Origin of the sequence: Streptococcus sp. M143, assembly GCF_000162495.1 — a bacterium.
GTDB classification, from domain to species: Bacteria; Bacillota; Bacilli; order Lactobacillales; family Streptococcaceae; genus Streptococcus; species Streptococcus dentisani.
The window spans coordinates 224148-413256 of the sequence record NZ_GG730093.1 but is presented as its reverse complement, the minus strand read 5'-3'; the positions used below and the strand labels follow the sequence as shown (position 1 = coordinate 413256).

General features: G+C 42.0%; 177 protein-coding genes, 1 tRNA gene, 6 pseudogenes and 1 riboswitch (1 of these 185 running past the window's edge). Of the genes and pseudogenes, 34 read left to right on the top strand and 150 right to left on the bottom strand.

Features of this window, described 5'->3' with window-relative positions; genetic code table 11:
* Window positions 1-20 precede the first annotated feature (20 nt).
* Window positions 21-1391: a 23S rRNA (uracil(1939)-C(5))-methyltransferase RlmD gene (gene rlmD, locus HMPREF0850_RS06225; RefSeq protein ID WP_001050286.1), complete on the bottom strand. Its 1371-nt coding sequence runs from the start codon at window positions 1389-1391 to the stop codon at window positions 21-23.
* Between the two features lie 37 nt (window positions 1392-1428).
* Here rlmD and recX point away from each other — a divergent pair, with 37 nt between their 5' ends.
* Window positions 1429-2205: a recombination regulator RecX gene (recX, locus tag HMPREF0850_RS06220; protein ID WP_000705112.1), complete on the top strand. Its 777-nt coding sequence runs from the start codon at window positions 1429-1431 to the stop codon at window positions 2203-2205.
* An 88-nt stretch (window positions 2206-2293) separates the two neighbouring features.
* Window positions 2294-2827 carry a nucleoside tri-diphosphate phosphatase gene (gene ntdP / locus HMPREF0850_RS06215; RefSeq protein WP_000775318.1) on the top strand — a complete coding sequence of 178 codons (534 nt, stop codon included), beginning with the start codon at window positions 2294-2296 and terminating at the stop codon, window positions 2825-2827.
* Between the two features lie 69 nt (window positions 2828-2896).
* Here the strand turns inward: ntdP and HMPREF0850_RS06210 are convergent, their stop codons facing one another.
* The 29 genes and pseudogenes from HMPREF0850_RS06210 to HMPREF0850_RS06075 all read right to left on the bottom strand — a co-directional run bounded on the left by HMPREF0850_RS06210 (window position 2897) and on the right by HMPREF0850_RS06075 (window position 31733).
* On the bottom strand, window positions 2897-3664 hold the full coding sequence (locus HMPREF0850_RS06210) for an epoxyqueuosine reductase QueH (RefSeq protein ID WP_000567566.1): 768 nt from the start codon (window positions 3662-3664) through the stop codon (window positions 2897-2899).
* Window positions 3665-3776: 112 nt separating this feature from the next.
* Entirely contained in the window at window positions 3777-5399 is a 1623-nt protein-coding gene (gene groL, locus HMPREF0850_RS06205; protein WP_000031555.1) for a chaperonin GroEL, read from the bottom strand.
* Window positions 5400-5414: 15 nt separating this feature from the next.
* Complete coding sequence (groES, locus tag HMPREF0850_RS06200; protein ID WP_000917316.1) at window positions 5415-5699, bottom strand: co-chaperone GroES; 285 nt, start codon at window positions 5697-5699, stop codon at window positions 5415-5417.
* A 155-nt stretch (window positions 5700-5854) separates the two neighbouring features.
* Window positions 5855-6250 carry a single-stranded DNA-binding protein gene (locus HMPREF0850_RS06195; RefSeq protein ID WP_000282444.1) on the bottom strand — a complete coding sequence of 132 codons (396 nt, stop codon included), beginning with the start codon at window positions 6248-6250 and terminating at the stop codon, window positions 5855-5857.
* Window positions 6251-6326: 76 nt separating this feature from the next.
* The gene (locus HMPREF0850_RS06190; RefSeq protein WP_001107783.1) at window positions 6327-7088 is read right to left on the bottom strand and encodes an SDR family NAD(P)-dependent oxidoreductase; all 762 of its coding nucleotides are present in this window, start codon (window positions 7086-7088) and stop codon (window positions 6327-6329) included.
* Between the two features lie 41 nt (window positions 7089-7129).
* Window positions 7130-7756, bottom strand: a complete 627-nt coding sequence (gene ytpR, locus HMPREF0850_RS06185) for a YtpR family tRNA-binding protein (RefSeq protein WP_000578275.1) — start codon at window positions 7754-7756, stop codon at window positions 7130-7132.
* Between the two features lie 9 nt (window positions 7757-7765).
* On the bottom strand, window positions 7766-8083 hold the full coding sequence (locus HMPREF0850_RS06180) for a thioredoxin family protein (RefSeq protein WP_000632379.1): 318 nt from the start codon (window positions 8081-8083) through the stop codon (window positions 7766-7768).
* The gene (locus tag HMPREF0850_RS06175; RefSeq protein WP_009013888.1) at window positions 8080-8379 is read right to left on the bottom strand and encodes a DUF4651 domain-containing protein; all 300 of its coding nucleotides are present in this window, start codon (window positions 8377-8379) and stop codon (window positions 8080-8082) included. Before HMPREF0850_RS06175 ends, HMPREF0850_RS06180 begins: the two co-directional genes overlap by 4 nt.
* 153 nt (window positions 8380-8532) lie before the next feature.
* Complete coding sequence (locus HMPREF0850_RS06170; protein ID WP_000105254.1) at window positions 8533-10140, bottom strand: CTP synthase; 1608 nt, start codon at window positions 10138-10140, stop codon at window positions 8533-8535.
* Between the two features lie 330 nt (window positions 10141-10470).
* Complete coding sequence (rpoE, locus tag HMPREF0850_RS06165) at window positions 10471-11061, bottom strand: DNA-directed RNA polymerase subunit delta (protein WP_000418413.1); 591 nt, start codon at window positions 11059-11061, stop codon at window positions 10471-10473.
* A 131-nt stretch (window positions 11062-11192) separates the two neighbouring features.
* A pseudogene (locus HMPREF0850_RS13025) lies at window positions 11193-11555 on the bottom strand (hypothetical protein); the annotation flags it as partial.
* Between the two features lie 11 nt (window positions 11556-11566).
* A pseudogene (locus tag HMPREF0850_RS12575) lies at window positions 11567-13606 on the bottom strand (AAA family ATPase); the annotation flags it as partial.
* A 180-nt stretch (window positions 13607-13786) separates the two neighbouring features.
* On the bottom strand, window positions 13787-16438 hold the full coding sequence (locus tag HMPREF0850_RS06155) for a valine--tRNA ligase (RefSeq protein WP_000043322.1): 2652 nt from the start codon (window positions 16436-16438) through the stop codon (window positions 13787-13789).
* 13 nt (window positions 16439-16451) lie between these two features.
* Window positions 16452-19469: a DEAD/DEAH box helicase gene (locus HMPREF0850_RS06150; protein ID WP_001257863.1), complete on the bottom strand. Its 3018-nt coding sequence runs from the start codon at window positions 19467-19469 to the stop codon at window positions 16452-16454.
* 45 nt (window positions 19470-19514) lie between these two features.
* Window positions 19515-20075, bottom strand: coding sequence for a GNAT family N-acetyltransferase (locus tag HMPREF0850_RS06145; protein ID WP_000196180.1), 561 nt, complete (start codon window positions 20073-20075; stop codon window positions 19515-19517).
* Between the two features lie 276 nt (window positions 20076-20351).
* Window positions 20352-20747, bottom strand: a complete 396-nt coding sequence (locus HMPREF0850_RS06140) for a helix-hairpin-helix domain-containing protein (RefSeq protein WP_000038697.1) — start codon at window positions 20745-20747, stop codon at window positions 20352-20354.
* A 97-nt stretch (window positions 20748-20844) separates the two neighbouring features.
* Window positions 20845-21099, bottom strand: a complete 255-nt coding sequence (locus HMPREF0850_RS06135; RefSeq protein WP_000119707.1) for a DUF1912 family protein — start codon at window positions 21097-21099, stop codon at window positions 20845-20847.
* A gap of 9 nt (window positions 21100-21108) precedes the next feature.
* Window positions 21109-22443, bottom strand: a complete 1335-nt coding sequence (locus tag HMPREF0850_RS06130) for a DUF438 domain-containing protein (RefSeq protein WP_000752876.1) — start codon at window positions 22441-22443, stop codon at window positions 21109-21111.
* Window positions 22443-22676, bottom strand: coding sequence for a DUF1858 domain-containing protein (locus HMPREF0850_RS06125; protein ID WP_000368739.1), 234 nt, complete (start codon window positions 22674-22676; stop codon window positions 22443-22445). The genes HMPREF0850_RS06130 and HMPREF0850_RS06125 overlap by 1 nt, the downstream gene beginning before the upstream one ends.
* A gap of 96 nt (window positions 22677-22772) precedes the next feature.
* Window positions 22773-23123 (bottom strand): 30S ribosome-binding factor RbfA, encoded by a 351-nt coding sequence (rbfA, locus tag HMPREF0850_RS06120; RefSeq protein ID WP_001273601.1) that lies wholly within the window; start codon window positions 23121-23123, stop codon window positions 22773-22775.
* A gap of 166 nt (window positions 23124-23289) precedes the next feature.
* On the bottom strand, window positions 23290-26076 hold the full coding sequence (gene infB / locus HMPREF0850_RS06115) for a translation initiation factor IF-2 (RefSeq protein ID WP_000039176.1): 2787 nt from the start codon (window positions 26074-26076) through the stop codon (window positions 23290-23292).
* A 16-nt stretch (window positions 26077-26092) separates the two neighbouring features.
* Window positions 26093-26392, bottom strand: a complete 300-nt coding sequence (locus HMPREF0850_RS06110; protein ID WP_001041396.1) for a YlxQ-related RNA-binding protein — start codon at window positions 26390-26392, stop codon at window positions 26093-26095.
* Window positions 26385-26678 (bottom strand): RNase P modulator RnpM, encoded by a 294-nt coding sequence (rnpM, locus tag HMPREF0850_RS06105; protein ID WP_000857568.1) that lies wholly within the window; start codon window positions 26676-26678, stop codon window positions 26385-26387. The genes HMPREF0850_RS06110 and rnpM overlap by 8 nt, the downstream gene beginning before the upstream one ends.
* Window positions 26679-26699: 21 nt before the next feature.
* Window positions 26700-27836: a transcription termination factor NusA gene (gene nusA / locus HMPREF0850_RS06100; RefSeq protein WP_000032278.1), complete on the bottom strand. Its 1137-nt coding sequence runs from the start codon at window positions 27834-27836 to the stop codon at window positions 26700-26702.
* A 42-nt stretch (window positions 27837-27878) separates the two neighbouring features.
* Window positions 27879-28358 (bottom strand): ribosome maturation factor RimP, encoded by a 480-nt coding sequence (rimP, locus tag HMPREF0850_RS06095; protein ID WP_000338695.1) that lies wholly within the window; start codon window positions 28356-28358, stop codon window positions 27879-27881.
* Between the two features lie 126 nt (window positions 28359-28484).
* Complete coding sequence (gene trmB, locus HMPREF0850_RS06090) at window positions 28485-29120, bottom strand: tRNA (guanosine(46)-N7)-methyltransferase TrmB (protein ID WP_001266108.1); 636 nt, start codon at window positions 29118-29120, stop codon at window positions 28485-28487.
* Complete coding sequence (gene ccrZ / locus HMPREF0850_RS06085; protein ID WP_000363017.1) at window positions 29117-29911, bottom strand: cell cycle regulator CcrZ; 795 nt, start codon at window positions 29909-29911, stop codon at window positions 29117-29119. Before ccrZ ends, trmB begins: the two co-directional genes overlap by 4 nt.
* Before the next feature lie 47 nt (window positions 29912-29958).
* Window positions 29959-31008, bottom strand: coding sequence for an ABC transporter permease (locus tag HMPREF0850_RS06080; RefSeq protein WP_000653789.1), 1050 nt, complete (start codon window positions 31006-31008; stop codon window positions 29959-29961).
* Window positions 31005-31733 carry an ABC transporter ATP-binding protein gene (locus HMPREF0850_RS06075; protein WP_000889932.1) on the bottom strand — a complete coding sequence of 243 codons (729 nt, stop codon included), beginning with the start codon at window positions 31731-31733 and terminating at the stop codon, window positions 31005-31007. The genes HMPREF0850_RS06080 and HMPREF0850_RS06075 overlap by 4 nt, the downstream gene beginning before the upstream one ends.
* A 67-nt stretch (window positions 31734-31800) precedes the next feature.
* On the opposite strand from HMPREF0850_RS06075, the gene HMPREF0850_RS06070 reads away from it, so the two are divergent.
* The 3 genes from HMPREF0850_RS06070 (at window position 31801) to HMPREF0850_RS06060 (ending at window position 33222) form a co-directional block, all read left to right on the top strand.
* Window positions 31801-32211 (top strand): HIT family protein, encoded by a 411-nt coding sequence (locus tag HMPREF0850_RS06070; protein ID WP_001278309.1) that lies wholly within the window; start codon window positions 31801-31803, stop codon window positions 32209-32211.
* A gap of 9 nt (window positions 32212-32220) precedes the next feature.
* Window positions 32221-32499, top strand: a complete 279-nt coding sequence (locus HMPREF0850_RS06065; RefSeq protein ID WP_000777765.1) for a hypothetical protein — start codon at window positions 32221-32223, stop codon at window positions 32497-32499.
* Window positions 32500-32568: 69 nt separating this feature from the next.
* A complete protein-coding gene (locus HMPREF0850_RS06060) occupies window positions 32569-33222 on the top strand; it encodes a hypothetical protein (RefSeq protein WP_000808739.1) in 654 nt (217 codons plus the stop codon).
* Window positions 33223-33300: 78 nt separating this feature from the next.
* Here the strand turns inward: HMPREF0850_RS06060 and dnaJ are convergent, their stop codons facing one another.
* From dnaJ to HMPREF0850_RS05990, 14 genes are all read right to left on the bottom strand, one after another.
* On the bottom strand, window positions 33301-34437 hold the full coding sequence (dnaJ, locus tag HMPREF0850_RS06055; protein WP_001066312.1) for a molecular chaperone DnaJ: 1137 nt from the start codon (window positions 34435-34437) through the stop codon (window positions 33301-33303).
* Between the two features lie 310 nt (window positions 34438-34747).
* Window positions 34748-35155, bottom strand: coding sequence for a hypothetical protein (locus HMPREF0850_RS12950; protein WP_001219229.1), 408 nt, complete (start codon window positions 35153-35155; stop codon window positions 34748-34750).
* A gap of 99 nt (window positions 35156-35254) precedes the next feature.
* The gene (gene dnaK / locus HMPREF0850_RS06045; protein ID WP_000034667.1) at window positions 35255-37078 is read right to left on the bottom strand and encodes a molecular chaperone DnaK; all 1824 of its coding nucleotides are present in this window, start codon (window positions 37076-37078) and stop codon (window positions 35255-35257) included.
* Window positions 37079-37322: 244 nt separating this feature from the next.
* Window positions 37323-37838 (bottom strand): nucleotide exchange factor GrpE, encoded by a 516-nt coding sequence (gene grpE, locus HMPREF0850_RS06040; protein ID WP_001288016.1) that lies wholly within the window; start codon window positions 37836-37838, stop codon window positions 37323-37325.
* 38 nt (window positions 37839-37876) lie between these two features.
* Window positions 37877-38911 (bottom strand): heat-inducible transcriptional repressor HrcA, encoded by a 1035-nt coding sequence (gene hrcA, locus HMPREF0850_RS06035; protein ID WP_000255763.1) that lies wholly within the window; start codon window positions 38909-38911, stop codon window positions 37877-37879.
* A 160-nt stretch (window positions 38912-39071) separates the two neighbouring features.
* Entirely contained in the window at window positions 39072-39584 is a 513-nt protein-coding gene (locus HMPREF0850_RS06030; RefSeq protein ID WP_009013878.1) for a DUF2812 domain-containing protein, read from the bottom strand.
* A gap of 34 nt (window positions 39585-39618) precedes the next feature.
* Window positions 39619-40194 (bottom strand): DUF2812 domain-containing protein, encoded by a 576-nt coding sequence (locus tag HMPREF0850_RS06025; RefSeq protein ID WP_000412262.1) that lies wholly within the window; start codon window positions 40192-40194, stop codon window positions 39619-39621.
* Window positions 40194-40514, bottom strand: coding sequence for a PadR family transcriptional regulator (locus HMPREF0850_RS06020; protein WP_000423975.1), 321 nt, complete (start codon window positions 40512-40514; stop codon window positions 40194-40196). The genes HMPREF0850_RS06025 and HMPREF0850_RS06020 overlap by 1 nt, the downstream gene beginning before the upstream one ends.
* A gap of 113 nt (window positions 40515-40627) precedes the next feature.
* On the bottom strand, window positions 40628-41974 hold the full coding sequence (glnA, locus tag HMPREF0850_RS06015; RefSeq protein ID WP_001122882.1) for a type I glutamate--ammonia ligase: 1347 nt from the start codon (window positions 41972-41974) through the stop codon (window positions 40628-40630).
* Window positions 41975-42010: 36 nt separating this feature from the next.
* Window positions 42011-42367: a transcriptional repressor GlnR gene (glnR, locus tag HMPREF0850_RS06010; RefSeq protein ID WP_000664331.1), complete on the bottom strand. Its 357-nt coding sequence runs from the start codon at window positions 42365-42367 to the stop codon at window positions 42011-42013.
* Window positions 42368-42443: 76 nt separating this feature from the next.
* Entirely contained in the window at window positions 42444-42971 is a 528-nt protein-coding gene (locus tag HMPREF0850_RS06005; RefSeq protein WP_000540313.1) for an FUSC family protein, read from the bottom strand.
* 137 nt (window positions 42972-43108) lie between these two features.
* Window positions 43109-44308: a phosphoglycerate kinase gene (locus tag HMPREF0850_RS06000; protein ID WP_001096778.1), complete on the bottom strand. Its 1200-nt coding sequence runs from the start codon at window positions 44306-44308 to the stop codon at window positions 43109-43111.
* A 498-nt stretch (window positions 44309-44806) separates the two neighbouring features.
* Window positions 44807-45673 (bottom strand): hypothetical protein, encoded by an 867-nt coding sequence (locus HMPREF0850_RS05995; protein ID WP_000667455.1) that lies wholly within the window; start codon window positions 45671-45673, stop codon window positions 44807-44809.
* Window positions 45674-46248: 575 nt separating this feature from the next.
* Window positions 46249-51030: an endo-beta-N-acetylglucosaminidase gene (locus HMPREF0850_RS05990; RefSeq protein ID WP_000792777.1), complete on the bottom strand. Its 4782-nt coding sequence runs from the start codon at window positions 51028-51030 to the stop codon at window positions 46249-46251.
* 332 nt (window positions 51031-51362) lie between these two features.
* Between HMPREF0850_RS05990 and HMPREF0850_RS05985 the strand changes: the two genes are divergently transcribed.
* The gene (locus tag HMPREF0850_RS05985; protein ID WP_000026663.1) at window positions 51363-52994 is read left to right on the top strand and encodes a Na/Pi cotransporter family protein; all 1632 of its coding nucleotides are present in this window, start codon (window positions 51363-51365) and stop codon (window positions 52992-52994) included.
* Window positions 52995-53197: 203 nt separating this feature from the next.
* Here HMPREF0850_RS05985 and tnpA read toward each other — a convergent pair whose 3' ends face one another.
* From tnpA to pepA, 3 genes are all read right to left on the bottom strand, one after another.
* Window positions 53198-53623 (bottom strand): IS200/IS605 family transposase, encoded by a 426-nt coding sequence (tnpA, locus tag HMPREF0850_RS05980; RefSeq protein ID WP_009013877.1) that lies wholly within the window; start codon window positions 53621-53623, stop codon window positions 53198-53200.
* Between the two features lie 216 nt (window positions 53624-53839).
* Entirely contained in the window at window positions 53840-54136 is a 297-nt protein-coding gene (locus HMPREF0850_RS05975) for a bacteriocin immunity protein (RefSeq protein ID WP_000840142.1), read from the bottom strand.
* 20 nt (window positions 54137-54156) lie between these two features.
* Window positions 54157-55221, bottom strand: a complete 1065-nt coding sequence (gene pepA, locus HMPREF0850_RS05970; protein WP_000209165.1) for a glutamyl aminopeptidase — start codon at window positions 55219-55221, stop codon at window positions 54157-54159.
* Window positions 55222-55450: 229 nt separating this feature from the next.
* Here pepA and HMPREF0850_RS05965 point away from each other — a divergent pair, with 229 nt between their 5' ends.
* From HMPREF0850_RS05965 to HMPREF0850_RS05950, 4 genes are all read left to right on the top strand, one after another.
* A complete protein-coding gene (locus HMPREF0850_RS05965) occupies window positions 55451-56410 on the top strand; it encodes an ABC transporter permease (protein WP_000777212.1) in 960 nt (319 codons plus the stop codon).
* A complete protein-coding gene (locus tag HMPREF0850_RS05960) occupies window positions 56400-57356 on the top strand; it encodes an iron chelate uptake ABC transporter family permease subunit (RefSeq protein WP_001190922.1) in 957 nt (318 codons plus the stop codon). The genes HMPREF0850_RS05965 and HMPREF0850_RS05960 overlap by 11 nt, the downstream gene beginning before the upstream one ends.
* Window positions 57353-58105, top strand: coding sequence for an iron ABC transporter ATP-binding protein (locus tag HMPREF0850_RS05955; RefSeq protein ID WP_000764510.1), 753 nt, complete (start codon window positions 57353-57355; stop codon window positions 58103-58105). The genes HMPREF0850_RS05960 and HMPREF0850_RS05955 overlap by 4 nt, the downstream gene beginning before the upstream one ends.
* Window positions 58106-58203: 98 nt before the next feature.
* Window positions 58204-59169 (top strand): siderophore ABC transporter substrate-binding protein, encoded by a 966-nt coding sequence (locus HMPREF0850_RS05950; protein WP_000858293.1) that lies wholly within the window; start codon window positions 58204-58206, stop codon window positions 59167-59169.
* Window positions 59170-59201: 32 nt separating this feature from the next.
* Here HMPREF0850_RS05950 and yidD read toward each other — a convergent pair whose 3' ends face one another.
* The 10 genes from yidD to HMPREF0850_RS05900 form a co-directional block, all read right to left on the bottom strand.
* Window positions 59202-59444 (bottom strand): membrane protein insertion efficiency factor YidD, encoded by a 243-nt coding sequence (gene yidD / locus HMPREF0850_RS05945; RefSeq protein ID WP_000821634.1) that lies wholly within the window; start codon window positions 59442-59444, stop codon window positions 59202-59204.
* Window positions 59444-60166, bottom strand: coding sequence for a pseudouridine synthase (locus HMPREF0850_RS05940; RefSeq protein WP_001222228.1), 723 nt, complete (start codon window positions 60164-60166; stop codon window positions 59444-59446). Before HMPREF0850_RS05940 ends, yidD begins: the two co-directional genes overlap by 1 nt.
* The gene (gene scpB / locus HMPREF0850_RS05935) at window positions 60153-60722 is read right to left on the bottom strand and encodes an SMC-Scp complex subunit ScpB (RefSeq protein WP_000105287.1); all 570 of its coding nucleotides are present in this window, start codon (window positions 60720-60722) and stop codon (window positions 60153-60155) included. The genes HMPREF0850_RS05940 and scpB overlap by 14 nt, the downstream gene beginning before the upstream one ends.
* 18 nt (window positions 60723-60740) lie before the next feature.
* Window positions 60741-61469 (bottom strand): segregation/condensation protein A, encoded by a 729-nt coding sequence (locus tag HMPREF0850_RS05930; protein ID WP_000351918.1) that lies wholly within the window; start codon window positions 61467-61469, stop codon window positions 60741-60743.
* Window positions 61469-62203, bottom strand: a complete 735-nt coding sequence (gene xerD / locus HMPREF0850_RS05925; RefSeq protein ID WP_282185519.1) for a site-specific tyrosine recombinase XerD — start codon at window positions 62201-62203, stop codon at window positions 61469-61471. The genes HMPREF0850_RS05930 and xerD overlap by 1 nt, the downstream gene beginning before the upstream one ends.
* Window positions 62200-62661 (bottom strand): cyclic-di-AMP-binding protein CbpB, encoded by a 462-nt coding sequence (cbpB, locus tag HMPREF0850_RS05920; protein WP_000560696.1) that lies wholly within the window; start codon window positions 62659-62661, stop codon window positions 62200-62202. The genes xerD and cbpB overlap by 4 nt, the downstream gene beginning before the upstream one ends.
* Window positions 62658-63179, bottom strand: coding sequence for a metallophosphoesterase (locus tag HMPREF0850_RS05915; protein ID WP_001118945.1), 522 nt, complete (start codon window positions 63177-63179; stop codon window positions 62658-62660). Before HMPREF0850_RS05915 ends, cbpB begins: the two co-directional genes overlap by 4 nt.
* Window positions 63155-64126 (bottom strand): nucleoside-triphosphate diphosphatase, encoded by a 972-nt coding sequence (locus HMPREF0850_RS05910; RefSeq protein ID WP_000182435.1) that lies wholly within the window; start codon window positions 64124-64126, stop codon window positions 63155-63157. The genes HMPREF0850_RS05915 and HMPREF0850_RS05910 overlap by 25 nt, the downstream gene beginning before the upstream one ends.
* Complete coding sequence (racE, locus tag HMPREF0850_RS05905) at window positions 64123-64917, bottom strand: glutamate racemase (protein WP_000370380.1); 795 nt, start codon at window positions 64915-64917, stop codon at window positions 64123-64125. The genes HMPREF0850_RS05910 and racE overlap by 4 nt, the downstream gene beginning before the upstream one ends.
* 205 nt (window positions 64918-65122) lie before the next feature.
* Window positions 65123-65371: a YneF family protein gene (locus HMPREF0850_RS05900; protein WP_000364987.1), complete on the bottom strand. Its 249-nt coding sequence runs from the start codon at window positions 65369-65371 to the stop codon at window positions 65123-65125.
* A 331-nt stretch (window positions 65372-65702) separates the two neighbouring features.
* On the opposite strand from HMPREF0850_RS05900, the gene HMPREF0850_RS12730 reads away from it, so the two are divergent.
* The gene (locus HMPREF0850_RS12730) at window positions 65703-70946 is read left to right on the top strand and encodes an SIALI-17 repeat-containing surface protein (protein ID WP_000716127.1); all 5244 of its coding nucleotides are present in this window, start codon (window positions 65703-65705) and stop codon (window positions 70944-70946) included.
* 69 nt (window positions 70947-71015) lie between these two features.
* Here HMPREF0850_RS12730 and mraY read toward each other — a convergent pair whose 3' ends face one another.
* From mraY to rsmH, 4 genes are read right to left on the bottom strand one after another with little or no spacing between them, the layout of a single operon-like run.
* A complete protein-coding gene (gene mraY / locus HMPREF0850_RS05895) occupies window positions 71016-71996 on the bottom strand; it encodes a phospho-N-acetylmuramoyl-pentapeptide-transferase (protein ID WP_000625786.1) in 981 nt (326 codons plus the stop codon).
* Window position 71997: 1 nt separating this feature from the next.
* The gene (gene pbp2x, locus HMPREF0850_RS05890; protein ID WP_000816045.1) at window positions 71998-74253 is read right to left on the bottom strand and encodes a penicillin-binding protein PBP2X; all 2256 of its coding nucleotides are present in this window, start codon (window positions 74251-74253) and stop codon (window positions 71998-72000) included.
* Between the two features lie 3 nt (window positions 74254-74256).
* On the bottom strand, window positions 74257-74574 hold the full coding sequence (gene ftsL, locus HMPREF0850_RS05885; protein ID WP_000840795.1) for a cell division protein FtsL: 318 nt from the start codon (window positions 74572-74574) through the stop codon (window positions 74257-74259).
* A 10-nt stretch (window positions 74575-74584) separates the two neighbouring features.
* Complete coding sequence (gene rsmH, locus HMPREF0850_RS05880; RefSeq protein WP_000159384.1) at window positions 74585-75535, bottom strand: 16S rRNA (cytosine(1402)-N(4))-methyltransferase RsmH; 951 nt, start codon at window positions 75533-75535, stop codon at window positions 74585-74587.
* A 165-nt stretch (window positions 75536-75700) separates the two neighbouring features.
* On the opposite strand from rsmH, the gene HMPREF0850_RS05875 reads away from it, so the two are divergent.
* The 7 genes from HMPREF0850_RS05875 (at window position 75701) to HMPREF0850_RS13270 (ending at window position 84150) form a co-directional block, all read left to right on the top strand.
* Window positions 75701-75895, top strand: a complete 195-nt coding sequence (locus tag HMPREF0850_RS05875; protein ID WP_001082471.1) for a helix-turn-helix transcriptional regulator — start codon at window positions 75701-75703, stop codon at window positions 75893-75895.
* A 15-nt stretch (window positions 75896-75910) separates the two neighbouring features.
* On the top strand, window positions 75911-76453 hold the full coding sequence (locus HMPREF0850_RS12725) for a DUF3278 domain-containing protein (RefSeq protein WP_000712329.1): 543 nt from the start codon (window positions 75911-75913) through the stop codon (window positions 76451-76453).
* Window positions 76454-76463: 10 nt separating this feature from the next.
* Complete coding sequence (locus HMPREF0850_RS13090; RefSeq protein WP_000838124.1) at window positions 76464-76805, top strand: hypothetical protein; 342 nt, start codon at window positions 76464-76466, stop codon at window positions 76803-76805.
* Window positions 76806-76817: 12 nt separating this feature from the next.
* Complete coding sequence (locus HMPREF0850_RS05860) at window positions 76818-77396, top strand: DUF3278 domain-containing protein (protein WP_000711216.1); 579 nt, start codon at window positions 76818-76820, stop codon at window positions 77394-77396.
* Window positions 77393-77869, top strand: a complete 477-nt coding sequence (locus HMPREF0850_RS05855) for a glutathione peroxidase (RefSeq protein ID WP_000200912.1) — start codon at window positions 77393-77395, stop codon at window positions 77867-77869. The genes HMPREF0850_RS05860 and HMPREF0850_RS05855 overlap by 4 nt, the downstream gene beginning before the upstream one ends.
* Before the next feature lie 343 nt (window positions 77870-78212).
* The gene (locus tag HMPREF0850_RS05850; protein WP_442852094.1) at window positions 78213-83747 is read left to right on the top strand and encodes an alpha-L-fucosidase; all 5535 of its coding nucleotides are present in this window, start codon (window positions 78213-78215) and stop codon (window positions 83745-83747) included.
* Complete coding sequence (locus HMPREF0850_RS13270; RefSeq protein WP_009013872.1) at window positions 83668-84150, top strand: LPXTG cell wall anchor domain-containing protein; 483 nt, start codon at window positions 83668-83670, stop codon at window positions 84148-84150. The genes HMPREF0850_RS05850 and HMPREF0850_RS13270 overlap by 80 nt, the downstream gene beginning before the upstream one ends.
* 86 nt (window positions 84151-84236) lie before the next feature.
* Here the strand turns inward: HMPREF0850_RS13270 and HMPREF0850_RS05845 are convergent, their stop codons facing one another.
* The 12 genes and pseudogenes from HMPREF0850_RS05845 to HMPREF0850_RS05810 all read right to left on the bottom strand — a co-directional run bounded on the left by HMPREF0850_RS05845 (window position 84237) and on the right by HMPREF0850_RS05810 (window position 93036).
* Complete coding sequence (locus HMPREF0850_RS05845; RefSeq protein WP_001002022.1) at window positions 84237-84491, bottom strand: hypothetical protein; 255 nt, start codon at window positions 84489-84491, stop codon at window positions 84237-84239.
* Between the two features lie 6 nt (window positions 84492-84497).
* Window positions 84498-85007 (bottom strand): hypothetical protein, encoded by a 510-nt coding sequence (locus HMPREF0850_RS13085; RefSeq protein ID WP_000504317.1) that lies wholly within the window; start codon window positions 85005-85007, stop codon window positions 84498-84500.
* Window positions 85008-85291: 284 nt separating this feature from the next.
* A pseudogene (locus HMPREF0850_RS12720) lies at window positions 85292-85405 on the bottom strand (ClbS/DfsB family four-helix bundle protein); the annotation flags it as partial.
* A gap of 673 nt (window positions 85406-86078) precedes the next feature.
* Window positions 86079-86573, bottom strand: a complete 495-nt coding sequence (locus HMPREF0850_RS05835) for a hypothetical protein (RefSeq protein WP_000037407.1) — start codon at window positions 86571-86573, stop codon at window positions 86079-86081.
* A gap of 10 nt (window positions 86574-86583) precedes the next feature.
* Window positions 86584-86814 (bottom strand): ribonuclease domain-containing protein, encoded by a 231-nt coding sequence (locus HMPREF0850_RS13265; RefSeq protein WP_080639506.1) that lies wholly within the window; start codon window positions 86812-86814, stop codon window positions 86584-86586.
* Window positions 86815-87402, bottom strand: coding sequence for a pre-toxin TG domain-containing protein (locus tag HMPREF0850_RS05830; RefSeq protein ID WP_001181688.1), 588 nt, complete (start codon window positions 87400-87402; stop codon window positions 86815-86817).
* Between the two features lie 206 nt (window positions 87403-87608).
* Window positions 87609-88082 carry a hypothetical protein gene (locus tag HMPREF0850_RS05825; RefSeq protein ID WP_000660940.1) on the bottom strand — a complete coding sequence of 158 codons (474 nt, stop codon included), beginning with the start codon at window positions 88080-88082 and terminating at the stop codon, window positions 87609-87611.
* 11 nt (window positions 88083-88093) lie between these two features.
* Window positions 88094-89131, bottom strand: coding sequence for a hypothetical protein (locus HMPREF0850_RS13020; protein WP_000950602.1), 1038 nt, complete (start codon window positions 89129-89131; stop codon window positions 88094-88096).
* Between the two features lie 65 nt (window positions 89132-89196).
* Window positions 89197-89499: a DUF6881 domain-containing protein gene (locus HMPREF0850_RS05820; protein ID WP_000967663.1), complete on the bottom strand. Its 303-nt coding sequence runs from the start codon at window positions 89497-89499 to the stop codon at window positions 89197-89199.
* An 11-nt stretch (window positions 89500-89510) separates the two neighbouring features.
* Window positions 89511-89834 (bottom strand): HYD1 signature containing ADP-ribosyltransferase family protein, encoded by a 324-nt coding sequence (locus tag HMPREF0850_RS05815; RefSeq protein WP_000274942.1) that lies wholly within the window; start codon window positions 89832-89834, stop codon window positions 89511-89513.
* A gap of 193 nt (window positions 89835-90027) precedes the next feature.
* Entirely contained in the window at window positions 90028-90996 is a 969-nt protein-coding gene (locus tag HMPREF0850_RS12565; protein WP_000576993.1) for an Imm26 family immunity protein, read from the bottom strand.
* A gap of 9 nt (window positions 90997-91005) precedes the next feature.
* The gene (locus tag HMPREF0850_RS05810; protein ID WP_000102042.1) at window positions 91006-93036 is read right to left on the bottom strand and encodes an RHS repeat-associated core domain-containing protein; all 2031 of its coding nucleotides are present in this window, start codon (window positions 93034-93036) and stop codon (window positions 91006-91008) included.
* 100 nt (window positions 93037-93136) lie between these two features.
* Between HMPREF0850_RS05810 and HMPREF0850_RS0103170 the strand changes: the two are divergent.
* Window positions 93137-94138: pseudogene (locus HMPREF0850_RS0103170) on the top strand (site-specific integrase); the annotation flags it as partial.
* A gap of 98 nt (window positions 94139-94236) precedes the next feature.
* On the opposite strand, the gene rpsI reads toward HMPREF0850_RS0103170, so the two are convergent.
* The 11 genes from rpsI to HMPREF0850_RS05755 all read right to left on the bottom strand — a co-directional run bounded on the left by rpsI (window position 94237) and on the right by HMPREF0850_RS05755 (window position 104576).
* Window positions 94237-94629, bottom strand: coding sequence for a 30S ribosomal protein S9 (gene rpsI, locus HMPREF0850_RS05805; RefSeq protein ID WP_000075969.1), 393 nt, complete (start codon window positions 94627-94629; stop codon window positions 94237-94239).
* An 18-nt stretch (window positions 94630-94647) separates the two neighbouring features.
* On the bottom strand, window positions 94648-95094 hold the full coding sequence (gene rplM, locus HMPREF0850_RS05800) for a 50S ribosomal protein L13 (RefSeq protein WP_001044624.1): 447 nt from the start codon (window positions 95092-95094) through the stop codon (window positions 94648-94650).
* 210 nt (window positions 95095-95304) lie between these two features.
* Window positions 95305-96504, bottom strand: coding sequence for an ABC transporter permease (locus HMPREF0850_RS05795; protein ID WP_001245396.1), 1200 nt, complete (start codon window positions 96502-96504; stop codon window positions 95305-95307).
* Window positions 96501-97394: an ABC transporter ATP-binding protein gene (locus HMPREF0850_RS05790; protein ID WP_000895267.1), complete on the bottom strand. Its 894-nt coding sequence runs from the start codon at window positions 97392-97394 to the stop codon at window positions 96501-96503. The genes HMPREF0850_RS05795 and HMPREF0850_RS05790 overlap by 4 nt, the downstream gene beginning before the upstream one ends.
* A 251-nt stretch (window positions 97395-97645) precedes the next feature.
* A complete protein-coding gene (pheT, locus tag HMPREF0850_RS05785; protein ID WP_000961518.1) occupies window positions 97646-100051 on the bottom strand; it encodes a phenylalanine--tRNA ligase subunit beta in 2406 nt (801 codons plus the stop codon).
* A 76-nt stretch (window positions 100052-100127) separates the two neighbouring features.
* Complete coding sequence (locus HMPREF0850_RS05780) at window positions 100128-100637, bottom strand: GNAT family N-acetyltransferase (RefSeq protein WP_000619932.1); 510 nt, start codon at window positions 100635-100637, stop codon at window positions 100128-100130.
* Window positions 100637-101683: a phenylalanine--tRNA ligase subunit alpha gene (pheS, locus tag HMPREF0850_RS05775; protein ID WP_000103739.1), complete on the bottom strand. Its 1047-nt coding sequence runs from the start codon at window positions 101681-101683 to the stop codon at window positions 100637-100639. Before pheS ends, HMPREF0850_RS05780 begins: the two co-directional genes overlap by 1 nt.
* 311 nt (window positions 101684-101994) lie before the next feature.
* Window positions 101995-102414, bottom strand: coding sequence for a hypothetical protein (locus HMPREF0850_RS05770; protein ID WP_000867349.1), 420 nt, complete (start codon window positions 102412-102414; stop codon window positions 101995-101997).
* 27 nt (window positions 102415-102441) lie between these two features.
* The gene (locus tag HMPREF0850_RS05765; RefSeq protein WP_009013867.1) at window positions 102442-103092 is read right to left on the bottom strand and encodes a phosphatase PAP2 family protein; all 651 of its coding nucleotides are present in this window, start codon (window positions 103090-103092) and stop codon (window positions 102442-102444) included.
* On the bottom strand, window positions 103082-103645 hold the full coding sequence (locus HMPREF0850_RS05760; protein WP_000185842.1) for an ECF transporter S component: 564 nt from the start codon (window positions 103643-103645) through the stop codon (window positions 103082-103084). Before HMPREF0850_RS05760 ends, HMPREF0850_RS05765 begins: the two co-directional genes overlap by 11 nt.
* A 152-nt stretch (window positions 103646-103797) precedes the next feature.
* Window positions 103798-104032, bottom strand: a riboswitch (FMN riboswitch).
* A 40-nt stretch (window positions 104033-104072) separates the two neighbouring features.
* Window positions 104073-104576, bottom strand: a complete 504-nt coding sequence (locus HMPREF0850_RS05755; RefSeq protein WP_000181358.1) for a tRNA (cytidine(34)-2'-O)-methyltransferase — start codon at window positions 104574-104576, stop codon at window positions 104073-104075.
* 401 nt (window positions 104577-104977) lie between these two features.
* Here HMPREF0850_RS05755 and trkA point away from each other — a divergent pair, with 401 nt between their 5' ends.
* The gene (gene trkA / locus HMPREF0850_RS05750; RefSeq protein WP_000706817.1) at window positions 104978-106327 is read left to right on the top strand and encodes a Trk system potassium transporter TrkA; all 1350 of its coding nucleotides are present in this window, start codon (window positions 104978-104980) and stop codon (window positions 106325-106327) included.
* Window positions 106328-106330: 3 nt separating this feature from the next.
* Window positions 106331-107770: a TrkH family potassium uptake protein gene (locus HMPREF0850_RS05745; protein WP_001043427.1), complete on the top strand. Its 1440-nt coding sequence runs from the start codon at window positions 106331-106333 to the stop codon at window positions 107768-107770.
* Window positions 107771-107857: 87 nt separating this feature from the next.
* Here HMPREF0850_RS05745 and HMPREF0850_RS05740 read toward each other — a convergent pair.
* The 5 genes and pseudogenes from HMPREF0850_RS05740 to HMPREF0850_RS05720 all read right to left on the bottom strand — a co-directional run bounded on the left by HMPREF0850_RS05740 (window position 107858) and on the right by HMPREF0850_RS05720 (window position 114331).
* Window positions 107858-108776: pseudogene (locus HMPREF0850_RS05740) on the bottom strand (ATP-binding cassette domain-containing protein).
* Between the two features lie 10 nt (window positions 108777-108786).
* Window positions 108787-109854, bottom strand: coding sequence for an ABC transporter ATP-binding protein (locus tag HMPREF0850_RS05735; protein WP_000159698.1), 1068 nt, complete (start codon window positions 109852-109854; stop codon window positions 108787-108789).
* 8 nt (window positions 109855-109862) lie between these two features.
* Window positions 109863-110789 (bottom strand): oligopeptide ABC transporter permease OppC, encoded by a 927-nt coding sequence (oppC, locus tag HMPREF0850_RS05730; protein WP_000103934.1) that lies wholly within the window; start codon window positions 110787-110789, stop codon window positions 109863-109865.
* Window positions 110789-112285 (bottom strand): ABC transporter permease, encoded by a 1497-nt coding sequence (locus tag HMPREF0850_RS05725; protein WP_000759921.1) that lies wholly within the window; start codon window positions 112283-112285, stop codon window positions 110789-110791. Before HMPREF0850_RS05725 ends, oppC begins: the two co-directional genes overlap by 1 nt.
* A 66-nt stretch (window positions 112286-112351) precedes the next feature.
* Window positions 112352-114331, bottom strand: a complete 1980-nt coding sequence (locus HMPREF0850_RS05720) for a peptide ABC transporter substrate-binding protein (RefSeq protein WP_000749717.1) — start codon at window positions 114329-114331, stop codon at window positions 112352-112354.
* Window positions 114332-114635: 304 nt separating this feature from the next.
* Here HMPREF0850_RS05720 and HMPREF0850_RS05715 point away from each other — a divergent pair.
* Window positions 114636-114706 (top strand) — tRNA-Cys (locus tag HMPREF0850_RS05715).
* A 137-nt stretch (window positions 114707-114843) separates the two neighbouring features.
* Here the strand turns inward: HMPREF0850_RS05715 and HMPREF0850_RS05710 are convergent.
* The 11 genes from HMPREF0850_RS05710 to HMPREF0850_RS05670 all read right to left on the bottom strand — a co-directional run bounded on the left by HMPREF0850_RS05710 (window position 114844) and on the right by HMPREF0850_RS05670 (window position 123648).
* Window positions 114844-116175: a hemolysin family protein gene (locus tag HMPREF0850_RS05710; RefSeq protein ID WP_000390050.1), complete on the bottom strand. Its 1332-nt coding sequence runs from the start codon at window positions 116173-116175 to the stop codon at window positions 114844-114846.
* A gap of 140 nt (window positions 116176-116315) precedes the next feature.
* A complete protein-coding gene (locus HMPREF0850_RS05705; RefSeq protein ID WP_001036766.1) occupies window positions 116316-117140 on the bottom strand; it encodes a DNA/RNA non-specific endonuclease in 825 nt (274 codons plus the stop codon).
* 40 nt (window positions 117141-117180) lie between these two features.
* A complete protein-coding gene (locus tag HMPREF0850_RS0103155) occupies window positions 117181-117387 on the bottom strand; it encodes a DNA-directed RNA polymerase subunit beta (protein WP_000828205.1) in 207 nt (68 codons plus the stop codon).
* Window positions 117374-118657 (bottom strand): UDP-N-acetylglucosamine 1-carboxyvinyltransferase, encoded by a 1284-nt coding sequence (murA, locus tag HMPREF0850_RS05700; RefSeq protein ID WP_000411923.1) that lies wholly within the window; start codon window positions 118655-118657, stop codon window positions 117374-117376. Before murA ends, HMPREF0850_RS0103155 begins: the two co-directional genes overlap by 14 nt.
* 22 nt (window positions 118658-118679) lie before the next feature.
* Complete coding sequence (locus HMPREF0850_RS12705; RefSeq protein ID WP_002892633.1) at window positions 118680-118910, bottom strand: DUF1146 family protein; 231 nt, start codon at window positions 118908-118910, stop codon at window positions 118680-118682.
* A gap of 55 nt (window positions 118911-118965) precedes the next feature.
* Window positions 118966-120003, bottom strand: coding sequence for a SepM family pheromone-processing serine protease (locus tag HMPREF0850_RS05695; protein ID WP_000730769.1), 1038 nt, complete (start codon window positions 120001-120003; stop codon window positions 118966-118968).
* Entirely contained in the window at window positions 119987-120475 is a 489-nt protein-coding gene (gene coaD, locus HMPREF0850_RS05690; protein ID WP_001280709.1) for a pantetheine-phosphate adenylyltransferase, read from the bottom strand. Before coaD ends, HMPREF0850_RS05695 begins: the two co-directional genes overlap by 17 nt.
* Window positions 120465-121004 (bottom strand): 16S rRNA (guanine(966)-N(2))-methyltransferase RsmD, encoded by a 540-nt coding sequence (gene rsmD / locus HMPREF0850_RS05685; RefSeq protein WP_000706947.1) that lies wholly within the window; start codon window positions 121002-121004, stop codon window positions 120465-120467. The genes coaD and rsmD overlap by 11 nt, the downstream gene beginning before the upstream one ends.
* Window positions 121005-121068: 64 nt before the next feature.
* Complete coding sequence (gene asnA, locus HMPREF0850_RS05680) at window positions 121069-122061, bottom strand: aspartate--ammonia ligase (protein ID WP_000747987.1); 993 nt, start codon at window positions 122059-122061, stop codon at window positions 121069-121071.
* 108 nt (window positions 122062-122169) lie between these two features.
* Complete coding sequence (locus HMPREF0850_RS05675) at window positions 122170-122853, bottom strand: Bax inhibitor-1/YccA family protein (RefSeq protein ID WP_001076875.1); 684 nt, start codon at window positions 122851-122853, stop codon at window positions 122170-122172.
* Between the two features lie 54 nt (window positions 122854-122907).
* Window positions 122908-123648, bottom strand: coding sequence for a TrmH family RNA methyltransferase (locus tag HMPREF0850_RS05670; RefSeq protein ID WP_004246533.1), 741 nt, complete (start codon window positions 123646-123648; stop codon window positions 122908-122910).
* Between the two features lie 33 nt (window positions 123649-123681).
* Here HMPREF0850_RS05670 and HMPREF0850_RS05665 point away from each other — a divergent pair, with 33 nt between their 5' ends.
* Both HMPREF0850_RS05665 and yidC read left to right on the top strand, forming a co-directional pair.
* A complete protein-coding gene (locus HMPREF0850_RS05665) occupies window positions 123682-123960 on the top strand; it encodes an acylphosphatase (RefSeq protein WP_001174620.1) in 279 nt (92 codons plus the stop codon).
* Window positions 123961-124037: 77 nt separating this feature from the next.
* Complete coding sequence (yidC, locus tag HMPREF0850_RS05660) at window positions 124038-124958, top strand: membrane protein insertase YidC (protein WP_025168371.1); 921 nt, start codon at window positions 124038-124040, stop codon at window positions 124956-124958.
* Window positions 124959-125032: 74 nt separating this feature from the next.
* Here yidC and pflA read toward each other — a convergent pair whose 3' ends face one another.
* The 13 genes from pflA to HMPREF0850_RS05595 form a co-directional block, all read right to left on the bottom strand.
* On the bottom strand, window positions 125033-125827 hold the full coding sequence (pflA, locus tag HMPREF0850_RS05655) for a pyruvate formate-lyase-activating protein (protein WP_001288277.1): 795 nt from the start codon (window positions 125825-125827) through the stop codon (window positions 125033-125035).
* Between the two features lie 117 nt (window positions 125828-125944).
* On the bottom strand, window positions 125945-127201 hold the full coding sequence (locus tag HMPREF0850_RS05650; RefSeq protein ID WP_000856541.1) for a diaminopimelate decarboxylase: 1257 nt from the start codon (window positions 127199-127201) through the stop codon (window positions 125945-125947).
* 66 nt (window positions 127202-127267) lie between these two features.
* Complete coding sequence (gene purR, locus HMPREF0850_RS05645) at window positions 127268-128095, bottom strand: pur operon repressor (protein ID WP_002874197.1); 828 nt, start codon at window positions 128093-128095, stop codon at window positions 127268-127270.
* A 104-nt stretch (window positions 128096-128199) separates the two neighbouring features.
* The gene (locus HMPREF0850_RS05640; protein WP_000703207.1) at window positions 128200-129141 is read right to left on the bottom strand and encodes a 3'-5' exoribonuclease YhaM family protein; all 942 of its coding nucleotides are present in this window, start codon (window positions 129139-129141) and stop codon (window positions 128200-128202) included.
* Window positions 129131-130387, bottom strand: a complete 1257-nt coding sequence (gene rmuC, locus HMPREF0850_RS05635) for a DNA recombination protein RmuC (RefSeq protein ID WP_000450915.1) — start codon at window positions 130385-130387, stop codon at window positions 129131-129133. The genes HMPREF0850_RS05640 and rmuC overlap by 11 nt, the downstream gene beginning before the upstream one ends.
* A gap of 1 nt (window position 130388) precedes the next feature.
* Window positions 130389-131051, bottom strand: a complete 663-nt coding sequence (locus HMPREF0850_RS05630) for a thiamine diphosphokinase (protein WP_001001248.1) — start codon at window positions 131049-131051, stop codon at window positions 130389-130391.
* Window positions 131014-131670, bottom strand: a complete 657-nt coding sequence (gene rpe / locus HMPREF0850_RS05625) for a ribulose-phosphate 3-epimerase (RefSeq protein WP_000084982.1) — start codon at window positions 131668-131670, stop codon at window positions 131014-131016. Before rpe ends, HMPREF0850_RS05630 begins: the two co-directional genes overlap by 38 nt.
* 10 nt (window positions 131671-131680) lie before the next feature.
* Window positions 131681-132559 carry a ribosome small subunit-dependent GTPase A gene (rsgA, locus tag HMPREF0850_RS05620; protein ID WP_001161970.1) on the bottom strand — a complete coding sequence of 293 codons (879 nt, stop codon included), beginning with the start codon at window positions 132557-132559 and terminating at the stop codon, window positions 131681-131683.
* Between the two features lies 1 nt (window position 132560).
* Entirely contained in the window at window positions 132561-133433 is an 873-nt protein-coding gene (gene rsmA / locus HMPREF0850_RS05615) for a 16S rRNA (adenine(1518)-N(6)/adenine(1519)-N(6))-dimethyltransferase RsmA (protein WP_001216862.1), read from the bottom strand.
* Window positions 133434-133445: 12 nt separating this feature from the next.
* The gene (locus HMPREF0850_RS05610; RefSeq protein ID WP_000701743.1) at window positions 133446-133742 is read right to left on the bottom strand and encodes a hypothetical protein; all 297 of its coding nucleotides are present in this window, start codon (window positions 133740-133742) and stop codon (window positions 133446-133448) included.
* Between the two features lie 192 nt (window positions 133743-133934).
* Entirely contained in the window at window positions 133935-134789 is an 855-nt protein-coding gene (locus HMPREF0850_RS05605) for an SDR family NAD(P)-dependent oxidoreductase (protein ID WP_000755763.1), read from the bottom strand.
* 11 nt (window positions 134790-134800) lie between these two features.
* Complete coding sequence (rnmV, locus tag HMPREF0850_RS05600; RefSeq protein WP_000660007.1) at window positions 134801-135364, bottom strand: ribonuclease M5; 564 nt, start codon at window positions 135362-135364, stop codon at window positions 134801-134803.
* On the bottom strand, window positions 135361-136137 hold the full coding sequence (locus HMPREF0850_RS05595; RefSeq protein WP_000575593.1) for a TatD family hydrolase: 777 nt from the start codon (window positions 136135-136137) through the stop codon (window positions 135361-135363). The genes rnmV and HMPREF0850_RS05595 overlap by 4 nt, the downstream gene beginning before the upstream one ends.
* Window positions 136138-136288: 151 nt before the next feature.
* On the opposite strand from HMPREF0850_RS05595, the gene HMPREF0850_RS05590 reads away from it, so the two are divergent.
* Window positions 136289-138133 (top strand): APC family permease, encoded by a 1845-nt coding sequence (locus HMPREF0850_RS05590; protein WP_000488826.1) that lies wholly within the window; start codon window positions 136289-136291, stop codon window positions 138131-138133.
* A 91-nt stretch (window positions 138134-138224) separates the two neighbouring features.
* On the opposite strand, the gene HMPREF0850_RS05585 is transcribed toward HMPREF0850_RS05590, so the two are convergent.
* The 4 genes and pseudogenes from HMPREF0850_RS05585 to HMPREF0850_RS05570 form a co-directional block, all read right to left on the bottom strand.
* Window positions 138225-140186: a peptide ABC transporter substrate-binding protein gene (locus tag HMPREF0850_RS05585; RefSeq protein WP_000748553.1), complete on the bottom strand. Its 1962-nt coding sequence runs from the start codon at window positions 140184-140186 to the stop codon at window positions 138225-138227.
* A 143-nt stretch (window positions 140187-140329) separates the two neighbouring features.
* Window positions 140330-140464 carry a 50S ribosomal protein L34 gene (rpmH, locus tag HMPREF0850_RS05580; protein ID WP_000831905.1) on the bottom strand — a complete coding sequence of 45 codons (135 nt, stop codon included), beginning with the start codon at window positions 140462-140464 and terminating at the stop codon, window positions 140330-140332.
* A gap of 145 nt (window positions 140465-140609) precedes the next feature.
* Window positions 140610-141824 (bottom strand): pyridoxal phosphate-dependent aminotransferase, encoded by a 1215-nt coding sequence (locus HMPREF0850_RS05575; protein ID WP_000666480.1) that lies wholly within the window; start codon window positions 141822-141824, stop codon window positions 140610-140612.
* Between the two features lie 142 nt (window positions 141825-141966).
* Window positions 141967-142266, bottom strand: a pseudogene (locus tag HMPREF0850_RS05570) (hypothetical protein).
* 166 nt (window positions 142267-142432) lie between these two features.
* Between HMPREF0850_RS05570 and HMPREF0850_RS05565 the strand changes: the two are divergent.
* Complete coding sequence (locus HMPREF0850_RS05565) at window positions 142433-142885, top strand: universal stress protein (protein ID WP_000079160.1); 453 nt, start codon at window positions 142433-142435, stop codon at window positions 142883-142885.
* Window positions 142886-142920: 35 nt separating this feature from the next.
* On the opposite strand, the gene HMPREF0850_RS05560 is transcribed toward HMPREF0850_RS05565, so the two are convergent.
* Window positions 142921-144306 carry a Cof-type HAD-IIB family hydrolase gene (locus HMPREF0850_RS05560; protein ID WP_000453130.1) on the bottom strand — a complete coding sequence of 462 codons (1386 nt, stop codon included), beginning with the start codon at window positions 144304-144306 and terminating at the stop codon, window positions 142921-142923.
* Window positions 144307-144371: 65 nt separating this feature from the next.
* Here HMPREF0850_RS05560 and HMPREF0850_RS05555 point away from each other — a divergent pair, with 65 nt between their 5' ends.
* Window positions 144372-145334, top strand: coding sequence for an asparaginase (locus tag HMPREF0850_RS05555; protein WP_001124804.1), 963 nt, complete (start codon window positions 144372-144374; stop codon window positions 145332-145334).
* Window positions 145335-145374: 40 nt separating this feature from the next.
* Here HMPREF0850_RS05555 and ccpA read toward each other — a convergent pair whose 3' ends face one another.
* A complete protein-coding gene (gene ccpA, locus HMPREF0850_RS05550) occupies window positions 145375-146385 on the bottom strand; it encodes a catabolite control protein A (RefSeq protein ID WP_001090631.1) in 1011 nt (336 codons plus the stop codon).
* A 208-nt stretch (window positions 146386-146593) separates the two neighbouring features.
* Here ccpA and HMPREF0850_RS05545 point away from each other — a divergent pair, with 208 nt between their 5' ends.
* Window positions 146594-146911, top strand: coding sequence for a DUF960 domain-containing protein (locus tag HMPREF0850_RS05545; protein ID WP_000886039.1), 318 nt, complete (start codon window positions 146594-146596; stop codon window positions 146909-146911).
* Window positions 146912-146961: 50 nt separating this feature from the next.
* On the opposite strand, the gene HMPREF0850_RS05540 is transcribed toward HMPREF0850_RS05545, so the two are convergent.
* The 7 genes from HMPREF0850_RS05540 to HMPREF0850_RS05510 form a co-directional block, all read right to left on the bottom strand.
* On the bottom strand, window positions 146962-148245 hold the full coding sequence (locus HMPREF0850_RS05540; protein ID WP_001125353.1) for a DUF308 domain-containing protein: 1284 nt from the start codon (window positions 148243-148245) through the stop codon (window positions 146962-146964).
* Complete coding sequence (gene folK / locus HMPREF0850_RS05535) at window positions 148238-149059, bottom strand: 2-amino-4-hydroxy-6-hydroxymethyldihydropteridine diphosphokinase (protein WP_000372501.1); 822 nt, start codon at window positions 149057-149059, stop codon at window positions 148238-148240. Before folK ends, HMPREF0850_RS05540 begins: the two co-directional genes overlap by 8 nt.
* Window positions 149060-149101: 42 nt before the next feature.
* A complete protein-coding gene (folE, locus tag HMPREF0850_RS05530; protein WP_000380934.1) occupies window positions 149102-149656 on the bottom strand; it encodes a GTP cyclohydrolase I FolE in 555 nt (184 codons plus the stop codon).
* Window positions 149637-150959, bottom strand: a complete 1323-nt coding sequence (locus tag HMPREF0850_RS05525) for a bifunctional folylpolyglutamate synthase/dihydrofolate synthase (RefSeq protein WP_000659084.1) — start codon at window positions 150957-150959, stop codon at window positions 149637-149639. Before HMPREF0850_RS05525 ends, folE begins: the two co-directional genes overlap by 20 nt.
* A gap of 1 nt (window position 150960) precedes the next feature.
* The gene (folP, locus tag HMPREF0850_RS05520; RefSeq protein ID WP_000066040.1) at window positions 150961-151905 is read right to left on the bottom strand and encodes a dihydropteroate synthase; all 945 of its coding nucleotides are present in this window, start codon (window positions 151903-151905) and stop codon (window positions 150961-150963) included.
* Between the two features lie 103 nt (window positions 151906-152008).
* Window positions 152009-152716, bottom strand: coding sequence for a CPBP family intramembrane glutamic endopeptidase (locus HMPREF0850_RS05515; RefSeq protein WP_000726540.1), 708 nt, complete (start codon window positions 152714-152716; stop codon window positions 152009-152011).
* 60 nt (window positions 152717-152776) lie between these two features.
* Window positions 152777-154195 carry an NCS2 family permease gene (locus tag HMPREF0850_RS05510; RefSeq protein WP_000359243.1) on the bottom strand — a complete coding sequence of 473 codons (1419 nt, stop codon included), beginning with the start codon at window positions 154193-154195 and terminating at the stop codon, window positions 152777-152779.
* A 186-nt stretch (window positions 154196-154381) separates the two neighbouring features.
* Between HMPREF0850_RS05510 and HMPREF0850_RS05505 the strand changes: the two genes are divergently transcribed.
* The 4 genes from HMPREF0850_RS05505 (at window position 154382) to HMPREF0850_RS05490 (ending at window position 158274) form a co-directional block, all read left to right on the top strand.
* Window positions 154382-155194: a Cof-type HAD-IIB family hydrolase gene (locus tag HMPREF0850_RS05505; protein ID WP_000162330.1), complete on the top strand. Its 813-nt coding sequence runs from the start codon at window positions 154382-154384 to the stop codon at window positions 155192-155194.
* Window positions 155195-155470: 276 nt separating this feature from the next.
* Window positions 155471-156460, top strand: coding sequence for a PTS sugar transporter subunit IIB (locus HMPREF0850_RS05500; RefSeq protein ID WP_000021994.1), 990 nt, complete (start codon window positions 155471-155473; stop codon window positions 156458-156460).
* A gap of 75 nt (window positions 156461-156535) precedes the next feature.
* A complete protein-coding gene (locus HMPREF0850_RS05495; RefSeq protein ID WP_001280323.1) occupies window positions 156536-157348 on the top strand; it encodes a PTS mannose/fructose/sorbose transporter subunit IIC in 813 nt (270 codons plus the stop codon).
* Between the two features lie 14 nt (window positions 157349-157362).
* Complete coding sequence (locus HMPREF0850_RS05490; RefSeq protein ID WP_000818315.1) at window positions 157363-158274, top strand: PTS system mannose/fructose/sorbose family transporter subunit IID; 912 nt, start codon at window positions 157363-157365, stop codon at window positions 158272-158274.
* A gap of 61 nt (window positions 158275-158335) precedes the next feature.
* Here the strand turns inward: HMPREF0850_RS05490 and HMPREF0850_RS05485 are convergent, their stop codons facing one another.
* The 6 genes from HMPREF0850_RS05485 to HMPREF0850_RS05455 form a co-directional block, all read right to left on the bottom strand.
* On the bottom strand, window positions 158336-160564 hold the full coding sequence (locus HMPREF0850_RS05485) for an HAD-IC family P-type ATPase (protein WP_000876394.1): 2229 nt from the start codon (window positions 160562-160564) through the stop codon (window positions 158336-158338).
* Between the two features lie 164 nt (window positions 160565-160728).
* The gene (pepC, locus tag HMPREF0850_RS05480) at window positions 160729-162063 is read right to left on the bottom strand and encodes an aminopeptidase C (RefSeq protein WP_000991653.1); all 1335 of its coding nucleotides are present in this window, start codon (window positions 162061-162063) and stop codon (window positions 160729-160731) included.
* Window positions 162064-162174: 111 nt separating this feature from the next.
* Complete coding sequence (locus HMPREF0850_RS05470) at window positions 162175-162897, bottom strand: pseudouridine synthase (RefSeq protein WP_001234911.1); 723 nt, start codon at window positions 162895-162897, stop codon at window positions 162175-162177.
* Between the two features lie 72 nt (window positions 162898-162969).
* On the bottom strand, window positions 162970-163200 hold the full coding sequence (locus tag HMPREF0850_RS05465) for a GlsB/YeaQ/YmgE family stress response membrane protein (protein WP_000580446.1): 231 nt from the start codon (window positions 163198-163200) through the stop codon (window positions 162970-162972).
* A gap of 9 nt (window positions 163201-163209) precedes the next feature.
* Window positions 163210-164451 carry an aminopeptidase gene (locus HMPREF0850_RS05460; RefSeq protein ID WP_000243939.1) on the bottom strand — a complete coding sequence of 414 codons (1242 nt, stop codon included), beginning with the start codon at window positions 164449-164451 and terminating at the stop codon, window positions 163210-163212.
* A gap of 15 nt (window positions 164452-164466) precedes the next feature.
* Entirely contained in the window at window positions 164467-164619 is a 153-nt protein-coding gene (locus tag HMPREF0850_RS05455) for a hypothetical protein (protein WP_000776618.1), read from the bottom strand.
* A 198-nt stretch (window positions 164620-164817) separates the two neighbouring features.
* On the opposite strand from HMPREF0850_RS05455, the gene HMPREF0850_RS05450 reads away from it, so the two are divergent.
* On the top strand, window positions 164818-166422 hold the full coding sequence (locus HMPREF0850_RS05450; RefSeq protein ID WP_009013856.1) for an NACHT domain-containing protein: 1605 nt from the start codon (window positions 164818-164820) through the stop codon (window positions 166420-166422).
* Between the two features lie 319 nt (window positions 166423-166741).
* Here the strand turns inward: HMPREF0850_RS05450 and HMPREF0850_RS05445 are convergent, their stop codons facing one another.
* From HMPREF0850_RS05445 to glmS, 14 genes are all read right to left on the bottom strand, one after another.
* Entirely contained in the window at window positions 166742-171133 is a 4392-nt protein-coding gene (locus HMPREF0850_RS05445; protein WP_000095442.1) for a PolC-type DNA polymerase III, read from the bottom strand.
* Window positions 171134-171312: 179 nt separating this feature from the next.
* A complete protein-coding gene (locus HMPREF0850_RS05440) occupies window positions 171313-172692 on the bottom strand; it encodes a glycoside hydrolase family 1 protein (RefSeq protein ID WP_000911346.1) in 1380 nt (459 codons plus the stop codon).
* 98 nt (window positions 172693-172790) lie between these two features.
* Window positions 172791-174644 (bottom strand): proline--tRNA ligase, encoded by a 1854-nt coding sequence (locus tag HMPREF0850_RS05435; protein ID WP_000814016.1) that lies wholly within the window; start codon window positions 174642-174644, stop codon window positions 172791-172793.
* A 16-nt stretch (window positions 174645-174660) separates the two neighbouring features.
* A complete protein-coding gene (rseP, locus tag HMPREF0850_RS05430) occupies window positions 174661-175917 on the bottom strand; it encodes an RIP metalloprotease RseP (protein ID WP_000579741.1) in 1257 nt (418 codons plus the stop codon).
* 15 nt (window positions 175918-175932) lie between these two features.
* On the bottom strand, window positions 175933-176736 hold the full coding sequence (locus tag HMPREF0850_RS05425) for a phosphatidate cytidylyltransferase (RefSeq protein ID WP_000159116.1): 804 nt from the start codon (window positions 176734-176736) through the stop codon (window positions 175933-175935).
* Between the two features lie 8 nt (window positions 176737-176744).
* Window positions 176745-177503: an isoprenyl transferase gene (locus HMPREF0850_RS05420; RefSeq protein ID WP_000466707.1), complete on the bottom strand. Its 759-nt coding sequence runs from the start codon at window positions 177501-177503 to the stop codon at window positions 176745-176747.
* Between the two features lie 415 nt (window positions 177504-177918).
* Complete coding sequence (locus HMPREF0850_RS05415; RefSeq protein ID WP_000942255.1) at window positions 177919-178683, bottom strand: amino acid ABC transporter ATP-binding protein; 765 nt, start codon at window positions 178681-178683, stop codon at window positions 177919-177921.
* A gap of 9 nt (window positions 178684-178692) precedes the next feature.
* Entirely contained in the window at window positions 178693-179415 is a 723-nt protein-coding gene (locus tag HMPREF0850_RS05410; protein ID WP_000350563.1) for an amino acid ABC transporter permease, read from the bottom strand.
* A 3-nt stretch (window positions 179416-179418) separates the two neighbouring features.
* Window positions 179419-180111 (bottom strand): amino acid ABC transporter permease, encoded by a 693-nt coding sequence (locus HMPREF0850_RS05405; RefSeq protein WP_000255454.1) that lies wholly within the window; start codon window positions 180109-180111, stop codon window positions 179419-179421.
* Window positions 180112-180143: 32 nt separating this feature from the next.
* Window positions 180144-181022, bottom strand: coding sequence for a transporter substrate-binding domain-containing protein (locus HMPREF0850_RS05400; RefSeq protein WP_000037006.1), 879 nt, complete (start codon window positions 181020-181022; stop codon window positions 180144-180146).
* Between the two features lie 11 nt (window positions 181023-181033).
* The gene (locus HMPREF0850_RS05395; protein WP_001291551.1) at window positions 181034-182032 is read right to left on the bottom strand and encodes a uroporphyrinogen decarboxylase family protein; all 999 of its coding nucleotides are present in this window, start codon (window positions 182030-182032) and stop codon (window positions 181034-181036) included.
* A gap of 2 nt (window positions 182033-182034) precedes the next feature.
* A complete protein-coding gene (locus tag HMPREF0850_RS0103150) occupies window positions 182035-182238 on the bottom strand; it encodes a hypothetical protein (RefSeq protein WP_000837742.1) in 204 nt (67 codons plus the stop codon).
* Window positions 182239-182249: 11 nt separating this feature from the next.
* On the bottom strand, window positions 182250-183254 hold the full coding sequence (locus tag HMPREF0850_RS05390) for a uroporphyrinogen decarboxylase family protein (protein ID WP_000157309.1): 1005 nt from the start codon (window positions 183252-183254) through the stop codon (window positions 182250-182252).
* 228 nt (window positions 183255-183482) lie between these two features.
* Window positions 183483-185291 carry a glutamine--fructose-6-phosphate transaminase (isomerizing) gene (gene glmS / locus HMPREF0850_RS05385; RefSeq protein WP_000334309.1) on the bottom strand — a complete coding sequence of 603 codons (1809 nt, stop codon included), beginning with the start codon at window positions 185289-185291 and terminating at the stop codon, window positions 183483-183485.
* A gap of 216 nt (window positions 185292-185507) precedes the next feature.
* On the opposite strand from glmS, the gene HMPREF0850_RS05380 reads away from it, so the two are divergent.
* Window positions 185508-185921, top strand: coding sequence for an EamA family transporter (locus HMPREF0850_RS05380; RefSeq protein ID WP_000264217.1), 414 nt, complete (start codon window positions 185508-185510; stop codon window positions 185919-185921).
* Between the two features lie 260 nt (window positions 185922-186181).
* On the opposite strand, the gene HMPREF0850_RS05375 is transcribed toward HMPREF0850_RS05380, so the two are convergent.
* From HMPREF0850_RS05375 to ruvB, 4 genes are all read right to left on the bottom strand, one after another.
* The gene (locus tag HMPREF0850_RS05375; RefSeq protein ID WP_000862849.1) at window positions 186182-187186 is read right to left on the bottom strand and encodes a sugar transferase; all 1005 of its coding nucleotides are present in this window, start codon (window positions 187184-187186) and stop codon (window positions 186182-186184) included.
* A gap of 333 nt (window positions 187187-187519) precedes the next feature.
* Window positions 187520-188083 (bottom strand): nucleotidyltransferase family protein, encoded by a 564-nt coding sequence (locus HMPREF0850_RS05370; protein WP_000908505.1) that lies wholly within the window; start codon window positions 188081-188083, stop codon window positions 187520-187522.
* Window positions 188084-188096: 13 nt separating this feature from the next.
* A complete protein-coding gene (locus tag HMPREF0850_RS0103145; protein WP_000600671.1) occupies window positions 188097-188639 on the bottom strand; it encodes a hypothetical protein in 543 nt (180 codons plus the stop codon).
* A 29-nt stretch (window positions 188640-188668) separates the two neighbouring features.
* Window positions 188669-189109: the end of a Holliday junction branch migration DNA helicase RuvB gene (gene ruvB, locus HMPREF0850_RS05365; RefSeq protein ID WP_000086804.1), read on the bottom strand. It continues 558 nt past the right edge of the window; 441 of the gene's 999 nt are visible here — the last part of the coding sequence; its start codon lies beyond the right edge, outside the window; the stop codon is at window positions 188669-188671.

The window sequence follows — 189109 nt, the reverse complement described above, 5'->3', positions numbered from 1 at the left end:
CCTCTTTGTCAAGGACTTTTTCAGTGAATTTGATTTTTTCTTTTCTTGATCAACTTCACAACTGCTTCTGTTCGTGCGGTGTGGGGAAACATATCGACTGACTGGATATACTGGAGATCATAGACTTTCACTAGTTTAACTAAATCTCGCGCCAAGGTAGAAACATTGCAGGATACATAGACCATTTTTTCTGGAACATAAGTCAGAATGGTATCCAACAACTTATCATCTAAGCCCGTACGAGGAGGGTCTACTATCAGTGCATTCGCTCGGTAACCCTCTTGATACCAGCGTGGAATAATCTCTTCAGCTGTCCCCGCTTCGTAATGGGTATTGTCAAACCCCATTCTTTGAGCATTTTGCTTGGCATCTTCAATGGCTTCTGGAATAATATCCATCCCTCTGAGACTCTTGACCTTATTTGCGAAGGCGAATCCAATCGTCCCGACACCGCAATAGGCATCAATCAGATGATCTTCTTTGCTAACATCTAAAGCTTTAACTGCTTCACTATAGAGAATCTCAGTCTGCTCCGGATTGAGCTGATAGAAGGCACGGGGCGAGAGAGAAAACTCATAGTCGAGCACTCCTTCTTGAATACTCTCTTGGCCCCAGATAATTTCCGTCTTTTCACCATAGATTTCACTTGTTTTTGCTGTATTTGTATTGACTGCAACTGTGACGACTTCTGGAAAATCTTTAACTAAGTCTTTTACTAGCTGGGTTAAATTAAGCTGACGATTTGTGACGATGATTATCTGGACTTGTCCCGTCTTCCTTGCTCGACGTACCATGATGGTGCGAACGCCTAGCGTTTTTCTCTCATCGGTGATGGGGATTTGATGGTAAGTAAGAAGTTCAGCTAGGCGATTCGCAATCACTTGGGTTTCCTTATCTTGTACCAAGCAGTCTTTTAACTCTACGAGATAATGAGAGTTTTGTGCATACAAACCTGCCTTGACCTGATTGTTAAATTTCCGAGTTTGAAATTGCAACTTAGCACGGTAGTACTTCGGTTCCTGCATTCCGATAGTTGGACGGATTTCATAGCTTTCATATCCTGCAGGAGCAAATTTTTTCAGAGCTTGGTGGAGCAAGTTCGTTTTGAACTCTAACTGTTTATCATAGTGAAGGTGCATGATCTGGCATCCACCACATTCATTATAAATCGTACAAGCCGGTACGACTCGAAATTTCGACTTCTTATTAACCTTTAGTAATTTTGCTTCAACAAAGTTGCGTTTAATAGAAGTAATCTGACAATAGATATCTTCTCCTTTGAGGGCACCTGGCACAAAAACGAGGGTTTTCTGGTAGAAACCGATTCCCTCACCATTGATACCCATCCGCTTGATTTTTAAAGGTATTTTTTGTTTGACTTTCAGATTCATACCCCTATCTTATCACATTTTACGGTATAATAGAACTATGAAAATCACAAAACTTGAAAAGAAAAAACGCCTCTACTTAATGGAGCTAGATAATCAACAAACCTCTTATATCACGGAAGATACCATTGTCCGTTTTATGTTGTCTAAAGATAAGGTTGTTAGCAAAGAAGAATTAACCGAGATACAGGCCTTTGCCCAGTTTTCTTATGGTAAGAATCTCGCACTCTACCATCTATCATTTAAAGCTCGAACCGAAAAGGAAGTTCGTGAGTATCTGAAAAAGTATGAACTTGATGAAAAAATCACTAGTCAAGTTATCGCTAACCTTAAAGAAGATAACTGGATTAATGATCGTCAGTATGCCTACTCTGTCATCAATGCAAATCAACTTTCTGGAGATAAGGGACCTTATGTGCTAATTCAAAAACTGTCTCAAAAAGGGATTGCCAAATCAACTATTGAAGATGTTTTAATGGATTTTGATTTTTCAGAGGTTGCTCAACGTGTTGCAGAGAAACTGCTTAAAAAATACACGGGAAAGCTTCCCGCTCGTGCCTTGCAGGATAAGATTATTCAAAATTTGACGAACAAAGGTTTCTCATATTCTGATGCTAAAAAAGCCTTTGATGATTTGGATAGTCAAGTCGACCAAGAAACGACTCAAGAACTCATTTTCAAAGAGTTAGACAAACAATATACTAAATACGCTCGCAAATATGAAGGTTACGAACTAAAGCAACGTTTGACCCAAGTTTTAGCTAGAAAAGGCTATGATTTTTCGGATATAGCAAGCGCTCTCAGAGAATATCTTTAACATTTTCAGGTAAAATTCAAAAAAATTAGACCAATTTATGATATAATAGTAAGCGATAAACTTATAAATTGTAGAAAGTTGGTTAGTTATGAAACTTCCAAAAGAAGGCGACTTTATTACAATTCAAAGTTATAAGCATGATGGGAGTCTCCACCGTACTTGGCGGGACACCATGGTACTAAAAACAACAGAGAACGCTATTATCGGCGTCAACGACCACACACTTGTTACCGAAAGTGACGGTCGTCGTTGGGTGACTCGAGAACCGGCTATTGTTTACTTTCACAAAAAATATTGGTTTAATATCATTGCCATGATTCGCGATAATGGGATTTCCTACTATTGCAATATGGCCAGCCCCTACTATCTAGATGAGGAAGCCCTGAAATACATTGATTATGATTTGGATGTCAAGGTTTTCACTGATGGTGAAAAGCGTCTCTTGGACGTTGAAGAATATGAACGCCATAAACGCAAAATGAAGTATTCGGATGATTTAGACTATATTTTGAAAGAGCATGTTAAAATCCTTGTTGATTGGATCAACAATGGACGCGGTCCTTTCTCAGAGGCCTATGTCAACATTTGGTACAAACGCTACATAGAACTAAAGAATCGGTAAAGTTGTCAAACTGGGGTGAGAGCCCTGGTTTTTTATTTGAAAAACCCAGCCTGGAAGCTGGGTTAATTGCTATATATCTAATTTAGTGACAGTAAACTTGATATGAGAATAGTCTTTTTCAACATCCTTATCCAACAAGAAAGCCGTGGCATCCTTCTTAATCTGAACAAGATCAATATTCTGGGCTTGAGCTGCATAGACGCATCCACAATAACATTGACGATAGATATCATACTCCTCGCACATCTCCACTGAACGTTTATAGCCTTGATTTTTCTTGAAATCACTTGGAAGATAGTGGGTTGTGTAAATCTTTTGCACATCGATTCCGATGCTGTTGATGGTTTGAGAATTCTTATGGGGACTGATGGTCAAAGCTGAACCAAAGTAGTCAAAGCCCAAGTCCATAGCTACCTGTGCTGTTTTATCCAGACGATAGTCAAAACAAACCTTGCAACGGTCGCCACCTTCAGGCTCTTCTTCCAGTCCTCTGACTAACTTCCGGTATTCATTTGGTTCGTAAGGCGCTTCTAGGTACTGAACCGTATTTCCTGTTCGCTCATTGAAATCACTGACAAATTTCTTGGTGACGTAAGCTCGCTTGTGGTATTCTGCCTTGGGATGGATATTGGAATTGGCAAAATAGATAGTCACATCCGCGTACTTGGTCAGGTATTCTAGGGTATAGGTACTACAAGGAGCACAGCAAACATGCATGAGAATGGTGGGACGTTGCTCATTTTTCTCCCAAACCTGAACCATTTTCTGCATAACACGGTCATAATTAATCTTCTGATTAGGGTTCATCTTGCTCAGAATTTCTTCTACATCAATCATGTTCTTCTCCTTCTTCTAGTCTTATTTTATCATATAAGTTAGGAGAGCTCAAATCAATTTTAGAAGAGAAAACCGTAAAAGGAGGGAATACGCATCCCTCCTTTTATAGTTTTTACATCATGCCGCCCATCATGCTTGGATCCATTGCTGGAGCTGGGGCTGCTGGTTCTGGTTTATTAGCTACGACTGCTTCTGTTGTCAAAATCAAGCTGGCTACAGATGCAGCGTTTTGAAGAGCTGAACGGCTCACTTTAACTGGGTCGATGATTCCCTCTTCAATCATGTTGACCCACTCGCCAGTTGCTGCGTTGAAACCTGTGCCAACTTCCGCATTTTTCAAACGATCAATAACGATAGAACCTTCGAATCCTGCATTGTGGGCGATTTGACGAACAGGTTCTTCCAAGGCACGGAGAACAATATTGCGTCCTGTTGCTTCATCTCCTGTCAATTCCAAATCAGCTACGGCTGGAATGACATTAGCAAGTGCAGTTCCACCACCTGCAACGATGCCTTCTTCAACAGCTGCACGAGTAGCGTTGAGGGCATCTTCAATGCGAAGTTTCATTTCTTTCAACTCAGTTTCAGTTGCAGCTCCGACCTTGATGACTGCGACACCACCCGACAATTTTGCCAAGCGTTCTTGCAATTTTTCACGGTCAAATTCAGAAGTTGTAGTTTCAATTTGAGACTTGATAACTGCAACACGGTGAGAAATAGCTTCAGGATTTCCAGCACCTTCTACAATAACAGTGCTATCTTTGTCCACAGTTACTCTCGCTGCTTGACCTAGCGCTTCAATAGTAGCGTCTTTCAACTCAAGACCAAGATCTTCTGTGATGACTGTTCCGCCTGTCAAGATAGCGATATCTTCTAACATAGCCTTACGACGATCACCAAAGCCAGGAGCTTTGACAGCAACAACATTGAAAGTACCACGAATCTTGTTCAATACAAGGGTTGGAAGAGCTTCGCCATCTACATCATCTGCAATAATCAAGAGTGGACGATTGCTTTGGAGAATGCTTTCTAGAAGTGGCAAGATTTCTTGGATATTTGAAATCTTCTTATCAGTAATCAAAATGTATGGATTTTCAAGGTCGGCCACCATTTTTTCGCTATCTGTCACCATGTACTGTGATAGGTAACCGCGGTCAAACTGCATTCCTTCCACGACTTCAAGCTCTGTTTCCATACCACGTGACTCTTCGATAGTGATGACACCGTCTTTACCAACTTTTTCCATAGCTTCAGAAATGTATTCACCGACTTTTTCAGAACGAGAAGATACAGCAGCAACCTGAGCAATGGCTTCTTTGTTGGCAACTGGAATGGCATTGTTTTTCAAAGCTTCTACTGCTGCGGCAACCGCTGCTTCAATCCCACGACGAATGCCGATTGGATTAGCACCTGCAGTGACGTTTTTGATTCCTTCGCGGACGATAGCTTGGGTCAAGACAGTTGCAGTTGTCGTTCCGTCACCTGCGATATCGTTGGTCTTTGAAGCTACTTCTGATACCAATTTGGCACCCATATTTTCAAAATGGTCTTCTAGCTCAATCTCTTTAGCAATAGTAACACCGTCATTGGTAATTAATGGTGAGCCAAATGATTTTTCCAACACAACGTTACGACCTTTTGGTCCCAAGGTTACTTTAACAGTGTCTGCAAGGATATCGACACCACGAACCATAGCTGAACGGGCATCTGATGAAAATTTAATTTCTTTTGACATACTTACTTTCTCCTTCTATTCTTCAATGATAGCCAAAATATTGGCTTCGCCTACGATGATGTACTTTTCATCTCCATCTTTGACATCAATACCAGCGTGGGCTTCAACTAAGACACGGTCTCCAGCCTTAACGCTTGGAGCAACCAAGTCGCCATTCAAGGTACGAATACCTTTTCCTGTAGCTATAACTTGGGCAGTTTTGGTTTTTTCTTGGGCTGAGCCTGCAAGGACAAAGCCTCCAACAGTTTGTTCTTTTTCTTCGATTTTCAAGACCACACGGTCTCCTAATGGTTTCAACATTTGCTTTCCTCCATGATGACATACATATTATTAGCACTCTTTATATCTGAGTGCTAAATCATAGTTCTATTGTATCACTTGGTCAGAAATAGTCAAGAAAAAAGTCTGAATTTCTCAAGATAAAAAGCCTGAGACCAACTCAGACTTTTCACTACTTAAAATGGCAATTCTTCCTCTTCCAAGACCAGGTCTGCCAAATCCTGTCCTGCATTATTTTCACGCATAGCACGTTGGGCACGACTTTCCAAGAGTTGGAATCCTGTGGCGAGAACTTCAGTCACATAGTTCATCTGGCCATTTTTCTCAAAGCGACGGGTACGCAACTCCCCATCAACAGAAATAAGACTGCCTTTAGTTGCGTAACTTGCCATGGTTTCAGCCAATTTTCCCCAAAGAACCAGATTGACAAAATCAGCTCCACGTTCGCCATTTTGGTCTTTGTAACGACGGTTCACAGCAATAGTTGCGCGCGCCACTGACTTGTCATTGTTGGTTTTGTGCAGTTCTGGTGTAGACGTCAAACGCCCGATCAAGATAACTTTATTATACATTTTTCATCCTCCTACTTATCTATTCGCAGGGAATCAAAAAAAGTTACAGAAATTTGTAACTTTTCGAAGAAATTTTTTATTTTTTATGAACCATGAAACCTGTCGCCTGTTGATTGGCCATAATGGTCATATCTGTAATCTGCACACGGCGAGGCTGACTGGTCACATAGATCACTGTATCTGCGATGTCTTGTGCTTGCAGAGCTTCTATTCTCTGATAGACCGCCTCAGCTCGCTCTTTATCACCGTGAAAACGAACTGTAGAGAAATCTGTTTCGACAATCCCTGGCTGAATGGTGGTCACCTTGATATCCGTTGCAATGGTATCAATTCGCAGACCATCTGAAAAAGTCTTGACCGCAGCCTTGGTGGCTGAGTAAACAGCTGCCCCAGCATAGGCATAGATTCCTGCGGTCGATCCCATATTGATAATATGACCCTGATTGGCTACTACCATAGAAGGCAAGAAACAGCGAGTGACTGCCATCAAACCCTTGACATTGGTATCTAACATGGTCAGCATATCCAACTCTTCATAGTCTTGATAGGGAGCCAAGCCAAGAGCCAGTCCGGCGTTATTGACCAAGATATCAATCTTACCTATCGTTTCCAAAATATCGGAGCAGACAGTCTTGACCATGGTCATATCCGTGACATCCAGTGGAAAGATCCAAACTGTTTGATTTGGAAAAGTTTCTGCAAATTCCGACTTGAGGGCTTCTAGTCTGTCTGTCCGTCGCCCTGTTAGAACAACATTCTCCCCCTGTTCCAGATAAGCACGCGCAATCGCTTCACCTATTCCTGAGGTCGCTCCTGTAATCACTACATTTTTTGCCATCTTATTTCCTTCTATCTGGTGTATCAGATACTGACAACTTCCTAGGCAGTCCAGTGTTTGGCTGGGTCAAATGGAGTTCCAACAACTTGGTCTTCTGGTAATTCAATAACCCCACGTTTTTGCGGGGCATTTGGCAAATGCAATTCACGAGGGCTGCACATCATGCCAAAACTCTTCTCACCACGAAGTTCGCCTGGGAAAATGAGGTTGCCTTTTGGCATCATCGCTCCAGGAAGAGCCACAATGGTTTTCAACCCAACACGCGCATTAGGTGCTCCTGCAACGATTTGCACTGTCTTGTCACTTGCAACGGCCACTTGACAGATGTTGAGGTGGTCGCTATCTGGATGGGCTACCATCTCGACAATTTCACCGACGACGAACTTAGGTTCCTTGTCGTTGACAATCTCTTCTGTAAAGCCTTCCGCCTGCAATTCTTGGTTCAAACGAGCAACTTGCTCATCTGTCAAAAAGACTTGACCACGCTCTGCAATTTCAAACAAACTTGAAACTTCGAAAATATTCCAAGCTACTGTTTCACCATTTTCTTTGAGGAAAACTCGGGCAACCTTGCCTTTGCGCTCCACGTCCAGTTTGGCATCTCCGCTGTTTTTCACGATGATCATAAGGACATCGCCAACATGTTCTTTGTTATATGTAAAAATCATTCTTTTCTCCTATTTCAGTTCTGCTAAAAAGTCGTTAATTTGTTCCTTGCTTTTACGGTCACGGTTGACAAAACGGCCGATTTCCTTGTCCTTTTCTAGCACAACAAGGCTAGGAATCCCGTAAACATCCCAGAGTTTGGCCAAATCCATGTACTGGTCACGGTCCACACGAATAAAGGTGAACTCAGGATTGGTCTCCTCAATCTCTGGCAAGGATGGATAAATATAACGACAATCACCACACCAGTCCGCCACAAAAAGGAAAACCTTCTTGCCATCTTGCTCGACAAAACCTGCTAGTTCTTCTATACTATCGGGGGTAATCATAAGACTTCCTCCTCATAGACCAGATCTTCATTTTCATAGACAAAGGTATAGTGACGACCATCCTCAAAAATGATCCCTCCGACCAGTCGCTCTAGACTACTTTCGTAGACTTGAACATAGAGAGTCGCAATCTCACCCATATCTGAGAAAAGTTCGCGCACGATAGCGGTCAACTCTTCTTGAGTCTTCATGAGTTTGTGGTTATCTGCTGCTTTTTTGGCACCCAAAGCGAGGGCACTTAGACCAGCCACAGTCAAGCCAGTCATCCATAATTTCTTAGCTTTCATACCATTCATTGTAACACAAAAAGGGCTCTAGGACAAATAGGGAAGCCGTATACGAGCAAGGAAAATCTCTTCCCTCAGTGAGTCTAATTCTTATTGCCAAGCGCCTGAGTTCCTGAATGAATTAAAAAACCTCTGAGATTATTCTCAAAGGTTCGAATTTTGCTAATTGCTGTTCTCAACCGCTGCAGTGACAAAGGCAGTGTAGAGTTCTTCGGGACGGTTTGGACGGCTTGACAGTTCAGGGTGATACTGACAAGCTACAAAGAATTTATTTTCAGGAATTTCCACAATTTCTACCAAACGATTGTCTGGAGAGACTCCTGAGAAGACAAAGCCTGCTGCCTCAAACTGTTCACGAAAGGTGTTGTTAAACTCATAACGGTGACGGTGACGGCGTTGCACCACTTCTTGATTATGGTAAGCAGCTGCTGCCTTAGAACCACGTTTCAACTTAGATGGATAAAGTCCCAAACGAAGGGTTCCACCCATATCTTCAACATCAACCTGGTCACGCATAATATCAATGATAGGGTATTTTGTATCTGGTGCAAGTTCTGCAGAATTTGCACCTTCAAGACCCAAAACGTGACGAGCAAACTCGATACAAGTCAACTGCATTCCCAAGCAGACACCCAACATTGGAACATCATTTTCACGCGCATAACGGATGGCTTGGATTTTCCCTTCCGTACCACGTTGGCCGAAACCACCTGGAACGATGATTCCGTCCGCATCAGACAAGAGTTCTGCCACATTCTCTGCTGTCACATCATTGGCATTAATCCAATTAATCTTCACTTCTGCGTCGTTGGCATAACCAGAGTGTTTTAAGGCTTCGACCACTGAGATGTAGGCATCTTGCAACTCCACATACTTACCAACGAGGGAAATCTTAACTTGTTTCTTGAGGTTCATGACCTTGTCCACCATGGCTGACCATTCTGTCATATCCGCTGCTGGTGCATCTAATTTCAAATGGTCACAAACAATTTGGTCCATGCCTTGTGCCTGCAAATTCAGTGGAATTTGGTAAAGGTGTTCGACATCCAAAGACTCGATAACAGCTTCTGGAGCCACGTCACAAAACTGAGCTAGTTTGTTTTTAATTCCTTGACCAGCTGGTTTTTCTGTACGAATGACCAACATATTTGGCTGGATTCCCAAACCGCGCAATTCTTTTACAGAATGTTGAGTTGGCTTGGTCTTCATCTCACCAGCAGCCTTGAGGTAAGGAAGCAAGGTTGTATGGATGTACATGACGTTATCTGCACCCACATCTGCCTTCATCTGACGAAGAGCCTCTAGAAATGGCAAGGACTCGATATCCCCAACGGTTCCACCAACCTCTGTGATAATGACATCAGAGTCTGTCGTTAGAGCGGCACGCTTGATTTTTTCCTTCAAAGCATCTGTGATATGAGGAATGACTTGGACAGTTGCCCCAAGGTACTCGCCACGGCGTTCCTTACGAAGAACTTCACTGTAAATTTTACCAGTTGTCACGTTGGAATATTTGTTGAGATTGATATCGATGAAACGTTCATAGTGACCCAAGTCCAAATCTGTCTCAGCCCCATCATCTGTCACAAAGACTTCTCCGTGCTGGTAAGGACTCATGGTTCCCGGATCGATATTGATATAAGGGTCAAACTTTTGAATGGTTACTTTTAGACCACGATTTTTCAAGAGACGCCCCAGACTTGCTGCCACAATCCCTTTCCCAATAGACGATACCACACCACCAGTTACAAAAATATATTTCGTAGACATAGATTCCTCTTTCTAAAATGCTCAAGGTCTTGTTAACTACGAGGGGAAATAGAAAACAAGACCCTTATGAATAACGACTTTTCAAGAAAAACTTCCTGAAAAAACAAAAATAGCTCCCTAGTAACTAGGGAGCCCCGACCTCTAAAAGAGGTGCCCGAACAATATGATACCTTAAAGCAGAACATTTGTCAACTCGAATTGGTAAAACATGAAAAAGAGAGATCATTTTCAGAAAACCAACTAAAGATCTACAACCCAACGGAAGACTCACTTAACTACTCTACCCAAGCGACAAAAAAGGAGATCAGGCGATCTCCTCTGTGAAGTCTTTTACTCTTCTTCACTCGTTTCAGCGTCATCGTCAGAAAAGTCATCGTCTTCTTCATTGAGATCCACGTCTTCACCCAAGTCATCAGGGGCGATTTCGTTGATTTCCGCATCATAAGCTTCCACTTCATTTTTCTCATCATCTGGATTTTCATCATCATATGAAAGAGCTGGGTCTGCTTCGTATGCATCTTCGTCTTCTGGATCATCCGCATTGTAGTCAATGGCATCTGAATCACCATCCATAAAGGCATTGACACGTTTTTTCTTAGCTTTTGGTGCTACTTCATCGTCGTCACTTTCTTCAAGAGCGATGATTTCTTCGTCAATTTCGTCTACACCATACCATGAACGAAGACCCCATTTGTTGTCTCCAAGTGAGATGAAGCTACCGTCAAAGTTTAACTCTGTGTAGAACAAAGGTAAAGCTTCACGGATATCGCTATTTGATGTTCCAAGGTAGTTTTGAATTTCGTTTACAAGATCGCTAAAATGCATCTCATGGTCGCGACCACGAAGTTCCAAGATAGCACGCGCTACCTCAATCATAGATAGTTCACTTTTTTCTTGCCCAGCAAATACTTCTAATTCCAAAGCGTTTCTCCTCATTTTTACTACTATCGTCAGAGCAGACAGACTCTGACCTCATTTTATCATGTACTCTTTATTGTACGATAATTTTGCGGAATAGTCAAAGGTTAAATGGGAGAAAGTGACAGGACTTTTTATTTCTTTGCTCCCCAGCCGATGGTGTCGCTAGGTGGGTTTTCGGTATCAATCCAGATAAATTCAATACCAATTTCACCATTTTTAAATTTGGTCAATCGTATGCCATTGATTTCCAGCTCATTGAGTCGTTGACCTGTCAAGACTTCTCGTTCCTTCAACTGGAAAACGCCACGCAAAATCCAATTCCCAAGAATTTCTTGCTTATCAGTGGATTGAATCGCCTTGCCAGCTTCTTGGTTGATATAGGCATTGATAACATCTCCAGAAGATAAGAAGCGTAGCTTAAAGGTTCTTTCCTCTTTCGGTAGAGCTAGTTTTTTAGTGCCGGGTTCAAAAGTCCCAAATCCAGGACCAAAGAAATATAGAATAGTTACCAAGATTCAATCTCTGCTAAAGTTTTACTATCATCAGCTAATCCAATCATTGCAATTACATGATTTTTGTCATAACTAAACATAATTGATATGAGTTTTCTAATAGCATCTCTAATTTCACGAGGGGAAAGCTGGTTTATATCTATGTCATAAAACGATAAACCATGCGATAGGCTATTTATCACATCTAACATTCCTTGAAATTCCTCTTCTTTCTCTTCTGAAATATTATAAAATTTCATTAATTGAGTTATTGCAGATGAGGTTGCATACTCTAACCTATAATTACTTCTTGCATGTGATTCCAAAATCAGTCTTCCCATATTTGCAAATCTCACACAATTGTCAACTGTGCTAAGTTTACTATTACTTGTTTTAGCAAAATCATATATTGTTTTGAAATTAGCTCTGTAGTAATCACTAAAATTTTTACTCTCATGAGGTTCAACTTTTCGAATATTACTGTTTCCATGCTCATCTTTATAGATTAATGCTTTTAAAAGTGAGTTATTATTGAAACCAAAGCCAAAATTATGAAAATCAATTGAAGAATGAGTTAAAATAAATACCTGAGCATTCATTGATGTCAATTCTTTTATTATTGTATTTATCAACTCTGTCAAAAAATACCTATTATCTGAGTCTAGGCTAGTAATAGGGTCATCAAAAATAACGTATTCAACATTATTTTTTAAACTTTTTCCAGGCTCTAAATATAAATCACAATAAAAATGTAAAAAACCTAATAAACGCCTCTCCCCTTCACTTAAATCTTTCGTACTAATAATTATTGAAGGGTCAGTTATATGCTTTAACAAATAATGATTTCCATCAATTTGACATTTCATATTCATCCCAATAACTCTAAATTCACGATTGAGTAAGTCTGCAAATGGCTGTAAATTCCCTGCTGGCTCAACTTCCTGAATCCACTGTTTATTCTCTTCAATATATCGTTCATTAGCTCTTTGTTGTTCCTCATACTTTTGGAGTTGTTCACTAACTTCATCAATAGGATATCGCTCCAATATTTTTTGAGCGACCCAAGACTTTGCAACATTTTCAATTTCACCTAATAGAGCCTCTTGTTTAAATATCTCTTTATCAAGATTACCTATCTTCGCCTTTATATTACAAATTACTTTGTTATAATTTTCTTCAATTTCAAATGTATACGGTAAAACTAAAGAAGGATTTTCAATTTTTTCATCTATGTTATTGATAATTTCTGATATATTTGAGTTCAAAATCTCAAACCTATCATCAATGATATACTTAGGTTGACTAAACAAGTCATTTTTTATTCCTTCAAGTAATATTTTATTTCTTTCTAAACTTTCAACTGCTTTAGAATATTGAGATTGTATTTTTTCTTGAATGCTATCATGAACTTTGTCATAATCAAAATGATTACCACAAAACTTACATTGGTTTATACCATCATTATGTAAATGTAACCCTTCCTTTAACCATTCAGATAAATTTTTTGTAATTTGAAAATCTGGCTTAATTATTTTCTGTGTGAATATATTTTGAATTTCAGTAAGAATAATATCTATTTTTCTACTCGTATCAAACGTAATTTCACTTTTTTCTTTTTTTAGATTGGTTAATTTCAACTCAATTGAATCACTAGAACTTATTTTTGAAAAATCTGCATCAATAATATCATTTTCCCATGCTTTTAGAGCATCAATTGGATTTATCTTTGCATTTCGCTTCTGATTAATTTGTCGGGTCATTCTAAAAAGTTCACGAGCTTCAGAAAGATTATAAGCCATAAATTCAAATACTTCATTTTTATAATCTTCAATCTGCTTATCTATGTTCTGATTATACTGAACTAAATAGAGGTTTGCATTCTTGATATTTTCAATTGCTTCTTCAATACCAATTCTATTAGCACCAACTAATAGTTTGATTCCAGATAGTGAATCAACTGTATAAACATTATTTAATACGTAATCCGTATCAAATCTTTTTACTGACTCATGATTTTCTGAAATCCAGTTTGATAATGACGATTTACCACTCCCATTTGTTCCAAAAAAATATTACATTTACGCAAGTTTTCATCAAACGAGAAATTATGAAATGACTTTTTAGAAATATTTACCAATTTATCTATCATACACATTACCCTCTAATAACCAAGTTTTACTTCATTATAGCAAAAAACGTTAGCATTTGCTAACGTTTTCATAATTATTAAAACCTTATTTCACCAACTTCTTCATCTCATCAATACGTGCGACGGTCGCGTCGTACTTGGCTTGGTAGTCGGCTTGTTTGTCGCGTTCTTTTTGGACGACTTCTGGTTTGGCATTGGCTACGAAGCGTTCGTTAGAGAGCTTCTTGCCGACCATATCCAGTTCTTTTTGCCATTTAGCCAGTTCCTTGTCGAGACGAGCCAATTCTTCTTCGACATTGAGAAGGTCTGTCAGTGGCAAGTAGATTTCTGCTCCTGTGATGACGCTTGACATTGCGAGTTCAGGTGCAGGGATGGTTGATGCGATTTCCAAGTGTTCTGGATTTGTAAAGCGTTTGATGTAATTGACATTGCTGTTAAAGAAGGCTTCCAAGTCGCTATCGCTGGTCTTAACAAGGATGGTGATAGGCTTGCTTGGTGCTACGTTTACTTCAGCACGCGCATTACGAACAGCACGGATCAAGTCTTTAAGACTTTCGACACCTGTGTGAGCCGCAAGGTCTTCAAAGGCTGGGTTGACAGTTGGGTATTCCGCTGTAACGATAGAGCCTTCTGAGATTTGTCCAAAGATTTCCTCTGTCACGAATGGCATGATTGGGTGGAGAAGACGAAGGATCTTGTCCAAAGTATAAAGGAGAACAGAACGTGTGATCACTTTCTCTTCTTCGTTATCGCTATAAAGGACTTCCTTGGTCAACTCAACATACCAGTCCGCAAACTCGTCCCAGATGAAGTTGTAGAGGATGTGGCCAGCTACACCAAACTCAAACTTATCAAAGTTTTCAGTGACTTTTCCGATTGTTTCATTGAGGTTGTGGAGAATCCAGCGGTCTGTGACATTTCCAGCTTCCTTGTTGGAAACTTTTTCGACATTAGCCGTTGCTTGCTCAAGAGTCAAACCTTCATTGTTCATGAGGATGTAGCGAGAGATGTTCCAGATCTTGTTAATGAAGTTCCATGAAGCATCCATTTTCTCGTAAGAAAAGCGCACGTCTTGACCAGGGGCAGAACCGTTTGAAAGGAACCATCGAAGGGCATCGGCACCATATTTCTCGATGACATCCATTGGGTCAATCCCGTTTCCGAGAGATTTCGACATCTTGCGTCCTTGCTCATCTCGAATGAGACCGTGGATAAGAACGTTTTGGAATGGCTGACGTCCAGTGAATTCCAAGGATTGGAAGATCATGCGAGACACCCAGAAGAAGATGATGTCGTAACCTGTTACCAAGGTTGACGTTGGGAAGTAGCGCTTGAAGTCTTCTGAGTCAACATCAGGCCAGCCCATGGTTGAGAATGGCCAAAGGGCAGAACTGAACCAAGTATCCAAGACGTCTTCGTCCTGAGTCCATCCGTTACCTTCTGGAGCTTCTTCACCGACGTACATTTCACCCTCAGCATTGTACCAAGCAGGGATTTGGTGACCCCACCAGAGCTGACGAGAGATTACCCAGTCGTGGACATTTTCCATCCATTGAAGGAAGGTATCGTTGAAACGAGGTGGGTAAAATTCTACCTTGTCTTCTGTGTCTTGGTTGGCAATGGCATTCTTGGCCAATTGGTCCATCTTCACGAACCATTGCGTAGACAAGCGTGGCTCCACTACGACACCTGTACGCTCTGAATGACCAACACTATGGACACGTTTTTCGATTTTAACGAGGGCACCGATTTCTTCCAACTTAGCAACGACTGCCTTACGAGCTTCAAAGCGGTCCATGCCTGCAAATTCGAAGGCAAGCTCGTTCATAGTTCCGTCATCGTTCATGACGTTGACTTGTGGCAAGTTATGGCGTTGACCAACCAAGAAGTCGTTTGGATCATGGGCAGGTGTGATTTTCACGACACCAGTACCAAATTCAGGGTCGGCGTGTTCGTCCCCAACGATTGGGATCAATTTATTAGCAATTGGAAGGATAACGTTTTTACCAATCAAGTCCTTGTAGCGTGGGTCTTCTGGATTAACCGCAACCGCAACGTCCCCAAACATGGTCTCAGGACGAGTGGTCGCCACTTCAAGGGCGCGTGAGCCGTCTTCCAGCATGTAGTTCATGTGATAGAAGGCACCTTCAACATCCTTATGAATCACCTCGATATCAGAAAGGGCTGTGCGAGCTGCTGGGTCCCAGTTGATGATAAACTCACCACGGTAGATCCAGCCTTTCTTGTAGAGGTCCACAAAGACCTTGCGAACGGCTTTAGACAAACCTTCGTCAAGAGTGAAACGCTCACGAGAGTAGTCTACAGAGAGCCCCATCTTGCCCCATTGTTCCTTGATGGTAGTGGCATATTCGTCTTTCCATTCCCAGACTTTCTCGAGGAATTTTTCACGACCAAGGTCGTAACGGGAAATGCCCTCACCGCGCAAGCGCTCCTCAACCTTAGCCTGAGTGGCAATCCCCGCGTGGTCCATACCCGGAAGCCAAAGGGTGTCAAAACCTTGCATTCGTTTTTGACGGATGATGATATCCTGAAGAGTAGTGTCCCAAGCGTGACCAAGGTGGAGTTTCCCAGTTACGTTTGGTGGTGGAATTACGATTGAATAAGGCTTAGCCTTTTGATCGCCTGAAGGCTTGAAAACATCAGCATCAAGCCATTTTTGGTAACGATCAGCCTCAACCTCGGCTGGATTGTATTTAGGTGAAAGTTGTTTAGACATGTGTTTGTCCTTTCTAGTTAATTTCTAAGCTACTTTGATAAGCATCTAAAATATCAATAGTATCTCTTATAATAGGGCTCTGTATGGCTTTGTAAAGAGATTTATTCCCAATAATATAAAACTCTTCTTTAGCTCTAGTCGTTGCAACGTTTAAAATATTGGGTTCAGAGACAGCCCAGCGAGCAGCCCCCTCACTCATATTATCTGCTCCAAGCACAAAATATACAATCTTATTTTCTTTTCCTTGGAAAGTATGTACCGTCCCTACATTTATAGGTTTTCCATTTTCCCGCTTTGTGAAACCAATTTTATCTAGTTCTTTTGCTAGTTGAACCGATACATTTTTAAAAGGAGTAATAACATAAATATCATCAAATTCCTCATGTCTTTTCTGCAACACTTCTTTCAAATAATCAGCTTGCTCAGGAACAAATTTATCCTTAGCACCTCCACCAACGTCAAACCATTCTCCCAGACCTCGAGCTTCTTCCTTTCCTTGAACCATTAAATTATCATAAGAAATTTTATTGGAAATACTGAACATCGGATCACTAGAACGACGATGAACCCAGAGAGGAAGTCCTATCCATGTCCCATCTTGTTTTTTAAAACCATATCTACTAGCAGAATCCATCAATTCTTGCGTTGATGATACAAGATATTTAAAAGCTATCTTGTGGTGCTGTGCTAAAAATCCTAAAATATTTTTATCCATAGTCTGTACTGGTTGTATTTGAGAAGGATCTCCAACAGCCATAATACGTTTACTTCTAAAAATAGCCCCCACACTTGCTTGAGGTAATGCCTGACCAGCTTCATCAATAAATACATTACCGATACTATTTTCAGGCAAACACCGAAACATGGAATTAAAGCTTGCAAAAGTTGTACTAATAACTGGAACAGTGAAATTGACCCAATCCCACGCAGCTTTATATAAATCACTAGCATTATCTCTCATTGAATAGTTTTGAGGCTTCTCCCAAATCCATAATGCTTTTTCAAAATGCTTTTTATTGTCATATATAAATTGCTTCCTAACTGCCAGTGCTTTAATAAACAAACGACTCTGCTCTTCTCGATAGTCATCATCAAACCAAAAATTTGATACTTGTAGTTCTTCATATGGAACAGAAAAATTCAACTTTTTAACAGGGTATGTAGCAAGTTCCGATTGTAATTTCAAAATTTTTTCCTGATGACGAATTAATTTATCTTCTTGTTTAGATTTCCATTCATTATACCTCTGTTGCCTTTGACTCAATTGATTTAATTCAAGTTCATGCATTTTTATCTCTTTTTGCAAACCGTGGCAATATTGACTTTCATCATGTACTTTCTTCAGTTCTGCTTTTAGACTTTCATTCGCTTGATTCAATCTCGTAAAATAAGTATCTAATTTCGATGGTGTGAAAAGTCTTTTTAACCATAAGAAACGTGGAGCTTGTAATTTTATCAACTCAACATCTTGTGCTGCTATCTGTTTGTTAACATTTAACATAGAAATAAGACGCTCATGCTCAAACAGCTCAGATTCTATTTCCTTTTTACTATTTTCTAATTGAATATGTTTATCCCGTATTTTAGATAGTTCTGAACGTCTTTGGGCATCATCCTGATGAAACTCTATCTCAACCTGCTGGTAAGCATTTTTCAATTTTACATGCAATCGAATCTTATCTGCTATATCTTGCATCTTTTCTCTTTTATCAAATAGCTTCTGATATTGAATTTTAAACTCTTCGTATACTGATGGATTCGATTGAAATTTAGCCGAATTCAACTCTTGTCGTATTGCTTTTAAAACATTTTGCAGACGGTCTCTATTCTGTTTTTTTCCACCTTCTATCGAAAACAATCCCCAATATTTTTTGTCGTTAGAAACATCTTCATCTTCTAACAATAAATCATTACTGATTTCAGCAAAATAATCAATTTTCTTTAATTCATCTAACCAATTTAATTTCTGATAAATTTCTTTTCTTTGGGGTAATTCATTAACAATATTTTTAACAGCACCATTATTAGAACTTGCAACTACGATTCCCTTTTCTGCAATTTCTTTTGGTAATTTTGCAATAAGATCAGATTTGTCATGACAAACTAGATTCCCTTTAAGCTTAGGAGCCGATAATTCACTAATAATTCTCGCCTGTTCCGTTACCAGATCTGCAAAAATATCTTTTAAAAGTGTCGTTTTACCAGTTCCCGGAGGACCATTGACACTTCTCACATCTTCATCCGCATTCGAAGCTAAATTTACAGCTACTTGTTGCATCATGGAAAGAGCATATTTAGGGTTACTAGGAAATCTTCCTAATGGATAATTTTTCGGTTCAAGTATAGTTTCTAAATCTTTGGGATTAAAATAGGATGATTCTTTATTGCCGTCCAGATTGACCCTTACAGAATCGGATCCTGATAAATAACGATTGAGATTTTCATTATAAATTGATTTTGCATATTTCAAATCCTTTAGAAAAAATGAATGTAAATTTATTTCGTCATCGAAATTCTTAACAAAATAATATCTGCAATCACTTGGTGAAATCTCATACTTTTTGAGAAGTTTACTAAAAACTTCATTGAACTCTCCATCAAGAAACGCCTGACCTAACTGTTCTCGAAGCTCATTTTCTGCTATTAAAAAATCTTTAGGCAATTCCCTATTTTTGAAAATTTGCCCACTCATGGTTAAAAAAAACTTATCAGCCAAGAACTTCAAATCTTTATCAAAGTATAGAGCAAAAGTAAATTTATAAGAAGCTCTTCCCAATTCTTCCTCCGTCGCTTTTAAATTGTATTTGCCTCTTAACACTTCAATAATTTTTCGAAAAGGGAAAATTCCACAATAAACAGCAATCCCTGAACTGGATTTTAATTTTTGACGTTTAAAAAAATCTTTTAATATTGATTGATAATCATTACCTTGAAAAATCTTATACTTAGAATCACTTTTTTCAATATTCCCTTCTGATAATTGTTCTACTGTAATCCAGGCATCTAATATTTGATTATGACTACTTCTCATCATGTCTCCCTTAAAGCATATAAAAACAAGAATATATCTTACTCATTAAAAACTCTCCCACTCACTCCTCAGCAAGCCATATATCAAACTGTCACAGCGGTTTCCTTGAACATCCTTTCTGTCCCGGATGCGAGCTTCGAGGGTAAAGCCAAGCTTCTCTGCGACTCGTTGACTTTGGACATTGTAGCCAAAACAAGTCAGTTCAATCTTGTGAAGATCAAGTTCTTTAAAAGCTAACTCAATCAAGGCACGCGCAGCTTCTGGTACATAGCCTAGACCCCAATAGTCTGGATGTAAGATATAGCCAATCTCCAAGACATCATCCTCGTGACGACGAGGGAAATCAACAGAGCCTATGACCTTATCGGTTCCTTTAACGACAATTCCATAGCCCGCTGGGAGATTGTTCTTTTCATTGCGCTCGGGCAGAATATGCTCCAGATAATAAATCTCATCTTCCAAGCTCTTGACGGGCGGAAAACCTGCTGGGTAGGAAACTTCTGGCCTACTGGCATAGTCAAAGATATCCACAACATCAACCACGGTACGGACTCGTAAAACTAGCCGTTCGGTTTCTAAACGTTCTGGTAACTCAGCTCTTGTCATCCTTCTACCTCGCTTTCTACAAAAAATCGCCCCTGCCATCTACATGACAGGGACGAATGTGTTTATCCGCGGTACCACCCAATTTCGGGCAAGGCCCGCAACTCTCGTCTTTATAATAAAAAGACAATATTATTTCATTTTCATCCATCAGCAACCAGTTTTGACACATTTGTGGACTTCTCAGCACCGCCACTTTCTGTAAAATGTGGGATTCAAAACACCTCTAATGGCTCTATTGTAGCAAGTTTTTCTCGGAAATGCAAGGGGCAAGAAAGATTACTTGAAGCTGATTCCGTGCTCTTTTAATTTCTTAATGGTAGCTGGGCCAATTCCTTTTAAGGCAAGGAGTTCTTTCTCCGTCCAGTTTTTAAAGTCAGCAGCCGACTTGATGCCTTCATCATAGAAAGTCTTCGCACGATCTACTGAGAGGCCACCCAAAGTAGCTGCGAAATCTTCTACTGAATTGGCTACTTTTTGAGCTTGTTCTTTAGTTGCTTCTACTGCTTGTTCCACTTTTTTAGAGACAACTTTTCCTGCTTCGCTGGCAGACTTTTCTGCGTGTTTCACGACTTTCTTGGTCTCTTCTACAACCTTTGTCACAGTATTTGAAAAGGCACCTGAGCGGCGAAGGCTATTTCGCAATTGTTTTTTACGTTGGAGTTTCTTTGACATGATAAAATCCTTTCAATAAAAAATCCCTGCTCTTACAAGGATTTAATAAAGATATTTTATCAAGATTTCGGCGAAAAATCAAGAAAGTATCACTATTTTAATAATTTCGCTCGCCAAACAATCCTTCTGGCAAATCATGAAATCCCTTGCCTGCCTTGAAATTTTCAAACTTTCCAAGCAAGAACTGATAAGCATCCAAGCGACTTTCGTAGCGAATCATGGCATCTTTGGCACGCTCGTCTTGGTCTTCTTCGTAGACCTTTTGACTTTCCTTGTGCGCCATGTCGTTGATCATGATCTGGGTATTGACCCAGGCTTCAAATTCCTTCATAAATTCCTGTTCGTAACTCATTGATTCTCCTTATTCTAATCCACGGAAATAGTCCGTGTCAATCTCACGGTAGGGCTGGATATCCTGAACATACTCCAACACGCCTTGGAATTCCCCATTTTCATCGTGTACTGCGGCATAGGTGATGTGGACAAACTTGCCTCGCGACTCAGACTTGAACCACATTTCATACTTGTCCTTGACCCCTTCACGAAGACCTTTCATAACAGCCTTAACCTTTTCTAGGTACTTGGGCGGATGGCAGAGTTCAACATTGCGCCCGACTTGGGACGGCGTCCGTTTGAAAATCATCTCATCAGATGGCACATTGTCATTGTAATACTGGAAAATATCGTCTTTATTGACAAAGGTAATCTCCATAGGGAGGTGATTGAGGATGAGGTTGGCCTGCTCGACGGAGAGATAGCCATTGCCAAAAGCCTGTTGACTATGACGATCCAGCGCTGCTTCCTTTTCCTTAGGGGTAAAGGTAATAGTAAACTGGCCTTCAGGCGTATCGATAACTTGCTGAACTTGGCCTTCTGCTGTGTCTAGCTGCACGGGCTCCTCTGCACTCTTTTCCTCAACAAAGCTCTGTCGTTCTGGCACCCATTTCTCAGACGGACGGATGATGGCATAGCCATAAGCATCACTCTCCTCCGCAATCTGAATCCAGTCATCCTGAGTGAAGGACTCAAGAAGAATCATGAGGAGGATGGACTCTTCCTTGAAAATCATACTTTCAAACTCTGTCGCAAAAGCTTCAAAAGCTTCCTTTACAGTGCTAATCGGCACTTCTGGCAGTGACTTGGCTGTCGCTAGAGCTGTCTGAAAGAGTTCTCTGATCTGATCATCCACTCCCCACATAACCTTAGGGGGTGAATCGTGACCATAGCGCTCCATGATAGGAAAGAAGAGCTCTTCCTTGCGCTGGTAGTGGATGTCAAATTGCCCCAACAGCCCCATTTGACGAACCAAACCCTTGCGCATCTCTGCCAGCATTTCCTCGTCTTCCATAGACTCATAGGTATCTAACAATCTCCGAATGCGAATCAAGGCTGCACGGAGGCCCAGATTTTCATCCTTGAAGACGCGAACTGGGTGACCAGGATGCTCGGTATCTTCCACTTCAACGCCCTTAACAGCATTTTTAAAAAGATTGGCATGGACATCACAGAGTTCCATGACATCTTCAAAGGTGACACCTGAGTCTGAGTTCATCAGCTCATGTTCCATGAGGGAAATCTCGATGGCTGAAACACCCGTAAAGGTCGCATCAAAACGCTCCTGAACTGACTCAGGAGAGGCGCCGTTGTGCAATTCTAACAAAATATCCCGTAGGATATGAATCCGTTCATCTGCCATTAGTCTAATCCAATCACTTCATAGCCGTTCGCTTCTAGCGTGCGGACAATCTTGTCCATAGGAGTTCCTTCGAGCTTCGAACCCTGTTTGAGCGATACTTTGCGACCGACTGTATTGCGCATCAAGGGATTAGCAAGTGGTTTAAAACCCAGCTCCACTAGGATTTCCAAGACTTCTGGATGCTTGTCCACCACTTCTGCAACGGGAATTGACACATCGATGATATTATCCATGACGACCTCCATGTATGTTTTAAAATGATTTTACTGCTTATATTATACCATAAGGACGATTAGCATACACCAAAAAAGAGGGGCACCCCCTCTTTCTTAGTTTTTATCCAGATTGCGTAGCATCTCGTCAATCTTATTTCCATATTCAATGGATTCATCTTTGACGAAGGTTAAATCTGGGATTTTGTACAATTTCAAATTGCGACCAAGTTCACGTTTGATGGTACCAGTTGCTTTTTCAAGCCCGATTTGAGCTTTTTGGTTATCCGAAGCAAGGTTACTCAAAATGGTGTAGTAAACCTTGGCAACAGACAAGTCACCCAGCATCTGAACATCTGTAATGGTCACACCTTGGACACGCGGATCACGGACTTTCTTTTGCAAAATCTCATTGACTTCACGCTTGATTTCCATGCCCACACGATCCGTACGGAAATGATTTGCCATGATATTCCTTTCTCTACTTTGAACCAAAAGCTAGGCCAGCAGACCTAGCTATTTCTAGAAGATAGAGGAACTAGAGCCATTTGAATCTAGGAAACAAGCCTTAGATAGAACTAGGGGTTCATCAAGGCGCTGTTGACGACGAGTCAAATCGGCTATCGTTTCTCTATTATCGTTTGATTTCTTCCATGACATATGCCTCAATCACATCATCCATCTTGATATCATTGTAGCCATCGATCATCAATCCACCTTCACGACCGTTTGTAACTTCTTTGACATCGTCTTTGTAGTGTTTCAAGCTTGCGAGTTCGCCGTCATAGATAACAACACCGTCACGGATGACACGGACTTTAGAATCACGGGTAACCTTACCACTCATAACCATAAATCCACCGATGGTTCCCACTTTAGATACCTTGAAGGTTTCACGGATAACTGCTTCACCGATAACTTTTTCTTCGAATTCTGGATCAAGCATCCCTTTCATAGCTTCTTCCATCTCTTCGATAACCTTGTAAATAATGCTGTGGAGACGGATTTCTACATCGTCAGCTTCGGCTTGTTGACGGGCTTGTGGTGTAGGGCGTACGTTGAAACCAACGATAAAGGCATTTGAGGCTTCGGCAAGCGTCACGTCAGATTCGTTGATGGCACCGACTGCTGAGTGAACGATAGTAACCTTCACACCTTCTACGTCAATTTTTTGAAGTGAGGCAGAAAGGGCTTCAACCGAACCTTGTACGTCAGCCTTAATGATAACGTTAACTGACTTAAGTTCACCAGCTTTAAGCGTATCAAAGAGGTTTTCAAGGCTGACACGTTGGGTCGCTTGACGTTGTTTCATGAGGGCACGTTTCGCACGCTCTTCACCTGCTGCACGCGCAGATTTTTCATCTTCGTAAACGGCAAAGTGGTCACCCGCCATTGGCGCTTCGTTCAAACCTGTGATAGAAACTGGTGTTGATGGGCCTGCGACCTTGACACGACGACCAAGGTCATTGGTCATGGCACGGACACGACCGAAGGTATTTCCGACAACGATTGGGTCTTGGACATTCAAGGTACCTTGTTGCACAAGAAGGGTTGCGACCGCACCTTTTCCTTTATCCAAGCGAGCTTCGATAACAGTACCGATCGCACGAACTGTTGGGTCTGCCTTGAGTTCTTGGATTTCAGCCACAAGAAGGACCGTTTCCAAGAGTTCATCGATGTTTTGGTTGAATTTAGCTGAGATTTCAACAAACTCAGAATCTCCACCCCAGGCAGTTGACATGACACCATGCTCTGCCAATTCACCGATAACACGTTCTGGGTTGGCACCTGGTTTATCAATCTTGTTGATGGCTACGATAATTGGAACGTTCGCTGCTTTTGAGTGGTTGATGGCTTCGATAGTCTGAGGCATAACCCCGTCATCTGCCGCAACGACCAAGATGGTAATATCGGTAACAGACGCACCACGCGCACGCATAGAAGTAAAGGCCGCGTGTCCTGGTGTATCAAGGAAGGTAATCTTCTTGCCATTTTCCACGATTTGGTAGGCACCGATATGCTGAGTGATACCACCTGCTTCACCTGTCGCTACACGAGAGTTACGAAGGGTATCCAAGAGGGTGGTTTTACCATGGTCAACGTGCCCCATGATGGTTACAACTGGTGGACGCTCAACCAATTCATCTTCATTGAGATAGCCATCTTCGACGAAGAAACGTTCGATGTCGGCATTATCCACTTCAACCTTTTGTTTGGCTTCGATGCCGTAATCCACCATGAGGAGTTCGATGGTTTCTCCATCCAAGGATTGGTTTTGTGTGGCCATCACACCCATCATAAAGAGTTTCTTAACAATTTCTGCTGGTTCACGTTTGATACGTTTTGCGATTTCCGCAACAGTCATACCATCTGTATACTCAAATTCTGTTGGCAATTCGTGGAACTTACGCTCTGTAACAGGTTTTGGAGCCTGGTTACGGTTGTTTTGCTTGTTCCCTTTTTTATTTTTCTTGTTGTTATTCCAGTTACTATTTCTTTGATTTCTCACTTGATTCTGACTACTTCGATTCTTTTGTTGTTTTCTAGGACCATCTTCTTCGTGATCATAATCATCACGTTCTTTGTCTGGTCGAGCTTGTTTTTTACGACGTGTATCCACTGGCGCTTCTTTCGCTACAGGAGCTACTGTTACCGCTGGCTGCGTTTGTTCAGCTAGCTTAGCAGCTTCTTCAAAGATTTCCTCAGGTTCCTTGCGTTTATTAGCTTGAGCCAAGGCTTCTTTGGCAGCTTGCGATTGTTTGAAGCGCTCCTCGCTTGAGCGTGCGTACTCTGCATTTTGCTCTGCTTTTAGGGCTGCTGCACGGGCTTTAAAGTCAACACGTGGACCAGCTTGCTTGGGCTGGAAGTCTTGTTGCTGACGGCGATCATTGCCACGATTCCCTTGACCTTGAGGTTTCTTCCCTTGGTCGTTAAATCGGCGATTGTCGCGGTTCCCTTGACCAGGTTTGCCACCATTACGGCCGTCGTTTTTCTGACGGTTACCGTTTTGTTGTTGGTCACGGTTGTTGCCCTTGTTTTGTTTGCGTCGCTCTGCCTGCTCTTTGGCACGCGCCTCACGCTCCGCCTTGAAGTTTCGACTCTGTGGTCTTGCGGCCACTACTTTTTCTTCCTTAGGAGCTACAGGTGTAGCTGGTTTACTTTCTTCCTTAGCGGCAGCTGGTTTAGCTGATGCAGGCTTTTCCGCTTTCTTTTCTACACTTACTTTTGGTGCTGCAGATTTTGCTTCTGCCTTAGGAGCAGGTGCAGGCTTAAAGCTAGCTGCGATTTGCTCAGCAGCAGCAGCTTCCACGCTCGATGAGTGGCTTTTCACATCCAAGCCCAATTCTTTTGCACGCGCTACAACTTCTTTACTTTCTTTTCCAAGTTCTTTTGCGATTTCGTACAATCTTTTCTTAGACAAATCATGTCCTCCTCTTCTATTCCATAAGAGACCTCATTTTCTTTGTAAATCCAGCATCTGTCACAGCCAAAACCTTTCTCGATTTTCCAACTGCTATGCTTAATTCCAGTGTTGAAAACACGGTTATAACTTCTACTTGATAATAGTCACTTTTATCTTGAATCTTCTTGGTCAGATTGGGACCAGCATCATGGGCTAGAAAGACTAGTTTGGCTTTCTGGTCTTGGATGGCCTTGACCACCAATTCCTCCCCTGATATGATCCGTCCTGCTCGTTGAGCAAGTCCCAAGAGATTGCTTATCTTTTGCTTATTCAAGTCCTAACTCTCTTCTTTTTACTTTGTGATCCACATAAGCGATCAACTCATCATAAAAGCTTTCTTCCACTTCCATGTTAAAGCTGCGGTTAAAGACTTTCTTCTTTTTTGCCTCTAGGGCTTCTGTATTGTCTAGCTTGATATAAGCGCCACGACCATTGGCCTTGCCTGTCGGATCGATAAAGACCTGTCCTTCTTTGTTCTTGACAATGCGGAGCAAATCACGTTTATCAATCACTTCGTTGGATACAACAGACTTGCGCAAAGGGATTTTTCTTGTTTTCATCTTTCCCTCCTCTAGCAGCTTTTATTCTTCCGTCAATTCGTCCGCAGCTGCGTAATCCACTTGACCTGCTTCTTCCATAGCTTCAAACTCACTTGCAGACTTGATATCGATACGGTAGCCCGTCAAGTGAGCTGCCAAGCGAACGTTTTGTCCACGACGACCGATAGCAAGAGAAAGCTTGTTATCAGGTACAACGACCAAGGCACGTTTGCTATCATTTTCATCAAAGATAACTTGGTCAACCTCTGCAGGTGCGATGGCATTGTAGATAAACTCAGCTGGATCCGCTACCCACTCAATAACGTCGATGTTTTCTTCGACAGGAATCATGCGGTCGCTCTTGGCATCGTAGCGAGCTGGGTGGAATTTGCTGGTGATCTTCTTGATGTTAGCACCACCACGTCCAACGATTGTACCGATAGCGTCCACGTTTGGATTGTGGCTACGAACAGCAACCTTGGTACGGTCACCTGCTTCACGAGCTACGCTCATGATTTCAACAGTTCCATCGTAGACTTCTGGAATTTCTTGCTCCATCAAACGCTTAATCATCTCTGGATGGCTACGGCTAACAAAGACGTTCACACCACGAGGATTGTCTTCAACCTTGTAAACATAAACTTCGATACGGTCGTGAGAAGCAAAAACTTCTCCAGGAATTTGGTCTTGTTTTGACAATTGGGCTTCGATGCTGCCAAGGTTGACGTAAATAAAGCGGTTGTCAAAACGTTCTACTGTACCAGACATGATTTCTTGTTCATGTTCTTTGTAAGTATTGTAAGTGATGGCACGTGTTTGCTTGCGCATTTTTTCCATGATGGTTTGTTTAGCAGATTGGGCTGCTACACGACCAAACTCAGCTGGTGCTTCTTCAAACTTGATTTTGTCACCAAGCTCATAGGCAGAATTAATGGCAAGGGCATCTTTCAAGCTGATCTCCAAACGGCTATCAAATACTTCATCAACAACTTCACGGACAGTATAAACTGTAAAGTCACCTGTTTTTTCGTTGAAGTCAATAGCTACGCTGTCAGATTGACCATAGCGTCTGCGATAAGCGGAACGAAGCGACTCTACAACTGCGTCGATGATGTCTTCTTTTTTGATTCCCTTGTCTTCTTCCAAAATGCGGAAGGCCTCTAGCATTTCTTTACTCATGTTCTTTTTACTTTTGAATCCTCAAAAGCTATCCTTTCTTTTCTATAGTTTTACTGCTAAACGTGCTTTTGATACTAAACTGTATGGAATTTGAACGGTTTTCTTACGTGTCTTGTCCATATACTCCATGGTCAACTCGTCCTCTTCAAAGGATACCAAGGTTCCTTCAAAGACCTTTTGCTTATCGATGGCTTGGTAGAGCCCGACATGGATGTATTTCCCAACAGCTCCAGCGACAGCATCCTTGGTTTTCAAAGGACGTTCCAAGCCTGGACTGGTGATTTCTAGGAAATATTGTTCTGGGAAGGGATCGGGCTTGATGGTATCTAGGACAGGACTGATGATTTCTGTCAGGTCTGCCGTGTCGTTCAAGGTAATTCCTTCGGGTTTATCTACAAAAATACTGAGAATCATGTCACTGCCAATCTTTCCATACTCGATATCCACGAGTTCGAAAGGTGCTTGGATGACTGGTTCTACAACTTCTCTGACTAATTCTACGATTGTTGCTATTGCGTCCACCTCCTCATAAGCAAGAGGCGAAGATATTTCCCCGCCTCTCTTTCTCATATTCTTACTATCAGTATAGCACGTTTGTCAATTTATGTAAAGCATAAGCACTCAAACGGCTGGTTTTCAAGCTATTTCTTAAAATTCTGCCTCAACTCGGTAGATCACTTGACCCTTGCTGGAGAATTTTTGCTCATATTCCGTCATGACATTGCCTTCAAAATCACTGGCATGCAAGTCCAGCCAAACCCCATTGAGTTTCATGCCATACTGAGAAAAGCTCACTAGACTGTACTCAAACAAGCCACGATTATCTGTCTTGAAATGGATTTCCCCATTCTCAGGCAAGATGCGCTTGAAGGTATCCAAGAAACTCTTGTAAGTCAAACGACGTTTTTCATGGCGTTTTTTAGGCCAGGGATCTGAAAAGTTTAGGTAGAGACGATCAATTTCACCGTCTTCGAAATAGTCAGTCAGATCTGAACCATCTACCCACAGCAATTTGATATTGGGCACTCCAACTTCAAGCACCTTGTCCAAGGCATAACTCAATACCGACTTTTGGATATCAATTCCAATGTAGTTGATGTCAGGATTTTGCTTGGCCATTCCTGATACGAAGGCCCCTTTCCCACTTCCAACTTCAACATGAATAGGATGATCATTTCCAAACAAGTCCCGCCATTTCCCTTTAGCTTCCGAGGGATTGAGGACCACATACTGAGGATTGGCCTCTAGTAATTCTGTCGCCCCTTTACGATTTCTAACTCTCATCTCTTCTTTCCATACTTGTCACGGAAGACACGCAAGGCATAAATCTCCCGGTTTACATTATCTAAATCTTGATTTACAAAGTATTTGGCAATCTGGTTCAAGTAAGAATACTGACCATACCAATACAATTTATCTAACACTGTCTGATTGTACTTATAGCCGTAGTCTCTCAACCATTGACGCCACTGATGATCTGGAATATAATGACACAACATATGCGCCACATCAAACATACGATCCGTCAGACGAACCGAATCCCAATCCACTAGATAAACAAGCCCACTCTCTGTCTCAATCCAATTACTATGGCGAAGATCACCATGCACAATCGTTGCATGATCTTCCCTAAAGCCTGGAACCGTCCTGCGCAAATCATCAATCACCGAGTTTAAGTACTGATGTCGTTTCAAGACTTCAGGTGCTTCTTGCCTCCAAGACTGCAACAAGTCTACTGGCGTCTCCATGGTATATCCCAAACGGCTCAACTGCTTCATCAAGGGACGTGAGCGGTGAAGACGCGTCAAGATATTGATGATCTGCTTGCGATTCATATCGTGCGGTGTCAAGATTTTACCCGTCAACCATTCCTGGGCACACATATCACGACCATCTGGCAAACGACGAGTCCATAGTAATTGAGGAGCGATTTGTTCTCTGGCTAGGCCAGGTAGGATTGGAGAGGTGTTCATTTTTACAAAGACACGCTTCCCATCAGGGTAGCTTCCCATATAAGCCTTGCCACTCTTCCCAGGTATAGGGGTCAGCGTTAGCTCATTATCACCCAAGTCCATTTCTTTCCTCCGTATAAAGTTTCCTTACTATTCTACTAGTTTTTGGTCTATTCGTCAACCAGTCTTTTCAGTTGGTAAGGTAAATAAAACAATTGTAGGAAGAGACTAGCCCCTACAAGAGTCAACAAGGCTATTTTTTCTTGAAAAACCACTGCTCCGACCAGCAATTCCAACAAAAGAACTGCACTTCCCACACCGAGCACAATCTGTTTCAATCCCTTCTCTTTCTCCCCTTTTTCTAGTGGAAAGAGCTGGGTCAAATACTGATAGTCAAAAGCATGATAGAGGGCCAGCAACTGAAAGAGCAAGAGGTAGTTAAATAGCACTACCACCGCTGTCGCTATCCAAGCTTGCTCGATGAAAATCACAGCTAACAAGGATAGGAAGAGGAGGCGGAGACTGAGCGCAAAGAGGTCGCCATTTCGCAGGTAAGAACGGAGATAGAGGTTTTGCCAGATCTTGCCAGGCACTTTCTGAACTGCTTTAAGGATGAAATCCAGATAAGCGCGACGTTTGATACTATTTGAAACGCCCTTGACCTGAGTAAAGAGAGCAAAGAAACGAAGCAAGACTTGCTTGCGCTTGCTTTCTTGGGCGATCACATAGTCCCAGTCAAGCCCATTCTCTGTAAAAAATTTACGGGCTTTTTGACGAAAGACTAAGTACTTCGCTGCTCCCAGTAAAAGCACATAGATGAGAAAGACTGGAAAACCATAGCCCATGGCTAAAAATAAGGGCGCAAATAAAAGCAAGAAAAGGGTTTGGACAAAGAGCCAACAGACTAGTGAGCGCACTGTCTGACCTTTGAGGTGAGACTTAACCTCCTCTTCACTGACTAAGAGAAAGAGCTTGTCAGGTCCTTCCATGTAGGTCGCGATTCCTCCCCAAGCTAAAAGCAAGGCAGAGACAATCCCCAAAAACAAGAGGATAGGCCAATGATTTTCAGGAAAATGTTGTAAGAGTTGACTGTACTGGTAAGCTAGAAAACCGATGAGAACTAGCAGAAACAAGACAAAGTGGTCATTTAGAACATAACGCAGATAACCGACACACTCCTTACGAAAAGCCTGCTTTCGCTTTAAAAACAAGTCTTTCATAGCTCCTCCTCTTTGGTCAGAGCCAAGTAAATGTCATTCAAACTTGCTTCAGGCATGTCAAAGGCTTCGCGTAGTTGCGCCAGATTCCCCTTGGCACGCACCTCTCCCTTGTGGAGAATGACAAAGGCGTCACACATCTTCTCCGCCGAGTCCAGAACATGGGTACTCATGAGGATAGACTTGCCTTTTTGCTTTTCCACTTCCAAAAGCTGAATCAAGTCAGAAATAGCGAGTGGATCGAGGCCAAGAAAAGGCTCATCTACGATAAAGAGGCTCGGATCCACGACAAAGGCACAGATAATCATGACCTTCTGCTTCATCCCTTTGGAAAAATGCACTGGGAACCAGTCTAATTTTTGATCCAAACGAAACATTTTTAACAAAGATTCTACTCGCTCAAAAGCCACTTTTTGCTCAATACCATAGGCCATGGCAACCGTCTCGATATGCTCTCTGAGGGTCAATTCCTCATACAGACTAGGCGTTTCTGGGATATAGCCAACCTGTTTGCGGTAGTTGGTTGCATCTTCCAGGGTGAGACCATTAATCTTGATTTCCCCACTGTAAGGTGTCAACAGACCGATAATCTCATTGATAGTCGTTGATTTCCCAGCACCGTTGAGACCAATCAAACCGACCAACTGCCCACTTTCAACTGTAAAGGACACATCTTTCAAGACAGGGACGTGAACATAGCCACCTGTCAGGTTTTTAATTTCTAACATATTTTCTCCGAATCTGGTATAATGTAGCTATATTATATCAAAATTCAATACAGTAGAGGTGGATTTTATGTCAGATTGCATTTTTTGTAAGATCATCGCAGGGGAGATCCCTGCTTCAAAAGTATACGAAGATGAGCAGGTTCTTGCTTTCCTTGATATTTCTCAAGTAACGCCTGGCCACACCCTCATTGTACCAAAAGAACATTATCGCAATCTTTTGGAGATGGACGCTACTAGCGCCAGCCAACTCTTTGCCCAAGTGCCACTGGTAGCTCAAAAAGTTATGAAGGCTACTAAGGCCACTGGCATGAATATCATTGCTAACTGCGAGGAAATCGCTGGTCAAACAGTCTTTCATACTCACGTGCACCTCGTACCTCGCTATGGTGCAGAAGATGACCTCAAGATTGACTTTATCGCCCACGAACCAGACTTTGACAAACTTGCCCAAGTCGCTGAAACCATTAGAAATGCTTAAGGAGTTGCCATGAAACTATCAAATCTACTACTCTTCGTAGGAGCTGCAGCCGGAAGTTATTTTGTCGTAAAAAATCGCCAAGCCATTCAGGATGAAGTGCTAGATACAACTGATCGCGTCGAAGCTATCAAGGATGATTTGGATATCATCCAAAACAGCCTACAAATCATCAACCAACAAAAAGCACTTATCAAGGAATACCAAAAAGATTTAACCTATAAATTCAAAGTCTTGGAAAAAGATTTCCAAACTGGAATGGCGGTCCTCCAAGAAGAAAAACAAGGATAAGAAAACCTCCAACTTTCCTTAAATCCATTTTGGGTTACTAAATTCGAACAGAAAAGGGAGGGAATGAAAATGAAACAGTTTTTAAAAGTTCTAGCGAAGGTCATCGCGATCCCTTGTGGCTGTCTCTGCCTTCTTGCGGTCCTAGCATTTCTACTAGTGGCCAATCTTTTCAAGGCTTCACCGAGTGACATCCACGAGGGGAATGAAGCCTTAAAACAAATCTTTATCTCCCTTGACATGCCTCCTAAGAAAGTAGAATCAAATGGACACTATCAATTCGAGGGTGGAGGCTTAAATTTTTATGTTACTTTCTCAGATGAGGTTGTCAATAGTCACACCGTCCTAAAAGAAAGTCCAAAACTCACCAAAAACCGACTCGAAGTCTATGTCCTACAGACAGGAGAGATTTCATACTATAAAGTAGGGGATAACTTGTTCAATCATGGTTTATTGCAGTTTTTAGAGAAAGAAAGCGAGAAGTACCTCCAAGAAATCGGAAAGAAATTTAATCCCAATTACTCAATTCTCTTTTGGAATGATCAGGAAAGTCTAAAAAAGGGAATTGCATTCTATGAAAAAGCTTTGACTTTGGTGGATATTCAGGATAATTCGGCAATCAAACACATTGATACCGTCACCGTTAAGCCTGGCAAAGAAGCGGAAATCAAGCAACTCATCCGGGAGATGGATGCAGCTGGCCTGCTCACTCAGAAGTATAAATAGTAGGCTAACTGGAAAATGATTTTTCGATGCTAAATTTTCAAAGATAACACAAAAAAGAGCCAGTCGGCTCTTTTTACTTTATTCTCCTTCAAAGGCATCTTTTATGTGGTCAAAGAAGCCTTTTTTCTTTGGATTGACTTTCAAGTCACCTGCAGCTGCAAATTCTTTAAGCGCAGCTTTTTGCCGGTCGTTCAAACCTGTCGGAGTCACGACATTAACTGTAACGTATTGATCCCCAACGGCACCACCACGAAGGCTTGGTGCTCCCTTGCCACGTAGGCGGAATTTCTTGCCAGTCTGAGTTCCCTCTGGGATGACCAATTCAACATCGCCATGCACGGTCGGAATTTCCACAGTATCTCCGAGGGCTGCTTGGACAATATTGAGATTCAACTTATAGAAAATAGTTGTTCCTTCACGTTCAAACTTATCGCTTGCTTCTACAGAAACCACCACGTACAAGTCACCATAAGGTCCACCGTTAAAGCCTGCTTCACCTTGACCCGCTAGGCGGATTTGTTGGCCTGTTTCCACACCAGCAGGAATCTTCACATGTACGCTATGAGCTTGTTTTTCATGACCTGTTCCGTGACAAGTTGTACATGGATCTTTGATTTCTTTTCCACGACCATGACAGACATCACAGGTTACTTGGCGACGCATCATACCAAGAGGAGTCTGCGTATCGACGTTAATAACACCAGCACCATGACAGCGTCCACAAGTGACTGGACTTGTCCCTGGCTTAGCACCAGATCCGTTACATGTACGACAGCTGGCTTCACGATTGTATTTAACCTCTTTTTCCGTTCCAAAGATAGCTTCTTCAAAGGTCAAGTTCACACGGTACTGGAGGTCATCCCCTTGACGAGGAGCGTTTGGATTGCGTGAAGCTCCGCCTCCGCCAAAGAAACTTGAGAAGATATCCTCAAAACCACCGAAGCCACCTGCTCCATCAAAGCCACCAAAACCACCGGCACCACCAAAGCCACCGTTGGCACCTGCAGCACCATATTGGTCATAGGCTGCACGTTTTTGGTCGTCACTCAAAGTCTCATAGGCTTCTTGAACTTCCTTGTACTTTTCCTCAGCACCAGGCTCCTTGTTGATATCTGGGTGATATTTTTTCGAAAGCTTGCGATAAGCCTTTTTGATCTCGTCTGCCGAAGCGTTTTTTGACACCCCCAGACGATCATAAAATTCAGTATTGTTCATACAAGATACCAAGAGCGAACAGAAAGCGACTGAAATTTAGGAAACCGACAAGAAATCCTGATTTCTTAGGAGGTTTATCTAATTTCCAAGCTTTCCGCTCGGGTTCAATTACGAACACCCTTATTCCTTTCTGTTAATATTGCGGAACGAAACCTCAATCTAGGTCAGGTTCAATTCCTTTCTTTTATATTAATGAGACAAGCCACAAACAAATCAGGCCAGTCCCTTTTTACCGAAAAACAGAGGCTGGGTTGCAACCTCTGTCTTCTCAGCTTGAGTAATTAACCATTTAAAAATGGAAATTAGAACATCATTTTTTTCTAATTTGACAAAGCTCTTTGACTACATTGTAACTAGAAACAGCAACCTCAATAGAATCTTCGTCGCTACAGTTCTCAAGTTTTATTTGTTTTGTGATAGGCCCCTTATCACTCGTTTCTTCAATAACTCCTAGGAGAGAAGCGGGCGAAACTGTTTCTTTATGAAACTTCACTATGGAAACATCATATTTTTTATAACAATCTTGTTTTGCTACTTCCTTATTTTCATAAAGAAAATCTATAGATTTATCTTTCTTGCCATAGATCTCAATAAATTTATTTCCTCTTTTTTTATGATCTAAATAAAACACTGAAACTGCTGCTGCCTTTTTATATGCAAAAATATCAATCTTTAATTCTTGATTCTCAAGTTGATCAATCATTTCACCAATTCGCATATGTTCCTCCTTCTTTTAAGTGATGGCTAAAATGAGCCACTAGACACCACTTACTTCGAGTTGCTATTATCACAATCTAAAACAATCCACTGGACCATTTTATTTCTCCGTAAACTCTCCGTCTACGACGTCATCGCCTGCATTTCCTGTTGCTTGTGCGCCTTCTGCTCCTGCTTGAGCTTGTTGGGCTGCGGCGGCTTGTTCGTAGAGTTTAACAGCAAGTCCTTGAGCTTTTTCGTTCAATGCTTCGAGTTTTGCTTTCATTTCGTCCAAGTTGTTGTCTTCTTGAGCTTTCTTAAGGTCATCAAGTGCAGCTTGGGCAGCATCACGTTCTGCATCGAAGCCTTTACCTTCAGTTTCCTTGATTGTTTTTTCAGTCGCGAAGATTGCTTGGTCTACTTCGTTACGAAGATCTACTTCTTCTTTACGTTTCTTATCGGCTTCAGCGTTAGCTTCTGCATCTTTCATCATGCGGTCGATTTCTTCGTCTGTCAAACCTGAGTTCGATTGGATCACAATTGTTTGTTCTTTTTGAGTTCCAAGGTCTTTGGCTTTAACAGATACGATACCATTCTTGTCGATATCAAAGGTGACTTCGATTTGAGGAATTCCACGAGGTGCAGCTGGAATATCAGTCAATTGGAAGCGTCCAAGAGTCTTGTTATCTGCTGCCATTGGGCGTTCCCCTTGAAGAACATGGATATCAACGGCTGGTTGGTTATCTGCTGCAGTTGAGAAGACTTGTGATTTAGATGTTGGAATAGTTGTGTTACGGTCGATGAGTTTTGTGAAGACACCACCCATTGTTTCGATACCGAGTGACAATGGTGTTACGTCAAGAAGAACAACGTCTTTGACATCACCAGTGATGACACCACCTTGGATGGCAGCACCCATGGCAACAACTTCGTCAGGGTTTACTGATTTGTTTGGTTCTTTACCAGTTTCAGCCTTAACAGCTTCTACAACGGCTGGGATACGAGTTGAACCACCAACAAGGATGACTTCATCGATTTCTGACAAGCTCAAACCTGCATCTGAAAGGGCTTGACGAACTGGAACTTTTGTACGTTCTACAAGGTCACGAGTCAAATCGTCAAATTTCGCACGAGTCAAAGTCATTTCCAAGTGAAGAGGTCCAGCTTCACCAGCAGTGATAAATGGCAAGCTAATTTGAGTTGAAGTTACACCTGAAAGGTCTTTCTTCGCTTTTTCAGCCGCATCTTTCAAACGTTGCATTGCCATCTTGTCAGTTGACAAGTCAATACCGTTTTCTTTCTTGAATTCTGCTACCAAGTGGTCGATGATTTTTTGGTCAAAGTCGTCACCACCGAGTTTATTGTCCCCTGCAGTTGACAATACATCGAAGACACCGTCACCCAATTCAAGAATAGAGACGTCAAATGTACCACCACCAAGGTCGAATACCAAGATTTTTTCTTCTTTGTCAGTCTTGTCCAAACCGTAAGCAAGTGCTGCTGCAGTTGGCTCGTTAACGATACGTTCTACTTCAAGACCAGCGATTTTACCAGCGTCTTTAGTTGCTTGACGTTGAGCATCGTTGAAGTAAGCTGGAACTGTGATAACTGCTTTAGTTACTTTTTCACCAAGGTAATCTTCAGCGTAACCTTTCAAGTATTGAAGAATCATAGCTGAGATTTCTTGTGGAGTGTATTCTTTTCCGTTTGCAGAAACTTTTTCAGAAGTTCCCATCTTAGATTTGATAGAGATAACTGTATCTGGATTTGTAACTGCTTGACGTTTTGCGGCATCACCAACGATGATTTCACCGTTTTTGAATGAAACTACAGATGGAGTTGTGCGGTTTCCTTCTGGATTTGCGATGATTTTGCTTTCAGTTCCTTCAAGAACTGCAACTGCTGAGTTTGTTGTACCTAAGTCAATACCGATAATTTTAGACATATGTTTTTCTCCTTAAATTTTATATTCTATTTTCTTTTTGATACTCTTCTTAGGCGGCGGCGCCGTCAGAGCTTGACTTCGTCAATCTCTTTGACTAAACTTTGAGCCTAAGGTCTCAAAGTTTGCGCAAATAGCGCCACGGCGAAGAGTATCGCCTTTGGTTCGCTTCGCTCACTATTGCAAAGCTGAACTACTTTTTTATCTTTCTTTCATAGTTTATTGTCGTTTCGGACAAGGTTTCAATTTAATTGTACACCACCACCATTGCTGGGCGTAAGATGCGATCATGGAGTTTATAGCCTTTTTGGAAGACTTGGGCGATGGTGTCTGCTGGGTGTTCATCGTCTGCTGGGAGAGTTTGGATGGCCATATGATAGTTATGATCAAATTCACCATCAGCTGCGATTTCTTCGATCCCTTCTTCTTTCAAAGCGTGAATCAAGCTCTCTTGCACCATCTCCAATCCTTTTTTGACATCGTCTGTCAATCCTTCAACTGCAAGTGCACGTTCTAGGTTGTCGAGCGATGGTAAGATTGCTTTTGCCAAATCTTGACTACGATAGCGTTGCAAGTTTTGACGCTCTTCATTGGCACGACGTTGGATATTTTGCATTTCTGCATGAGCACGAAGATATTTATTTTCAAACTCGTCCGCACGTTCATTTGCCAAGTCTAACTCTGACTTTTCAGGAGTTGTTTCTTCAACTGTTTCCACAACTTCCTCTTCTTTTACTTCTTCGTTTTTTATTTCCTCAGACATTTTTCGCCTCCTTTTTAGGAATTTATGTAATTTCATGTTCAACTCACCTCATAATGATTACTACTCAAATAGCGATAGAAATCTGTGAGTTTCATAGTTAAGACTCGATTGACCACATTGAGTTGATTAACCAATTGCTGGTAATCCAGATTAACTGGACCGATAATGGCAAGAATTCCAAATCCTCGATAAGGGATGAGGAATTTACTGCTAATCACTGCTAGGTCTGCCAGACAAGACTCTTGACTATCTGCAACACGGACGCTTTGCATCTGATCTTCATGCAGACCCTCACGAATCTCTAGAGCCACTTTCTGTGGTTGGTCAAAGAACTGATAGGCTGCCAGATTGGCAAAATTCAAGAGATTGACCTTGCCCGCCACCACAATATTTTCGTTGAACATTTCTTTAAAAATGTGTTCAAAGAGATCCATGACATTGTCCGTCGTTGTAAAGTAACGCTGGATAATCTGCGGAATCTCCGTCCGAATCTTATAGTGAATATCTAGAACGGTGTGACCGAGGAAACGTTCCTGAATGATTGCCTTAAGCTTCAGCAAATCCTCCTGCAAGAAATTCCTTGGAATCAAAAACTGACTGGTAACCGTTCGGGACTCGTCAAGTGTAAAAACTGCAAGAGCAGTATGTTGTCCCAAAACAACGATATCAAAGGCTGTCAACCGTTGCCTGCTCGGCTCAACATCCAGTGCTACTACCGTACAGCCACTCAAGTCTGTCAAGACATTAGCAGCCTCTTGTAGAATATCCTCCAGTTTGAAGAATTCCTGATCAAAGGCTTTGACAATCTCATAGACCTCATTTTCAGCCAGTCGGTCAAAATCCAGTGAGTGTTTCACATAGTACTGAAAACCAGCAACACTTGGCATCCGACCACTGGAAGTATGAGCTTTTTCAAGCAAACCTTGCTTTTCTAAAGCTGCCATATCATTACGAATGGTTGCACTGCTAGAGTTAATAGACTCTTGCAAGGCTTTGGATCCGACAGGTTCGTGCGTTTTGGTAAAGATGTCAATGATCAGATTTAAAATATCCTGCTGACGCTCTGTAACCATCCCATCACTCCTCTCTGTCCGATCGATTAGCACTCTATGTACCCAAGTGCTAACTCATGATTCTATTATACACCCTTAGAAGAGAATGTCAAGACAAAAACTCAAAAAATTAGCACTCTTTTATAAAGAGTGCTAAAAATCAGTCTGAAGACCTAGAAACTTACTTTTCATCAATTTGGTATTTCCTTTTAAGTCTGAAAAAACCATAAATTAGATAAGAAATTAAGCAAGCATATAAAAGAAAAATAATAAAGAAAGACATAGAAAGATCTTCTCTAAATAAACTCATACAAACAACAAGACCACCCGAGAAAGCAGCTGTACAAGAATGAAGTCTGGACCGCATAACTTCCCATCCAAGACCATTAGTCATATAGACTTGATCCTCTGGAAGTATATCTGAAGATGATTTACGAAGAATTGAACAAAAACCTGTTTCTATCAATTCCCAATCTCTATTCCTAAAATCTTGCAGTTCATGCTTATACTTTTTAAGAAATCTAGAATCATAGATACAGTAGATGACATCGTCCGGTTGACATTTCTCAAAATAGAAAAAGCCCAAACGACTAGTTCTATATCTCCAGCCTTTCAAGTGCATCTCATGTAAATAATCTTCTTCCTTGTCCAAATCAACAACGGTGAAAATCCGAAATTGCTTTTTATTTATCATGACTTCCCCTCTAATTTTGAGCATACCTACCCTATCATAAATCTGATAATTCCTTCTTTTTATGCCATAACTTCCAGCCAATATAGGCAACTATTAACAAAAGGATTAAAGACAAGAAAATATCTAGCCCGACCGCAAGAAAGCTCCATAGACCGTACGCATTACTTCTATTGAGCAATTTAAGTAAGAATGGTATATGTATGGCCAGCAAAAGTAAAGCAGGTACTAGTCGCAGTCTTAAAATTCGATAAAGCATATCTAACTTGCTAGTAGCATCGTTATAAATTTCAAACTCGGTATCTGATTCAATTTGAGAATAAGGCTTGCTAAAGTAAGAAAAACCATTAAAGTCTGTAATATGCTCCCAGCCACAGTCTTTAAATAGTTGTAAATAGGAGGCTCTCTCTGATTTTTTCATGGGATAAAAATCCAACTGATAAGATACTTGCTCAGGTTGGCACTTTTCAAAGATATACTTAACTGTGGCCAATAAGATAGAATAGCTCACTTTTCTAAGTTTCCAACCCTTAGAATGCATTTCCCCTAGAAAAACTGCCTCCCTCTCATAATCCGCAATTGTAACAAGTCGATAAACAATTTTCTTTTCCATCAACCTTCCTCCCGACTGTTTCTGTAGAGCCGTTCAATACGCTTCAATTCAATATCTAAGACTTTGCGTCCCAAGTCTGTTATCCGATAGATTTTACGTTTTTCTTCTTCACGAACAAAGGAAATCAAACCAGCCTTTTCCATCTTTGACAAGGTTCCATACATGGTCCCAGGACTAATGGAAACCTGTGAATCTGTCATTTCTTTAACCTTTTGGGTAATACCATAGCCATGGTTCTCCTTTTGCAGACAGAACAAGATATAAAAACCCGTTTCCGTCATCGGAAGATAAACTCGCCGAATCTTATCTGTTAATTCCATTTACAACCACCTCCAATTCAGTTCGATATATCGTACTTCGTTATATAAAATATATCACATCTCGATATAAAATACAAGAAAAAAGACCGCCCTCAGGCAATCTTTCTTCTATATTAGTAAAGGTCTAAATAGTTATCAACTTCCCATTGTGACACAAAGGTTGCATAGCTAGCCCACTCGATACGCTTAGCTTCAAGGAAACTAGTGTAGATGTGATCTCCGAGGGCAGCCTTAACTACTTCGTCCTCAGTCAAAGCTTTCAAAGCGTTGTGAAGCGTTGATGGAAGGTCTGTGATTCCAGCTTCCTTACGCTCTTCAGCTGTCATGATGTAAATGTTTTCTTCGATAGGAGCTGGCGCTTCGATTTTATTTTCAATACCATGCAAACCAACTTCCAAAAGAACTGCCATCGCGATGTATGGGTTTGCCATTGGATCCACTGAGCGCAACTCAAGACGGGTTCCCATACCACGTGAAGCAGGTACGCGCACAAGTGGCGAACGGTTACGACCAGCCCAGGCAATATAAACAGGCGCTTCATAACCTGGAACCAAACGTTTGTATGAGTTAACCGTTGGGTTCATGATGGCAGTATAGTTATAGGCATGCTTGATCAGACCACCAAGGAAATGGTAGGCCGTTTCTGACAACTGCATTCCTTTCGGATCATTTGGATCAAAGAAGGCATTATTTCCTTCTGCATCAAACAAGGACATATTGCAGTGCATACCTGATCCAGCGATACCAAATTTTGGTTTTGCCATAAAGGTTGCGTAAAGACCGTGTTTACGAGCAATGCTTTTTACAACGAGCTTAAAGATTTGAATCTTGTCACAGGCACGGAGGACTTCATCATACTTGAAGTCAATTTCATGTTGTCCAACCGCAACCTCGTGGTGACTCGCTTCTACTTCAAATCCCATTTTGGTCAAGACATTAACAATTTCACGACGCGTATTGTCTGCAAGGTCAGTAGGGGCCAAGTCGAAGTAACCACCCTTGTCATTTACCTCAAGAGTTGGATCGCCATTTTCATCTAGCTTAAATAGGAAGAATTCTGGTTCTGGACCAAGGTTGAAGGATTTGAATCCTACTTCTTCCATGTGACGAAGTGCACGTTTGAGATTACCACGAGGGTCACCTGCAAATGGTTCACCTTCTGTTGTATAGACATCACAGATCAAACCTGCAACACTTCCATTTTCATCTCCCCAAGGGAAGACTGTCCATGTATCCAAGTCTGGGTACAAGTACATATCTGACTCATTGATACGTACAAAACCTTCAATAGAAGATCCATCAAACATAGCTTTGTTTGACAAGACCTTGTCTAACTGTTCATCTGTAGCAGGAATTTCGACGTTTTTCATAGTTCCCAGGATATCTGAAAACATGAGACGGATAAAGGTAACATTTTTTTCCTTGACTTCACGACGAATATCTGCAGCTGTGATTGGCATGAGTTTTCTCCTTAATGTATGACTACTTGCGATTGCCTAACCGCGACCAAAAGGCGACTGTGCTGAAGCAAAGCGTCCCTGTTGGAGGAGCTCATTATGAAGCGCACGACGCACCTCCGTTGGGCTCACTGCTTTCTTGGATTTCGCCTCACGTTCAGCATATTTTTTCTTAATAGCAGCAATATTGAAACCTTCAGAGATATAATCTTTGATTTCAAGCAAACGATCCATGTCATTCAAAGAATACATGCGACGGTTCCCTTCGTTTCGATCAGGCTTTATCAACTCTTGATCCTCATAATAACGAATCTGACGCGCCGAGAGATCGGTTAATTTCATAACACTGCCAATAGGAAAAACAGCCATATTTCGGCGAAATTCTCTTTCCTTCATTTACAATTTCCTTCTTTCTGTCTATTATAGTCTAAAAAAACACATACGTCAATTGATAATGTCATAAAATGTAACATTATTTTCTTTTTTTCTCCAAAAGATTTCTGAAACGATCAATATCATAATTTACGAGTATGGCCACAAAAACACCCATAAAAGTTTCAAATACACGCGCAAACACGTACAAAAATGTTTCTCCGCTTGGTATTGATAGGGTAATGATCAACATAGCCGCTACACCACCGATAACTCCTGCCTTGTTGTTCATAGCAACATTTGTCATAATGGTTAACATGGTACATATTGGAACAACCAGCAAGGTCACCCAAAAGGCTTCTTGAAATAGAGTGTTTAAGAGGAAGAAAACAAGGGCGTAGAAACCTCCGATACTGTTTCCTAGAATGCGTGATGTTCCAAAATGAACACTCTTATCAAAACTCTCTCTCAAACTAAAGACTGCTGTCAAAGCCCCAATTTGAAGTCCCTTCCAACCAAAAAAACCAAAAATCAAGAGAACTAGAAAAACAGCAATTCCGGTTTTAAAGGTTCGTAGACCAAGCTTGAACTGTGACTTATCAAATTTATATTTTTTAAAATAACCCATAATCTCAACTTTCTATTTCCATTTTATCATAAATTAGTTGATTTTATGAGCCAAAATCAATCGGAAACGTTTTTAATTCAAGCTACAAGAAAAAGAGGAAACAAAGTTCCTCTTTTCATCATTTCATTTACGAAAGCTTATTTTTCTGTAAGTGCAGCCAATCCTGGCAATACTTTACCTTCAAGAAGTTCCATTGATGCTCCACCACCAGTAGAGATCCATGAGAACTTGTCTGCACGACCAAGGTTGATAGCTGCGGCAGCTGAGTCACCACCACCGATGATTGATTTCACGCCTGGTTGTTTCACGATAGCGTCCATGACACCGATTGTACCAGCTTGGAAGTCAGGGTTTTCAAATACACCCATTGGTCCATTCCATACAACTGTTTTGGCACCAGTCAAAGCTTCGTCAAATTTAGCGATAGATTTAGGACCGATATCCAAACCAAGGAAGCCTGGGTCTACTGCTTCACCTTCAGTATCTTTTACTTCAGTGTAGTCAGCAAATGCGTTTGCTTCTTTTGAGTCAACTGGCAAGATCAATTTGCCGTTTGCTTTTTCAAGAAGAGCTTTGGCAACATCCAATTTGTCTTCTTCTACAAGTGAGTTACCGATTTCGATACCCTGTGCTTTGTAGAATGTGTAAGTCATACCACCACCGATAAGGACTTTATCAGCTTTTTCAAGCAAGTTTTCGATAACACCGATCTTGTCTGAAACTTTTGAACCACCAAGGATAGCCACGAATGGACGTTCTGGAGCTTCAACTGCTTCTTGGATGTAGGCAATTTCGTTTTCAAGAAGGAAACCAGCAACTGCTTTTTCAACGTTTGCTGAGATACCAACGTTTGATGCGTGTGCACGGTGTGCTGTACCAAATGCATCGTTTACGAAGATACCATCTCCAAGTGATGCCCAGTATTTACCAAGTTCAGGGTCGTTTTTAGATTCTTTCTTGCCGTCAACATCTTCGTAACGAGTGTTTTCAACCAAGAGAACTTGTCCATCTTCAAGAGCGTTGATTGCTGCTTCCAATTCAGCACCACGAGTGACTCCTGGAAGGAAAGCAACGTCTTGACCCAATTTAGCAGCCAAATCAGCAGCTACAGGAGCAAGTGATTTACCAGCCTTGTCTGCTTCTTCTTTTACACGGCCAAGGTGAGAGAAGAGGATAGCACGTCCACCTTGTTCAAGGATGTACTTGATAGTTGGAAGAGCTGCAGTGATACGGTTGTCGTTGGTAATCACGCCATCTTTTACAGGTACGTTGAAGTCAACACGAACGAGAACTTTTTTCCCTTTCAATTCAACGTCTTTAACAGTCAATTTTGCCATTAGATATGACTCCTTCTTTTTTTATACGTGTTAATTATATCACAAAATCAGCAAAAGAGATAGAAAAAGCCTAAACTTTTCGAGTTCTTTATTTCTGTAAAAATTGCTTCACCTATCTATAGACTTTATTTTAACAAGCTTTATTTCTATTCCTAAAAATAGTAGAAAAAGTAGAGACTATGGTAATATTTAGAATTGTAAAATTTACTTAATCAAACCTAGTATCTAATTTAAAAAATATTGTTTTAGCCATACAAAAGACTAGCATCTAATTCATTTTCAGACTACTTTCTTGAACTTTTAAAGAGTCGTTTCGTTTAAATTTTCTTAAATACATCATTCCTTATTCTCCCATTTCTTACTATCTCTCCTTAATTTAAAAAGATCAGATCCTTTCAATTCTATCTTCTTGTTTTCAAGGTTAATAAAAACTAAAAGAAATAATATTTTTTTATCCAGGTTCCATAAACTGAAAAAGAGGTAATTTACACCCCTTTTTCAGTTTAATATATTTCCTAAAATATGCTCTACTTTTTCTCTATTTTCAGCTAGCATCAAATCATTCCAAATATCTAATCGTTTTACATCATCATTAACATTTAATCTCAAGTGGATTTCAAAAATATTTGTCCAAAATCTAGTTTTATTATCACGATTCGAACTTAAATCAAATTTCTTGATCTTTCCAATATTAATTAACTTAGTAATATTATGAGCTATATATTTGTCGATAGATAAATTTGATGTGAAAAATTCATCGATTTTTGAAGCAAAATTCCTTAAATTTGTCATCATTGATAAAGTCTCTTTGAAAGTTGGAACATCATGAGCTTCATAATGATTTATTAACTTTTCAATATCCAAATTACAGTATGAGGTTAGGAAATCTTGACTATATTTCCTCAATTCACCTTTCAAAGCACCAGATAATGATTCCTTAGAATTATGAATTAATTTATTTCGCCAAAATATTGACACAATAAAGAGAAAATACTCTTTATTTTTAAGGTCAGGAAAGTGTTCAATTAAAACCTCAATTTTCCTAAACAAAGACTTACCAGAATACACTTCACTCAAATTACTAACAGGCTCACTCTGAAGTGGTAGAACTTGATCTAATATAAAATCAGATAAATAGGCTTCAAATGCCGAAATAGAATAAACTAATGACGATTTCTGAATAAAAAATTTCGATTCTATTTTAGTACTATCGATGCTTTTTGGATTCCACGACGTACTCAAATCTTCTGGCTTGTCATCAGTTGACTTAATTAAACTTATCCCAACGTAAGCAGTGATAAAAAACTGATTTTCTCTACCATGATTTTTTTTGTACTTTTTATAATTTATTGATTCGAACTTCATATTGATTACGACTTTCTATAAGCATCCCGAGACTCGAACTCGGATTCCAGGCTTTAAGATTCAATAAATGAACAGTTAAATGCCCATGGGTTACCTATTACCCCAGATGCTTATACATATTCTAGCATTTTCAACAATTAATTACAAGAATAAAATAAGTAAAGCAAACAAATCTTTTTGGGTAATTTATTTTAGCGCATGCCATATATTATATAAAAACAGTTCTAATATAAATTTTTGTTAGTTTCTTAATAGTTCCTGAAATACGTACCTTTTATTTATAATTTAGATATAAGTAAAAGCCAAAAATATTTCAATTCCCAATTTGTAAAATTAAGTGCACAATTTTACTGAAATTTCATGGTATCAAATAAACTGATTAAAGTCCAGAAATATGACCGGACTAAATTTGGAGGTTATGTTACTAAAAAACACTTTATGATGGCTTACAAGCTATTCAGTCTAAATTCAGAAAACATTGGGATGAAAGGATGCAAAAAGCAACAACTATTTTTTAGCTGTTGCTTCTTGAAACGATTTCTTTCTAATCTCAGCTTAAGAAATACTATCTATTCTTAATCTTCTCTCTTTTTCAAAGCTACAAGTCCATAGCTACCCATCACTCCGAGAAGTCCCAGCGCTACTAGACTAGCATCTGTTTCTACTCCTGTATTTGGCAGTTGTTTGCTTGTTGCTTCACCTTTGATAGGCACTTCTGCAGTTGGAGCATTTGTACTTGGTGTAGCTGGAAGTCCCTTTTGCTCTTTAGAGAGGGTAGCATCATGAGGTTTATCTGGTCTTGGCGCCACTTCTTTTGTTCCAACTTCTGTGATTTCTGGGATAGCTTCTTTGAGAACTTCTGTTGAGCGAAGAGTGCGATTGCCTTGGGCATCTACTTCTACCAATTGACGAGCTTGACCCTCCACACCTGCTTGAACTAGCTGGCGTTGACCTTTAAGAAGGGCTGGTTTTTCACGTTCTTGACGCTCAAAGGCAACTGTCTCCTCTTCAATTTCAAGAGTTGGTTTTTCGTGAACTAAATCTCTCACACCCTCAGCTGGTTGGTTACTTGACAGAACTTTTGTTCCAATTTCAACAATTTCTGGAAGAGCTTCTTTCAGGACTTCAGTCGAACGAAGGGTGCGTTTGCCTTGGGCATCTACTTCTACTAGACGACGAATTTGCCCTTCTTCTCCTTTTTGGACAAGTTGACGTTGTCCTTTTAGAAGGCTTGCATTTGGTCGTTCTTGACGTTCAAAGGCTGTTGTTTCAGTTTCAACAACTAGTTCAGGGAGGGCTTCAACAGTTGGCGTCACTTCATTTGGATCCATGCTACCAACGTGGTGACTTTCTTCTGCAGGAGCTAGTTTCTTATTCAGCTTTTCTTTCATGTCCGCAAAAGCTTGTGGAGTTGGTGTTTGTGAAGATAATAAAGCTTCAGCTTGGGCAATCAATTCAGCTTGAGAATCTTTTTCACGGACAGATTCGAGCAAGCCTTCCAATTCTTCTCTAGCAGTTTGATAACGTTGATTTCCATCCAAGGCTGTCCCTGCTTGTTTCAACTCATTCAAAGCCCGATTGACTTCTTCTTGGCTAGCATTATGGTTTTCTGCTACAGCTTTCGCTGCATTGAGCTTCTCTACTAGTGCTGCTTGTTTGTCCTCGCTTGAGAAGGTGTAGGCAAGGGTTGACTGACGGCCTTGGGCAGCAGTAATTTCTTGTTTGAGGTACTCGTCGTTGACAGCTGCTTTTGGAGAAACCAAGACATTGAACTCAGCAGTATGTCCCTTGTAATGCAAGGTCAAGGTCTGGCGTCCAGTCTTCTGAGCATCATAGCCCGTGATTTCAACACCTTGGTCCGTAAAGGCATGGCTTTCTTCTGTCTCATCATCATAGAGAACACCGAAGCGACCTTCAGAGAGATCCAGTTGCTCTCCTACTAGATAGTCTGTTTTTGGTTTCTTAGTAATGTACAAACCTGCTACTTCCTTTGGTTTTCCTTCATCTTGACCAGTCACTTGTACTTTTAAGTCACCAGTAACCGAAAGTCCAAGGTAGCTGACTGTGAGCTTTTGTTCCCCTTTTTGATGAGCGTCGTATCCAGAAACAGTCACACCTGAGTGAGTAAGGTTAATCAGCTCATCGGCTTGTCCCCCTTCGTACTGAACACGGAGGGTTCCGCCTCTGAGGTCAAGTTTTTCTCCCTCTTTGTAAACTATCTTCTTAGGTCCTTTTTCAAGGCTAACTGCAGCAATTTTTCTCTCATCCTGCGGAATCGCTACAGCCAAGGTGTTACTGATTTCTTTGCCAGGTAGTTGGGTACGATAGTAGAGGAGAGTTGGTTGCTTGTCAAAGCCCAATGGTGCTGTTGCCAAGTCGCCTCCAGTTTCAGACTTCAAGGTTGCAATTGGTGTTTGTGAATCTGCCTTGTCGTAAACGGTGATAGTTGCACCCGCTGGAACATCAGAGAAACCAAGTTGAACTTGGTGGTTTCCAAGTGAACGGGCAGCTACCTTAGCCATTGGAATATTTTGACTTTCTGTGTCCAAGGTTTCGTACATCTTCCAGTTGTAGATACGAATGGCCTTCCAAGGTGTCCCATTATCTGAAGTGATAACTTTTAGGCGCCAGTCTTGGGCAGTGATTGGTTTGTCAAGAGTGATATCTGTCACGTGTGCTTTGTTGCCACGGACTTCCTTAGCTAGTTTCCACTCACCATCTGTATCCTTGTAGTAAAGATCAAAGTCCTTGGTGTTCATCAAACCATCGTTGACAGACTCACCACCAGCTCCCGCATGATCCATGACCCATCTAACAACGGTACGTGACTTGGTCAAACGAATATCCACACTACCGCTCAACTGAGCTGAAGACCACTTGTCTGACAGACTTGTAATCGTACCATTCAACATGCCTTCGATGCCTTCCCCGCCTTCAGTATTCGGGAAAGTGCTACCAATAACCGTTGCCCCTGGAACAATATTTTCAGCCAAAGGTCTTGGGAGAGTTGTATCCTGAACAGTCATGCCCCAGTTGAATGACGCAGTTGCAGCCTCAGAACGGAGTCCATTTTTACCAACTGCAACGACTTTCAATTCCTGAGTCGTACCAGTCGCATTAGCAGAACGGCTAACTTTTGGCAAGTAGATGGTTGAAGCAGATGAACCCGTCAACAAACGCCAGTTGTCACCGTCTTTTTCATAGACTTCATAGAAATCTGCATCTTGGTTACCCGTAAATTGAACAACTGCTTCAGCTTCTTGAGCATTCTTAAGAGATTGTTTCACTACTGAGAGACCTGTAGGTGCTTGTGGCGCTTGGTGATTGTCCGAGATAGTTAATTGTCCTAGGTTGAACTGGTAATCTTTTACAGAACCTTCATGCTCGAAGAAGAGTTTGACTGCATAGATGGTTTTTCCAGCTAGTGAGCTAAGGTCAAATTCTTCATTCTTCCAGTCATCAGAGAGAGTCAGTTCTTTCCATGCAGCTGCATCCTCAAATTTGTAGTCTGGAGTCGTAGAGAAGGCCATATAAACTTTAGAGCCTTTTCCTCCCTTGTGGGCAACCCGAAGTTTGGTGTTTTCAGTTACTTCTAGTTTGGTAGAATACAAATTCACATCCTGGTCCGTCTTACCAGCTACATCACCTGAGAATTTAAGGGAGTTACCTCCATTATAGGCATCTGTAAAGTCATATTCTGCACGAAGTTTTTCCCCCGTTGAAGTCTGCCACCAGCGCCATGTTGGCAAGACACCTGAAACCGAACGGTAGTTCCACTCAGAATCCTTAGAAACTTTACCGTCTACAAACCACTTTCTACCATGGCCTGTATTAAAAGAGGTCGTGAAGGTTCGGCCAACTGCTGGTGTGCGGTCAGCAACTAAATTGGCAATCCCATACCACTCTTTGTCAGCTGGTTTTTGAGCCGTTGGATCTCCTTGGTAGCCTGTGAAGAAGATATCTTCGTTCTTGTGGTAGTCTTCGCCTGTTTTTCCTAGACTGGTAATCGTATCTGGTGCAAAAAGTCCAAGTGACAAACGCAACTTGCCTTTTTCATCTAAGAGGGCATCCCATTTGACTTTGGTCTTATAAGAGCCACCTTGTTGCAATTCCAAGCCTGCAAAGACATCATACTGGCTACGTTCTAGCCATTTTGCCATCTCTACGGAGTGGTCATTCTTTTCCTTGTTCCAGTTGAAATTGGCAAAAAATTGATCTGCAGGGACTTTGTCTCCTTCTTTTTGCATGAACTGGTAGTTGTAATCACCTAGACCATCTTCGTGGTAACGACCATATTTGTAGGTCATGGCATCGTACCAAGCATACTTGATTGGGTGGTTGACCTTAGCTGCATATTCTTTTGTATAGAGCATGAATTGGCGCATTTTTTCACCAAGAGGTGCTACCAATTCCCCCGTTGTTTCCTGATTAATGAAATATCCATCAAAGCCATAGTACTTAGCAAGATCGACAAGTTTCCGTGCGATAGGGAAGGTGCCATCTGCATCTTGTTTCAAGGCAGCTGCAAATTTCTCTTGGTCGGCAATGCTATTTGACCAGTTGAAAAAGAGTGTTCCATAAACGGGAACTCCGTTGCGGTGACCGGCATCAATGACATCTGGAGTTGGAACTAGACCTTCCCAGAAGACCATTGAATCCAAGTATTGCCAGTAATCAAAAGCGTAGGCCTTGAATTCCTCACCACCGACAGAAGCGTGGTCTTTAGCTTTTGAGTTGGTATTTGCTAGAGCTTGAACCTTGGCTCTTCTGCTTGCTTTTTCATTAACCAACTGGCCTCTATGGCGCTTGGCGAGTTCAACTGATGAACGGTTAATGGGATCATCCTCACGCGCACCCGGTTCCCATTTCAACAAATCCTCCCAAGTATCAAATTTGATTTCTTTTGGTCGGAGACTCTTTTCTTCATTTTTAGGAACGTCTGCTAGAGTCGGTTTGTCGGCTTTCTTCTCAGTCACTTGAGGAGCTTCCGCTGGTTTGACTTCTTCTTTTTCAGTTGGTTGAGCAGGTTTTTCAGTTTTATCTGTCAGAGCTGGCTTCGCTTCTTCTTTTTCATTAACCAGATCCGTTATTGCTGGAGTGTTTTCTGAAATTGGTTGCTCAGCTACTTTGTTTTCAGTTTCCTCTAATTGTTTTTCGAGAGCTGCAGTATCTGGATTAGTTGTCTCACTAGTACTTGTCGCTTGAGCGCTCGTATTTGCAGCTGTTTCAGGGACTGCGACTTGTTCGGCAAGAGCTGGACTCACAAATAGAGCTGAACCAATCATCAAGGAACAAGCCCCGATTGACAGCTTACGAATACTGTAACGGCAACGTTTTTCAAAAAATAGATTTTTCATCTTATCCTCCTAATAAAATATAAAGTAAGCGCTTTACTTTTTGATAAAAAGTAACTGTTCTCAGTGCACACTACCAGAACAGAATCATCTTCATTTTATCCTATATGAAAGCGATGTCAATCTATTTAACATAAAAACTATAACTAGGATAATAATCAGTAAAATTTGGACACAATCCTATAAATCATCTATCTTAAAGGGAATCTATCTCTCATTTTGAAAGAAAGTTCTTGTTTCTTATGAAAATTTCAGCTAAACACTTGTGAGATTTACTTTTATCCTTTAAAATAGAATAGGAGAAATTCCGTTATTATTTTTCGGAGGAAAAAGAAATGTCCATTAATTGGCAGGAAATTTTATTTCACTTTTTAGGAGGTCTAGGACTATTTTTATACAGTATCAAGACCATGGGAGACGGTTTGCAACAAGCTGCTGGAGATCGCCTTCGTTTTTACATTGACAAGTACACTAGCAATCCCTTTTTAGGCGTTCTAGTCGGAATCGTCGTGACTGCCCTGATTCAGTCAAGTACGGGGGTTACAGTTATCACGGTCGGACTGGTCAGCGCTAGTCTTCTCACTCTTAGACAGGCTATCGGAATTATCATGGGAGCCAACATCGGAACCACTGTTACTTCCTTTATCATCGGTTTCAAACTAGGCGAGTATGCTTTACCCTTGATTTTCCTTGGAACCATGTTCCTCTTCTTCACAAAAAACAGAACAGCAAACAATATCGGGCGCATCCTGTTTGGTGTAGGGGGAATCTTCTACGCTCTCAACCTCATCAGTGCCGGGATGAGTCCACTTAAAGATTTACCACAATTCAAGGAATATATGGTAACCTTGGGACAAAATCCTATTTTAGGAGTGGTAGCTGGTGCAGTGATTACCGTCCTCATCCAGGCATCTTCTGCAACTATCGGGATTTTGCAAGGTCTCTATGCAGGTGGGTTCCTTGACCTTAAAGGTTCACTACCAGTTCTTTTCGGAGATAATATCGGGACAACCCTAACAGTTATCATTGCGGCAGCTGGAGCCAATGTCTCTGCAAAGCGCGTTGCGGCAACCCACGTTACCTTTAACGTTTTAGGGACTATTCTTTGCTTAATCTTATTAGGCCCCTTTACTGCTATGATCGAGTACTTCCAGGCACTCCTTCACCTCTCACCTGAGATGACCATCGCCTTCTCGCACGGTGCCTTTAACGTAAGTAACACCATTGTACAATTTCCATTCATCGGAGCCTTGGCCTACTTTGTAACCAAGCTCATCCCTGGTGAAGACGAGGTTGTCAAGTACGAGCCCCTTTATCTCGACGAGCAACTTATCCAGCAATCTCCTTCTATAGCTCTAGGAAATGCCAAAAAAGAACTCTTGCACTTGGGGAACTATGCAGCCAAAGCTTTTGACCTTTCTTATACCTATATCATCGGTTTGGATGAAAAGGTAGCTGAAAAAGGACACAAGACAGAGGAAGCCATCAATACCATCGATGAAAAACTCACTCGTTACCTCATCAGACTCTCAAGCGAATCCTTGAGTCAAAAGGAAAGTGAAGTCTTGACTAACATCCTTGATTCATCTCGTGATTTGGAACGGATTGGGGACCACGCAGAAGGCTTGCTCAACCTAACAGACTACCTCCAACGTAAGAATGTTCAATTTTCTGATGCTGCTTTAGAGGAATTAGCTGAGATTTATCAAGCAACAACTGCATTTATCAAGGATGCCCTTGATAGTGTGGAAAACAATGATATTGAAAAAGCTCAGAGTCTGATTGAACGTCATAAAGAAATCAACAATATGGAACGCGTTCTCAGAAAGACCCACATCAAACGCCTTAACAAGGGTGAGTGTTCTACACAAGCTGGAGTCAACTTTATCGACATCATTTCCCACTACACTCGTGTATCTGACCACGCTATGAACCTAGCTGAAAAGGTCATCACTGAACAAATCTAATAACCAAAAAGCTATCCTGAATGGGGTGACTTTTTTCTTCTCCTCATCAATAACTTCGTTAATCATAACCACCCGTCTAACGGGTGGTTTGCACCAGGGCTATAAGCCCAAATTACCAGCCAGCGCCTAAAGACGCTGGCTTTCACGTTGTTCAAGCCTCATTGCTCTTGACTCTTCACAAACCTCTCAAAGAGGTGTTCGCATTACTTACCACTATCCCTAAAGGGATCCTCATATTCTTTTACACTTAATTTATCCAATGATATATCATGCTTTTCCTGCTCTTGAATATATTTCTTAATTGTGGCTTCATTAAGTCCCACTGTACTCACATAATAACCTTCTGCCCAGAAATGCCGATTTCCAAACTTGTACTTGAGATTAGCGTGTTTATCAAACATCATGAGTGCACTTTTACCTTTTAAATACCCCATGAAACTTGAAACACTTATCCTCGGTGGAATACTGACTAACATATGTACATGATCAGGCATTAAGTGACCTTCGATGATCTCAACACCTTTATAACTACATAATCGGTGGAATATTTCTCCCAAACTACTTCGATATTGATTATAAATGACTTTTCGTCTATACTTAGGGCAGAACACAATGTGATATTTACACATCCACTTTGTGTGTGATAAACTATGTGCCTTTTGTGCCGTATTTTTCTCCTTTCGCTTTACAATTGGCTTGAACTCCTTTATTGTATCGCGTTTGGAGTTTTTTGGTATAACCTTCGACGCGCACCAGCATAGCGGGTGGTTTATTTGTCTCGCACCTTACGGAGCGAGACGGACTAAAAGTCACATAATAAAAAAACGCTTTGATTCACAATGGAATCAAAGCATTTTAAAGAGCTCTCCAAACATAATAGCAGAAACTGCAGTGCCTCTGTACTTGGCTTCTTCTCTTTTGATAAAGCGAGCCAAATTGATCAATTCAGGTGCTGGGTGTTTAGGATTGGTGAGCAATTCACGGGTGACCAGTCCTGAAAGTCGGACTGCTAGTAATTGCTCATTTGTAGTAGGTAGTTTTTTAGCAGTCTCTAGGAGAGCAGCAACTAAATCTTCACTCAAGCCCTGACGAGCATGGTTATAGAGATCTTTTATAAGGCTTTCTAGGTTTGGTTCTGCCATCCTGACCACCTCCCTTATGTTTAATAATTTTTAATCAAATCAACCGTTGAACGATCTAATTTTTTCACCAAGGCTTGTAAGAAAGCTTGGGCTTCTAAGAAGTCATCCATCGCGTAGAGAGTTTGGTGAGAATGGATATAACGGGCACAAACACCGATAGTTGTAGATGGGACACCACCATTTTTCAGATGAGCTGCTCCAGCGTCTGTTCCACCTTTTCCACAGTAGTATTGGTACTTAATACCAGCTTCTTCAGCCGTTGTCAAAAGGAAATCCTTCATACCTGGGAGGAGCAAGTGGCCTGGATCGTAGAAGCGAATCAATGTTCCATCCCCAATCTTGCCTTGGCCACCATAAACATCACCAGCAGGTGAACAGTCAACTGCCAGAAAAACTTCTGGGTCAAACTTAGTTGTAGAAGTATGAGCCCCACGAAGTCCAACTTCTTCTTGGACGTTTGAGCCAAGATAGAGTTCATTTCCGAGCTTTTGACCTGATAAAGCTTCAGCTAGCTCGCTTACCATGAGAACACCGTAGCGATTATCCCAAGCTTTTGAGATGATATTTTTTTCATTGGCTGTCAAGATAGCGGAACTATCAGGGACAATGGTGTCACCCGGACGGATGCCAAAACTTTCTGCTTCAGCCTTGTCTGCAAACCCACCATCAAAAATGATATCTGAAATAGCTGGCATAGTTGGCCCACCTGTTCCACGTGTCAAATGTGGAGGGACAGATCCTGAAATCACTGGGATTTCACGACCGTCGCGAGTAAAGAGTTTAAAGCGTTGGCTGCTGACCACCATAGGGTTCCAGCCACCGATTTCAACGACACGGAAAGTACCATCTGGCTTAATCTCGCTGACCATAAAACCAACTTCATCCATGTGAGAAGCGACTAAGACGCGTGGTGCATCCGCAGCTTCTGAATGTTTAATTCCGAAAATACCACCCAAGCCATCTGTCACCACTTCATCCACATGCGGTGTCAACTTTTCACGAAGATAAGCACGGACAGGCGCTTCATGACCTGAGATCGCAGCAAGTTCTGTTACTTCTTTGATTTTTGAAAATAATGTTGTCATATCAGTTCCTTCTTTCTGTCCTCCATTTTACCACTTTTTATAGGAGAAGGATAGTGGGAAGGTAGATTGGTTTTTACTAGTTTATCCTATAAAATAGAGGGGCAGATATTATTTCAGGAATTTCCTATTTTTACATTAAATTGTCAGAAAATTTATTGACAGATTAAAAAATCGTGTTACATTATCTCCAAGGGTATTTTTATACCAAATCTACATGAAAGGATGGGGTATGAAACTCTCTCATATTTTAACAGGCTTACTTCTACTCCTGGTCTTTCTCTCCATTAGTATTGGAACCAGTGATTTTTCTTGGGAAAAATTCTTTGCTTTTGACCAACAGACTTGGCTTCTCTTTCAAGAGTCGCGTCTTCCAAGAACCATTAGCATTCTCCTTGCAGCCTCCAGTATGAGCATGGCAGGACTCCTCATGCAGACCATTACTCAAAATCAGTTTGCTGCTCCGAGTACAGTCGGAACGACAGAAGCCGCTAAACTGGGAATGGTGTTAAGCCTCTTTGTCTTTCCGTCTGCGAGTCTGACCCAAAAGATGCTCTTTGCTTTTGGCTCATCCATTTTATTTACCCTCTTCTTCCTTTCCTTTATGACTCTTTTTTCTATAAAGGAAAGGTGGATGTTGCCTCTGATTGGGATCATTTATAGCGGGATTATCGGTTCTATCACAGAAGTTATCGCCTATCGTTTCAATCTGGTTCAGAGTATGACGGCTTGGACCCAGGGTTCCTTCTACATGATTCAGACCCATCAGTATGAGTGGCTCTTCTTAAGCCTACTTATCCTAATTGCCGTTTGGAAATTGTCCCAAACCTTTACCATCATGAATCTAGGAAAAGAAACCAGCGAGAGTTTGGGGATTTCCTACTCCCTACTTGAAAAGCTAGCCCTCTTTCTGGTGGCGCTAACGACAAGTGTCACCATGATTACCGTGGGTGGCTTGCCCTTTCTCGGGGTCATCGTTCCCAATCTTGTTCGCAAGCGCTATGGAGATAATCTAAGTCAAACCAAACTGATCGTCGCACTGGTCGGCGCCAATCTGGTTCTGGTCTGCGATATCCTATCCCGAGTTCTGATTCATCCCTACGAGCTATCTGTCAGTCTCCTACTAGGAATCATCGGCAGCCTCGTCTTTATCCTGCTTCTATGGAGAGGGGGACAAAAGGATGCAGTCTAAAAGCAAACATACCAAGCTCTTCTGGCTTCTCATTATTCTGGCCATCGGAGCTTGTATCCTCTACTTTTGGCCTATCACTAACCTGTCTGCCTTTGCCTGGAAGCTGCGTTCCCAGAAAATCATCGTTTATCTCTTGGTAGCCATCGCGACAGGGATTTCGACCATTAGTTTTCAAACCCTGACGGAAAATCGCTTTCTGACGCCAAGTATTTTGGGTATCGAATCCTTCTATGTCCTGCTGCAGACCCTACTACTGATATTTGAAAGCAAATTTCTTCAGCTTGGGAAGTCTCCTGTCTTAGAATTTCTAGTCTTGCTTCTGCTTCAATCCCTCTTCTTTCTCGCCTTACAAGGCTACTTGAAGACGCTGATGAAGCAAGATCTGGTCTTCATTCTGCTAATCTGTCTAGCTCTCGGAAGTCTCTTTCGAAATATCAGTACCTTCCTCCAAGTCCTGATGGATCCAAATGAATACGATAAACTGCAGAACAGTCTCTTTGCCTCCTTTCAACATCTCAACACTTCCATCCTAGCCGTCGGTTCTTTGATCATCCTCGCTTTGACAATCTTTTTCTTTCGAAAAGCAGTCATTCTGGATGTCTTGCACCTGCAAAGAGAAACGGCTCAGATACTGGGACTCGATGTTGAAAAAGAACAGAGAGAACTCCTCTGGGGCATCGTGCTTTTGACCTCAACAGCGACTGCCTTGGTAGGGCCTATGGCCTTCTTCGGCTTTATGCTGGCCAATCTCACTTACCTGATTGTCAAAGATTATCGACACAAGTTGCTCTTTATCGTAGCCATTCTGATTGGATTTATTAGTTTGACCTTGGGGCAAGCCCTGATCGAACGAGTCTTTGCACTAGAAATTCGCATCAGCATGATTATCGAGAGTGTTGGAGGTATCTTATTCTTTATCTTACTTTACAGGAGGGCACGTCGGTGAAACTGGAAAGCATTGACAAATCCATTCAAAAACAGGATATTTTGCAAGACATTTCGCTTGAAGTCAGTCCTCAGAAACTGACAGCCTTCATTGGTCCAAATGGTGCTGGAAAATCAACTCTCCTCTCCATTATGAGCAGACTGACCAAGAAGGATCAAGGAATCCTCAGTATCAAAGGCCGTGAAATCGAGAGTTGGAATTCGCAAGAACTGGCCAAAGAGCTCACTATCCTAAAGCAGAAGATCAATTACCAAGCCAAATTGACTGTAGAAGAACTGGTCAGTTTTGGACGTTTTCCCTACAGCCGAGGACGTCTGAGAGCAGAAGACTGGGAAAAAATCCGAGAAACTCTGGACTATTTGGAACTGACCAACTTAAAAGACCGCTACATCGATAGCCTGTCTGGTGGACAGCTCCAACGTGTCTTTATCGCTATGGTACTGGCTCAGGATACGGACTTTATCTTGCTGGACGAACCGCTCAATAATCTCGATATTAAGCAAAGTGTCAGCATGATGCAGATCCTTCGGCGACTGGTGGAGGAACTTGGCAAAACCATTATCATCGTCCTCCACGATATCAACATGGCTAGCCAGTATGCGGATGAAATCGTTGCCTTTAAAGACGGTCAAGTCTTTTGCAAGGGAACGACTGCTCAAATCATGCAGGCTGACCTGCTCAGTCAACTTTATGAGATTCCCATCACGCTGGCTGATATCAATGGCAAAAAGATCTGTATCTATAGCTAGCTATTTTGAACTCATGTTAGAGAACCCTCTGTCTCTTAGCTAACAAGCCTATCTAAGAGCCTCCCTACATCGTTATCACATTTTAAAAAGGAGAAATTATGAAAACATCCCTTAAACTCTATCTCACTGCCCTAGTGACTAGCTTCTTGCTCCTACTTGGTGCATGTAGTACAACTAAAACTACGAAGCAGACAGAGACAAGTAGCTCTGCTCCAACAGAAGTGACTATTAAAAGTTCACTAGATGAGGTCAAACTTTCAAAGGTTCCTGAAAAGATTGTGACCTTTGACCTCGGTGCTGCGGATACTATTCGCGCTTTAGGTTTTGAAAAGAATATCGTCGGAATGCCTACAAAAACTGTTCCAACCTATCTCAAAAGCCTAGCTGAAAAAGTTAAAAATGTTGGTTCTATGGTTGAGCCAGACCTAGAAGCCATCGCTACTCTTGAACCGGATTTGATCATTGCTTCTCCACGTACCCAAAAATTCGTAGACAAGTTCAAAGAAATCGCGCCAACCGTCCTCTTTGAAACAGGAAAAGAAGACTACTGGACTTCAACTAAAACCAACATCCAATCATTAGCTGCTGCCTTTGGCGAAACTGGTACACAGAAAGCCAAGGAAGAATTAGCTAATCTAGACAAGAGCATCCAAGAAGTCGCAACTAAAAACGAAAGTTCTGACAAAAAAGCCCTTGCTATCCTCCTCAATGAAGGAAAAATGGCTGCCTTTGGTGCCCAATCTCGTTTCTCTTTCTTGTACCAAACCTTGAAATTCAAGCCAACAGACACTCAATTTGAAGACTCTCGCCACGGACAGGAAGTCAGCTTTGAAAGTGTCAAAGAAATCAATCCTGACATCCTCTTTGTCATCAACCGTACCCTTGCCATCGGCGGTGACAACTCAAGCAACGACGGCGTCCTAGAAAATGCCCTCATCGCTGAAACTCCTGCTGCTAAAAATGGTAAAATCATCCAACTAACACCAGACCTCTGGTATCTAAGCGGAGGCGGTCTTGAATCAACTAAACTTATGATTGAAGACGCTCAAAAAGCTTTGAAATAAACAAGAAAACCCAACAGCAAATGATGTTGGGCTTATTTTTCTTCTTGATTTCGTTTGAGGGAAAAGTGGTCTGGCACAGGATCTTTACCTGTTTTCGACCAGGGGTGACAACGGAAAATTCGAGCCAAGCCCATCAAAACACCCTTAAAGCTATGTTTTTCAATAGCCTGGATCATGTAGTTGGAACAAGTCGGCTCAAAACGACAAGAGGGTGGAAAGGCTGGCGAGATAAAACGTTGGTAAAAGCGTACTGGTGCTATTAAGATTCGTTTCATTATTTCTTGGTTACAGCCATAGTGTGTAGTTGGCTGATTTCTTTTTTATTAAGGCGACGGGATTCTCCTGGACGAAGACCTGTCAAGTCTAAGTGTCCAAAACGTGTCCGAGACAACTTATCCACTTGAAGACCGACGGCTTCAAACATCTTTTTAACCTGATGGTTGCGTCCTTCATGGATAGTCAACTGCACTACTGAGCGATTTTTTACTGGATCCACTTTGAGAATCTCATATACAGCTGGCTTGGTTTTCTTGCCATCAATCTCGAGTCCACGGGTCAAGGGACGGAGATTGTCCTTATTAGCCACACCTTTAACACGCGCGACATAGACCTTGTCAATCTCATTACGGGGGTGAATCATCTCGTCTGTAAAATCACCATCATTGGTCAAAATCAAAACACCTGATGTATCCCAGTCCAAACGTCCCACAGGGTAGATGCGTTCTTTGACATTGGGCAAGAGGTCAACAACCGTCTTGCGGCCCTTGTCATCTGTCACACTGGAAATCACTCCACGTGGTTTGTTAAGCAGATAGTAGACCTTTTCTTCGTTGTAGATTGGTTGGCCTTCCACTTCGACCTTGTCGCCTGACTTGATGGTCGTTGCTAGTTCACGCACCACTTGGCCGTTGACCGTCACCAAGCCTTGCTTGATCAACTCTTCTGCTTTTCTCCTACTGGCCACACCTGCGTGGGCAATATATTTATTGATTCTCATCTTCTTCTATCCTTTCACCAAATAATTGGCTTTCTTGGGCTTGAATCTCAAGCTCATCAATCACTGGCAATTCTTCTAAATGGTTTATCCCCATGTAATCTAAGAAATAATCCGTAGTTACATAGAGGTTGGGGCGACCCAACACTTCTTTTTTTCCGTCTTCCTTGATTAGGTCAAAAGCCTGCAACTTTGCCAAGGCCCCACTCGAGTTGACCCCACGGATAGCATCAATTTCTATCCGTGTGATGGGTTGCTTGTAGGCAATGATAGACAAGGTCTCAAGGGCTGCCCGAGACAGACTCTGGTTGATGGGAGCTTTGGAGTATTCCTTTAAAATCGCTGCAAATTGGGGTTTGGTCACCAATCTGTAAGCGCCCCCTGTCTCAATCAGGGACAAGCTCGACTCTTGGTCTTTTTCATACTTTTGGGCTAATTTTTCTAAACTCTGCTGGATGCCTGTCGGGGGAAGCGATAGGAGTTCAGCCAACTGACGGACTCGAATTCCATCTTCACCTGCTACAAACAAGAGCGCTTCTATTTCTGCTAAAGTACTCATCTTTCCTCTCTATCAAGTCTAGCTTTGTGCCTCTTGACTTTCTTCCTTCTTTTCCATGAGATAGATATCTCCGAAACTCTCCTCTTGAACAAGGATCAGTTCTTGGGTTTTGATTAACTCTAGGGTTGCCAAAAAGAGGGTAATGACCTCTTGGACATTCTGGGCTTCCTTGAACAAATCCTGCAAGCGCAACTGGTCTCGTCCAGCCAAGGACTCTTTTACGATGACCATCATATCCTCAATCTTATACTCATCCCGCAAGATGGTCGTGTGATTCTGAGCGAATTCCTCTTTTTTCTTGGCTAGAATATTTGAAAAAGCCAAAAAGAGGTCAATGGTCGTCTTGTCATGCACAAGCTCCGCATCCTCGTAAATCAACTCTGTCGGCGCTTTGGAATAGTACTGGGCCCGATCTCGGTGCTTAGCCTCCAAGTGCTCACCCAAGAGCTTGAACTTGCGGTATTCTTCGATTTGGGAGAGAAGGTCCTGCTCCAGATCATCCTCCAAATCTGTCACTTCTGCTACCTTTGGAAGAAGCTTGCGACTCTTGATCAGCATCAGCTGACTAGCCATGACCATATACTCGCCCGTCACTTCCAGACGCATGACCTGCAAGGTTGAGACATAGGCTAGATACTGTTCGATAACTTCCGTAATGGGCACATCGTAGATATCCATCTGGTACTTAGAAACCAGGTGCAAGAGCAGGTCCAGGGGCCCTTCAAAATCTTTTAATTTAATATCCATTATCTATATTTTTCTAAGGTCAGGACTGTTTTTAATCCTAGTTTTTTTGCAATTTCGTACAAATCGACCTTGTTTTCTATTTGTCTTAGAATGAACTGTTCCCGCAAGGCTTGAGCGGATAAGGCTGGAAAACCTTTCTCCTTGACAAAGGACTCCAGCTGACGAAAGGCCCACTGACGAGAATAGGCTTTCCCTCCCCTTTCAAAGAGATAGGTCTGCCCCATCAAGGGTTCTAGCTCTGGAATCAAGGTCGTGGGTATGGTGACAATCCTCTGTTGGGAAGCCTTGTTAATTCGCAACACCTGAAAATCCAGATTGATATCTGCAACTTTAAGAGCTAAAATCTCGCTTGGCAAGAGTCCTATTTCCAAGATAAGAAGCGCCAGCAAGCGTCCCTCTGGATAATTACTTTCCTGCCAAAAAGACTCTAGGTCTAACAGTTCTGGCTTTTCAGTCTGCTTTTCAGCTTGTTTGGCTAATTCCAGACGGTAAAAGCTGTCCACTTCTCCTTTTTGATAGAGAAAGTAGAGAAATTGATTACAGGCCGAAAGTTTTCGCTTCTGGGCGCTGATTTTTAGATTGGCTAGCTGGGCTTGGTAAATCTTGAGACTGGTCTCAGAGATCCGCTCCCCTACCATATCTAAAAATTGCTCCAGATCATACCTGTAAGACTGCTTTGAATTGGTAGACAAGCCCTGCTTTTTCTCTAAAAAGGCTGAAATCCTATCTCTCATTTGCATCGAATCTCATATTCCTTACTAAAGTCATGTAAGAGAGCATTAACGGCCTTGAGGATGGACTTGCGCGTGATGATTCCTTGGAAAATTCCTTCATCATCTACCACTGGCAAGAAGGGTTCATCCACCAGTTTATGGAGGACTTCAGTGATGTTATAGTCTGGAGCGACGACTGCCACATCTGTCTTGGTCATATTGACGATGTCTGTCGTTGCCATCTGCTCATCCGTCAAACCTTGCTCCATCTGATAAGCCAAAATGTCTCTCAGCCCAATGGTTCCAACAAAGCGTTTGTCAAAGGTCACAACAGGGATACGGGTATAGGTGATTTGGCTCAACACTAAAATCGCATGATCAGCATTATGGGTATCAATCAAGGCTGCTAGATTCTCAGCGGGGGTAAGAAAAGTCTCTTCCTGCTCCAGTAAAAATGCTTCAAATTCCTTGGCAATCATCGAGCAAACTCCTTGGACAAGCCTGGATAAACCTCATGATCACGTGTCAAAAAGTCTACTTTAAAATAGCTGTCATCAATCTCCACACGGGCATAGAGACATTCTCTGATGGTTCCTCGTGGTTGGCTGATGGAGCCTGGATTGAGAAAGAGCGTTTTGCCTTCCATCCAAGCATTTGGTACATGCAAGTGACCGTAGAGACAGATATCGGCATCTTCTTCCTGAGCCCAGTAGTCCAACTTTTGAAAGTTGAAATTGATATCAAACAAGTGTCCATGGGTCTGGATGATTTTGGTCGGACCAAGTCGAGTCACCAAACGTTCTGGATAACCAGCATAAAAGTCCATGTTGCCTTTGACGACATGGATGCCTTCCCAGAGCGGAGAGTCTGGACGGAGTTCAGAGTCACCATCGTGAAAAATGGCATCGACTTTCCCCAGATAGCGATCACGAATTTCTTCCACAATCAAGCTATCGCCATGGGAATCACTCATTACAATGATGGTTTGCTTTGCCATGATGGAAATACCTCCAAAAGTTTCTTAACGGCTAAGGCGCGGTGAGATTGGCTATTTTTTTCTTCAAGGGTTAATTCAGCTGCTGACTTACCTGTCTCTCCCACAAGGAAGAGCGGATCATAACCAAAACCATTCTCCCCCTTGGGTTCAAAGTTAATATAACCTGGCCAGTCAGCTTCAACCACCAAGCTTTCCTTGTTTGGACTAGCTACGACTAGGGTTGTGTGGAATTGAGCCGAACGGTCCTTGAGGTCAAAGACCATGGCCAATTCGTGCAAGAGTTTGGCATTGTTTTCACGGTCAGTTGCTCCCACACCAGCAAAACGGGCTGACCAGACACCTGGCAAGCCACCGAGGACATCTACTTTGAGACCAGAATCATCTGCCAAAACCATCTTGCCTGTTAACTGTGAAATGGTTTCTGCCTTGAGGCGGGCATTTTCTTCAAAGGTCATACCTGTTTCAGCTACTTCAGGCAAATCTGGATAGTCATTGAGATTTTCCACATCGTAGCCTAACTTGTCAAAAATAGCTCGGAATTCCTTGGTCTTGCCCTCGTTACGAGTCGCAATGAGCAGAGTTTCTCTGACCCTGCTAGTTTCAAAGAAGGCTTCTACATCGACTCCTTCTTTAGGCAATTCTACATGCAGGAGTTGCCCATTTTCAACCAAGAGCAGAGCTCGCTGACGTTGGATGACTTCTAGATTGCGACCTGCTTCGGCATTTAAAATCTCAACGATAAAGGAGAGCAGACGAAAGTTAGAAGACCAGCGCATCACCGTTATCGTAATCGGAAAGCCATTTTCCTCATCACGAAAAATCCGCGCCAAATCCATAAAATCAAGCTCGAGAGGATCTTTGATGAGGCTATAGATGCCTCCATAGACATCCCAGACACCAACATACCAGTCCTGGTCGTCCTTGTATTCATAAATTTTGTTTGTCATAATGTTACATGCTCCACATGAATCTCTTTTTCCAGCCATTCTTCACCAATTTGAGCAAAGCTTTGGCTATTAGCTGTTGTGTAAAAACGATGTTGAAGAGGTCCCGCATCTCGGCTACGATTGATTTCAAAATAGTTAAGCAAAACCGAGATATCCCGTACACACTCTGCCCCACTATCGATGAGCTGAACTTTGGGGCCCATGACATTTTGGATGATGGGGCGAAGGAGCGGATAGTGGGTACAACCCAGAATCAGGCTATCCACCTTTCCAACCAAGGGACGCAGGGTTTCATAAACGACTTTCTTGGTTACACTGGTTGACAGGGCACCAGACTCCACCAAAGGGGCAAACTTGGGACAGGCCAAACTCTCCACCTGTAAGTCCGGATCCAGATCATGGATTTTCTGACGATAGATGTCTGATTGGACCGTCATGGGTGTTCCAATGACCCCGATTTTCCCACCTTGACTAGACTTGATGGCTGCCGAAGCTCCTGGCAAAATCACACCTAGGACAGGAATATCTAGTTGGGCCTTGATTTCTTCCCAGACGACCGCAGTCGCAGTATTACAAGCAATGACAATCATCTTGACATCCTTGGTCAAGAGAAAGTTGACCAACTGCCAAGTATATTCACGGATTTGCTCAGCAGGACGGGGACCATAGGGCGCCCGTGCCGAATCTCCAATATAGACGATTTCTTCATGGGGAAGCTGGCGCATGAGCTCACGTACAACGGTCAAGCCCCCGACACCCGAATCCAAAAAACCAATTGGTCGATTATCCATACAGTCTTCTTTCTAGTCTTTTTCTGATTGATAGTTCATCATAATTACTCGTCCTAAATGAACGGATAGACAGCTTGATAGAATGGCAACTGCCTCTCTCTTAATCATAATCAAATATCAATAGAATGCAAGGAAAAAGTCTTATCCTTGAGAACTATTGAACATAGTGAGAAGTCTGGAACTTTCATCCCAGACTTTTCCTTATTTATTTTTTCTTTTTATTGTTAGCGAGGGCTGCTTTTTGTTGGCGGATGATTTGGTGGTAAACTTGTTGTACCTTGGCTTCGCTTGGTTTTTGACCATTTGCACTCAAGAGAGCACGAACTGCCTCAGCGTTCAAACGTGGGTTGTCCGCAAATTCTTTTTCGATTTGCTTACGAACCAAGTACATCCCTCCAAGAGCTCCTCCTAGAAAAGCTAGCACAATCAAGACAATTGCTAAAAGTAAGTCCATTCTTTTTCTCCTGTTTCTTTTTGAGTCCTCTATATTATACCACAAAGTGACTTTTCTGACTAGTTTGTTTTACGCTTTCAGGGAGGAGGGAAACTAATTCTAAGCTAGTCTTACAATCAGAATGAACTATGAAATTACGAATAATTCTCCCCCTTCCTCTCTTTTCTCTACTATTTTAAGAAAAAGCAATATCAAATATGTTTTTCACCAAAAACCTCTTGACAAATGCTAGATGACCAGTAGAATGGGAGGTGAGGAGATAAATAGAAACAAATTAAACGAAACTGCTTCATGTAATGTAAGCGATTTCAGATAAACAAAGGAGAGTTTTATGAAAAAACACTTTTGGGAGAAATCCTGTCGCTATAGCATCCGCAAGCTGACGGTTGGGACTGCTTCTGTTTTACTGGGAGCTGTTTTTCTAGTCAACCACACTGTAGCCGCAGACAGTGTTGAGGTTAAGCAAACTGAACCAACCTCTGTCGAAGCTATCACTAAGCCTGATAGCGAACCCAAAGCAGCTGAAGCTACTGAAACTACAAATACGTCTCTAGCCGAGAGTCCAGTAGTTTCCGGAAGCAAGCCAGCTAACGAGACTCAGACGACAAATAGTCAAGCTAGTGAAGAAGCCATTGTAGAAGCTAAAGAAAATAAGGAACCTGAAAAAGCAGATCAGCCAGTGACAAAGCAAGAAAACTATCAACTCAACTACGATCAGCCAACAGCTCCCTCCTATGATGGATGGGAAAAACAAGCCCTTCCTGTCGGAAATGGAGAAATGGGAGCCAAGGTATTTGGCCTAATTGGCGAAGAAAGAATCCAGTATAACGAAAAAACCCTCTGGTCAGGAGGTCCTCAACCTGATAGCACCGATTATAACGGAGGGAACTATCAGGAGCGCTACAAGGTCTTGGCGGAGATTCGTAAAGCCCTCGAAGTTGGAGACCGCCAAAAAGCAAAACAGCTAGCTGAACAAAATCTAGTTGGACCAAACAACGCCCAGTATGGACGTTACCTTGCCTTTGGTGATATCTTCATGGTCTTCAATAACCAGAAAAAAGGACTAGATACTGTAACAGATTATCATCGTGGTTTGGATATCACAGAAGCCACAACTACAACTTCTTACACCCAAGATGGGACCACCTTCAAACGCGAAACTTTCTCCAGCTATCCTGATGATGTCACTGTGACCCACTTGACCAAAAAAGGAAACAAGACACTTGACTTTACCCTTTGGAACAGTTTGACAGAAGACTTGCTTGCTAATGGCAACTACTCTTGGGAATATTCCAACTATAAGAACGGACATGTTACTACAGATGAAAATGGAATCCTTCTAAAAGGAACTGTCAAAGATAACGGCCTCAAATTTGCATCCTACCTAGGAATTAAAACGGACGGAAAGGTGACTGTTCAGGATGAGACTCTGACCGTTACAGGCGCAAGTTATGCGACCCTCTATCTCAGCGCCAAGACTAACTTTGCTCAAAATCCTAAAACCAACTATCGAAAAGACATTGACCTCGAAAAAACAGTTAAAGGGATTGTCGAAGCAGCTAAGGCCAAAGACTACGAGACACTTAAAAAGGCCCATATCAAGGACTATCAAAGTCTCTTTAACCGCGTTAAACTAAATCTAGGCGGAAACAAGACTGATCAAACGACTAAAGAGGCCCTTCAAGGCTATAACCCAGATAAAGGGCAAAAATTGGAAGAACTCTTCTTCCAATACGGACGTTATTTATTGATTAGTTCATCTCGTGATCGGACAGATGCCCTTCCTGCCAACCTACAAGGAGTCTGGAATGCTGTAGACAATCCACCTTGGAACGCTGACTACCACCTCAATGTCAACTTGCAAATGAACTATTGGCCAGCTTATATGAGCAACCTTGCTGAAACAGCCAAGCCAATGATCAATTACATTGACGACATGCGCTATTATGGCCGCGTCGCTGCCAAGGAATATGCAGGTATCGAATCCAAAGACGGACAAGAAAATGGTTGGCTGGTCCACACCCAGGCGACACCATTTGGCTGGACTACTCCAGGTTGGAATTACTATTGGGGTTGGTCTCCAGCTGCTAATGCCTGGATGATGCAGAACGTCTATGACTATTATAAATTCACCAAGGATGAGACCTATCTCAAAGAAAAGATTTATCCAATGCTCAAGGAAACCGCTAAGTTCTGGAACTCCTTCTTGCACTATGACCAGGCCAGTGACCGTTGGGTATCTTCTCCATCCTACTCACCTGAACACGGGACCATTACCATCGGAAATACCTTTGACCAGTCGCTAGTCTGGCAGCTATTCCACGACTACATGGAAGTCGCCAACCATCTGAATGTCGACCAAGACTTAGTCACAGAGGTCAAGGCTAAATTTGACAAACTCAAACCACTTCACATCAATAAAGAGGGGCGCATCAAGGAATGGTACGAGGAGGACAGCCCCCAATTCACAAATGAAGGGATTGAAAATCATCACCGTCACGTTTCCCATCTAGTTGGTCTCTTCCCAGGTACGCTCTTTAGCAAGGACCAGGCTGAATACCTAGAGGCTGCTCGTGCTACTTTAAACCACCGTGGAGATGGTGGTACAGGTTGGTCTAAGGCCAATAAAATCAACCTCTGGGCTCGTCTGCTGGACGGTAACCGTGCTCATCGCTTGCTCGCTGAACAGCTCAAGTATTCAACCCTAGAAAACCTTTGGGATACCCACGCGCCTTTCCAAATCGATGGCAACTTCGGAGCAACCAGTGGAATGGCAGAAATGCTTCTCCAATCACACACTGGCTATATTGCGCCATTGCCTGCCCTTCCTGATGCTTGGAAAGACGGTCAGGTTTCTGGCTTGGTTGCTCGAGGAAACTTTGAAGTCAGCATGAAGTGGAAAGATAAAAACTTGCAAAGCTTGTCCTTCCTTTCAAATGTCGGTGGAGACCTAGTTGTAGACTATCCAAATATCGAATCCAGTCAGATCAAGGTCAATGGCAAACCAGTCAAGGCAACGATCCTTAAAGATAATCGTATCCAGCTTGCAACACAAAAAGGTGATGTCATTACCTTTGAACACTTCTCTGGTCGTGTAACCAGTCTAACAGCAGTTCGACAAAATGGTGTCACTGCCGAACTCACCTTTAACCAAGTAGAAGGCGCTACCCACTATGTCATCCAAAGACAAGTGAAAGACGAAACTGGCCAAACCTCTGCGACCAGAGAATTTGTAACCAATCAAACCCACTTTATTGACCGATCACTCAATCCTCAACATGCCTACACCTATACTGTCAAGGCTATGCTGGGCGAGCTTGCCACACAAGTTTCTGAACAGGCCACTGTCGAAACCTATAGCGAGTTGATGGACGACCGAGACGGCCGTATCCAGTACGGAGCTGCCTTTGGAAACTGGGCAGACTCAGAATTATTTGGAGGAACAGAGAAATTTGCTGACCTTTCAAAAGGAGACTACACAGACGAAGACATCACTGCCACCATTCCTTTCACTGGCGTTGGTATCGAAATCTATGGACTGAAATCGTCTGAACTAGGTCTTGCCACTGCTAAAATTGATGGCAAAGAAGTCAACGAACTTGACTTCCATACTGCTGGAGCAACTGAAAAAGGCAGTCTCATCGGTCGCTTCACAGGATTGTCTGACGGACCTCACACATTGACTCTTCGTGTTAAACGTGAGCACAAAGGGCGTGGTAGTGAGCGCTCGAAAATTTCATTAGATTATTTCAAAATCCTAGCAGGAACGGGCAATACGATTGAAAAAATGGATGATCGTGATTCGCGTATCCAGTATGGTTCCCAGTTTAAGGACTGGTCTGACCCTGAACTCTACGAAGGCACGGAAAAATACGCTGACATCAACAACAGCGACCCAAGTACTGCTTCAGAAGCTCAGGCAACCATTTCCTTTACAGGGACAGGTATTCGTATCTTTGGCTTGAAGAGCCTTGCCCTTGGACGAGCACGTGTTACACTAGATGGCAAAGAAATGACAAGTCTAGACTTCTACACTTCAGGTGCAACCGAAAAGAGGGCCTTTATTGGCGAATTTACAAATCTTACTGACGGTCCGCACACCCTGACATTACAAGTTGCCCCAGATTCGCCAGAAGGTCGCAAGAAAATCTCTCTAGACTCCTTTGATATCATCAAAGCCCCTGCTGTTGGTATAGATAGCCCGAGCATCGCGCCTCTTAAGGAAAATGACAAAACCATTTCCTTAACTCTACCAGCTGGGGAATGGGAAGCCATCGCTGTGACCTTCCCGGGTGTCAAAGATCCTCTAGTCTTACGCAAGGTGAATGAAACGCATCTGGTTACAAGTAGAGATCAGACTATCCTATCAGTCCAAGACAATCAAGTTCAAATCCCAATCCCTGACGAAACCAATCGCAAAGCTGGAAATGCCATTGAAGCTTATACCATCCAAGGAAATACCACAAGCAGCCCTATCGTAGCCGTCTTTACTAAAAAGGATGAAAAGAAAGTTGATGAGAAGCAACCAACTACAAGCAAGGGAGAGGAACCAGCTCCTACTGTTGAAAAAACTGAGCACACTGATCCTATCGGGACTGCAGGGCAAGAAGTGCCACCTATTGTTGAAAAACCTGAATACACCGAACCCATCGGAACGGCGGGGCAAGAGGAAGCGCCTACTGTTGAAATTCCTGAATACACTGGGCCTGTCGGGACTGCAGGGCAAGAAGTACCGCCCACTGTAGAAAAGCCTGAATACACCCAACCTATCGGAACGGCGGAGCAAGAGGAGGCCCCTACTGTTGAAAAACCTGAATACACCGAACCTATTGGAACCGCAGGTCAAGAAGATCCGCCTACTGTTGAAAAGCCTGAATACACCCAACCTATCGGGACTGTTGGGCAAGAGGAAGCCCCTACTGTTGAAAAACCTGAGTACACTGGCGCTATCGAAACTAGTGGAGATCAGGCTACTCCAACCCTCACCCGACCTGAGTATCAGTTGCGCACCTTGAAAGATAAAAAGACAGGAGTCGAAATCATTGGTGGAGTCACTGACTTAGAAGGAATTTCTCACATTTCTAGCCGACGTGTCCTAGCTCAGGAACTCTTTGGCAAGACCTATGATGCTTACGACCTACAATTGAAAAATCCAACAGATCATAGCTTGCAGCCAAAAGGCTCTGTCTTGGTTCGATTGCCTATTTCAGCTAGCGTGGAAAAGGTCTACTATATTACTCCGACCAAGGAGTTGCAAGCCCTTGATTTCGACGTTCGAGAAGGAAAGGCAGAATTCATCACTAGTCATTTCAGTACCTATGCTGTCGTCTATCAAGCTGCTGGAACAATCCCTAGTACAGATGAAAAACCAAGTTCTTCAGATGCAGAAACCTTGGCACACGAGGCTGAACAACTTTCAGCTAGCCCTAGCCCTGCTAAAGCTGGAAATCATTCTCCTAAAGAACAACTTCCAGCAACAGGGGAAGCATCCAACCCACTACTCTTCTTAGCAGGCCTTAGCCTAGCCCTTACAGCTACTTTTATGCTCAAAGGAAGAAAGGATGAATCCAACTAACTTTTAACATCACAAAAACAGGATGAAGTTGTTCTTCATCCTGTTTTATTTTTTAATCAAAGGTCATTTTTACAGCAGGTATAAAAAGGCTAGGGTCAAGAGACTTGCTAGAAGTCCAACTCCCCAAAAGAAGAAGTCAACCTTCCACTCGCTCCAAGGATTGCCCTTGCCTGAGAAGCCTCCAAGCTCAAAATGATGATGCACAGGTGTCATACGGAAAATACGCTTCCCGCCACTAAGTTTGAAGTAGGTAACCTGCATCATAACAGAGCTTGTCTCAAAGACATAGATAATCCCAATCAACAAAAGGGTCCATTCTTGGTGGAGGGCCATAGAAATAGCTGCCAACATCCCACCAAGAGCCAAACTTCCCACATCTCCCATGAAAACCTTGGCAGGCTTGTGATTAAAGACGAAGAAGCCTAGCAAACCACCAATCATGGCAAGAATCACAAGAAGGATATCCAGTTGATTTTGCATATAAGCAATCACACCGTAGGCCGATAAGCTAACCACTACGGAAATACTTGCTAAGCCGTCGATCCCGTCAGTCAGATTCACCGCATTTGAAAAGCCAACTAGCCAGAAAAGAGCAAAGAAAATATAGAAAATACCCAGGTGCACTTGGTAGCCAAAGACTGAAAGCATGTCGCCACCACGCTCATAAAAGAGGTAGAAAATCACTCCTCCAAGGAGCTGGAGAGCAAGTTTTTGCTTGGGATTTAAGCCTTCGTTAATCTTACGAAAGACCTTGAGGAAATCATCCAAAAATCCTACCAAACCATACAAAACCAAGATAAACAAAATCATGCCTACATTGTTGGTCAATTGTTGGGTAAAGAGAGCGACAAGGAAGCTCACAACAACTGCAACAATAAGGAAGACAAGACCTCCCATGGTTGGAGTTCCAGCTTTAGCTTGGTGTTGTTTGACATCCTCGTGCATCTGCTGACCCGTAATCTGTGCTTTTCGATAAAATCGGATAAAGGCTGGAATACCTATCAAGGTCAATAGAAAAGCCAGAATTCCAGCACTAATGGAACTAATCATCTTAATCTCCTAAAGTTATTTTCATTTTTTTAATGTCTTTGAGGGCTGTGTTAGCACGGACACTTTGTTTCTTGACCGTTTTGCCACTACCTTCCCACTCGACTTCTATATTCAGCCATTTGGCAAATGTTTGCACATTTTCATCTGTCCAGCCGTACATATCAGGCATTTCTTCGACCTTATCTGACAGAATCAAGATCTGCTGATTGGCTTCCAAATTATCTCCTTCAGAAACCGAGAGATTCTTGATCTTGGTTCCTGTTCCGATAACGATTGGTTGGACAAGGTTACGACGCAATTCCTCTGCTAGGTCGCCCGGCGTAAAGTCCTTGGTAGCTGGCATGGCATAGCTTGTCGTCTTGCTGACCTGATCCAAGCTCTTGGCAGTTGACTGAAGATTGAGGGATTCTTTCATAGCAGAAGCTCGCTCAAGGATTGGATTAGCAAACTCTCCCAGCTGAACACCCGAATAATGCTCCGGCTGTTGCACCGTCACATAGAGGATAAAGTCAGGATTTTCTGCAGGATGCATCGACACAACAGAGAAGATATAGTTGGTTTCACCTGTTAGGTAGCCACCATTCTTCTCATCGGCAATCTGAGCAGTTCCTGATTTTAGGGCAACATTCTGACCTGGGACATTGACAGTTGGCTTTCCAGTACTGTGGTTGTACATGGTACCATAGACAGGATCTGTTCCGACCATGACCATGTGCTCCCGAGTAGAGGACGCTGCTGCTTTTGACACAGGATTTCCGACAATTTCCTTTTGAGACTTACGAACAGACTGGTCATTTGGATCATAGAGGGCACTGATAAATTTCGGCTCCAACATAACCCCATCATTAGCAATAGCTGTAAAGGCACGAAGCATCTGGGTCTGGGTAACAGAAATCCCTTGTCCAAATGAACTCATGGCGATATTGACAATGTTATCCGCAGGTAATTGACCTGTGTACTCATCTGCCAGACCAAAACGGGTCGGCACCCCAAACTTAAAGCGGTTAAGATAGTCCAGCCATGTCGCATCGCCCATCTTTTGCTCGAGCAAGGTCATCCCAATATTACTTGAGTGGGCAAAACCTTGAGAGAAGGTCATGGTGCCACCACTAGTCAATCCTTCATTGACATCCCAGTCTCGAATGGTCGCATCTGCTATTTTCAATTCACTACTGTTAAAGTATTCGCCACCAGGGAAGGTGTTGTTATCAATAGCCGAGGCCAACATCATCACCTTCATAGTTGATCCTGGCTCATAGTTACTTTGGTAGAGGATATCACGCCAGACAAAGTCTTTTGTGATGCCATCCTTGGTATCGGCATTGAAGGTCGGCCGTTGAGTCGTAGCCAGAATTTCCCCTGTCTTAGCGCTGACCAAGGTAGCCGTCATATACTTGCCCTTTACCTTTTCCTGAAAGGCATCCATCTGGGTTTCCATAAAGGACTGCAAGGGACTAGAAAGGGTTGTGTACACATCCTTTCCATCTACTGTTTGTTGGGAAGCCTGCTCCGTACCCGGAACAATATTTCCCAGACGATCCTTCTCATAGGTGATGATCCCATCTGTACCCGCCAGAATGCTATTTAAAGAACTCTCCAAACCAGATGTCCCAATCAAACGTTTGGTGCCATCCTCATTTTCATGGAGTTGCGCTAAACCGATAAAGGATGAAGCAAACTGTCCATTGGGATAATTACGGTTAGGGCTTGTTGTAAAGTCAACTCCCTCAATGCCAGCAGTTTTTAGGTCATTTTTAATAGCCATCATATTGGCATAGGTGATCCCATTTCCCTTGGTACCAAAGGATACCTGTTTCAGATCTCGTTGAGAAAGCTGTTCTTTGACATAGGACTCCTCCATATCCAGATACTTATGGAAAATTTCAGCTACCTTATTAAATTGAGAATCCTCTACATAGAGAATTTTGCCTGTTGCTGACTTGTAGGTCTTGTCAATAACGGCATAAATATTGTAAGAAGTCGCATCTTCTGCAATAGGCGTTCCATTACGATCGTAGATGGTTCCCCGTTTTGCAGGAATCGTCTTGGTTGTTTGGTGAACCTTTTTAGCCTCTTTGACCAAGTCCTTGCCAAATTTGCTACCCGTTCCGATAATGACCGCAAAGTTGACCAAAAAGACAGCGAAGAGTATGACAGCCAATAAACTCAGGCTTTTTCCTACTCTTCTGCGGTTTTCTTCTGGAGATTTGCGATTACGAACGGCATAACGGATGATTTTTTCTTTCCACTGTTTCATTTCTTACTCCGCTGCTCGGATATTTTCGTTATTCAGCTGCAAATCCTTAGAGTTTGCAATCTCTTTCAAACGTTCTGAACGAATTAATTCATTGACCTCTTGCTTGGCATCGTCTAGCTCGGTTTTCTTTTCTTCGATTTGAGCATTGACCTTAGTCAATTCATTCTGAACTTGTAATAGCTTGGTCTGCATAAACACAACGCTAATTGCCAGGATAATCATTGTTGCAGCAATCGAAACATAGAAGGCCTTTTCCACACGTGAAAAACCCTTAAACTTCGTTTGCAATAACTGGCTTGTTTTTTCGATTCTTTCTGCCATGTTTTTCCTCTTACTTGTGAATTTTTCTGGCCACGCGCAACTTGGCTGAATGCGAACGGTTGTTGGCTTCTAGCTCTTCTGCACTTGGCAAGATTGGCTTACGGGATACCAATTCCATCTTAGGCTTAAGATCATCTGGGATGAAAGGCAAACCTTTGGGAACTTCCACTGTTGAAGCTTCCTTAAACAACTGCTTTGTCAAGCGGTCTTCCAAGGAATGGAAAGTAATGACTGAGATTCTACCATCCAGAGCCAGCATGTCCATGGCCTGCTGGATAGATTCATCTGCCGCCCCTAGCTCATCATTGACTTCGATTCGAATGGCCTGGAAAATCTGCTTGGCAGGGTGCCCCTTTTTCTTGAGTTCCTTGGCAGGCTTGGCAGACTTGATAATCTCTGCCAACTCAGTCGTTGTCTCGATTGGTTTCACCTCACGCGCTTGCTCAATCTTGCGGGCAATCTGTTTAGAAAACTTATCCTCACCATACTTGAAAAAGATCCGAACCAAGTCATGATAGTCATAATGATTAACCACCTCATAGGCTGTCAGACTAGCTCCCTGATTCATCCGCATATCCAGTGGCGCATCCTTTTTATAAGAAAAACCACGCTCACGCTGATCCAATTGAGGACTGGACACTCCCAAGTCATAACAAATTCCATCAATTTCTTGGACACCAGCATCCTGCAAACGTGCCTGCAAATGACGGAAGTTATCCTTGATAAAGGTTACCATCCCCTTTTCGATATAGGGTGCCAAACGTTTTTGCGCATTGTCAATGGCATTCTGGTCCTGGTCAAAGGCATAGAGATGCCCTTTTTCACTTAATTTACTTAATAAATATTCGCTATGGCCCGCTCCACCCAAAGTCGCATCAACGTAGATACCGTCAGGCTTTACGTCGAGCATATCTATCGTTTCATGAAGCAAGACCGTTACATGATGAAATTCTTTTGTCATATCTTATCTATTTTACCACAAATCTGACCAGCTTGCACTTGTCAGATAAATAGGTCAAAAAAAGTAAGATTTCTTTAAGAAATATGTCAAATATGCTTGACATCTATTTCATAGAAGAATATAATGTAGTCAAATATATACGACACAAAGCAGAAAGGAGAATAGATGAATCGTGTGAAAGAATTTCGCAAGGAACTGGGTATTTCCCAGCTTGAGCTAGCCAAGGATATCGGTGTCTCGAGACAGACCATCAACATGATTGAAAATGACAAGTACAATCCAACTCTGGAACTCTGTCTCAATCTCGCCCGCAGCCTCCAAACTGACCTCAACAGTCTTTTTTGGGAGGATAATTTTTAAAAAAGGAGCAAACTCATGAAAAAAGAAACCTTCACTGAAAAACTGATCAAACGCATTTATGGCATTTCAGGACCACTTGATGAACACAAACGACGCGAAGCTGACCGCATCGGAAATAAAATCTTTGTGATTCTCTTTTACCTCATGACTTTAGGTAATCTTATTCCCTTTGTCCTCGCTTATAAATATCCGCAAATTGTCGCTATCGGCTATCCTCTTGTGGTATTCGGCATTTCGATGATTTCTGCTCTCTATGTGGTCTCCCAAACCAGAAAAACAGGCATCACAGCCATTGATCTAGATATGTTGAGCCAAAAAGAAAGCAAGCAACTACATTTACCTGGTCTGAAAGCAGGTCTGTTCTTTGGCATAGCGATATTTTTTATAATGCCACTCATCGATACTCTAACAAGTGAAAATCCCAATTTCATCAGTTCTCTTCTGAATTCAAAACATATTTTAAAAACTATACTGGGAGCGTTCTTTTTTGGACTGATTATACAAATTATCATCTCCCGTCGCATTGAAAAAGCCAAGAAAGAGCAAGAAGACGACTAGGAGGTGCCTTATGAAATCACTAGCGAGACTGCTGATCAGTCATGTTTTTATCAGTATCTTTATTACCTTTTTCCTACTTTCTGGACATATTGAGCATCCTTTCTTGATTATCTTTCTTTTATTCCTTCCTGTATTGAACAAGGGACAGAGATTCCAGAAAATCCAATCAAAAAAAATACGTCTTCTAAACGCATCTCTCTGTTTTATCCTCGTATCCTTTCCACAACTTTTAACAAATCCTATGGATTGGAGATATCTGGTATTTCTAATAATCTGTATCATTTTTAGTTTGGTTTACTTCTATACTCTCTGTCAACTCTTTAAAGAAGTCAATCAAAAATCGGTCATTTAGGAGAACACTCCCATGAAAAAAGAAGATTTCACCACTCGCTTACTCAAACTATTCTTTCACATACAAGGGCCATTTGATGAATGCCGTCAAGAGATGATTTACAAGGCTTGTGCCCGTGCCTTGATCCAAATCGTTTACTCCTCCCTCCTACTCTTCTTGTTCTATCTCCTATTTGGACGCTTCATAGAGTTGGTTCGAGATGCCATGCCCTACCTCTATTTTGGACTTATCTTCGTCCTCTCATCTAGGGCGAGACTAGCAGTTCGCGACTTACATTTGGACAAGGATGACCAGTCCGAAATTCATCACAAAAGCCACAGCAAAAGCCAGATCAAAGTTCGTAGTTGGAGTGTATTCATCAGCATTCCAATTGGCTTGTTTGTCTTATCAGCCTTTCACAAACTCTTTGTTCAGCATCTTCCCTTCGATACCTTTTGGGACAACCTCTTCCACTTCGATAAAATGCTCCCTTTACTAGTCTTGGGTTTGGGAATTGGAGCCATCTTTGGAACCATGACCTACGCCTTTTTATCAGAACACGAGGTAAAACACTCTGAACCAGTAACGCATAAGGAAAATATAGAAAAATGACCAGTATATATGATTTTTCCGTTTTAAACCAAAGCAACCAAGCAACTTCCCTAGAGAGTTATCGTGGTAACGTTCTCTTGATTGTCAACACTGCTACTGGATGTGGTTTAACGCCCCAGTACCAGGGACTTCAAGAACTCTATGAACGCTATCAAGATCAGGGTTTTGAAATCTTGGATTTCCCTTGCAATCAATTTATGGGACAAGCACCCGGCAGCGCAGAGGAAATCAATAGCTTCTGCAGCCTACACTATCAGACTACTTTCCCTCGATTTGCCAAGGTCAAGGTCAACGGCAAGGAAGCAGATCCTCTCTATGTTTGGTTGAAAGACCAAAAAGCTGGTCCGCTAGAAAAACGAATCGAATGGAATTTTGCTAAGTTTCTCATTGGCCGAGATGGGCAAGTCCTTGAGCGCTTCTCTTCCAAAACAGACCCCAAAACCATCCAAGAGTTTCTCCAAAAAATACTCTAATTTCTTTTTAAAATGTATCCTTTCATTTAGTTTGAGCCTTGAAAGGATGCGTTTTTTCTTTAAAAAGTAACTTATTTTCTTTAATTTATATTTATTTTTTTCTTTTTTGCTATTGCAATTCTTTTATTAATTTAGTATATTTGTTATATTAAAAGTTTCCAGTCATTTTAAGGGAGAAATGACCTTTTAAATTTTTTTATCTTAAAATGAAAGCGCTTTATGCACAGGAGGTAAGGTGGCTTACAAATTATCAAAGAGTTTTTATCCTTAAATCAAGTTGTAACCAAGTCAGACTTGGGCTCGGGCAGTAGCTGACTGCCTTTCTAAAAACTAGGAGTATATTATGAATCGATACCTTTTTGAAAAAGGGCAAACGTTTAGCATTCGGAAGTTGACTGTAGGTGTGGCCTCTGTCATGGTCGGACTAGCATTTTTTGCTTCAGGAACCGTGCGTGCAGACGAAACATCTCCTGCCACGACATCCAATTTAGATCAGCAAATTAAACAAGTCGCAGATATAGAAGAGACCAAGGCTGAACCAGCTAAAGAAGAAGGTCGTGTAGAAGCTGAAAAACAAGAAACACCTGTTGCAGATACCAACAGTGCTGACTTGCTCCCTGAAGACATTCAGGACCGTGCCTATCCCGACACACCTGTCAAAGAACTCGATACGACTACTATCGTTGACCAAAAAGCTAGTCCAAAAGTAGAAACTAAGAGCATTCTAAAGGATAAGGAAGAAGCTCCAAAGGAAGCTGAGAAAGGAAACCGTGCCATCATTAACGGTGGACAAGACCTCAAACATATCAATTACGAGGGACAACCCGCAACTGCTGCAACTATGGTCTACAGCATTTATAATGGTGGAGCTCAACGATACATTGTTTCTGGGTCTGGTATTTTTGTCGCGCCTAACGTTTTCTTGACAGTTGCTCATAACTTTTTAGATAAAGAAGGCCATATTCGTGGCGGAGATTCTGCGCGCTTCTATTACAATCTAGGATCCAACGCTCCTGTTAAGAATTCTCAGCCAAATTCAGGAAATACCACGCTCTTTCAAGAGAAAGATATCCACTTCTGGAACAAAGAAGAGTTTAGCAAGGGATATCAGAATGACTTGGCAGCAGTTGTAGCGCCTGTCCCTGTACAAATTGCAAGCCCAAATAAAGCAGCAACTTTTGTGCCACTCGCTGAGCATAAGACTTACAAAGCAGGGGACCCTGTCAGCACGATTGGTTATCCAACTGACTCAAGCTCAAAAGAACTCAAACAGCCTATCGTAGCTGGACAACTCTATAAAGCTGACGGCAAGGTAAAATCCGTCGATCCTTATGATGACAAGGGAGCTACTGGCATCACTTACCAAACAACTTCTGTATCTGGTTTGTCTGGTGGCGGAATTATCAATGGTGATGGGAAAGTCATCGGCGTACACCAACACGGAACGGTTGACAACGGTGTGCCTGAGAAAGACCGCTTCGGTGGCGGACTTGTCCTCTCTCCTGAACAACTCAAATGGGTCAAAGATATCATTGACAAATATGGTGTCAAGGGCTGGTATCAAGGGGATAATGGCAAACGTTACTACTTTACACCCGAAGGTGAAATGCTTAGAAATAAGACAGCTGTCATCGGAGAAAATCAGTACTCCTTTGATGAGAGCGGTGTCGCTACTCTAGTCAAGGGAATTGATTACGGACGCGTCCTTATCCAGCACGTGGACGAAGCAGGAAATCCTGTCAAAGAAAATGATACCTTCTTAGACAAAACAGAAGTGGGAACTGGCTTTGACTATGATTTCAAGAAAGCAATCACTCCAACCGAATTCTACAAGCAAAACCTAGAGAAATACCAGATTGTTTCCATTGATGGGGTCGAGATTCAGAAGCAACTAAAAGACGAGTGGAACCACAATGTCGTTAGCAAAACAGCTCCTGGAACACGTGTCATCAAGGTGGTTTATAAAGTCAACAAAGGCTCTTTCAAAGTTTACTACCGTCAAAAAGGAACAAGTACTGAACTAGCGGAAGCGACAGTTGATAACAATGAAGGTCAAGAGTATGAGGTTTCCTTTGTCAACACCTTCCATGCAAAAGACATTGCTGGCTACCGTCCAGTTAAGGCTAGCTTGGAAGCGAAGATCCAGCAAAAAGGTGTTAATGAGATCGTCTTTGAATACGAGCCAATCGCTGATACAGCCAATCCAACAACTCCGACTCCTCCAGTCGCTCATCCAGAAGACAAAGAAACTGAGATTGGCAATCATGGACCTCTTCCAAGCGAGGCCCAACTCGATTACCACAAGGAAGAATTGGCAGCCTTCATCCACTACGGAATGAACACTTATACCAATTCTGAATGGGGAAATGGGAAAGAAGACCCTCGATACTTCAATCCAACCAACTTGGATACCGATCAGTGGATTCGTACTCTGAAGGAAACTGGCTTCAAACGAACCATTATGGTTGTTAAACACCACGACGGTTTCGTTGCTTACCCTTCTAAGTATACGAATCATACCGTAGCTGCCAGCCCATGGAAAGATGGTAAGGGTGACCTTCTCGAAGAAGTTTCCAAGTCTGCTAGCAAGTATGACATGAATATGGGTGTTTACTTGTCACCATGGGATGCCAACCATCCTAAATACCATGTCGCAACCGAAAAAGAATACAACCAATACTATCTCAACCAACTGAAAGAAATCCTTGGTAATCCGAAATACGGTAATAAAGGGAAGTTTATCGAGGTTTGGATGGACGGTGCGCGTGGTAGCGGTGCCCAAAAAGTAACCTATACCTTTGATGAATGGTTCAAATACATCAAAGAAGCTGAAGGAGATATTGCTATCTTCTCTGCTCAACCGACAAGCGTTCGCTGGATCGGAAATGAACGGGGAATCGCAGGGGACCCTGTCTGGCATAAAGTCAAAAGGGCCAACATCACAGACGATGTGAAAAACGAATACCTCAACCATGGTGACCCTGATGGTGATATGTACTCTGTAGGGGAAGCCGATGTTTCGATCCGTTCGGGCTGGTTCTATCACGACAATCAACAGCCGAAATCACTCAAAGAGTTGATGGACATCTACTTCAAGTCCGTTGGTCGTGGAACCCCACTCCTTCTCAATATTCCACCAAATAAAGAAGGAAAATTTGCAGATGCGGATGTGGCTCGCTTGAAGGAATTCAAGGCAACCCTAGACCAAATGTATGCCACTGACTTTGCCAAAGGCGCGACTGTAACAGCAAGTTCTACTCGTCAAAACCACCTTTACAAAGAAAGCCACCTGACAGACGGTAAAGATGACACCAGCTGGGCGCTCTCAAATGATGCCACAACCGGTAGCTTTACAGTCGATTTGGGGCAAAAGAGACGCTTCGATGTCGTTGAACTCAAAGAAGACATCGCCAAAGGGCAACGTATCTCTGGTTTCAAGATTGAAGTCGAAATCAACGGACGTTGGGTGACTTACGGCGAAGGTTCGACCGTTGGTTACCGTCGCTTGGTTCAAGGAAAGCCTGTAGAAGCACAAAAAATCCGTGTAACCATCACTGGTGCTCAAGCAACTCCAATCTTGAACAACTTCTCAGTCTATAAGACACCAAGTAGCATTGAAAAGACAGATGGCTACCCTCTTGGACTGGAATACCACTCAAATACAACAGCGGATACAGCCGGAACAACTTGGTACAATGAATCTGAAGGTGTTCGTGGCACTTCTATGTGGACCAACAAAAAAGATGCCAAAGTAAGCTATACCTTCACAGGAACCAAGGCCTATGTCGTCTCTACAGTCGACCCAGGTCATGGAGAAATGTCCGTCTACGTTGATGGTCAAAAGGTTGCAGATGTTCAAACTAAGAATGCTAGCCGTAAACGTAGCCAAAAAGTCTTTGAGACAGGCGATTTAGCACCAGGCCAACACACTATTACCCTCGTGAACAAAACAGGTGAACCAATTGCTACAGAAGGGATCTACACCCTAAACAATGATAGCAAGGGAATGTTTGAACTCGAGTCTACTAACTACGAAGTCGAAAAAGGAAAACCAGTCACTGTTAAGATTAAACGTGTTGGTGGAAGCAAGGGGGCTGCTACTGTTCGCTTCATCACAGAACCTGGAACTGGGGTTCACGGTAAAGTTTACCAAGATACAACTCAAGATGTGACTTTTGAAGATGGAGAAACAGAAAAGACTGTTACCATCCCAACGATTGACTTTACAGAACAAGCCGACTCTGTCTTTGACTTCAAAGCCAAGCTCACTTCTGTCACTGATGGTGCCCTGCTCGGTTTTGCTACAGATGCAACCATCCAAGTGATGAAAGCTGAATTGCTGATCAAGGACCAAACAAGTTATGATGACCAAGCTAGTCAGTTGGATTACAGTCCTGGCTGGCACCATGAAACCAATTCGGCAGACAAGTACCAAAAGACTGAGTCTTGGGCTTCCTTTGGCCGCTTAACTGATGAGCAAAAGAAAAAGACAACTGTCACAGCCTACTTCTACGGTACTGGACTTGATATAAAGGGCTATGTTGATCCAAATCATGGTATCTACAAAGTCTTCCTAGACGGCAAAGAAGTTCCTTACCAAGATGGAATGGGAAATGCTTCAACTATTGATGGTAAGAAATACTTTAGCGGTCGCGCAGCCCAACGCCAAGGCAATCAAACTCTAGTTAGCCTAAAAGGTCTGGACGAAAACTTGCACGTAGTCACCCTTCAACTCGATCCTGATCGAAACGATTTATCTCGAAATATCGGTATCCAGGTAGACCAATTCATCACTCGTGGCGAAGGTAGCGAACTCTACAGCAAGGCAGATATCATCCAGTCTATCTCTAAATGGAAAGATGATCTTTCAAACTTTGATCCAGCAGGCTTGAAAAATACGGCTACTGCACGCCAAGCTTTCCAAGCAAATCTAGAAAAATTGAGAAACCAACTCAGTGCTGATGCAGTGGATGTTCAAGAAGTCATGTTGACAGTCAGTGCCCTACAAGATATCCTATCCAAGGATGATAACTATCAAAGAGGCCAAGAGGAGCCTAGTCCAGAGCAACCGGAACATCCAGAAGAACCTTCTAAACCTGAGCAACCCGCTGAACCAAAACAACCGGAAATCGAATACAATAAGGCCATGGCTAGCTTGACAGAAGCCATCGAGAAAAAAGTCGGTGAGCTTGGTTCTAACAATGAAGCTAAGAAGAAATTAATTGAACTAGCAAATCAAGCAATCGCTGCTATTCAAGAGGCCAAGACTCAAGAAGAAGTTAATAAAGCGCTAGAATCCGCTCTTGAACAAATTAGCAAGCTTGAAGCAGCTCAAGTTCAGCCTGAGAAACCTGCTGAGCCGAAAAATCCGACTCAACCTGAGAATCCAGTGCAGCCTGAAAAACCGGCTCAACCGGAAAAACCGATTACTTCTTCATCTCCTGAAGAAGGAGTTAAGAACCTTGTCTTTACACTTCCAAGTTTGGAAATTGTCAATAAACCAGTACCGTTCAAGACTATCCGTCGCGAAAATGCCCTACTAGACAAAGGAAAAGAAAAAGTTCTATCAGAAGGGAAGGACGGTCTCCTAGTCGAGTATGTTGAAGTAGACGGTGACAATCGCAAGGTTGTCCAAACGGAAACAACTCCAGCTCAAGATCGAGTGATTGAGGTGGGCACTAAACAAAGTTCAGTAGGAACAGAGGAACCTCCTGTTGTGACCCTTCCTGAGCACCCTCTACCAGCTCAACCGGAAAAACCGATTACTTCTTCATCTCCTGAAGAAGGAGTTAAGGATCTTGTCTTTACACTTCCAAGTTTGGAAATTGTCAATAAGGTCGTACCTTCAAGACTATCCGTCGCGAAAATGCCCTACTAGACAAAGGAAAGAGCAAATCCTATCAGAAGGTAAAAACGGTCTTCTTGTTGAGTATGTTGAAGTAGATGGCAGCAATCGCAAAGTTGTCCAAACGGAAACAACTCCAGCTCAAGAGCGAGTGATTGAGGTGGGTATCAAGCAAAGCTCAGTAGGAACAGAGGCACCACCTGTTGTGACCCTTCCTGAGTATGTTGTCCCAAGAGAGACCGAAAAACCAGCTCCAGTCGTAATAGACAATTCATCAGCAAAAGATGAAAAAGTTCCTGTTGCAACTACAGTCAAACAAGACAAGGAAAAACAACTCCCAGCAACTGGGGAACAAGAAGCGAATGCTTTCCTATTCTTGGCAGCTATTACTTCTATCTTGTCTCTCCTTATCTTCCAAAAGAATTTCAAAGACTAAAAAAATCTTTGATTGATTCTTTTCCATCATTCTAGTTCCCCCGTAGAGAAGACCATCTGGTCTTCTCTTTTTCTATCTGTAAAATTTTAAAAAAACACCCCTTCAATGAATGACCCCTCACTATCGTCTCCGAAAATAATCTCTTTCGTTTGATGAGGATTTTTTATATATTCATCCATAGCAATATAAACCTTGCTCATCTCCTCTTCAAAAATGTAGCATAACTGATAAATTGTTAGATATTTTGTCTCACAATCCAGTCTTATTTCACAAAATTTTTCTGTTTTGTCGAACCACTCAGTCCGTAGAATTATATTATCCAATCCATTTCCTTCATTCATTCTCCCCTACCCCAACTCCTTAGCTATCCTGCTCTTTTCAAGTTTCCCCTTGGTAATTCGTTTCCATAAAACAAGAGGGTTCAGACTATAAGATAGGCGTACAAGGAAATAATTAATCCATTCGATAAGGGAAAAAAGCTGTATCAGTGTGGCTAAGATAGCCACTTGGACACTCTGTGTATTCCAGAAAATAAAAGGAAAGCCTGAAATAAGTAAAACAAGGTCTAGTATCCTGAAACCACTATAAAGTTTGGGAACACTTCCACTTCCACTTCCAAACCGAGGATTCGACAGTCTTCTAATCAAAATCGCCCAATAGATTGAACCTTGAAGCAAAATAAATGTCAGTAAAGACAAAGGATAGAGAATGGTTACTAGACTATTCACATCAGCAAGCCGATTTTTCAAAAGGAAAAAACAAAACCAAAAGGTTAGGACGGCTGTGAACTCTCCCAAACAGAGGGACACCAACTCTTTTCTAACTTTCTCTTTTTCTATGTTCATCATCTCACCCATCTATCTATCATCCTATATCAGAAAAAAGCCATTCGAACCAGTTTCTAGTCAACATTTATCAGAATCAAGGCATTCTAAGTATCGAACAGCTTGCTTCCTTTAATATCAATGCAATTCTAAACTTAGAATTACATTGAAATAAATGTTTTAGAGCTATTCTAAGTCTATGACAGCTTTAAATTTTAATTTTTAAAGGATTCTAAAGCTAGAAGAACTTAAAAATCACGAGAATGAAGCCATTCAAAACTTAGAAGAACCTTTGGTGAATTTCAATAGCACTTCAACTAGCTATTCTTACAATTTCTCTGATGAGCTTTGAGTTTTTTCAGAGCCCAATCATAATGACTGGATGTGCTACTGACAAAGTAGGAGCCCAGACTTGTCCTGCTTGTCCACTGTGAGGCTAGTATAAAATAAACTAGGGGAAAATTTCCCCTAGTTAGTAATTGAACTGAGTCACAAATTGTCTTTGTGAAAGTAATTTATAATTTCCAATCATCTAAACTCAAAACTTTACTTATTCTAGAGTTTCATTATCCTGCCAAAAGAATTGAGCATCCTTTAAAGCAAGATGTTCTATCTGAATATCACGACAAACAATTGTTATATCCGTAATACCTAGATCAATTCTGCACTCAACAAAATTTTTCCCTCCTTAGTCACTGTAAGCAACTGATCCTTTAAGTCATAGATGTAACATAAAACTCTCGAAGAAATCCTTCCTCGAGAGTCTTTGCATGTTTCTATCACAACAGAAGAGGTTAATTTAAAGAATTAGTACGATTCTAGTTAAGATAATCATGTAATTTAATTTCTCTTTTTAAGTTTTTCAAAAACATTCTAAGCAATTATTTCTGAGAACTTTTCAATTTATTAACTTAAATAAATAATTAAATTCCTATAGTCTCAGATACTAAATAACAATCACTTTTCCAACTTGAAAATAAGAGGAAGTTTCTCAGAAATTACATCTATCCCAAAATTAATACCAATTACTTGATAATGATGAAAAGTTTTGAAATATACTTGTTGTAATTTTTCTCTTAACCTAGTATTCTCATCTAGCCTTTATCACTGTGCAATATCGGACCAAAAAGGAATTTGGGGTAAATTAGATAGATTTGTCTCTCTGCTTACTGTGATTCCATGAAAATAATCAGTTAGGCTTTTTGAATAATAAATGATATCTGAACCAACAATTGAAAATACAGGCGAAATTGGAGTATTACATGATGCAATATACCTATGACCAAAAATGGGCAATAATGTTGGGGAATTCATTAAACGACTTAGTATTTCTCCTTTTGTAAGTTCTAAATTACTTGGAGCTTCTCCCCAATTATCGCTCCAATCAACATATTCTATTTCTTCTGCTATATTTTCTTTTATTACTTGTATATAATTACTCAACACCTTAACATTCTGAGGTGAAAAATCACTCCAATCATACCAGTTTTCAGGAAGTTCCTCCATATTTCCATAAACTTTTTTAAATTCGTCAGGTAAATAAACGCTATAAATTTCTTCTATCTTTCTAAATGTTCTATTATTAAATTTCTTTGACATTATATTCCCCTTATTTTATTCTTATAAAAGTTTGATAGTGATCTTGAGTATACCATATGGATCCATCTTCACCTATAACAATTCTTTCCGTTCCTCTTGGCACTCCTTTTTGATATGGATGAACATCGTACTCTTTATAAGTAATTCCATCGGGAAGGAGTTCTTCACCATTTAAAGGCTCATTTTTATAAACTTTTCCTCCTTTAAATCCATCTGGTGGATTACCCTTATTGTTTTTAATCTATGAAATAGTATCTTCAACATATTGAGGAATTTTATTAACATCTTTGACATCATCCACTTTATCCGCCACACGGGCAGCATCTTTAGCTTTATCAGCTGCCTTTGTAGCTTTTGAAGCATCATTGACTGCGTCTACTGCATCGAGTGCTTTTTCAAGTTTCCTTAATTTGCCAGCCTTAGCTATAGGAAAGAAATTACTTGCAATATCAACAGCTAACTCTGCACCTGCCGCCCAACGATTTGCGTCTTCGCCCGTTAGTGGATCTTTCCCTGTAACTAAACGTTCTCCATTATTCCAGCCTATGAATTCAGCTGCTAAAGTTGGAAGTTTAGCTTTATTTTCTTGGTTAAACTTCGCAAATTTTACATTAGAGGCATAGGCATTTTCCTCAGGAGTCATTGGGGGAGCCTTTAGATACTCCTCTAATGTCATCCTATCAATTCGCTCTTTCTGATCCAATCTGAGTCCATGTCTTGCCGCATCTTCATACTTTCTAAAGTCTGCGACAGATGGAACTTTATTTTCTCCCTTATCGGAGGCACCAGTTGTTTTTGGATCACAGACATGTTTCAAGGTATTCTGCAAGGCTGTACCCCAGTTTCGGAGGAGATATATCCTCCAATCGTCATACTCATAGTCGTAGCTGGAGATGAGCTTATCCTACTTATCCATATGGCGGAGTTCAGTGAGACTAAAATATATTTTGATTTCAAAAAATCCCCCAAAAATTTAGATTTTCTGTCTAATTTTGAGGGAGTTCAAATCGTTTTTAGTGTAATCTATCTATTGTCCTATACAATTTTCATCACCTTAAAGTGCCCCTCTGGATAATTGCCTTGGTAACCAACTGGAATGTACCCTCCCTCATAAATTAAAAGTAAATCATCATGGAATGCAGACTCTATCCCGAAATAGTCTTGCAATAATTTATAGTTTCTAAGAGTACTTAAATCAAATAAAATCGAATCTATGCATGTCTGTGGCAAAAAATTTCTCTGTAGGTATTCTTTTAATATAGGGGCAATAGATTTACGAAAATAGGCCGAATTTTCATTCCAAATTTTTCCTATTCCAGTTCTAACTTCACCTTTGTTCTTAAGTAAAAATTCACTTCGAAATTCCCAGACAAGCTCTTCCCATTCACTAGACTCTATACTTAGCAATCCTTCAGTACTGTCTAATATTTCTATCTCAAATGGGAATTCAATATTGCTTTCACTAAAACATTCAATAATATACTTCATATCCATATATTTTTCTTTCATTTAGAAAAACCTCATTTCTTTTTAGGTAACGGCATTCTACCTGGTAAAATTATTTCTGAATCACTATTCAATCCATAATAACTTTGTTCAGCTCTAGTAGCAGACATAACTTCACCAACTTGAGAATCTGTCAAACCTGCATCTTTTAATGATTTCGTCGTTGCATCATTGTAATCAGAAATAGTAGGGATATCACCATATTTAGCGCCCCCCTTCCTATACTGATTATAAAATTCTTCCATAGTAGCATGGGCGTTGTAATGAGGACTACCAATATCTTTTCTTATGTTTCCAATTAACGGAACAGTGACACCATCATTATAACTATAATTTGGAGCAGTTTTCTTCATCATAGCCGCTTGATTAACATGGTGAGCCTGATAATCAGTTCCTTTTAAAGACTTCGTTTGGTTTTTATAAGTTCCCACCTGAGTATTTTCTTTGAATACTTCAAGTCTTAGCGTACCAGCCCTTGGCCCATCTAACAATTTCTGTGAAGATTCTGCTGCTGGAGTGACATCTTTCAATGATCGATGATGCTTATACCCCACATCAAGGACTTCGACATCCCCTGATTTCGGCTTCGTCGTCACCACATCAGCCTTAGGAGCCTTCTTAGGAGACACACTACCTGCTCCGTTGGTAAAGGTGTTAAAGGCAAAGTTCATGGCGACTGTTTGACCAGTAATCTTATTTCCTGTGGCCAAATCAATACCTGTGTCAATCGCAGTCTCAACCGCAGATTCCACTCCCATCTTGGCAACTTGTCGAACTGCTTGATTGCCAATATTTTGAGTCACATTGGTTGCTAGACTAGCTCCTGCTCCCATCAAGTGGCCGCCAATAAGACCTGAGATTGCACCTGTTCCTGCTCCTTTGGCAATCGAACCAACCAATTCCCAACCACGTTGGCCAGAACTATAGGCATCATATCCTGAGATGATTGCTCCAGAGTCTGCACCACCGATAGCTCCCGCAGTTACGGCAACCTTCTTCCAGTCGACATTTTTCACGAAATCAACTTTACATCTAGTATTATTAGAAAGCATCTAATTTTATCACTTTTAGAAACTTTCTATATCAAATTTCTTCAGCTGAAGAAGAGCTACACTATTTATAGCTTTGAAAAGTAATCTTCTATTAACGCATTCGTGTCGTACATTTTTAATATATTTTCAAAATCTATAGATGAAATTTCAGACACATCAAACTCATCTGTTGCATTTATTGCATCAAAATCACTTGGATACGGGTCTTCATTCAACTCCATAGGTGTCCGAGTATCAAAGTAAGCTACATGTCCATCACGGAATATATCTAATCGTTTCATTTCATAACGTTCTTCGTCTATTGCAGAATACATTATGATCGGATCATAGTCATTCGTATGATTCCAAATTGTTTTATAATATAACATAAAAATATCTCCTAATTCTTTCCGTGACTAACAATTCTATCAGTCAAGTCTAGAGGATTTTCATTAGGGAGTACATATACCCCATCTCTACCTTTTACTACTGTCAAATTGCTAGTATCAACACCTATATAATTAGAATACTTACTTCCTTGCCAAGGATTGTTTATAAATTGTTTAGAAAGAGAAGCATTACTTCGCGTTCCTGGAGCTATGTCTGAGAAATATTGACCATTTCCATAACGAGCATCTTTCGGATTATTCGCCTTTAATGACGGATTTAAAGTTCCTGTATCTAATATACCAGCCAACCCTTTCTCGGATGTATAATGGTACAAGGTAGATGGTTTCTAAACAATATCTGACGCTTTATATACTGTTCCATCAGGATTTATATTTAATCATCATATTATCAGTTTTATAAAAAATAACTATTGCATATTCAAAATAATTAAAAATTATCCGTATTTACATGATGTGTGGAAAAGTCTCGAATAGCAGAAGTTCGAGACTTTAACGAGACAGTGTTATTCATTCCCACATAATTTCGTCATTATATTTACTTATAAAAGAATAGATTACCTGTGGATTAGTAAATAAATGAACAATCTGGTCATATAGATTTTTATTCATGCCGAAATCTCCATCTAAAAAGTGTAACTCAATAGTTCCAGCATCAGTATTCATCTCTAAATCTTCAAAGTTCTTCATCTTATTTTTACGAAAGTAAGAATCTAAAAATTTTTCCCAATTATAACCATTCATGTAAATTCCAAAATGTACTTCAATATAATTTGAAATTTCTCTAACCAATTTATCTCCAATATCTATCGTAATTATACCTTCATCATTTTTTATGAAACTATCAATTTTTTTTGTAGACAGATTATCATTCTTTAATAAAAAATTAGGACTGATGGATGGATTCATAATTAATGAACGGTTAATTTCAGCAGCTACTCCTGTAATTGTACAAAGTCCGTACATTCCTAAAATCTGAGGTTCATGTTCTAAACGCTCTCCACTTGAAGTACAAAATGAATTTCCTAAAGGATGAATCTTATAGAATCCTATATCCAGTTTTTTCTCTTCTTCATTGAGAGGAGAATGTTTAATTACGTAAAAGTAACCTTTTTCCCAATATTGATTATTAACAATAAAAGGATCTGTCAACAATTCATGATAGTTAGGTTTAAATGTTTCTATATCCATAGTATTGAAACATGTTGAAAATATTACTACAACATGGCTTCCACTCATCAGGCTATTGCTTGATTCAATGTTTGATTCCATGACTTTCCCCAAAAAATAATATCCTTTTTTGGGTGATAAAACAAATATATCCCCTTCTTTAGGCAACTCATTACTAGGCTTTATTACTTGGAGTTGATAATCTTTCGAATTTAGTTCTTCAAACCTTTTTAATTTTCTTTGTATTTCTTTTGAAAGACTATTAATTTTTTTATCTCTTCTTTCTTTCATCAAATTATTAAAAATCATAATCTCCTCCTATTTATTATTTTGAGCCCATTTAATAGCCTCATCATGAAATTTATTTTTTGGACTAATGCTATTGATCTTATTCAATTTATTTGAGTTACCTATTGGATTTTCTATTAAATTCTGTTCATGTGCTCTTGCCTGATTTCTAGTTAGATTATCATATACAGGAACTAACATATCAATATCTTTGCCAGCTTTAACATGCTGATTTTGTCTCTTTTCCAATGACTGTTTAGTAATACCAGTATATACTGGCTCATTATTTTTCATTGCAAAGTATACAGTATTATCAAAATCTCCCTTATTTAGCCAATTATTAAAATGATTATCTTTAGATGTTACTAAATTGACTTTAGGCTTCTCCGCAAACATTTGGAGATTCTCTACTGTCATTGGTATACGTCCACCCGTAGGCTTCGTCGTCACCACATCAGCCTTAGGAGCCTTCTTAGGAGACACACTACCTGCTCCGTTGGTAAAGGTGTTAAAGGCAAAGTTCATGGCGACTGTTTGACCAGTAATCTTATTTCCTGTGGCCAAATCAATACCTGTGTCAATCGCAGTCTCAACCGCAGATTCCACTCCAATCTTGGCAACTTGTCGAACTGCTTGATTGCCAATATTTTGGATCACATTGGTTGCTAGACTAGCTCCTGCTCCCATCAAGTGGCCGCCAATAAGACCTGAGATTGCACCCGTTCCTGCTCCTTTGGCAATCGAACCAACCAATTCCCAACCACGTTGGCCAGAACTATAGGCATCATATCCTGAGATGATTGCTCCAGAGGCTGCACCACCGATAGCCATCGCTACGGGAGCTCCAAGACCTCCAGTCGCTACGGTAAGAGCAATACCGACACCGATAGCTCCCGCAGTTACGGCAACCTTCTTCCAATCGACATTTTTCACGAAGTCAACGACTTGATTCTTGATCCGTTCAGCTGTCGTACAGACATGTTTCAAGGTATTCTGCAAGGCTGTACCCCAGTTTCGAAGAAGATTCATACCTTCTCGGATGGTTGGGGAAGAGCTCAAGCCTGTTGCCAGGGCATAGGCAGACCGAACCACTTGTTGGCGCTTGGCCTCTATCTGTGCTGCTGCTTGCTGGTATTTCGTTTGTACATAGTCACTGGCACTATTGTAGGCCGTTTGAACCTTATTCCACTGTCTGCCAACCCAATTCGATGCGCGATTGAATTGGGTGCTGACCCAGTTAGTCGCGTGGTTGAAGGCACTCTTGGTCGCATTCCAAGCCTTGGAGGCGAAACTCTTCACACCATTCCATGTGTTTGAGGCCACTCTTTTCACCGTATTCCAGGTATTAGAGGCAACTCGTTTTACACCATTCCAAGCATTAGAGGCCGTCTTTTTAACATAGTTCCAGCCTTTTTTGATACTGTTCCAGAAGTGTCCACTCGGGTCTGTATAGTTGACGGGGTTGTTCTGCACATAGCTGTAGCGGTTCTGACTGAGAGGATCTGTGTCCTCACCTGGGTAGCTATCCTCGGTTAAGAAAGTACCTCCCTGACTATCATAATACCTTGCTCGTAAATAGTCAAGTCCAGTATCGTCACGGGCTTCACCGTTATAGGCAAATGGCTGACCTGTTGTGTCTGTGCTTGTCTTTCTTACCCCATAGAGATGATAGCGACTGGATGCGACGGCTTGTCCATCCTTGGTCAAGCCTGTCACAGAACCTGATTGGTTGGTCAAGTAGTTGTAGCTGTCACCTGTTTGGTTGTTGAGGTAGCTGGTTCGACCCTGACCATAGCTATAGGTCTCACGAGCCTTGCCATCATGGTCATAGGTTTCGAGGACTTCTGTATGTTCACGATTGACATCATTGACATAGTTATGTTCTTCGTAGTAGTTGTAGGTGTCCTCTCGTGTGGTGTAAGGGATCAGGACATCCTGAATCTGACTGGCATAGGTCACTTCTCCCTGACCCGGTAAGTTCCCAAGTTCTGGTGGGGTGACGACGATTCCCTCCTTGGTCGCTCGGTCCTTAGCCACTTTCTGGCGGTAGGCTGTCGACACATCATCAAAGATACTGTGCCAGATGCTTCCTACACCATCATAAGTGTAGCTATAAGTTCCACCTTCTTCATTCGAAGTACCGATTTTATGGCCGAATCCATCATACTTTTATAAAAACGTTTGGTGGGAATCCTACAAAGCAGGTCAGACTACTTCTACTGCTAAACCACCAAGCAGGTCAACAATTGCAAATACCAAAACCTATTTTGAAAAACATATACTACCACTTCTTGGAAACTATACGATACAGTTTCTAAATCAAAATAAGCAAGTTATCCTAAATCTAATGACATCTAAGGCTAATGAATATGCGAACTTCAAATCTTTACGTAGCTATGTGATTTCCATTTTTGATTGGGCAGAAGAACTTGAGTATATAGAAGCTAATAAAGTTGCAAAAATATTAAGAAGAATAAAAGCCACTAAAAAAATTCAACTTGCAGAGGCAAAGAGAGAGGAAGATTTATATCTAACTCATGAACAACTCCAAGAATGGTTCTCAGCATTTCAAGAAGATTTAGAGAATGATAAAATAACCCTTAAAGATTATATCCTATTTTATCTCACTTTTTTCCTTGGAGATAGAAAATCAGAAACCTATGCTCTTCAATGGAAATATATCGATCTTTCAAAAAAACAGATTCAGCTAATTCAAGCTTTAGATAGATATGGACAAGTAAAATCTACAAAAGGGAACAAGAAAACAACTTTTCAAATCCCTATTGAACTAACTGAATTGCTCCAATCTTGGAAAAAGCAACAAAAAACTGAGCTGGCAAAATTTGGTATTATCCAATCCGATGAACAATATGTCTTTACTTATATCGATATGAAGGGTAATATTAATAGCCCTCTACACTCTGATTATCTTAATAATAAAATGAAATCTGTCAAACACCGTCATAAGGAACTGGCACATGCTACACCTCACAAATTACGCCACACAGGCGCCACTCTAGCTAAACAAGCAGGAACTTCACTTGAAGCTATTTCAGAGGCACTTACGCATAGTGATACCCTTACAACAAAGACTTATGTCAATACTTCGAATGTTATTCCAATGGCTATCGGAAAGATTGCATTTCGTAGTCTAAAAAAATGATGGGGTGAATTTGGGGTGAATTTTGATAAAAATCATCAAAAAAGCACTCCATGGTATGAACCATGAAGTGCTTTGAAACGTTGATATAATCGTATTGATTAACGTTTTGAGAATTGTGATGCTTTACGAGCTTTCTTAAGACCTGGTTTCTTACGTTCAACTTTACGTGAGTCACGTGTAAGAAGTCCTGCGCGTTTCAATGAATCGCGGAAGTCTGGGTCTACTTGAAGAAGGGCACGAGCGATACCGTGACGGATAGCTCCTGCTTGACCAGCGTAACCACCACCTACAACGTTAACGAAAACGTCGTATGAACCTACAGTTGAAGTAACTGCGAATGGTTGGTTGATAACGAGACGAAGGTCAGCGTGTGGGATGTACTCTTCAACATCTTTTTTGTTAACAGTGATTTTACCAGTTCCTGGAACAAGGCGAACGCGTGCAACAGCGTTTTTACGACGTCCAGTACCTGCATATTGTGCTTGTGACATACTTTATTGTTCCTTTCCTTAGATAAGTCCTGAAATATCAAGAACTTCTGGTTGTTGTGCAGCGTGAGTGTGCTCAGCTCCAACGAATACTTTCAATTTCATACCTTGAGCGCGGCCAAGAGTATTGTGTGGGAGCATACCTTTAACTGATTTTTCGATCAAACGTACTGCATTTTTAGAACGAAGTTCACCAGCAGAGATTTGTTTCAATCCACCTGGGTGGTTTGAGTGAGTGTAGTAGATCTTATCAGTTGCTTTTTTACCAGTCAATTTAACTTTTTCAGCATTGATAACGATTACGAAGTCACCTGTATCAGTGTGTGGTGTGAATGTTGGTTTGTTTTTTCCGCGAAGTACGCTAGCAACAACTGCTGAAAGGCGTCCAAGAGGTACATCAGTTGCGTCAACAACGTACCATTTGCGTTCTACTTGGCCTGGTTTAGCCATGAATGTAGTTTTGTTCATGATTTCTCCTATATGAATATCGTTTTTGTTTACAGGGCGGATGTTCCGGTCCGCGGGGTATTTGAAAGGTTCCGGGGCCTTACAAATGGGGTAAACAATACCGTCTACTATCATACCAAATTTTACTACTAAAAGTCAATAGATATGTAAAATATTTTTACCGATTTCGCTGTTTAACATCTAGAAAAACCTCGCTTTCGCGAGGCTCTCCTATTTGTAAGCTAAGGCACGTTTAAAGGTTTTCCAGATTCCCAAATCATCTGTTTGAAGGACTAGGCTGGCATACATACGTCCGATAAAGACTGTCGCAGTGACTGCAAAAGCAACCGTTATGGCAAGAGAAATCCAAGCTTCCAGACCACTTGCATAACCATTTATAGCTCTAAACGGCATAAAGAAGGTCGAAATGAAAGGAATGTAGGAACCAATTTTCAGAACTAAATTGTCCCCGGCAGCACCTAGAGAAGTCACACCGACAAATCCTGCTATAATCAAGATCATCAATGGCGACAAGGCCTTTCCTGAATCCTCAGGGCGAGAAACCATAGATCCTAGGAAGGCTGCTAAAACAACGTACATAAAGAGACTAACCAAGACAAACAATAAGGTATTGAGCGAGAAGGCCTCTCCTAGATGATTTAAAATCCCAGATTGTGCCAAGATAGGGATGTCTTTAAAGAGCAGAATGGCAGCAAGTCCACCCACGACGTAAATGCCAATATGAGTCAAAATCACAAGAAGCAGAGCCAACATGCGAGCGTAGAAATAATGACTAGCTCGGATACTAGAGAAGACCACCTCCATGATTTTGGTTCCTTTCTCGCTAGCCACTTCTTGAGCAGTGACGCTAGCATAGGTAATCAAAATCATATAAAGGAAGAAACCAAGCCCTGCGGCCGCAATGGTTTGAACAATTTTTTTGTTTTCCTTGGATTCATCAATCTTCTCAGTAAAATCAACGGTTTGACTCAGGCGTTTTTCCTGTTCCTGAGACAAATTGGCTGCTGAGCGATTGAGTTGGTATTGCAGTTCATTTAACTTATTGGTTACTGCTAGTTTGATGCCACTTTCAAGAGAGGTTTCACCATGATAGACGGCTTTGAGGACACTGTCCTCTTGGTCAATGGTTAGATAACCCTTGATTTTCTCATCCTTGATAGCAGCCTGGGCACTGGTTTCATCCTTGTAATCAAAGTTGATACCATTGGTACCCTTGAGCCCTTCTTCCACAGATGGCACCGTTGTCACTACTGCTATCTTGCTATTCTTGGCCATAGAAGACCCTTGGAGATAACCGATTCCTACAGATAAGGCTAAAAAGAGGAACGGCGAAATCACCATAAAGAAGAAACTCCACGACTTGACATGTCGAAGATAGGTTTCCTTCATTACAACCCACATATTTCTCATACTTCCACCCCTGATTCTAGTTTAAAGATTTCATCGATTGTTGGAGCTTGTTGGTCAAAGGTCGCGATATATTGACCTTGAGTCAGGATTGGGAAGAGTTCCCTTCCAGCGCTCTCGTCATCGAGGATCAATTTCCAACTACCTTGCTTGGTCAAGCTCACCTGTTTGACATGAGGAAGATTTTCCAATTCTTCCTTACTTCGTTCACTTGAAACAAAGAGACGCGTTTTCCCGTATTGATTGCGAACTTCTTGGACCGGTCCATGCAAGACTACACGCCCATCTCGAATCATCAGGATATCATCGCAAAGCTCCTCGACATTAGTCATAACATGGTCAGAAAAGATAATGATTGCACCGCGCTCTTTCTCTTTCAAGATGACCTGTTTGAGCAACTCAGTATTGACTGGATCCAAACCACTAAAAGGTTCATCCAAGATAATCAAGTCAGGCTCATGGATCAGGGTGATAATCAGCTGAATTTTCTGCTGATTCCCTTTGGAGAGGCTCTTGATTTTGTCGGTCAATTTGCCCTTCACTTCCAATTTTTCCATCCATTGAGGGAGTTTTTCCTTGACTTCCTTAGCATCCATGCCCTTTAGAGTCGCCAAGTAGCGAACTTGCTCAAGGACTGTCAATTTAGGCATAAGGCTGCGTTCCTCAGGCAGATAGCCAATCCGAGCGTAGGTCTCCTGACGAATCTCCTGCCCATCCAGAATGATCTCTCCTTGATAGTCCAAAAATTTCAACATACTGTGGAAAATCGTTGTTTTCCCAGCACCATTTTTCCCTACCAGTCCCAAAATTCGTCCTGGACTTGCCTGAAAATCGACACCAAACAAGACTTGCTTGGAACCGAAACTTTTCTCTAGATTTCTTACTTCTAGCATTTTCCACCTCCGAAATATGTTGCACTTATTATACTCCTTTTTGATAGCCTTTACAAGGATTTATGTACATTTTTATCTTGTTCATCCTTCCTTAAAAACTAAACTCTCTAAGGATTTTGAGTACCCAAGTGATAGAACAATTATAGCCCATTAAAGTGCATACAGGTGCTCTTACTCCTCAATTGTCCATTTTTGATCCTGAATTGTCATTTTGAAAAGCAAAAATCCACCCCGAAGGATGGATTGATGAGTTAACGTACTTCTGCATTCACTTTTTCTTCGAGTGATGCTTGGATTTTTTCCATGTAGCGTGCGACTTCTTCGTCTGTTAAGCTATCTTCTGGATTTTGGAAGGTCAAGCTATAGGCCATTGACTTCATTCCAAGTCCCAGTTTTTCACCTGAGAAGACGTCAAAGAGTTTGATATCTGTCAAACGTTTCACGCCTGCAGCTTGGATAGCATCTACAACTTCTTGGTGAGTCACTTCTGCCTTGAGGAGTAGGGCCACGTCACGACTGACTGCTGGGAATTTGGTGATTTCCACAAATGGAGCAGCTGGTTGAAGGGCAGCTTCGATGGCTGAAAGATTGAGCTCCGCTACATACGTTTCTGGAATATCATAAGCCTTAGCAGTGACTGGATGCACTTGCCCAAGGAAACCAAGAACTTGGTCACCAAGTGAAATCACAGCTGTACGACCTGGGTGAAGACTAGCAATCTCAGCTGTTGCTGTATAGGTCACTTCTAGCCCCAAGCGAGTAAATAATGCTTCTAGGATTCCCTTAGCATAGAAGAAATCAACTGGAACTGCTGCTGTTTGGAAATCTTTTTCAGCCACCAAGCCTGTCAAGGCAAAGGCAAAGCTGTTGATTTCATTTGGAAGTTCTTCTTTTGGATTACCTATTTGTTCAAAGACTTTTCCAATCTCGTAAAGGGCCAAGTTTTTATTCTTACGAGCCACATTATAAGCCACCGTATCAAGGATACCTGAAATCATATTTTGACGGAGAACTGAACGGTCCACAGTCATTGGCCACATGAGTTCTGTCAGCTTGCTTGGTTGAGCTGTGAACTCAACCGCTTTTTCAGGCGTTGTTAGAGCGTAGGTGATGATTTCTGTCAATCCTGCTCCTTCGGCGATGGTACGAACTTGACGGCGAAGTTTTTGTGTCGCAGTCAATTCACCAGCTGTACCGTCATCTTTCGGAAGACTAGTTGGCAAACGATCGTAACCATAGATACGAGCGATTTCTTCAAAGAGGTCAGCTTCGATGGTGATATCCCAACGACGACGTGGTACGCTGACTGTAAATGATTCTGCATTGCCAGAAAGGCCAAAGCCAAGACGACGGAAGACATCTTCGACATCAGTGTATGAAAGCTCCGTACCAAGGACACGGTTAACATCAGCAAGAGTCGAAGAAACTTCCACATCTGAAGTATCAAGCTGGCCTGCTGAAACGATGCCCTTACGCACCGTCGCACCTGCAAGCTCAGCAATCATGCTAGCTGCCGCATCAAGGGCTTCGTTAACAGTTGCCACATTGATGCCTTTTTCAAAGCGAGAAGATGATTCCGAACGAAGGTTGAGGCGTCCGCTAGTCTTACGAATCGATTTGCCATTGAAGACAGCTGCTTCAAGGACGACACAACTAGATTTTTCAGAGATTTCGGTTTCTTGACCACCCATGACACCTGCAAGAGCTACTGGCTTGTCTGCAACAGTGATGACTAAGTCATTTGTTTCCAACTCGCGTTCTTCACCGTCCAAGGTCACCAATTTTTCACCAGCACGCGCTTCACGTACACGGATGTCAGTCCCTTCAAAGGTATCCAAGTCAAAGGCATGCATAGGTTGACCAAAGTAAAGCAGGATGTAGTTTGTCACGTCGACTACGTTATTGATTGGACGGATGCCTTCGTTCATGAGGAGGTTTTGCAACCATTGCGGACTTGGTGCGATGGTCACATTGTCCAAGATACGGGCTGCATAGTATGGTGCCTTGTCTGTTTCAATCCCTACAGAAAGAGCGTCTGATGCAACTTCATTTGTTTCTGTTAGAGTAAATTCTTTAAAGTTAACGGCCTTGTCATAGATGGCTGCTACTTCATGAGCTACTCCACGCATAGAAAGAGCGTCTGCACGGTTTGGAGTGATAGAAAGTTCGATGATTTCATCATCCAAGTCTAGGTAAGAAAAGACTTCATCCCCAGGAACAGCATCTTCTGGCAAGATTTGGATACCATCTGCGAATTCCTTTGGTACAACTGAGTCAGAAATACCTAATTCACCAAGTGAGCAAATCATTCCTAGAGACTCCAAGCCGCGAATTTTCCCTTTTTTGATCTTGTAATTGTCAGCGATACGAGCTCCCGGAAGTGCCACCATGACCTTGATACCAGCACGCACATTTGGGGCACCACAGACGATTTGACGGGCTTCTTCTTCGCCAACGTTAACCTGACAGACATGCAAGTGAGTTTCTGGCACATCTTCGCAGGACAAGACCTCACCGACGACAATTTTTGAGAGACCAGCAGCTGGTGATTCGACACCTTCGACCTCTATTCCTGTGGTTGACATTTTTTCAGCCAACTCTTGTGATGGCACATCAATGTCCACCAATTCTTTTAACCATTTATAAGATACAAGCATAATTTAGTTCTCCAGAATGACAGTTGCCACTCTAGTTCTTTTCCTTTCCTATCATTTCAATAGAAGAATTCTCTTCTTACCTTAATTTCTTTTTCAGTAACCAATCTGTATCTACTTTTTGACCAACCATAAAACTATGTTGGCTAAATTTTTCAAAACCATATCGGTTATAAAACGCTTGAGCTTTTGTATTATGCTCCCAAACACCTAACCAAGCCCAGGAAAAACTATTTTTTGTAGCAAGTTCAAGAGCGAATTCAAACAGTTGCTTACCTAGTCCAAATCCTTGGAATTTTTGTAGCACATAGAGGCGTTGAATTTCAAAAGCATCCTCTAATTTTCTCTCAGTCTGAGCACTTCCCCAGTTGACTTTGAGAAAACCAGCTATCTCCTCTTCATGCATAATGAAATAGGTTTCGGAATCTGGATTTTCCAACTCAGTTGACAAAACTCTCAGACTATAAGTCTTTTCAAAGTATTCCTGTAACTGCTCTTCCGTATTATCATGAGCAAATGTTTCACGAAAGGTTTGTTTGGCAATTTTGGACAACATCCCAATATCTGCCTTTTCTACTTTTCTAATCATTATTTAAACTGTTCTGAGAAGCGGACATCGCCTTGGTAGAACCCACGGATATCATTGATTCCGTAACGAAGCATGGCTACGCGCTCTTGTCCAAGACCAAAAGCAAATCCAGAGTAAACCGTCGCATCGATTCCACTCATTTCAAGGACACGTGGGTGAACCATACCAGCACCCATGATTTCGATCCAACCTGTTTTCTTACATACGTTACAGCCTTCTCCACCACACTTGAAGCAAGAAACATCCACCTCGACAGATGGCTCTGTGAATGGGAAATAAGATGGGCGCAAACGAATTTGACGCTCTTCACCGAACATTTTTTGGACAATCAACTGAAGGGTTCCTTGAAGATCTGCCATAGAGATGTTTTTCCCAACAACCAAACCTTCGATTTGGTGGAATTGGTGACTGTGGGTCGCATCGTCCGTATCACGACGGAAAACACGCCCTGGTGAGATCATTTTCAAAGGACCTTTTGAAAAATCATGAGCATCCATGGCACGCGCCTGAACTGGAGACGTGTGGGTACGGAGCAAGATTTCTTCTGTGATATAGAAAGTATCCTGCATATCGCGAGCTGGGTGATCTTTTGGGAGGTTCATACGCTCGAAGTTATAGTAGTCTTGCTCCACTTCAAAACCATCCACGACTTGGTAACCCATCCCGATGAAAATATCTTCGATTTCTTCACTGGTTTGTGTCAAAACGTGACGGTGACCTGTCGCAACTGGGCGACCTGGAAGTGTCACATCGATACTCTCGCTAGCCAGTTGAGCTGCGACTTTCTTTTCTTCCAAGAGCTTAGCTGTTTCTTCAAAGGCCGCTGTCAAGATATCACGCGCTTCATTGACGTGTTTCCCGATGATTGGACGCATCTCAGCAGAGACATCTTTCATCCCTTTGAGGATTTCCGTAAGCGACCCTTTTTTACCAAGGACAGAGACACGCAAGTCTTGCATCTCTTTTTCATTTTCAGCAGTAATCTGCTTCAAGCTAGCCAGCGTTTCTTCGCGAAGCGCTTTTAATTGTTCTTCAATAGTTGACATAATTCCTCCATCAGTCTCTTGTAGATAAAAAGAAAACCACATGCCAAAAACTCCACTCGGAGCGTTGACACGCGGTACCATCCGTTTTCATCTGACAAGTCAGACCTTCATTTTCAAATCCATGTGCAAGTGAATTCACCCAGCTTTCATATAGAGAGCTTGCAGTCACGGCTCTCCTCCCTGATATACTTCCCTTGAGTTACTAGTCTTGCGGATTCCTATTCAATTACTACTTAGTTTATCAGATTTTTAGTTAAAAAACAAGTTAGATTAGACTAATTTCAATATAAAAAGGAACAAGACACAATGCACTACCTATTTGTAGGATCTGTTTCACCTGCTTTCCTTTTCAATAAAAGAGTTGCTGCTTGATTAAAATCATCACACCAGTTATACCATTTTGTTTCATACTCATCTTGAGCTAGGATACGGTCTTTTAAATCCAAAACAGAGTAAATCTTCCTTTCCTCGCAAGCTTGCGCATAGAGATGATACAGTTCATCGCCACCATCTCTATCCCACTCAGCAGAAATCGTATCCCGACCTGCCAATAAAGCCTGATAAGCCCTGTGATGCCCGTCTGTAATCAACAAGCAGTCTCCGAATGCAAGAACACTGATTGGAGCAACATTGATTATTTCTACCGACTGATAAAGTATCTGGATATCTTGTAACTTCTTTTCTGATAAGTATAGTTGAGTCGGATGGAGATCTGTTATATTGACTTTCATTTCTTTCTCCTCAAGGGAATTCGATACTCACTTCTGCTTGCCTTTAAATCGCCATTGGAAGCGAAGCTTGTCATAGAAAGGAAATTCGATAAACAGGACTCCCAAGCCCACACAGAAACTGGCAAGAACATCAGATGGATAGTGAACCCCCAGATAGACCCGAGATAGAAGCACACTGACTAGGTAGAAGCCAAGGACAATTTGCACAATTTTTCTCCAGACTGGATCTTTAATCCGCTGACTGAGAATAACAATCAGAGTGCCTACCATCAAAGTTACAGCCAGAGAATGCCCACTTGGAAAAGAAAGCCCCTTCTCCTCTACCAGATGTAAAATAGCTGGCCGTGGGCGCTGGTAGATATTTTTAAAGATCACAATTAAAAAACCGGCTAAGGCTAGATTACCTGCCATGAAGTAGCTTTCTATCTTCCACTTCTTACGATAAAAGATAAAGGCTGCAATGGCAACCCAGGTGATGATTACCGGGATATCAATCAAATGTGTAAGGGCACGGAACAGAACTGTCAAATAATCTGGCAAGTCCCCACGAAGGACAGTCTGAATCGGTTGGTCAAAACCGACCAGCATTTCAGGGTAAAACTTAACCATATAGCCAAGAAGGACGAAAAGTAAAAGGGCAAAACTGCCCTTCATTAAAAATGTTTGTTTATCTCTCATAATGTTTTAAGGTTGGTTTCAAGAGGACGTATAACAACCAGAATGAAACGGCAAAGATTAAACCTTCAATCAGGTTAAAAGGTAAAACCATGGTCATCAAGTAGTTAGAAAGTCCTATAATTTCTCTAATATCAAAGTTGGCAAATTGCGCGTACAAAGGAACCGCATAAACATAGTTGAGAACCAACATAGCAGCAGTCAATCCGATGGTTCCCGCTAGAGATGCTAGTAGGAAACGAAGGGTGTTGCGTTCCTTTTTCCAAATCAAACCAAAGGCGATAACAAAAACTCCTAGAGCTACAATATTCATTGGCAAGCCAATGTAAGTATTCACTCCCTGGCTATTCAGAAGCAACTTCAAGAGTGATCGTAGCAAGAGAATCCCTAGAGCAGCAGGCAAATCCATGACCACCAAGCCCACAAGGACTGGCAAGATACTAAACTCGATCTTGAGGAAGGTCGCCGCTGGCAAGAGCGGAAAGTCAAAGTACATCAGCACAAATGAAATGGCTGATAAAATCGCAATGGTCGAAAGTCGACGTGTGTTTGTCATAACAGGTTCCTCCAATTTTCTATAAAATCAGAAGAAGTTGGAAAGGATCCCTCTATCTATTCTCACTTTTTATATCCCAAAAGTTCCCCCTCACTCTTTTGAGCAAGCGGTTGCAATTATCTATAAACCAATCAGAACAGACAAGGCTATTCTTTCGTCTTCTCCCATCCAGACTATACTGTCGGTTGTGGAATCGCACCACATCAGCTTGCGCTCGCGGACTTCTTTAAGAGAATGGAAATTGAGATTTTTCTTTTAGACTAGGCGACAAGCTGTAGGCATAACTTCTGATTAGGCAAAGCTTGTCAACAAAGTATAAAAGGAAAAGATCATTTCCTAGTTAAAGTCACCGCCGGTCGGGAATTTCACCCAGCCCTGAAGACCCTCTAATCATAACAAAAAACGCTTGCAAGTGCAAGCATTTTGTTTATTTCAATTTATCCACTTCATAGGTGTGAACAAGCTCAAGACCTGCAAAATTCTGCTGACGGAGCGCTTCGTAGACAATCATGCAGACGGTATTAGACACATTGAGGCTGCGAACATGCTCATCATTCATAGGAATACGGAGAGCCTTCTCAGGATGTTCTCTCATAAAATCCTCTGGTAAACCCTTGTCTTCACGTCCGAAGAGAAAATAATGGTCTTCGTCAGTCGATAAATCTGCCTCAGAGTACACCTTCTCAGCAAATTTCGAAATCAGATAGAGTTTTTCCTTCATCTGAGACATGAAATCTGCCAAATTATCATAAAAATGAATCTCTAACTTGTCCCAATAATCCAAACCAGCTCGCTTCATTTTGCGATCATCAATGGGAAAGCCCATTGGCTTGATGATGTGGAGGGGAGAATTGGTCGCAGCGCAAGTACGCGCGATGTTGCCCGTATTTTGTGGAATCTGAGGTTCAAATAAAACAATGTGATTTGTCATAATTGGCTTCCTTTTATCATTGCAAAAAAATAGCCACACTGCCCGGAGTCAAGCTCAGCAAACAGCGTGGTTAAGGCATCGTTAACTTACCTCACAACAGGTTTGAAGTAAATCAGCGAAACTACTTTCTTAGTATAACACTTTCAGAATCATTGTCAATAGAAACGACTTGATTTTTTTACTTTTTTTAATGATATTTTCATGTTTGGTCATCCCCTTTCTGAAAAGGTATAGTAAAAGAGCCAAATCACTTCAAATCGGAAACATCGTCATAGAAGTTAAACAAATGTAGCTTCAAAAACTTGAAAAAGGCCTTTCTTCCCCTAAAAATCGCCTTAGCAAGTGCATTTTTTGATAAAAAAGGGTATGATAGTTACATCATGAAAAAGTAGGTTTTTTATATGAAAATTGTCCTTGTTGGTGGAGGGAAAGTCGGTTTTGCCCTCTGTCGTTCACTAGTTGCGGAAAACCATGACGTTGTCCTCATCGAGCAAAATGAAGCTGTACTTAACCATATTGTCAGTCGCTTTGATATCATGGGACTCCTTGGAAATGGTGCTGACTTTGCCATCCTGGAGCAAGCCGGCGTCCAAGAGTGTGATATCTTTATCGCTCTAACTGAATACGATGAAGTGAATATGATTTCAGCGGTACTTGCTAAAAAAATGGGCGCTAAAGAAACCATCGTTCGGGTGCGAAATCCTGAATACTCTAATGCCTATTTTAAGGAGAAAAATATTCTTGGATTTTCACTTATCGTTAATCCAGAACTCCTAGCAGCCCGTGCCATCTCAAATATCATCGATTTCCCTAACGCCCTCTCCGTTGAGCGTTTTGCTGGAGGTCGGGTCAGCCTGATGGAGTTTGTTATCAAAGATTCTAGTGGTCTTTGTCAAATGCCAATCTCAGACTTCCGTAAAAAATTTGGCAACATCATTGTCTGTGCTATGGAAAGAGACCATCAACTCATGATTCCAAGTGGTGATGTTACTATCCAGGACAAGGATCGGATTTTTGTTACGGGAAATCGTGTAGATATGATGCTTTTCCACAACTATTTCAAATCGCGTGCAGTGAAAAGTTTGCTTATCGTTGGAGCTGGAAAAATTGCTTATTATCTACTTGGCATTTTAAAAGACAGTCGCATCGATACCAAGGTTATCGAGATCAATCCTGAAAGAGCTCATTTCTTTAGTGAAAAATTCCCAAATCTCTATATCGTACAAGGAGATGGAACTGCTAAGGACATCTTACTGGAAGAAAGTGCTCCTAGCTACGATGCGGTCGCAACCTTAACTGGTGTTGATGAGGAAAACATCATCACCTCTATGTTTCTTGACCGTGTTGGCGTCCAGAAAAATATCACCAAGGTCAACCGGACCAGCCTCCTAGAAATTATCCATGCACCTGATTTTTCAAGTATCATCACACCCAAAATCATCGCAGTGGATACCATTATGCACTTTATTCGAGGTCGGGTTAATGCCCAATACTCAGATCTTCAAGCCATGCACCATCTTGCAAATGGTCAAATTGAAACCCTGCAATTCCATATCAAGGAAGCTAATAAAATGACTGCCAAACCACTTTCGCATCTAAAATTAAAAAAAGGTGTTCTCATCGCAGCCATTATCCGAAAAGGAAAAACAATCTTCCCTACTGGAGAGGATATGCTTGAGGTGGGAGACAAGTTACTGGTAACCACCCTGTTGCCAAATATCACCAAGATTTATGATTTGATTGAGAGGTAAAAAATGAATAAAAGTATGATTCGTTATCTCCTCTCAAAACTTCTCTTGATTGAGGCTGTTCTCCTCCTAGTTCCTGTTAGTGTAGCGATCTATTACCAAGAATCCAGTCAAGTATTTATCGCTCTCTTCTCTACGATTGGAATTTTAGTCCTTCTCGGTGGTCTAGGCGTTTTACGGAAACCGAAAAATCAACGGATTTATGCCAAGGAAGGGGTCTTAATTGTTGCCCTCTGTTGGATTCTATGGTCTTTCTTTGGTGGCCTCCCTTTTGTCTTTTCAGGACAAATCCCAAGTATCATCGATGCCTTCTTTGAAATCAGTTCTGGTTTTACAACTACAGGAGCAACTATTCTGAACGATGTTTCAGTTCTCAGTCGCTCCCTCCTCTTCTGGCGAAGTTTTACCCACTTGATTGGAGGGATGGGGGTGCTCGTCTTTGCACTTGCCATTATGGATAATGCCAAAAATAGTCACTTAGAGGTGATGAAGGCTGAGGTTCCTGGACCTGTCTTTGGCAAGGTCGTATCCAAACTAAAAAACACTGCCCAGATCCTCTATCTGCTTTATCTAGCTCTCTTCTCCCTTTTTGTGGTCATCTACTATCTAGCAGGCATGCCTCTCTATGATAGTTTTGTCATCGCTATGGGAACAGCAGGAACTGGGGGCTTTACCGTCTATAACGACGGAATTGCCCACTACGGTAGCTCACTCATCACCTATCTAGTTAGTATCGGTGTTCTGGTTTTTGGGGTTAACTTCAATCTCTACTACTACCTCATGCTCCGCCGAGTTAAGGCTTTCTTTGGAGATGAAGAACTGCGGGCTTATGTGATTATTGTCCTAGTGTCTACAGGCTTGATTACCCTCAACACCCTCCACCTCTACCAAGGTGTCTCTAAGAGTGTTGAAATGGCCTTCTTCCAGGTTTCCAATATCATCACGACAACAGGTTTTGGTTACGGAGATATTACCAACTGGCCTCTCTTCTCCCAGTTTATCCTCCTCTTCCTCATGGGAATCGGTGGATCAGCTGGCTCAACTGCAGGTGGTCTCAAAGTGATCAGAGGACTCATCCTCTCAAAAATTGCTAAAAATCAGATTTTGTCCATCTTATCCCCTCACCGTGTCTTGACTCTACATGTCAACAAAACTGTGATTGACAAGGATACCCAGCACAAGATTCTTAAATATTTTGCCATCTACGTGATGATTATACTCTCTCTCATCTTTATCGTCAGTCTTGATAGTAATGATTTTCTAGTCGTGACCAGTGCTGTCTTCAGCTGTTTTAACAATATCGGACCTATTCTAGGTACAACCTCTAGTTTTGCCATCTTTAGTCCCATCTCTAAAATCCTGCTCTCCTTTGCAATGATTGCAGGCCGCTTAGAGATTTACCCAATTTTACTACTCTTTATGAAACGCACTTGGTCTAAACGCTAATTATAATACAAATCCCCTTTTACAAGCTAGTAGAAGGGGATTTTTCTATTAAAAACGAGAAGACCTTTCGGTCCTCTCCTAATCGGTTTATTTTTTAAGAGCTTCTTTGTATCGAGCAACTTCCGCTTGGTTAGCCCAAACATAGTGACCTGGACGAATTTCTACCATAGATCTCATAGTCATGTTGGTCAGGATCGTAAACTTTCAAGACCTTCTTGCGTTCCAAGATTGGATCTGGAATCGGTACAGCAGATAGAAGCGCTTGAGTGTAGGGGTGGACAGGATTGTTAAACAACTCCTCTGTCTCCGCCACTTCGACGATAACTCCCTTATAAATAACTGCGATACGGTCCGAGATAAAGCGAACAACTGACAAGTCATGCGCGATAAAGAGATAAGTCAAGCCCAACTCTTTTTGGAACTTCTTGAGCAAGTTCAAAACTTGCGCACGCACTGATACGTCCAAGGCTGAAATTGGCTCATCTGCAATGACAAAATCAGGTTCCATCACAAGGGCACGGGCAATCCCGATACGCTGACGTTGACCACCAGAAAACTCGTGTGGATAACGGGTCAAGTGTTCTTTCAAAAGTCCAACTTCATGGATCATCTTTTGAACTTTTTCTTTTCGATCTTCTTCGTCTTTAAACAAGTGGTAGTTGTAAAGACCTTCAGAGATGATATAGTCAACCGTCGCACGCTCATTCAAGCTTGCTGCAGGGTCCTGAAAAATCATCTGGATACGACGAATCAAGTCTGAGGATTCCTTGTGAGATTTTTTGCCATTAATTTTCTGGCCATCAAAGATAATCTCTCCTTTACTGGTATTATTTAAACCAATAATGGCACGACCAATGGTTGTTTTCCCACTACCAGACTCACCTACAAGAGAGAAAGTTTCTCCCTTGTTGATAAAGAAGTTGGCGTTTTTAACCGCGACAAACTTCTTACTTCCTTCACCGAAGGAAATTTCTAAATCTTTAATTTCTACTAATTTTTCAGACATTTCCTTCCTCCTAGTCTTCTAGATGAGCAAAGCCCATTTTATCACGAATCTTGTCATGCAAATCTGCAATGACTCCAGGTTTTTCAACTTTAGGAGCATTCTCATGAAGCAACCAAGTCTTAGCCCAGTGGGTATCAGTGACTGAAAACTTAGGTGCCTTCTCTTCAAAATCAATTTGCATCGCATAATCTGAACGAAGGGCAAAAGCATCACCTTTCAACTCAGTATAAAGAGACGGTGGTGTTCCCGGGATAGAGTACAATTCTCCTTTATCATCAGCAAGCTGAGGCAAGCTAGACAAGAGACTCCAAGTATATGGATGACGTGGATCGTAGAAGACTTCCTCAACAGTACCGTATTCTACAATTTCACCAGCATACATAACCGCTACCTTATCGGCAATACTTGCTACCACACCAAGGTCATGGGTGATAAAGATAATGGTAAAGTGGTACTCATTTTGCAAGGTTTTAAGCAAATCAATGATTTGCGCTTGAATGGTAACGTCAAGGGCCGTTGTTGGCTCGTCACAGATCAAGATATCTGGACGACAGGCAAGGGCAATTGCAATAACGATACGTTGGCGCATCCCTCCAGAATATTGGAAAGGATACTCGTCAAAACGTTTTTCAGCGTCTGGAATTCCGACCTTGTTCATATAGTCGATTGCCATCTCTTTGGCTTCCTTAGCTGTTTTCCCTTGATGTTTAACAATAACTTCAGTGATTTGGCTACCGATTGTATTGATTGGGTCCAAACTTGTCATAGGGTCTTGGAAGATGGTCGCAATTTTAGCACCACGAATCTTCTCCCATTCCTTGTTAGAAGTAAGAGCAGTCAAGTCTTGTCCACGATAGTCGATACTTCCTTGGGCAATACGTCCATTGTCTTCTAACATCCCTGTAAAGGTTTTTGTTAAAACAGATTTACCAGAACCAGACTCACCTACCAATGCAAGAACTTCTCCCTCAATCAGGTCCAGAGAAACTCCTCGGATAGCCGTCAGAACTTTGTCACGAACGTCAAATTCCACGACAATATCACGAGCAGTCAAAATTACATTATTTTCTTTTGTCATGTCTACTCCTATCTATGTGTACGTGGATCACTAGCGTCCGCTAGGTTTTGACCAACAACGAAAAGAGATAGGGATACCAAGATCAAGGTTGTCAACGGAATCCAGAACAAGTAAGCGTTGGTCGTAACGTTTTGTGAGTAATCTGAGATCAAACGTCCCAAACTTGGCACTGTTACAGGTAATCCCAATCCAAAGAAGGAAAGGAAGGCTTCATAAGAGATGAAGCTTGGCAACATCAAGGTCATCGTAGAAACAATAACGGATACCAATTGTGGCATGATGTTTTTAACGATGATTTTAAAGGTTGGTGTTCCAAGTGTTTGAGAAGCAAGGTTGTATTCCAAGTCACGGTAACGCATGATTTGGATACGAATCATATAAGCAATCCCAATCCAAGTTGTCACACTCATGGCAAAAATCAAATTCCAGAAACCAGCACCAATTGAGTAAGTCAAGACAATGACAATCAAGAGAGATGGAATGTTTGAAATAATGTTATAAACTTCCATCATGACGCGGTCAACGGATTTTGAAATTCCCCAAATTCCACCAACAATAACCCCAATCACAAGGTTGATAAAAGTGGCAATGACAGAGATGAGGATAGAGTTACGCGCCCCAAACCAAACCCCGTCAAACAAGGATTTACCATTGCTATCTGTACCAAACCAATGCTCAGCATTGGGCTTGATAAAACGAGCAGAGAAGTCATTGACCTTACTTACATCGTTGAAGTCAAAATCTGAGAACATTGGGTAAATAAAGCTCATCAAGATAATGGCAACCAAAATTCCTAGCATAAAGACTGTTGATTTTTTCTTTAGAAACTGTCTAAATACAGAACCCCAGTATGAATAGGCAGGAGCATCAATTGTTTCAGAGGCAAAATCGTCACGTTTTACGAACTGAAATTTTTCTTTTCCGATTGTTGACATTATTTGCCTCCTTTCTCTGTCAATTTAATACGTGGGTCAAGCATGGTCATCCAGATATCTCCTACAAAGAGTGAGAAGATAGAAATACATGTGAAGATGAAGACGAGACCAACTACCATTGAGTTGTTTGATGCCTTAACAGAGTCAATCAACATTTTACCCATACCTGGGAAGGCGAAGACCGTTTCTGTCAATGTTGCACCACCAATAACTCCGATTACGGCACCAGGAATACCTGAAACCAAAGGAACCATGGCATTTTTAAAGATGTGTTTATTTGAAATTTCTTTTTCAGACAAACCTTTGGCACGAGCAAAACGTACGAAGTCCTGAGATTGCAAGTCGATCATGTAACGACGGATCCAGATAGCTGTACTTGGCGCACCCAATAGACCTAGAATGACTGCTGGCAAGACGTAGGAACGCCAATCTCCAGCCCCCAAGATAGGAAATGAGTCAGGCAGACCAATAGATGATCCAATCAAGCGCACGATGTAAACCAAAGCGATCGTTGGAAGGGCAAGCAAGAAGGTTAGAGCACCTGTCGAGAAGCTATCAATCCAAGTATTCTTGTGGCGAGCCATAGCAGATCCAAGAGGAATGGCAATCGCATAAGAAATAACCAAACCGATCAAACCAGCAACAGCCGAGCTTGCAATCATTGATGGATATTGATAATTGCTTTCTGTAGCTGTATATGGATCGTCTTTACCATAGTTAGCTACCTCACGCGCATCTGCTTGACTTGGTGACTTGTAGGTACGAGAGTAAATATCTACAGAGGAAGTCTTTTTACCCGTAGGGAATTGAACTTCTGATGTCTTGGTTTGTCCTTGCCCCTGCGTGATAACTTGAAGCACTGGTGTGTTTGCATAAGTTGGGTAAGAGTCTCCCAAGTTAATGTTCACAAAGTTTTGGTGTACAAATGGAAATTGATTGTTGAAATACAAAAGATATTTATGTTTTGTACCTGAACCAACCAATGACCAACCGATAGCAGGGTCATTTTCAAAACGAAGATAACGTTCCAAGTTTGGATTTTCAGGGTCTTGAATCTTGTTTGTATGATCAATGTCGAGCAAGTTCGAGTAGAATTTGAAAACACGTTCAAAAATTGGAATTTCACGCGTGGCATAGAATTGACCACTTTCTGAGAATACACCGAGTGTCCAACCATTACCTAGTTGGTTGATGTATTTTTCGTAGATTGCCTTATTTGTATCATTGGCATCTACTGTTACAGATGAGTCCATTGTGCTCGCTTTTTCTTGCAACTCCTTGGTATCGTAGTACTCGATATAGCCCATCCGCTCATAAACGGTATTTTCATAGTTATCCCGTTTATCTGGCGTCGTTGCAATCTTGTTATAGTTGGTATCCTGCTTGAAAATCAGTTTTCGAGGAACCATCGTATAGATAATCGTGTAGGTCAAGGTTGTCACCAAGAAGATAGACACCAATGAACGCAATACACGCATAAAAATATATTTCTTCATATCGTTTCCTTTTAAAATCCCAAAAGAACCTTCTCCTCATGGAGAGAAAGTTCTCTTGAGAGTTATTTATTTAACGTGATTAGCCAATTCTTTTTGAACTTTTTCGTTTGATTCTTTTTTCTCTTTGAGCCATTTTTCACGAGCTTGTTCATAGTCAGCTTTTGTTACAACCTTATCTTGTAACTGAATATACTTGAAGTATACGTCTGAGCCCTTATCTCCAGATTGACTGTATGATGCTGTGAATGGCACAACACGAGAAATGAATGGTGCAGCACCAGTTGATGACATAGCTGGCAAGATGAGTGAGCTATCTGTCAACCAAGCTTGAGCAGCCGCGTATTTTTCATAACGAACATTCAAGTCGCTTGTTTCTTTAGCAGCTTCATCAACTAGCTTATCGTATTCTTTCAAACCAACTTGAGCTGCTGCAGCATTATCTGCACCTTCGTAACCCATGTATGTTTTTGTTTGTTCAGCATTCGTTGTTTTCAAGATATCAAGGTAAGTTGATGGATCTTCATAGTCTGGGTTCCATCCAACGCCACCTGAGAGATCCCAGTCTTCTGCTGCTGCATTCGCCGCATAGTAGGTAATATTAGTAAACTCATCTTTAGAAACTTGTTGGATATCGATGACTACATTGCCTTCACCAAGCACTGTTTCAACGGATTGTTTGAAGGATTGGATACGTGCGATATAGTTTTTAGCAGTTTGGTCTACTGGGATATCCAAGTGGATAGGGAATTTCACACCTTCTGCTTCCAATGCTGTTTTGGCTTTGGCAAATTCGGCTTTGGCTTTATCGGCGTTGAAAAGTCCATCTTGACCATCTGCAAAGTTTACATTCTTCCACTCATCACCGTAAGCAGCCATCTTTTCAGTTACCAAGTCACCGAAAGTTTTTTCACCAGCAGAGACGAAGTCAGGTTTTACAAAGAGGTTACGAACGGCACGAGGAGCACCTTCTTTACCATTGATTTGTGCTGAGTAAGAAGTACGGTCAAAGGCAAAGTTCAAGGCCTGACGGAAGTCTTTGTTAAGAAGGGCCTTCTTAGTAGAAGTCTTCTCTTCATCAGTTGTCTTAGAAGTGTATTTGTAACCTTGACGGTCAATATTCACACCCAAACCACCAATACCAGGTCCTGATGGGGTGTAGAAGATATTTTCCTTGTAGGTTTCTTCTACTTTAGAGTAGTTTGAACTTGTTGGGTAAAGACGGGCATAGCTATAAGCTCCACTTGTAAAGTTACGTTCAATAGACTCTTGGTCTGAACCATCATAGTAAGCAAGTGTTACTTTATCAAGATGAACATTGTCTTTATCCCAGTATTGTTCATTTTTAGCGAACTCGATAGAAGACTTAGCAGTCAAACCTTTCAGCAAGAATGGTCCATTGTAAAGCAATGATGTAGGGTCAGTCGCTTTAGCAAAGTCAGATCCTTTTGATTTTTCAAATTCTTCGTTCAATGGCCAGAAGATTGAATAAGCCATCTTAGAGTTCCAGTATGGTTCAGGTTTGTTCAAAGTATACTCAAGAGTATAATCATCAACTGCCTTTACACCTACTGAAGAAAAGTCTTTATTGTTTCCAGCTTTATAGTCAGCTAGACCTTTAACTGAATCTTCTGCTAGATAAAGTGCTTCAGACTTGTTATCAGCTGCGTGTTTCAAGCCATTTACGAAGTCTTTCGCTGTCACTTCAGCATACTCTTCGCCATCTGATGTCATCCATTTGACACCTTTACGAATCTTGTAGGTATAAGTCAACCCATCTTTTGAGACTGACCAGTCTTCTGCAACTGCAGGAGTCAAATTCCCATATTTATCATTTGTAAAGAGACCATCGATACCATTTGAAGTGGCAATTTTGGTACTTTGTTTCCCTGAAATGAGGTAATCCAATGTTTCTGGGTCAGCTGAATAAACATAACCATAGGATTTTGGAGCTGTTGAATCAGATGATTTTGAAGAACCACAAGCAGCGAGAACGCCAGTTGCCAGCAAAGCAATCCCTGCTGTAACAAATACTCTACTTTTTTTCATGTATGTAACTCCTCTTAAAAAATTTAGGCTTATTGCCAATTATACCATAGATTTCTCAAAAAGTAAACGAATTTTCAGAATATTTAGGCGTGTAACCACAAAAAACTTTCATTTATCAAATTTTTCTATTCTTTGTTTGCTATCTATAGAATCAAAAGGGAAGTTAAGGCTCTATAAAGCCTGATTTTCAGATTTTCTCTCCCCATTTTTCCATCCAATCAGAAAGGGCAATCTTCTAAATTGGATTTTCGATTAAGAAACTATTGACGTAGAATCATTTTCAAGGTATAATATTAAACGTTGAGGCGGTATAGCCAAGTGGTAAGGCACGGCTCTGCAAAAGCTTGATCGTCGGTTCAAATCCGTCTACCGCCTTTCAATACCTGAAATAACAGGAATTAACCGAATGAAAAGCCCGTAAATCGGGCTTTTTTGTTTTTTTCTTCGGACAAATAAGGACAACTTTGAAAATCTTTTGGGACGAATAAAAAACAGTGACGAAAATCACTGTTTTACTCGGTTTCTTCTTCGGGTTCTATTTCGGTGATTTGAACTTTTACCTTGGTAACACGTCCATTTTTCACCTTATCATTGGTCAAGATAACCTGCTTGTTTTGACTGACCAGTTCATAACTGATTTTTTCAGTTGTTGGGATCGTACCAACACCCGTCAAATAATAACCGGCGATAGTATCCACATCGTCGCTTTCTAGTTCAACGCCAAAATAGTCGTTGAAGTCATTAAGATTCATGGTTCCTTGTGCAATATAGGTATCCTCACCGATTTGATGGACTTCGATTTCTGCTCTGTCCGTTTCGTCATCAATTTCGCCGACGATTTCCTCCAGGAGGTCTTCCAAAGTTACCAAACCAGCCATACCACCGTATTCGTCTAGTAAGATAGCCATTTGATTTTGGGTATTTCGAAGCTCTTTAAGGAGATCATCCACAAAGATAGTTTCAGGCACAAATAGTGGCGTTTGGAGGATTCGTTTCCAGACAATATTTTCAAAACCATCCGCATAGGCAGCGTTTAGCAAGCGCTTGGTATGAATCAAACCGATGACATTGTCCTTATCCCCATCATAAACAGGAATACGTGAGAAATTTTGCTTCAAAATACTTTCGATAATCGCCTTACTGTCATCCTGAATATCTACCATAAAGGCGTCTGTACGAGGCACCATTAGCTCACGAGCCATTAGTTCATCTAGAGAAAAGATCCCCTGTAGCATTTCAATCTCATCTGCATCCAGTGTTTCTTCACTATTGGTGAGCATGTACTCTATTTCATCACGTGTCATCTTTTCATCAGCATCATCAAAGGTCATTGGGGTCACACGACTCAACAAATTAGTTGAAGCAGATAGTAGCCAGACAAAGGGACTTACAATCTTTCCAAGACCAATAATAATTGGTGCTGTTCGAATCGCCAAAGCATCTTTCAGATTGAGGGCAATCCGCTTAGGATAGAGCTCACCAAAAACAATGGAGATATAGGTCAAGAATGCCAAAGAGAGGAAACTTGCAATGGCGTAAGCCGTCTCTCCGCTTCCCATCCAAGATGCGATCACTTGTCCAAGGGTATCCGCCAATTTGGCCCCTGACAAGATCGTGATTAAGGTGATACCGACTTGAATCGTTGATAAAAAGTGATTAGGGTTTTCAAGTACCTTTAACAAACGGATATAACGTTTATCTCCTTCTTCTGCTTTTTGCTCTACTCGGGCACGATTTAGTGACACCATAGCCATTTCTGTAGCTGAGAAAAAGGCATTTAAAAAGGTCAATACAACTAAAAGTACAAACTGTAGCAACAAATTCTGACTGCTCGGGTCTTCCATAGTCCTTCTCCTAAAATAGTATCTTGTGTTCCATTATATCACAAATTAGCGTAGGAATCACATTATTTTCCAATTTATACAATCGCTCCCTTATCGTATGATAAACAAAGGAGCGATTTTTGTTCTTTTGTAGATTGTTTCTAGTTTGTCACTGTGACTTGACCTGTTCGGTAATCAAGCTGGATTCCCTTTTGAACATTGGGGATCAGGACATTGAATTCCAATTCACCATCCGAAGACTTGGCTTCGATTTGTGAAGCGGATGGAACTAGATCCTCATTTGTCGCATAGTGAAGCGTCACCCGATAACGGACTCTCTTATTCTGGTCCAAGGCTTTTCTGACCAAACTCTCATAGTAGTTCTGACCTGTCGAATCCTCAGCCTGCGCTTGGTTTGCCCAAGCTGTCTGGACTGCAATGTTCTTGGGATTGCTGGTAGAGGCATCAAAACCATCCAAACCACCTATCAAGGCATAGCCCAGCAGATGTCCTCTATCAACTGCATGTGTATAGGTTCCCTTTAGATTCTTGACCTGATGCCATCCTGGTGGCGTCCAAGAGGTGGATCCATTTCCAGTCTCTTCACGATTCTTATACTGCCGAGTCGCTTTGGATAAGATAGCATTGGCAACAGTCGGGACGGTCTCTTTCCCGACTGGTTTTATTTTATTATCCGCATAGGGTTTGCTAGAAACCTTAGCATCTAGATTGGTTTTATTACCATTAACAATAAAGGCACCTGCCCCATTCCATTCTAGACCACCTTTTATTTGATTCTTGACCGACTCGGTTAAGACACTTTCAGCCAGCTCCTGACTAGGAGCTTCTGAAGCTTGTTTTTTCTGACTAACTTTGGTTTTAGGCGTGTTTGATGTCAACTGCATCTGCTTGATATAATAGCTTCCAGCAGCCAAGAGTAAGAATATAAGTAACCCTATCAGAGCCTGTCTCGTTTTTTTGTTCATTTTTCTCCTTATTTCTTTAGAAAAAGACTGGTCTCCCAGCCTAATTTCCTGTAAATTTGCTAATCAATTCTTGCCACTTCGCCGGAGACAAGATAGCCCACGGATCCTGTCCCTTTCCTAAGATACCATAGCCAATCATCAAGCCGATTCCTAAAGCAACGAATCCCAGCAAGAGTACGATAAAAATCAACAGTAAGCGACGGAGTACATAGCGTATTCTCTTATTTTTATTTCTATTCCTCTTCATCATCAACCTCAATCCGCTGAATCTTCGCTCCTAGATGAGCTAACTTCTCATGGAAGCGGTAGTAACCTCTATCAAGGTGGACTAATTTACCGACAACTGTCTCTCCTTGTGCTACCAAACCTGTCAGAATCAAGGCTGCGCTGGCACGAAGGTCCGTTGATAGAACTTCTGCCCCCTGTAAAGCCTGTCCTCCGACAATACGAGCTGTATCACGGATAATCTCCGAATGCAGGCCCATACGGCGCATTTCCTCTAAGTGTTGGAAGCGATTCTCAAACACCGTTTCCACCATGGTGGATTCCCCTTTTGCGACTGTCATCAGAGCTGTAAATTGCGCCTGCATATCTGTTGGGAAGCCTGGATGTGGTAAAGTTTTTACATGAACAGCCTTGAGGTTTTCAAGTTGAGAACGAACACGGATGCCTTCTGATTCCTCTGTCACTTCAACACCCATTTCAAGTAGTTTTGAGATTAAGGGGCGATTATGTTCCCAGACTGCATCACGAACGAGGACATCTCCGCCAGTCATAGCTGCAGCCACCATAAAGGTTCCAGCTTCGATACGATCTTGTACCACATTATGAGTTGTTCCATGGAGTTCCTCAACACCAGTCACTGTGATTGTTTCTGTACCGGCTCCCTTGACCTTGGCTCCCATTTCATTAAGGAGAATAGCGAGGTCAACAATTTCTGGCTCACGCGCAGCATTTTCAATGACCGTCACACCATCAGCTAGAGTCGCTGCCATCATGAGGTTTTGTGTTGCGCCAACACTAGGAAAGTCCATGTAGATATGAGCTCCATGCAGGCGTTCTGCCTTGGCTTCGATGTAACCAGCTGTCTGGCTAATCTTTGCCCCCATAGCTTCCAAACCTTTGAGGTGGAGGTCGATCGGACGACTCCCAATAGTGCAACCACCTGGCATGGATACCTTGGCGTGGCCTACGCGAGCAAGGATTGGTCCTAAGACAACGATCGATGCCCGCATCTTGCTGACATACTTGTATGGAGCTTCCTCCGTGATATCACCAGTCGCATCGACCTCGACAACATGAACTTCCTCATCAAAATCAACCTTGGCGTTCAGACCACGAACCACTTGATTCATGGTGAAAACATCTGACAAGATTGGGACATTCTGCAAGACTGTCTTCCCCTTGCTTGCTAGAATAGTCGCTGCCAACAAGGGCAAGACTGCATTCTTTGCTCCCTCGATCGTCACACTCCCGACCAGACGATTATCTCCGCCTTGAACCACAATTTTTTCCATAGTTTTTCCTTTACTTTTGATTTTATAACAGTCCTCTAAGTGCTTCTTGCCACAGTTGGTACAAACTGATAAAGAATGAACTCAAGATGTAGCCCATTACAATACTAAAGAAGCCTACCAACAAACGAACTTTTTTTGTGTTAGTAGCGGTCACTTTTAAAACCTTTTCCCATCTCACAAGGTCCTTCAAAAGGTAAAAACTCAAATAAATAAAGAGTATATGACTACTTAGAGTGAATAATAATTGAACCATTTGACTATTATACCATCTTCTCTGCTTGCGCGCTAGTTTTCGATTTTTCTACGAATTAGGGATTCTTTTTGAGGTAATCAATCGCATCTTGTAAGGTTTTTACGGGAACGATTTTCATCTCTGTCTTGATGGTTTTAGCAGCTTCTAAGGCTGTTTCATAGTTGCTTTTCGCATTGGGATCTGCTTTTTTCGCTTCCTCGGTGACTGGATTGTCAGGAGCAAAAAAGATGTTGGCTCCCTGACGAGAGGCTGCAACTACTTTTTTGTCAATTCCACCAATATCGCCAACATTTCCATCGCGATCAATAGTTCCCGTTCCCGCAACGATGCGGCCATTACGAAGTCCTGGATCTGCTATCTGGGTGTAAATAGCTAGGCTAAACATGAGACCTGCACTTGGACCCCCGATACCAGCTGTTGAAAAGCGAATTGGAACATCACTGGTCACTTCCGTACGGTCAATTAAACCAATCCCAATCCCGTTTTTCCCGTTTTCAAGAGTGATAATTTTACCTTCAGCAGTCTTGACTCTTCCGTCTTCTTCGTAGGTTACCTTGACTGGATCCCCTAGTTTTTGAGAGTTGACATAATCAATCAGGTCTTTTGAACTGTCAAATGTTTTGTCATTAACAGCCGTCACTGTATCCGCAATGTTCAGAATGCCCTTAAAAGTTGAATTTTCTGTCACGGTCAAGACATAGACTCCCAGGTACTTGAGTTCTATATCCTTGCCAGCCGTCTTCAAGCCTTGATACTTGGCCATGTTTTGAGAAGTTTGCATGTAGAACTGATTGATCCGCATAAACTCTGCATCAGTAGAGCCACCCGTAGTCTCCTGAGCGCTTCTAATATCCGTGAAAGGTGTTAACCAAGCATAGACAAGATGCGACAGGGTTGCATGTCGAATCCCAACTGTCACAAACTGGTAAGCTCCTGCTTCTGTGTCTTCTGTTTCATTGACTTTTAAAACTTGACGAATATCTTCCGCTCCACCTGGAACTTCTATGTAGTATGGTAAAGGTACTACAAAGGCTAAAAAAGTCAATACTAGTGCTAGGATGACATATAAGGGCCATCTAGTTTTTTTCTTCATGTTCTAATTCCTCCACAACACTGTTTGGGACATATTGCTGAATCTCCTGACAAAACTTCAGGAGCTCTCTCACGGCTGACGAGCTAATATAGAGATGCTCTGGGCGACTATGTAGGTAGACAGTCCCGATTTCTGGAGCCAGTTGATAATTGTAGTAGTCAAAACTAGCCTCATATTGCAAGTCTGTAGCATTCCGCAAACCACGGACAAGAGTTTTAGCTCCCAATCTTCTTGCAACATCAACAACTAATTGGTCGTGAGAAGCTATTACCTCTACATTATCTAAATGCGCCACAGCTTTTTCGACTGCCCGTTTGCGATTTTCAACAGGGAGAAAACCTTGTTTGTGGGGATTGTAGAACACCCCGACATAGAGCTTATCAAAGAGTTTGCTGGCGCGTTCAATGATATCCAGATGTCCATTTGTCATCGGATCAAATGATCCTGTAAATAATCCAATTTTATCTGACATAGACTGTCACCTTACTAATCCCATATATTTTTTCCTTCCAGATGCCTAAGCAGGCGATTTCTTCTGGAAGTTCTACAGACTTATCGGTTTCGCAGACGACCATGACTTCTTCAGAGAAGAGATTTCTTTCCGCCATTTTTTCGATATCTGCAACGATTTGTTCCTTGGCATAGGGAGGATCTAAAAAGACCAGGTCAAAGGGACCTGTAACTTGCTCCAAAGCACGCTCAGCTTCCATCTTTAAGAGCTGAAATTTAGAAACTTCTTTGGTCATTTGGATATTTTCAGCGATGATAGCTTGTGCCTTTCGATCCCGTTCCACTAAGACAGCATGGGACATCCCTCTTGACACAGCTTCAATAGACAGACCGCCACTGCCAGCATAAAGATCCAAGACACGACCACCCTCAAAATAGGGGCCTATCATGTTAAAGATAGCTCCACGCACCTTATCTGATGTCGGCCTCGTCGTCTTGCCTTCTAGCGTCTTGAGGGGACGCCCTCCGTAGATTCCTGATACGATTTTCATACCGTTTATTATACCAAATTATAGGCAAAAAGAGAAAGAAAACCGAACCTTACGGTTCGATTCCCTACAAGATATTTTCATAAGTGTCGCGGACTTCTTGAGGCCAGACACTGGTCTGAACCTCTCCGATGTGTTTCTTACGAAGAAGGAACATGGCCATCCGAGACTGTCCGATACCCCCACCGATTGTCAATGGGAAAAGGCCGTTAAGCAGAGCCTTATGCCATTCCAACTCAAGACGATCTTCGTCTCCTGTAAGGGCAACTTGGCGACGAAGCGTGTCTTCATCTACCCGAATCCCCATTGAGGAAAGTTCAAAGGCACATCCAAGAGATTCATTCCAAACCAGAATATCCCCATTCAGTCCCTTGTAGCCATTCTCAGACTCTGTTGTCCAGTCATCGTAGTCAGGTGCGCGGCCGTCATGAGGTTTCCCGTCAGGCAACTCGCCACCAATACCAATCAAGAAGACTGCACCAAACTCTTTACAGATTGCGTTTTCACGCTCTTTCGGTGTTAGATCTGGATAGCGTTCCACCAACTCTTCCGTATGGATAAAGGTAATCTGTTTTGGCAAGATAGATTCAATATCATAGCGTGCTTCTACTGCCAGCTCTGTCAGACGAATAGCCTTATAAATCTTTTCAACGGTTTCTTTGAGATAGGCGATATTACGTTGTCCATTTGGAATCACTTTTTCCCAGTCCCACTGGTCTACATAAACAGAGTGGGTTGCATCCAGCGAATCTTCGTCTGGACGAAGAGCCTTCATGTGAACAAACAGACCCTCACCTTCACCGAAACCAAAACGAGCCAAGGTGTGGCGTTTCCATTTGGCAAGTGAGTGAACGACTTCATAGGTTTCATCTGGAATCTGCAAAACCTTGACAGATACTGGATGTTCGACACCGGACAGGTTGTCCTGCATACCATCGCCGACCTTGCTCAAGATAGGTCCCTGAACTTCCACGACTTCTAGTTTATCTTTCAAATACTGGGTAAAGGTGTTTTTAACAAAAGAAATTTCTTCTTGCTGATGAATAAAGCTTTTCTTCATAACTACTCCTAAAAAATTAATTAAAAGCATTATACACCTATTTTCAAGAAAAGGAAAGAGTAAATAAGAAAAAGTCAGCGCTCTTTAGAACACTGACTCTGTCATTCATTAATCGTTTCGACCAAAGATTCGTAAGATGCTAAGGAAGAGGTTGATAAAGTCTAGGTAGATGCTGAGCGCCATTGAAATGACCCAACCTGTCGCTACTTGCCCTCGTGACTGCTCATAAACATAGCGAATCTTTTGGTTGTCCCAAGCAATCAAACCTGAGAAGACCAAGACCATGGCAATACTAATCATGTAGTCAAAGAAACCACTAGCTAAGAAAATATTCACAATCATGGCAATGATGAGGCCAACAAGCGCAGCCATCAGAGCACGTCCCATTCCACTCAAATCTTTCTTAGTGAAAATTCCGATTGCTGCCATGACAAAGAAGAGAAGGGCGCTGGATACAAAGGCTGATAAGACGGTCCCAGGTGTATAGAAGGCTACGACAAAGCTAAGTGTGAAGCCATTTAAAACAGAATAAATTAAAAATACTGGGAGAGCTGCTGGACTGTTTTTAGCAGCCATGCTACTCGCAACAAAGACCAGACCAAGTTCTGCAAAAGTTGCAATCATCAACCAGAGACGACCATGCATTAAAAAGTAGACCAATTGAGTCTGAAAGACCGTCAACATCAAAGCTGACACGAGAGCTGACAGACCAATCCCAAGTCCCACAAAGGCATAAACCTTAGCGTAAAATTGATTGAGACCTGAACGTTCTTGAATAATTGTTTGATTCATTCTGATTCTCCTTTTTCTATAAATATGTCTTGATTATAACAAAGATTTTATAAATTAGCTGAAATAAAACATCAAAATGCCTGCTGCAACTGCCACGTTGAGACTTTCTGCTCGACCTTTCATGCTTATATGAACCAGCTGATCAGCACTCTCAGCCATGACAGAACTAATCCCCTGTCCTTCATTTCCCATGACTAAAACAAAGTCTTCTAGGGGAGAAAGCTCACGATAATCCTTTGACTCTCTCGATAAGGTCGTTGCCAGAATGGGCAAGTCACTCTTTTTAGCCCCTTCTACAAAGGTGGCAACAGGCATACGATAGATGGGCAAATGAAAATGACTTCCTTGCATGGAACGCAGGGTCTTGAGGCTGTATATATCTGCTGACTTGTCTGAAACAATGACCCCTGTAAAACCTGCCGCATCCGCAGTCCGAATCATGGTGCCAACATTACCAGGATCTTGAACATCTTCTAAAAATAGAAACTTACCCTGACGAAGATCAGGCAGTCCTACTTCTTCTTTTTGGACGATTGCTACGATTCCCTGTGGTGTTTGAGAATCTGCCAAATCCCGCAAAATCTCCTCTGAAACCCAGACAGTTTGAGGAAAAGCCGCTAGCTGATCTCGGTAACTTTCTAGGGCAAAAATCTTCTCAATCGTCACTCCAGCTTGAACAGCTTCTTCGAATAAGTGCCAACCCTCAATCAAATAAGCAGACTTTCGATATTTTTTTTGATGCAATTTCTTGGCATTTTTTACCACAGAATTGGCTTTTGAGGTTATAATAGTCATAGAAATATTATAACACAATCAAAGGGGTTTGGTATGCAAAAGGTTAGAATGATTGCCCAAGGTAGGGTGCAGGGTGTTGGTTTTCGCTGGGGCGTTTATACTCTAGCGCTTGAAATCGGTGGCATCACTGGTCGTGTCTGGAATAATGACGATGGCACAGTGGAAATTCTTGCTCAGGCAGACTCCTCTGCCACTATGGCAAAATTTATCCAAGAAATCCGTAAAGGTCCAACGCCTTTTTCAAAAGTTACCTATCTAGATGTGCAAATGAGCAACTTTTCATCCTATTCGGACTTCAAAGTCGCAAATTAGGTCTCCAGAACTATTGTATATTTTACAAAAAAACAGTAGAATAGAAAGGTATAATTTTTAAAGAAGGAATGAAAACATTGAAATCTATTAAACGTTTTGCCCTCTCTGCTATGGGAGTGGCTATGCTACTCGTCTTGACAGGTTGCGTTTCTGTTGATAAAACGACTGGAGAACCGACTGGATTTATCTGGAACACCATCGGAGCGCCTATGGCAGAGGCCATCAAATACTTTGCTAATGATATGGGACTTGGTTTTGGGATGGGGATTATCATCGTCACCATTATCGTGCGTTTAATTATCTTGCCGCTCGGTATCTACCAATCGTGGAAGGCGACGCTTCACTCTGAAAAGATGAACGCCCTCAAACACGTGCTTGAACCACATCAAACACGTCTAAAAGAAGCAACAACTCAAGAAGAAAAACTTGAGGCTCAACAAGCTCTCTTTGCCGCCCAAAAAGAACATGGTATCAGCATGCTAGGAGGCGTCGGATGTTTCCCTATCTTGCTCCAAATGCCTTTCTTCTCTGCTATCTACTTTGCAGCCCAACATACTGAAGGGGTCGCAGGATCTAGCTTTCTCGGTATCGAACTAGGCTCACCAAGCATGCTCCTCGTAGCCTTTGCAGGTATTCTTTACTACATCCAATCTCTCCTCTCGCTTCATGGAGTAGAAGATGAGATGCAAAGAGAACAACTTAAGAAAATGATCTACATGAGCCCACTCATGATTGTTATCTTCTCCCTCTTCTCACCAGCCAGTGTAACACTTTACTGGGTTGTCGGTGGTTTCATGATGATTCTCCAACAGTTTATCGTCAACTATGTCGTTCGTCCAAAACTTCGTCAAAAAGTACGTGAAGAATACGAAAAGAACCCTCCGAAAGTCAGCCCTTCTGCAGGTGCAAGAAAAGACGTGACTCCTAAGCAGGCTCAAGCGATCACGACCAATAAGAAAAAGAAAAACCGCAACTCTGGTAAACAACGATCTAGATAAGACTCAAAAGGCTTAGCTGAAAGGCTAAGTCTTTTTGCATCACAAAAGCCCGATGTCTCCATCAGGCTTCTTTTTTATCCATGAACACGTTTCATATAGTCTTGATAACTTTCTGTATCCATAAGCTCCTTGGCATTCTTGACACGATCTGCTGTTGGTGGCTTTACCCCCTCAAGCGAATATGGAATCCCAAGTTCACGCCACTTGAATTCTCCCATCGTATGATAAGGTAGGATTTCAAACTTGTCAACGTTTTTAAGGGTTTTGACGAATTTACCGAGTTCAATCAAATCCTCGTCTCTATCTGTCAATCCTGGAACCAATACGTGGCGAATCCAAACAGGCTTCCCAATATCTGATAGGTACCGGGCACAGGCCAAGATGTTTTTATTGGTTTGGCTGGTTACAATCTTGTGCTGTTCTTCATTGATTTCCTTGATATCCAAGAGAACTAAGTCTGTCACCGCCATGAGTTTATTAAACTTTTCGAGATAACGTGGTGTATTACGGAAAGGAAGGGCACAGGTGTCCAAGGTGCAGTGGATTCCTTTTTCCTTAGCCTTGGTAAAAAAGGCAATCAAGAAATCAATCTGCAAGAGTGCCTCTCCACCACTAACAGTGATTCCTCCCTTGTCTCCCCAGAAACCACGATAACGAAGGGCTTCTGTCAAGACATCGTCTACTGTCCGTTCGCGTGATTTATTGGTCTCCATAGCCCATGTATCAGGGTTATGGCAGTACTGGCAACGCATGTGACAGCCCTGCAAAAAGACAATAAAACGAATCCCAGGGCCATCTACCGCCCCAAAACTCTCTGTCGAATGCACCATTCCTGTCACTTGTCCATAGTCAATTGTTTCTTCAGACATATCGTCACCTTCCTTGAAACCGTTTTATAGTTTTATTATATCACGACTTGAGGGAAAAACAAGATTTTTGTCTATTTTTTAGAAAGCAATCTGTTTTTCACTTTCATTTTCATTTTTTTAATGATCGGGTTCAAAATCAAAGCCATACAAGGTTGCAAAATAGTCCTCAGGGCGCTCTGCACGGCGGATTTGGCGGGCTTTGCCTTCTTCAGTATAGAGGATTTCTGCAGAGCGTAATTTGGCATTGTACTGATAACCCATGGAGAATCCATGTGCACCTGTATCATGAATCACCAGCAAATCACCGATTTCTGTATGAGGTAGTTCGCGGTTCACTGCAAATTTATCATTGTTTTCACAGAGAGATCCAACCACATCTACGACCTCCACTGGGCCATCTGGATGGGTCAGATTGGTAATATGGTGGTAGGCTCCATACATGGCAGGACGCATGAGATTGACTGCTGAGGCATCTACACCAAGATAGGTACGGTAGGTTTTCTTTTTATGAGTGACTTTTGTGACGAGAACTCCGTGAGGCGCCAGCATAAAACGGCCCAATTCAGTGAAAATCTTGACCTGACCAAGACCTGCAGGTGTGAGGACTTCCTCATAAACCTTACGAACTCCCTCACCAATCACAGCAATGTCATTTGGCTCCTGATCTGGGCGGTAGTTGACTCCGATTCCGCCAGAAAGATTGATAAAGTCCAGTGAAATACCTGATTTCTCCTTGATTTCAACGGCCAATTCAAAAAGCTGACGAGCCAACTCTGGATAGTAGAGATGGGTGACGGTATTGGAAGCTAGGAAAGAGTGAATCCCAAAAGTCTTGGCTCCTTTTTCTTTCAAAACAGCAAAGGCTTCAAAAAGCTGAGCCTTGGTCATACCAAACTTGGCTTCCCCAGGATTGTCCATGATGTCTGTTCCCAATTCAAAGACTCCGCCTGGATTATAACGACAAGAGATGATTTCTGGGATGCCTGCTGCACGCTCTAGATGTTCAATATCTTCAATGGCATCCAAGTTAATTGTTGCGCCTAATTCACGCGCATAAGCATATTCCTTGTCTGGCGTGTTGTTCGATGAGAACATCATCTCAGAGCCTGCAAACCCAAGTTTATGGCTCATCAGGAGCTCCACATAACTAGAACAGTCCACACCACAACCTTCCTCTTTGAGAATTTTCAATATGGCTGGTGTTGGGGTAGCCTTGACGGCAAAATATTCTTTAAAACCCTTATTCCAAGAAAAGGCTTTGTTGACTGCTCGGGCTTTTTCACGAATCCCCTTCTCATCATACAAGTGAAAGGGAGTCGGGAACTCTGCAACAATTGTTTCTAAATCTTCACGGCTGATAAATGGTGTTTTCATAAGCTTCTTTCTATTCTGTTTGCAAAGAAAGGCTGGGACAATCGTTCCAACCTTTAGTTCTATCTCTTATTTGTCTTCGTCAAAGATATTTCCAATCTCAACATCGATGGATTGGTTCTTGACATCAATATTGGTTACTTTCAAGAGTGACTTGTAATCGAACTGCTTTTCACGTTCTTCTTGGGCATTGTCTGCAAAGACTGCGACACCAGCTAGTTCAGAATCGAACTCACGCAAGAGACTGATCATTCCGTTGACAGTTCCGCCGCCTTTCAAGAAGTCATCCACGATCAAAACACGACTGCCTGCCTTGAGGCTGCGTTTTGAAAGGAACATTTTCTCAATACGGTCACCACTTGAACCTGAAACATAGTTGACACTGACCGTTGAACCTTCGGTAATTTTCAAGTCACGGCGCACAATGACAAATGGAACATTGAGGACGTTGGCAACTGCATTTGCAAGCGGAACACCTTTAGTTGCTACTGTCATAACGGCATCGATTTTTTGGTCCATAAAGCTCTTGGCAATGATACGCCCAATATTTTTCAAAATGGCAGGTGTACTGAGCAAATCAGACAGGTAGATGTAGCCACCTGGCAAGATACGGTCGCTTTCTGAAAGTTTGTCACGCAAATCTGCGATCATTTCTTTGGCTTCATGGCTTGAGATTGATGGTGTAAAGATAACGCCACCACCTGCTCCAGTCACAGTCTGAATATGACCGATTTCAATTTCCTCAAAGGCGCGCTTAATAATCACGATGTCCTCTGAAATCGATGATTTAGCAGATTCGTACTTTTCTGCAAAGGTATTGAGACTTGTTAGTTTGTATGGATTATTAATCAAATAGTTGGAAATGACAACCATCCGATCACTTCTTCTTAATTTCATTTTTATTTACCATTCCATTTAATTTTGATATTTTATCCATTATACCATATTCACATAAAAAAACGAACATTCTTGCGTAAAAAATGCTCGTTTTTCTTAAATCATTAATCTAAATCTGGTTTATAGAAGGAACGATTGTCCATAGCGAAGATTTTATTGGTCATCTCTCCTTTGTCCACCAAAGCTAGAGCTGTTGACATCATCATCATGCTGGCATCTAGATTGTCAATCATATGGATAATTTCTGCCTCCATAATGCGTGGACGGACTGGACTTCCATACTCCAGCAAGCCATGGTGACTGAGGATGACATGGCGCAGTAGCACCACTTCTTCTCTAGTATCATCGATGCCCAGTTCCATGACAGTCTTGGTAATTTCGCTATCGATGAGGGCTATATGGCCAAGGAGATTGCCTCGCACTGTGTACTCCGTCTGATCCGGACCGCTGAGTTCTAAAACCTTGGCCAAGTCGTGCAGCATAATCCCCGCATAGAGGAGGCTCTTGTTGAGCTGAGGGTAGATGTCGCTAATGGCATCTGCCAAACGCACCATGGTTGCTGTATGATAGGCCAAACCCGTCTCAAAGGCATGGTGGTTGGTCTTGGCAGCTGGATAGGAGTAGAATTCCTTATCGTACTTGGTGTAAAGACTACGAACGATACGCTGCCAGACAGGATTTTCAATCTTGAAAATCATTTGCGACATGTAGTCACGGATTTCCTTGACATCAACTGGCGACTTGACCTTGAAATCAGCTGGATCATTGGGTTCCCCAGGTTGAGGCAGGCGGAGAGTGATTTGATTGACTTGAGGAGTGTTGTTGTAGACTTCTCGACGTCCCTGCATGTGGACGACTTTCCCTGCGGTAAAGGCCTCAACGTTATGAGGTTGGGCATCCCAGAGTTTTCCTTCAATCTCGCCACTATCGTCTTGGAAGGTAAAGGCTAGGTAGTTTTTCCCAGCACGCGTCTGTCTCAGGTCAGCTGACTTGATCAGGTAAAAGCCTTCAAACAGCTCATCTTTTTTCATGTGACTAATCTTCATATTCTTCCTCATCTTCTTGGAAATGGAGTAGATCAAGCGCAGGCTCACCTTCTGATAACTCAATGTGACGGAGCGTCCGCTCGATAGCTGTAGTACGACGGTTTAATAATTCATCAATATTGCCAGAGGCATGTTGGAGATGTTTTTGTGCCTTGACCAGAATGCCTCCGAACTTGCCAAACTCGGTCTTGACACTAGCTAGGGTCTTGCTGATATGGTCAGCACTCTTTTGGATATTGAGAGTTTTGAAGCCAACTGATAGAGAGTTAAGCAGAGCTGATAGGGTACTTGGACCTGCGACAATAATCTGCTCCTCCCGTCTCAAGTCATCAAAGAAGACCGGATTGCGGACGATTTCTGAGTAGAGTCCCTCTGTCGGAACAAACAAAACTCCAAAATTGGTCGTCCGAGGTGGCGCTAGATACTTGCTCTTGATATCCTTGGCAAAGCGCTTGACGCTAGCTAGGAGTGACTTGCGACAACGTTCGATTTCGTCCTTATCGCCTGCTTCATAGGCTTCTTCTAGGCGATAATAATCCGCCAGTGGAAACTTGGAGTCAATCGGTAGGTAGACATATTCTTGGTCGCCTTGGCCAGGTAACTTGATGGCGTACTCTACTCGCTCGCTAGAGTTTTCAACCGTTGCGTATTCTCGTTCGTACTGGGCAGGAGTCATGATGTCTTCGATGATTTGCCCCAGTTGCAATTCGCCCAGAATCCCTCGCGTCTTGGTCCCAGAGAGAACCTTGTTGAGAGCTCCGACATCACGGGCAACTGTCTGCATTTCTCCAAGGCCACGATTGACAGACTCCAGTTGCTTGGAAACTGTCTCGAAGGATGCTTGCAAGCGGGTCTGTAAGGTCTTTTCTAGTTTTTCCTCGACTGTCTGGCGCATTTGTTCTAAACGTTGCTCATTTGATTCCTGCAGGGCTTGGAGGCGTTGGTCGGTCTTATCTCTGGTTTGGAGGAGATTCTCGTTCATCTCCTGTCTAACTTGCGTCAAGCCTTGGTGCAACTCCATTCGCACTTCTTGCAAACGGTCGCTGACAGCCACTTCCAAGTCTTTTTGGTCTAACTGGCTGGCTTGTCTGGCTTGGTCAAAACGATAATCTAACTGATCTGACAAGTGATCTGCCTGATCCTCCAAACTCTTACTTAGATGTTTTTCATGCTTATCCTGCCTTTGCCAAATCAGAAAGAGTCCAGCTAGGTTGACAATTAATAATAGTAATAATACAGTCTCCATCCTACCTCCTGTCCTTGCTATGTAGCACGACGACATAACCATCTGGGCAAGTCACCGAAACTTCCCTATCTATATATTCGTTAGAAGCGTACACTTTTTTAAAGAAAAAAATTTCCTCTGTCAATTCGTACTTGGCTCCGATAATGGTCAGCTGGCTATCCCGAACTGGCATAAAGGCTAGATAATCGTAGTCCGAACGCGGTTCAAGTTGACTGGTCCCTTCTGGACAATAGGCAATCAAGTTTTGCCCATCCTCAATCGCTATCTGGCGCATATAGGGTGCCAACTTTGGATTGCTAGGCAGAAAGACATTAGCCAGCATATGGTCAATTCGACCACCCAAAGCCCCAAAAATAGTCACCTGAGCCTGAGGATTTTGCTCAAAGATGGTCAAGAGAGCCAATTCCAGATCTGTATCATCTTTTTCTGGTCGGGCTTGGATAAAATGCTGGGCACGTTTTTGAATCAACTGACGTTCGTCTGCGGTTACCGAATCAAAATCTCCAACTGCTAGAGTGAGGGGCAGGTCTTCTTCCAAGACCCAGAGCGATCCTCGATCCACACCGACAAAGCTATCAAAATCCGTCCGATAATGCCCACGATCTCCGCCGGCAAAAACGGCAACCCTAGTCCAGTTGTTTTCTGAGAGTTTGCACTCGTTCATTGACATCTCCCTTAAAGACATAGGATCCTGCTACAAAAACGGTCGCACCAGCTTCTTTGGCTTGAGCAATAGTCTGGTCATCAATACCGCCATCGACTTCAATCTCAAAGCTCAAACCTTTTTCCTGACGAAGGGCAACCAACTCACGAACCTTGTCCATGGTTTCAGGTAGAAATGCTTGCCCACCGAAGCCAGGGTTAACTGTCATAACCAAGACTTGGTCAACTAGATGAAGGATGTGCTTGATCGCCTCCACAGGTGTCCCAGGATTGATGACAACCGAAGGTTTGACACCGAGCGAACGAATCTTTTGGAGAGCGCCATGAATATGATGCGTTGCTTCTACATGGATACTGATGATGTCTGCACCTGCACGCGCAAAATCTTCTAAGTGGTGTTCAGGATTCGCCACCATCAAGTGGCAGTCAAAGACCATCTTGCTATGAGGCCGAAGAGCTTCAACCACACCTGCACCAAAACTGATTTGTGGTACAAAGTCCCCATCCATGATATCGATATGGGCATATTCTGCACCAGTTGCTTCTAGGCGCTTGATTTCACGTTCAAAGTTGGCATAATCTGCTGCCAGAATTGACGGAGCAATCTTGTATTGAGACATAGGTTTCTCCTTATTTTGGAATTTTTTTGCTGACTTTTTTATAGGTTTCTCTGCGATTTTCAATTTCGCTGAGGAATTGCAGGTAGTTGTCAAAACGGAAGGTTGCAATGATACCCTCTTCTACAGCTGGCTTGACCGCACAGGACGGCTCATGGGTATGGGTACAAGTACGGAACTTACAGTCTCGACTGACACTGGCAATCTCTGGAAAGGCCTGATTGAGGTCTTCAGCCGTTGACACTTCATAATCCAGCGATGAAAATCCTGGCGTGTCTGCGATTTTACCTCCATTGAGGTTGTAAAAACTAACAGCCCGAGTGGTATGACGACCGCGACCAAGACTGTCTGAGATTTCTCCTGTTTCAAGATTGAGGTCCGGTGCGATTTTATTGAGGAGGGTTGACTTCCCAACACCTGTCTGCCCCATAAAAACTGTCACTTTGCCTGTCAACAAAGGCAATAGCTCTTCCTTACTAGTCACAAAGTCGTAACCAATAGCACGATAGGTTTGTTGGTAAAAACTTAATTCTTCCCTATCTTCTAGCAAATCCATTTTAGAAATATAGACGATGGGATGGATACCCTTGTGCTCCAAAAGAACCAAGAAGCGATCCAGCAAATTGCTATTAAAATCCGGCTCCTTGACCGACATGATAACCACTGCTTGGTCAATATTAACAATAGGCGGACGGACCAGACTATTTTTCCGTTCGTGGATCTTGAGGATATAACCTTCGGAATTTTCCTCAGCAGAAAAATCTACCCAGTCTCCGACGTAGGGTGTGTGACCTTTTTTACGGAAATTCCCACGCGCACGTGTCTGATAGACTTGACCATCACTCTCTACATAGTAGAATCCTGCTAAGGCTTTAATGATTTGTCCCTGCATCTTAGAGTCCCTGTCCTTTAAGCGCATCTGCTAGGCTGGCAAACTCTTCTAAGCTGAGAGCTTCCCCACGCACAGATGGAGATAAGCCTGCCTGGTCCAAAGCCTTGGTCAGTTTGTCCTTGATTTCTTCGGTCTTCCCAAAGTAGCCTGTCAAATTGTTCCATAAGGTCTTGCGACGATGAGTGAAGCTAGCCTTGGAAACCTTAAAGAAAAACTGTTCATCTTCCACTGCTACGGCAGGGTCTGGACGGCGCACCATTTTCAAGATAGCTGAGTCCACGTTTGGTGCTGGTACAAAGACCGTACGAGGCACGATAAAGGCAACCTTTGCTGTCATGTAATATTGAACAGCAATCGACAAACTACCGTAAGCCTTGGTATTGGGCTGTGCTGAGATGCGATCCGCCACTTCTTTTTGCATCATGACGACAAATTCACTAAAAGGAATGCCACTCTCGATTAAATGCATGAGAATAGGCGTTGTGATATAGTAGGGCAAATTGGCAACTACCTTAATCGGCAATTCAGGATTTTTGAAATTCTGGATATGCTGGGCCAAGTCAACTTTGAGAATGTCCTCGTTGACTACTGTTACATTGTCAAAATCACGCAGGGTATCTGCCAAAATCGGTACCAAACGGTGATCGATCTCAAATGCCATGACTTGAGCTGCACGCTCAGCCAAAAATTCTGTCAAGGCACCAATCCCTGGCCCGATTTCGATGACATTAACCTGATCATCAATTTCAGCTGTATCCACGATTTTTTGAAGGATATTGGTATCCGTCAGGAAATTTTGCCCGAAGGACTTTTTAAAGGTAAAACCGTGACGCTCCAGCACTGCCTTGGTCACGCTATAATCTGCAATTCTCATTTATTCTCTTTTCTAATATGAACGATGATATATCCAAACAAAATCATTTCCTCTAGAACCCTGATGAATCAGGTCTTTTAAATAAACATTTGGATTCGTCAGTTCTTTTGTTTCCGTATTATAACTTGTTATTGTCTTTCCACCATGTCGAAGAAGCCATTCCGTATCCAATCCAGACAGATATCTGTCCTTTTGAAGAAAACTACAAAGCTCCTCAACTGTCATATCCTCCGGGATATCAAGATCCATCTGATGAGAAAAAACATCATCCCCCATACACACAGACTCTCTGTCAACTTGTATTTTCATTTCGATCTGTCCTTTAAGTTTCTATTTGAACGCTATCAAAATAAATCTAAGTACCTCTATTGTAACACATTCCCCTTATATTTTCGGGTTATCGGGTTATTGTTATCACTTTTCAGGACTCTGCAAACAGATTTCGATATCTAAATTTCTTTCCACTATTGAAGTAAGCATAAAATTTATTTTTCTAATTCTTTATAGATTGTCTCTTGAAAAAGTCAGGTGCTCAAGCAAAGAATAGAGTTTTACTTGCTCCTCTTCTTCGTAAGCAGATCTATTTGCTTTTACTTCCCTACATTTCTCGTCATACAGAAAACCATCATGGCCATCTTCTGTAGATAAAGCTGTATAGACTTTCGCCATTTTTTCAGGACTAATCGAAAATCTTGACTTGATTTTATACAAATTTTTCATAAAAGCGCTGAGGTGATCATAGCGCCGCATATCAACTTTGACATTGGTCACACGGATTGCCTGAACCTTAATACCTTTCCAATGTTTCCGCATATAAAGCGACAGCATCAACAAGGCTAATTTATTCTGATAATAAGTCTTGGCAGGGCTGTAATGTTTTTGACCAGCTAAATTTTCAAAATCAAGCTTCATGAAGGGATAAAGCATCAGCCCTTGAGAAGAAATATTAATAATTCGACCACTTTTTGACTTTTCCAACAAGCCCCTCAACAAGGTAGAAAGTAAAAAGGGAGCAACCACGTTGGTCACAAATTGCTTTTCTAATCCCTCCCTAGTCAGGATTGGCTTTTTGACCGATAAGTCAAAATCAGCCGCATTGTTAATTAAAACATCTAGAGTCTCTTCCCTTTGGATATACTGTTCTACCGCTTTCTTGATACTCTCCAAATCAGATAGATCAATCAATATATAATCTACATGCGGATTTCCCGTTTGTTGACGGATTTTCTCACAGGCCTGCTCAGCAGCTTCTTTCCGTCTACAAAAGAGAGTTACCGACCAGCCCTTTTCAGCTAACTGTTTAGCAGACTGGTAGCCAATACCACTATTGCCACCCGTAATAATCACTTTTTTCATTTCTGACTCCGTTAGTCTGAATACTTAGCCATCACTTCTTCCACTTCTGCCAAGGTTATCCCAAACAACTCTAAGCGCTTGAGGAGTTGTTTGCCGTTGGAATAGCCGATGCGGAGCTGTTCGCCTAGATACTCTCTGCGCCTACGACTGTCTGCTCCCGCTAAGAAACCTAGGCGAATCAAGTCACCACGACTGATGTCAAACTCGTTCTCGTTTTCAAATTGCTCTGTTACCTGAGCCAGCGCTGTTTTCAGGTCTTCATAGCTGGCGTGTTCAATTCCCAGAGAACGCCCCTTGGTCTTGGATTTGGGAACCGCTTCATCTCGCTTGAGAAAAGCATGCTGGACTGTTGGAATGGCCGTCATAATCATGCGACGAATGCGCTCCCCATTAAAATCTGGATCGGTAAAGACAATCACTCCATGCAATTCATGCAGGCGCTGAATGCGTTCTATATCCTGGTCATTTATTGCGGAACCTCGTGTCTCATAGGTTTCCACGTCAAAGTAACGTTTGAGATTGACCGTATCATCACGACCTTCGACCACGATAACTTGTGAAATTTTTTCTTTCATGATTGTTTTTCCAATCCAAAAATTCGCTCTGCATTGGCAGTCGTTGCCACCGCTAGCTTTTCTGTCGTCATCCCACGCAAGTCGGCAATAAAGTCCACCACATAGCGTGTGTAGGCTGTTTTATTCTCACGGCCACGTTTAGGAACAGGAGCCAGGTAGGGGGCATCCGTCTCTACCAAAATCTTATCCAAAGGAAGCTCTCTAGCAGCTTCTTGGACATCCGTAGCTTTTTTAAAAGTCACCACTCCTGAGAAAGAAATGGTCATACCAAGCTCGACAAATTTCTCAGCCCACTCGAGAGAGCCTGAAAATGAATGCATAATCCCACCACGAGGACCAACGCCCTCGCTCCTGATAATCTCATAAGTATCTTCTAGCGCATCACGAGTGTGGACCACAAAAGGCAAGTTCAAATTCTTAGATAGCTGAATCTGACGACGAAAAACCTGTTCCTGCACTTCCTTAGATGCTGTCATCCAATGGTAGTCCAGACCAATCTCCCCCAAGGCAACAACCTTGGGATGTTTTAGTTTTTCAAGCAAGTAAGCTTCGACCTCATCTGTGTAAGTCCCTGCTTCCGTCGGATGCCAGCCAATAGTTGCGTAGAGTTGCTCATACTCCTCCACCAACTCTAGGGCCCGTTCAATGGTCGGCTTGTCAAAACCAACAATATTCATCTGTGTCACATCCATCTCAGCAGCCAAGGCGATTTCTTCTGCCTCACGTCCTGCAAATTCCTCTACATTTAAATGTGTATGCGTATCAAAAATCATCTTTTCTAACCTCATTTTCTTCCATCTATTATACCAAAAATAGCATCCCCCGGCTTGTAAAAATATTCTAATACCGATCATTCTCCCTTGACTGCCTTTTTTCAAAGCAGTATAATAACACTTATTGAAATTTTCAGCAAAGGAAAAGAAAATGTTTAGAAAATTAAAATATACCTTTATCGGTCGACCACTCAAGTCTCTCACAGATGGTGAAGGGGGATTACTTGGAAAAATGCAGGCCTTGGCCATGTTGTCAAGTGACGCTCTGTCTTCTATTGCCTATGGACCCGAACAAGTCATTCTCGTTTTAGTCAGCCTCTCTCCTCTCGCCATTTGGTGGAGCCTCCCTATCGGTATTTTTGTCCTCTTACTGCTCGCTAGTTTGACCATTTCCTATCGTCAAATCATTCATGCCTATCCTCAAGGCGGAGGAGCTTATATGGTCACTCGGGAAAATCTCTCCCCTGAACTAGGCTTGATTGCAGGGGGCAGCCTCCTTGTTGACTATATGCTGACAGTAGCCGTATCCGTTGCTTCTGGAGCTGATGCAATTACAGCAGCCATCCCTGCCCTCCATCCCTACAATCTTCATATCTCTATTTTCCTAGTCTGCCTGCTCATGCTCTTGAATTTAAGAGGATTAAAAGAATCTGCCAGCTCTCTGATGATTCCCGTCTACCTCTTTATCTTCAGTACCGTCTTTCTCTTGCTTTATGGGTTCTTTCAACTATTTACAGGTTCCCTAAACTATCAGGCGACTTCAACCATTGGACAAACTGTTCCGAGCCTTTCCATCGTTCTCCTATTGAGAGCCTTTACCAGTGGCTCTGCCTCTCTGACAGGGGTTGAAGCTATTTCAAATGCGGTACCATTTTTCAAAACTCCGAAAGAAAAGAATGCTGCTCAGACCTTGACCATCATGTCGCTCATTTTAGGATTTCTTTTTGCAGGCATTACCTTCCTAAACTACTGGATGGGTATCACGCCTCAACACGGAGAAACCATCCTCTCGCAAATGGCCAAGGGCATTCTTGGTGATTCATTCTTTGGTCATGCTAGCTACTATCTCTTCCAGTTCTCAACAGCCTTGATTCTAGCCGTAGCTGCAAATACTGGTTTTTCAGCCTTCCCTATGCTGTCCTACAATATGGCCAAAAACAAGTACATGCCTCATCTCTTTATGGAAAAAGGGGATCGCCTTGGCTACTCCAACGGTATCTTAACTCTGGCCTTTGGGGCTATGATCCTTCTTCTCATTTTTAACGGCAATACTGAACGCTTGATTCCTCTTTATACTATCGGAGTCTTCGTTCCCTTTGCCCTTTCTCAGACTGGGATGATTCGCCATTGGAAAAAGGAAAAAGGAGCAAACTTCTTAAAATCTGCCTTTGCTAATATCCTTGGGGCCATCATTTGTTATGCTATTGTCCTCATTTTACTCCTCTTCAGACTGGGTGATATCTGGCCATTCTTCCCAATTATCCTAGTCTTAACTTTCCTCTTTTTATCCATTCACAGCCATTACCAAAAAGTGGCAAAACAACTACGACTCTACGAAGGAATTGAAAAGCGCACTTATGACGGTAACCTTGTCCTTGTCCTAGTAGGAAATGTTACTCGAGTAAGTGTCGGAGCCATTAACTACGCTCAAAGTATCGGTGACGAAGTGTTGGCCATGCACATTTCTACTAAAGAAACGGCCGAAAAAGACCAAGAAATCCTTCAGGAATTTGCCGACTACTTCCCAAATATCACTCTGAAGAATATCAATACCAGTTACCGCGACATCATCACCCCTAGTGTTAAGTATGTCAAACGAATCGCCCAAGAAGCTAAGCAAAAAAACTACACCGTTACAGTCCTTGTCCCACAGTTTATCCCTAACAAGCCTTGGCAAAATATCCTGCACAATCAGATGAGCCTCAAACTAAAATACGCTCTCAGATGGCATGAAGACGTCGTTGTCGCTAGCTACTCCTATCACTTAAAAGAATAAAGAAAAGGCCCTACCAGAACTAAAAAGCGTCTGGTGGGGCCTTTTTCTGAATCCAGCCACTATGCTTAACTAAAAAGCATGACTAGGAATATTATTGAATGTGGTTAGCTAAATCTTCTTGGGCTTTTTTGTTGGACTCAACTTTTTCTTTTTGCCATTTTTCATAAAGCTCTTGGTACTGTTTCGCAGTCACGGGATCTTTTTGCAACTCAAGGTATTTGTAGTTGTCCGCATCCCCTTTGTGTCCGACAAATGAGAAGGCTCCTGTGAACGGTACAGTCTTACGGAAGATTGGATTAGCTCCTCCACTTTGAACCGGCAGAAAGAGAGCACTATCTGTTAGCCATGCTTGAACTTCGGCAAATTTCTCATAGCGAACCTGAGTGTTTTCAACTTCTTTATCTGCCTCATCCAACAACTTCTTGTAGGTAGAGAGACCGATTTTTTCCTTGACATCATTGTCTTTTCCTGGAGTTAAGCCAAGATTTTTTAACTGAGAACCAGAGTCTGGATCCAAGAGGTCAAGATAGGTTTTCGGATCTGAATAATCTCCACTCCAACCTGAGATGTCGATGTCATAGTCCTTTTGTTCAGCTGTGTCAGCAAAGAAGGTTGCATTGTCTTTCTCGTCTGGAGAAAGTTGAATCACATCGATAACAATATTATCTGATCCAAGTGTCTCCTCAACCGTCTGCTTGAAAGAACTGGCTTGTTGTACGTCCAACTTAGCAGTCTGGTCCACTGGCATGTCTAGATGGATTGGGAAAGTCACACCTTCTGCCTGTAAGCTTTCTTTGGCTTTGGCAAATTCTGCCTTGGCTTTATCAGCATTCAAGAAGGCAGGCTGAGCGTCGTTTAGATTGACATTAGCCCACTCTGTGCCATAGTTGACCATCTTTTCATTGACAGCATCTCCGAAGTTTTTCCCACCAATTTGAACAAAATTGCTTGGTGTGACTGTGTTTCGAAGGATACGGTCAGCTCCATCTTCTCCATTTGTCTGTGCGGCGTAGGCATGACGGTCAAAGGCAAAGTTAATCGCCTGACGGAAGTCCTTGTTTTGCATAGCTGCACGCGAATCGGTTTTTTCTTTATCCGTCTGTTTCATGGTTTGATTGTAACTTTGACGGTTGACATTGAAGAGATAGTAGAAAGTCACAGCATCCTGAGGAGTATAGGTAATCTTATCTTCATTCCCTTTTTTCAACTGGTCAAAGACAGAACTTGTCGGGAAGATACGGCCATCTGTGTAGTTGCCTTCTAAGAATCCTCGAGCCAAACTATCTTGGTCTGAACCATCATAGAAGGAAAGTTTTACCTTCTCAATTTTCACATTGTCCTTATCCCAGTAATTAGGGTTCTTTTCAAACTCAATTAAAGATTTTGATGTGAAAGACTTGAACAAGTATGGCCCATTTGACAGGATACTAGATGGGGTAACACTTCCAAAGTCATCTCCCTTAGATTTCAAAAAGGCTTCATTGACAGGGCTCAAAATTCCCCCTGTTGTCTTTGAATTCCAATAAGACTCCGGCTTGTTCAAGGTGTATTGGAGAGTATAGTCGTCCACTGCCTTGACTCCAACCGTCTCAAAGTCAGATGTTTTCCCTTCGACATAATCTGCCAAACCTTTGATCGAGTCTTGGACCAAGTACAAGTTTTCAGCCTTTTTATCAGCTGCATACTTCAGACCGGTCACAAAGTCATGAGCTGTCACTTCAGCATATTCTTCTCCCTCAGAAGTATACCACTTAGCTCCTTGGCGGATTTTGTAGGTATAAGTCAAACCATCTTTTGATACTGTCCATGACTCTGCCATAGAAGGGACGAGGTTTCCGTACTTATCATTTTCCAACAAACCATCGATCAAGTTTGTTGTAATACTAGAGGTCGAGCCACGTGTCGAAGTGATATAGTCTAATGTATCTGGATTGCTGGCAAATACATATGAGTAGGTTTTATCTGTATTTGATTGTGCCGAACTACAAGCCACCATCAAAAAGCTTGCGCTCAAAATTCCAACTCCTAATAGGAGGGCTTTTGATTTCTTCATAACTGTTCTCCATTTTTTATAGTACGTGAAATATTATACACTATTTCAGAAAAAATATAAAGCATTTACAGACTGATATTATAGGAAAAAGAAAAGCCAGTAGACTCGAGTTCCTACTGACTTCTTTATTGAATTCGTTTGGATTATGCAGCCAAAACTTTGCGTCCTTTACGACGACGAGCTGCCAATACGCGACGACCGTTTTTAGTTGACATACGGTTACGGAATCCGTGTTTGCGCGCACGACGAAGTTTACTTGGTTGATAAGTACGTTTCACGATGAATACCTCCTCATAGATTTTGTATTCGTTTAGCCGGCTATAAAGTGATCAGTTACTAAACATACTTTACTATTCTATCTGATTCTGCCACTTTTGTCAATAGCTCCAAGCAAATGTTTTCGAGCTTTTCCCTATGAAAGCCTTATCTACGATACTGTTTCAAGAAACGTGTCATCTTTTCTTGGATTTGTGCTAATTCGTCCACTCGTGGGAGGTAAACGATACGGAAATGGTCTGGTTCTTGCCAATTAAAGCCGCGACCATGAACCAAGAGAACCTTTTCTTGTTTCAAGAAATCAAGAACGAACTGTTCATCATCATCGATGCGGTACATATTGCGGTCAATTTTAGGGAAGATATAAAGACCCGCCTTCGGCTTGACCGCAGATAAACCTGGGATATCTTGAATGGCATTATAGATAAAGTTTCTTTGCTCATAGATGCGACCACCAGGAAGGAGTAATTCGTCCACTGACTGGTGCCCACCTAGTGATGTTTGTACGACTTGCTGGGCCAAAACGTTAGAGCAAAGGCGCATATTGGACAGCATATTGAGACCTTCGATATAGCCTTTAACATGTGTCTTAGGACCAGACAAGACCATCCAGCCCACACGAAAACCAGCGATACGATGCGATTTTGACAGACCATTCATGCTGACACAGAAGACATCTGGTGCCAAGCTTGCCACAGGCGTGTGTACATGCCCGTCCATCACCATGCGGTCATAAATCTCATCTGCAAAGATGATCAAGTCGTTTTGACGAGCAATCTCAATAATCTCCAGCAAGAGTTCCTTAGGATAAAGGGCTCCAGTTGGGTTATTTGGATTGATAAGGACGATAGCCTTGGTGTTCGAAGTGATTTTTGATTTAATATCGTCAATATCTGGGTACCACTCTGCAGCTTCATCACAGATATAGTGAACGGCATTTCCCCCAGCTAGGCTGACCGCAGCTGTCCAGAGAGGATAATCTGGCATAGGAACCAAGACCTCATCTCCATTGTCTAAAAGCCCCTGCATGGACATAACAATCAGCTCACTGACACCATTTCCAAGGTAGATATCATCAATGTCCACATTGGGGAAGTTCTTCAGTTGACAATACTGCATGATGGCCTTACGGGCTGAGAAAATCCCTTTAGAGTCAGAATATCCCTCACTATCACGCGCATTCATAATCAAGTCATGAATGACTTCATCTGGCGCTGTAAAGCCAAATTCTGCGGGATTTCCTGTATTCAGACGTAAAATCTTTTCTCCGTTTGCTCGCATCCGCATGGCTTCTTCTAAAACAGGACCACGGATATCATAAGCAACATGCTCTAGCTTGCTAGACTTGTTATATTCTTTCATCTTGTTTCCTCAATTCATCGAGATAGTAACATTATACCACTAGAAAGGGATTGCGACAAGTTTCTTGAAATGAGCAAACAAAGAAAAAACTCACAACGACTAGGTTCTCACCGTCTAAATAACTAGAAGGAAGAATCATTTTTCACATACCAAAAGACAAACCTAGGAAGACCAATGCTAAAAAGGAATCATACAAAAGATTAAACATGAGAAAGAGTCACCACGTGACCAAATAGTCCAAGCGACCACTTCTCTTTGCAATCACAAATAAAATGATGTGGTAGACTAAGTGAAAGAGAAGAAAGCCAACAAAATATGGATAGAGAACAGGCATGACTCTTTCCAGCTGCCAAAGCATCACTACTTCTCCTACAAGTGACGCAAGGATAATTCCATGATAAAGAAGAGTTATTTTTTTAGAAGCTTGAACAAAATATTTCATACTTTCTCATCCCTTCACTATGTTTCCTAATATCCCGTTTTCTTTTATTTTAACATATCTCCACCAAATCGAATCTCCGATAATATTTATTTAAATATGATTTTTACTTTACTTCTTTAGTGAAAAGGATTACAATAAAAGTAAGAAAATTTCAGGAGGTTTCATTATGGCACAACGTTACCAAAATGTTATGGTTGCAATTGATGGTTCTAAAGAGGCAGACTTGGCTTTTGTTAAAGGTGTTTACACTGCTCTACGCAATGATTCCAAGCTCACCATTGCCCATGTTATTGACACACGCGCTCTTCAAAGCGTGTCTACCTTTGATGCTGAAGTTTACGAAGAACTCCAAGTCGATGCTGAAAGTTTGATGAAAGAGTACGAAAAGCGTGCAAGAGATGCGGGCGTGACGGATATTCACATCGTCATCGAAATGGGAAATCCGAAAACCCTCCTTGCCCGTACCATTCCAGACGCAGAAAATGTTGACCTGATTCTCGTCGGTGCAACAGGTCTTAATGCCTTTGAACGCCTCTTGGTTGGCTCTTCATCTGAATACATCCTCCGCCACGCAAAAGTTGATTTGCTCGTCGTGAGAGAACAAGAAAAAACATTATAGGAACACAAAAGGAGCCTGCTAGGCTCCCTTTTTTCTTACTTATTTTTCTCTTTATGTCGCTCATAAGCCTTGAGCTGACGCTGCAGTTCCTTTCTGATAGCAGGTTCTGGAGCATATTTTTCGTCCCAGTCATCCGGTTTTAAGATTTTATGTGTAACTGGATCAAAATGGGCTTTTCCATCAGGAAAAACCTTCCCCATGTTTGCCTCATGCACAATATCAAAGATGCGTTCTGGATCCACTCCCATCAAGGCAAAACTGCCGTAAGTAAAATACAGTGTATCGATTAAGGCATCAACCTGCCCGATTAGATCTTTTTGGGCAGGCGTTTTTTGCCTCACCTTTTCGGCTGCCTTATCAAGTGCCTCATGCATGCTTGCAAGTGACTGCTGGAATTCTTCCTCCGAAGAACTTGCTGCGCGAACAAACTCTACTAATTCTTCAATTTTAAAGTCTGCGCGGTGGGTTGCACCTTCAACATCCCATGCCCGAGGCTCTTCTTGAGTCCGTTCATCCATCATGTGATGGAAGGTCTTAACCTTATTAAAATGGTAATCTCGACTGACAAAAACTTTTTCTGAAGCCAAGACCCCAAAATGTTCAAGCGCCTTGTGGATGCCATCTTGCTGGTTACTTGCTGTAATGTGCTTGGCAACTTCTTTGACGCTGCTACTGCCATTTCCCATGGCTACAGACATACCAACACCCGCCAACATTTCCAGGTCATTGTCTGAATCACCGAAAGCCATGACTTGGTTGAGATCAAAACCATACTCTTTCCCGACTCGGCGAATGCCTTCTAGTTTGGAATTCCCTTGGTTGATGATATCTGCTGCAAAAGGATTGCTTCGGGTCAATTTCAAATCTTCAAAATCACTTGCAGCTTTCTCAGATTCTTCAGGAGTCATCAGCATTAACACTTGATAGATTGGCTCATTGATCAAACGAAGTAGGTCATCTTCCTTTTGAGGAACTGCCTTGCTGACCATTCGATTAAAGGAACGGCTAACAGTTCTTGTCAGCACAGTCGGAATAAAACGACTAACCAATTGGGAAAAGGAGCCGAGACCAAATGACATAATTTTCGAACCAACAACAGCATGCTCGGTTCCAAGAGCGATTTCTTTTCGCTCCTTTTTAGCATAGGCAATCAATTGACGCAGGCTGGACTTGGCAATCGGGCTAGCAAATAAGACTTTTTCTTTATTAAAGATATATTGTCCGTTATAAGTTATTGCAAAATCCAGATCTAAATCTTCCATCAATTCCTTGACAAAGAAAGGCCCCCGTCCTGTCGCCACTCCAACAAGCACCCCTTGCTCTTTCACAATCCTAATCGCGTCCTTAGTGGATTTCAAAACACTCTTGCGATCGTTGACTAGCGTTCCATCAATATCAAAAAAAACAGCTTTGACTTCCATCCTATCCCATTCTCCCCTTTTGTGTTACAATGATTATACCACATTTCAGAAAGAGTGAGTAATTCATGCCTAAGAAAATCCTTGTTTTACATACAGGTGGGACTATTTCCATGCAAGCAGACGCCACTGGTGCAGTTGTAACTAGTCAAGACAATCCCATGAACCATGTGTCCAATCCACTTGAAGGGATTGAGGTTCATACCCTAGACTTTTTTAACCTACCGAGTCCCCATATCAAACCCAAGCATATGCTTGCACTCTACCATAAGATTAAAGAAGAAGCAGACCACTACGATGGAATTGTCATCACACATGGAACAGATACGCTAGAGGAAACTGCCTACTTCCTTGATACCATGGAAATCCCACACATGCCCATTGTTCTAACAGGGGCTATGCGTAGTTCAAACGAACTCGGTAGTGATGGAGTTTATAATTATCTGAGTGCTTTACGAGTTGCCAGCGATGATAAAGCAGCCGACAAGGGTGTTTTGGTCGTCATGAACGACGAGATTCACGCAGCCAAGTATGTTACCAAAACCCATACGACCAACGTCGGTACCTTTCAAACTCCTACTCACGGGCCTCTCGGTCTCATCATGAAGCAAGAAATTCTCTACTTCAAAACAGCTGAGCCTCGTGTCCGTTTTGATCTCGAACATATTCAAGGTCTGGTTCCCATCATCTCGGCCTATGCAGGTATGACAGATGAGCTGATTGATATGCTTGACCTAGATCACCTAGATGGATTAGTCGTTCAAGCTTTTGGAGCAGGTAATGTACCCAAAGAAACAGCTCAAAAATTAGAAAGTCTCCTCCAAAAAGGCATTCCAGTCGCCTTGGTTTCACGTTGTTTTAACGGAATTGCAGAGCCCGTTTACGCCTATCCGGGCGGAGGAGTTCAATTACAAGAATCTGGCGTTTTCTTTGTCAAAGAACTCAATGCTCAAAAAGCTCGCCTCAAATTATTGATTGCTATCAACGCGGGACTAAAAGGACAAGAACTTCGCAATTACATGGAGGGTTAAAATTGAAAATCAGGAAATCTTCTTGATTCCCTGATTTTTTCTATTTGCGTTTTCGTGTCGAACGGCGTTCTGTCAAACCGTGAGGCAGGAGAACTTCACGTTCTTCCAACTCTTCCTTATGCATAATCTTGGTCAACATACGCATGCTGATAGCGCCTAGGTCATAAAGAGGTTGGGCAATAGTAGTCAAGTTTGGACGAGTGAATCGTGCAATTTGAGAATCATCTGTCGTAATGATTTCAAACTCTTCCGGTACAGAAATACCGTGATCTGCCAAGCCATTTAACACACCCGCAGCCAATTCATCACCTGTCACAACTGCAGCTGTAGCCTGTGAAGAAACCAAGCGCTCTGCCAAGGCATAGCCATCATTATAGCTGTATTTAGACTCAAATACCAAGCCCTCGCTATAAGGGATTCCTGCCTTTTTCAAAGCTTCCTTGTAACCAATCAATCGAATTTTGCCGTTGATATCATCAACAAGTGGTCCACTGATAAAGGCAATCTTTTCATTTTCCTGAAGCAAATGAGTTACTGCATCAATCGTTGCTTGTTTGTAGTCAATATTAACACTTGGCAACTGGTGTTCGATATCCACCGTTCCTGCAAGGACAACTGGTGTCCGAGAACGAGAAAATTCTGAACGAATCTTTTCAGTCAAGTGATAGCCCATAAAGATAATACCATCAACTTGTTTTGAAAAGAGAGTATTAACTACTGAAACTTCTTTTTCATCGTCTTCATCACTGTTGGCTAGGACGATATTGTACTTATACATCTCTGCAATATCATCAATCCCCTTGGCTAGGGTTGAAAAATAGCCATTGGTGATATTTGGAATCACAACACCAACTGTCGTGGTTTTCTTGCTGGCCAAGCCACGCGCTACCGCATTTGGACGGTAGTCAAGACGATCGATCACCTCTAGAACTTTTTTACGAGTATTCTCTTTGACGTTCTTATTGCCATTCACTACACGGCTAACAGTTGCCATTGAAACCCCAGCTTCACGGGCAACATCATAAATCGTTACTGTATCATCTGTGTTCATTCTATTTCCTTTCTATATTGAAAATTTCGCTTTCATACATCTGCTTACTCCATTTTATCACTTATTGTAAACACTTTCAAGTATTTTTTAGAGAAACTTTGAAAAAATTTCACAACCTATTCCCATTTTGAAAAAGTGAGTACGATTTCTTGATTTTTGGGATGTTTTGCTGTATGATAAGGAAAATAAAAGGAGGGAGGGAAAGTTTATGGCTTTTACAAATACTCAGAGACGTTCGGCCAGTTTTGGCGTTGTGACCAGCTTGCCTGACGATGTTATCGACTCTTTATGGTTTATTATCGATCATTTTTTGAAAAATGTCTTTGAATTAGAAGAGGAACTTGAATTTCAACTGCTAAATAACGAGGGAACCATCACCTTCCATTTCTCTAGTCAGCACCTGCCGACTAGTATCGACTTTGATTTTAATCATCCCTTCGACCCTCTTTACCCTCCTCGGGTTCTTGTTTTAGACATGGACGGGAAAGAAACCATCCTCCTTCCTGAAGAAAATGACCTATTTTAAAAACTCTAGCTTCTCAGCGCAAACTGCTGAGGAACTAGAGTTTTCTTTTTCTAATAAATAGAGCGACTGACAACTAGACCGTTTGGTTTTGTATACTCTAAATCAAGGTAATCCTGATAAGTCCCTGGCACAATGAAACCTTGGGGACTCAATATATCAGTCCCAGCTTTTCCTACGATAGAGTCTGCCAGCAAGACACAATTGGTACTGAGAACAAAGTAGGTCTTAAACTCAGATGAGCTGAATTTATAGAGGGTCGCATCTGCTTCCTCTTTTAGTTGGTAGGAGTAGGTATGCTTGACCTCTCCCTCTCTTCTTTTCATCAACTGCGAACTTGGTTCCCAAGGAATTAACAGGTCTTCTATCTCTGCTAGGCGAGCTTGGATAGCTGTTTTCTGTTGGTCCGTCAAACTCAGACCATAAGCAAACAAGGTCTTCTGACTTTCCCTCTTGCAGAGTTCGATGTATTTTTCCCGATTGGCCTTAAACAAAACACCATCTCCAACCATACCGAATAAACGCTCCGAGTGGGGATCATAGGAACCATAGGAAATAACTGTCCCTTGATAACAAATATCCACATGTCCCATAGCAAGGAAGAAAGAGGTTTCTGAGGTATGGACAAAAATTTCCAGATCAACCGTCTGGTCGTTTTTTCTTTCTGAATGAACTTCCCCTTCTTGACTTTCATGATTTGCCAGCCACTCATTTAGTTTTCGCAAGGTGCTGATAGGGATCAGAGTTGTTACAAAGATTGGCAAGGTCATTCGCACTCGTCGTTTCAGCTTGGGATTGTTTTCTATCCTTTCAAAAAAGAAACCATCCCGGAGGCTACTGACTCCTAGCATGAGCAAGTAAAATCCAAGCAAAAGCAATTCAAAATTCGCTGCATCGTGAAAAGGAGAGAAGCTATAAAGACCGAATCCTATCATCCATACAGCATCGAAGAGATGATGGAGCCGAGGATGGATGGCATTTTTTCGATAGAGAGACCAGGTCACAAGACTAATGACGCCCGTAAACAGCTGATAGCTCGCAATGATAAAAACCAGAAGATAGAGAGCAAGGTCTTGCAAGATGATGGAGTCAAACATGAGAGCCGCAACCACCAGCTTGGCCAAGGATACAAAGATGTTTTCCCTGCGGTTTTTATCCTGAAACCAGCGAGTCAACAAGTGCCAAACTGCTGACAAGAAAAAGTAGCCCATCAACAACTGGTACCCCATCCGTGGGATAACTTGTCCAAAATGAATCAAGAGAATCCCTAAAACAATAGCAAGCAGGCCTTCCCCAATGCTCTTCCACTTGCTATAGGTCTCAGAAAGTTTAGGCATCGCCTTGCTCCAACTGGTCAACCAAGTATCGAATTGGTTGTTTTAGGATCGGATGAATAAAATGGGGAGCTATTTCCACTAACGGCTCAAGAACAAAGAGGCGTTCTGCTATATAAGGATGAGGCAAGATGAGGTCGTCTGTGTAAATGACCTGGTCCTCCACAAAGAGCAAGTCCAAATCAATCAAACGAGGCCCCCAATGCACTTCTCTCACTCGTCCCATTTCTGACTCAATGGCTAATAATGTTTCTAACAAGACTGGTGCTGGTAGCCATGTTTCTACCTCAACCACTTGATTAGCAAAGCTATCCTGCTCCACTCCACCCCAAGGCTCCGTCGTCAAGACACTGGATTCTTTGAGAATATGGATACCTCGAACTCGCAGTTTGTCAATGGCTTGTTCCAAGTTCGCTTGCTTATCCCCCATATTACTTCCCAGGGCGATAAAGGCCCGTTGCTTACGACGGTGAATGGTCACCGAGCAGGTATCCAACGGTAAATGCACTGGAGCCCAAGGTTTTTTGAGTTCCAACTCAATTTCTTGGACAAGAGGATAGGTCTCAAAGGTACGCTCTACTAGTTTGTAGGCTACCGTTTCAATCAAGTCCTCAGTGGTTTCCTGAAACCAAGTCGTCCACTGCTGACAAAGTTCTCCGTAATGGACAGAAGCCGTCAAGTCCAAGTCTGTCGCTGCCTTGGTCATATCATAGGATAAGCTTGCGGAAATAACAAACTTCTGCCCCAATTCTTTCTCACTAGGGAAAAGACCATGATAGGCAAAAATTTCCAAATCTTTAATCTGCAGTTGATCCATAACTTGTCCTTTCTAGAAAAATCCGCTTAAAGCGGATTCTTTTTATAGTCCCATCAGACGATAAGCCTGATCTCGGAGGTCCTTATCTGTTTCAAATAGACCACGAGCGACTGTCGTCAAGGTTACCGTGCCTGGCTTTCTGACACCACGCATGCTCATACACATATGCTCGGCCTCAATGACAACAAAGGCTCCTTTAGCCCCCAGATAGTTCATCAAGGCATCAGCCACTTCAATATTCAACCGTTCTTGAATCTGTGGTTTTTTAGAATAAACTTCAACCGTACGTGCTAGCTTGGACAAGCCTGCCACACGACCATCTGGAATGTAGGCAATGTGCGCTCTCCCATAAAAGGGCAAGAAGTGGTGTTCACACATAGTGTGGAAAAAAATATCCTTTTCTACAACCATATTATCATCAATAATCTCAAAGGATTTTGACAGGTGTTCCTCCGCTGTTTGACCAAGACCTGAAAAAATCTCTTGGTACATACGGGCTACACGAGCAGGTGTTTCCTGCAATCCCTCGCGATTAGCATCCTCACCGACAGCCTCAATAATCATTTTTACAGCCGTTTCAATCTTTTGTGTATCCATTCTCGTTCTTCCTCTCCATCAGATAGGCTCTCACTTGGCTCAAGAAATACAAGGAGCCCGTAACAATCCTAACTGTTTTTTTCTCTTCTTTTCTATCTGTCAATTTCTGCTCTAGAAAATCCTGCCAACTTTGATAGTTGAGATTTCTAGACTCAGCTGCCTCTTTCAATACTCTTTCATCCGTCGCCCGACTATCGTCAAAACAGGTTAAAGTCAGTTGACTATCTGGCACCGTTTCTAGCAAATCCAGCATATCCTCCAAAGCCTTGGTTTTGATACAAGTAAAGAGAATTTCCTTATGATAGTCATCAAAACGTTCTTGCAAAGTATTCAACAAAGCTTTGATAGCATGCGGATTGTGAGCCCCATCCAAAAGCAGCAAAGGGGCACTAGACACGACCTCCAAACGCCCTGGCCATCTGGTTTCCTCCATGGCTTGAGCAACCAAGTCATTGCTAGCTAATTCTCGTCCAACCTCCTGACAATAAGTGTCTAAGAGAGCAAGCGCCATCCCCGCATTTTCTATCTGGTGCAAGCCAAGCAGACCTGTTTGAAAGCGACCTTGTCTGACAGAACTGGTATAATCAAAGATTTCACCCGCTACCACGCTTTCTTGATGACGAACCTGATAATCTTTTCCATAGGCAAGTCTAGGCGCATCTTTCCCTTCCGCAATGCGGTCAATAACAGTCAAGGCTTCAGGAACAATATGACCTGTCACTAATGGAATACCTTGTTTGATAATACCAGCCTTCTGCTCTGCTATGGCTTCCAAGGTGTCACCAAGTAGGGCTACATGATCCAGTCCAATGGTCGTAATTCCTGTTAAAATCGGCTTGCAGACATTGGTACTATCCAAAAGACCACCCATGCCCACTTCCATGATGGCCACATCTACTTTCTCTGAGGCAAAGTAATCATAAGCTAGAGCTGTGATAATCTCAAACTCAGTCGTTCCTTGTAAAGCAGCGACCTTCTCCCCCTCAAGCAAAGACTGATAGTCTGCCATGAGGGCTTCTAGCCTAGCCTCGGGAATGGATTCCCCATTGATGCTAATCTGGTCTGTGTAATGAATGAGATAAGGCGAGCTAAAAACTCCAACTTTCAACCCCATCTTTTCCAGCATACTTTTCAAAAAAGCAATGGTCGAACCCTTTCCATTGGTTCCACCGATATGGATAACCCTGAGCTTGAGATGGGGATTGCCACGCAAAGCTAATAGTTCCACCATTCGTTCCAAACCAAAATGCGGTTGGTCCGTCCGGTAGTGAGCAATCCACTGATTGTTTTGAATTTCTTTCATCTTATTTATATTGTTTTAAATCTAGATTTTCTGCATCATCTGCCAAACGAATGGCTGACGCAATTTCAACTGCCATCTTATGACTGGCTACATCGTGCACGCGCACCACTTCGACACCCTGTCTCGCAGCGATACTAGTCACATGAGCCGAAGCGGTGTCCCGATTTCGGAAACCGACTTCCGTTTCAGGATTGACTTCAAAGCCATTTCCCTCCAAGATATTGAGGACAAATCGCTTGCGCGAAACTCCAAGAAAGATTGGATAGCCTTTCTGATGCAGTTTATCCAGATCACGTAGAAGGAGTAGATTTTCTTTCTTAGTCAGACCAAAGCCAATTCCTGGATCCAGCAGAATATTTTCTTGTGCAATCCCAGCTTCTTCTGCTCTTGCTAAGGCTCGTTCGAAGAAAGACTTCATCAAATCTTCGATTGGCATTTTTTCAAAGTCAGCTAACTCTTCCTCTGTAAAAGCTTGCCCAAAGCCAAAATGAGGAAATATGAGCGAACTAGGGTGCTGAGGTCGAGTCATGACTGGATTAAACATGATAACTACTTGCGCTCCCGCTTTGGCAACCACATGAGACATTTTCTCATCACCCATGAGACCAGTGATATCATTTACCAGATTGGCACCAGCTTCCAAAGCAGCTTCTGCCACCTGACTTTTCCAAGTATCGATGGAAATAAGGACATCACTTTCCTTACGGATAGCTTTGATTACTGGAACAACACGCTGGATTTCCTCTTCTATCTCAACATAGCTGCCACCCGGCCGAGTTGATTCTCCACCAATATCTAGCATGCTAGCTCCTTCAGCTATCAATTTACGGGCTTGCTGAAGAGCCTGGTCAACAGCAAAAAACTGCCCACCATCCGAAAAGGAATCTGGGGTTACATTGATAATTCCGCAAATGGCTGTTTTTGCCTGACTAGCTTTATTGGACATACGGTCACTCCTCAAGGTTTTTCACCACATTATTTCTCTATTTTACCATAAAAAGAAAAAGATGGATACGCTAGCATTTATCTTTTCCAAGTAAGGAAATGGTTTAGAAAGGTAAGCCTACATTTCGACTAATCAAAACCAGTAAAGCCAGCAAACAAAAGGCGATACCATTGACAATCATATGAAGCAAGATTGACATCTCTAAACGTTCTGTTCTGTAGGCTGTCCAAGTTAAAACTGTCGACATTCCTCCATAGATAAGGAGAGAAGGCAGATTGGTCGGTGTGTGGAGCAAGGCAAAGACGACTGCACCTACAAGATAACCCAACTTCTCCTTCCCACGGAAGATCTTTTTAGGGATAATTCCACGACACAATATTTCCTCACAAATGGGAGCAATCAGAACCAGTAAGAAAAAACTGGAAATCAGCGAGCTATTCTGAACCAGATTATTAATAGTTGATTGGTTGCTGGTCGTAGATTCATTCATCAGACGAAGCAAGGCAGATCCGAATAAATTACTTGTGAAAATAACCAAATAACTCAAAACCAAGCGGGCCAGATCTTTTGCCTTGAAAAAAGAAAGATTGAAGGTCGCAATCTCTGTTTTTCGCGCACTAAAGATAAAAACCGCTAGAATAGCAACCGACAGCAAAGCCACCAAGAGTCCTGACTGGAGGAGTGGGAATTGTCTAGCAGATAAAAGGGCAGATAAAATTAAAGGAAGTTGGGATAACACCAATCCTATTAAAAAAATCAACACCCATATTCCTCTATCCAGAATTTCTTGCCAGATACCTTTTTTCTTCATGATGTACCTCCTTATAATAAAAAGGGGAGACTCCCCTTTTTCTATTATACCATTTATAGCTTATAGCGCCATGCTAATATAGTTCAGGATGAACAAGGCATCCAAAATCCAAATCATCACGTGCACATCCTTGGCTTGACCTTTGACAACTTTTGTCAAGGTATAAGTCAAGAAACCAACAGCAATACCTTGTGTGATAGAGTAGCTGAATCCCATAAAGATAGATGTGAAGAAGGCAGGAACCGCTTCAGCCATATCATCCCAAGGAATGTTTTTCAAGTTAGAAAGCATCATGATTCCGACGATGATCAAAATTGGCGCTGTTGCAGCTGTCGGAACAATCGCTAGAAGTGGGCTAAAGAAGCTAGAGAGAGCAAAACAGATTGCAACAACTAGGGCCGTCAAACCAGTACGTCCACCAGCACCGATACCCGCCGCAGACTCAACATAAGTCGTAACGTTTGAAGTACCTGCAATGGCACCTACTGAAGTCGCCACCAAGTCAGAGTAAAGAGCCTTGTCCAATTTAACTGACTCATGGTTTTCCCCACTTGTCGCAACGATACCAACTTTTTCACCAGTACCGATAAGAGTACCAATTGTATCAAAAATATCCGTTAGTGAGAAGGCAAGAATAGCCATCAAGGTTTCTGGTAAACGTGAAGTGTTTGAAATCAAAGATCCTAAACCTTCTGAGCCCAGAGCGGCACCAAACAAAGTCCCAAGATCATTAACTGCTGATGAAAGATTGTTGCTAGCGAAGTCAATCCCTGATAATTTCACAACACCAACAGCAATGGCAAGCACAGTCGTTGTTAAAATAGAAAGAATGATTCCACCTTTGATGCCTTTAACAACAAAGAAGATGGTAATAGCCAGACCAGCAAGAGCCACCAATACTGCTGGAGTATTGAAGTCTACCAATCCTGGAACGGCTGCTGAGTTTGCAGTAAGTGCAGCTTGAGCCTTGTCTGCTCCTTCACCTGCTACAGTATAAGTACCTGGGTCAATTGAGAATTTCAAGAGACCAGCATTCTTAATCCCAACATAGGCAAGGAAAACACCAATACCAGCTGAAATAGCTGAACGAAGTGTTGTAGGAATAGATTCGATGATCATTTTACGAACATTTGTCAAGGTAATAATCAGTGAAATAATTCCACAAATGAAGACCATACCAAGAGCTTCTTTCCAAGTATAGCCCATCCCAAACACAACTGTAAATGTGAAGAAGGCATTGAGTCCCATACCTGGTGCTTGTGCGTATGGCAAATTAGCATAGAAAGCCATCATCAAAGTACCAACTACAGAACCGATAATTGTTGCCAAGAACACACCTTGAACAGGCATCCCTGTTTGTGAAAGCATTTGAGGGTTTACAAAGAGAATATAACTCATTGCAAAGAATGTTGTTAAACCAGCAAGCACCTCTGTACGGACATCTGTCCCGTGCTCTTTTAGTTTAAATAGTTTGTCCATGTTTAATCTCCTTTTGTTTTTTTACGAACAATGAGAGTATTATATCATTTATCATTCACCTTTTCAATATGTTTGTTTGATTTATTTAACAAAATGAAATTTCTATTTTTGTTTTGAGTCTGTTTTTCTTCTTTCTTTTTGATATAATAGTAGACATCTTATCTGGAATGTACTAGGAAGGTTTATATGACTAAAAAAATTATCGCCGTCGATTTGGACGGAACTCTGCTAAACGCAGAAAGCAAACTCTCCGATTTTACCAAAAAGACAATCAAGAAAATCACAGAAAAAGGACACCATGTCATTATTACTACAGGACGTCCTTATCGTATGGCAAAAGAATTTTATCAGGAATTAGAGTTGCACACACCTATGATCAACTTCAACGGTTCCCTTACCCATCTACCAGGACAGGCTTGGGAGCATGAAAAGTGCCTGACCTTGGACAAAAAATATCTCTTAGATATGGTTAAGCGTAAAGAAGATATCCAAGCTGACTTTATTGCAGGAGAATATCGTAAGAAATTTTATATCACGGCTCCTAATGAAGAAATTGCCAATCCCAAACTATTTGGTGTAGAAAATTTCCAACCAGAAAATCAATTCAAATCTGAATTGGTGACCAAGGACCCTAACTGTATCCTCTTGCAAACAAGAGTCGATGATAAATACGCGCTAGCAGATGAGATGAATCGTTTTTACCAACACCAACTAGCAATCAATACCTGGGGAGGGCCCCTCAACATTCTCGAATGTACACCAAAAGGGGTCAACAAAGCCTTTGCTTTAGAATACTTGCTCAATGTTATGAACCGTGACAGACAAGATTTGATTGCCTTCGGTGATGAGCACAATGACACCGAAATGTTGGCATTTGCAGGCAAGGGATATGCTATGAAGAATGCCAATCCCGATTTGCTACCATATGCAGATGAGCAACTCTCTCTGACAAATGATGAAGATGGTGTTGCCCATACCCTACAAGATTTGTTCCTATGACACTCAAAAAGTTAGCTTGTGCTAGCTTTTTTGATTTTCACAATTTTTCAATTAATCGGCCTGTTTTCATTTTTTTATATTAAATTACTCCCTTATCTTTTTAAATATTTCTACAAAATATCTATATATTAACATTTTGTAAGCGAGTTTTCATTGAAGACCAATACATATTTATAAGAAATGGTTGATTTTTGTTTGAAAACGGTTTATACTTAAAGTTAGGCTTAAAGTTTTCTTAAACAAATAGTCAAACATTTTAAAGGAGGAATGACAATAATGAGTATCGGAATCATTATTGCGAGCCACGGCGAATTTGCTGCGGGTATTCATCAGTCCGGATCTATGATCTTTGGTGAACAAGAGAAGGTTCAAGTTGTAACCTTTATGCCAAACGAAGGTCCTGATGATTTATACGCTAAGATCAATAACGCTGTTGCTGCATTTGACGCAGAAGATGAGGTTCTAGTTTTGGCTGACCTTTGGAGTGGATCTCCATTCAACCAAGCTAGCCGCGTGATGGGAGAAAATCCAGAGCGTAAGTTTGCCATCATCACAGGACTGAACTTGCCGATGTTGATCCAAGCCTACACAGAGCGCCTGATGGACGCTACTGCAGGTGTGGATAAAGTCGCTGCGAATATCATTAAAGAAGCCAAAGAAGGCATCAAAGCTCTTCCAGAAGAGCTTAACCCAGTTGAGGAAGTTGCAACTGCTGCAGCTGCTCCTACTGCCCAAGCTGCTATTCCAGAAGGAACAGTTATCGGTGACGGTAAACTGAAGATCAACCTTGCTCGTCTAGACACTCGTCTCCTTCACGGTCAGGTTGCAACTGCTTGGACTCCAGATTCAAAAGCAGATCGTATCATCGTTGCTTCAGACAACGTTGCAAACGACGAATTGCGTAAAGAATTGATCAAACAAGCAGCTCCTAACGGAGTAAAAGCCAACGTTGTACCAATCAAAAAATTGATTGAGGTTGCAAAAGATCCTCGTTTTGGTAACACACATGCTCTTATCTTGTTTGAAACTCCACAAGATGCACTCCGTGCCATCGAAGGTGGCGTGCCAATCAAGACTCTTAACGTTGGTTCTATGGCTCACTCAACAGGTAAAACAATGATTAACAACGTTTTGTCTATGGACAAAGACGATGTTGCAACCTTTGAAAAAATGCGTGACCTCGGTGTTGAATTTGATGTACGTAAAGTACCAAACGACACGAAAAAAGATTTGTTTGACTTGATTAACAAAGCAAACGTTCAATAATTTTAATCTGTTTCTATCATTTTTGAAAACAGGATTAAGTACTTTATTAAAACTAAATAGAAAAGGAATAAAACCATGTCAGATATTTCAATCATTTCTGCTATCTTGGTTGTAGTTGTTGCCTTCCTTGCAGGTCTTGAAGGTATCCTCGACCAATTCCAATTCCATCAACCAATCGTCGCATGTACCCTTATCGGACTTGCAACTGGTAACCTCGAAGCAGGTGTTATGCTTGGTGGATCTCTTCAAATGATCGCCCTTGGTTGGGCAAACATCGGAGCTGCCGTAGCTCCTGACGCTGCTCTTGCATCTGTTGCTGCAGCGATCATCTTGATTAAAGGTGGTAACTTTACTACTGAAGGTATCGCCGTTGCAACTGCAACAGCTATCCCTCTTGCCGTAGCTGGACTTTTCTTGACAATGATTGTTCGTACAATCTCAGTTGGTTTGGTTCACACTGCTGATGCTGCTGCTAAAGACGGAAACATTGCGGCTGTTGAGCGTGCTCACTACTTTGCGCTTGTTCTTCAAGGTCTTCGTATTGCAATCCCTGCTGCCTTCCTTATCGCTATCCCAGCTTCTGCCGTTCAAGATGCTCTTAAATTGATGCCAGACTGGTTGAACGGTGGTATGGCTGTCGGTGGTGCTATGGTCGTTGCCGTTGGTTATGCTATGGTTATCAACATGATGGCAACTCGTGAAGTATGGCCATTCTTCGCTATCGGTTTTGCTCTTGCAGCAATCTCTCAATTGACTTTGATTGCCCTTGGTGTCATCGGTGTTGCCCTTGCCTTCATCTACCTTAACCTTACAAAACAAGGTGGAAACGGTGGCGGCGGAGCTGCGACTTCTAACGACCCAATCGGTGATATCCTAGAAGACTACTAGAAAGGGGATCAATCATGGCTGAAAAAATTCAATTATCAAAATCAGATCGTCAAAAAGTTTGGTGGCGTTCACAATTCCTTCAAGGTTCTTGGAACTATGAACGTATGCAAAACTTGGGTTGGGCTTACTCTTTAATCCCAGCTATCAAAAAATTGTACACTAAAAAAGAAGACCAAGCGGCTGCTCTTGAGCGTCACCTTGAATTCTTCAACACTCACCCATACGTCGCTGCTCCAATCATGGGGGTTACTCTTGCACTTGAAGAAGAGCGCGCTAACGGTGTTGAAATCGACGACGCGGCTATCCAAGGGGTTAAGATCGGTATGATGGGACCTCTTGCTGGTATCGGTGACCCAGTATTCTGGTTTACAGTTCGTCCTATCCTTGGAGCCCTTGGTGCATCACTTGCTGCGTCTGGTAACATTGTTGGTCCTCTTCTCTTCTTCTTTGGATGGAATGCTATCCGTATGGCCTTCCTATGGTATACACAAGAGTTCGGTTACAAAGCTGGATCTGAAATCACTAAAGACATGTCTGGTGGTATCTTGAAAGACATCACCAAAGGAGCATCTATCCTTGGTATGTTCATCCTTGCCGTTCTTGTACAACGTTGGGTATCTATCAACTTTACTGTGAACCTTCCAGGTAAACAATTGGCAGAAGGTGCTTATATCAACTTCCCAGAAGGCGCTGTAACAGGTGGAGAATTGAAGGGAATCCTTGGTCAAGCACTCAGCGGATTGAGCTTGGATAGCGTTCAACCACAAACTCTTCAAGGTCAGTTGGACTCATTGATTCCAGGATTGATGGGACTTCTCCTTACTTTCCTTTGCATGTGGTTGCTTAAGAAAAAAGTATCACCAATCGCAATCATCCTTGCTCTCTTTGCAGTAGGTATTGCAGCTCGTTTCTTCGGTATCATGTAATCCAAGCAATTGAGAATATAGATAAAAAAGAATCAGGATTAAACCTGATTCTTTTTGTGTATCAACTTTTTCTTCTAGTCAGATAATGCAAGCCCCCAATCACCACTGCTAGGATGGCTACATAGACAACTTGGCTGGTTTCTAAAGGCACATACGCTCCTTGCAGGATAAAGGTATTGACAAGCACTCCAACAAGGGCTGCAAGGCTCAAAAGTATGAGCAAGACTAGTTTGTATCGATTAAATGGCAGACTGACCTTGGCAACCAGACACAGACCATTGAACAAAGCAAGGAGGAAGCAAATAAATTTGACCTGACCTGGGACAGTGATAAAGAAGTTCGTCAGGAGAACACTAGCAACCAGAATGCCTCCACCAATCGCCGCGTTGGTTAGGATATCTCTCATAAAGTGAGTGCTAACCTTTTCTTTATTGGACTCAAAAGTTAGGAAGAAAGATGGAATCCCAATCGTAATAGCTGAAATGATTGTAAACTGAATAGGGATAAAGGCGAATTCCAAACCAAATACCACACTCAAAATGGCAAACACGACGGAGAAGAAGGTCTTTGTTAGAAAAAGAGAGGCTACCTTTTGGATGTTATTGATGACACGGCGTCCTTCCATCAAGATATCATAAAATACTGCAAAGTCATCTGTGAGAAAAACAATATTGGATACACTTTTGGCTGCGCTAGTAGCACCATTCATAGCAAAACTGATATCTGCTTTCTTGAGAGCCAGAACATCATTGACCCCGTCACCGCTCATTGCAACTGTTTTACCAGCATTTTGCAAAATAGATACCATCTTTTGCTTCTGTTCAGGTGTCACACGACCAAATATTTCGTGTTCCAAGACCACTCTTTCAAAGTCATCATCGCTCACCTTGGTCATATCAATCGCACGGGCTTCTTCCTTAAAACCTGCCTTACGAGCCACCCCATATACAGCCACATGATTATCACCACTGATAATCTTCACTTCAACACCTTGAGATTCGAAATAGTCAAAGGTTTCCTTGGTATTGTCCTTAATCTCATCTGACAAAACGACGTGCCCTAATAGTTCCATTTCGGATGGGCTTGTAATGTGGTCCTTACTATGGGCAAGTGTCAAGATTCGAAAACCTTGCTGTTTCAGATGCTCATAGTAGGCATCCATCGGCTGGGTAAAGCCTAAAAACTCATAGGCTCCGAAGAAATAGGTCCCACTGTCTTTTACTTGGACAAAGGAATACTTGTTTTTACTTGAAAAGGCACCGACTTCTTGAACTTCCCACTTTTTCTCACAGGTTAAGTAAGTCTTCAGAGCTCGGGAAGTTGCATTTTCATCTTCGAAATAAGCCAAATAAGAAGACAGTTTCTCTGCTACATTAGCATCCATTTCTTGGACCTTCATATTCCCCGTCGTGATGGTTCCAGTCTTATCAAAACAAAGAACATCTACTCGCGCCAAGGTCTCTACACAGTATAGCTCCTGCACTAGAACCTTCTTTTTAGCCAACTTCATGGCTGCTACCGCTAGGGAGACGCTAACCAAGAGAATCAAACCCTCTGGAATCATGCCGACCAAGGCACCTGAACTTCCCAAGACAATTTCAACATAAGACCGTCCTAGACTAAAACCTCTGACATAAAGCAGAATCGCAACTGGCACTAGCAAGATAGAGACGATTTTTAAAATCTTATCCATATAATCGCGCAGTTGAGAAGGGTATTTTTTGAATTCCTTGCTGGATTTTGCAAGTTTGTTGATATAACTATCGGGTCCGACCGCCGTCGCCGTGACCAGACACGTACCGCTGACAACATTGCTTCCGCTCATCAGCTTGTCACCAACCGTTTTAAAGACCGAATCACTCTCACCAGTCAGCAAGGACTCATCAACTTCAATATTCCCTTCAAGCACTTCTGCATCTACAGGCACCTGATCTCCCAGATTGAGATGCAGATATTCCCCCAGTACGATGTCTTCTGGATCAATCTCAATCGTTTGACCATCTCGATTGACCCTGTACTTACTCTTACCAAGCAAACTCAGCTTTTCCAAAGCATTTTTTGAACGCACTTCTTGGAAAATACCGATGGCTGTATTGATGGCAATCACACCTAAAAAGAGCATATTTTCAAATCGCAAGGTTGTGGCTACCAGAACTGCCAGAGCCAAGTTCATGGCATTAAAGAAGGTAAAGATATTTGAAACGACGATTTCCTTGGTTGTTTTATAGGGTTTAATGTCGCTGATATTTCGTTGACGACCCTTGATGTCTTGACTACTTAAATACTTCATTTCTACTCCGATATCCTTTTGTACTACTATAGTAACACATATCTTTTTCTCTGTCACTTAAAGACTCAAAATAAGGAGAACTCACTTAGCAAGCAGCATCTATCGCCACTTCAAGAAGAACTTAAAAAGAGGCTAGGATTTCCCTAACCTCTTTTCTTTATGCTTTATTCTGCCAAGGCTCCCATTGGATCCCATGGTGCGAGTACGATTGGTTCTGCTTCATAAGCAGCTTGTTCTTCTGCTGTCAGCAATTCCTTACGGACAACGATTTGGTAAGTGTATTCATCCATCCAAGCGTCTGAGGCAACAAAGTAACCATCTGCGCCGACCTTATCTCCCCATGAGTTTTCAACCTTCCACTTAGTTGACTTGCCATTTTCATCCAAATCAACACCTGTCAAGACCATGGCGTGGGTCATCAAGCTTTCGCTGTAGTCCAAACGTCCAGCTTTGTCTTGAGTGAGTTGAATATCCATGCTTGATTCAAAGTCATAAACATCTGTCGCAAGAATTCCTGCTTTGCGGTTGCTGAGCTGGCCGACATCTGAACCAAACCAAACAGTCTCACCTGTTTGCATTTGGGCAATCGCCAATTCTTTCAAGCGCTCCATTGGAACGTTGATATAGCGAACTGCACGGCTACCAACCACATTTCCTAACATCTCAACTGTGTAAGATTTGCCGTAAGGCTTGTCAGCAGTTGGAGCATTGATAACAGAAACGTAGTCTTCTAGAGGAAGATTGACATATTTCTTGTAAAATTCCTGTGGTGTGATTCCTTTTTCGCTTTGGTAGTTGTCATCCTTATCGCGATAAGCAAAGTCAAATTGACGTGGTGGAAGTCCTAGTGACATAGCAAGGAAGTTAAAGATTTCTTGTAAGAGGTCTTCTTTCTTAGCTTGAACAGTCACTTGGTCTGCACCAGAAGCGAGCAAGTCACGCAAGATTTGGGCATCTTGACGGAGCAATTTATTGAGGATGGCATTGAGCTCACGGCTGCTGCTAGATGAAACAGACTCAGGATAAACAGACTTAGGAACGACACCGTATTTTTCAAAGAGGGCAACGACCATATCCCATTGACCTCCATCTTGTTGAGGGGTTTGGAGTAGGAAGCTAACCTTGCGGCTCGTCAAGTCTTGGTCTGCAGTCGCAATCACTTGCTCCAAGAACCAGTTTGATTTCTCATACTTGTCCCAGAAGAAAGTGTGGGCTTGTGACAATTCAAAGTTTTCCAATTTGTATTGAGAGATGAGTTTGTGGCGGAAGGTGTTGAGAGCTGCAAACATCCAGCAACGACCAGAGGCCTTCTGGTTAGTAACCTTGTCCTTGGTCAAATCCAATGAGAAAACAGGTGTATTGTCTACATGGCTTTGACGACGTTCTAGGGCTGCAAAAATTCCGTTGTGGCTGGCAGCATTTTCGATCGCTTGGTATTTGACATTTGCTTCATAGTTGGCAAATAATTTATCTGTAAATGATTCTTGAATCGCGTTCATAGATTCCTCCTTTTATTCTACTGTCTATTATAACTCTTTTCACAAAGGAAGCAACTGAAAAACGAAAAAGGAAGGGACATTCTCCCTACCTTTTTACTAAAATACATTGACTTAATCAATACTAGCAAGAAGCTCCTCTAACTCCTCCTTGGTCAGGCGACGCCATTCACCCCGTTTCAGCTTCTCGTCTAAAATCAGTGCTCCCATAGTCAAACGTTGCAGGTCTACCACTTCCTTACCACAGTAGGCTACCATGCGTTTAACTTGGTGAAATTTTCCTTCGGCAATGGTCACCCGAACCAAACTTTGATTTTTTTCTGGATCTACCGATACAAGCTCCAGTCTAGCTGGCTGGCAGGTAAAGTCCTTGAGAGGAATGCCCTCAGCAAATGTCTCCACATCTTCTTGGGTCATGATGCCCTCGACTTGCGCCAGATAGGTCTTATCCACATGACGTTTTGGTGAAAGCAAAGCATGAGCCAACTGGCCGTCATTGGTCAAAAGTAGGAGACCATGCGTATCAATATCCAAGCGCCCTACTGGGAAAACTTCCTTACTTCGAGCCACATCATCCAACAAGTCTAGAACCGTTCTATGCTTGGAATCTTCAGTCGCTGAAATAACTCCTTGGGGCTTGTTCATCATGTAGTAGACAAACTCCTCATACTCCAGCACTTGGCCATCAAAGCGAATCTCATCTCTTTCTTCATTAATCTGCAATTTAGCTGACTTTTCTTTTTTACCATTTACTGTCACGCGCCCAGCCTTGAGCAAGTTTTTGACTTCTGTCCGACTCCCCACAGCACAGGCAACTAAAAATTTATCTAATCTCATAGAACTATTATATCATACTCAAAAGGAGGCTGGTTCAATGACCAACCTCCTTTTCTTTTCAGATTTAGGAACTTAACTTCCTCGTCTCCAGAAAATAGCTAAGACAAGCATAGCTCCTAAAATAGCAGGAATAACAGCTGTTCCCGCTAGAATTGGTCCCCAAGTCCCAAAGAGCAGGTGGCCCAGAAAGGCTCCAATCCAGCCGAGAAACATTTTTCCAAAGCATCCCATGCTCTCTCCCCGATTGGTCAAAGCACCTGCCAAGAGTCCCACTAGGAGACCAACAAACATACTTCCAATCATAGCTTCTCCTTAATTTGCCCAGTCTCCATTACGGAAGAGAGGTACGCGCGTTCCATCCTCACGGATACCGTCAATATCCATTTGATTCGAACCAATCATAAAGTCCACATGAACATCTGAACGGTTCAGGCCTGCAGCTTCAAGTTCTTCTTCGCTCATCTCTGCTCCACCAACAACGCTGGTCGCATAGGCAGCACCGATAGCCAAGTGATTTGAAGCATTTTCATCAAAAAGGGTGTTGAAGAAGGTAATGCCTGACTGTGAAATTGGACTTGGATCTGGTACCAAGGCACATTCACCCAAGGCACGCGCACCAGCATTTTCAAAGACAAGGTCTTTCATGACCTGATCACCCTTTTCAGCAGTAATGTCAACGATTTGTCCATCCTTAAAGGTCACCTTAATACCTTCGATGATATTGCCATTGTAGCTAAGTGGTTTTGTAGAGGTTACATAGCCATCTGCACGACGGAAGTCAGGAGCCGTAAAGACTTCTTCTGTCGGCATATTTGGCAAGAATCCTTCTCCCTGTGCATTGATAGCGCCAGCTGATTCCCAAACGTGATTCTTAGGCAAGCCAAGTGTCAAATCTGTCCCTGGCGCTGTGTAGTGAAGGGCTGAAAATTGTTCTTTATTAAGCATTTCCGCCTTACTCTTAAGAATGGCTGCATGTTCTTCCCAAGCCTTAACTGGATCTTCTTCATAGACACGACAAGTTTTGAAGATTTGGTCCCAAAGGAGATCGACTGCTTCTTCATCGCTCGCAGCATTTGGAAAGACCTTCTTAGCCCACTCAAGCCCTGCTGCAGCTGCTACAGTCCAGCTAACCTTGTTGGATTGAGTTGCGATGCGCATCGGCTTCATAGCGAGTCCCATCGCTTTTGCAGAAGCTGAAAGCTTGTCCGCATCCACTCCGTTCAAGGCACCTGGATCAGATGAACGGACACCGAGACGGCTAGCCTTGTTTTCCAAGAGATAGTTCATCTCAGCAATCTTGTATTCTGGCACATTGTCCAAACGCTCCATCGGCGCGTGGAGGAATTTCTCACGGTTGATCACATCATCTGTCCACTGAACGATGACCTCATGCGCACCCAAGGCATAGGCTTCTTTCACGATCAAATGCGCCAACTCACGTTGCTCCACATCGATAGAAAGAGCCAAGGTGTGACCAGGTTGCACGTTGATTCCATTCGCAACCAATAATTTCGCATATTTTTCTAGATTTTCTTTAAAATTTGGTAAAACCATTTTATTCTTCCTTTTCTATTCTTCTTTCAAAGCAGTAAACAATCCTGCTAAAGCAATGGCACCAGACAAGAGTGCTGTCGATAGAATAATTGTTTCATCTGCAAGCTCTAGCTGATAGTCAAAAACCTTTTCAGCAGGTTTATCTTCCGCAAAAATCCTAAGTTTCATGAAATGTCCTCCGTTACTAGTATATCACATATGATGTAAATTTAAAAACAAGCCTAATAAAGCTTTTTTTAATTAACTATCCAAGAATTGAAAACGCAATATACAGCTATATTGACACTCTTCTTTTAGTTATATTGACATAAAAAAGATGAGGTGATATTCTATAGATATACACTAAAAAATACATAGGAGCAAAAAATGATGGACGAAATCTTTAACAATGAAATTGCAAGACAATTTACTAGTGCTATTCTGGATAAATACTTTTCACCTATTATTTCCAAAACAACTGACAAATTTAAAACGCTCTACAATGAGGCAAAAATTAATCTAGAGATTCCTTTCCAAGATTATTTAACAAATTCTTATAAAAAATATAGTAAAATCAAAACGATTATCTACGGAATTGAGCCCAAAAGACTGTATGATTTTTTTGAAGTTCCTTTTTTAGAAAAAGGCTCAGACATCATCAAGCCCACCACAACAAGAGTACTAACTGATATCTCAAAATTTTTAATCATTGAAGGTACTGGTGGAATTGGTAAATCCACTCTCATGAAACACCTTTTTCTAAGTGAATTAGAATTAAAAGACTATATTCCTATTTTTATTGAATTAAAAGATTTCAACGAAGAGGAGCATTTAGACCTTGAGCAGTTACTATTAAAAAAACTAAATCAATTTCACAATACATTCAAAGAAGAATATTTAGATTATGCACTTCAATCGGGATGCTTTTTATTCCTATTGGATGGCTATGATGAATTGTATAGCGAAAACCAAAAAGAATTTTTCAAGAAGTTAAATGATTTTTGTGACAAATATCCTGAAAATCATTATATCCTTTCTTCAAGACCTTATACTGAATCTGAGTTCATTGAATTTCAGCGATTTACAGTTCTAAAATCTACTCCCTTTACTAAAGCACAAGCTATAAGTCTTATTACAAAAATTGAATATCCAGATGAGGAACTCAAAAATAAATTTATTCGCGACCTAGAGAGCGGTTTATATGATAGACATGAATCCTTCGCTTCAAATCCTCTGTTACTAAATATTATGCTCTCCACTTACAACGACTATGCAGAAATTCCTCAAAAATTACACCTTTTCTACTACCAGGCTTTTGATACAATGCTCTCGAAACACGATGCTACAAAAAGTTATCGACGAAAGCTGCTTTCAAACTTAAGTTCAGATACTTTTAAAGAATGTTTTGCAATCTTCTGTTTTCTAACATACCAAAAGGCAAAAACGGAGTTGACATTTCCAGAGATTGAAGAAATTTTTAAAAAATTTCCTCCTCGAATTAAAAACGTTCTCAATATAGACAATTTTATCTACGATTTAGAAAACTGTCTGTGCGTACTCTACAAAGAAGGAAACAGATACAAGTTCTCCCATCGTTCCTTCCAAGAATATTTTGTTGCTTATTTTCTAAATATACAAACGGATAGTAAGATGCGTGACTATAGCTTTCATCTAATAGGCTCAGGAAAATTTAGCACTAGTGCAGATTCAGTATTTTTTATGTTAGAGGATATGAATACCCAACGCTTCAATAGCAACATATTAATTCCGTTATTAGATAAATTTGAAGAATCTAAAACTAGTGATGAAAACTGGTTGGAATACTACATCCTCAACCTTCCTGTAGTGATTGAAGTTAATACAAAGTCTAGGAGCACTAGAGATTTTGAAATAAGGTTATATTTACCAACAGATGGATCTCATAGTTTTATTTATAATTTTTTCGAAAAACTATCACCTTCAATATATACAAAAATATATACAAATCACTAGAGCATTCTAATAGTCAGCTAATTTCATTCTGCAAAGCTAATAACTTAGTATTCACAAAAATAGATCCTAGGGAACTTATAAAGAATAAAAATTTATTTAAATTATTTAAAAATTCCTGGATTGGCCAACATGTACTTTCTCTAACTCATTACAAACAGAAACTGATAGATTCCCTAAAAGAAGATGATATAGTATTAGAGGATTAGTAATCTAGCCGTTATATATTTATGTTCACAATTAAAAAATAACAGGACTGTTTAATAGCCTGTTATTTTTTAATTATCAAACATCTCTGTAAAATTGGGGATAATCTGCCTTCTTAAAACAAATCATCAAACAAACTCAACTGGTTATCCTCTGGCATATTGCCGAGAATGCCCATTTCATCCATTTTTTCAACCAAGGTCGATGACAGTCCGCCACGCTTGCGAAGTTCTGTCTTAGAGAGGAACTCACCCTCTTCACGCGCTCGCACCAACTGCTTAGCAACGTTCTCTCCCAGACCATCCATTGCTACAAATGGCGGGATGAGAGTGTCCCCGTCAATGAGGAATTCTGTCGCCTGACTACGGTAGAGATCGAGTTTACCAAACTTGAAACCACGTTCCCACATTTCATTGACAATCTCAAGAGTTGTGTAGAGATCGATTTCCACATTAGAAGCTTCGTTGTTTTTCCGTTTTTCAGCGATTTCTTCCATTCTGCGCTTGATGGCATCCAAGCCCGCACCCATGGTCTTGATATCAAAAGCCTTAGCACGGATGGAGAAGTAAGCACAGTAGTAATAAATGGGATGGTGAACCTTGAAGTAGGCTACACGCAGGGCCATCATAACGTAGGCTGCCGCATGGGCTTTAGGGAACATGTACTTGATTTTCCCACAGGACTCGATATACCACTCAGGCACCTTATTGGCCTTCATAGCTTCGATATAGCCATTCCGCTCCTCTTCGGAAATCTTCAGCCACAAGCCCTTACGCACCCGTTCCATGATGGTAAAGGCCATCTTAGGTTCGAGACCAGCATGCATGAGGTAAACCATGATGTCATCCCGACAACCAATAACGGTTGATAGGTCTGCAATTCCTTGCTTGATCAAATCTTGTGCATTTCCTAACCACACATCGGTACCGTGAGACAATCCAGATAACTGTAGCAACTCCGCAAAAGTCGTCGGATGCGTCTCATCTACCATTCCACGTACGAAGTTGGTTCCAAATTCTGGAATCCCCAGCATGCCCGTTGGCGTTCCGATTTGTTCAGGAGTCACCCCTAGCACATCAGTCCCAGAAAAGAGGGCCATCACGCCTTCGTCATCCATAGGGATTTCATTAGGGTCAATACCAGACAAGTCCTGAAGTTTCCGAATCATGGTCGGATCATCATGCCCCAGCACATCAAGTTTGAGGACATTCTCATCAATATCATGGAAGTTAAAGTGAGTCGTCTGCCATTCAGCCGTCACATCATCTGCTGGATACTGGACAGGCGTAAAGTCGTAAACATCCATGTAGTTCGGAATAACAACGATTCCTCCCGGGTGTTGTCCTGTTGTCCGCTTGACACCAGCAGCACCTTGAGCGAGGCGTTCCACCTCTGCATCACGATAAAACTTCCCATAGTCCCTCTCGTAGCCCTTTACAAATCCATAGGCAGTCTTGGCAGCTACCGTACCAACCGTTCCTGCACGGAAGGCATATTCTTCACCAAAGATATCACGCACATCCAAGTGAGCGCTAGGCTGGTCTTCTCCCGAGAAGTTCAAGTCAATATCGGGAACCTTGTCCCCATCAAAACCAAGGAAGGTCTCAAACGGAATATCCTGCCCATTTTTGCTGAGTTTATGACCACAGTTTGGACAATCCTTATTGGGCATATCAAAACCTGAACCGTAAGAACCATCGGTGATAAATTCGCTATACTGACACTGACCACAGACATAGTGTGGAGAGAGAGGATTAACCTCTGTGATCCCGATCATAGTCGCAACGAAACTGGAACCAACAGAACCACGAGAACCAACCAAATAGCCTCGTTCATTGGAACGTTGCACCAGCATCTGCGATGCCAGATAAATCACGGCAAATCCATTCCCCAGAATGGACGTTAATTCCTTTTCAATCCGCAAATCAACGATATCTGGCAGCGGATTTCCATAAATCTCAAAAGCTTTCTTGTAGGTCAGCTCAGCGACCGTTTCTTCAGCCTTATCGATGAAAGGTGTGTACAAGTCACCCTTAACGACCTCAACAGGCTCAAAGATTTCTGCCAAGGCATTGGTATTCTCAATAACTAGCCTGTGTGCTAGCTCCTCTCCTAAGAAAGCAAATTCATCCAACATCTCATTAGTTGTTCGAAAATGAGCCTTGGGAAGTGGAGCTGGTTGGGCATGTTCGCCGTGACCGATGGTTCGGTTAATCATAGCCCCCTGTCCCAAACTACGGACGATAATTTCGCGATAAATCTCCTCTTCTGGTTCGATATAATGAACATTACCCGTAGCCAGAACAGGTTTGCCAAGACGGTCTCCGACCTCTATCAAACTCTTGATAATGGTCTGGAGTTCCTCCATATCCTTGACCTGCTCCTTAGCAATCAAGGGAGCATAGATAGCTGGTGGCATGACCTCGATAAAGTCATAATACTTGGCCACTTCAACCGCCGCATCCACACCTTGGGAAACAACTGCATCAAAAACTTCACCTTCTGAACAGGCTGAACCTAAAATCAAGCCCTCCCGATGGGCATCTAGAACCGTTCTCGGAATCCGTGGTACCCCTTCAAAATACTTGGTATTAGACAAAGAAACCAGTTTAAAGATATTTTTCAGCCCCACCTGATTCTTGACATAAATGGTCGCATGCTTGATCCGAGCTTTTTTATAAGAGTCTGGACTAATCAAATCAATGTTTAGTCTAGCCAAGTCGGTCACACCATGTTTTTCTGCTACCTCTTTGATAAAGATGAAAAGCAGACGACCAGTAGCTTCCGCATCGTAATTGGCCATGTGATGGTGTTCCAGTGCTACACCAAAACGCTTAGTCAAAGGACCCAAACCATGACGTTTATACTCAGGATAGAGATTTCTAGCAAACTCAAGCGTATCGATAACTGGCTGGCTAATCTTAGGCAGACCATGACGCTCATAGTTGGCATTCATAAAGCCAACGTCAAAGGTTGCATTGTGGGCAACTAGGACGGTATCCTTACAGAATTCTTGGAATTCTTGCAAAACTTGTTCCAGTGGTTTGGCATTTTTGACATGATCATCTGTAATACCAGTCAACTCTGTAGTAAAGGCTGACAAGGGATGACCTGGGTTGATAAATTCATCAAATTCAGCAATGACATTTCCCTTGTACATCTTAGAGGCCGCAACCTGAATCAAGTCATTATAAATAGCTGAAAGTCCCGTCGTTTCCACGTCAAAGACCACATAGGTCGCTTCTGACAAGTCCATCTCTACTTCGTTATAAACGATAGGAACGCGGTCTTCAACGATATTGGCTTCCATTCCATATATCAGCTGGATTCCAGCTTTCTTAGCTGCCTTATAGCCGTGTGGGAAGGACTGGACATTCCCGTGGTCCGTGATGGCAACCGCCTTGTGTCCCCACTTAGCAGCTGTCTCAACGATTTTTTCTACCTCTGGCAGAGCATCCATGGTCGACATATTAGTATGAGCATGAAACTCAACCCGACGCTCACCTTCTGGCATCAAATCCTTCCGCTCATAGTGAACAACTTCCTGCACATCCTGCACGTTCATTGTCAAATCGCGTGTGAAGTTATTCATCTCCACATTTCCACGAACACGAAGCCAAGAATTTTTCTTGATGATGTCAAACTTCTGAGCTTCTTCTTCATTCTTAACCCATTTTTGCATTGAGAAGCTTGAACTATAGTCCGTCATTTTAAAGTTGATCAAAACACGACCCGTTCTGGTCACTTTATGTTCCACATCAAAAACGACCCCTTCAAAGACCAAACGATTTTCCTCAGTCGTCACATCAATCATCTGGGTCACTTCTGCCTTATCTAACTTTGGCTTAGCAGCAGCCTTTTTAGCCTGAAAATCAAAGGCTGGTTTCTCTTCTACCGGTGGAGGAGCCATTTGTTCCAGTTGCTCCATAGCCCGCAGGGCTTCTTCGTTGGCAGCCTGAATAATTTGTTCATTCTCCGTATGGAAGGCTTCCTCCTGCTCCTGTGTAAGAGCATCATTCTTTTCGATTTGGCAGACAAAGGCTGGGAAACCAAACTTTTCAAGTTGCTTCGCTAGATTAGGAAGATGATTCTTCTTAAAGTGTTCCTTATCAATCGTCTCTGAACCTTCAATAAAGAGCTGATTTCCCTCCGCACGAACTTGCAAATTCTGATAAAGAGATTTAAATCCTTGGCTTGCACATGGACCTTCAGAAAAAGCCTCCTTGTAGTAGGCCTGCAAGAGTTCATTAGAAAATTCTTGAGAAAGAGCCTTGATTTCAAAAACAGCTTGATTCCCTGTCTTAGAAAATTCTTCACTCAACCCTTTCTTTAACTCCAGAAAGATTTCAATCGGTAAAATTCTAGAAAAAACAAAATGAAATTCCCAAACCTTACTAATTTTATGAACCACAACACGCTCAATGCTAGCGTCAATAAGAGCAGGATCCTGTTTCAGTTGTTCAGAGATTCCTAATTGATTCATTAAAATTTCAAACTTACTTGACATTCAATTTCCTCACATTATTCTCTTACTATTTTACCATAATTAAAGAAAATATATAGCTAGTACCATTTCCCTTGCGATTTAGATGGATAGATTTTATCATACTTGTAGTGGTTAAAACTGTACTGATTAGTCGTTACATATTAAAAAATGAGATGAACACCATCTCACTCTTTTTATTCTTAAAATCCATTATTGTCGCTGAGTTCTTTGAACCAGTGGCCTGATTTCTTCAGGTGGCGTTCCTGCGTTTCCAAGTCAAGCTCAACCAAACCATAGCGGTTTTTATAGCTATTGAGCCATGACCAGCAATCGATAAAGGTCCAAATCAAGTAACCCTTACAGTTGGCCCCGTCTTCAATGGCACGGTGGAGTTCACGAAGATGACCTTTGACAAAGTCAATACGATAGTCGTCCTGAATCATGTCATTCTCACGGAACTTGTCTTCACCTTCAACCCCCATACCATTCTCTGTCAGCATCCACTCAATATTACCATAGTTTTCCTTGATATTTTGAGCGATATCATAAATCCCTTGCTCGTAGATTTCCCAACCGCGGTGAGGATTGATTTTACGTCCAGGCATAACATAAGGCTCGTAAAAATGTTCTGGCAAGAGCGGACTGTCTGGATGCTTGGCAAAACGTGGCGCCATGACACGCAAAGGTTGGTAATAGTTGACTCCAAGAAAGTCCACTGTATGGTCACGAATGAGCTCCAACTCTTCAGCTGTAGAATCCGGCAGCAAATCATGCTCTGCTAAAATCTCTACTAACTCTTCTGGATAAGCTCCCAAGACAGACGGATCTAGGAAAGATTGAGCTTGAAAGAGGTCCGCAATGCGAGCAGCCTTGACATCCGCAGGATGCTGACTACGTGGATAGGCTGGTGTCAAATTAAGGACAATCCCAATCTTAGAATCCGGCAAGACCTCATGACAGGCCTTCACCGCAAGACTACTAGCCAATTGTGTGTGATAGGCAACCTTAACCGCTGCTTGGGCATCTACCTTATGAGGATAATGGGCATCATAGAAATAGCCAAACTCTACAGGAACGATGGGCTCATTAAAGGTAATCCATTGGTCCACCAAGTCACCGTAAATCTCAAAACAAAAACGAGCATAGTCTTCATAAGCCTTGACAGTTGCCTTATTTTCCCAGCCATCCCCGTCTGCTTGAAGAGCAAAAGGAAGGTCAAAGTGATAGAGATTGACTAAGAGACGAATCCCCTTGGCCTTAATAGCTTCAAAGACCTGACGGTAGAAAGCCACCCCTTGCGGATTGACCTCTCCACGCCCCTGTGGGAAAATACGAGACCACTGGATAGAAGTTCGGAAGGCTGTATGGCCAGTCTCTACCAAAAGCTCAATATCCTTTTCCCAGTTTTCATAGAAGGTCGATGTTTTGTCAGGTCCAATCCCATTGTAGTAGCGATTGGGTTCCACCTGATACCAATAATCCCAGAGATTATCTCCTTTACCATCACCAAGCACTCGTCCTTCTGTCTGTGGTCCAGAAGTGGAGGAACCCCAGACAAAATCCTTTGGAAATTTTAGCATTGTTATACCTCTTCGTTTACTCATTTTCCCCATTATATAGAAAAAACAAGGTAAAAACTAGTTACATTTTTGCCTTGTTTTTCTTCTGATTATAGTTTTTATTTCTTGCTGAGGATTTCAAGCGTTTCAAGCAAGTTGTCTGCGTGAACTTCGATGGTGTCACCAGTCGCTTTGATTTTAACTTCTACGATACCGTCAGCTGCTTTCTTCCCAACAGTGATACGGATTGGAAGACCAATCAAGTCGCTATCACTAAACTTCACTCCGACACGTTCGTTACGGTCGTCTGTCAAGACTTCGTAACCAGCCTCCATCAAGTTGGCTTCCAGTTTTTCTGTCAAGGCTTGCGCTTCTTCGTCTTTGACATTGACAGTAATCAAGTGCACATCAAATGGTGCCAATTCTTTAGGGAAGTTAACTCCCCAAGCGTAACGGTATTCACCTTTTGGCGTTTTGTTAACAAAGAGGCGAGCGTGTTGTTCCATAACTGCTGAGAGAAGACGGCTAACACCAATACCGTAACATCCCATGATGATTGGCACAGCACGGCCATTTTCATCCAAAACATCTGCACCCATGCTTGCTGAATAACGAGTTCCGAGTTTGAAAATATGACCGATCTCGATACCACGCGCAAAGTTAAGGACACCTTGTCCGTCTGGTGAAATTTCACCCTCACGAACTTCACGTATATCCACATATTCTGCGGTAAAGTCACGACCTGGATTCACACCCGTCAAGTGGTAGCCATCTTCATTAGCCCCTACAACAGCATTGCGAACATCTTGCACCTTACGGTCTGCAATGATTTTCACATTTTCTGGCAAACCAACTGGGCCAAGTGAACCAAAGCCGGCTTGAACAGCACTTGCTACTTCTTCCTCGCTCGCAACATCAAAGAAATCTGCACCCAAGTGGTTTTTCAACTTGACTTCATTGAGTTGGTCATTTCCAACTAGAAGGGCTACAACAAGCTCACCATCTGCCATGTAGAAGAGGGTTTTGATTGTTTGTTCTTCTGGGACATTTAGGAAGGCTGCGACTTCGTCAATAGATTTAACACCTGGTGTTTCCACGCGAGTCACTTCTTCTTCCGCAACGACACGGTTGCTTGGTTTGTACTCGTTTGTTGCCATTTCTAAGTTAGCCGCATAGCTAGACTCACTTGAGTAGGCAATGGTGTCTTCACCAGAAACCATCCATTTGAGCAATTCTGCCTTGATTTCTTCTTGCACTTCTGCAGGAATTTCATCAAATGAGGCAACTGACTTGTCCAAGACAACCCAGCGGTCAAGGTCTGTACGAGCTGGTGTAATGGCCATAAACTCTTGGCTATCCTTACCACCCATAGCGCCACCATCACCAATGATGGCCTTGAAGTCCAAGCCACTACGAGTGAAAATTCGTTCATAGGCCGCCTTGTACTCGTCATAAGTCAGATCCAAACTATCGTAATTAGCATGGAAACTATAACCGTCTTTCATGATAAATTCACGCGTACGGAGAAGTCCGTTACGTGGACGTTTTTCATCACGGTATTTCGGTTGGATTTGGTAAAGGTTGAGTGGCAATTGCTTGTAAGATTTCACAGAGTCACGAACAATAGCTGTAAAAGTTTCTTCGTGTGTCGGACCTAGGATAAAGTCTGACTTTTCACGGTTTTTCAATTTATAAAGGTCTTCACCATAGGTTTCATAACGACCTGATTCACGCCAAAGATCGGCACTGAGAAGGGCAGGAGCCAACATCTCCACCGCACCAATCTTGTCAAACTCTTGGCGCATGATATTCTTAGCCTTTTCAATCACACGGTTAGCGAGTGGTAGGTAAGAATAAACACCAGCAGAAACTTGACGAACATAACCAGCACGCAACATAAGGGCGTGGCTGATAACTTGAGCATCGCTTGGCATTTCGCGAAGCGTTGGGATTAGCATTTTACTTTGTTTCATAATATTCCTCGATTATCTAAAAGAAGAGTCGCATAATGTCATTCCATGTCACAGCTAGCATCAAGACAACCATGATAACTACACCAGCCATGGTGACATAGGTTTCAATTTCTTGTTTAAGGGGTTTCCGGCGGACAGCCTCTAGGATATTGAGCACAATCTTTCCACCATCCAAAGCCGGGATTGGAATCAAGTTAAAAATCCCGATATTGATGGAAATCATAGCTAGGAAGTAGAGGACATTCTCAATTCCATTTTTAGCAGCATCGCTACTTGCCTTAAAGATGGCAACGGGACCACCAAGTTTGTTCAAATCTGGATGAAAAATCAAGTTTTTCAGAGCCGAAAGGATACGGAGCCCTGAGTCAGCAGCGGTTGTAAAGCCACCAACAAACATGGATAGAAAGTCTGACTTGACTCCCGGTTGAACCCCAAGAATATAACGTCCTTGATTCTCTTCTGGAGTCACCGTTACTTGTTTTTCACTACCATTTTCGGAAATGGTCACATCCAAGGTCGGAGCGGTCTTGTCTTTGGTATCTGCCTCCACAGCCTGGGTTAAGTCTTGCCAATTCTTAACCTCATGCGAGCCAACCTTGGTAATTTGAGCGGTCTCAGCTACGCCCACCTTAGCCAAAGCTCCCTCTGGCATGACATGAAAGAGATTGGTCTGAGTATCTCTAACACCGCCTTGCAAAAAGATCAAGATCCAAAAAACAACAACACCTAAGATAAAGTTATTCATAGGACCTGCAAAGTTGGTGATGAGCTTGCCCCAGATAGAAGCATTTTGATACTGTACATCCAGAGGAGCGATGCGCACTTCGGTTCCGTCTTCTTCAACAACCGTTGCATCATGATTCACTGCAAAAGTCTTTTCTTCTTCCAGGACCAAACCCTTGATAAAGAGCTTGTCTTCAAAGTCAAACTGAGTTACCTGCATAGGAAGAGCCGTTTGATCCAGTTTCTTCCCTGAGAGGTTAATCCGTTTGACCTTACCATCATCAGCAAGTGTTAAACTGACCGGAGTTCCTGTCTTGATCTCTGTCGCATCATCACCCCAGCCTGCCATACGAACATAGCCTCCTAGAGGAAGGATTCGAATGGTATAAGCAGTGCCATCCTTACCGATATGGGAAAAAATCTTGGGCCCCATACCAATGGCAAATTCACGAACTAGAATGCCTGATTTCTTGGCAAAATAAAAATGTCCAAACTCATGCACCACCACGATAATCCCAAAAACGAGGATAAAGGTTAGCAATCCAATCATTCAATATTCCTTTCTTTAAAACAGGCCAAATAAGTGCATCATTGGAAACACAATCAGCATGCTGTCAAAGCGATCCAACACACCGCCATGTCCAGGGATAAATTTTCCAGAATCCTTGACACCGAAATGGCGTTTCATGGCACTCTCAATCAAGTCACCAAACTGACCTGCCACACTGAAGAAGGCTGCAAAGAGACTCATTCTATAAATCCCATAAGGAAGAGCAACTGTGCTATCCACTAACATGAAGATTACTGTTATCAGTACCGCTCCTAGAACCCCCCCGACAAAGCCCTCAATACTCTTATTAGGAGAAACTCTCGGCGCCAACTTATGTTTACCAAAATTCATCCCTGTCAGGTAGGCTGCGCTATCTGTCGCCCAAACGATAAAAAGGGCCAAAAGTACCTTGTCAAAACCTGCCACCCGAGCATCTAGTAAGGCATTAAAGCCAAAACCAACATAAAAGCTCACAGCAATTGGAAAAGCGGCATCTTCAATCGTATAGCTTTTACTGAAAACGGTGGTCCCTAGCATAATCATAATTAAAACGCTGTAGGCAACCACATTCCCATCAACTGGCAAAAAAGTTAGGTAATTTTCTAAGGGGATTGTGAGAGCAAAGGTCGCAAAGAGGGTCAAGGCACCCTCGATGGTCATGGTCTTTAACCCCTTCATGTGCAAGAGTTCATGGACTCCTAGCATCGCTAACAAGCCAATCCCTATCTGCAACAAGAGGCCTCCTGCAAACAAGACTGGAAGGAAAATCGCCAGGGCCAATACCGCAAACAATGTTCTCTTTTGTAAATCCTTGGTCATATCTTCTCCTAAACTCCTCCAAAACGGCGATTGCGATGGTTAAAAGCAGCAATAGCTTCCTGCAAAGCGGCTTCATCAAAATCAGGCCACAAGGTATCCGTAAAGTAAAGCTCACTATAGGCTGCTTGCCATGGCAAGAAATTACTTAAACGCAACTCACCACTCGTACGGATAATCAAATCAGGATCCCGCAAATCCTTTGGCAGGTGTTGCGTGAAAAGATAGTCCCCAATCATATCTTCTGTGATGTCACCAGGGTTGATTTTAGCATCTAGAACATCTTGAGCCAAGCCCTTAAGAGCCTGCGTAATTTCAGCACGGCCACCATAGTTAAGCGCAAAATTGAGAATCAAGCCCGTATTGTTCTGGGTCAATTCCTCTGCTTTTTTCAAAGCTTCAAAAGTCGGCTTAGGCAGACGGTCTGTCTCCCCAATCATCTGAATCTTAACGTTATTTGCATGCAATTCAGGGACGTAGTTATCATAAAATTCGACTGGCAAGTTCATGATAAACTTGACTTCTTGATCTGGGCGCGTCCAATTTTCTGTTGAAAAGGCATAAACCGTGATGACCTTAACTCCCATCTTGTTCGCTGCCTTGGTCACTTTTTGGAGGGCTTCCATCCCTGCTTTATGACCAAAAACCCGTGGTTGCATCCGTTTTTTAGCCCAACGACCATTCCCATCCATGATGATGCCAATATGAGCAGGAACCTGTGTTGGAACCTCGACTTCTACAGCTTTATCTTTCTTAAAAAATCCAAACATGTTCTTATTCCTATTCAAAAATCTATCGTTTCATTATACCATATTTCCCTATTTTCTTCTATTGCTAAGTTATTAGCTCTCCGTACAGACAAAAAATAAGCCGCCTGATTGGGCGACTTAGTTTTATAGGGAGATTATTATGAAAAAGTTTTAGGAGTTTAAGTTAAGTTCCTCTTAACTTATGAACCTAGTATACCGTCCCTAACTTAAATTTTTCTTAAGTTTTTTGAGAAATGAAAAATCTAAAATAAGATTGCCCACTTGGGTGTACGAAAAGTACCTCAAATCATCTCAAATAGCCAATCTGAGTCTAAAACCTAGCTTTTTCTGAAAATCATTTCAAGCTGACACCTTTTTCCATAGTTTATAGATTGAAACTTTGCCTCATAAGTTACTTTTATAATGCACTTATCTATCAAATCATATATTCTACACTATAGGTGGCATCTGATAAGATACGAGCCAGAAACTGCTTGGTTCGTTCTTCTTGTGGACGACTAAAGAAATCATGTGGATTATTCTCCTCTACGATACGGCCTCCGTCCATGAAAATAACGTGGTTAGCGACATCTCTAGCAAATCCCATCTCATGCGTGACGACCACCATGGTCACACCTTCTCCCGCCAACTGTTTCAGAACATCCAAAACATCTCCAACCAACTCAGGGTCTAGTGCAGATGTTGGTTCATCCAACAAAATCACCTCGGGCTTGACGGCAATAGCACGCGCAATTCCTATTCGTTGTTGTTGCCCCCCAGAAAGCTGGGAAGGGTAGTAGTCCTTATAGGCAAGTAAACCAACTTTTTCCAAGGCAGATTCTGCACGCTTGAGTGCTTCTTCCTTGGAAATTTTACGAGCCACGATTAGCCCTTCTAGAATATTTTCCAGGGCAGTTTTGTTTGTAAAGAGATTGTAGTGTTGGAAAACAAAAGCTGTTTTTTGACGGATTTCTAAAATGTCTTTCTTGCTTAATTTGGCTAAGTCATAGGTCTTTCCTGCCAAGGTCAAACGGCCACTGTCAGCTTTTTCTAAGTGGTTGAGACAACGGAGAAAGGTCGTTTTCCCCGAACCTGATGGTCCTAAGATAACGACGACATCCCCTTGGTTGACCTGGAGATTGACATCCTCCAGTACTTGCCTCTCACCAAATGTTTTTGCGATATGTTCTACTTGTAACATCCTGTCCTCCTATACAAAACGTGCGCTAGATGCTTTTGCACTCTTTTCTTTTTTCACATAGCCTTTCTCCAGTAGGGAGAAGCCCCACTGAATCAAACCACAGATCAAAATATACTGCAAAAAGATCACAAAATAAGACTCAAAATACTGGTAACCGTAGGACGCTTCCACACGAGCAATAGCGGTGATATCCTTGATAGTCATAACAAAGACCAGAGAGGTTCCTTTGACGATATTGATCACCAGATTGGCCAAGTTAGGCAAGGCTGAGCGCAAGGCTTGAGGAAAAACAATCCTTAGATAGGCCTGGGTCGTAGTCAAGCCAATCGCATGCGCTGCCTCTAGTTGTCCCTTGTCCACCGTCAAGATAGCTGAACGCAAAATCTCCGATAAACTCCCGACTGTCATCAAACTATAAATGATAAAGGCATAGTAGAGAGGATCAAGCTTGAAAATATCAAAGTCACTTCCTATACTTTTGAGAAATTGATTCAGCAGGCTTGGAAACAAACTATAAAAGAAGAGAATCAATAAAATCGGAGGAGTCGCTCGGATAAAGGCCAGATAGACTAGAGAAAAACTCCTCACACCTCGAACCTTGTAAATCTGCCCCAAGGCTAAAAATAGAGCCGGTAAAAAGCTTAAGACCATAGCCACAATCATGATAATCAAGGTGATTGGCACACCCTTCAAGGTCTCCAGAAAGGTCTTTACGATATAGTCTATATCCATTTCTTACCTCCCTTTTGTTTCCAAAGACTTCTCAAGCAAACGACTCAAGCTAGAAATAACCAAGGCAATGCCCCAGTAAAGAAGCGCAACTGCCGTATAGGTTTCCAGAGAGTAGTTCCCCAAATTGCGACTGATCAAGAGATTGCCTGCCCCCATAACATCAACGAAACCAATCGTATAAGCCAAGGCAGCATCCCGCATGAGATTGAGAATAGCAGTCGTTATATTGGGAAGAGCAACTTGAAAAGCTTGAGGAAAAATAATTCTCCAAAAAGTCTGACTTGGAGTCAAACCAATACTAAGCCCGGCCTCTGTCTGTCCCTTTGGAATAGCTTGATAGGCCGCCTTGAAAACCTCGGCAACAATAGCCGAAAACAAGAGAATCATCGTCAAGAGAACAAAAATAGTTTTAGACCAGTTGTTGATATCCAAACCAAGCCACCATTTCAGAAATTCTGGCAAACCATAAAAGACTAGAAAAAGCAATACAATCGGCGGTGTACAACGAAGGGTAAAGATATAGCCTTTAGAAATCGTTGCAAAACTCTTGTCTTCTCCTACTTGCGCCCATGCCAAGAGACCTCCAAAAAGGAAACCAAGAAGAGTGGTAAAAAAGAGAATGGACAAGGTCATAGGAAGTGCCTGCCATAAGGTCGGCAAAAACTGAAAGACCTTGGAAAAATCATAAGAAACCATGCAAAACCCTTTCTAGTCTTGGAATTTCTGATCTAGTCTTTGTCTACATAGCTAAAGACATCTTCTTTAAAGTATTGCTGAGATAGCTTAGCAAGCGTGCCATCTTCTTTCAACTCTTTGATTGCTTTTTCATATTCTTTAGCGAATTTCTCCCCCTTTTCATCACGGTGAATCAAGGGATAAGTTGGAATACCTTTATATGGGAACCAGCTGAGTTTATCCGCATATTGGTGGTAAGGGCCATCTTCTGCGGTAACTGCTTTTTCAAAGGACAGTTTGATATCAAAGAAGGCGTCATAACGTCCTTCTAAGACCCAGGCATAGGCATCTGCCACTTTAAAGGATTCAGCTGCTGTTAGCTCAATCGGTGCGTCCTGATGTTTTTCATTGTAGCTGGTGATGACATTCCATTGAGCATTCTGTGGAGAGATGGGAACCAATTTTCCTTTATTCTTAGCAAAGTCATCAATGGTTTTGTATTTCTGTTCATCTTCTTTTCTGACAGTAAATCCGATGATGCTCGCTCCGACTGGTTCAGATGGAATGACAAACTTTTTAGCTCGTTCATCTGTGTACCAAGCTCCCTTTGTTCCGATGTCATACTTGCCTGATTCCAGACCGATTAAGAGATCGTCATCACTGGTACCCGTATATTCAAATTGATAGTTTACCAACTTCTCATCAACAGCCTTCAAAACAGCTACTTCATAACCATCTGATTCCCCTTTTTCATTGACAAAGTCATAAGGTACATAGTTTTGTGTATGGGCAACCTTCAAGGTTATGACTTCAGCAGACGAAGCCGTTTCTCCCTCCTTGGCTGGAGCACCAGCTAAACTTCTCCCGATAATCGTTGCCCCAATTACTGCAACAACTGCTACACCACCGATAATCCATGCTTTTTTACTCATCTTTTTCTCCTTTAGTTTTCAAGCGCTTCTCTCACCCACTGGATACGTTCAACTGCAATATCACTTGGAATGGTACAATCTGCTCCAAGTACCAAGCCCTGTTCCCCAGCTTCTGCAACTAGTTTCTTTGCTTCAGCCTGAATGGCATCCTTGCTACCAGTATACAGCAAGCCTGTCTTGCCATTTTCAAATCCTCCAAGAACCGTACGTCCCTTGAAAATCTCACGACCTTCCTTGAGAGTGATTCCCTCTGGTCCTACAGCCCAGTTAAAGACTTGGGCTGGATAGTCTGCAAAAAGGTGAATATCATTTCGCGCCCCCTCGTAACCACAGATATGAAGAACAGTGACGCCACCAACAGCACTCGCTACTTCCAGAACAGTTATCTCGCTTGGTGCAATGACGGCTTGATAATCTGCTGCCGACACTCGTTGATCTTGGATACTTTGCACGCTGAGGTAGATTCCATCTGCACCAGCCTCTTTGATGACAGCTCGGCTAAGACTCGCAATATCCTCTGCAATCACATCCAACACCTTCTTAAGGGCTTTAGGATCTTCCATCAGAAAATCTGCAATGAGGTCATCTCCACCAGACACTTCCCCTAGTAGCCACTTGAGATAGGTCACAGGAGCAAAAATATTATAAATCGCAACGATATCTTCTGTAAACTCTTGCTTGATTTTCTTAACCAAGTCAACCTGCTCTTTTATCCAAGCGTGATCTGGTCCGAGTGGTTGAATGGTCGCCAATTCTTGAAGTGATTTTCCTTTGGCAATCGCTGGATTTGGATAAGCAAAGTAGCCATCGCTCATGAGTTTGATAAAGTCCGGCTGAACTTCTCGGATAAAGCGCTTATGGCCCTCGATATTCTTCTCGATAATGACTGGATTTGAGAAACCGTGTAGCCATTCGTCTTCGGATGTGAAATGGTGCCAAAAGCCAACTGGCACACGATCAACCTTTTCACCTTTAAATGCTTTTAAAACCCATTCTCTTTTTTCTGACATTCTTATTCTCCATTTCTTACTTTTTTAACTAATAAACTGCTTGCAATATCATTCGAGCGTAGAAAGGGGAGACTGGACTTGGAAAAATCCTGAACTCCACGACATCTCTCTCCATTTTTGCAGTGCCCATTTTTTACGACACTTATGGTGACCAAGGCCAGCAAACCGACAACTGCAATGAAGATACCCCATCTTTTACTTTTCATAGCTCCTCCTTTTAGAAAACAGCTGCCTGACGAATCCAGTCCAACCTCTCTAAGTCAAAGTCATCTGGAACAGTACAGTCAGCTCCCAGAAGAACGCCTTTACTACCAGCTTCAGCCAGTAACCGTCTTGTTTCATCTTGCAATTCCGCCTTGGAACCTTGATAAAGCAAGCTTTTCTTGCCATTTTCAAATCCACCTAAAACGGCCTTGCCTGGAAACAACTCTTGCCCCTGTGTCAAACTAACACCCTCATGGTGGGTCGCCCAGTTGACCACTTGAGCTGGATAGTCCTTAAATATCGTCACATCATTGCTCGCACCTTCAAAACCACAGATATGGAGGATATTGGTCCCACCAACCTGATTAGCCGCCTCCAAAATCGCTATATTGCTCGGTTCGATATAGGTTTGGTAGAGTGCTGGTGTGATGCGCTCATCTTGAATTTCCTGGGTGCTGAGGTAAATCCCGTCAACACCGCCTTGCTGGATGATTTTCTGAGTTAGGATAGCAATATCTCCTGCAATAACGTCTAGAATCGCTCTGAATTGCTCAGGATTTTCAAGCAATAGATCAGCTACTTCCCTATCTCCTCGAGAAATTTCTGTACGGAACCAGCGCTTGAGGTAGGAGATAGGCGAAAAGATATTGTAGAAAGAGGCAATCTCTTCGGTAAAGGTCTCTCGAATCTCTTGTACCACTTCCACCTGTTGCTGAATCCATGGGTGTTCCTCACCAATCGACTCAATAGAAGTCAGCTCCTGAATGCTTGCGATCTTAGGACTATAGACATTACTTGGATAAAGGAAAAAACCGTCGCTCATAATTTTGACAAAATCAGGGCGAATCCTTTCCACATAGTTGCGATGCCCATCAACACTCTTTTGAAAGATACGTGGATTATTTAATCCCTGCCCCTTTTCTTCGAGTGTTACAAAATGAAACCAAAATCCTACAGGAACTCTCTCCACTTCGTCGCCTCGAATCGCTCTAAAAACTAGATCTCTTTTACTTGCCATACCTTTCTCCTTCCATTTGGATTGAAACCATCTTACCACTCCTTTTCCCCTTTTCCCAATATATATTGACTATCAACTCGATTAGAAATTTTTATATCTATAAAGAAAAACACCTTAGAAATCCCTTTAAATCAGGGTTTCCAAGGTGTTTATACTCATTGTTTTCAAATGATGTTCTCTACGATATGAAATTTTTATAAGCTTGATAAGAATTATTTATACTCAGTCTTATTCCACAGTTACTGACTTAGCAAGGTTACGTGGTTTGTCCACATCAAGGCCACGGTGGAGTGTTGCAAAGTAAGCGACTAATTGCGTTGGTACGACCATTGAGATTGGTGAGAGGTAAGGGTGGACGGTCGTTAGGACGATATCGTCTGTATCTTTGGCAACATTCTCTTCTGCAATAGTGAGAACCTTGGCACCACGGGCTGCGACCTCTTGGATATTTCCACGAGTATGGTTGGCAAGGACCGGATCTGACAAGAGGGCCAAGACAGGCGTTCCTTCTTCAATCAAGGCAATGGTTCCGTGCTTGAGTTCTCCAGCCGCAAAACCTTCACACTGGATGTAAGAAATCTCTTTGAGCTTGAGACTAGCTTCCATGGCTACATAGTAGTCTTGACCACGTCCGATGTAAAAAGCGTTGCGAGTGGTTTCAAGAAGCTCACGAACTTTAGTATCAATCGTTTCTTTCTCAGAAAGAGTTGCTTCGATAGACTGAGCCACGATAGACAACTCACGAATCAGATCAAAAGCTTGTGCTTTAGCATTGCCATTTGCTTCTCCAACTGCTTTTGCAAGAAAGGCAAGGGCTGCAATTTGCGCTGTATAAGCCTTAGTTGAAGCCACCGCGATTTCAGGACCCGCGTGAAGGAGCATGGTATGGTTGGCTTCACGTGAAAGAGTTGATCCTGGCACGTTTGTAACTGTCAAGCTTGGAATCCCCATTTCATTGGCCTTGACCAAAACCTGACGGCTATCCGCTGTTTCACCAGACTGGCTGATGAAGATGAAGAGAGGTTTCTTGCTGAGAAGTGGCATACCGTAGCCCCACTCAGATGAGATTCCAAGCTCCACTGGTGTATCCGTCAATTCTTCCAGCATCTTCTTAGAAGCAAATCCTGCGTGGTAAGAAGTTCCAGCCGCAAGGATGTAGATGCGATCCGCCTCTTGAACAGCCTTGATGATAGCTGGGTCTACCACTACTTGACCCACCTCATCCGTGTAGGCTTGAATGAGTTTACGCATCACCGTTGGTTGCTCATCGATTTCCTTGAGCATATAGTAAGGGTAAGTTCCCTTACCGATATCAGACAAATCAAGTTCAGCAGTGTAGCTAGCACGCTCACGGCTATTGCCATCATAGTCTTGCACTTCAACACTGTCAGCCTTGACAATTACCAACTCTTGGTCATGAATTTCCATGTATTGGTTGGTCTCACGAATCATTGCCATAGCATCTGAGCAGACCATATTGTAGCCATCTCCAAGACCAATCAAAAGTGGTGATTTGTTCTTAGCGACATAGATGACATCTGGATTTTCAGAGTCAATCAAGGCGAAGGCATAAGAACCACGGATGATGTGAAGGGCTTTTTTGAAGGCTTCAAGAACTGAGAGACCATCTTCTTCCGCAAATTTTCCAATCAAGTGAACGGCGATTTCCGTATCTGTTTGCCCCTTGAAGTGGTGACCTGCAAGGTATTCTTCCTTGATTTCGAGGTAGTTCTCAATCACTCCATTGTGCACCAAGACAAAACGTTCAGTCTCAGAGCGATGTGGGTGAGCATTGTCCTCGGTTGGTTTCCCATGAGTCGCCCAACGCGTATGTCCGATACCAGTTGTTCCCTCAACGCCAGTAGTTTTAGCAGACAATTCTGCGATACGCCCTACAGCCTTGACTAGGTGATTTTCAGCACCACCTAGGACAAAAATTCCCGCAGAATCATAGCCACGGTATTCGAGCTTTTCAAGTCCTTGAATCAAAATATCAGTTGCATTTGTGTTTCCAACAACACCGACAATTCCACACATAGTATATACGACACAGACCAGCTGTGCTTTCTCCTTAAATTGGTATAGTCTGATTTTCCTTTTACAGAACCAGCAAAGACAGTATATACTTGTTTTTCTTTCTTGTCAAGCATAAAAATTGGTATAGTTTTTTTGAAATACCAGTAGAGCGCGATTTCACTTGAGAACTGACAAGTAGGATTCGATTACTTATAATAGAGAGAGGAGGTGGTTACCATGTGGTTTTTCTTCGCACTTTTATCTGCTGTCTTTGCAGCCTTAACTTCTATTTTAGCCAAAATTGGGATTGAGGGAGTGCCGTCCAATCTAGCAACAGCCATTCGTACGGTCGTCGTCATTCTTATGGCTTGGTCTATGGTTTTCCTGACCAATAGTCAGACTGAAATTGTCAACATCAGTAGAAAAAGTTGGCTCTTTCTCATCCTATCTGAATTGGCAACAGGTGCCTCCTGGCTCTGCTACTACAAGGCCTTGCAGATGGGTAATGCGACTGAGGTATCTGCTGTCGATAAGTTTAGTCTCGTCATTACACTCGTTTTAGCCTTTTTCTTGCTACAGGATGTCCTGACGTTTAAAACAATCATTGGCTGTATCCTGATTACGATTGGAACCTTGGTGATGATTTTGTAATCCTCTCCCCCTCCATATATGACCTTCCCCAAAAAAGTTAGATAGTTTTTGGGGGATTTTGTTACGTCTAAATTTATAAGTACAGGAAATCAGCTTCAAGCGTCTAGCAAAAAGGAGAGAACCAAATTGGTTCCCTCCATGTGGTTTTTCATCACCCCACTACACAGTTGACAAAAAACTAATTATCTCAGGCGGCTAACTTCGACTTGAAATTTTGCCTTTCTAAATCTGAATATGGTAAACTGATGACCGACTTTTGACTAATCTAAGAGCATCATGGAATCAATAAACAATTTCTTTGTGAAATAACCATTTTTAATTAAGTAAGCTGTGTATTTTGCTCTTGTGACCATTTGATCATACTCTTCTTCCGTACATTCCTGAACCACGCGGCTAGCTTCTTCCAAGCTGGACACGACAAAGCCCAAACCTTTCTCACGGATATAGTCCACATTAGAAAGATAGTCTGGCACAACCACAGGAATACCCGCGGCCAGATAAGTTGTCAACTTATAAGAAACATTTTCTTTGTAGTAGTCACGCTCTTCCGCAGGATTTTCGGAATTTCCCCATACTAGGCCAAAACCTCCTCCTTTAGACAACTCCAACAATAATTCCTGCTGAGTTCGCCACCCCTCAAGATGGACTTTGGAATAATCTACTCCCTCTGCTCTCGTAGCATAAACATGAAGGGGGGTACTGTGTTTCCAGTCAACAATATGTGGAAAACGAGATGGATCCCCTGAGAAGATTAATTTTTTCTCAAATTTTGGAGTATAGAGTTCCAAACCATGGGGAAGATCCCAGAGTGTTTGAACAACGTAGTTCTTGACGGTTAATCCTTCTGAAACGAGTTTCTGGTACATTTGTTCGGATGGTACTACCACCACATCACATTTATTATACATGTCAATGTGGGCCTTCATAAGATAATAATTGCTCTCAAACATTAGTGGCTGAACATCATGGATAAACATCACCATTTTTACATGAGAAAGCTTTAACTTTTCTATCAAGTGATTGTCCCATTCAACACTATTCCATGAAGGAGATTGGAAAAAAACGACATCTCCATAAGATACCCCCGCGACAATTCCATCCATCCGCGAGTTCAGTTCTTCCCACGGTTCATGGCTTGCATCATAAAAATATATCCCCAGTTCGTTAACTCCAAAGTCTCGAACAATTTTCATGACATTGTTCTGCGCCATCAAGGCAACACTCGTTGATGCTTGCCCAAATAAATTTGTGAAATGTACTTTCATTGTTTTCTAAATCCTCGTCTCAGTAATTTCTCTAAACATTGTATCATAATTTACGACTTTTCAAAAGCGTTTACATGCCAATTTTCAAGCTCAAGTTAGTTACTTGGGATAATTTTCCAGGAGTCTTGTCTTCCAAGAACAATAAGGATAGCCTTAATAGATGTTTTTCTCACTCAATCTCACAAATTCGGTACCTTTGTTAGCTATGATAGATTGAATGAGTTGTTCCTGTTGACTATATAATTTTTTGCATCTTTAGATTTCTCTGTTTATCTTGTGATGACTACAAGCTCACATATAGAATTTTTATGTAATCAAGTCACTAACTTCTTTTCAAAGATTCGAGAAAGTGAGATTTTTCCATTTTTCTTGCCAATTTTTCTTGGATAATCGTGTTTGATAGAGTTTCATTCGGTCTTCATTTTCTAAGAAGTGAGGAGTCGGATGAACTTGAAAGTTCAAGATATCCTCGAGTCCATAGGGGGCAAAAAGCTCTAAAGTGGAATCTTCATTCAAGCGAAGTCCTACCGCCGTACAGCGCTCCGGATATTTACTCATGGCATCACGAGAACTCGTATAGGGCACAGTGTGGGGACTGTGCTGATGCATATAGACCTGATTTTTCAACTCCCACTGATACTGAGGGAAATCTTCTCTCAGCTTTTTCTCTAGGGATACTGTTTCCTCATAAGAAATATCTGGATCAAAGAAAATCACATCCACATCCGTCTCACGGTCAAAAGGCGATTTATCTGACAAGAGATTCCAAATGAAATTTCTGATGGAACCTGCTGCTAACCAAGAGTCTTTCAGACCAAGGTTACGGATGATGATTAAGATTTTCATCAAATCTGTGTTTAATTGGATCGCTTGTAAAAGATCTTGTCTGATAAGCATAATTACTCCGTTTTCATCGATAAACTACATGGGCTGTAAAAGTAACTGGCTCGTTACCTACATTAGTAAGGGTAATATCAAATGGTTCGCTACTAGTCACATCAAATACATTCTCTCCCTTATACCTTGCTATCAAACCCTTTTCACTAATATATAAATCATTTGAAAATCTATTATCAACATATTCCTTTACAATTTCTCTATCTTCATTAACTTTACTACGAGAGATACGCTGTTCCTCAACATCATACCACAAGTCACTGTCTCTAAGTGTCCAGATTTTTTGTCCAGTTAAAAGTAGTTCATTTGTATCTTTTTTTACTAGATAGAGTTCGGTCCGAGGATCTAGTGCTTCGTTTGCTATACCTATATGTATTTTGACACTTTGTCCTGACTGTAGAGTATAATAACTATTATAAATATAGAATACGAGTCCTATAAAAAGCAAGAAAAGCAAGCTAAATCCGATTTTTTTATTCTTTATAAATGCGAATAGGATTAATAATAGAAATATTAAAGGTAAGGCTATAAGAAGTAGCAAAAATATCAGTATCATTAGTATTCCTTTCTTTCGACTAGAATGGATTATTTCTCACTGTATTCATAGCCCAAATGCTCGTAGGCCTTAGCCGTTGCAACCCGTCCAGACCGTGTCCGCATGATAAAACCTTTCTGGATGAGGTAGGGTTCGTACATGTCCTCTACCGTCTCACGCTCCTCGGCAATATTAACAGAGAGGGTTCCTAGACCGACAGGACCACCACCGTACATCTCAATCATGGTACGAAGGATTTTCTGGTCCACATAGTCTAACCCTTCGTGGTCTACATCCAGCATAGTCAAGGCCTTATCGGTAATAACATCATCGATAACCCCATTCCCCATAATCTGGGCAAAGTCGCGCACGCGCTTGAGGAGACGATTGGCGATACGAGGAGTTCCACGACTGCGTAAGGCCAACTCCGAAGCTGCCTCATGAGTGATTTCCATCTCAAAAATATCTGCCGTCCGTTCAACAATTTCCGT

What these genes read in the sequence shown, in the direction of transcription:
- rlmD (WP_001050286.1), bottom strand. Translation starts at nt 1,391, where the DNA reads ATGAATCTGAAAGTCAAACAAAAAATACCTTTAAAAATCAAGCGGATG.
- recX (WP_000705112.1), top strand. Translation starts at nt 1,429, where the DNA reads ATGAAAATCACAAAACTTGAAAAGAAAAAACGCCTCTACTTAATGGAG.
- ntdP (WP_000775318.1), top strand. Translation starts at nt 2,294, where the DNA reads ATGAAACTTCCAAAAGAAGGCGACTTTATTACAATTCAAAGTTATAAG.
- HMPREF0850_RS06210 (WP_000567566.1), bottom strand. Translation starts at nt 3,664, where the DNA reads ATGATTGATGTAGAAGAAATTCTGAGCAAGATGAACCCTAATCAGAAG.
- groL (WP_000031555.1), bottom strand. Translation starts at nt 5,399, where the DNA reads ATGTCAAAAGAAATTAAATTTTCATCAGATGCCCGTTCAGCTATGGTT.
- groES (WP_000917316.1), bottom strand. Translation starts at nt 5,699, where the DNA reads ATGTTGAAACCATTAGGAGACCGTGTGGTCTTGAAAATCGAAGAAAAA.
- HMPREF0850_RS06195 (WP_000282444.1), bottom strand. Translation starts at nt 6,250, where the DNA reads ATGTATAATAAAGTTATCTTGATCGGGCGTTTGACGTCTACACCAGAA.
- HMPREF0850_RS06190 (WP_001107783.1), bottom strand. Translation starts at nt 7,088, where the DNA reads ATGGCAAAAAATGTAGTGATTACAGGAGCGACCTCAGGAATAGGTGAA.
- ytpR (WP_000578275.1), bottom strand. Translation starts at nt 7,756, where the DNA reads ATGATTTTTACATATAACAAAGAACATGTTGGCGATGTCCTTATGATC.
- HMPREF0850_RS06180 (WP_000632379.1), bottom strand. Translation starts at nt 8,083, where the DNA reads ATGATTACCCCCGATAGTATAGAAGAACTAGCAGGTTTTGTCGAGCAA.
- HMPREF0850_RS06175 (WP_009013888.1), bottom strand. Translation starts at nt 8,379, where the DNA reads ATGAATGGTATGAAAGCTAAGAAATTATGGATGACTGGCTTGACTGTG.
- HMPREF0850_RS06170 (WP_000105254.1), bottom strand. Translation starts at nt 10,140, where the DNA reads ATGTCTACGAAATATATTTTTGTAACTGGTGGTGTGGTATCGTCTATT.
- HMPREF0850_RS06155 (WP_000043322.1), bottom strand. Translation starts at nt 16,438, where the DNA reads ATGTCTAAACAACTTTCACCTAAATACAATCCAGCCGAGGTTGAGGCT.
- HMPREF0850_RS06150 (WP_001257863.1), bottom strand. Translation starts at nt 19,469, where the DNA reads ATGAGAAGTAGTCATAATCAAATATTAGATGCCTGGATTACAGTAGAA.
- HMPREF0850_RS06145 (WP_000196180.1), bottom strand. Translation starts at nt 20,075, where the DNA reads ATGACAAGAGCTGAGTTACCAGAACGTTTAGAAACCGAACGGCTAGTT.
- HMPREF0850_RS06140 (WP_000038697.1), bottom strand. Translation starts at nt 20,747, where the DNA reads ATGTCAAAGAAACTCCAACGTAAAAAACAATTGCGAAATAGCCTTCGC.
- HMPREF0850_RS06135 (WP_000119707.1), bottom strand. Translation starts at nt 21,099, where the DNA reads ATGAGTTACGAACAGGAATTTATGAAGGAATTTGAAGCCTGGGTCAAT.
- HMPREF0850_RS06130 (WP_000752876.1), bottom strand. Translation starts at nt 22,443, where the DNA reads ATGGCAGATGAACGGATTCATATCCTACGGGATATTTTGTTAGAATTG.
- HMPREF0850_RS06125 (WP_000368739.1), bottom strand. Translation starts at nt 22,676, where the DNA reads ATGGATAATATCATCGATGTGTCAATTCCCGTTGCAGAAGTGGTGGAC.
- rbfA (WP_001273601.1), bottom strand. Translation starts at nt 23,123, where the DNA reads ATGGCAAATCATTTCCGTACGGATCGTGTGGGCATGGAAATCAAGCGT.
- rnpM (WP_000857568.1), bottom strand. Translation starts at nt 26,678, where the DNA reads ATGAAAACAAGAAAAATCCCTTTGCGCAAGTCTGTTGTATCCAACGAA.
- nusA (WP_000032278.1), bottom strand. Translation starts at nt 27,836, where the DNA reads ATGAGTAAAGAAATGCTAGAGGCCTTCCGCATTTTGGAAGAAGACAAG.
- trmB (WP_001266108.1), bottom strand. Translation starts at nt 29,120, where the DNA reads ATGAGAGTTAGAAATCGTAAAGGGGCGACAGAATTACTAGAGGCCAAT.
- ccrZ (WP_000363017.1), bottom strand. Translation starts at nt 29,911, where the DNA reads ATGGACTTGGGTGATAATGAGCTAACGCTGACCCCTATACCTGGGAAG.
- HMPREF0850_RS06080 (WP_000653789.1), bottom strand. Translation starts at nt 31,008, where the DNA reads ATGAAAGACTTGTTTTTAAAGCGAAAGCAGGCTTTTCGTAAGGAGTGT.
- HMPREF0850_RS06075 (WP_000889932.1), bottom strand. Translation starts at nt 31,733, where the DNA reads ATGTTAGAAATTAAAAACCTGACAGGTGGCTATGTTCACGTCCCTGTC.
- HMPREF0850_RS06070 (WP_001278309.1), top strand. Translation starts at nt 31,801, where the DNA reads ATGTCAGATTGCATTTTTTGTAAGATCATCGCAGGGGAGATCCCTGCT.
- HMPREF0850_RS06065 (WP_000777765.1), top strand. Translation starts at nt 32,221, where the DNA reads ATGAAACTATCAAATCTACTACTCTTCGTAGGAGCTGCAGCCGGAAGT.
- HMPREF0850_RS06060 (WP_000808739.1), top strand. Translation starts at nt 32,569, where the DNA reads ATGAAACAGTTTTTAAAAGTTCTAGCGAAGGTCATCGCGATCCCTTGT.
- dnaJ (WP_001066312.1), bottom strand. Translation starts at nt 34,437, where the DNA reads ATGAACAATACTGAATTTTATGATCGTCTGGGGGTGTCAAAAAACGCT.
- HMPREF0850_RS12950 (WP_001219229.1), bottom strand. Translation starts at nt 35,155, where the DNA reads ATGCGAATTGGTGAAATGATTGATCAACTTGAGAATCAAGAATTAAAG.
- dnaK (WP_000034667.1), bottom strand. Translation starts at nt 37,078, where the DNA reads ATGTCTAAAATTATCGGTATTGACTTAGGTACAACAAACTCAGCAGTT.
- grpE (WP_001288016.1), bottom strand. Translation starts at nt 37,838, where the DNA reads ATGTCTGAGGAAATAAAAAACGAAGAAGTAAAAGAAGAGGAAGTTGTG.
- hrcA (WP_000255763.1), bottom strand. Translation starts at nt 38,911, where the DNA reads ATGGTTACAGAGCGTCAGCAGGATATTTTAAATCTGATCATTGACATC.
- HMPREF0850_RS06030 (WP_009013878.1), bottom strand. Translation starts at nt 39,584, where the DNA reads ATGATAAATAAAAAGCAATTTCGGATTTTCACCGTTGTTGATTTGGAC.
- HMPREF0850_RS06025 (WP_000412262.1), bottom strand. Translation starts at nt 40,194, where the DNA reads ATGGAAAAGAAAATTGTTTATCGACTTGTTACAATTGCGGATTATGAG.
- HMPREF0850_RS06020 (WP_000423975.1), bottom strand. Translation starts at nt 40,514, where the DNA reads ATGGAATTAACAGATAAGATTCGGCGAGTTTATCTTCCGATGACGGAA.
- glnA (WP_001122882.1), bottom strand. Translation starts at nt 41,974, where the DNA reads ATGCCAATCACAGCTGCAGATATTCGTCGTGAAGTCAAGGAAAAAAAT.
- glnR (WP_000664331.1), bottom strand. Translation starts at nt 42,367, where the DNA reads ATGAAGGAAAGAGAATTTCGCCGAAATATGGCTGTTTTTCCTATTGGC.
- HMPREF0850_RS06005 (WP_000540313.1), bottom strand. Translation starts at nt 42,971, where the DNA reads ATGGGTTATTTTAAAAAATATAAATTTGATAAGTCACAGTTCAAGCTT.
- HMPREF0850_RS06000 (WP_001096778.1), bottom strand. Translation starts at nt 44,308, where the DNA reads ATGGCAAAATTGACTGTTAAAGACGTTGAATTGAAAGGGAAAAAAGTT.
- HMPREF0850_RS05995 (WP_000667455.1), bottom strand. Translation starts at nt 45,673, where the DNA reads ATGAAGTTCGAATCAATAAATTATAAAAAGTACAAAAAAAATCATGGT.
- HMPREF0850_RS05990 (WP_000792777.1), bottom strand. Translation starts at nt 51,030, where the DNA reads ATGAAAAATCTATTTTTTGAAAAACGTTGCCGTTACAGTATTCGTAAG.
- HMPREF0850_RS05985 (WP_000026663.1), top strand. Translation starts at nt 51,363, where the DNA reads ATGTCCATTAATTGGCAGGAAATTTTATTTCACTTTTTAGGAGGTCTA.
- tnpA (WP_009013877.1), bottom strand. Translation starts at nt 53,623, where the DNA reads ATGTGTAAATATCACATTGTGTTCTGCCCTAAGTATAGACGAAAAGTC.
- HMPREF0850_RS05975 (WP_000840142.1), bottom strand. Translation starts at nt 54,136, where the DNA reads ATGGCAGAACCAAACCTAGAAAGCCTTATAAAAGATCTCTATAACCAT.
- pepA (WP_000209165.1), bottom strand. Translation starts at nt 55,221, where the DNA reads ATGACAACATTATTTTCAAAAATCAAAGAAGTAACAGAACTTGCTGCG.
- HMPREF0850_RS05965 (WP_000777212.1), top strand. Translation starts at nt 55,451, where the DNA reads ATGAAACTCTCTCATATTTTAACAGGCTTACTTCTACTCCTGGTCTTT.
- HMPREF0850_RS05960 (WP_001190922.1), top strand. Translation starts at nt 56,400, where the DNA reads ATGCAGTCTAAAAGCAAACATACCAAGCTCTTCTGGCTTCTCATTATT.
- HMPREF0850_RS05950 (WP_000858293.1), top strand. Translation starts at nt 58,204, where the DNA reads ATGAAAACATCCCTTAAACTCTATCTCACTGCCCTAGTGACTAGCTTC.
- yidD (WP_000821634.1), bottom strand. Translation starts at nt 59,444, where the DNA reads ATGAAACGAATCTTAATAGCACCAGTACGCTTTTACCAACGTTTTATC.
- HMPREF0850_RS05940 (WP_001222228.1), bottom strand. Translation starts at nt 60,166, where the DNA reads ATGAGAATCAATAAATATATTGCCCACGCAGGTGTGGCCAGTAGGAGA.
- scpB (WP_000105287.1), bottom strand. Translation starts at nt 60,722, where the DNA reads ATGAGTACTTTAGCAGAAATAGAAGCGCTCTTGTTTGTAGCAGGTGAA.
- HMPREF0850_RS05930 (WP_000351918.1), bottom strand. Translation starts at nt 61,469, where the DNA reads ATGGATATTAAATTAAAAGATTTTGAAGGGCCCCTGGACCTGCTCTTG.
- xerD (WP_282185519.1), bottom strand. Translation starts at nt 62,203, where the DNA reads ATGAGAGATAGGATTTCAGCCTTTTTAGAGAAAAAGCAGGGCTTGTCT.
- cbpB (WP_000560696.1), bottom strand. Translation starts at nt 62,661, where the DNA reads ATGATTGCCAAGGAATTTGAAGCATTTTTACTGGAGCAGGAAGAGACT.
- HMPREF0850_RS05915 (WP_001118945.1), bottom strand. Translation starts at nt 63,179, where the DNA reads ATGGCAAAGCAAACCATCATTGTAATGAGTGATTCCCATGGCGATAGC.
- HMPREF0850_RS05910 (WP_000182435.1), bottom strand. Translation starts at nt 64,126, where the DNA reads ATGACAAACAAAATTTATGAATACAAGGACGACCAGGACTGGTATGTT.
- racE (WP_000370380.1), bottom strand. Translation starts at nt 64,917, where the DNA reads ATGGATAATCGACCAATTGGTTTTTTGGATTCGGGTGTCGGGGGCTTG.
- HMPREF0850_RS05900 (WP_000364987.1), bottom strand. Translation starts at nt 65,371, where the DNA reads ATGGACTTACTTTTAGCAATTGTCTTGATTGTGCTAGCTTTTCTAGGA.
- HMPREF0850_RS12730 (WP_000716127.1), top strand. Translation starts at nt 65,703, where the DNA reads ATGAAAAAACACTTTTGGGAGAAATCCTGTCGCTATAGCATCCGCAAG.
- mraY (WP_000625786.1), bottom strand. Translation starts at nt 71,996, where the DNA reads ATGATTAGTTCCATTAGTGCTGGAATTCTGGCTTTTCTATTGACCTTG.
- pbp2x (WP_000816045.1), bottom strand. Translation starts at nt 74,253, where the DNA reads ATGAAACAGTGGAAAGAAAAAATCATCCGTTATGCCGTTCGTAATCGC.
- ftsL (WP_000840795.1), bottom strand. Translation starts at nt 74,574, where the DNA reads ATGGCAGAAAGAATCGAAAAAACAAGCCAGTTATTGCAAACGAAGTTT.
- rsmH (WP_000159384.1), bottom strand. Translation starts at nt 75,535, where the DNA reads ATGACAAAAGAATTTCATCATGTAACGGTCTTGCTTCATGAAACGATA.
- HMPREF0850_RS05875 (WP_001082471.1), top strand. Translation starts at nt 75,701, where the DNA reads ATGAATCGTGTGAAAGAATTTCGCAAGGAACTGGGTATTTCCCAGCTT.
- HMPREF0850_RS12725 (WP_000712329.1), top strand. Translation starts at nt 75,911, where the DNA reads ATGAAAAAAGAAACCTTCACTGAAAAACTGATCAAACGCATTTATGGC.
- HMPREF0850_RS13090 (WP_000838124.1), top strand. Translation starts at nt 76,464, where the DNA reads ATGAAATCACTAGCGAGACTGCTGATCAGTCATGTTTTTATCAGTATC.
- HMPREF0850_RS05860 (WP_000711216.1), top strand. Translation starts at nt 76,818, where the DNA reads ATGAAAAAAGAAGATTTCACCACTCGCTTACTCAAACTATTCTTTCAC.
- HMPREF0850_RS05855 (WP_000200912.1), top strand. Translation starts at nt 77,393, where the DNA reads ATGACCAGTATATATGATTTTTCCGTTTTAAACCAAAGCAACCAAGCA.
- HMPREF0850_RS05850 (WP_442852094.1), top strand. Translation starts at nt 78,213, where the DNA reads ATGAATCGATACCTTTTTGAAAAAGGGCAAACGTTTAGCATTCGGAAG.
- HMPREF0850_RS05845 (WP_001002022.1), bottom strand. Translation starts at nt 84,491, where the DNA reads ATGAATGAAGGAAATGGATTGGATAATATAATTCTACGGACTGAGTGG.
- HMPREF0850_RS13085 (WP_000504317.1), bottom strand. Translation starts at nt 85,007, where the DNA reads ATGGGTGAGATGATGAACATAGAAAAAGAGAAAGTTAGAAAAGAGTTG.
- HMPREF0850_RS05835 (WP_000037407.1), bottom strand. Translation starts at nt 86,573, where the DNA reads ATGTCAAAGAAATTTAATAATAGAACATTTAGAAAGATAGAAGAAATT.
- HMPREF0850_RS05825 (WP_000660940.1), bottom strand. Translation starts at nt 88,082, where the DNA reads ATGAAAGAAAAATATATGGATATGAAGTATATTATTGAATGTTTTAGT.
- HMPREF0850_RS13020 (WP_000950602.1), bottom strand. Translation starts at nt 89,131, where the DNA reads ATGCTTTCTAATAATACTAGATGTAAAGTTGATTTCGTGAAAAATGTC.
- HMPREF0850_RS05820 (WP_000967663.1), bottom strand. Translation starts at nt 89,499, where the DNA reads ATGTTATATTATAAAACAATTTGGAATCATACGAATGACTATGATCCG.
- HMPREF0850_RS12565 (WP_000576993.1), bottom strand. Translation starts at nt 90,996, where the DNA reads ATGATTTTTAATAATTTGATGAAAGAAAGAAGAGATAAAAAAATTAAT.
- rpsI (WP_000075969.1), bottom strand. Translation starts at nt 94,629, where the DNA reads ATGTCACAAGCACAATATGCAGGTACTGGACGTCGTAAAAACGCTGTT.
- rplM (WP_001044624.1), bottom strand. Translation starts at nt 95,094, where the DNA reads ATGAACAAAACTACATTCATGGCTAAACCAGGCCAAGTAGAACGCAAA.
- HMPREF0850_RS05795 (WP_001245396.1), bottom strand. Translation starts at nt 96,504, where the DNA reads ATGAGAAATATGTGGGTTGTAATGAAGGAAACCTATCTTCGACATGTC.
- HMPREF0850_RS05790 (WP_000895267.1), bottom strand. Translation starts at nt 97,394, where the DNA reads ATGCTAGAAGTAAGAAATCTAGAGAAAAGTTTCGGTTCCAAGCAAGTC.
- pheT (WP_000961518.1), bottom strand. Translation starts at nt 100,051, where the DNA reads ATGCTTGTATCTTATAAATGGTTAAAAGAATTGGTGGACATTGATGTG.
- HMPREF0850_RS05780 (WP_000619932.1), bottom strand. Translation starts at nt 100,637, where the DNA reads ATGATTAGAAAAGTAGAAAAGGCAGATATTGGGATGTTGTCCAAAATT.
- pheS (WP_000103739.1), bottom strand. Translation starts at nt 101,683, where the DNA reads ATGTCAACTATTGAAGAACAATTAAAAGCGCTTCGCGAAGAAACGCTG.
- HMPREF0850_RS05770 (WP_000867349.1), bottom strand. Translation starts at nt 102,414, where the DNA reads ATGAAAGTCAATATAACAGATCTCCATCCGACTCAACTATACTTATCA.
- HMPREF0850_RS05765 (WP_009013867.1), bottom strand. Translation starts at nt 103,092, where the DNA reads ATGAGAGATAAACAAACATTTTTAATGAAGGGCAGTTTTGCCCTTTTA.
- HMPREF0850_RS05760 (WP_000185842.1), bottom strand. Translation starts at nt 103,645, where the DNA reads ATGACAAACACACGTCGACTTTCGACCATTGCGATTTTATCAGCCATT.
- HMPREF0850_RS05755 (WP_000181358.1), bottom strand. Translation starts at nt 104,576, where the DNA reads ATGACAAATCACATTGTTTTATTTGAACCTCAGATTCCACAAAATACG.
- trkA (WP_000706817.1), top strand. Translation starts at nt 104,978, where the DNA reads ATGAAAATTGTCCTTGTTGGTGGAGGGAAAGTCGGTTTTGCCCTCTGT.
- HMPREF0850_RS05745 (WP_001043427.1), top strand. Translation starts at nt 106,331, where the DNA reads ATGAATAAAAGTATGATTCGTTATCTCCTCTCAAAACTTCTCTTGATT.
- HMPREF0850_RS05735 (WP_000159698.1), bottom strand. Translation starts at nt 109,854, where the DNA reads ATGACAAAAGAAAATAATGTAATTTTGACTGCTCGTGATATTGTCGTG.
- oppC (WP_000103934.1), bottom strand. Translation starts at nt 110,789, where the DNA reads ATGTCAACAATCGGAAAAGAAAAATTTCAGTTCGTAAAACGTGACGAT.
- HMPREF0850_RS05725 (WP_000759921.1), bottom strand. Translation starts at nt 112,285, where the DNA reads ATGAAGAAATATATTTTTATGCGTGTATTGCGTTCATTGGTGTCTATC.
- HMPREF0850_RS05720 (WP_000749717.1), bottom strand. Translation starts at nt 114,331, where the DNA reads ATGAAAAAAAGTAGAGTATTTGTTACAGCAGGGATTGCTTTGCTGGCA.
- HMPREF0850_RS05710 (WP_000390050.1), bottom strand. Translation starts at nt 116,175, where the DNA reads ATGGAAGACCCGAGCAGTCAGAATTTGTTGCTACAGTTTGTACTTTTA.
- HMPREF0850_RS05705 (WP_001036766.1), bottom strand. Translation starts at nt 117,140, where the DNA reads ATGAACAAAAAAACGAGACAGGCTCTGATAGGGTTACTTATATTCTTA.
- HMPREF0850_RS0103155 (WP_000828205.1), bottom strand. Translation starts at nt 117,387, where the DNA reads ATGAAGAGGAATAGAAATAAAAATAAGAGAATACGCTATGTACTCCGT.
- murA (WP_000411923.1), bottom strand. Translation starts at nt 118,657, where the DNA reads ATGGAAAAAATTGTGGTTCAAGGCGGAGATAATCGTCTGGTCGGGAGT.
- HMPREF0850_RS12705 (WP_002892633.1), bottom strand. Translation starts at nt 118,910, where the DNA reads ATGGTTCAATTATTATTCACTCTAAGTAGTCATATACTCTTTATTTAT.
- HMPREF0850_RS05695 (WP_000730769.1), bottom strand. Translation starts at nt 120,003, where the DNA reads ATGAAGAAAAAAACTAGATGGCCCTTATATGTCATCCTAGCACTAGTA.
- coaD (WP_001280709.1), bottom strand. Translation starts at nt 120,475, where the DNA reads ATGTCAGATAAAATTGGATTATTTACAGGATCATTTGATCCGATGACA.
- rsmD (WP_000706947.1), bottom strand. Translation starts at nt 121,004, where the DNA reads ATGAAAATCGTATCAGGAATCTACGGAGGGCGTCCCCTCAAGACGCTA.
- asnA (WP_000747987.1), bottom strand. Translation starts at nt 122,061, where the DNA reads ATGAAGAAAAGCTTTATTCATCAGCAAGAAGAAATTTCTTTTGTTAAA.
- HMPREF0850_RS05675 (WP_001076875.1), bottom strand. Translation starts at nt 122,853, where the DNA reads ATGAATCAAACAATTATTCAAGAACGTTCAGGTCTCAATCAATTTTAC.
- HMPREF0850_RS05670 (WP_004246533.1), bottom strand. Translation starts at nt 123,648, where the DNA reads ATGACTATTATAACCTCAAAAGCCAATTCTGTGGTAAAAAATGCCAAG.
- HMPREF0850_RS05665 (WP_001174620.1), top strand. Translation starts at nt 123,682, where the DNA reads ATGCAAAAGGTTAGAATGATTGCCCAAGGTAGGGTGCAGGGTGTTGGT.
- pflA (WP_001288277.1), bottom strand. Translation starts at nt 125,827, where the DNA reads ATGTCTGAAGAAACAATTGACTATGGACAAGTGACAGGAATGGTGCAT.
- HMPREF0850_RS05650 (WP_000856541.1), bottom strand. Translation starts at nt 127,201, where the DNA reads ATGAAAACACCATTTATCAGCCGTGAAGATTTAGAAACAATTGTTGCA.
- purR (WP_002874197.1), bottom strand. Translation starts at nt 128,095, where the DNA reads ATGAAATTAAGAAGAAGTGATCGGATGGTTGTCATTTCCAACTATTTG.
- HMPREF0850_RS05640 (WP_000703207.1), bottom strand. Translation starts at nt 129,141, where the DNA reads ATGAAGATTAGTCACATGAAAAAAGATGAGCTGTTTGAAGGCTTTTAC.
- rmuC (WP_000450915.1), bottom strand. Translation starts at nt 130,387, where the DNA reads ATGGAGACTGTATTATTACTATTATTAATTGTCAACCTAGCTGGACTC.
- HMPREF0850_RS05630 (WP_001001248.1), bottom strand. Translation starts at nt 131,051, where the DNA reads ATGAACGAGTGCAAACTCTCAGAAAACAACTGGACTAGGGTTGCCGTT.
- rpe (WP_000084982.1), bottom strand. Translation starts at nt 131,670, where the DNA reads ATGTCTCAATACAAGATTGCTCCGTCAATTCTGGCAGCAGATTATGCC.
- rsgA (WP_001161970.1), bottom strand. Translation starts at nt 132,559, where the DNA reads ATGCAGGGACAAATCATTAAAGCCTTAGCAGGATTCTACTATGTAGAG.
- rsmA (WP_001216862.1), bottom strand. Translation starts at nt 133,433, where the DNA reads ATGAGAATTGCAGATTATAGCGTGACCAAGGCAGTGCTGGAGCGTCAC.
- HMPREF0850_RS05610 (WP_000701743.1), bottom strand. Translation starts at nt 133,742, where the DNA reads ATGAAAATACAAGTTGACAGAGAGTCTGTGTGTATGGGGGATGATGTT.
- HMPREF0850_RS05605 (WP_000755763.1), bottom strand. Translation starts at nt 134,789, where the DNA reads ATGAAAAAAGTGATTATTACGGGTGGCAATAGTGGTATTGGCTACCAG.
- rnmV (WP_000660007.1), bottom strand. Translation starts at nt 135,364, where the DNA reads ATGAAAGAAAAAATTTCACAAGTTATCGTGGTCGAAGGTCGTGATGAT.
- HMPREF0850_RS05595 (WP_000575593.1), bottom strand. Translation starts at nt 136,137, where the DNA reads ATGATTTTTGATACGCATACACATTTAAATGTAGAGGAATTTGCAGGA.
- HMPREF0850_RS05590 (WP_000488826.1), top strand. Translation starts at nt 136,289, where the DNA reads ATGTTTAGAAAATTAAAATATACCTTTATCGGTCGACCACTCAAGTCT.
- HMPREF0850_RS05585 (WP_000748553.1), bottom strand. Translation starts at nt 140,186, where the DNA reads ATGAAGAAATCAAAAGCCCTCCTATTAGGAGTTGGAATTTTGAGCGCA.
- HMPREF0850_RS05575 (WP_000666480.1), bottom strand. Translation starts at nt 141,824, where the DNA reads ATGAAAGAATATAACAAGTCTAGCAAGCTAGAGCATGTTGCTTATGAT.
- HMPREF0850_RS05565 (WP_000079160.1), top strand. Translation starts at nt 142,433, where the DNA reads ATGGCACAACGTTACCAAAATGTTATGGTTGCAATTGATGGTTCTAAA.
- HMPREF0850_RS05560 (WP_000453130.1), bottom strand. Translation starts at nt 144,306, where the DNA reads ATGGAAGTCAAAGCTGTTTTTTTTGATATTGATGGAACGCTAGTCAAC.
- HMPREF0850_RS05555 (WP_001124804.1), top strand. Translation starts at nt 144,372, where the DNA reads ATGCCTAAGAAAATCCTTGTTTTACATACAGGTGGGACTATTTCCATG.
- ccpA (WP_001090631.1), bottom strand. Translation starts at nt 146,385, where the DNA reads ATGAACACAGATGATACAGTAACGATTTATGATGTTGCCCGTGAAGCT.
- HMPREF0850_RS05545 (WP_000886039.1), top strand. Translation starts at nt 146,594, where the DNA reads ATGGCTTTTACAAATACTCAGAGACGTTCGGCCAGTTTTGGCGTTGTG.
- HMPREF0850_RS05540 (WP_001125353.1), bottom strand. Translation starts at nt 148,245, where the DNA reads ATGCCTAAACTTTCTGAGACCTATAGCAAGTGGAAGAGCATTGGGGAA.
- folK (WP_000372501.1), bottom strand. Translation starts at nt 149,059, where the DNA reads ATGGATCAACTGCAGATTAAAGATTTGGAAATTTTTGCCTATCATGGT.
- folE (WP_000380934.1), bottom strand. Translation starts at nt 149,656, where the DNA reads ATGGATACACAAAAGATTGAAACGGCTGTAAAAATGATTATTGAGGCT.
- HMPREF0850_RS05525 (WP_000659084.1), bottom strand. Translation starts at nt 150,959, where the DNA reads ATGAAAGAAATTCAAAACAATCAGTGGATTGCTCACTACCGGACGGAC.
- folP (WP_000066040.1), bottom strand. Translation starts at nt 151,905, where the DNA reads ATGTCCAATAAAGCTAGTCAGGCAAAAACAGCCATTTGCGGAATTATC.
- HMPREF0850_RS05515 (WP_000726540.1), bottom strand. Translation starts at nt 152,716, where the DNA reads ATGAAGAAAAAAGGTATCTGGCAAGAAATTCTGGATAGAGGAATATGG.
- HMPREF0850_RS05510 (WP_000359243.1), bottom strand. Translation starts at nt 154,195, where the DNA reads ATGGACAAACTATTTAAACTAAAAGAGCACGGGACAGATGTCCGTACA.
- HMPREF0850_RS05505 (WP_000162330.1), top strand. Translation starts at nt 154,382, where the DNA reads ATGACTAAAAAAATTATCGCCGTCGATTTGGACGGAACTCTGCTAAAC.
- HMPREF0850_RS05500 (WP_000021994.1), top strand. Translation starts at nt 155,471, where the DNA reads ATGAGTATCGGAATCATTATTGCGAGCCACGGCGAATTTGCTGCGGGT.
- HMPREF0850_RS05495 (WP_001280323.1), top strand. Translation starts at nt 156,536, where the DNA reads ATGTCAGATATTTCAATCATTTCTGCTATCTTGGTTGTAGTTGTTGCC.
- HMPREF0850_RS05490 (WP_000818315.1), top strand. Translation starts at nt 157,363, where the DNA reads ATGGCTGAAAAAATTCAATTATCAAAATCAGATCGTCAAAAAGTTTGG.
- HMPREF0850_RS05485 (WP_000876394.1), bottom strand. Translation starts at nt 160,564, where the DNA reads ATGAAGTATTTAAGTAGTCAAGACATCAAGGGTCGTCAACGAAATATC.
- pepC (WP_000991653.1), bottom strand. Translation starts at nt 162,063, where the DNA reads ATGAACGCGATTCAAGAATCATTTACAGATAAATTATTTGCCAACTAT.
- HMPREF0850_RS05470 (WP_001234911.1), bottom strand. Translation starts at nt 162,897, where the DNA reads ATGAGATTAGATAAATTTTTAGTTGCCTGTGCTGTGGGGAGTCGGACA.
- HMPREF0850_RS05465 (WP_000580446.1), bottom strand. Translation starts at nt 163,200, where the DNA reads ATGATTGGAAGTATGTTTGTTGGTCTCCTAGTGGGACTCTTGGCAGGT.
- HMPREF0850_RS05460 (WP_000243939.1), bottom strand. Translation starts at nt 164,451, where the DNA reads ATGGTTTTACCAAATTTTAAAGAAAATCTAGAAAAATATGCGAAATTA.
- HMPREF0850_RS05455 (WP_000776618.1), bottom strand. Translation starts at nt 164,619, where the DNA reads ATGAAACTTAGGATTTTTGCGGAAGATAAACCTGCTGAAAAGGTTTTT.
- HMPREF0850_RS05450 (WP_009013856.1), top strand. Translation starts at nt 164,818, where the DNA reads ATGATGGACGAAATCTTTAACAATGAAATTGCAAGACAATTTACTAGT.
- HMPREF0850_RS05445 (WP_000095442.1), bottom strand. Translation starts at nt 171,133, where the DNA reads ATGTCAAGTAAGTTTGAAATTTTAATGAATCAATTAGGAATCTCTGAA.
- HMPREF0850_RS05440 (WP_000911346.1), bottom strand. Translation starts at nt 172,692, where the DNA reads ATGCTAAAATTTCCAAAGGATTTTGTCTGGGGTTCCTCCACTTCTGGA.
- HMPREF0850_RS05435 (WP_000814016.1), bottom strand. Translation starts at nt 174,644, where the DNA reads ATGAAACAAAGTAAAATGCTAATCCCAACGCTTCGCGAAATGCCAAGC.
- rseP (WP_000579741.1), bottom strand. Translation starts at nt 175,917, where the DNA reads ATGATTGGATTGCTAACCTTTATCCTCGTTTTTGGGATTATCGTGGTG.
- HMPREF0850_RS05425 (WP_000159116.1), bottom strand. Translation starts at nt 176,736, where the DNA reads ATGACCAAGGATTTACAAAAGAGAACATTGTTTGCGGTATTGGCCCTG.
- HMPREF0850_RS05420 (WP_000466707.1), bottom strand. Translation starts at nt 177,503, where the DNA reads ATGTTTGGATTTTTTAAGAAAGATAAAGCTGTAGAAGTCGAGGTTCCA.
- HMPREF0850_RS05415 (WP_000942255.1), bottom strand. Translation starts at nt 178,683, where the DNA reads ATGTTACAAGTAGAACATATCGCAAAAACATTTGGTGAGAGGCAAGTA.
- HMPREF0850_RS05410 (WP_000350563.1), bottom strand. Translation starts at nt 179,415, where the DNA reads ATGGATATAGACTATATCGTAAAGACCTTTCTGGAGACCTTGAAGGGT.
- HMPREF0850_RS05405 (WP_000255454.1), bottom strand. Translation starts at nt 180,111, where the DNA reads ATGGTTTCTTATGATTTTTCCAAGGTCTTTCAGTTTTTGCCGACCTTA.
- HMPREF0850_RS05400 (WP_000037006.1), bottom strand. Translation starts at nt 181,022, where the DNA reads ATGAGTAAAAAAGCATGGATTATCGGTGGTGTAGCAGTTGTTGCAGTA.
- HMPREF0850_RS05395 (WP_001291551.1), bottom strand. Translation starts at nt 182,032, where the DNA reads ATGTCAGAAAAAAGAGAATGGGTTTTAAAAGCATTTAAAGGTGAAAAG.
- HMPREF0850_RS0103150 (WP_000837742.1), bottom strand. Translation starts at nt 182,238, where the DNA reads ATGAAAAGTAAAAGATGGGGTATCTTCATTGCAGTTGTCGGTTTGCTG.
- HMPREF0850_RS05390 (WP_000157309.1), bottom strand. Translation starts at nt 183,254, where the DNA reads ATGGCAAGTAAAAGAGATCTAGTTTTTAGAGCGATTCGAGGCGACGAA.
- glmS (WP_000334309.1), bottom strand. Translation starts at nt 185,291, where the DNA reads ATGTGTGGAATTGTCGGTGTTGTTGGAAACACAAATGCAACTGATATT.
- HMPREF0850_RS05380 (WP_000264217.1), top strand. Translation starts at nt 185,508, where the DNA reads ATGTGGTTTTTCTTCGCACTTTTATCTGCTGTCTTTGCAGCCTTAACT.
- HMPREF0850_RS05375 (WP_000862849.1), bottom strand. Translation starts at nt 187,186, where the DNA reads ATGAAAGTACATTTCACAAATTTATTTGGGCAAGCATCAACGAGTGTT.
- HMPREF0850_RS05370 (WP_000908505.1), bottom strand. Translation starts at nt 188,083, where the DNA reads ATGCTTATCAGACAAGATCTTTTACAAGCGATCCAATTAAACACAGAT.
- HMPREF0850_RS0103145 (WP_000600671.1), bottom strand. Translation starts at nt 188,639, where the DNA reads ATGATACTGATATTTTTGCTACTTCTTATAGCCTTACCTTTAATATTT.